This window comes from Vibrio sp. Vb2131, assembly GCF_033338535.1.
Lineage (GTDB): Bacteria > Pseudomonadota > Gammaproteobacteria > Enterobacterales > Vibrionaceae > Vibrio > Vibrio alginolyticus.
In genome coordinates this window covers 173,015-339,607 of the sequence record NZ_JAWOSW010000004.1, presented here as the reverse complement: position 1 = coordinate 339,607, position 166,593 = coordinate 173,015, and the positions used below count along the sequence as shown (strand labels likewise).

Genomic DNA, 166,593 nt, shown 5'->3' with positions numbered 1-166,593 from the left:
TTGGCGCTGGACTAAACAAAGGCCCCCTTTTAGGGGGCTCACACAAAGCCACCTTCTTTAGAAGGTGGTAATTTACTGCCATTCAGTACAAAATGGTCGCCCTTGTTCTCCGCTTTCAGTTGCATGCTTATCACGTCTGAACCAGCATTGGGCTCACTCATCGCTAGGGCGCCAACGTGCGTACCATCAATGAGTTTGGGAAGGTATTTTTCGCGTTGAGAAGGCGTGCCGTTACGAAAGATTTGGTTGACGCACAGGTTAGAATGAGCGCCGTAGCTTAAAGCGACAGACGCAGAGGCACGGCTAATCTCTTCCATGGCAACAACATGAGCAAGGTATCCCATGCCTGCACCACCAAGCTCTTCATCGACGGTCACACCAAGCAACCCCATTTCTCCGAACAAAGGCCATAAATGATTCGGGAACTGGTTATCGCGGTCTATCTCAGCGGCGATGGGCGCAATATGTTCCGTAGCAAAGGCATTAACGTGTTCTCGGAGCATATCGATGGTATCACCAAGTCCGAAATTGAGTGGGGTATAGGTGCTTTTCATAACGTCTCCCGGTATCAGAGGTAAGGTGGAAAAGCCTGTAGCGGTGTTGCTAATTGAGTATAGCGTTTATGTCTGCTTGCTTTTGAGTGTTTGAATACAACGCTCCTTAGCGGCATTCAACTCTGCCATAACGACGCTGATGTCGTTGAGTTGTTGCTGTAGGACGGCTTGTTTCTCTTCAATGATATTGAGCATTTTCAATAACTGTCCTTCGGTTTGTTGCATGTCGTAGAGCTCGAAAAGTTCACGAATTTCTGCCAACGAAAAACCGAGTCGTTTCCCTCTTAAAATCAGTTTGAGGCGAATTCTATCCCTGCGTTGATAAACGCGCATATTGCCTTTTCGCTCTGGTTCAATCAGACCCACGTCTTCATAAAACCGGATACTGCGAGTAGTAATATCAAACTCCTTGGCGAGGTCACTGATCTTGTATTTTTCCATAACATACTTACCTCGAATAAAAATCCAGTTTCTGGAAATCGAACCTTAAATGGGAAGGCCGAACATCAACTTTGAAATATAAACGTCTGCTTGGTGTGTTTTTTCATCTCATTGTAAAGGCTAGTGCTATGCTTACGTAAACGTCAAGAAATCGCGGAATGAAAGTTTGTTAGTGAAAAAGGCGATAAAGGCTGGTGTGGCGCTTGGTGAGTAATTCTATGTAGGGTGTCATCAGTCTGCCAAGTGTTCACATATACCTTAAGGGAATGCGAATCATGGGAAAAGACATCTGGATTGTCAGCGCGAAAAGAAAGCCAATTGGGCGCTTTCAAGGCAAGTTGCAAACTTACTCTGCTCCTCAATTAGGCGCACTGGCGATCAAGGCGGCAATGCACGAAGTGAATGTGACTTCGGTGGATGAAGTGTTCATGGGATGTGTGCTTCCAGCAGGGTGTGGACAAGCTCCTGCGAGGCAAGCATCTATGGGGGCAGATCTTCCTTTGGGTGTAGGGTGCACCACCATTAACAAAGTGTGTGGCTCTGGCATGAAGAGCGTCATGTTAGCGCACGATCTCATTAAAGCTGGAACGATTCGCTCTGCCATTGCTGGTGGTATGGAAAGTATGACCAATGCGCCGTATTTGCTGAGGGAGGCGAGAAAGGGAATGCGTATGGGGCACCAGTCTGCGTATGACCACATGTTTCTCGATGGGCTACAAGATGCTTACGAAGGGCACTTAATGGGTGTTTATGCTCAGCAAGTCGCTGACAGGCTTAAGTTCACCAGAGAGCAAATGGATGAATGGGCCGTGATGTCGGCAAAACGTGCGTTGGAAGCTCAAGAGCGAGGCTTGTTTGCCGATGAACTTTCGCCGGTTTCACTCAATACCAAGTCAGAACAAGCGGTGCTGGACTACGATGAGCACCCACGCTCGATTGACCTTGGTAAAATTCCTCAACTCAAACCTGCATTCGATGAAAAAGGTACGGTGACCGCTGCTAATTCGAGTGCCATTTCAGATGGCGCGGCGGCTCTTGTGCTTATGGATGAAGACACTGCGCGTCATCAGGGGCTTAAACCACTTGCGATCATCAAGGCGCACTCTACACATGCCAGAAAACCTGCAGAATTTACTTTGGCACCCGTCTACGCAATTGAGCAACTGCTGTTCCAGCTAGATTGGTCAATTTATGAAGTGGACCTGTGGGAAATCAATGAAGCCTTTGCCGTTGTGACACAAATAGCGGTGGCGGAACTTGGACTAGATACGAGCAAAGTAAATATTAAAGGTGGAGCTTGTGCGCTTGGGCATCCGATAGGGGCTAGTGGCGCACGAATTCTGGTGACATTGATTCACAGTTTGCGTCAGCTACAAGCGCTAGGCACCAATGGTGATCTCGAAGCCAAAAAAGTGATGCGGGGTGTTGCGTCACTTTGTATCGGTGGTGGAGAAGCCACGGCGATAGGCATTGAAATACCGCTTTAATTGAAATTAGAAAGGAGTAAATGATGACTCGTTTGGTTCCCTTGTTTATTGGTGGCGAGTTTCGTGAATCTCAAACATCGGATTGGGTTGAGGTAACCAATCCCGCCACTAATGATGTCATTGCGTACGTTCCATGTTCCACAGAGCACGAGATGGAAGCCGCCATTGATAATGCGAAAGAGACATTCCAATCTTGGAAGGAAGTGGCAATATCCGAGCGTGCCCGAGTTATGCTGCGTTATCAGCACTTGCTCAAAGAGCATCATGATGAGCTTGCCACACTGCTTTCTCATGAAACGGGTAAGATTTTAGCGGATGCCAAAGGCGATGTGTGGCGTGGTATCGAGGTGGTTGAGCAGGCTGCAAACATTGCCAGCAATATTATGGGAGAAACCGTCGAAAACGTTGCCACGGATATTGATAGTTACTCAATGATTCAGCCCCTAGGTGTGTGTTGCGGCATTACGCCGTTTAACTTTCCAGCCATGATTCCGTTGTGGATGTTCCCAATCGCTATCGCTGCGGGCAATACATTTGTGCTTAAACCCTCCGAACAAGTGCCGTTGACCTCTATTCGTTTAGCTGAACTATTTGAGCAAGCTGGCGCGCCGGAAGGAGTGTTGCAGATCGTTCATGGCCGCAAAGAGCAAGTCGACTTTCTTCTGGCTCATCCTGATATTCGAGCGGTGTCATTTGTTGGCTCGGTTCCCGTTGCCCGTTATATCTACACCACAGGGACTAAACATTTTAAACGGGTTCAAGCTTTTGCTGGTGCAAAGAATCACATGGTGATCATGCCTGATGCAAACAAAGATCAAGTGGTGAATAACCTAATCGGAGCCTCCGTAGGGGCTGCGGGGCAGCGTTGTATGGCAATTTCTGTTGCGGTATTTGTCGGCGATTCAAAACAATGGATTACAGACCTCAAACAGGCAATGGCGAAAGTACACCCAGGGCCTTGGGACGATGAGCAAGCTGCTTATGGCCCACTGATCAGTGAGCAAGCTAAACAACGCGTATTGGACCTAATTGAAGATGGCAAACAACAAGGCGCAGTGTGTGAACTCGATGGCAGTCAGTGTGAAGTGGAAGGCTTTCCCGATGGAAACTGGATTGGCCCAACCTTGTTTAGCGGTGTAACAGCGAACATGTCGATTTACACGCAAGAGATATTTGGCCCTGTCTTAGTTTGTATGGAAGTCGAAACGTTGCAAGAAGCTATTGAGTTAGTGAATCGCAACCCTTACGGCAACGGAACTTCTATATTTACTGCTAATGGCGCTGCTGCGAGAAAATATCAGCATGACATTCAAGTCGGTCAAGTGGGGATTAATGTGCCAATTCCAGTCCCTTTACCATTTTTCTCCTTTACTGGTTGGAGAGGCAGTTTCTATGGTGATTTACATGCGTATGGTAAACAAGCAGTGCGTTTTTATACCGAAACCAAAACGGTGACGGCGCGTTGGTTTGATGACGATATTCCAACGGGGCCAAATCTGACCATCCAACTGCGCTGAGTGAATAAAAGGAGCTTTTATGGACTTTGAACTTAATGAAGATCAACGTGCATTTGCCGATACCGCTCAACAATTTGCCGATGAGCGTTTAGCACCGATGGCGGCGGAGTGGGATGAAAAGCAGATTTTCCCCAAAGACGTATTGAGAGAGGCGGGGGAACTAGGGTTTCTCAGTCTCTACACTCCAGAAGCGCAAGGTGGCCTAGGGCTGAGTCGCTTGGATGCTTCAATTATCTTTGAACAACTGGCCATGGGATGTACGTCCACTACGGCGTTTATGACGATTCACAACATGGTCAGTTGGATGATAGCCAGTTTTGCTACCGATGAAGCCAAAACGCAGTTCTGTCCGAAATTAGTTACGGGGGAGTGGTTAGGCTCCTATTGCTTAACTGAGCCTAACGCAGGATCAGACGCCGCTGCACTGACCACTTCCGCTACAAAAAAGGGAGATAAGTATGTCATCAACGGCGGCAAAACCTTTATCTCTGGCGCAGGAGAGACAGATGTTTTGGTCGTGATGGCGCGAACCGGAGAAGCGGGTGCCAAAGGCGTGTCTGCATTTGTTGTTCCTGCTCACGCAGATGGTATCAGCTATGGGCGCAAAGAACCCAAAATGGGTTGGAACAGCCAACCAACACGAGCGGTTACTTTTGAAAATGTCGTTATTCCAGCTAGCCATTTACTGGGCGAAGAAGGGCAAGGTTTTGTCTTTGCGATGAAAGGGCTTGATGGAGGGCGTATAAATATTGCGACCTGTTCCGTCGGTACGGCTCAACAGGCCCTTGAACAGGCGACACAATACATTCAGGAGCGTAAGCAGTTCGGCAAGTCGCTTGCGCAGTTTCAAGCCTTACAATTCAAATTAGCAGACATGGCGACAGAGCTAGTGGCTGCTCGGCAGTTAGTGCGCTATGCCGCCAGCAAGCTCGACCGAAATGACCCTGATGCTACGGCTTATTGCGCGATGGCAAAACGGTTCGCAACCGATGTGGGCTTTCAGGTTTGCGACCACGCGCTGCAGCTTTATGGTGGCTATGGTTACATCAAAGAGTATCCAATGGAGCGTCATTTCAGAGATGTGCGTGTGCATCAAATTCTGGAGGGAACGAACGAAATTATGCGTTTAATCATCGCACGTCGTTTGCTCTCTGAGGAGTCGGCTTTGCTTTAGCAAAGTATGGTATTTGCTCATTGAGAAAGGATTCAGATATGCCATTAACCCAAGCAGCCATTCAACATACGATCACTAATCACGTTGCGGTGGTGACGATGAACAACCCGCCAGCCAATACGTGGACAGCAGAGAGCCTCAAGGTACTGAAGTCGCTGATACTCACACTTAACAATGATAAGCAGGTCTACGCACTGGTTTTAACCGGCAGTGGAGAAAAGTTTTTCTCTGCTGGTGCGGATCTCAAGCTATTTTCTGATGGTGACAAAGTGGTTGCGTTAGACATGGCGCGATGCTTTGGTGAAGCTTTTGAAACGCTCTCTGAATTCCGTGGTGTTTCCATTGCCGCCATTAATGGTTACGCCATGGGCGGAGGGTTAGAAGTGGCATTAGCTTGTGACATTCGAGTCGTTGAAGAGCAAGCGGTACTTGCTTTACCAGAAGCCAAAGTCGGACTTTTGCCCTGTGCTGGTGGTACCCAAAACCTCACAGCGTTAGTGGGGGAAGGCTGGGCAAAGCGCATCATTTTATGTGGAGAGCAAGTCAGCGCTGACAAAGCAAAAGAACTAGGCCTAGTTGAGGAGTTGGTTCCCAAAGGCGAAGCTTTAAGTAAAGCGATGGAGCTTGCTGAATCTGTTTCGAACCAGTCGCCATCTTCTGTCGCCGCATGTAAGGCGCTCATTCAAAATATGCGCTCTGCGCCACTTCAGCACGGCTTAATGAAAGAGCGAGAGTTGTTTCTGAATCTTTTTGATACGGAAGATCAAGTCGAGGGTGTTCGCGCCTTTTTAGAAAAACGCCCACCGCAATGGAAAAACCGATAGGAGGCCACATGGCAGGGATGGTAACCATCAGTGAAATAGAGTGCTTAGATGGCGTGCACCGCATTGGTATCGCAACGTTAGACAACACCGCTTCATTGAATGCATTGACGTATGACATGTTGGTCCAACTTAACGATCAGCTTATCAAGTGGCAAGATGATCCACATATGGCTTGTGTGGTACTGACTGGCGCTGGAGAAAAAGCATTCTGTGCTGGTGGTGATGTTCGAGCTATGTATCACGTCATGCATAACGAGAGTAAAGAAAAAATCGTAGAGTTCTGTACGAACTATTTCTCGTTGGAGTATGAGTGTGACTATCTCATCCACACTTACAACAAACCCATTATCGGTTGGGGAGAAGGTATTGTCATGGGCGGTGGGATGGGGCTTTTTATGGGAACCAGCCATAAAGTTGTGACAACAACATCACGCCTTGCTATGCCAGAAATCAATATTGGACTGTATCCCGATGTGGGAGGTACGTGGTTTTTAAGCCAGATAGATCCGCAAGTGGGTTTATTCCTCGGATTGACAGGTTCAATGGTAAATTCAAGTGACGCTGTCACTATTGGTTTGGCCGATTGGTCACTGTTGGAAGAGCAGTATCCCACCTTACTGGATGAGCTAAAGCGGCTCCAGTGGGGCAAAGAAGATGCGAAAGAGTTGGTAACTGCACTACTACAGTTAATGGAAGAACAAGTTATTGATAGCAAACCAACCACGCAAATTTGTCCATATTTAGATCAGATAGAGGAAGCGTGCAAAGGCTTTGATCTTAATGCGATAGCACAGCGAATCATGGCTATCGAAGGGAATAGCCAGTGGATAGAAAACGCGAAACAAACGTTCGCATCGGGCAGTGCGATCACCGCGCATATTTGCTTTAGACAAGTGAAAGAGTACCACAGCTTACCGCTTGCAGATTGTTTCCGTTTAGAGTTGAGTTTGTCGGTTCGCAGTGCCTTATTAGGTGAGTTTAAAGAGGGCGTCCGTTCTCGGCTCATTGACCGGGATGGCGAGCCGAGCTGGATATTTAACAGTGTCAGTGAAGTCGATGAAGATGTCATCGATACCTTGTTTACCTCACTTTGGCCGGATGACGAACATCCGCTTGCTGATTTGGGTGAACAAACACTAGGTCAATAAGGAGAATGATCATGAGTACCATCGCATTTATCGGTTTAGGAAGAATGGGGCATCCGATGGCGCAAAACTTATTAGCGTCTGGATTTAACGTGCAAGTATTTGATGTCGATAGCGAAGCGGCAAAGCAACTTGCACCTTTTGGTGCGGTGGTGGCGAGCTCTATCGAGGAAGTCGTGGATGGTGCAAGCACGGTCATCACGATGCTACCAGCAGGATCTCACGTTCGTTCCGTGTATCTTGGCGACTTACACGGCGGCGTAGGTGTCCTCAATCTTGTCTCGCCAAGTACCTTGATGATTGATTGTTCAACCATTGATCCGGACTCTGCGCGATTAGTCGCCAATGAAGCGGCAAATAAACGCGTGTTGTTTGTCGACGCGCCCGTTTCGGGGGGCGTTGCTGGCGCTAAAGCGGCGACATTAACCTTTATTGTTGGTGGTTCGGATCAAGCGTTTTCTAAAGCCAATGCGATTTTGCAGTATATGGGAAAAAATGTTTTCCATGCTGGCAAAGCAGGCGATGGTCAAATGGCGAAAATCTGTAACAACCTTATGCTCGGCATTTTAATGTCTGGTACGTGCGAGGCATTAAACCTAGGTATCGATCATGGACTCGATCCAAAAGTGCTATCAAACATCATGCTGCAAAGCTCTGGCCGAAATTGGGCATTGGAGCTTTACAATCCTTGCCCAGGTGTGATGGACAGTGCGCCAGCCAGTCACGATTACCAGCCGGGATTTATGAGCAAACTCATGCTAAAAGATCTCGGCTTGGGGTTAGATGCGGCGTTACAAACACATTCTTCGGTTCCGATGGGGTCGTTAGCGCGCAACTTATATTCTTTCCACAACGCGAGCGGCCACGGCGAGCTCGATTTCTCAAGCTTATTTGAGTTATACAAGAGTAAGAAAGGCTAGACCGAGTTTTGTGACAAACCAGCCCGAGATGGTGACGTAAAATGCGCATCATTTCGGCCAACTTAGACTGGTTGAGGTATAGAACATTACGAGCTATGGAGTGCACCAATATGGACATAAAAAGTAGTGTTATTGCCATTACAGGAGCAGGGCAGGGGCTTGGGCAAATGATGGCCATTACCCTTGCTCAAGCTGGCGCTGATTTAGCGTTATTGGATGTAAACGCCAGTGGCTTAATGGAAACACAAGAGCAGTGTCGAATGCTGAGTGCGAAAGCGTTGACATATCAAGTGGATGTCACCAACGAAATCGATGTTGAAACCACGTTTGAAGCGATTATCCAAGATTTTGGTCAACTCAATGGGTTAGTCAATAACGCTGGCGTGTTAAGAGATGGGTTACTTGTAAAAGCAAAAGATGGCGTGATCAGTAAGATGTCTTTAGATCAATTCAATTTGGTCATGAACGTTAACGTGACAGGAACATTTTTGTGTGGGCGTGAAGCTGCCGTCAAGATGATTGAGAGTGGCTCCCAAGGCGTTATCATCAATATTTCTAGTGTTGCGAGAGCAGGGAATATCGGACAAACCAATTATTCTGCGTCAAAAGCGGCGGTCGCGACCATGGCGACAACATGGGCCCGTGAGCTCGCAAGATACGGTATTCGCGCGGCGGCGGTTGCACCAGGTGTAGTTCATACCGCGATGGCAGAGCAAATGAAACCAGAAGCCATAGAGCGATTAGAAAAGATGATCCCAGTTGGCAGGATGGGCGAAACAAGCGAAATCGCGCATGCAGTAAAATACATTATTGAGAGTGATTACTTTACTGGCAGGGTTTTAGAAGTGGATGGCGGCATTCGTATGTAAGTGACCACTTAAATAAGGCTCTGATAGACCTGAATAATAAGTTTCTTTCCATTTCAACATTTTCTATGTTGTGGAGTGCTAATTCTGCGCAACCCAAATGTATTTACAACTTATGTTTGGATTTACCTTGAGAATGATTTCTCGCAATCCAATAAAGAGATGTAAATACCACTCAAATATTAAGTGAAATCATTAATTTGATGCTGATCACACTTTTGGTTTTTTAGTTTCCGCTTCTCATTAAGGCTATCTGCGTAAATGAAGTTGATAGTCAGTCTCATCAATTTTAAGTTTCAACTATTTGTTTTTAAATAATTAATTGTTGAAGCACGAGAAATTCGTGTTGAGGTTAATATTCGATTTAAAGTGTGTAACTTCCATTAATGGAAGGTTAGTTTCCAGTTGTGGCTAATGAGCTTTAACTTTTTACTCCTCATAATGCGCCAAATGTAACATAGTGTTTCAAAGTGTAACAATAAACTCACACTAAGAGTGTGGTTTTGATCTCCACTCAATTCCGTTTTGTTTCGCTCTGAGCCCGACGTTACTCATGCTCAACACATAAACATTCTAATGACTATAACAACTGGTTCTTGGCTTGATACCAATCGTATCGTAGCAAATAACGGTTCATTCTAGCTGGTTAAATGCTTGATGACGAAGTTGAAAAATTGTAAGTAGAATAACTACTTATCGAAGTTTTTTCTTGTTCTCATACATTACCTCTGCGCTATTTGTGAGCTTTTATTTACTTTGATTGGCATCTGCTTTGAAACCAGACAACCATCGAGAAAGTTAATGGAAGCCTCAAGATATAAACGCATCTTGTCGAGGGGAAGTTTGGCGTCCGTCATACTTATGCTCTCAGGATGTAATTCAGCTTTACTTGACCCCAAAGGTGCCATTGGTGTGCAAGAAAAAGAGTTAATTATTACTGCTCTTTTGCTGATGTTGATCGTTGTAATCCCTGTGATTTTAATGACGATTTACTTCGCTTACCGATACCGCGCCTCTAACACTGAAGAAGAGTACGCACCCGAGTGGTCACACTCGACCAAAATCGAAGTGGTGGTATGGACAATTCCAATCATCATCATTGCGATTCTTGCGACGATCACATGGCGTTCAACTCATGAACTAGAGCCATCCAAACCTTTGGAAAGTGATGTTAAACCAATGACCATCGAAGTGGTGTCACTCGATTGGAAATGGTTGTTCATATATCCAGAAGAAAACATTGCGACGGTGAACTATGTGGCGTTCCCGAAAGACGTGCCAGTGCAGTTCAAACTGACTTCGGACAACATCATGAACGCGTTTTTCATCCCTCGCTTAGGTACACAGATCTACGCGATGCCAGGAATGGTAACCAAGCTCAACCTGATAGCGAACCACGAAGGTGACTACAAGGGTTTTGCATCGAACTACAGCGGCGAAGGCTTTTCGCAAATGAAGTTCACAGCTTCAGCAATGTCTGATCGTGCTGCGTTCCTAAATTGGGTGCAGAAAGTGAAGGCGAGCCCTGATCGTATTGAAGATTGGGAGCAATACAGCTCACTGGCAGCGCCAAGTATCGCAGAGCCAGTCACTTTGTTCTCTAGCGTTCCTCCGTTCTTGTTCACCGACGTTGTGACTCAGCATCCTGGTTCAATGAACTGTTTGCCTGAAAACCAAGGATAATCGTAATGTTTGGAAGATTAACTCTTGATTCAGTTCCATTCCACGAACCTATTATCGTCATCACCCTAGCGGTTGTGGCGCTGGTTGGTTTAGCCGTAGTTTACGCGGTGACCAAAGCCGGAAAGTGGCAATATTTGTGGAATGAATGGTTTACTTCAGTAGACCATAAAAAACTTGGCTTCATGTACATCGCAGTAGCGATGGTGATGCTTGTTCGTGGTTTTGCTGACGCAGTCATGATGCGTAGTCAGCAACTCCTTTCTTCTGCGGGTGAAGCAGGTTACTTGCCACCGCATCACTACGATCAAATTTTTACTGCCCACGGCGTGATCATGATCTTTTTTGTAGCGATGCCATTGGTCATTGGTTTGATGAACATCATCGTGCCATTGCAGATTGGTGCACGTGACGTGGCTTTCCCGTATCTGAATAACTTGAGCTTCTGGCTGTTTGTTGTTGGTGTCATCCTAACAAACATGTCTCTCGGCTTAGGTGAATTTGGTCGCACCGGTTGGTTGGCGTATCCGCCGCTTTCAGGTATTGAGGCTAGCCCAGGAGTCGGGGTCGACTATTGGATTTGGGCGCTGCAGATATCAGGTGTTGGTACGACGTTAACAGGCGTGAACTTCTTCGCGACCATTTTGCGTATGCGTACACCGTCTATGCCAATGATGAAGATGCCAGTTTTCACTTGGGCGTCTCTGTGTGCAAACATTTTGATCATCATTTCATTCCCAATCCTAACGGTGACTATCGCTCTGCTAACGCTGGATAGATACCTAGGCATGCACTTCTTTACCAATGATCTTGGCGGCAACGTAATGATGTACGTCAACCTTATTTGGGCTTGGGGTCACCCAGAAGTGTACATCTTGATCTTGCCAATTTTTGGTGTGTTCTCAGAAGTCACCGCAACCTTCTCACGTAAAAAGTTGTTCGGTTACACATCGCTAGTTTGGGCTACCGTAGTTATCACGATTCTTGCCTTTGTCGTTTGGCTACACCACTTCTTTACGATGGGGTCTGGCGCGAACGTAAATGCCTTCTTCGGTATTGCCACGATGATCATTTCTATCCCAACAGGGGTGAAGATCTTCAACTGGCTATTCACCATGTACAAAGGCCGCATCCGCTTTACGACGCCAATGATGTGGACGGTGGGCTTCCTGATCACCTTTACTGTTGGTGGTATGACGGGCGTACTAATGGCTGTTCCGGGTGCAGATTTCGTTCTGCATAACTCAGTATTCCTAATTGCTCACTTCCACAACGTTATCATCGGTGGTGTGGTGTTTGGATGTTTCGCTGCGATCACTTACTGGTTCCCGAAAGCGACCGGTTTCACCATGAATGAAACTTGGGGCAAACGCGCGTTCTATCTTTGGATTATTGGTTTCTTAATGGCGTTCTTACCGCTTTACGCGCTGGGCTTCATGGGGATGACTCGTCGTTTAAGCCAAGACATCAACCCAGAATACTTCCCACTGTTGTCGATTGCCGCAGCAGGTACGGTTGTGATTGCGCTGGGCGTATTGTCTCAGTTCATCCAAATTTACGTGAGTATCCGTGACCGCGAGCAAAACCGTGATCTAACTGGTGACCCGTGGGGTGGACGTACTCTTGAGTGGGCAACATCGTCTCCACCGCCGTTCTACAACTTTGCGCACCTACCAAAAGGTGATGTGCTGGATGCCTTCTGGTACCAGAAACAAAGTGGCGAGTTCGATCCAACTAAAGAAGTGGAATACGAACGTATTCATATGCCAAAAAACACGGCAACAGGCATCTACGTGTCGGCTTGGTCGCTCCTATTTGGCTTCGGCATGATTTGGTACATCTGGTGGCTAGCGGCGGCAAGTTTGGTCGGTATTATCGTGACGTGTATTCAGCACAGCTACAACGATGACGTGGATTACTACGTGGAAGTTGAAGAGATCAAAGCAATTGAGGCCGAACGTCGAGCTCAGCTTGAAGAAGCGAAGAAAAACTCAGTGAAAGACAGCGAAAGTAAAGATGATCTGGAGGTGACGTATGCAAACTAATATCGCAGCACATCACGACCATGATCACCACCATGACACGAATGGCAACAAGCTATTTGGCTTCTGGGTTTACCTGATGAGTGACTGTGTACTGTTTGCGACCTTGTTCGCGACTTACGCTGTGCTGTCGAGCAATTCAATTGCGGGCCCAACAGGTAAAGACATTTTCGAACTCCCATTCGTTTTTGTCGAAACCATGCTGCTGCTGTTTAGCAGTATCACATTTGGTTTTGGCATTATCGCGATGAAGCGCAACAACGTTGCTGGTCTCAAACGTTGGATGTTAGTCACGTTCGCGCTTGGTCTTGGCTTTATCTGTATGGAGGTCTATGAGTTCCATCACCTGATTGAAGAAGGCTATGGGCCACAAACAAGTGCATTCCTATCGGCATTCTTTACGTTGGTTGGTACGCACGGCCTGCACGTAACCTTTGGTCTGATTTGGTTAGCGGTAGCGTATCATCAACTGTCGACGAAAGGTCTGAACGACAATATGGCAATGCGCTTTAACTGCTTAAGCCTATTCTGGCACTTTCTAGATATCGTTTGGATTTGTGTCTTTACCATCGTTTACTTACTGGGGGTAATGTAATGGATCAACATGTAGAAACCAGTTCGTCAGATTACGTGAAAGGCTTTATTGCCTCACTGATTCTGACGGTAATTCCGTTCTACTTTGTTTGGACGAAATCATTACCAGATACAACGACCTATGCGATTCTATTTGGATGTGCATTAGTGCAGATATTTGTTCACTTTAAATACTTCTTGCACATGGAAACAAAAACATCCGACGGACGTTGGAACCTTGTATCACTGATGTTTACCGTCATTGTTGTACTTATCCTTATCGCTGGCTCGGTATGGATCATCTACAACATGAACGTCAACATGAAGTTGTAGGTCAAGGTATGCTGAAAAGTTATTTGTCTATCACTAAACCGGGCATTATTTTCGGCAACCTGATTTCTGTTGCGGCGGGGTTCTTCCTCGCCGCAAAAACAGAACCAGCCAGTCTAATGTTGTTCGTTACGACGTTAGTTGGTGTTGGGTTAGTCATCGCTTCAGGTTGTGTGGTGAATAATATTTTCGATCGTGATATCGACCAAAAGATGGCACGTACACGAAATCGTGAAACAGTGAAAGGCAACATCAATATCGATATTGCGTTTGTTTATGCACTTGCTTTATTGCTGGTAGGAACCGCACTGTTATTTATCCGAGTGAATCCACTATCCGCTGTCGTCGTGTTGCTTGGCTACGTGTATTACGTGTTCTTTTACACGATGTGGTACAAACGTAACTCGGTGTATGGAACCTTAGTGGGAAGTATCTCAGGCGCAGTTCCGCCATTGGTGGGTTACTTGGCGGTAACAAACTTCATTAGCTTGGAAGCGATTTTACTCTTTACCATGTTCTGTCTCTGGCAAATGCCGCACTCGTATGCCATTGCCATGTTCCGCATGCAAGACTACCGAGAAGCCGGGATTCCCGTATTGCCAGTTAAAGAAGGCATTCATAAAGCGCATCGACACATGAAAGCGTATGTCGTGGCTTTTGGAGCAGTATCGTTGGGGTTATTTTTACTAGGTGAAGCCGGGTATGAATACTTAGCGGTTGCAGCGGTTGTTTGCTTTATGTGGACGAAAGTGACCTTTCGCAGCATTGATGACAACAACTACATCGCTTGGTCAAAGTCGGTGTTTAAAGTCTCACTGCTAGTGGTGATGGGGATCAGTGGTGTGCTTGGTGTCGAGTTGATTCCTCTAGCTCTGTAACAACCAAACCTAAGCGTTTGCTAAACGCCAATATCTTTTGCTGCTGAATGCATGAATGGCCTTACCTGGAAGTAAGGTCATTTAACTTTCTATTGTCCTTTATTTTCACTGTTTTTCCTGTTCCTCCTCTAGCTTCACTATCACGTATTCATATCTAAAAGCAAAAACAACCAGTGTGTAAAACATAGTGGATCGCGCGTTTCCGCTGACGCGTAATAATGCCAAGAGATAGCGACGATTAAGCCAAAAAGTATAAACAGCGCAATAACTCTACTTACCATATGAGAATTCAATATCGATAGTTTGTAATGTAAACATTGGGGGGAGTGCTAGTTCCCATGGCAGCATACAAACTAACAATGTGAATGTTTGAGTTGAATCACCAGCTAGCGAAATACAAAAGCTTTACGACTGAAAGTGGGTGACGAAGCATCTTAGCTCCAGTGAAATGAACACGATTAAGAATCATCCTTTTACATAATCTAAAAACTCACTAAACCTTAACCCAGATTAAAGTTTTGCCACCCACGAGGCATTAAGGTGCGCCTGTAGTTTGCAGGTCTCACGGATTCAGAGAAGGAACAGCCATACGTTGTGTATCGCTGTTCCTTTTTTGTTCTTGTTTACTTGCGAAAAGATAAAACATAAAGACAACTTTAAGAGGACTGGTTTTGAGCATTTTGTTTTCCGAAGCCCGCATTGGCAACATGACCCTAAAGAACCGTTTTGTGCGAAGCGCAACGTGGGAGAACATGGCGACCGAAGATGGTCACATGACGGCAAAGCTTTACGATATTTACGAAACGCTTGCGAAAGGGGAAGTTGGGCTTATTGTCACGGGTTATGCCAATATCGTTGAAGAAGAGAAACCCAACGCAGGTATGATGGGGATCTACAGCGACTCTTTTATTGAAGAATACAAAAAGCTAACAGAGCTAGTACATCAACTAGATTCTAAAATCGTGATGCAAATTGCTTACGGTGGCACCAAAACCACCCATAACGTCGGTGAGCGTGTCATCTTCGCTCCGAGTGACGTGCCTGAGCGTGGTACAAATACGCAAGGCAAAGCGATGACAAAGGACGAAATAGACTACATCGTAAAGGCATTCGCATTGGCGAGTAAACGTGCTCAAGACGCTGGTTTTGACGGCGTAGAGATTCATGCGGCGCACACTTATTTAATTAACCAGTTTTTAAGCCCGTACTATAATCGTCGAGAAGACGAATATGGCGGTGACTTAGAAAATCGCATGCGCTTTCTTTTAGAAATTTATTCTGAAACCAGAAAGCTGGTTGGAAGCGAATTTCCCATCCTCGTTAAACTGACGGCAACAGAGTTCTTTGACGGCGGTTTAACGTTCGATGAAACTCGCGTCGTCTGTAAGAAACTTGAAGAAGTAGGCGTTGATGCGATCATCGTATCTGGCAATGTTCACGGCAAAGCAAACGAACTTGTTGGTCAAACGTTCGATGGTTACACACTACAAGAAGAAGGTTACTTTCACGAATATGGTCACGTGATCAGTCAGGACGTTAGCATACCGGTGATTACTGTCGGCGGGCTGAGCGACATTGATGCGATTGAGAAAATTGCAGAAAACACAGGTATCCAATTTTTTGCTGTGTCACGCCCTTTATTGGCTGAGCCACAGTTGATCAAACGTTGGAAAGAAGGCAATCGCGCACCAGTAGATTGCGAACGTTGCTCAAAGTGTCGTACCAAGCGTGGTAACTTTTGCGTGGTGTATAAGAACCGAAATCGTCGCAAAAAATAGAACGAAGCGAATACACAAATACAAATTAGCCTCCACTCTGAATATGGAGGCTTTTAATTATCCGCATGTTAATCGAACCATTATTTATCTTCTTTTTGATAGTTTAAATAATGCACACAAAGATCGTGAAATGCTTTAGCTTGAGGCGAGATCGTGCGATCGGTTAACGTAAATATACCAATTTGCCTTTCAAGTGGTGGATCGATAAGCGGAATCCAAACCAAGCGTGTTTCATTGGTTGGGAAAGCAAGCTTCGGTAGGGTCGTGACACCAATCCCAAGTTCTAAGACAGAAAACAGCGAAGTAATATTTTCGACCGAATAGAGCGCTTGCTGACTCAGAGCTCTTGCTGGGGTTGGATCGAGAAGTGTACAAGTGCCGTTACGGATAAAGGGTTGTTCAAACAAAGTTTGCCACTCGATTCCTTCTGGATGACTCGCAATAGGGTTATCCTTTAAACATACCACGCCTATTGGATCGGCTAACAGTGGCGTAAAGTCAATGCCGCCCTCATCGAGGTGAGAGGGGTTACCGAGCGCTAAGTCGACCTCACCGGAGAGTAGGCGAGCCTCGACGCCAGCGGCATTATCGTCTATCAAGCTTACTTCTACATTTGGATACTGTTCGCAAAAGGCACCCAACACGCTAGGGATGAGCTTCGCTGCAACAGAAGGAACGCTCGCAATTCGCACTCTCCCTTGCTGTCCGGCAGCGGCTGCTTTGAGATCGTTGTCTAGTGCACTGTAGATATTGAGAAACTGAACCACTTTGGGCAGACAAATTTCACCAAACGGGGTCAATTTGGTTTTGTTTCCGGGTTCAAACAGCGTTTGCCCTAGAATTTTTTCAAGCTCTTTTATCGATGTGGACAGTGCCGCCTGAGAACGATTTGCACGATGTGAAGCGGCTCGAAAGCCTCCTTCCTCGACTACCATCACAAAATGCATTAATTGTTGAAGCTTAATACTCATCCCTAATGCCTCTTAATCCCTTTATTTACGTTATTTTAAACAGAGTGATAAGTTTAATTTATCAAATGTCAAAAATTTACCGTTAGATTTATCGCCTGTCAATGTGCATCATTTAACCATATTGAAACAAAGCTGTTACAAAGGTTGAAGGGCACGTGAACACTCCTACTAAAAAACACCCAGTTAAAACCAGTCTATTTGCTTCTAAAGCGCCGCTTGAATGGGCGATAGTCAACAACGGAACCCTGTATACGGCTCAAATTCCTATTGATGACACAGGCGCGGTTGTGGAAGGCGGTATCGAAGTACAAACACGTCAAACCTTTAACAATCTCATTCACACCCTGGAGTGTGCAGGGGAGTCTTTGGACTCGGTGTTGCAGGTCCTGATTTATGTGACTGACAGAGAATACTTAAAGACCGTTAACCAAGTGTACGCGGAATATTTTGAAGCGCCGTACCCAAATCGCGCCGCCATGGTGGTTGCAGGGTTAGCGCGAGAAGAGATGTTGGTGGAGTTTGTTGTCTACGCGTCGGCAAGCCAACCAGAATAAATCCAACGAGAATAATTAGAGATCAGTGAGTGGCTTGCCATCACAAATCGGAAGAACAAGGAAAGAACCATGACTTTTATTAACAATGTTCAAGCAGAAAAATCCCTCTATATAGCAGGTGAATGGCAATCGGGCATGGACACCATCGCCAATATTAACCCTTCTGATATCAGCGAAAACATTGGCGATTTCGCACAAGCGAGTGTGTCGCAAGTAGAGCAAGCGATTCAAGCGGCTAAATCAGCGCAGCCAGAGTGGGAAAAAACACCAATCGAGCGCAAGCAAGCAGTGCTACAAGCGATTGGTGATGAGCTCATTGTACGATGTGACGAATTGGGCACCTTGCTTTCGCGTGAAGAAGGCAAGCCATTTTCTGAAGGTCGAGGTGAGATATACCGTGCTGGCCAATTCTTCCAATACTTTGCTGCTGAGGTTCTGCGTCAAATTGGCGATAGCGCTGCTTCCGTCCGTCCAGGTGTCTCCGTTGAAGTTACTCGCGAAGCCGTCGGCGTTATCGCCATTATCTCTCCTTGGAACTTCCCAACAGCAACAGCGGCTTGGAAAATCGCGCCAGCACTTGCGTTTGGCAACAGCGTCGTCTGGAAGCCTGCCAACCTAACCCCAGCAAGTGCCGTTGCGCTGACAGAGATTATCCATCGCCAAGGTTTACCTGCTGGCACGTTTAACCTCGTTTTGGGTAGCGGTTCGCAAGTAGGTAATACCCTTATCAATTCGAAGGATGTGAACGGCGTGAGCTTCACTGGTTCTGTGGACACAGGCCGTAAAGTTGCAGCGGCAACGGCACCAAATTTTGTGCGTTGTCAGCTAGAGATGGGTAGCAAAAATGCGCTCGTAGTGGCAGATGATGCAGACATTCAGATTGCTGTCGAAGCAACAATCGCAGGCTCATTCTCGGGTGCAGGTCAAAAGTGCACCGCGTCTTCTCGTCTTGTCGTTATGGACGGAATTCACGACGCGTATGTTGAAGCGCTAATCAAACGCATGAGCGAACTTAAAGTGGGTCACGCTCTAGAAGAGGGCGTGTTCATGGGCCCTGTTGTTGATGGTAACCAGCTGAATGCGAACTTTGAGTGGATCGAAAACGCACGCCAAGCAGGCGCGGAGCTGGCTTTCGGTGGTGAGCGTCTGAGCCTAGAGCATGACGGTTACTATATGTCACCAACCCTGTTCTTGAACACACAAAACAGCTCGGAAGTGAACCAAGAAGAAGTCTTTGCACCAATGGCAAGCGTGATTCGCGTTTCTGATTTGGATGAGGCGATTGCAGTCGCGAACGATACGCGCTTTGGCCTGACAGGCGGCATTATCACGCAAAGTCTGCGCAATAGCGCGATCTTCAAACAGCAAGTCCAAACGGGCTGCGTCATGGTTAACTTGCCAACTGCGGGTACAGATTATCACGTCCCATTTGGTGGCCGTAAAGAATCTAGCTTTGGCCCTCGTGAGCAAGGGCAGTACGCCAAAGAGTTCTACACCGTGGTGAAAACCGCTTATCAGCGCCCTTACTAAGAACAGCAGGGTAGCTGATGGTGTCAGTTACCCGCACTGAAAGGCTAAGAAATTGTTTAAGGAGTGGTTATGTACCAACAACGGATTGTGATTGACGGATTGCAGTACTGCAATTGGGATCGAGAGTATTTCCAAACGCTTAAGGCGAGTGGCATTACCGCCGTTCATGCCACCATCGTCTACCACGAAACTGCGCGCGAAACCTTAACGCGTTTTGCTGAGTGGAACTTGCGCTTCGAGCAAAATGCGGACCTCATCATGCCTATTTATTCAATGGCAGATGTAGAAAAAGCCAAAGCAGAAGGCAAAGTCGGCATCTTCTTCGGCGCGCAAAATTGCTCACCAATCGATGATGAAATTGGTCTGATTGAAGTGATGCGCCGCCAAGGTCTGCTGATCATGCAACTGACCTACAACAACCAAAGCTTACTGGCGACAGGTTGTTACGAACAAAACGATTCCGGCGTAACTCGCTTTGGTAAGCAAGCTATTGAAGAGATGAACCGAGTCGGGATGATCATTGATATGTCCCACAGTGCGGAGCGTTCTACGTTGGAAGCCATCGATCTTTCTTCGCGTCCAATTTGTATCAGCCATGCTAACCCGACGTTTGCGCATGACGCACTGCGCAACAAATCCAACACCGTGATCAAAGCACTGACGGAGCGCGGTGGTTTGATTGGATTCAGTTTATATCCATTCCATTTGCCAAATGGCAGCCAGTGCACGCTGGATGATTTCTGCCAGATGGTAGCGAAAACCGCAGACATGTTTGGCGTCGACCATTTAGGCATCGGTAGTGATCTGTGCTTAAACCAACCGCAACAAGTATTGGAATGGATGCGCAACGGGCGTTGGTCAAAAGCGATGGATTACGGCGAAGGTTCAGCAAGTAACTCGGGATGGCCAGATGCGCTGCCATGGTTCTGCGGCAGCGCAGGGATGGAGAACATCTACAACGGATTAATGGGTCACGGATTCAGTGAATCTGAGGCTGGAAAAATATTGGGTGAAAACTGGTTCAACTTCCTTAAAGAAGGATTAGAGCCTTTTTCATAGCATTCCCCAAAGTAGGAACCGCCTGCCCACATAATAACAATACGGCAGGCGTAAAACTCACATTTGTAGCCAGTCTTTGGCTGCTGCAAAGAACCTCTGGAGCCAGAGTATGTCTGATTTAACCAATAGCATGAAAGCTTCCACGATGAGCGTGTCATCGGGCAAGTCGAAAGCAAAACACAACACATCAACAACAGAAAACACGACGGACAAATTAGGACTGAATAACCCGGCCTTTTGGTATAGCGGTGGTTTCATCGCGTTGTTCGTTGCTATTGCACTTTATGACGGCGAGCTGTTATCTACGATCGTTAACGCTGGCTTTGGCTGGGCAGTTCAGGTATTTGGTCCATACTGGCAGTTACTGCTGCTTCTCACTTTTCTTATTGGTCTTGGCTTGGCTGCAGGGCGAACAGGCAAGGTGATGTTGGGCGGGATTGCAAAACCAGAAATGGATTCTTTCCGCTGGATGGCGATTATTTTCTGTACCTTATTGGCTGGTGGTGGCGTTTTCTGGGCCGCGGCTGAGCCTATCGCGCATTATGTTAGCCCACCTCCTTTGTACGGCGCGCAAGATAACCCGCAGCAAGGTGCGGTGAATGCGTTGTCGCAATCCTTTATGCACTGGGGCTTTCTAGCTTGGACGATTGTAGGTAGCTTAACTTCCATCGTGGTGATGCACCTACATTACGACAAAGGTTTACCACTAAAACCCCGTATTTTGCTTTACCCAGTCTTGGGCGAACGAGCACTTAAAGGCCAACTCGGTGCATTGATTGACGCATGCTGCATTATCGCGGTAGCCGCGGGCACCATCGGGCCCATTGGGTTTCTAGGCTTGCAGGTTAGCTACGCGTTAAATGCGCTGTTTGATATTCCTGATGGCTTTACCACTCAACTTATCATCATCTTGTTTGCGATTGCTCTTTACACCCTGTCAGCACTCAGTGGATTAAGCCGAGGCATGCAACTGCTTAGTCGTTACAACGTGATTCTGGCAATGGCATTGATGGTTTACATCCTGTTTTTTGGCCCTACGAATTTTATCTTTAACGGATACATTCAAGGTGTAGGGAGCATGCTGGATAACTTTATCCCAATGGCGACCTACCGTGGTGATGAAGGTTGGCTAAGCTGGTGGACAGTATTTTTCTGGGGCTGGTTCCTTGGTTATGGTCCGATGATGGCAATTTTTATTGCGCGTATTTCCCGTGGTCGAACTATCCGCCAAATCATTTCCACCATCAGTATTGTGGCTCCGTTAACCACCTGTTTTTGGTTCACGATTGTGGGCGGCTCAGGCCTTGCGTTTGAAATTGCTGAACCGGGTAGCGTGAGTGCGGCGTTCGAAGGCTTTAACCTGCCAGGTGCTTTGCTTGCGGTGACTCAGCAACTACCAATGCCAATGCTGACTTCAATTCTATTTCTGATTTTAACCACGATCTTCATCGTCACGACGGGCGACTCAATGACCTACACAATCAGTGTCGTGATCAGTGGTGAAACGGAGCCGAATGCGATCATCCGTACCTTCTGGGGCGTAATGATGGGTGTGACGGCACTAATCCTGATTTCTCTTGGCTCTGGTGGCATCTCTGAACTGCAATCTTTCATTGTGATTACCGCGGTTCCGGTTTCGTTGATTCTGTTACCGTCACTTTGGAATGCGCCGCAAATCGCAATCAAAATGGCGAAAGAGCAAGGGCTATAACAATTATCTAATTCAAACAACGTGGAGCTTGTGCGGGTGTTTTCCTCCTGCATCCGCACAAACCCTAGTATTCTTACAATAACAAATAGGTGGTGAGCAAAATGGATGCACATCGTTCTACTTATACGGAAGCAACTATGCGCGATGCAGCGATTGTCATGGCAGCCGAAAGGCTTGGCGCAATGCACCAAAACCGAATCAGCTTTGTTCGCAGTCTGATTCGTAATATGGCAAGCCAAAACTGGCAAGTAACCAAGCATGAGTGGCAGCTTTGTCCTCGTGGTTATGGTCATGTGATTTACAAATTGACCACGCCAGAGCACGTTTATCATTTGGTGGTATTCTGTGATGAAATTGCCGACGACGAGCGTAATGATCGCGTAATTGCTGAAAAGTGGGACGTCACATTTGCACTGGTTCAAGGCGATGTTGATGTTACTTTGTTGGAAAGATTGCGAGAAAATGTACCGCTGCAAGAAGCGGGACGTAATCCAAACAACGTACTTGTTCTTGCTCGCGCAAACAAAAGTGTGCGCGTGTTTGAGCACATTGTTAGCGCGCTTTCTCAAGGCGAGCAGCCTGAGCCGAAAGAGTTAGCGGAAGTGGGTTATATCCTGCGTACCACAGCTGTTTATGGTAACGGAAAGTTTGGTATCGCCGATTTCAAACTGTTAGAGAACAACTCAGATTTCAGCCAGTCTTTTAGTGCGCAAATGTGTGCCGTATATATGTTGCGTGAATTCAGCCTAGATTGGGTGCACTATCTGGCACTTCAACAAGGTGGCGACAACGTGGTGGCTTTGCATCGTGGCTTGCAGCGCTACCTTGGTGTCGGCAATGCGACTGGCTTAGGCATGGCTCCATACTTGATTAATCACCCGTGCATCGTTGACCAATGGATGACCTCTCGCGAACGTGCGGTAGCGCGAGTCTTTGCGATGCCATGTGAAGCTTCATTCCATGCTCCTTTGCAAGGATTACTACAAAAAGCACAGCGTCATTTAGAGCAAGTCATCACCATCAATGAACATCAAGACAGGCTCAATCATCAAGCGATATCAGACATCAAACAACTGCTATCAGAGCTAACAACGTTAATGGCATTACATCCGAACTGGGCGAGTTTGGTCGAGCATAAGAAAACAATGAGTGTGGAAGCCCAAGAAATCCTCACCTCTTGCTTGATCGAACTCTACCCATCTTTGGTGGACGAATTTGCTAGCCAAATGAATACGGATGAAACGTTATCGATTCCGGGCGGGAAAAAGATCCAAGACTTACTGGAAGTGTTGCAAAACAAATACCGCTGGGCGATTGATGCGGATTACTCACTGGCCGAGAACAATTATTGGTTCTGGTATCGTTCACAAGACAAAGAAGAGCCAAGGCTTGGTGTTCGCGGGGAAGAGGCTGGAGAAGAAAAAGAACTGCCGCTTGATATCGGCAGACAAGTGAATCGCTTGTACCAGGCCTTGCTTGACTGTGATGTAGAAATGTCCGTAGCAGAGTTTCTATTGCAAAAACCGGCTTATCGTTCGATCACACGTCGCGTATGGACGCTAGGCAACCGTGCGATGGGGGATATTCAAATGAATGTGCTGCGTAAAGATGCGTTACCAATGCACTTACTGCGTTGTAAATTGGCGATCTTTGGTGCGACTAAATTTGATCCACGCTCGGATCGTTGGGTTCGAGTAACTTTTTTCCAAGGCGCGCCGCTGTTGGATGAAATTCACGATCCTAAACTGGCAGACACATGGATTTTCCCTAGCATGCCGCCGCGTGACGAAATTGCGCAAAGTGACAATCAAAAAATCAACGGAGGATTTGCATTATGATCGTCTCTCACAACGAATTGGTGGCCGCGGTTAATAAGGCATTTCTTGGCATGCGCCGTCACTGTGGTGAGGCGGATGTCATTGCGAACATGGTGGCGGACTTGCAAATGGTTGGCTTACATGGAGTTCGTCATTTTAATAACGCCAGCCTGTTTCTTGGGTTAGATTCGGACTGCGCCGTATCGGTGACCAACAGCACGTCAGCGAGTATCGAGATGGATTTGCACAATGGCAGTGTGGCGTGCCACTTACCCGCCGTGTTGGATTTCGCACTTGAGAAAATGATTAACCGTAAGTCGATTACTATCACGTTGACTCAGTGCCATAATCGTTGGCTAGGTTTTAGTGAGTTGTTGAAGCTCTCTGCAAAAGGCATTGCGTGCCGTGCACAATGGGTCAATGGCTCTAGTCCCAAGCGAACGCTTTATGTGTTAAACCGTGGACGAATCGCGCCAGAAGTCTTTTTCTCGGATCAGTTTGATGGGCATGATACGGATTTGCATAGTATGGTTATCGAGCTCTCCGTGAACGATTTCGATATCGAGAAAAGTGCACAAGGGTATACCACCCACATTGAAGGTGATGAGTTAAGCCGCACGCAACAAGCTTCTTGGCAAAATGGTATCTTTGTCGAAGACCAAGAATGGGAAACACTGAAACAAACCGCAACCGCGTTGCTGGTGGAGAACAGTGAGCGTTCTATGCTCGGTGCTGGCGGTGTGGTTTAAGCGATGAAAGGCGATGATTCCAAGTAGAAGTGATGAAGGCTGCTGTTTAGCGGCCTTTTTTGTGCGCGATGTTTGGTCACTACTGAAGTTCAAAGACTATGATTACCGTTATCCGCAAGATGGAGCAACACAGGTAAGAAAAATGGATCTGCAAGAGAATAAAAGAAATGCCATTGCGTTTTACGAAACCGCCTATAGAGGTAACCCAAGAAAGGCAGTTGAAGACTACGTAGGTGATGAGTACATTCAGCACAATCCATTAGTTGGAAATGGCCCCGAGGCTTTTATCGAGTATTTTGAGCGGATGCAAAACGAGTATCCCGATAAAAATATTACGTTTGTGCGAGCCATTGCTGAGGGGAATTTGGTGGCACTACACACTCACCAAACATGGCCTAATGATATTGAATACGTGACGATGGATTTCTTTCGTTTTGATCATAATGGGAAAATCGTCGAACATTGGGACGCTCTGCAAGAGATTCCTAAAGAAACATTGAATGGTCACACCATGTATTAACGAATCGTTGATTAGCCTCCAATACTATTTATTCAAATGGTATGGGAGGCTAAATTATTTGGTACGAGTTAGACGTCAATCACTAGAGTGCTTTTTCGATCTTCATTGCTACGTCTTCAGATACCCAACCTTTCCATAAGTCAGGGTAGGTATTAAAGAAGTAAAACATCGCTTCTTCACCATCTGCGTAGTTATCTTCCATCCAGGCCAGCATTTCACTCATTTGCTCGTTGGTAAATCCGCGTTTCTGCAAGTACGCGAATGCTTGGGGTTCTTTGCTCGCAAACGCCTCAGTTGTTACTGTGCGAACTGGAGAAGGTGGGTACATTGTTACTTTTGGTGAAGCGCAATCAGGCTGAGTGGTACAGTTGCGATACTCTTCTAAATCTGTTCCGCTACCAAAATCCACTTTGACCATATCATACTTGCCCAATACGGGGGTCGGTGACCAGTAGTAACCAAACCAAGGCATTTTGCGATCATAGGCTTTGGCGATGGTGCCAGCTAATGCTGCGCCAGATCCTGGGTCAACCATCTCAAAGCCGTGCTCACTTAACCCTAATGCATTAAACAAGTGACCGGAGGTGATTTGGCATGTCCAACCAGCAGGGCAGCTATAAAACGCGAACTTGTCATCATCCTCTGGGTGTTCAAATAGTTTGGCGTGCTTGATGACGCCTTCTATCGTCGCGAGTTCTGGATACTGTTTTACCAGATAGGCGGGAACCCAAAACCCTTCTTCACCACCATTGACAAGCGATTCACTAGCGATGCGCAAGCGTTTATCCGCAATCCCTTTATCAAGTGCTTCTTTAATACCGTTTGTCCATAACTCTGGCGCAACGTCAGGCTGTCCCTTTTCAATCATAGAGGTGCCTGTAGGAACGCTATCACCAGGGATCAATTCCGCATCGCACTGGTAGCCTTCATTTAAGACAAATTGGTCGATGTGCGCCATTAAGCTGGCCGAATTCCAATTCATGTCTGCGATGGTTATTTTTCCGCATTCGTCCGCATTTGCATGAGTAGATAATGCTGATAGCAGCAGAACAGAGAGCATTGAAGGTGTCGTCTTCATGTGACTGAATTTCCTTGTCGTTGTCATTTACTTCAGTATATACATCGGTTTATAAAGATTCAGTGAACAAGTTTTTTTCAGTGACGTTAAGCATAAAAACGGTGATTTATGAAGCGTTTGGTGAGGCGTGTTGAAAGGGAGTTAATACAGCAAGAACACTCCTTCATAGCCGCCAATCTCAATATGAGAAACATAGTCGCCGATGTTACCGTCTTGATCTACAGGTCGCATAGGCTCTGGAAGTGCGATAGTTATCTTCGGTGAGGAGAAGTAATCGATATTTTTGCCAAAGAAATCAGTCCGATACAGCACTCGGCCTTTGGTGAATTCGCGGGCTAACACCATCTCTGTAGGGCCATGCATCACTACCGTATCGTCTGAGTGATACGCAAAGTACGTATGGGTTGGTAACAAATCGATAGCGCCATTAGGCAAGTCAGGGTGAGCCACTTTGCTCATAGAAGCATCTCCAATCACCGTGTAATCGGCGGAATAGGGCGTGCTGGTGGACATCATTAGCGGAGTCGCCTGATATCCCTCTGGTATTTGATTGGCAGGCTCTCCCAAATCAACGGCAAGCAAGGAGCTAGGTTGATAAGCAATATTCTTTGGTACGCCTGCCTTCCAGAAGTTGTCACTTGTTGTGTTATTACTTCCATATAAGTAGCCATTGTTCCACTGATTAAAGTAAATGCGCTCAGGGTGATAGTTTAAGTAGAACACCGCTAGTGCAGAGTATTGGTCCTGTTTCCAGTTATCCTCAGTGTTGCCAAAGTATTGAACTCGACCATAACGCGTGGTCGCTTGATAAATCACTTTCTGACCCGCTTTGGCGAGTGCAGAGTTATCCCAAAATTTAGCCAAGCCAGCATAGCCACTAAAGCCGGTAGCAGGGAAAAGGTAGTGCTCGCGCAAGTACAAGGAGCCAGCGTTAACCAAGTGGTTTTGCCCATTACGACCGAATAAGTTTGCCGTACCTATGTTGAGGCCAATTAACGCATCTTCATCCAGCGTTGCCAGTTTATTCAAGAACGCCGAGAATTGCGCTTTGTAAGCATCGTCAGCAGCTTGGCTACCCGCCACCAAACCAAGTTCATCCACTGTGCCTCCGGAATATATGTAGAACTGATTTGCACCGAGTAACTTATTCGTATCGTCGTTGTACGCACCATTTAAACCTTGTTTCGCCCATTCAGCTTGGTAATAGTGGCGCATTGTATTGGTAAAAACGGGATTACCGAGATTGGTCAATGCCCAAGAAGAGGTTTGATTCCACATACGACCAAATGGAATAACCCGTGACTCCCAACGAAATCGGGCCGTTGCATTCTTATTCGAACGGTTTTTGTATTCATTCCAAGAAAGATAATTGTCTTGGTTTCGATCTGCAGATTTGTCGAAGCCACGAATTTTACGCCAGCGTTGAATGGTTTGACCTTCCGGTGTCTCCGTTGGTGCTCCTGAGATATTGACGGCAGGGAAGCTATTTTTGAGTTGAATGTTTTCGAGACGTGGGCGGTTTTCTATGTTGCCGTCATGCCAAGTAATTTTCGCAAAGTAAAGGCGGCCGCCGTCGCGTAAAAAGGTGGAGCCAAAGTACTGACCGCCACCATAAGTTTTTCCGCTACCATCATGCGTTGTAGCGCGAACCCAATCCGAAGGAATAGACCAGTTTACTGTTTGGTTTTTAGTCATGTTCTCAGTTTTGTCTTTTTTAATCGCGAAGCGTTTCCATTCTGTTACCCGACCAAACGAGTCGATAGCAGAAGGGTATTCAATCGTGAAGCTGCCGCCTTGAGCAAACTGAGAGAACGTAAAGGCTAAGCGGTCGAACTTCTCTGAGTGATAGACATAGAGGGCTCCACCATTATTCGCCTGGCCAAATACATCAGCATCCCATGGCGGTGGTTGATATAGCCAAAAGCCGGCGTGGTCAGCGCTGGCGGTATAGCCAACGATCATCGGTTTTCGATTGAGTAAGGTATTTTCACCATGGCTTGAGTCGACTTCAGCTAGGATAGTGTCTTCAGAAAAGTGGAGAAAGAAATCTTCGTAGTCAATTCCATTCAGTTCTGCTTGGTTACGTATATCGTTTCCCAGCCAACCTGAGTTAAGTTCCAGCTTTTGGTTGTACATGTAACCAAGCGCTTTTACACGCTCGTTATCACTCTTATCTTTGTAAGCTCCAAACACGATATCGGCATTATCCAACTCCCATTCAAGTGCAGCGGCAGCAGAGATAGGCTTATCTTGAAGATCAATACCCTGTTCATGCAACCCAGGTAATACGATTGCTGTTCTACTCCAAACGTTGGGTACAGAAAGCAAGCTCAAAGAAATGAGTGTAACGAGAGAAAAACAATGCGACTTCAACATGGAGTTATCCCATTAATACTTAGATGACTCAAATTAAGAGTCAGATACAAAGAGAAATTATAGTCCATTCGCGAAGTCGTAATCAGGACCCTGCCATAGAGGACTTTACAGGAAAACTAACAGGGGATGCTGTGCAAAAATGAGCGGATGTACTTGGAATAGATCATCCTCATAGACTCAAAACTTCCTCTACACGTCAGCACAAAAATAACCACCATTTTAACCTTGTTTCGGTCGTCACCATGTTGTTGGATTTTTCTTCAACAAATTCAGTTAAAACTAACTCTTCAAACCAGTCAGATACTCTGTCTTGGTGGTGGCTGATCATACAAAAAATTAACAAATTAAATTTTTATACATTTTTATTGCATAAAAAGTCCAGTTGAGTAATATAAATACCAAGTGACAATTAATGCGGTATGTCAGCATGACTATTCAGGTAAGCGGAATCAATAAATCCTACGGTGAGACACAAGTGCTTCATGATGTCAGCTTTAAGTGTGAAAGCGGGGAAACACTGGTGTTACTTGGTCCAAGTGGCGCAGGTAAGAGCTCTCTACTGCGTGTTCTTAACCTTCTTGAAGGGGCGGATAACGGCAAGCTAAACATCGCAAATGATATTTTTGATTTCTCTACTGAAATCAAAGAGAAACAAGGTTTAGCACTTCGTCGTAAAGTAGGCATGGTGTTCCAGCAGTACAACTTATGGCCGCACATGACAGTGATGGAGAACCTGATTGAGGCTCCGGTAAAAGTCGCTGGCATGGATAAAGAACAAGCGAAGAAGCAGGCAATGCAAATTCTTGCGACGCTGCATTTGGCAGACAAAGCGGATGCATGGCCGATGCAACTTTCTGGTGGTCAGCAACAACGTGTGGCGATTGCTCGTGCATTGATGATGAAACCGGAAGTCTTGCTTTTTGATGAACCGACCGCTGCGCTTGATCCGGAAATTACTAACCAAGTCGTTAAGATTATTAAAAATTTAAGCGAAACCGGAATTACACAAGTAGTTGTGACGCACGAAGTGGATTTCGCCAAGAAAATCGCTAGTCACGTACTGTATTTAGAAAAAGGACACATCGTTGAGCACGGCACAAGTGATTCGTTTTCTAACCCGCAAACCGCCCAGTTTGCTGACTACTTAAATCACTAAATCACTAAATTACGTTTTTAAAGTTCAGTCTATTTAACAGATAAGCTCGGCTGTCATTGCGAGTGTCAGCCCACTAAGTACACACGGAGTATTGCAATGAAAAAGATTCTACTAGCTTCACTAATCGGCCTTTCTTCTGCAACTATGGCAGCAAACGCAGCAGCACAAGAAGAGATCAAATTCGCGATGGAAGCGACGTACGCACCGTTCGAATACATGGATGAAAACAACCAAATCCAAGGTTTTGATGTGGATCTGGCGAATGCACTATGTAAAGAAATCGAAGCAAAATGCACTTTCCACAACCAATCTTTTGACAGCCTGATCCCAGCATTAAAATTCAAGCGCTACGATGCGGCAATCTCTGCAATGGACATTACTAAGGCGCGTTTGGAGCAAGTGAATTTCACGAATGCATACTATGACAACTCAGCAGCGTTTGTTTCTATCAAAGAAAAAGTGGCTGATCAAAAAGCACTAGAAGGTAAGCGTGTTGGTGTTCAAAACGGTTCAACACACCAAAGCTACCTGATTGAGCAAATGCCGGGCGTAACCGCGGTTCCTTACTCAAGCTACCAAGACGCGTTCATCGATATGAAAAATGGCCGTATTGATTCTGTATTCGGTGACACAGCAGTCGTAGCAGAATGGTTCAAGAAAGAAGACAACCTAGCTTACGTGGGTGAGCACGTCACTAACCCTAAATACTTCGGTAACGGTTTCGGTATCGCAGTAAATAAAGGTAACGACGAGCTAGTGAACAAGCTGAACACAGCACTGAAAACAGTGAAAGCAAACGGCGAATACGACGTAATCTACAACAAATACTTCGGTAAGTAATATGGCACTAACGGGTTACTCTTTATCGCTTGTTCAAGCTAGTTGGATGACTGTCCAGCTAGCCTTCACAAGCCTCTTAGTCGGTTTGATTCTGGCAGTGGTATTCGCCAGTGGTGAAATGTCTCGCCGCGTTTTCGTTAAATGGCCAATGACGGCGTTTGTGACGATTGTACGCGGTTTGCCAGAAATCCTTGTCGTGTTGTTCATCTATTTTGGTTCGACGCAGGTTCTGTTTTTAATCACCGGCGACTTTATTGAAGTTAGCCCGTTCTTGTCTGGCGTGGTGGCGTTGTCATTGATCTTCGCTTCCTACGCTTCTCAAACTCTACGTGGCGCATTGAAAGCCGTTGGAAGAGGGCAGAGAGAAGCAGCAAGTGCACTCGGCATCAGTCAAGCACACGCTTTTGTTCGCATTGTTTTGCCACAAGCAGTAAGACACGCACTACCAGGTTTAACTAACCAATGGTTGGTTTTGCTGAAAGATACCGCACTTGTATCACTGATTGGCGTAACGGATTTGTTGAAGCAAGCGCAGCTAACATCTGCAGCGACGCATGAAGCGTTTACATGGTACGCGACCGCTGCGGCGATTTACTTAGGCATTACTTTGATTACACAACGTGCCGTCAAACTGATTGATAAGAAGTTCTCAATTCAAGGTATGAGCATGGGACAGGAGGCAACCGCATGAACGAACAACACGTTTGGCAAATGCTGGATGGCTTAGGCACTAGCCTCCAATTGACCGCTGCTTCCTTGGTTGTGGGCTGCCTCTTAGCTTTGATGATGACGCTGACTCTGATCCTACGTACTCCGGGTTTGCATTGGGTAAGTCGTGGCATCATCACCTTGTTTACTGGTACACCTTTGTTGGTACAGATCTTCTTGGTGTACTACGGTCCGGGTCAGTTTGACGCAGTAAGAGAAAGTGTATTCTGGACATGGTTAAGCCAACCTTGGTTCTGTGCGATGTTGGCGCTAGCGTTGAATACCGCTGCATACAGCACTCAGTTGTTCAAAGGAGCGTTTAACGCGATTCCTTCCGGTCAATGGCAAGCGTGTCGTGCTCTGGGTATGAACAAAACCGCAACGCTGAAAGTGCTGCTACCATACGCCATTCGTCGTGCTGTTCCGGCTTACTCGAACGAAGTGATTTTGGTCTTCAAAGGCACGTCACTAGCAAGCACGATTACGATCATGGATCTGATGGGTTACGCGCAGCGCATTAATGCACAAACCTACGATACGTTGACGGTATTTGGTATTGCAGGTGCATTTTATTTAACGGTAAATGGTGTGCTAACTCTTATTTTCCGTCAGGTAGAGAAGAAAGCATTGGCGTTTGAAGCCGCATAAACCTTCAATCAACACTCATCATCTCGTTCCACAGTGCCTTTGCAAATGACTCTCTTGCAGGGGCATTTTTTATATTCGTTATGGCAAATCCCTCAAGTTCCACCAAACTTAATTCAATGCAATTGTATTGGTGGCACCATGGAAAGAAGACACTTTTTAGCGCTGTGGACATTGTTGTTCGCACCCTCTTTAAAAGCGACGACACCAATGCGGCCGACGCCAGCACAAACTGAAGGGCCATTTTATCCAGTAGTGAACATTCCTCTTCGTCAAAACTTGATTCTGCAATCAGAAGGGTTGGTCGGTGAAGCTATCGTGTTGCAAGGTAAAGTCGTAGATACATCGGGAAACCCAGTTTCAGGCATCAAAGTAGAAATCTGGCAATGCGATGGGCAGGGGGTTTACGATCACCCTAAGCAGCCAAATAATGATAAGTTTGATACTCACTTTGCAGGTTTTGGCGCGGTAGAAACTCAATCGGATGGTCACTACTTGTTTCAGACCTTGTACCCTGTACCGTATGCTTCTCGCCCACCGCACATTCACGTTAAATTGTTGCGAGATAATCAAGAACTTCTGACCACTCAGTTGTACTTGAAAGGCAATACTGGCGATGAATGGTGGGGAGGCAAAGTCCGTGATTATCTGCAGTTTGAAACTATACGAATCGACGGGCGGTTAACGGGCGAATTTAACTTTGTGATTGGCTAGCTAATCCGGTTAAACCATTAACTCAACCAATTGCGCCAAGCATTCTTTATCCAGTATCGGATGAGGCTCGACGCCCGTGACCAAAACGATATCCACGGAAGGTAGCGATGGCATATCGTCTAAGATCTTAAGATCCTCGCTAACGCTAATACTGCCCATCGCACCGATAGCCATGCCTGAACGTACAATTGCTCGTTGTGCAGAAGCCGTATTGCAACATGCCAGTAGTTGATAAGGAGTGCCACGTTTGGTTAATCCGTCTACTGCTGCCGCATGGTATTTACAGTCGGTTTGGAATAGGGCGAGAGGGAGAGGTTGGGCGTTCTCAATGTCAAAATCAGGATGAGCAATCCACACGCCTTTGTCGCTTGCTAGCCAGTAACCTTCCTCACTGTCCGGTGCTCTTGTCGCAATAGCGGCGTCTAGCTTTCCTTCATCAAGTTTTTCTCTCAAGGTGATGCTCGGCTCACTAAAGACCTGAATCGAACATGTGGGCTCAGATTGCTGTAATACGCGGATGACTTTAGGCAAGATATTGTCGTTGTAATCCTCTGGGCAACCTAATCGAAGAGGACGCTTATCTTCATAACGTTTCACTTGTTTCAGTGCTTGATTGTGCAAGCTAACCAATTGCTCTGCGTGAGAGCGTAGTGCTAATCCCGCTTCACTTAAGACAAGATTGCGACCTTCTTTTTCAAACAAACTGACGCTGAGTTCGTCTTCTAGCTTACGCATTTGCGCACTGAACGCGGATTGGGTGCGATTGATCTGCTTGGCTGCACGAGTGAAACTTCCCGTTTCGACAAAAGCCAGAAAGCTGCGTAACGCATCGATATCCATATCTAAAACTCATCCATCGTTTTTGTTGAAGTGTTCCATCAAAACTATCCGTTAGTCCCCTTAAATACAATCAGATATTGTGAATGGGTACTCAAAACACGAACCGCATGGAGGCGTCATGAAACTGTTTATTGCTAATCAAAACTACTCAAGCTGGTCACTTCGCGCATGGCTGATCTTTTCTCAATTCAAACTAGATGTCGAAGTCACCAAGCTCAAATTATTCACAGAAGATTTTTATAAGACCTTGGAAGGTATTACACCAACCGCGAAAGTACCTACCTTGGTGGATGGTGACGCAACCGTGTGGGATTCATTAGCGATTTTGGAATACGTTAACGAGCAATATTTACAAGGTAAAGCTTGGCCAAGCAACTCCGCAGAACGAGCTAAAGCACGCGCCATTGCATCAGAAATGCATTCGGGTTTCTTTGATTTAAGAAACGAACTCCCAATGAACATCCGCGCACACAGAAAAGTCGACTTAACGAAGGGTGCGCTTAAAGATATTGCTCGTATTGACGCCATTTGGGCAGAGCAAGCAGAACTGCATCCAAACGGTTGGCTATTTGGAGAATGGTCGATAGCGGATGCTATGTATGCACCTGTGGCATTGCGTTTCCAAACTTACGGCATCGAGTTATCGGAAGGTGCCAAAGCTTACCAACAAAAGGTGCTAGCAAGTGAATCTTTACTGCAATGGTTGGAAGAGGCGAACCAAGAAACGGATATCGTAGAAGAAGATGAAGCAGGGGTAGAAGTATAAGCGCATCTTGCGATCGCCTGTAGCAAGGGAAAGCATGACAAAGCACGCTTTCCTCTTCTAGGATGGTTGTAGTTTCCGGCGCGTTTAAGCTAGGTGTTCAACAATCGCTCTGCCTACGCCGTGTGCGCTCGTTGGGTTTTGACCTGTGATAACACGATCATCCACAATTACAAACTCTTGCCATGGTTGCACTTTAGAGTAGCGCGCTGCGCTGCGTGCAAGAGATTCTTCCAATAGGAATGGGATATCGTTGATGGTGCCGAAGTCGATCTCTTCTTCGCGAGTGAAACCTGTTACTGATTTAGACGCAAGCAGCTTTTCGCCATTGCTAAGCGTGATAGGGAGAAGAGCGCCTGGACCATGACAAACTGCTGCCACAATACCGCCATCTTCATAGTGTTTTGCAGAAATCTTGGCAAAATCTTCGTTGCTCGCTAGGTCTGAAAGAAGACCAAAGCCACCCGGATAGAAGATCGCATCGTAGTTGTCACCGTTGATTTGTGATACTGGAATCGTGTTGTTGATGCGGTTCTGGAAATCATCATCCGCTAAGATTTTCTCGTTGACTGCGTCGCCTTCGATGTCGGTTCCGTACAGTGGTGCTTGCCCGCCTTTGATAGAGGCAATGTCGTAATCGAAGCCTGCACCTAGTAGCTCGCTAAGCGCATGAGTGAGCTCTGGCGCGTAAGTTCCGTTTGCTTGGTCAGTTTCACCAAGGGTCGCATGGTTCGTCACAATGATGAGTACTTTTTTCATGATGGTTTCCTTTTTGGCTTACGTATATTTGTTGAACACCTTCATACTAATTGCTAAACAAATAAGTGATAATATGATTAATTGGCAAAACATTATTGCTATATAGCAAAGGTAAGTATGGACAGTTTTGAAGGCATCAATGAGTTTGTTACGGTTGCTGAGAGCTTAGGGTTTTCTGCAGCGGCAAAACAGTTAGGTTGCAGTACCAGTCACGTCAGTCGCCAAGTCACAAGACTAGAAGAGCGATTAGGTGTCGCTTTGTTAGCACGTTCGACAAGAATGGTGAGTCTAACGGAAGCGGGGCAAGCGTATTATCAACAGTGTAAAGAGTTGGTGATTGGGCTTCAGCAAGCCAATGAGCAACTCACCACGCAGCAAACTCAATTGAGTGGTACGTTACGTGTGAGTGCCGCTGGTGCGTTTTCTGAGAACCATGTAGCGCCTGCCTTGATGGCGTTTGCCAAGCAACATCCTAATCTCACGGTTGAAATTAACTTCAACACCAGCATGGTCAACTTTATTGAAGATGGTTTCGATTTTGCCATTCGTTACGGCAGGTTGAGTGATTCAGGCTTGGTTGCGAGAAAGCTGGTGGATCGTCCCATGGCAGCGGCAGCCAGTCAGCGTTATCTCGATGAACATGGTTTGCCAACGCACCCAGAGCAACTCAAGCGTCATAGCTGCATTATTGCCAATAAGGACGTTTGGTTGTTTGAAAAAGACGGCAAGCCTTTAGATGGCGTAAAAGTGCAGGGCAGATGGAAGAGCAATAACGCACACACGGTCTTGCAAGCCTGTGCAGAAGGATTAGGTGTGGCGTACTTACCGAAGAGTAGTTTCAACGATGCTATTTCGTCTGGTCGTTTGGTGCCAATACTAGAGCCGTATTGGGGAAGCGGCAACAGCAGCTGGATTGTTTATCAGAATCGTCACTTTCTACCACTACGAGCGCGATTGGCTATCGACTTCTTGCTTGATCATTTTGTCGATTGGCAGGAGTAATGAGGCTCTGCCAATCGGTTTGTTTATCCATTTGTTAGATCGTCAACATACTAACGTATCTACATGTTTTGATAGCTTGGTCCGCCGCCACCTTCTGGTGCTTTCCACGTGATGTTTTGCGAAGGATCTTTGATGTCACAGGTTTTGCAATGAACGCAGTTGGCGGCATTTATCTGAAACTTCAACTTATTGTCCACTTCCACCACTTCGTAAACCCCAGCGGGGCAATAGCGCTGACTCGGTTCGTCATACATACCTAAATTCACATCAATTGGAATGTGAGGGTAAGTCAGAACAAGGTGACAAGGTTGATTCTCTTCGTGCTGTGTTCCCGACAAAAATACCGACGAAGGCTTATCAAAACTGATTTCACCATCTGGTTTTGGGTATGCAATTGGGTGGCACTCTTGTTTAGGTTTTAACTGCTCATGATCGTGCGAATAGTCCTTGATAGACCAAGGTAACGGCTTCTTAACCAGTGGTTGCCACAGGTTGTGTTCAAAAGTCGAAAGAGCACCGCCAAGTATGCTGCCAAACTTATGAATGTTCGCGCCAAAGTTACGCGTTTCGGCGAGTTCGTCATACAACCATGATGATTCAAACAACGACTGGTAGTCTGGCTCAGAAGCTCCAGTTTGTCGGGCCGTATGTACCGCTTCTGCTGCAATGATTCCGGACTTCATTGCTGTGTGGCTGCCTTTAATTTTTGCGACGTTCAAAGTCCCCGCATCACAACCAATCAATAAACCGCCAGGGAATTGCTGTCTCGGCAGAGAGGAAAGCCCACCTTTCGCAATGGCTCTTGCGCCGTAAGCGATGCGCTGAGCACCTTTCAAATGTGGTTCAATAGCAGGATGGTGCTTAAAGCGTTGAAATTCGTCAAACGGACTCAAGTAAGGATTGCTGTAATTCAAGTCGACAATAAGCCCGACGGCGATTTGGTTGTTCTCCATGTGATAGAGAAAACCGCCGCCTGTGGTATTTGTTTCACTCAAGGGCCAGCCAGCGGAGTGGATAACACTGCCAGATACATCCTTACTGTCAGTGGGTAACTCCCATATCTCTTTTAGGCCAAGCGCGTAGTGCTGTGGTTGCTTTCCTGCGTCTAGGTCGAACCTTTGAATAAGTTCTTTACCCAGATGTCCGCGACAACCTTCAGCAAAAAGGGTGTATTTTGCCCTTAGCTCGATACCTGGTTCAAAGTTAGGTTTGGCCTGGCCGTTCTTGTCTAGTCCCATATCGCTCGTGTTAATGCCTGTCACGGCGCCAGTCTGATCATAATTGATGCTTGCAGCGGCAAAGCCCGGAAAAACTTCCACCCCAAGATTTTCTGCTTGGTTAGCGAGCCAACGGCAAAGGTTGGCAAGGCTAATTACGTAATTATTCTCGCCATTTATCATTGGACGCGGTGTAAGGATGTGAGGAACTCGAATATGGTTTTGTTCAGTAGTAAGATAAAGGAAATCATCTCGTTGAACCGAGGCTGCTAGCGGGGCCTCCATTTCTTTCCAATCGGGGAAAAGCTCATCTAAGGCACTAGTTTCAAAAACAGCGCCAGATAAAATATGCGCGCCCACTTCTGAGCCTTTTTCTACAACGCAAATTGAAAGTGCGTCATCTTCACTGTCTTGGCTGAGTTGAGCTAGCCGACAAGCGGCGCTTAAGCCTGCAGGTCCGGCCCCCACGATCACGACATCAAACTCCATGCATTCTCGTTCCATCTTTATGCTTCCTTTCTATTATCGTCATCTGCGTGACAGGTTTTGGTTTCTATACAGAAAACTATAGCTCAGTTGACGTTAACGTGAAGTGGACTAAGCTCAAGTAATGGATCTGACGTGTTATATGAGGCATGACCATGGAAGACCGACCATTAGCAACACTTGTGCTCGCAGAGCATGACAACCAATCGTTGGCTGTAGGGACGCTGTGTGCAATTAAAGCGGCATTTGAGATTAAGGATGATGATAAATCGCTTCCTGTTTCTGTGTTGCTTATTGGTTATCAGTGCCAATCAGTTTTGGATGAGTTGAATTGCGTTCAGGGTGTTGCAGAAATTATCTGGGTTGATGCGAAGGGATATGAACATGGCTTAGCGGAAAATATCGCACCTTTGATCTCACAAGTAGCCAAAAACTACTCACACATTCTTTCTCCTGCCAGTACATTTGGTAAGAATGTGATGCCTCGTGTGGCGGCGTTGCTTAATGTTGGTCAACTTTCTGACGTGATGACAATCGAGTCTATCGATACGGTGATTCGTCCAATTTATGCTGGAAATGCATTGGCGAGAGTCACGTCGAATGATCTCTATAAAGTGATGACCATAAGAAGTACGGCTTTTGATGCCGCAGAGCTATCTGACACGCCAGTTGTCCCTAAGCTTACTCAAGTCGACACGGTGATTATCAATAAACTTAGTGAGTTTGTTTCGCAACAAACGCCAGAAAGTGAGCGACCAGAATTGCCAGCGGCTAGAGTAGTGGTGTCGGGGGGGCGTGCATTCGGGAGTAAAGAGAAGTTTGTTTTAGTAGAACAATTGGCTGACAAGCTAGGTGGAGCGGTAGGGGCGTCACGAGCGGCGGTCGATGCGGGCTATGTGTCTAATGACCATCAAGTCGGACAAACCGGCAAAATTGTTGCACCGGAGTTATACATTGCCGTCGGAATTTCTGGCGCGATCCAGCATTTGGCGGGAATGAAAGATTCCAAGGTGATTGTTGCAATTAATAGCGATCCTGATGCGCCTATTTTTGACATTGCAGATTATGGATTGGTCGGCGATTTGTTTGTGGTAATGCCTGAGCTGTTAGAGAAGCTGTAGATATAGTCTTGTTCCCTAAAACAAAAGGCTTCCGGACTGGAAGCCTTTATCATTTGATTTTAATAAGTTACTTTTCGCTCGGACGTTGCAGGTGCTCTGCAAGTACTTTCGTAAACCTTGCAGCTTCACCACCAGTACAAGCGCGATGATCAAACGTTACGGATAGCGGCATTGCTTTCACCGAAATTGCTTGACCATTTCTTATCACAACTCGGTCGAGTATTCGGCCCGCGCCGACAATAGCGACTTGTGGCGGTGTGACGACAGGTGTTGCGTAAATACCGGCAATCGCGCCGAAGTTGGAAAGCGTAATCGTCGCGTGCTGCAATTGCTCACGACCGATTTTTCTCTCTCTGATCCCTTCAACGGTTTGATCGAGCCAACGACGAACATCTTGTGGCTCGTATTCATCTGCGTGGCGCAAAACTGGTACGTACAATCCATGACGGCTATCTACTGCAATTCCTACATTGACCGTTGTGTGTACACAGCGTGTCATGGTTTCGGCATCAAACCAAGCGTTTAAAGCAGGCTCTTCTTGACACGCATGAACAATCGCTTGAACAAGGCGGATACTGATATCTTCGTTTGGCAGCCAATCTTCCAACAACGCTTCTTCCGTAATGGTTACGGCGGCAACATGTTCGTGCGACTCGGTCATAGACGATACCATGGTACGTCGAGCGCCTTTCAAAACTTCGGTGCCTGGACGCTGTTTTCCGGCTTCGTCGTAAATATCGGCATCAACGATAAGTCCGTTCGGGCCACTACCTGACACGAGGTTAAGATCTACCCCAAGTTTTTGTGCCAACAAGCGAGCCGAAGGCAGGGCGGTAACGAGGTTACTTTCTGTCGTGTTGTGGTTGCCACCAATCCAGAAATCATCAACGTTAACATGATGCGCTTGGTGAGAAACGCTACCGACGACGGTTGCGGCGTCAGCAGTGGCTTTTTTCTCTGCCGTTACTTCTCTCCCGGCACCTGTTTCATCAATCTCTAGCAGTAATGCACCAATATTGACGATTTCACCTTCCTCACCATGACGGCTGACCACACGGCCCGAATAGGGGGCAGGGACGTCTACCGTCGCTTTTGCTGTCTCTACGGTTAAGATCACTTGATCTAATTTAACCATGTCACCGACATTAACGTGCCATTTTACAATTTCTGATTCAGCGAGGCCTTCGCCGAGATCGGGTAAGTTAAACGTCTTCATTTCCAATCCTCCACGAGTTCGCGCGCTGCGGTCACAATGTCTTCTTTCTGAACCATGAAATAATCTTCGTTACGGTAATAAGGCATAATGGTGTCCATTCCAGTTACTCGTTTAGGTGGGGCTTTAAGTAAGCACATGGCGTGTTCAGCGGTTCGAGCTAATAGCTCAGATCCCACACCACAAGTTTTACTCGCTTCATGAACAACGAGTAAACGTCCAGTTTTTTCTAGTGAGCTGAAAATCGTCGCGGTATCAATTGGCTTAATACTCGCCAAATCAATCACCTCGACTTCAATTCCCTGACTAGACAAGGTTTGCGCGGCCTGAAGTGACTCTACGACGCATGCGCCCCAAGTAACGAGCGTGATATCTCGCCCCTTGCGTAAGGTGAAGCAGGTGTCGAGTGGGAGTGCTTCGCCGTTATCAACGACTTCAGATTTAACGGTGCGATATATGCGCTTCGGTTCGAAGAACATGACGGGATCATTGCTTCTAATTGCAGCGAGAAGTAAGCCGTATGCGCGTTGTGGAGAAGAAGGAATCACCACTTTAAATCCAGCAGTGTGAGCAAATAACGCTTCCACGCTTTCTGAGTGGTGTTCCGGAGCGTGGATACCGCCGCCAAATGGCGCACGGAAAACCGCGGGACAAGTGAGCCGACCGCGAGTTCTGTTACGCATTCGAGCCGCGTGGCACATTAAGTGCTCCATCGCAGGAAAAACGAAACCTTGAAACTGAAATTCGGCGACAGGTCGTAATCCTTGCGTTGCCATACCGACCGCAACCCCGCCGATTAAGGCTTCAGCGAGTGGCGTATCGATGACTCGTTTAAGACCAAACTCTTGCTTGAGTCCAACAGTGGCACGAAATACACCACCATTATCGCCCACGTCTTCACCTAATACGACAACATTGGGGTCTTGTTGCATTTCGTGGTGCAGGGCAAGGTTTACTGCTTCAACCAACGTTAGCTCAGCCATGTCTGCCTCCCTGCATTCTCATTGCCTTGTTGATGAGTTCATCTCTTTGTGCATGAAGCTCTTGAGGTAGCGATTCATACAAATAATCGAAACCGGTTTCTGGTGCTTGTGGCGGTAAGCTCAGATAGCGTTCAACAGCTAACTCTACTTGCTCTTTACAGTAATCTAGCCATTGCTGTTCTTGTTCGTCGCTCCAAGCGCCTTGATTAAGGAGGTACGTTTTAAGACGTGCGATAGGTTCGTATTGCCATGCAGTTTGAACATCATCTTCTTTACGATAACGAGTCGCATCATCGGCCGTAGTGTGGTCACTCAGTCGGTAACTCACCGCTTCGATGAGTGTTGCGCCTTTCCCTTTTCTTGCTCTCTCAAGGGCGGTTTTAGTTGCATCATAAACGGCGACGACATCGTTACCATCGACAGTAATACCCGGTATACCTGCACCTTGCGCTTTTTCTGATAAGAAATCGGCGGCACATTGGAGACTACGCGGCACTGAAATTGCCCACTGGTTATTGTTTACGACGAAAACAAGTGGAATATTCCAAGTACCTGCGCAGTTTATTGACTCAAGAAAGTCCCCTTTGGATGTACCACCATCGCCGCACATGACTAGCGCAGCTTCATGGTTACCTTGAATTTTTAGTGCGGAAGCCACCCCGACAGCATGCGTACATTGCGTCGCTATGGGTACACAGTAGGGAAGGTCTCGGCTAGGAACCGGACTGCCCTCAGGAGCAAAATCACTCCCGCGCTCATCGCCACCCCAGTATTGAAGGTTCTTTTCCATGCCAATGCCACGACACCACATCGCAGGCATATCGCGGTAGTAAGGGACAAACACATCATCGGCTTTAAGTGCTCTGCCGACCGCAATGCCTATGGCTTCCGCGCCTAAGTGTGAGGGATAGGTCCCTAGCTTACCGGTGCGTTGCAAGGCAACTGCTTTGTTGTCGTAAGTACGAGTTAATACCATGTCTCGGTAAAACCCGACCAATGTTTCAGTGTCAGCCCAGTTGGGTAGTTGGCCGACGAGGTCCCCACGATGGTCGATAAACCGATGCATGGGTAATGCCTGAACGTTCATCTCAAGCTCCTTTTGACGCTGCGGGTCTTTTGGACTGCAGCTGTTCATACAAAACCAGAGTTTGTATGGGTACTCAAACTCTGATATCAGCGCAAAGGCCATACCTAAGGTTGCGTGTGCTTTCGATAGCGGTAGGCATCTGTTCGTCCCTTAAACTATTTGTCGATAACATCGCTGCGATTATTTCACCGCAAGATACAGAGAAAGGCTTTTCTGTATCTAACCCTCTAACTAAATCGTGGTATAGCCAGATACAATAAGTGTAAACAAATTGTTAAATTATGCTTCATTTTGACTTTCGCTCAGTAGTAAAGTTTTGCTTACACCCTAATTTTGCAGAGTAATATGCTGCTATTTTGTTGGTGGTATTTTTAAATTCGAATTTAATTACTGGTTAATGAAACATATTTGCAACAAAATTTGGCTGTAAAATTTGACAAAGTGAGTCATTATTAATGAATCAACTCAAACAGTTGCTAGATGATGAATTGCAAATTTTTGTTGTGCTCGAAGCCTCGACCTTATGAGAATGCATAACTTCTTCCCAACTGAGTGGAATCAAGGTAGGGTGACGGCATTACAAATGTATACCCTCGGCAGTCCTTGAGCTTATCCAAAGTAGGTGGTGCTCAAGTGGAAGTGATTATGGAGAAGTTATGTACCACGCTCATGTTTATTTTCCCCTAAGAGAACAAGATAAAGCGCAAGCCTTGAACGAGATCATCCGTCAAGAGCGTCAAGATGTGCTGCGTGTGTTTCCATTAGTTGGAAGGTTAGTTGGCCCACACAAGATGCCGATGTTTGAAATTCACCTAGAATCATTGAGTGAAGAGTTCTTGGCGTGGCTTGATACGATTCGAGGCGATTTTTCTGTGCTTATTCACCCAGTAAGCGAAGAAGAGTTGCTCGATCACACAGAACGCGCGATTTGGTTGGGCAGAGAGATTGGTGTATTTGAAGAAAAGTTAGAGAAATAGTTGCTCCTCTTGCCCATGCATGGCCGCTTTGAATCCTTCTCTTCTCATTGCGGTCACAGCTTCTGCTTAACGCCTCATCTTCATTGATGGGTGCGGAATCCCTCTCTTACGCTTTGCTGTAGCTATTTTTGTGCTAAACCTAAAAGTAGGCTTTCGAACTTCACACAAAGCGTGAAAATGTCGCTGTTTAGTATGCCGTTGAATGAATTTTGGTGGTAATAAAATAATAAGTCTTTGATAAATCAAATAGGTATAGCAGGGAAGTGCAGTTTACGACCCCAACGCCATTGGCAGTGGCGCCGATAATTTCTGAGGGGGAAGGGTATGTTTTCAATACTCTTGGTTATACTTGCACTCTATATATTTTGGCTGTTGTTTCGCAACGGGCCTGAGTTTGCCGGGCGTACCGCCCAAAAAAAACGTGACTGGGTTGGGCCTACCGCCAACAAAGAAGAGTGGCGAGGATTTTGTACGGATGTATTTCAGCCGTTCAGTTCTCAAACGACTTTCTACGCCATTGCTTATTTTGCCAATTACGTAGCAGCAGCGAACGCAATATCTTGGTCAACGATATACGAAGGCGATTATCCGGTCATCATAAGCCGATTTGGTAGCTACTTCATTTTAAGCACGCATGATGCACTGGTCGTAGCTGGGTTTATTGCGCTTGCTTTCTTTATCATTAATTGGCAACTTGCCATGCGCTGCTCTGGTATTCTTAGCCAGTATCTAGTGCGGATTCTTATTATTAATCAAAAGCGCTTTGTCGCGATTAGCTTGGTGTTTTGCAGCTACTTTTCGTACCTACTGACGCTTGGTATATTCTGGCTGTTCCATGATGGGTATTCAATCTGGCATGGATTAATGCTTAGCCCCGTGTTCCTGTTGTTAGCTTTACTGGTAGCGGTTGTTGTGCCATCTGCAAAAAGAGAAAGTAGTGTACCTTAGATAGGTTTTCCACGTTAAATTACACTTGATTTTGGGATAGTAATTCTTATGCCATTAAGTTAGCATTGCCAGCTTTTTAACGGTCAAAAGGCCACTAATCAGTGGGACAGTGGGAGAAACAATGTTTATCGGCTTTGACTATGGTACTGCAAACTGTTCAGTGGCTAAAATGGAATCGGGTGATCCAGTACTGCTTAATCTAGAAGGAAACAGCCCTTTTATTCCTTCCACCCTTGCTGCACCGACTCGTGAATCGGTATCCGAGCATTTATTTCGCCATCGAGATATTAAACCATTAGATCAAGTTGGTGAGCAGGTTTTACGCCGGGCAATCAATTTAAACCGAGAAGAAAGTATTGACTTAGAATCCGACGACATCGCGTTTGGTCAGGCTGCACTTAATCTCTATTTGGAAGATCCTCGCGATATCTATTATGTGAAATCGCCGAAGTCTTTTCTTGGTGCATCTGGCTTGCGTGATGTGCAATTGGCTTTCTTCGAAGACCTTGTCTGCGCGATGATGGACAATATTAAGTCTCAAGCCGAAAACGATGCGCAGCAAAGTATTACCGATGCTGTGATCGGCAGACCAATTAACTTTCATGGGCGTGGCGGTGAAACGGCTAACATTCAGGCTGAACGCATTTTGTTGCGGGCAGCGAAACGTGCGGGCTTCCAAAATGTGGAGTTTCAGTTTGAGCCTGTCGCGGCGGGCCTAGAGTATGAAGCGACACTCAGCGAAGATAAAATCATTCTAGTAGTCGATATTGGCGGTGGTACAACGGACTGTTCGTTGATCCAAATGGGACCGTCTTGGCGCGGCAAAGCAGATAGGACCGCAAGCTTGTTAGCTCACAGTGGCCAGCGTGTCGGCGGGAATGATCTTGATATCGCGCTAGCATTTAAGCAGCTCATGTTCCCTTTTGGCATGGGAAGTAAAATGGAGTCAGGCATTGTGATGCCGACTACCCAATTCTGGAACCCGATAGCAATCAATAATGTAGAAGCGCAGAGTGACTTCTATTCGCGAGAGAACCTATCAGCGTTAAAGTTGCTTCAAAAGCAGGCTCAAGAGCCAGAAAAACTTGCTCGTTTGCTAGAGGTGTATCATGAGTCTTTAGGCTACAACATTGTTCGCCGTGCCGAAGAGGCAAAAGTGGCACTTTCAGAACAAGCTTCTTACCGAACTGGCATCAACTTACTATCAGAAACGATTGAAGTTGATGTACAACGTGACGAAATGATCGAAGCGATCCAGTCGCCAAAGAATAAAATGACGGCGTTGGTGACAGAAGCGGTAGAGCAAGCTGGAGTTAAACCCGATGCTATCTTTATGACTGGAGGTTCGGCACGCTCGCCAATCTTGCGCGATGCGGTGCAAACCGTACTGCCAAGTATTCCGGTTGTCAGTGGAAACTATTTTGGCTCAGTAACTGCCGGCTTAGCTCGTTGGGCTGAGGTTTGTTTCAAGTAGAAAGAAAGCCGATTAACCGTGGGTCTTTGTTGCCAAACTTATGATTTCATTTAGGCTTGCCAAGTGATGGTTGGATAACTTTGTCGAGAGGTTGAGTTTTAAGCGGGTAGGGAACCTTTTTAGGATCTTAAGTCTTTCAAGGTCATTCTGAATAGCGAGGAACGAGCGTGATTTAGAATCTCTTGCCCGAGCACGCTGTTATGATATATGACGCCGTTTCGCCAAGCGTTATTTATCACCATTGTTCTGAAGAGTCGAGTTAGGACCTGTTGGATAATGATTTTGACTAAGCTGAGATAAAAATGCCCGCTAAATCAGCGGGCACTTTTGTTTGCGTCATTAATGATGCATGTGTTGTTCCATGTGGCCTTGTTTCTCAACCGCCATTTCCACTTCAACCTTACCTGCGTTTTTAAAGGTTAATGTCATAGGGAAGCGGTCACCCTCTTTAAGAGTTTGTGTTGGATTGAAAATCATTAAATGGAAGCTGCCTGGCTTAAACAACACTGAGTCATTGGCTGGAACGCGCACTTCGTCAATCTTAATCATTTTCATCACACCATCTTCTTTCTTATGCGTGTGAATTTCGACATGCCCTGCGATTGGGCTTTCTGCTGCGATCAATGCATCTTCACTGTCACCGTGGTTGGTTAATTGAAAAAAACCACCGATAACAGGTGCGTTTGGTGGCGCTTCGCGGCTCCATGGATGGTCGATATGAATTTTTCCTGCTTCATAATCGTGCGCTAAACTCAGTGGGCTAGCGATGACAGCAATAAGCGCGATAGCGGCGGTTTTAAATGATTTAAGCATGTGTTTTTCCTTTTGAATGAATAGCTTCTCTGAATGGACAACAAACAGAGTCATCGTTATTTTTGAATAAAGTTGTCAATGATTAGATGCCTGTTAGGCAGGAAAAACACTCGGCGGAGAGTGCTTAGGCGCGATGTGTTTGTAAACGAACTTATCGCATTTTGAAAAATGATAAGTCGTCAGTGCATACTTTACTCGGCGCAGCCAATGGATGGTTGTCAGGTAAAGCCCAATCGCAACCAGAAGAAAGAATTGAACAGCTTGAAGAAGCGGACATTCAAACTGAAAGCCGTCGTGTAAGTTAAGATCTTGGATGAGCTTAGAAGAAGATTGAGCGTTAGCCTCAATCAACGTATTGATATCCACCCATTTGAAACCATCTGCGGTACACAGTAAAACCTTTTCACTTTGGACTTTGTTGAGCCAAGTTGTGCTGTGAACTTGTGTAGGATTAAGAGCGGCTGTGGACGCTAAATACAACTGAAACAACACCGCGATAATAACCGCAATAGCGTGCAAGCGATGGTGTTTGTGCTGTATTAGAGTGTTTTCCATACAATTGAGTGCTTATCTTCTTCGGCGCGGGATACTAACAAATTAACCAAACAATGTAATTATCAGTTTACTAAAAGGTGATGCAAGTGTGCATTATTTGTTTTATTGCCTATTTTTAACGCTTTAATGTCTTGATTCGGCTGACATTCACAACCTCCAATTCAACTTGTCAGTCTTGCCTAGTCGCTTTTGAAGATACCGAATTAATCTCTCTTATATGTCACTGAAGCTTCGGTTAGTGGGTGTCGTGGTGGTGTTTTTACGTGCTAGATTTGGCTGATATCGATTCAAAATGCACACCGAATCTTCACTTGTTTTCCATTAACGGAATTATGACAGTAATTTAATAAAGGATACGGTATTCTGCGCTCCTTTGTACATGCCAGAAACGTCCGTCCTACTTAGTCGGAGGGGCGATTAATCTTAAGAAATTTCTCAAATGAAATACGAACAACAGATTGGATATCGATACCCTAAAGGTCGATTTGCCATGGTGAGTGTATATGCATTCACCGGTGCTGCGATTTTAGCATCGACTATTTTTTCTCTATTGCTATTTTTGTCTATCGACGAAAACCCGATGATGCAAACCTTATTTGGTGGTTTAGCGATCATTTTTGAAGCGGGTAAATTTTACGCTTGGTATGAATACGGTGAGCGCCGAGCCCATCGCAACTACACAGGAGCAGCAACCGCTCTCGTGTTTTATTTAGTTTTAGCTGCGATTTCCATTGGCGGTAGTATTGGTGGGATTAATAGTGCAACCAATAGTGCACAAAGTCATATTTCGGTAGAGCAGGCGAAAGTGGAAGCGTTTAATCGTCAGATTGCGGCAATCGATAAGCAGATTGAGCTCAACAATATGGCAGCGCAGAAATACATCGAGATGGAGCGTATCGCGACTGGTGTAACTCGCATTCAGGATCAAAACAAAACCTTACGTGAAGAGCAGCAACGCTTGGCTATGGAGCGTGATAGTTTACCGCCGGTTACGCAAGGCTCAGTGATTGGTTTGATTGATAGCCTAGCCAACGCATTTGGTACCACCTCTCAGCAAGCTCAGCTTGGCTTGGTTGTATTTCTTTCGATTCTTTTGGACTTCTTTGCTGCATTTTTTGTTGGCTTGATTGGTGAAGAGCAACGGTTCCGATATTTCTATCGCAGAAATGAGGGCATGATATTGAAAACAGTTCGCGATATAGACCCAGCGCCTGCGGGTTATCTTCCTCATATAAAAGAGGAAGAAGAGCAAGAAATACCAGCTGCGCCGGAGCCAGAAGAACCAAAGGAACCGAAAACCTTGTTAGAGCAAGTTAGCGATGCACTTAAAACGCATCAAATTACGTGCACCAAAAAAGCCGTTGCTAAACAGTTTAGGCTGTCTGCGGAAGAGGTAGACAAGGTATTTGAAGAATTGGCAGAGCTCGGTTTAGTGGGGAAAAAAGCCAACCACCATTATCATTGGATAGGTGAAGCAGAGACCGCATAATTGGTTATCTATTAAAGTTCGGAAAGAGCGTCAATCGGCGCTCTTTTTTGTATTAGCTACCCATGAACTCGTTTCTATTTGTTAAATAAACTATGAGCAATTGGTCATACAAACTACAACTTCATTTGGATGTAAGTTGAGGCTAGATTTGAGATGTCCGAGACAGCTAGATATTCACGAGCAAGGTATATGTGTTTCAATACAGAAATAATTTTCTATCATGGTACAGCGAATAATTCCGACGTCTCAATGGAGGGTATGAACTATGTGCATTCAGACGATTAAGAGCTCTAATTCCCCGAGTCAAAAGGTTCTCTTTCCTTCATTAAAGAAGTCATGATAGCGGTCTCGTGCTCGAGGGTGAACGTGAGAAGACATTCGAGTCGACCTTACTCGCCAGATCAGTTATTAATACACCAACAATAAAATAGGCACCAATTTGATGCCTTTGTTGATAGCAGTACAACCCGATACCACTAATCTCTTTCTGACTTAAAACGATACTGTTCCGACAAGCAGACCAGAAGGCCAACTAAAGCTGAGACTAAAACTACACACACTTGGTAGCTGGTTTTCTCTACATTAAGATCGTTCAAAATCTCGATAGTCGCAATCATAGGGAGCGTTACCGTGATCAACAAGCTTAATAAGCGAGAAACCCTAGATTTCTTTCCATGTCGCTTGGTATAGAAGTAATGCGCGTAATCCGAGTACATGATAAACAAGGAAACCAAAAGACCCAGTATCCAAAACATAGCTTACAAATCCTCTATTCTAAGCATATTACGTCGTAACAACTCTTTCTTTGCAGCTAGCGCATCTGCCTCGTTAAAGCCTTTGAGTACAGTAGTGAGAATAACAGCTACAAAAAATGCTCTCGCGCCAGCTTGTTGTGCAGTTAATGAGAGGCTGAGGTTTTTGAAAGTCTCTTCAGCGATATGCACTGAAGCCATTTCTTTAATCAATGCAGCCCCTTGACCTTTTGATAGTGCGTATATAACAGCTGCCATAAAGCCGACCTCAAGTTTAATATCGATGGTGATAAACCATGTAGAAAGGAAATTTGCAACTGCCTTATGAGTATTAAAATACTGGCGCAGCTCACCATCTGACAGGCTCCAAGGGTTCCACATTGGCTTAGCAATACTTTGCGCTACCAGCATTTGAATCTTACCGAAAAATTTCGAACTCCCTAAAGCCTGTACCTGCTCAAGGACTTTTCTTTGGTCGAGTCTATTGAGCTGTCGATACAAAATGACACCTGTGATTATAGGCAAAACCTTTTCTCTGTTGTTTCTGATGAAGTTCAAATCGGCATCTAAGCCAGTCAGTACCGCCAATTGAACTACAGTTCGGTTTTTAGAGTCTGTTCACTATAACCTCTAACCATCGTTAAACCGATATAGTATGTGTACAATATAGGCAAGCAATCTGTATGCAATGCATTGCGCATTTAGTTAGACTCAAAGTCTCAAAGTTAGGAGAAACTATTACTAGTTTTTGAACTTGTGTAGTAAAAACAGTGTGTGGTCAAATGCAGTTTTTGGAATATGAAAAAACCAAGATTAGACGTGTGCTTCAAACAACAGGTAAATAGCCACTTGATTCTAGGAACATGTTTTTACGCTCAAACATCTATGATGTAGGTGTTAATCTTTATTGAGCTTTTTGGTTACGTCTTTCACCGTTTTCTTCTCTTTTTCCGGTGTCATTGCATCAACAGCTTTACCCGCCATCCCTTCATCTGGCAATTTGTCTTTTCCTGCATCAACTGCGGTATCTTTCAGTGCCTCTTTAGGCGTACAGCGACCACCAACACCAACCACGGCTTTTGTCGCAGCGGCTTTAGCTGCCTTTTCTGCATCGCAGTCAGGATCCATAACGCTAGCTAAGCTCGTGGCTGAACCAAAAAACAAGACTAACAAAATGAGGTTGCGTTTTTTCATAGTTGTCACCAATTTTGTGGAACATAGGTAAAGTGTAACGGAGAGAAAAGGCTTTGGCTGAGAATTTGTTGGTTTGAGCTTGGGAAGCAAAGTAAGGTGAAAAGAAAAAGTGCCATCGAAGTGACACTTTTTCTTAAGCGTAGAAGGGATTAGTTGTCGTAAACGTCTAACTCCACTTCACGGGCAATATTTTGGTTGTTAATGATCACACCTTCGACTTCGACACGAGCACCATTTAGGTTAAGTTCTTCAATGCCTTGGAAGCGTGTTTGTGCATCAATCACAACGGTGGTGTTACTTAGTACTTGATCAGCATCATTCTCACAATGCTCAACTTCAAACACTCTTGAATCAGCATCGTAGTTTGATACATAGCCTTCACATTCAAACTCTTTACCCCGCCATTGGTTGTCATTGTCAAACTCCGACCGCTCAAATTCGATGACGGTAGCTGTGCGTTTGCCATTTTTCATCACAGAGGTCACTTCTACTTCTTGACCTTGTTCTAGATTAGCTTTGCTACCATCCTCAAATCGTGTTGCGTTATCAATGAAGAAGGCTCCTCGATAGTTTAGAGAGAACTCACTATAATCCTTGGCAACCCAAGTCACGATACCTTCCACATCGCTGTCATTTTTTAGATCGTCGTAGTCTTCAACTTGTACCTCATGTGCCATGAAGATACCGTTTTGCATTTCACCTTCTACTTCCACCCATTGGCCGATGCTAAGTTGGCTAATGTTGTCGTAAGATACGGTTATATTTGTACCAAGCTCAAACGTGCCAGCATTTTCATCGGTACTAGTAATGCGACCTTCCAGTTCGTAGTAGCTTCCAAGGGCTGGGTAATCGTTATCTACGTCGATTTCGACCACAGACAACACTCGATAACCCGCATCAGCAGTTGGCAATGATGACACCATCACCCAGTCGTTGACCTCTATATCATCACTTAAACCGTCAAACTGCAGATCTACGCCGTTTACCGTAAATGTTTTCTTCACATGATCAATCGCTGTGACACGTCCTGTAATGGTTGGTTCAAGTGTGACTCGGACGCCATTATTCGAAGCTTGCCGAATATCTGACCCCACGCGAACCACCATTTTTGGTTTTACATCGGCCAGTTGCACTTGTGTGTCGTCATAAACCACCTCAGACACACGATACGTATGTCCATTGACGGTTAACGTGCTTTCTTCAGCGTTGACCGCTTCAACAGAGCCAATCGCTACACTTGGTTTCACTGCTGGTTGAGTTGATGTGCTATCGCTATTGCTGCCACCACCTGAACCACCACAACCAGACAATGCCAAACCTACTACAGAAATAAGAGCGAGTTTTTTCATTGTATTAACCTCAATTTACGAGCGAGTTTAGGAAATTGCCTGTATCTTATTGGGCATATCGTGAAGAGATCGTGAAGAAATGTGATTTTATGAAAATTTTAATTGTAGATGACAACCATAACGTCTCGGAGACGATTGCAGACTATCTTGAGCTAGAAGGCATGATTATCGATTGTGCGTTTCATGGAGAGGCTGCGATTAAGTTAATCGAGGAAAATCATTACGATGTAATCATCATGGATATCATGATGCCGAAGCTCGATGGCATCAGTACGGTACAGAAGCTTCGACAAGATAAGTTATGTGGAACGCCAATTCTCTTCCTAACGGCAAAAGATACGCTAGAGGACAAAATCGCGGCTTTTAAAGCGGGGGGAGATGACTATTTAATGAAGCCATTTGCGATGGAAGAGCTCAGTTTGCGTGTTCATGCTTTGGCTAATCGTGGTCCAAGACAAGATATCGGAACGCTCAAATTTGCAGATATTTGTTTAGATGCGCGGACAGGAAAAGTAACGAGAAAAGACAAAGAAATTAAGCTGAGTCGAATTCAAACTAAAATTTTAAAATTGCTCCTCCAACGTGCTCCAGCAGCGGTCACGCGCACAGAAGTGATCGATAGTGTGTGGGGAGACGAACCACCCGGAAGTGATGCACTTCGTAGCCATATTTACGGTTTAAGAACCGCGCTAGACAAAGGTTTTGAAGAATCACGATTAGAGACTATTCATGGACAAGGTTACCGACTTAAAGCATAACGAATATCCAAGCATTTATCGCAAGATCCGTTGGGGTTTTGGGGTCATGACGTTTGTGATGTTTACTCTTTTTTGGTCGCTGATTTATGTGGCAGAAAACAAACTGGAAGTGCTGAGTTTACATCACTGGCTAGATACTGAAGCTGCGCTTTATAGTGAGAATTTCGAGAAACAGGGCTGGGATGCGCCATTGCCAAACGTATTGGAATTCAACTCATATTGGAGTGAAGCACCGACACCCGATTGGTTGCTCTCTTTTACTTCACCTGGTTTTTACGAATATCTGCTTGGTGAAGAAGACAAACACTTTGTCGTATTGAAACACCCCTCAGGGAAGGGGCTTATGTACATTGTATTTCAAGATGACTCCGATGATTACCTCGACGAATACGAAAGCTCGCTGCATCAGTTTACGCTACTGCTCGGTGGCTTATTTTCATTTGTTATGGTCGGGTATGGCATTTATATGGTGCGAATATTGTCTCGACCACTAGCGCAAATCGAAGAAAAAATTAGCCAAATGTCACCGGATCAACCCGCGTTCCAAGTTGAAACTAAGTTCAGCGAAACACGCCAGATAGAGCAAACTTTGCTGGATAATAAAAACGATATCGCGGGCTATTTCAAACGAGAACAAGAATTTAGCCGTTTTGCATCGCATGAGTTGAGAACGCCAATCATGGTGATTAAAGGCTCAACAGACATTCTGACGCGTATTCCTGATCAACCTCGAGTTGCGCAAAAAGCCATCACGAGGATGCAGTCAGCTTGTGACGAGATGCGTGTACTGACAGAAGCGTTTCTCTTACTTGGTAAAGAGAAAATAGAGCCTCAGCATTACGGAGAGCATCAGCTTCTCACTTGTTTACAAAAACAGTTGGAAGAGCTGGCTCCTTTATTTGCCAAGCAAGATTCGAATTACGCTTTGCACGAACAACATAGTGGTGTAGTGAAGGCACCAGAGAGTTTTGTGGCCATTGTTATCAACAATCTGATTAAAAACGCCTTTAGCTATAGTGTGGGAGATATTGAAATTGAGTTGAAAGGTCATGCGCTTAAGATCCTAAATCGTCACGATGGCAACGAGACGTACAACGCTGGTTATGGTTGTGGGCTTGTTATCGTACAACGAATATGTGAACGGATGGGATGGGCGTTAGTACTGGACGATGATGGTGTTCGATTTAGTGCAAAAGTGGAGTTCTGCTCTTAGCTTTGCGCGTATTGATTCAAGTGAGAATTAACGCTCTGGATTTTTCTTTTCGTACGCATCTAACCCGCAGTCAAACAAGAAAAAACTGGAATTTGAATTAGACTGAAGTTAGTGAAGCGGAAACTCGAGGAACCGTTATGCTCTCTTATCAGGTCAGCCGAAGTATTGAAATTAATAAGAATCAAAGTGAAATTATTGGCTATCTCAAGAACTTCAATAACTGGCCCAGCTGGTCACCATGGATCATTCTTGAACCAAGCTGCGAGCTGACATTCAGTGATAATCAGGGCCACGTTGGAGCTGGTTATCAATGGAATGGTCAGCGTATTGGGACTGGCGCGATTGTACTGGAAAGTACTCAAGAGCATCGATTAGATATGGAGCTGCATTTCTTTCGCCCAATCAAGAGCCATGGAAAGGTGACTCTAATCGTGACGCCGTCACAAAATGGCTGTTTAGTCGAATGGCAAATGCAATCTCGCGTCCCTTGATATCTGTTCTTTCTGAAAAGTATGTTTAAGTCGATGATAGAGATGGATTATCAACGTGGGTTACGCATGCTTAAAAGTAAGCTTGAAACCGGACGAGTGCATTCAGACTTAGCCGAAATTGGTAACCGAACGTTGCCTCAAATTCATTACATTGGGATCAAGGGTGTGGCTAGCTTGCAGGAATTAGGTTCGGTAATTGAGAAGCATGTTCAGCAACTAGAACAGTTAATTAGTGACGAAACCCTATCCGTGAATGGTGAATTGTTTTGTTATTACCAGTCGATGGATATGCAGAAAGGTACATTCGAGTTTATCACTTGCTTTCCTCTTCATAACTCAGTACCAGCGCCTCAAGGGGCGGTTACTGGTACCATTCCTGAGAGTGAAACATTTGTCGTTGAACACCGAGGTGAATATCAGTTTTTGGGAAATGCATGGGCTTTAGCGATGAACTTGGTTCGTCAGAGTGGTATGAAAGTCAAAACCAGTCCTTTAGGAATCGAACGCTATCTGAATAGCCCGAAGGAAACCACGGAAGAAGAGCTAAGAACGGAAATTATTTTGTTTAAGAAATGACAGGCGCAGGCGAGTAGGGTGTTTAGGTATCATACTGGTTATGCGAAATGTTATTAAAGAATAATAGCCTATATGTTACTACCCATAAAAATGCCTCAGCAATCGCTGAGGCATGATTTTACAGGCCAACTTCTCTTGTTAGAGAATTATTGTGCACGGTATTTACCGCTGTTTAGTTCAATTTTAGACGCTTTTACCCGGCTGTCTGCGTTTAGGTAGTCGCTAATACTTAGCAGATCTTGATCTTGAGATGCTTTTAACACCGCTGATTCCCCCTCTGCGAAGATAACTTCTAATTTTAACTCTTTGGCGACTGCTTTCGCTTCGTTAGGATTGTTTACGGTGATGTAAACCAGTCCAGTGGCTTTGGATACGTTACTAAACGCATTCTTAAACACTTCATCACCCGCTTGAAGTTTTACGTCTTCAGATAGGGTTCTAACAGTGCCAGTTTGCACTTTTCGATAGTCTTGGCCATTAATCTCAACCGCTTCTGATGGCACAAACAGTTCTGGTGCAGGTTGTTGAGAGAGCTGTTGCTCTGCGTATACACTCGACGTCATGATAACGAGAGCCAGCATAGAAAATGATTTGTATTTCATGTTATTGACTCCTTAGTGTCCAAATATGCGCATCGACCAGTTCTTAATAACACCGGGTTGAGCGTTGTTTGCCATCGGAACGTCATAGATGGTGGAAGAGTTGAAATATGCAATGTAAGAATAGGCTTCATCGCCGTTCGTATCTATTGCTCGCAACGTCCATTCGCCTTTTGCATCTTCGCCATAAAATTGGTTAGACAACATTAATTGATCTTTGTAGCCTGTAATCGTTGGATCAAGAGATTGACCAACAAGACCATTGCGCGGTGTTTGCAAAACGGAACGAGTCCCTGATGGCGAAATGAGCTCGATAGCTAAGTCGGGCAGACGAGCGTGGTCCAATGTCAATGTCACCTGAACGGATTCTACTGTCAGCTCATCGGCAATGGCGATACTTGAAGAACCACCAACTAGACTTGCATCGGGTACACTTACTTCTGTAGCGTTATGAACCCATGGCGTAATGCTTTGAGCTGGTAAAACACGATTCGTCATGCGAGCACGTTGCATCGCTTCATCTAAATCTACAGCGCCGAAGCCATAAAAAGTATGGAAATCTACGCCTGCTGCGTTTTTTTGCCAAGGGGCAATGGCCTCGTAGCTAACCTGTTCACCTTTATGGTTAGTAAATTCAAGCTGTACGCCTGGATGCGCTTTATCCGTTACTTTTGCTGTCTCCGCTAGTAAAGCACGTACATCACGAGCAGAAAGTGCGTGGTTGGTTGACATGATTGCCGCGATGGCACCCGATGTGTTTGGCGCAGCCGATGAGGTTCCGTTCATCGTACTGGTATAGTTACAGTTCGGATCGAGCTCCGTTCCGCCGTGTAACCCATTAATGCCAAGGCCTTCACTGGTATTTTGCCCTTCTTCACAACCCATTAAATCAGTGGTGACCATAGCAGGGAAATCTTGCCCATATTCACCTGCTGGTGCTGCAACCCACACGTTCGAACCCACCGATGAGTAACTCGCTCGCGTACCATCCGCTCGTAGTGCACTAGTGACTAAATTGAAGTAATTGGCGTTATCATAAGACTGAGCAGAGTTGTGCATCGGTAAGCCTTGATTGTCTCCACCAGCAAAGAAGTTACTTGGCAATACGAAGAATCGCCCTGTATTGAAATAGCGGTAACCATTACCTGCTGACTTTACAAATACAGCACCTCGACCCCAGGCGTTACTCTCGCTGACGTTTTTCATCACGTCCATTTCAAGTTTTAGTTGAGGGTCGCTTTCATCAAAAGTAATCGGGTTTATAGGGCTGAAACCGTAACTTTGGTTAAATACGCGAACATCGCGTGTTGCTGGGTCCATGCCATGGGAGATTAACCAGCCTTCTAATGTCTGGTTGGCTAACCAGTTAAAACCGATGAGGGAAGAGTGAGAAGCGACACCGCGTCCGCCTTCACCGTTGTTGCCGACGGCGCTAATCAAACCGGCTACAGCAGTGCCATGACCATTAGTATCAACCGGATAACTTGGTGGGAATGAAGAGTCTTCGACGAAGTTTCTGCTACCTGTAACTATATTACCTGCAAGGTCGGGGTGATCGATCTGAACTCCAGAATCAATGACGGCAACTTTCACACCAACACCTGCAATCCCCATTGCCTGAGTGAGCCTAGTGTTTAAGTCGTTCCCAGCAACAGCAGGATTAGCCGCAAACGCAGTTTGCCCCGTGTTGTCTAAGTGCCATTGTTCAGAATAGAGTGGATCAAACGCCGAGACGGCAGGTGCAATGCCTACTGCCAACATAGCAGCAAATAGGCGATTAATGCGTATTTCCATTTTTGACCTCATGTCTTTGTTTGGAATTTTTTAGTTCCTGTTTCATATTCCGCTAACAGGAACAAACAAAGCTAACGACAAAGAATAAGGACGAAAACCATTTACAACTTGTTTACATTAAAAGTTCGATGGACAACATAAGTCTTTGTTAATTTACTGAAACCATGAGGTTTTTATATGTCGCATCGAACATGCATGAAAAATGAAAAGCAGAAAATACGAGTGTACCGTCTGCTTCAAGATGGTGGGTTATTTAGTTGAAGCGGGTTGAATAGTTGCGATTGGTTTCTTGGGTTCGGCTTTTTTCTTAGGCAGCACGTTATCAATCCACTTTTTAATGTACAACTTATCGAATTCTTTATCACACCACTTTTTGTTTAATCCACGTCGATTGAACTCAGCACCAATCGCCACTTTGGTTTGGTTAGTTGCACGGTTGTAGTAGAGAGTTTCACATAGTTGAGTGTTACTCATTTGCTGGGTATACACGTTGACACTGCTGCTGCGCATTCCCAGTTGAGATGCTTGCTGATTACTACACGCCATAAGAAATAGAGGCGCAAAAGTAATAATGATTAGATTTTTTTTCATGTGTGCTTTTTTATGATGTAGGATGAATGACGAACTGGTTTCTACCAGCTTGCTTCGCATCATACAAAGCTTGGTCTGCCAAGAAAAACCATTGATCCCATTCTTGTTTAATTATTTGTGCCGACAGTTTGTCCACTGCTCCAAGGGAAATTGTCGCGTTTAATGGTTTAGAGTCAACTACCAATGGCGTGTTTTCAACAGTATATCTCAATCGCTCCAAAAACTTAGCGCAATCTTCAGCTCGCTGTACTTCGAATAATAGGACAAACTCTTCTCCACCCCAACGAATGAGTAGGTCACCAGAGCGAGTGGATTCATTAAATAGCGTGGCAATATGAGTCAGCATTTTATCGCCAATATCGTGTCCATATTGATCATTAAAGGTTTTAAAATGATCAACATCTAAAACTGCTAAGGCAAATGTTCTATCTGGGCTTCTACGAGCCATTTTGTCCAGCCAAATGTGAAGATAGCGACGGTTATGCAGTTGAGTTAACGGATCGGTAGTATTTTCTTGAGTGAGTGCTTTATTAATACGTCTAACGCGCAGTACGTAACGAAAACCAACGACACCAATTGCCGTAATAGCGATAAAGTAGAACATTTCTCGATAGCGCTGCGAACGCAGTTCAGACGCTTGTAGCGCATTTTTTGTTTCTAGCAATTTGAGTTCTTTCTGGGCTAACTTAGCTTCGAGATCAAACTTAATGTTAATCATCTCTTCACCATGAATATGATGAGAAAACTCAGCCTCCAGCTCTCTTAATTGGGTTAAATAATGAAAAGCGGCTTCATAGTCATTAAGAATTTGATGAGCGTTTACCAGTACCGAAAGCATATCAATACGCTGCCGCAGCTCTAATTCACTGGTTGACTTGGTTTGTTCTAGAACGTTAAGCGCTGTTGTAATAGCTTTATCGTATTGTTTGTTTGCGAGGTAAGCCTCTGCAAATGCCTCGTAACAAGACGTTTTTAGCATTTCTAGATTTTTTGGAATGGGCAGGTCTACGCAACGTTGTGCGACCATTAATGCATCATCAATTTTTCCTACCGAGCTCAACATTTGTGAAAAGCTGGATAAAGAGTGGTGCTTGACTGTGTCAGACCCCGTTTGCATTGAAAGTCGAATGGCTTCATTGAAATAATATTCCGCTTTTCTGTTATCTCCGAGGCTCGAGTGAACGATGCTAAGGTTTGCGTAGATAACCCCCATAAAAAAGCTATTATCGTATTGATATTCGCTCTCTAGGTAAGTGTCGAGAGCTTGCGTTAGGTAACTGTTGGCCCGAGCCCAATCTGATGCGTCGATGTAGACCGTCCCAATGTTGTTCAGTGTCATCGCGACTTGTATTTCAAATACTGTTTTTTCTAATAACTCATAGGCATTGCGATAATATTTTAGGCCACTGCGTAGTTGATTTCGAGATACTTCTAGATTGCCTAACCAGCGGTAAGCACGGCCTTCTAATGCTAGATAACCAAGATCACGGGCTGTAGAAACAACGTCATGGAGTAACAATTCTGCGTTCCAGTTATCGTCTTGCTCAATCATTGTTACAGCCTTATTGAGCTGTGCTTCAGCGACGACCCATTCCAAATGGTGCTTTTTACCGAATTCGATTAAATCGGGCATATCTTTCGGTAATGGAACGCCTTCGTAACGCTTAAGGTACTTTCGTGCAAAGTAATACAGAGCAAGAGACTCCGCTGATGCATTCTGTGGCGCATTTAACTCATCTTTTTGAATTGATCGCGGCTTACCCATCGAGCGAAAGTAGAGTTTTAACATGGGCTTGCTTTCTGCTGAAATGTGTTCTTCCAGATAAGCTTGCTTTTCGGTACTCGCCAGTACGTTGGTGGGATGCAAGAAAAGTCCAAGTGCAGTACAAAGTGCGCAAGCCAGTTTTTTAATTGAGAAGTGCATGAGCGTATTAATAAAATGTGATCTCTTAACCGAATACCAGTTAAGTCTACCATTTCTTGTTGGTTAAGTGCGGATGGATTCCCAGTGGCAAAGTGTTTTGGGAGTGAGATACGAGAAGGATCTCTATAATATTATGATTTATAAAACAAAATCTATTGAAAACTTATGCAATGATTAGGCGATGGTATAGAATAAGGTAACGATGACAGGTAGGCGAGCATATTCGGTGGACTCAATCTAATGATTTAAGCCGCGGATTCATCGCTCAAAATCAGGGCGAAGTGTAAAAAATTACGTTTCTGTCATAAATATTTAATGTTTGTATGGGTTGTTAAAAAACTGGATATTAGACATAGTGTTATTAAGCCAATAAAAAATGGCTTTTATAATAAATAGGAGATTAACTATGCATAATGAAATGATTCAACCTTCGCACTTCGGCATTATCGGCCGTACCTGCATCGCTTCAGTACTTATGATTGCGGGTGTTTTCGCTCTTATTTAAGAGTCAAGGGTAACGATGATTACCTTTTAAAGAGTAAGAAAATTCAGGGAATCACCTTAACCTTGTGTAAGGTATTCCCCTGAAAATCCAAGCTAGTCTTTAGTTATTAGCTGAAGAAGCTAAAAATCAATGCACTTACCGCCACAATGCCTGCTGCTAGAACAAAGTAAGTAGAGACATTTCCTCGATATTGTTTCATCGCCTCGATTTTATACACCGCTAACATTGGCATAATAAATAAGATCATTGCAATAACAGGCCCTGACAATGCTTCCATCATACCAAGAATACTTGGGTTCATGATCGCGGCCGCCCAGATTGAGAAGAACAGTGCTGCCACGCTGATACGATCAACACGCTTCTCAGATAGGTTAAAATGCTTGTTAATTAAACCATTTAAGCTTTCACGCGCACCTAAAAAATGCCCAAGGAAAGATGAAGTGATAGCAACAAACGCTACTAAAGGACCAAGTGTTGCAATAAATGGATTATCGGTTGCGTTCGCTAAGTAAGACAATACGGATACGTTTTGTTCTTTTGCTTGAGCCAATTGTTCAGGTGACAGTGTTAGTACACAGGAAAATACAAAAATAAGAACAAAGGCAATCAGCATAATGCTAGTGCGACGAAGAATAACTTCGGATTTGGCATCTGCCTGCTTACCGTAATGGCGACGTTGTACATTTGCAAAGCTTGAAATTGCAGCTGCGTGACTAAACGAGAAAATCACTACAGGAACTGCTAACCACATAGTGCTAGCAAAAGCTGACGCTTCTGGCACATCCATGACAGGCATGGTCCAGTTCGGTATTAAGTAAAATGATAGAAAGGCAAGAATGGCAACAAGTGGGAACACCATGATGGCAAAGGCCCGTAGCATTACTTTTTCACCCGCCATCATAATAGCAATTAGTGCAAACACTAGTACGCCAGAAAGCAAAGGTCTAGGTAAAGAAGCCATATCAGCCTGATTTACCATGAAGCTATCTACTGTGTTTGTTATTCCAACCCCATATATCAACAGGATCGGGAAGATCGAAAGAAAATACAGCAGTGAAATAGAACGACCTGCTTTTGCGCCGAAGTGCTCTTCCACTACATCAGTGAAGTCTGCGTTTTTGATCTTAGAAGATAGTACAAAACGAGCTAAGCCACGGTGCGCAAGATAGGTCATTGGAAAAGCAAGTACTGCCATCGCGACTAAAGGCCAAAAACCACCAATCCCAAGGTTAATTGGCAGAAACAGGATGCCTGCGCCAACGGCTGTTCCAAATAGGCTAAGAACCCAATGTGTATCATGTTTTGACCAAGCTGTGGTTGTGTTTATTTCACTAGGATTTAAGGCATTTCGAGATTCTTTCACTTTAAAACTCGCTTTTATAAAAATAATAATGCTGAAAATGGTAAAGGTTTTAGTGTTTATTATCACACGCGAAGCTTGGTGAATAATGCTGTGAATTTGGGGTGGTTGTAAATTATCCAACTATGAATTTTTCAATAAACCAGAATAAAGTTCTTAAATGTAATGCATTTAATGGTTATATGTATTGAAATTTTCATCTTGTGTGGTTTTTGATTTTGCGGTTAAAACTTAATCACGGATGTATGTTCTAAGTGAGTTAGGCCTAATTTTCAGGAAGAATATTACATTTCTTAAGCACTTAATTGAGATGTTTGTGTCCCGTCATTTAGATGAGATTTAGGTATACTGCTGCCATTCATGTTAAAGAAGGAGTCATTGAATGGACATCTTGTCTGCGCAAAAAGAGGACTTATTTGCCATATATAAGCTCGAAAATACTTTATTTGGAGAACACGCCTATCCTCAATTTTTCTTTCGGCAAGCTTTTGATTGTTGGGGAGAGAGTTTACTGGTAGCAAAAGAGGGAGAGCAGGTAGCAGGGTATATATTGCTAACGACTAGCACAAATGCACATCAATATTGGATCATGTCATTGGCCGTCGATATTCAACATAGAGGTAAAGGTATTGCGCGTTCCCTCCTAGAAAACGTTATTGCGTCGTTGACGTTAGGCTCAAGCGTGAAATTGACTGTCGATCCTAAGAACCAACCTGCATTGTCTTTATACCTCTCCCTTGGCTTTAAAACGTTAGAAGAAGAAGCGCATTATTTTGGTGACGAAGAATCCAGGTTAGTTATGGAATTAGTAAAGTAATACTGCACGATAATGACCGAAATTTGCACACAATCAGTGCGTAGCATTACGTTGCTATAATTGGTTTTAAGCTAACCCTTTGTATGGTAAGGGTTTTTAATTTTGGCACCTCACTTGCTTTACATAAACGTTCATCGATAACTCGATGCGCCGCTCTTAATAGCAGGCGAGAGCGGTATAGGGTATTACTTTTTGAAAATGTACTAACAGCGTTAAAGGCATTGCTGCCTCTCTCGATTCGGGAGAGGCTTTTTTTTGCTAGTAAGTTGGGCTGAATCGCACTGGAGGTGTTATGTCGCAAGGATGCAAAAAAACCACTTGTCCCTATTGTGGTGTTGGATGTGGTGTCGAGGTCAATGCGAAAGGAATCGTTGGGGATGCGTGTCATCCTGCAAATGCGGGATCACTGTGCGTGAAGGGTGTCGCGCTGGCAGAGAGCTTGAATATGCCTTCGCGCTTGTTGTATCCAAAGCTTGTCACCAAGCAACGACCTCAAGGGCAAGAGGTGCAATGGCAACAAGCCACGGATCTGATTGCTGAAAAGATTCATCAAGCGAAAGCGGAGTTTGGACCGGATTCCATCGCGATGTACGTGTCAGGGCAGTTGTTAACGGAAGACTATTACGTCGCCAACAAACTCATGAAAGGCTATGTTGGCAGCGCAAACATCGATACGAACTCGCGTTTGTGTATGTCTTCGGCGGTTGCGGCTCATGTACGAGCATTTGGTGAAGATGTCGTTCCCGTCAATTACGACGATATTGATAAGACTGAGCTATTGATCATTTGCGGTGCTAATACCGCTTGGACGCACCCTGTTTTATTCCGACGTATTCAACAAGCGAGAGAAAACAATCCTAACCTCAAGCTGGTGGTCATTGACCCGCGTGAAACGGTCACCGCACAGCAAGCGGATTTGCATCTACCGATTAAAAACGATGGTGATGTGTCACTCTTCAATGGGCTGCTCAAGTTTCTTATTGAACAACAATTGATTGATTCTGAATACATAAATTCTTATACCGACGGATTTAATGCACTTAGAGAAGAAGTTTCTGATTTGCGTTACGATGTCACTAATTTGACGTCTTCCATTGGCATTTCAGAAGAAAAACTCACGACATTCTTCCAATGGTTTGCGCAAAGCCCAACCGCAATTACGTTGTTTTGCCAAGGGGTAAACCAAGCCGAAAATGGCGTCGACAAAGGCAATGCAATCATTAATGCACACTTGGCGACGGGTAAAATTGCCAAGTCAGGTTGTGGGCCGTTTTCTATTACAGGTCAGCCCAATGCGATGGGTGGGCGAGAAGTCGGTGGATTGGCAAACCAGTTAGCGGTTCATCGTGCTTTTGACGCAAAGTCTATAAAGCAAGTGCAGGCGTTTTGGGATTCACCAGAAATTGCCACTCAGCCCGGTTTAAAAGCTGTTGAACTGTTTGAGGCGGTAGAACGTGGTGAGATTAAAGTTCTCTGGATCATGGCAACCAATCCTGTTGTCTCTTTGCCAGATAACCAATTGGTAAAACGTGCACTAGAGATTTGTCCGTTTGTGATTGTTTCCGATATCACAGCGGATTCGGATGTAGCGCATTACGCGGACCTATTGCTACCCGCCGCTGGCTGGGGGGAGAAGCAAGGCATGGTGACCAATTCTGAGCGTCGACTTTCAAGGCAGCGCCAGTTTCAAACGCCTCCCGGTGAAGCAAAATCAGATTGGTGGGCGATAAGCCAAGTTGGGCAAGCTCTGTGTGCATTGGAAAAGACACAAAATGGCTTTGCGTTTACTTCTGAGCGGGCGGTATTCAGGGAATATGCCGCGATGACAGGCATGAATGCAGATTCGCCATTGAAGCTAGATCTTTCTCAATACGCCAACTTAACCGAGCAAGAATACGAAGAGTGGGTGCCGACACAATGGGGAGGAGAGCGCCCTTTTGCTGATGGCGTCTATTCACACCCAGATGGAAAAGCGCGTTTTGTCGTGACCAGTGAATCTCCAACGCGCTTAGAAAGAACAAAAGGCTGGTGGCTCAATACGGGCAGGCAACGTGACCAATGGCATACCATGACGCGCACAGGGCATATCGCCCACCTTGCCGCCTCAGAGTTAGAACCAGCCGTGTACATGAACACGCTCTCTGCCACTCAAAATCGCTTAAAAGCAGGACAGCTCACCAAGCTGTTTCAGCCTGCTTCAAACACCGGTATTTATGCCAAAGTTGCCATTGATGAAGGTTTGGGTTTTCAGGAGCTGTTTATGTCAATGCACTGGGCGGGTCGATATGGCGGTGAAAGCAGTGTTAATGCGATAGTAAACAGCGCAAAAGACCCTATTTCAGGGCAGCCTGCATTTAAGTCGTCTTATGTTGAAGTGCAAGATGCGGCGGTAAAAACCTACGGTATGTTCATCGGTACACAGTTTGATTCCGGTAAATTTCTCTACAGCGCATTTCAAGCAGAAAGCAATTTGGGCATTTGGCGCTTTGCACACGATAAGCGACCAAAGAAGCAGAGTTTTTGTCGAACGGAAAAGAGCCGCAGAATTACGATAGATATTGCCCAAGGTTGGTTAGCAGTGGATTACGACCTTGTTGGAGACGTTCGTATCATTCGTTCTGTTTTAGTGGTGTCTAGTGAACCGATTCAAACCGACTACACCAACTTTACCGGCTTGATTGGCAAACCGATGGAGCTATCGCAACTGCTTACCATCACTCAATCGCAAAGTAGCGCCAAACTGGTTTGTAGTTGTTTCCGCGTCACCGATAAACAAATACATGACGCGATGGAGAAACAAGACTGCACTTCACTGACTCAACTTCAAAACAAACTCAAATGCGGCACTAACTGTGGCTCGTGCGTTTCTCAAATCAAACAAATGGTCGACAGCCATCAGCATCAAAAGGGCAAACAGCAAGCGAGCCAGCAAAGTCTGGCGATTCAAATAAAGTAAGTCACAAAGAGGATAAGCACATGGAGGCGCCTTATCAAAAGTCTTGGTTTAAGAAAGGACAAGCGAATCAGAAAGAAGAACGCTCGTCTCGCTTTTCTAAGCATGATCAAGCAAGCAAACTGAGCCAACTTTTAGAAGACCATTCAGTAAACCTAGACGCGAACCAGGAAGGTTTTGTCTCGATTGTCGGAGCTGGGCCGCACGATCCAGACTTGTTAACCGTAAAGGCAGTGAAAGCGATTATGTCGGCAGAGGTTCTGTTGTACGACCGTTTGGTTAACAAAGATATTTTGGAGTTGGCTTCGCCACAAGCCGATTGGATTTACGTGGGCAAACGATGCGGACAACCCAGTATTGGTCAGGAAGAAATCTGTGATTTGATGGTGTCGCTCGCTCAACAAGGAAAGCGAGTTGTACGCTTAAAAGGGGGAGATCCTTTTGTATTTGGCCGTGGAGGCGAAGAGGCGTTAGCACTCGTCAAACACTCAATCGCTTACGAAGTCATCCCCGGTATTACTGCTGCGATTGGGTGTTCCGCAAACAGCTTGATTCCGCTGACTCATCGTGGCGTTGCTCGCAGCGTTACCTTTGTGACAGGGCAAGTGGTAACAGGCGCATTTGAGGCTTGGAGCCAACTGATGCAAAGCGGACAAACGTTAGTCTTATATATGGGGCTAGAAAAGTCATCGCAAATACAAACGGGTTTATTAGGCTCCGGTTTGAGAGAAGATTTCCCTGTCGCGATCATCACTCATGGTTGCAGCCCTCAACAACGAGTGCACGTTACACAACTCAATCAGCTCAATGATTTATCGATTACACTTAAAGGCGTGAGTCCAGCATTGATTGTGATGGGAGAAGTTGTCAAACTGCGCGAACAACTAATAGAAACCGTACAGTCAGTGACGAAATACGAGGGAATATGAGCAGCATTTTGGAATGTATTAGAACAGTCGGTCGTGGCGAACGTGGTAGAAAACCACTGAACTTTGACCAAGCGTTTCGAGTTATGGATGAATACCTAAACGGTGAGTGCGATGACGATCAGATGGCAATGTTATTGATGCTGATTCGTGTACAGAACGAGACTCAACAAGAAATCGCCGGCTTTGTGAAAGCATTCCAATCCCGCATGCCTGCTATTGGTGCAGACATCGACTGGCCATGTTATGCAGGTAAACGTGAAGCGGCAGGTCAACCTTGGCACCTGTTGGCAGCGAAGATCCTCGCCGATAATGGCCATAAAGTGCTGATGCATGGTTATCACGACCGTCAATCTGGTCGTTTGCATGCTGAAGATTACCTCGACAAGTTTGCTATCAAGAAAGCGGAATCAGCCGAAGACGCAAAACGTGTCTTAGACACACAAAACATCGTGTATCTGCCGCTCAGTGCGTTCGCTCCTCAAGCAGAAACCATGATCGGTTGGAAGAATCGTTATGGGCTTAGAACGCCGATTAATACTGTGGTTCGAGCATTGAATCCGGGGCAGGCGACGGTTGGTATTCGTGGTAGCTTCCATCCTGGATTCCAACAACTTCATGCTGAAGTCGAATACGAGATTGGTCAAACCGCTCATGCTGTTGTGTCCTTCAAAGGACAATCGGGTGAGTCAGAATACAACCCGAAAGTAAGCCAAACCGTATGGTTAAGCCAAACAAGCGGCGTGACATCGCACTACTGGACGGAGCAAATGCTGTCTGAGGTGCCAATGCCTGCGAATTGCCCATTTGGGACGTCAGAAGACGACATGAATCAAATGGCGAATACGGTTTTGGCAACGATGACAGTTGTACTCTTTGCTCAAGTGCACGATAGGGAACACGCCTTTGAACATGCGTTTACTTATTGGGAAAACTATTGTTGTGGCAGTTAATCCTGTGACGAGCTAACCGCGAAACGTTGTTGGATCGGAATCCTTTATCTATTGTTTGTGTAAGCTTGTCAGTGATGTATTTATCACTTGAAGTGTCTCACAGCTGATTGGGGCAAACATCAGTGAGGCCTGATGAGTTTACTTTTCGATAAGAAATGAGGACAAGGATAATGGTTCTAAAGCACTCAAATTCTAACAACAAGGCGTCACATCCCATTCCACAAGAAGCTTTCGATTGGTATGACGAATACGCACATGGCAAAATCTCTCGTCGAGAGTTTCTCAACCGTCTTGGTGGCCTCGCTGTTTTAGGTTTTAGTATGACGGCCCTGGTTGATGCTCTGACTCCAAATTATGCACTCGCAGAGCAAGTTTCCTTTAATGATCTTGAGATCAAAGCAACCTATGAAACCTTTGCTTCGCCCAATGGACATGGAGAAGGTCGCGGCTATTTGGTTGTGCCACAAAAGAAGACCTTAAAATCGCCGACAGTGTTGGTGATTCATGAAAATCGGGGTCTAAACCCATACATCAAAGATGTCGCCAGACGACTCGCGAAAGACGGCTTTATTGCTTTCGCTCCTGACGCGCTTTATCCACTCGGTGGCTATCCGGGGAACGATGATGAAGGTCGCGCCATGCAGAAAGAGATGGACAGAGCCAAGATCGAACAAGATTTTATTGCTGCTGCTAATTTCATTAAACACTACGAGGGTGGGAACGGTAAATTAGGCGCTGTTGGGTTCTGTTTCGGTGGATACATCGTTAATATGCTTGCAGCGGTAATGCCAGAAGAGCTGGATGCAGGTGTGCCTTTCTACGGAACACCGGCGGCGCAAGAGATTCAAAAGCAGGTCAAAGGGCCGTTGATGATTCACTTCGCAGGGCTCGATAAGCGCGTCAACGACACATGGCCTGCCTATGAGCAGCAATTGATCGCGAACGATGCGCAATATCAGGCGTTAATGTATGAAAACGTCAACCATGGCTTCCATAACGACTCAACGGCTCGCTACGCACCAGAAGAAGCGGCGCTCGCGTGGGAACGCACACTAGGTTTCTTCAAAGAACATCTCGCCTCTAGTTAAAACGCTTCAACTTTAATTGGCACATTCCTTGTTATGTCTCTCTTAGTGAGTGAGATATAAACAAGGAATGTGCATGACTCAATCAACGTCAAAAACACCCATCATAGTATGCTGTGATAGCCTCCAAGAGCAGGCTCGATTGTCCGGCTTATTGAGCAAAGATTACGACAACATCATCGGCTGCCAATTGGCACAACTAGAAACGTTAATGCAACGAGAACCGTCGGCAAGCGTTGTGGTTGGATGGCAGCAACCAACCGCGGAACTGCGTTTGATCGTCGATTTCTGCCGCAGAAAATCGGCACCACTTCTTATTGTCTTAAAGCAATTATCATCCAATGATATCAATCGTTTATCAGAAAAAATGGACTATGTGCTCATGCCGCACGATAGTGAGTTTGAGCTTCAGCCTTGGATTGAACATGCGACATTAGTGAGAGCGAAATTCGAAAGTATGCAATCGGAAATTGCATCGCTGACCCACAAGATTGAAGAGCGCAAGCTGGTGGAAAAAGCCAAAGGTCTGCTGATGAAGATGCACAGCGTTGATGAAGAACAGGCTTACAAAGCGCTTAGAAATTCAGCTATGCAATCCAGCCAAACGCTCGCACAAGTTGCCAAGAATTTGATAACAACTTTGGAAGTGTTGGATTAGTTGTTCTACCACTTTGGGGTTAGGGTGCGTTTTCTAACGTGGTGCGTGTTGCACTATCAGCAAGCAATAACGGGGAATAACAAACAGCAAGATACGCTAATTTATTGTATTTAAAGTGAAAAATAAGTTGGCACAGTAATTGGATTAGTAGAATTGGGTTTATTGTTGAATCGCTTATCTCAATTATCAACGGCGGTAATTGTAGACTTAGCAACGGCGCTACTGCTCTTCGGAGTAGTGGCGCTTTTTTTATGGGAGCAAACCAATGAAATGGAGTTCGATGCTGAAAGTGTCAGCAATTTCGTTATCGGTATTCACCACGGTCAGCGTAAAGGCAGAGTTGGGTGAGCCAGAAATTGAAGACCTGAAGTTTGGTTTTATTAAGTTAACCGATATGGCACCGCTGGCGGTTGCTTATGAGAAAGGCTTTTTTGAAGACGAAGGCTTGTACGTCACTTTAGAAGCACAAGCAAACTGGAAGGTGCTATTAGACCGAGTCATCGACGGTGAGCTTGCTGGCGCGCACATGCTTGCTGGTCAGCCATTGGGCGCAACGATTGGTGTCGGCACAAAAGCAGAAGTGATTACCGCGTTCAGTATGGATTTGAACGGCAACGCAATCACGGTTTCCAATGATACTTGGGAGCAGATGAAGCAATACATTCCAAAGCAACCAGATGGCAAGCCAGTTCACCCAATCAAAGCGGATGCACTGAAGCCTGTGGTCGACAGCTATCTGGATAAAGGCAAATCGTTCAACATGGGGATGGTGTTCCCTGTATCGACGCACAACTATGAGTTGCGATACTGGTTAGCGGCAGGTGGGATTCATCCAGGTTTTTACGCACCAGACTCAGGCGATAACAGTGGCCAGTTGGATGCTGACGTTCTTTTGAGTGTTACACCGCCACCACAAATGCCAGCAACAATGGAAGCGGGCACGATCAAAGGGTACTGCGTAGGCGAACCATGGAACCAACAAGCCGTATTCAAAGGTATTGGTACGCCAGTCGTGACCGATTACGAGATCTGGAAGAACAACCCAGAGAAAGTGTTTGGTGTTTCCAAAGCTTGGGCTGAGAAGTATCCAAACACGCACATTCGCGTAGTGAAAGCCTTGATTCGAGCGGCACATTGGTTGGATGAAAACGACAATGCCAACCGCCAAGAAGCAGTGAAGATGCTATCAAAAAGCGAATACGTTGGAGCCGATGCCGAAGTTATTGCTAACTCGATGACGGGCACATTTGAATACGAGAAAGGCGACAAACGAGACGTGCCAGACTTCAACGTGTTCTTCCGTCATAACGCCACTTATCCGTATTACAGCGATGCGATTTGGTACCTGACCCAAATGCGTCGCTGGGGACAGATCTCAAGCGAGAAATCCGATGATTGGTACATGGATGTCGCAAAAGAGGTTTACCGACCGGACATTTACCAACAAGCGGCTCAAGCACTGGTTGAAGATGGTGTGTTGAGCAAAAAAGACTTCCCAGATTTTAGTGCTGAAGATGGTTTCCGTGCGCCACAAACACACTTTATTGACAACATCGTTTATGACGGTCGCGAGCCAAATAAATATCTAGAGAAGTTCTCTATCGGGCTTAAAGGAAAAGACAAGGTTTAACCATAACGATAAACGCCACAGGCGAGGGGATTCGCTTGTGGCAACAAGGATGTAAATTTCTTAGGAGTGAGTATGTCTAGTAATGTCATTTCCCTTTTTCCTGCTAAGCAGGTAGTGAACCGAAGTCGGTTGGTACTTTTGCCCGTCATTGGTTTGCTGATCTTTTTGGCAATGTGGCACTTAGCAGCGAGAGAAGTGCAAACCTCATTAGGTACGCTACCGGGGCCTGTGCAAACTTTTCAGCAGTTCAACAACCTTGTCGATGACCATTGGCAAGAGCGAGAAAAGGAACAAGCGTTTATCGAACGTCAGGAAAAACGCAATGCTGCAAAATTAGCCAAAAATCCAGATGCGGAAGTGAAGATTCGTCCTTACACAGGTAAGCCGACGTTCTTCGACCAAATCATAACAAGCCTAGTGACTGTAACTGCCGGCTTTCTGTTGGCGACTGTCATTGCGATTCCACTTGGCATCGTGCTTGGTCTGAATCAAGGGCTGTATCAAGCGTTCAACCCAATCATTCAACTGCTCAAGCCCGTATCACCTTTAGCTTGGCTGCCTATCGTTACCATGGTGGTGAGTGCCACTTACGTGAGTGATGACCCGATGTTTGCTAAGTCGTTCATTAACTCTCTGATCACTGTGGCGCTGTGTAGCTTATGGCCGACGCTGATTAATACCGCTGTGGGTGTAACGAGCGTTGATAAAGACTTAATCAACGTGAGCAAAGTGCTCCAACTTTCGTGGTGGCAGCACATTCGTACCATCGTTTTACCTTCTGCCATTCCAATGATCTTCACCGGTTTACGTCTCTCTTTAGGTATCGCTTGGATGGTATTGATTGCAGCAGAGATGCTCGCGCAGAACCCTGGGTTAGGCAAGTTCGTTTGGGATGAATTCCAGAACGGCAGCTCGGCATCATTGGGTCGTATTATGGTCGCAGTCATCACAATCGGCTTTATTGGATTGATGCTCGATAGAGGCATGTTGCAACTTCAAAAGTGGCTGTCTTGGAATAAACAACAAGCGTTGAGATAAGGGAAAAGATCATGGAAAAAGCATTATTAGATCTAACGCGTTTAGGGATGCGATTCCCAACGCCAGATGGCGAGTTCATCGCGCTTAACAACGTCGATTTACAAATCAATAAAGGCGAGTTTGTATCCCTAATTGGTCACTCTGGCTGTGGTAAATCAACGGTATTGAACTTAGTCGCAGGGCTACACATGCCAACAGACGGCGGCGTGATCGTCGATGGACGAGAAGTAGCTGGACCGGGACCAGACCGCGCAGTGGTGTTCCAAAACCATTCATTATTGCCTTGGCTCACCGTATATCAAAACGTTGAGCTAGCTGTAAAACAAATTGAAGGCAAAAAGGGCAAAGCGTGGATTCAGGAACAAGTGAATCACTACTTGGAGCTGATTCAAATGCAGCATGCCGCGCACAAAAAGCCGGATGAAATCTCGGGTGGTATGAAGCAGCGAGTCGGCATTGCGAGAGCACTGGCACTTCAACCAAAGGTTTTATTGATGGATGAACCATTTGGCGCGTTGGATGCGTTAACTCGTGCGCATTTACAGGATGCACTGATGAAGATTCAAGCCGAGTTAAACAATACCGTCATCATGATTACCCACGACGTGGATGAAGCGGTGCTGCTATCCGACAAAATCGTGATGATGACTAACGGTCCGGCAGCGACCATTGGTGAAGTGTTGGAAGTGAATCTACCGCGTCCTCGCGAGCGTGTCGCACTGGCAGATGATGCGCAGTATCAGAAGTGTCGACAAGCGGTGCTGAAGTTCCTTTACGAGAAGCAATCCAAAGTCGAGATTCCTGCTTCGAAAGAAGGCAAGCCCAAAACCGCAGCGCAAACGGCATAAGGAGGCGGTGATGAATAGTCCTTTAACGATTCCAGTAAAGAACGCATTAAGCCACATTGTTGTGGTAGGTAACGGTATGGTCGGGCAACACCTTGTCGAGCAATTGGTGCAGAAAAATGCACATTTGGAGCACCGAATTACCGTGATTGGTGCAGAGCGCTTTATCGCGTATGACCGTGTACAACTTTCTTCTTTATTTGCGGGTAAGTCTCATGATGATTTGATGCTGAGTAACCAAGAATGGTACGACATGCATGGCATCCAACTCGTACTTGGCAGCCAAGTAACAGGCATCGACAGAGAGCAAAAGCGTATTCTGCTTGATGGTGAAGATGTGCTGGGTTACGACCAACTCGTGCTCGCGACCGGTTCTTACCCGTTTGTGCCTCCAATTGAAGGTAAAGACCGAGACAATGTGTTTGTCTACCGCACGCTTGATGACCTTTCACAAATCAAAAAGGCATGTGAAGGCGCAAGAACAGGCGCAGTGATTGGTGGCGGCTTGTTGGGTTTAGAAGCGGCAAATGCACTCAAACTATTGGGGCTAGAAACTCACGTCATTGAGTTTGCACCTCGCCTGATGCCCGTACAGTTAGATGATGGTGCTGGCTTAGTGCTAAAAGAGAAGATTGAAGCGCTAGGGCTAACCGTTCACACCTCAACGGGTACGGAACGAATCTGCGATGGTGAAACGGCTAAGCATCGCATGGTGTTTAAAGACAAAGATCCTCTCGAAGTGGATGTGATTGTCTTTTCCGCAGGTATTCGCCCTCAAGATGAGTTGGCAAGGCTGGCTGAGCTAGAAATAGGCGAGCGAGGCGGCATTGTGATTAATAACCAATGCCAAACCAGCGATGAGAACATATACGCGATTGGCGAATGTGCCCTTTGGGAGCAGAAGATCTTTGGTTTGGTCGCACCCGGTTACACCATGGCGAGAACCACTGCCGATGTCTTGACTGGTATGCCAAGCGAAGGTTTTAAAGGCGCAGACATGAGCACCAAGCTCAAGCTACTTGGGGTGGATGTGGCGTCTATCGGCGATGCACAAATGCAAACCGAAGGTGCTCAAGAAATGGTCTTGCAAGATGCGGTCGCAGGCATCTACAAAAAGCTGGTAGTTGATGCGAGTGGCACTCAATTGCTTGGTGCGATTCTCGTTGGTGACAACAGCGACTACGATGCGCTCTTACAGTGTTATTTGAACAAAACAGTCCTGCCAGACCACGCGGCGAACCTGCTGTTTGATACCGGAATGCTGGACGGAGAGATGCCAGACAGCGCCATCATCTGTTCTTGTCACAACGTCACAAAAGGCGACTTAGTTGCCGAGATTCAAGCTGGCACCACCAACCTGACGGACCTTAAAGCGAACACCAAAGCCGGTACTGGCTGTGGTGGCTGTAGCAATATGGTGAAGTCGGTATTGGATACTCAATTGGCAGCTATGGGGGTAGAGGTTAACAACCACCTTTGTGAGCACTTTGAGTTAAGTCGCCAAGAGATGTTTCATATTTGCCAAGTGGAACAGATCAAAGACTTCGATACCTTAATTGCACTGCATGGCAAAGGGCATGGGTGTGATATTTGTAAGCCAACAGCGGCATCTGTGTTTGCTTCTTTGTGGAATGAACACATCATGGAGCCTCAACATCAATCTCTGCAAGATTCTAACGATGCCTTTATGGCAAACCTGCAAAAAGATGGCTCTTACTCAATTGTACCTCGTGTTCCGGGTGGCGAAATTACACCAGACAAACTCATCGTGCTAGGCGAAGTTGCTCAGCAATACGATCTGTACACCAAAATCACTGGCGGTCAGCGCGTGGATTTATTTGGCGCGCAGTTAGAACAGCTTCCTGAAATCTGGCAAACCTTAATTGATGCTGGTTTTGAAACAGGGCATGCCTACGGTAAATCGGTGCGCACCGTGAAATCTTGCGTCGGCTCTACTTGGTGTCGCTATGGTGTTGATGACTCGGTCGGATTAGCTATTGAGTTAGAGAGCCGCTACAAAGGATTGCGAGCGCCCCATAAGCTTAAGTTTGCCGTATCGGGCTGTACTCGCGAGTGTGCAGAAGCGCAAAGTAAAGACATTGGGGTGATCGCCACCGAAAACGGCTGGAATCTATACGTTTGTGGTAATGGCGGCATGAGACCACGACACGCTGATTTGTTTGCATCCGACCTATCCAAATCAGAGTTGATCACCATGATCGACCGAGTATTGATGTTCTACGTCAGCACCGCAGATCGCTTGCAGCGTACGTCGGTGTGGATGGAGAACATGGAAGGGGGCTTAGATTACCTTAAACAAGTGATTTTGGATGACTCTCTCAACCTATGTGACTCTTTGGATGAACAAATGGCACGAGTCGTAGATACCTATCAGTGTGAGTGGAAGAGCACGTTGGATAATCCTCAAAAATTGCAACGCTTCCGTCCTTTCTTGAACAGCACGTCGGGCAGCAAAGTCTTGCCGTACCAACGTGTGCGCGGTCAGCGTATTCCCGTGAAACAGGAGGTGTAAATGGCAGCTTTAACTAAAGTGAAATTGTGTCAGCTTGATGACCTAATGCCGTTCATCGGTGCCACGGTGTTGATTGAAGGCGAGCATGTCGCGTTATTCTACATTCCCGATAACGGTGTTTACGCTGTTCAGGATTGGGACCCAATTGGTAAGGCTTATGTGATGAGTCGAGGGATCGTCGGTGATATCGATGGTGAGATGTGTGTTGCATCACCACTGTACAAACAGCATTTCAGTTTAAAGAGTGGGCAGTGTTTGGAAGATGAAGCGTACTGTCTAAAAACTTGGCAAGTAACGGTCGACGATAATCAGGTTTGTTATTTAGTCGAAGAATGATCCTAGAAATTTGCCTGCTCGATATGAGTAAATTCTTAGCGTAAGAGATAAGCGAATAAAGCTCCAGAGACACCACAGTATGGCTCTGGAGCTTTTAATTATTCGGAAGGATTCACTTGTAGTTCGGTATAGCCAGTCGAGTCGTCCATCGCTCTAGTGAACTCAAGCTCTGAGTAAGAATGGATGATCAATTCTGCGGTAGTATCAATCACTGTGCCTTCCAGCAAATGCCCACCCCAAACTCGTCCATCACGATCAGACACCGAGATATGAACGTGCTGATGCTCAGGCGTTAGTGTTCCCATCACAGAGACGATTTCAAATGGCTCTTGTTTGGTTAACGTACTCTCTGCACCTGCCAAACGAAGGTTGAGGTCAGTGACACAACCAACGCATGAAGCAATCGAGCCTGCTTTGATACCATGCTGCTCGACCAATTTCGCTAGGCTCAGCTTTAAGTCCATGCCTTTGGTAAGACGTACTGCTATCACTTCAATCGACATGTCACTTCCTAATCAAAACCAGCAAGCAGGAAAGCGCCGTATCCAAGTCGGCATAACGTTTGGCTTTGCCAAGTACGCGCATACCTTGCATGTTGTTGAGAACAAAACGAGCAAGCTCTTCTGGTTTCAGCGTTTTCGGCACTAAGGTTTCTTTTTGTGCATTGGTCAGCGCATCCGCAATGATGTCGATAAGATGGTCAAACAAAAAATGCCCTTTGCGCAGTACATCATCGTCTTCACCAGCGTGCTCAATCAACGCATTTTGGATAAAACACCCACAGCTGCGTTTGCGTTGCAGATCAGCAAAAGATTTAAGGAACGATTCCAACTCAGGTAAAGACGCGTCGTCTTTTTCCAAATCATTCAGTGACGGTAGCGAGACCTTTTTTAAGTAAGTATCGAGCGCTTCGTAGTAGAGCTGTTGCTTGTCACCATAGGTGTTGTAAAGACTGAAGCGGTTGATGTTCAGTTCGTCGGTGAGATCCGAGATAGACGTGTTCGCAAAGCCCTTGCGCCAAAACACATCCATAGCCACGAGAAGCTTTTCATCTCGGTCGAAGTTGGCTTTTCTTGCCATAAATTACCTGCCTGGGTCTGCTTATTGGGTAATTAAATTGCTTTGGAGGGATGGTACAGAGAACCTCTAGCGTTAGAACTGAACCAATATGATGAATACCCATCTATTCTTGGGTATCAGCCCCCAAATTCATGTGAACTCACAAACGGCATCAAAAATCTCGCTCAGCAAACAGACCCACAACTGTTTGAAAATTTTTGATAGTGAAGTTCTTGACTGATCGTTTATAAACTGACTACAGTATATCCTAACCAATCGGTTAGAAAAAGATAAAAGGATGTGAAATGAAGCTCTATGAAACCGCAATGACTCCAAGTTGTAAGCGAGTTAGCATTTTTCTGAAGGAAATCGGTGGCGAGGTTGAGCGAATTGCGCTGAACGTTCGTGAGGGCGATAACCTATCTGAACCGTTTAAATCGAAAAGCGTGAATGGCAAAGTGCCTCTGCTGGAACTGGATGATGGTACGACGATCTGTGAAAGCGTGGCGATTTGTCGCTACCTAGATGAAGCGTTTGGAAATGATCTGGCGCTGTTTGGTGCTAACCAGCTCGAACGTGCTCAGGTAGAAATGTGGCATCGTGTGGTGGAGTTCCAAGGACTAAATGCGGCATTTCAGGCGTTTCGAAACATGACCGGAGTTTATGGAGACAGAGAACGTTGTGTTGAAGCATGGGGCGAAGAATCAAAACAACGCGTCTACGAATTTCTGCCTGTCTTAGACAAGCGTCTTGAACATAATGATTTTATCGCCGTAGACCATTTTACTATTGTCGATATAACAGGCTTTATCTTGATCAGTTTCGCAATTAAAGGCCTAGAAATTGATGTGCTATCGACGTCGCCAAACATTGCTCGATGGTATAACCAAATTTTAGCTAGACCTGCATTTCAGAGTTAATGTATTGCAGCGAGTGGATGATAGCTCGCTGCTACTACCTTACCGATTCTTAACTCAGCAGGATATTCAAATTTTTTCAGATTTTTCTTATTTTTTCTCCTATCGCCTATAATTGGAAAAACAACCTCAATTTGCTTCGTTGCGTTTTAGAGCCTCGAGCTCTTGGTCCGTAGACGCTCTCTTTCATCATGGAAAGTCTAATAATAGACAAGGAGAGGTCATGAATATTCAAGTGAAAACTATCAATAATATTCTAATAGCCCTGTTAATGGTTTCGGTTTTTGGTCTATTCGCACTGTACCTCAATTACACACAGCAGAATGAACAGATTGAAAGGCTGCAAAGTCAGTTAATCGAAAAAGAGCATCAGATACTAATTTCTAATGAAGCGTTGTCTTACACTCGATATCAACACCAATTATTAGCCGAAGACTACAGCCGTTTTAGAAATGAGCAGTCAGTGACTAGTGTTTTGCGTTAGCCAGTAAAGCAACCGTATTAAGGAGGAAGATGAAACCCATTCTTTTGGTCGATGATAGTAAAACAGTCCTGCTTTACATCAGCAGTGCATTGGAAAAGCAAGGCTATGAAGTGCTTGCTGTTGAAGACGGACGAGCGGCGCTCGAAGTGCTAACCCACCGCCCTGATATTCAGTTTGTGCTGAGTGATTTAATGATGCCTGGAATTAGTGGTATTGAATTGTGTCGCCAATTAAAATCTAAAGTTAGCGAGCGTTACATTTTCTTTGTTCTACTGTCTTCTAGAAATGACCAAAGTTCGATCGTGAAAGGCATTGATGCTGGCGCAGATGATTTCGTAGATAAGAAGACGTCTGTAGAGGAACTTCAGGCCAGAATCCGTGCGGGGTTTCGTACTTTAGAACTGCACAACAAACTCGTTGAGAGAAATAAAGAACTAGATGCGGCCTATCAAACAATTCACCAAGACCTGCAGTCTGCGAGTCATCTGATGGAGCAACTACTCCCTTCTGAATCAACTATCCAAAATATACAGTTTAGTTATGTCTACAAACCATGCTCCCAGATTGGTGGTGATATGTTGGGGTATTTGGAGCTCGATGAACAACATGTTGCGTTTTATGTATTTGATGTTTCTGGTCATGGTATTTCTTCAGCTTTGATGGCTTTTTCTATTCAACAAACGCTATCTCAAAGTCAGGGGCCTGATTCGATCACGATGGAGTTGAGAGATGACGGCTATTGCGTAAGTGAGCCTGCATCTGTGATTGAACGGCTAAATCGGCGTTATCAGCAAACTAGAAACAGTCAACTTTACTTTACTATGGCTTACGCCATTCTTAACACAAAATCAGGGCGACTTAGCTATTGCACGGCTGGCCACCCCAGGATCTTAGTTTGGCGAGCGAGTACGAACACGATGGAACAGATAGGTGACGATAACTTTATCGTTGGTGCAATGCAGCCGATAGAATATAGCGGTAACCAAATTAGTCTAGATGAGGGCGATGCATTGTGGCTTTATTCGGATGGTTTGATTGAAGCGAGGCAGGGTGAGGAGATGTTTTCACTACAACGATTGGCATCGAGTATAAAAGCTGTTTGCACGCTGCCAGTTGAAGATCAAGTGGGAGACGTCTTTAAAAAAGTACAATCTTGGCACAACGAAGATGAGTTTGATGATGATGCCAGCCTTTTACAGGTAAAATGGCATGGTGAGAGGCTCGATTTTAAGGAAAAGAATGTCAAAGAGCGAATTTAAACGAACTTACGGGAGCTCCCTTACTCACTCACGAAGTGCGAGCAAAGACGTTGTTCGGTTTTTGATGGGTCATCAAATCCCCTTAAATGCAATTCAATCATTGGAGCTTTGTGTCGTTGAGCTCATGAATAACGCTTATATTCATTCTTACAGTGAAATAGAAGGCCTGCCAATTGAAGTGGAGTGTAGGGTTGGGGATGACCAAGTGTCCGGTTTCGTGGAACTGAGAGTCTCTGATTGCGGAGCGCCGATCAATGAGAAGACGTTCATCCAACATAAAAATAAACAGATTGAGGCACCTAACTTAATGGATGACGATAGTTGGTCCTCCTCTGGTCGCGGACTGATGTTAGTCGCTCAATTATCTGACCTGTTTAAATTGGAAAAAGGTTTCGAAAACAATACGTTTGTTGTAGTGAAAAGGAATTGGGAGAGAAACTAACAACCAAGCAAAGTCGATTTCCTTCACTTGGTCCCTAGCGTTAATCTGACGGTTGCGTTGTATATCATTGTTATTTTGTATTCGTTGTTGGTGCTGGTGATAGTAACGCCTCCAACTCTTCTGGTGTTAGAATATCACTGATGTTTAACATATTATTTTCATCATCTAGCGCCATCTTTGTACGGCTAAGTAAGTACCTTTTTTGAGTTGGTGTTAGGTCTTTGAGAGACTCAATCAACTCCCTGAAATTGCTATTATTCATTGCCATATTTCCCCCAGTTAAGCCTTGAATTTCTTTATTGCATATTCTTCAAGTAAGCGAAGATTTGTTGATTAATTGCAGCTAGCTCTTCAGTAACTATAGCTATATCTGAGCTATCTGGCGCTGTATCGTTTCTGGTTTTTTCTTCTATTCTTTGAAACGCAATGACCGCGGTGTCTTCTCCGAAACTCTCTAGAATGCCCTTTAAACTATGCGCTAATAGATAGAGTTCTGACCAACATCTGCTTGTATATAGCTCATCTATACGCTCTATATCATTCGTGTGATCTTCAAGGTATGTAGAAAAAACAGTGACGATCAGATCTACGTCGTTATCCATGTATGTATTGAGAACATCAAAATTAATCATGTATACCCCTATTAAACGTTGCGGTAGAGGAATGTTTCGGATAATGAAGGCTTAGCCGAAGGTATGAATGGCATAACCAGTATTTGAGCAGAAATAGTTTGCTTGTCGCTTGAGATAAACTTACAAAAAGAAAGTCATTGTTAAAGATATTTTGACTTATATCCAAACGGCAATGGTCGAAATGTAGGGATGAAAAAACTTCAACTCGCGTGTTTTTAACACAAGTAGCAAAGGGGATGTTTCCAAGTAAAACGCCGAGTCGGTAAGTGTCTTGCAGTCCTAGTTTAAGGCTATCGTTACATACGGACGCCAGACGTTCGCCAACTTTGACTATTCCTTCAGTCAAGGCTAACTCTCCTCATTAAGTACAAGTATAAATTAGCAATCTAGTTGCATATTGGCAAGTAATCTACGGCAAAAAAGGGACTCGCGTCCCTTTTGTATTACTAGCTTTGCTTAGAGTCCTGTTCTATTTGCTTCATAAGCTCGTTGGCTTTCTTCATAGCGCGTCTTGCGCTTGAAGTCCTTCGCTTATTAAGCAATATATCGGAGAAGCGTAAGTATTTATCAGCAGTTTTGAATCTTAAATCGTTAACATCCTGAAAACCAATAGGAAAGTTTTTCGAGAACAGATCCACATCCTTCACTAAGTTATCGAGATGAGTTGTCGTCCTTGCCTTTTCTAGGCGAGAATAAAAGTTTTCAAACTCTTCTTGGAACAGGATTCTAGCGGCATCTTCTGGAAACGGTAGAGGGCTGTTGGAATCTAGCGCTGTCTCATATAATTTCATTTCCAGCACTGCATCTTTCATCGCATTACTTATCTGTAAGTTCTCTTGATGCTCTTCTACGTTTGAAAAGAAGGTGTTCCCAACCTTAATAAGAGCAACAAGTGCAGCTGCGTCTTTCTTTTTGAGTGCTTCAGTGAGGTGCTGACCGAAAACATCGCTAGATAACGAACTTGGCGTGAAAGGATAACCTTGATGAATCTGATTTAACTCATCCTTGAGCTCATAGATGGACTTACTGCCGTCTTCTTTACTGTACCGAGACTTTTCAAGTTGACTGTTGATTTGCCTTGCTATCGAAAGTAACGTGGAGTGCTTGCTTGACTGAATATCTAAGGCAAGAACTTCTATTTTATGTGAGTCAGGGTAGTAGATTTTTGCTTTATCAAGTATGGACTCAATTTCATCATAATTCGGGTAGTTGTTGGCATCAGAATTCAAAACCTGATCAATTTCAGATTCAAACTCGCTGAGAATATAGGTCTTGTGTAAGCGTAATAAGCCAGCCTTAACGACTGGATGTAAGCTTTTTTCACTATCAATCAGTGCCAAACTTTTTTCTGCTGGCGTATCAAGCTGCCACTCTTGTCCGGCAATTTGATCATTTTGCTTGCTAATAACGGTTTCCAAAGTGGCGATGGTTTCTTGTTGCTGCTGATAACCAAATACAATGCCGCTAACTAATAATATACTCGCTGCCGCGCCGCTAGCGATAGGCCAATAGCGCATATTCAATTTGCGTTTCAACTGCTCAGGGGTCAGCTCGTTCGGAATGATGCCAGTTGAAAATACGCTTGAAAATATTGGCCACTTAGATGCGGGCATGTTAGTTGGTTTAGAGACCTTGATCTTCTGTTTGAGAGCTTCATTAACTGGAGTTCTTGCGTAAGGGTGTTTGCAACTCAATAACTCGTAAGCAATACAAAATAGAGCAAACATATCGTCGCTTAAGTTCGGTTCCTTACCGGATAACAGGTTGAGTGATGCATAGTTGGGAGTATAACCAAGCGTTTCAACATTTTCGGATTTACGTTTAGCCGCATATTGATCCTGCTTTAATTGATGAGTTTTAGATACACCAAAATCAAGCAGCTTAACGTTACCCTCAGACGTTAAAATCACATTAGCGGGCTTTAGGTCGGCGTGCACTACACCAAGAGAGTGAGCATATGAGAGTGCATCGAGTACCTGATTTAGGATTGATAAAGTTGCATTAAACTTCAGCCCATGGGGCCTAGAACGCTGTATCAAACTCTCTAATGTTTCTCCGTTAATATACTCCATAACTAAAAAGTATATTTCGCCATCAACACCAAAATCAAAAACCCTAATGATATTAGGGTGGCTTAACCTTTGAGTTTGTTGAGCTTCACGTATTAACATGCGTGCAGTCTCTGGTTGAGAAGCAAACTCTTTCTGTAATATTTTTAACGCAACGTAGGGTGTTTCTGAACCTGAAGATTCAAGAATCTTATCTTTAGCTAAGTAAACATCGCAAAGCCCACCATGCCCAATAACCGACTCAATTTCATACCGATTTTTAACGGTCGTTCCTATTAAGCTTTCGTTAATAACATCTTTGTTATTATTTAATGAGTCATCTTTATTGTTTTTTTTCTTATTAACTAACGGAGTGTTTTCTTTTTGAGACAGTTTTGTATTTGTTTCATTTTTATTTTTAACGGAGGTTTCATTATTAATGAGTTTGGTTGATTTAATTGCATTGTCTCGTTTTTGAGTCTTTACAATTTTAGTTTTATCTCCGCTTTCTTCGTTATTTATAGAATTGTTTTTATTACTGTCTTCCATCACAAGAACTCCGTATAAATGATGGGGGAATATATACCTTTCTGCTCAATGAAAAGTCATTATGTTAGAATTTCTCGGCCAAACTAACATTCGTTTTTTTATTGATGAAAGTCTAAGTGTCAAAAATTTGAACTTGGTTGGATAATTAAAATTGTTGAACAATACGTGATTGCTTTGATAAAAAAATGATTCATTATTCCGTGCATGATTTTCAATGGCAGTATTAAGATTTTTATTAATCTTACTGTTAATAAGAAAGTAGTTAATAATAAAATTAAAAATAATATCTAGCAGGTCTTTGGCGAGGTTTACATGAAGTTGGTTTTAACCATAACAAGTTTTCACAAATTTACTCCAGAGATTGAGAGTGAGTTCGTGTTTGAATCAAGTGATGAACATGCCAAGGTTACATTTGGTAGGTCTGAACAATGTGATTGGACACTACCAGATCCTGAAAGAGTGGTATCCGGAACCCACGGAGAACTGATTAAGTTTGGTGACAAATACTTGATAAAAGACCTCTCAACTAATGGTACTTTTGTAAATAATGCTGTAACTCCTGTGGGTCAAGGAAATGAAATAGCACTAAGCGATGACGATATGGTTAGCTTAGGGGATTATCAAATTTCAGTTTCTATTCAAACAGATACAGATGTAGTCAGTCTTGAGACAAGTAAAAGTCTTTCTAGCGCACCCCCTGAAGTAGTCTCAAGTCCATCGGAAGCAGAATTTGTTGACCTAGGCCTTAGTGCTAGTGAACTCTTAAACGAAAGTGTTCCTTCTGATTTTCAGCTAGATATTGGTTTAGTCGATGATTTTATTGATATCCCAAAGCCCGAAAAACAGAGCACCGTATCTGAAACTTTACCGAAAGTTAACCGACAATCAGAACACCTATCGACTCCCAACTTTGATACCAATGGGGGTGAACTTGCGGCTTTTGTTAGAGGGGTGGGTATAGATCCAATGATGATTCCCAGCGATAACCGAGAGGAATGGTTCGAACAACTGGGGGAGTCATTTTCTTTGATGCTAGTTGGTTTAATGGAAACACTGCATAACAGAGCAGTGTTTAAACAAACAAATCGACTTAGTCATACCGCATTTCGTAAGTCAGAAAATAACCCTTTAAAGTTTTCTGCAAACTTAGAAGATGCGATTCATAACTTATATAACCGTCAAACCGCTAGCTTCTTAAAGCCAAATGCAGCCATTAAAGAAGCATTTAATGACATCGAAAGTCATGAGCAAGCCTTAATGAAAGGTGTTGAAGGTACGGTTTCGAGTGTTATGTCACTTGTTGAACCTACTTCTATATACTCAGATGCTTTAGCGAAAGACACGGTTATTAATAAGGTTATTCCAGCTAGAAAATATGCTCAAAGTTGGAAGAGGTTTGAGGATATTCATGAAAAGCTATCCGATGATATTATCAATAAAGAGTCTCCGTTCTATTTAGAAGACTTCGCTAAGCACTATGAATTAGCATTAAAAAACAAAGGCTAGGAATTAGGGTGATGAAAAAGTTTTACCAATATATTTTGTTATTAATTTCAATAGCTTTATTTGGGTGCTCAGCAGCGAACCTAGTTGTTGATCCATACTCAGATTTAGAAATAGCAGCAAGTCATAACATTAATCCTGATTCAAACGGCAGGCCTTCTCCTGTAGTGGTGTATGTATTTGAATTAACGTCAAATACCATTTTCGAAAGCCAGGACTTTTTTTCTATTTATGAAGAAAGTGAAAAAGTCTTAGGACCTGATTTAGTGAATAAATATGAAGTTTCATTAACTCCAGGTCAGAAAGAAACATATCAAGCAAGTATGTCTCCAAAGACAGAATATTTAGGCATTGTCGTAGCGTTTCGAGATATTGAAAACTCAAATTGGCGACAAGTCATTAAAGTGGATAAGACCGGTTACAACACATATCAAGTATTGTTAGAAGATCTGTCTTTGGTCGTTAAATAACGTTTAGTTGGCTAATTATAAATGACGCAATACTCCAAGACGGCTTGGTGCGAAGGAATGTTTTTACGTCCCCAGCACTTCCAACAACAAGAACGCGCAACCTCTCAAGAATTCAAGGGCTTACATCAGTTAGGTGGGGCTTACAATTGGGGAGTTTGGAAATGTCGAGTAAAAAAACACGCGCTAAAAGATGGTCTTATTGAACTTGAGCATCTTGAAGCTGTTTTGCCAGATATGACGTTGGTTAATACGTTAATATCCAACGATTCAGTTTCGCCTCTACTTATTGATAAAAACACTGAAAATACGTTAGTAAAAATAACTCTCCCTCTTTCAAGTGTTACAGGTAAAAACGTTTCGGATGTAAGCGAATCGATCGTCTCTCGTTATGTACTTCAAGATATCGACGTGATAGATAACCTTACAGGACAAGATGAAGAAACCATCCAAGTTGCAGCCCTCAACCTTGAGTTGAAAGCGAGTAATGACAAATTAGCGGGTTATGTGGAGTTACCTATCTTAAGGATCAAAGAGGTAACTCCTGAAGGGGAAGTTATACTAGACGATGAGTACGTTCCTCCGCTTATCAACCTCCTTAGCGACAAAGTTATGTCAGCTTATCTACGTAACGTTATCGCGATGACAAAGATGCGTGCTGACGTTATTGCGCAGCGCTTGATTAAGGGCAAATCTGCATCGGCATCTGCTGTTGATTTCATCATGCTCCAAATGTTGAACCGATATGAGGCGAAGTTAAAGCATTTCAGTGAGTTAGATAGGTTACATCCACTGGAATTAGCGACGACACTTAAAGGTTACATTGGTGAGTTAGCCACTTTTTCTAATAAAACTAAAAGAGTCCCAAGTTTGCTTGCGTATGATCACTTAGATGTATCAAGTGTTTATAGCGAGTTGAATCAGATACTCAGTCAGTACCTCAGTGTTGTTCTTGACCAAACTGCGACCAAACTTCCGTTGGAGCCTCGCCAATACGGTATTCAAGTGACGCCGCTTCCAGATAAACGCTTGCTTGAGTCATGCCAATTTGTGCTAGCAATTAAAGCAGATACCACAACAGATGAAATAAGACGCCTGGTCCCAGCGCAACTCAAGTTTGGCCCGGCAGAACAGATTCGCGATCTAATTAATAATCAGATCAACGGTATAAACGTAGTGCCGTTGAGTGTCGTCCCGAGACAGATTCCTTACCAAACGGGCTATGTCTATTTCGAAGTTGTCAAGAAAGGGCCATTTTGGATGAGGCTAAAAGATAGTGGCGGTATTGCGCTTCACCTATCAGGGCATTTTCCTAATGCTGAACTTGAGCTTTGGAGTATTAATCAATAGGCGCGCTCTGTATGGAACAAACGATAGTAAAACCAACACCGGGTGGAAGAGCACCCGCATCGAAACCACAATCAGAAAAGTCTGTGGATAATACCGTAGTTATCTCAAAAAGCCCTGAATTGGTGAACAATGATTCAGTGGTCGCTTATGGGAGTAACTCTCTACTAGCAGAGGCGAATGGCCTGTTATCTATTATCGGTCAAATTCGGTCGACAGCGACTCATTCCGATCCGTTGTTTCTAAAAGAGACATTGGCACAAAAGCTTAGAGATTATGAGAACCGATTACGTCAGCATGACGTTGATTTGGATACCATTGATACAGCTCGTTATTGTTTATGCTGTTCACTAGATGAAGTTGTCCTTAACACCAATTGGGGTGGGCATTCATTCTGGAGTCACGATTCATTACTTAGCTCCTTCTATGCTAGCAGTCAAGGTGGGGAAGCGTTTTTTAAGCATCTTGATAAGTGCATGGCGAAACCAGATGCGAACTTAGATTTGCTTGAACTAATGTATGTGTGCTTATCTCTCGGGTTTCTGGGTCAATACCGTTTAGAAAAAAATGGACTGGAATCGCACCGGAAATTGAGAAGACAGGTTATTGCTACTCTTAAGTCTTATGGGAGAGGAGTCCCTCAGGAGCTAAGTAATAGTATCGACCAACACATTTTGAATGGCTCAAAGGCTTCTGATAGAGCCCCTCTTTGGGTTGTATGTTCTGTAACGGCGGCATTATTGGTCTGCATATATATGTATTTTAGCTATGAGCTAAATAAGGCATCCAATCGCACCTTTTCTCAATTAGTCAATTTGATTCAACCGCAACAACTTAACCAAGATGCAACGTCAGAATCAAAATCAGCGCCAATTGCAGAAAAGATTTCAATGTATCTAGCAACTGAGATCGGTAAGGGGCTAATCAATGTTGAGCCGCTGCAAGACAGGGTAAGAATTTCGTTAAAGTCTCAAGATCTATTTGAATCAGGTAGTGCTGATGTTGTCGCTTACATCCAACCCGTTATTTCTAAGCTTGCGAGAACATTGGAGTCGACCCAAGGCAAGATCATTGTTACTGGTCACACCGACGATAGGCCTATTTTCACGAGTAAATATCCCTCGAACTGGCACCTATCATTAGCTCGAGCCACTGCTATGTCTGAACAACTGATCTCGAATAGTGCATTAGAAGGGCGAGTGATACCCGAGGGATTGGGGGATGCAAGACCATTAGTTGAAAACAGTAGTGATGAAAACCGAGCTATTAACCGCCGGATTGAAATCGACCTTCTTGTCGCGAATTAATAATAGGTAGATAGAGATGCGTATTAAAGAAATTGGCAGAATATTTACTCAAAGATGGTTTCTCGGTCTTATCGGTGTCGCTGCTTGTTCTATTTTCATTTGGGTTGTTGGTCCACTTATTGCGATAGCGGGATATGAGCCCCTAAAGAGTGACTTTCAACGGCTAGTCACTATTCTAGTGTTGGTGTTGCTTTGGGCGATATTTAACGTTACCAAGCAGCATAAGCAAAAGGTGAAAGAAGACGAAAGTATTCAAACGTTGCTTGAGGTTGATAGCCTATCAGATAAAGAAGCGGCAAGTGAAATTGACTTAATGCGCGAGCGTATTGAGCAAGCTGTCAAAGTAGTGACGAAAACACACAAAGGCAAGAGAAGCTTGTATGACTTACCGTGGTATGTGTTGATTGGCCCTCCTGGAACGGGGAAAACAACCGTATTAAAGCAGTCGGGGTTAGAGTTTCCATTAGGAGACAGCCTTGGCTCTGACTCTATTGCCGGTGTAGGTGGCACTCGCCACTGTGATTGGTGGTTTGCAAATAAAGCAGTTCTTATAGATACGGCTGGCCGGTATACGACACAAGACAGTCAAGAAAAGGTCGACTCTAAAGCGTGGCATGGTTTCTTAGGATTGTTGAAAAAGTATAGAACGCAAAGACCAATTAATGGTGCGATTGTTACGATAAGTTTAGCCAGCGTGATGTCTCAGACTCGAACCGAGCGAAGTCTTCATGCTCGAGCAATTAAGTCGAGACTTCAAGAACTGAAAAACCAGTTAGGCATGCAGTTTCCGATTTACGTATTGCTCACCAAAATGGATTTAGTTGCCGGTTTCAATGAGTTTTTTGCCGATTTAAGTAAGGAAGAGCGAGAGGAATTATTTGGTTTCATGTTCCCTCGTGAAGTGGATGATGAAAGAGGCGTTATTTCTCTATTCAACAAAGAATTTCATGGCATGTTGGAGCGCCTTGATGCCCGTATGCTTAGAATACTTGAAACAGAGGACGATTTAGATAAACGCGCGCTTATCTTTGAATTTCCAAAGCAATTAAGAGTGCTACAAGCTAATCTTGACGAGTTTTTAGCTGAAATTTTTGCACAAAACAGTTTTGAAGAGCCTGCCTTGATTCGTGGTGTGTTTATGTTGAGTTCGGTTCAAGAAGGCTTACCAGTCGATAAGCTGATGAATGAATCAACCAATGGACTTGGGTTAAATCGTTTAGCTCTAGCAAAGAGTCAGACTGGTTCTCATAGTTATTTCGTAAAGAATCTTTTTGACAAGGTTATTTTCAAAGAGCAACTGTTAGGAACAGTTAATCGTCACTATCAAAAGCAGTCAGGTTGGATGCGTCGAGGTGTTTACATTGGATGTACAACGCTACTGCTAGGAGCTTCTGCGCTTTGGTTTATGAGTTATAAGTGGAACTCACAGTTAATTGTCGATACCAATGAACAAGCGAGCCATATTGATGCAATGATTGGCGCTCAAAGTTTAGATTTTGAAGCGGATATTGTTTCAGCTGTAGAAACATTAGATAGGTTGATGACGCTTCCTCTCGGAAAGCAAAGCGACTACGGTGATGCCGACTCTGTAAAGAGGTTTGGTCTCTATCAAGGAGACAAAGTGTCTCAGGCGGCAAACAATGCATATTCTGATGCTTTGACCCAATATTACGCCCCTCTGCTTCTTGATAGCTTGGTGTCAGAAATGGAGAGCAATCAACAGCATCGTGAGTATTTGTACGAAACGTTAAAAACGTATTTGATGTTATTCAATCCAGACAAATATCAACAAGATGAAGTGTTGGCTTGGTTTAACTTTTATTTCGAACGTCAATATCCGGGTGAGCTAAACGCAGACTTAAGAAGACGTTTGCTACAGCACACTCAATATTTATTAGGCAACGATGGACAAGGCTTTACTTACAACACTGCTGCCGTGACGAGTGCTCGAGAAGTGTTGACTCAAATGTCTCTACCTGAACGTGCTTATCAGCGAATGAAAATACAATTTTCTAAGAGTCATGTACCTTCATTTCGCTTGACTGATGTATTGGGACCTAAAGGGCTTGAGCAGTTCGAGCGAGCTAGTGGAAAACCGCTATCACAAGGCATTTCGGGTTTCTACACGTACAATGGTTTTCATAGCATTTTTCAGATTCAGATCAACCGTACAGTAAAAAGCCTAATGGAAGAGAACTGGGTTTATGGTGACGATCTTAAGGCTCATGAAATTGATCAAGATAGTGCCATCCAAGGCGTTCAGTCTCGATACTATCAAGATTATGTTAATGAATGGAAAACGTTGATCGAAGATATTCAATTGAAGCAGGCTCCGAGCCTAGAACTTGCGACAGAGCAAGCGAGGGTTTTATCTGGAGTTGAAAGACCAATCGAATCTTTGTTGAGAGCAATCCAAAAAGAGGTTGCTCTATCAAAAGTATCATTGTCAGAAAATCAAAAAGCCGCTTCTGAAGTTGCTGGTAAAGTTGCCAAAGTTAAGTTTTCAAATACGGCAGATAGACTAGACATGTATTTACCTGAAGAAAACGGTTTCAATGTTGCTCTGCCAGGTAAAGAAGTCGAATCGCATTTTTCAGAGATCTTACGCCTTGGTGAGCAAGACTTTGATGATATTCAACAAGCAATGGTTAACTTGCGTTCGTATTTAAGTGACTTATCAAGCTCTGGTAACAATCAGAAAATTGCCTACAAAAGTATTTTAGATGGAACCGTTACACAAGATGTCGCAGCTTCCTTTGCTCGTGCTAAAGAACTTTTGCCGAGACCATTTAATCAATGGCTAGGTGAGCTTTCTCAAGAGTCGGTTAAGTTTGCGGAGAGCGGTTCGAAGGATCATCTAAATCAACTTTGGGTAACACAAGTGGTCCGCCCTTATCAGCGGACTATTGCTGGCAGATATCCATTCGAGCCCAACGCGAGCAGAGAAGTTAGATTGAAAGACTTTAAGCGATTCTTTGGTTATGGAGGTACGCTTGACGCATTCTTCCAAGAATACCTCGAACCGTTTGTGGATACTTCGAAAAGTCGTTGGCGATTAGAAAAGGAAATTGGAGTTCGTCCAGAAACACTAATGGTCTTTCAAAGAGCGCAACGTATCAGGCAGTCTTTCTTTGAATCTGATAATTCATTACGCGTAGAGTTTGGGATGAAGCCTGTTTATCTAGACCAGCACATTACTCGATTTGTCTTAGAGTTGGGTGGACAAGATTTGGTTTATAAGCATGGACCAGCAAGAGCTAAATCGTTGAGTTGGCCTGCCGGTCAAGATCAGACTCGAATTGTGTTCACACCACCTGAATCTAAACGCGAAATTGCGCATACCTATGAAGGTGAGTGGGGCATATTCAAGCTTTTGGATCAATCACTTAAAGCAAGGCCAGAATCGCGTAAAGACAATATAGTTATGATTGATTTAAAGGGAAATAAGGTGCAGCTAGAGCTTATTCCTTCTAGTGCCATTAATCCGTTTTGGTCAAATGAAATGGAGAGGTTCAGATGTCCACGAACCTTATAACATCAGGCTGGGGCTATATCGGTAAAATGCCTGCAAAAGGGGACTTTGTGAAAGATGGTTTATCACAAGATTTCTCGGAGCGTTGGCATGATTGGCAACAGGCGGTTATTGCAGTCAGCAGGGAACAACTGGGTGAAAGCTGGAATGAGCACTTTTTAACGGCTCCTGTGTGGCACTTTGCTTTGGATATCAGCTATTTAGAAGACTCAACCTACATTGGTAGCATGATTCCTAGTGTTGATGCATGCGGTAGATACTTTTTCTTTACTATAGCTCGTGCCGTAAACGGTGAAGCTGCGCAATATTGGGGTGACAGAGCTTGGACCGAGGACAGTGCCGCTCTTGCTCTTTCAGTACTTGAGGACGACTTTGTCTTTGATGTTTGGCATAAGAGTACTCAAGAAAAAAATGACCTCGTTGCGAATGTAACAAGTGAAGTGAAGCCTCTAGAGTTTCTTTATCAAAGCCAAATATCTACAGTTTTTCATGATCACGGCAATACTGATCAAAACACGCTTTTGAATTACCTCATTAAAGAAAAATTGAGTAAACCATGTTTTTGGTGGACTGAAGGTTCAACGAAGGTTGAACCATGCATGTTCATTACTAGTGGATTTCCTTCAATTGGTCAGTTTTCAGCCATGCTTGATGGCGGCTGGAAAAAGTGGAATTGGTAGGATAGAAGAATGAATTGGAACTATTTTACCTTTGCTAAATCGCACGCAGGAAAAGTACGCCCTTATAACGAGGATGCTCTGTTGGATATGACAGAACAGCATATTTGGGTGGTTGCCGATGGAATGGGTGGACACAGTGCTGGCGATATAGCAAGCCAGATGCTAGTGGATAGAGTCGCGCGCCACATGCAGGATGTCTCCAATACTAATATCGATGATATCCGAAGAGTGGTTCAAGAAGCGAACTTAGAAATTTACCAATACGCACAAAATCACTTAGACGGTAAAACGATGGGAACAACACTTGTTTTGTTGTTTATTCAGGATGGGTATTACCACTGTCTTTGGGTGGGTGATAGCCGAATTTACCAGCTTAGAAGTGGTAATTTTGTCCAAAAAACACGTGATCATAGTCAAGTCATGGACTTAGTGGATCAGGGCTTATTGGCATTTGAAGATGCCGAATCGCACCCTCTTGCAAATGTTATTACCAGAGCTGTTGGGGTCGACGAAAGTGTCACTATTGATCAAGTTTCAGGGCAGTTGGCTGACGGCGATCAGTTTCTACTCTGTAGCGATGGACTCTCTAAGGAACTTACGAGTGATGAAATTCATCGGACATTGTATGCAGACTCAGTCAACCAAGCTGGATTAGCGCTCATGCATTCGGCTTTGGTTCGGGGCGCAAGTGATAACGTAACTTGTGCTTTGATCAAAGTTCGCCAAGCGCAAACGGAGTGCGAAACAGTAACTAGAGAAGACGCGACGATACCTGTCTTTCTAAGAGGGAGAGCTTATGAGTAATGAAATGTTTGATTGGTATGAACAAGCGTTGGCTCCTATATCTCAAGAAAATCCTACAGGTATTGATCCTAGAGAGGATGTATCACCACAGTCTGCTTACTATCGGTTGAAAGATCAGCGTATGGCCGCCCGCAACGCTGAACGTAATGCTCTTATAGAAGAAGAAAGTATCTATACCCACAGTAATTTATGGCGAGTATTTATTGAAGATGTCCCAGAAATACTCACGAATCAGTCTAAAGATTTGGAATTTGTTGCCTGGCTTATAGAAGCCCTAACTCGATTGTATGGTTTTCGTGGTATGGGCGTTGGCTACAAACTCGCAACCAGTTTAATTGAGAACTTTTGGGATGATCTGTACCCAATGCCTGATGAAGATGGTATTGAGACAAGAATATCGGCGATTATTGGCCTCAATGGTATCGATAGTGAAGGAACACTTATTTTTCCAATTGCTTGTATACCATTGACTGACTTAGGCGTGGAGCAAGCTTATGCCTATTGGGAATATCAGCAAGCTATAGAGCTTGAGCGCTTAGACGAAGATAAGCGCCGAAATCGAGTCGAGCTTGGGGCTGTTGAGCTATCTGAAATTATAACTACGGTTAAGTCGACTTCTGATACGTTTTATCAAGAATTAATCACGGATTTGGAGTTCGCTACAGAATCATTTAATGAATTCAGTCAGCGATTAGACGAAGCGGTCGGTGATGTGACTCCTAGCTCTTATATATCAAAAAGACTCGAATCAATACACTCGGCATTAAAGCACCTTCTAGGAGATCGTTTCAATCAACCACAAGCCGTGTTTGAAGAGCTAGAGGATCTTGATGAATCTTCTTCTGAACAACCGTTAAGTTCACAAAGTTGTGATGCATTATTAGCGACAAACATGAAATCACGAGAGCAGGCAATTAGACAATTGCAGCAAGTAGCTGATTTCTTCCGAGAGAGTGAACCTCACTCACCAGTTTCTTACTCCATCGAACAGATTATTCGTTGGTGTGGGATGCCTCTGCCGGAGTTACTGGCGGAACTTATCTCCGACGGGGATGCAAAGAAAAGCTACTTCCGTTTGGTTGGCATAGCAGAACAAAATGAAAATTAATAAAGGGAGAATGGTATGACGAGTATCCACTCGAAACTATCACGAGTACGGAAGCCTCGTGTCCACATTACCTATGATGTTGAAACTGAAGGTACGACTCTTAAGAAAGAACTGCCTTTTGTTGTAGGTGTAATGGGTGACTTCGCTGGTCAAAACACAGAAGCGTTGAAGCCATTAAAAGACCGCCGTTTTATTCAGATCGATCGAGATAACTTTGACGATGTACTCAAAAAAATGAATCCATCGGTGAAGTTTAAAGTTGCGAATAAGCTTGCGAATGACGATTCACAGTTTGAGGTCGATTTAAACTTTAAATCAATGCAAGACTTTGAGCCTGCTGCGATCGTAAATCAAGTTGATCCACTACGCCAATTGATGGAAACGCGTAATAAACTGCGTGATTTGATGACAAAAGTTGACCGCTCAGAAGAGCTTGAAAATATCCTAGAGGATGTTTTGAACAATACAGACAATCTGGCAAGACTTGCAGGCGAGTTAGATCTTGGCAAGAAAGCGAAGTCAGACAGTACTGAAGGAGCGGAATAATGACGACTGAAGCTGAAAAACAGTTAGATCCAACTGTTAATGAACAGACAACTTCATTCTTAGATCAAGCTATTGGTGCGACTAAGCAGACCGAAGCTTCTCGTGCTGAGGAGCTGATTAAAACGCTCGCTGAAGAAGCAATGAAAGGGACAGTTACTTGGAACAAAAACCTAACAGTAACTTTTCGTGAAGCGATTAATTTGCTCGATAGGCAGATTTCTGATCAGTTGTCTGAAGTAATGCATCACCCAGAATTACAGAAACTCGAAGGTTCTTGGCGCGGCTTAAATTATCTAGTGATGAATTCAGAGACTAGCTCTACTCTGAAAGTTCGCATGATGAGCATGACCAAGAAAGAGCTACATAAAGACTTGAGCAAAGCTGTTGAGTTTGATCAAAGCCAGATCTTTAAAAAGGTTTACGAGTCTGAGTTTGGTAGTGCTGGTGGTGAACCGTATGGTGCATTGATTGGAGACTATGAGTTTACCAACCACCCAGAAGATATTGAGTCGTTACGCCTAATGTCAAATGTAGCGGCTTCTGGCTTCTCTCCATTCTTGTCCGCAGCTTCACCAGCACTATTCGGCTTTGATGAGTGGACTGAGTTGTCAAAACCACGCGACCTAGATAAGGTATTTGAATCACTAGAATACGCCCAATGGCGTTCGTTCCGCGAGAGTGCCGATTCGCGCTTCGTTAGTCTGACGATGCCAAAAGTCCTTGCTCGTTTGCCATACGGACAAGCTACCGCTCCAGTCGAAGAGTTTGGGTTTGAAGAGTTCGAAGTAGATCCTGTTTCAGGTATTGCTGTTAACGCTGAACATAACGACTACTGTTGGATGAACTCTTCGTATGTTCTTGGTGTTAAGTTAACCGACGCATTTTCAAAATATGGATTTTGTACTGCCATCCGTGGTGCAGAAGGCGGCGGTCGAGTGGATAACTTGCCAACGCATTTCTTCATGAGTGATGATGGCGACCCTGATATGAAGTGCCCAACAGAGATTGGTATTACCGACAGACGTGAGGCGGAGCTTGGTAAGCTTGGTTTCTTACCGCTTTGTCACTACAAAAACACCAACTATGCAGTGTTCTTTGGTGCGCAAACCTGTCAAAAACCAGCGAACCATGAATCCCCTGAAGCAACGGCCAATGCGGCCATTTCTGCCCGCCTACCTTATATGATGGCAACATCTCGTTTTGCGCATTATTTGAAAGTAATGGCTCGAGATAAAATTGGTAGCTTTATGGAAGCAGAAGACGTTGAGTCTTGGCTGAACCGCTGGATCCTAGGTTACGTCAATGCTTCTGAAGGCGGTGGTCAAGAGATCAGAGCGAAATACCCTCTAGCAGACGCTCGTGTTCAGGTTAAGGAAATTCCTGGCGCACCTGGTTCTTACAATGCCGTAGCATGGCTGAAACCTTGGTTGCAAATGGAAGAACTGACGACATCTTTGCGACTTGTGGCCAAGATCCCTCAGTCAGGTGGATAAGAAACGAATTGGCTGGTCGAAAGGCCAGCCATGACCAATCTTTATGTTCTAGATGGAATTAGCAGTGTCACTTAACTTTCGCGACCCTAGCAAGCTAAAACATGAGTTCAGTACCGGAGGCTACGCTGAACTTGATAGCCCGTGGTTGACTCGATTCAATGAATCTTCTGATCTTGTATCGTCAGCGCGAATTTGGCTAGAAGGTACACGTTCAAGAGATTTGGACAGCTTTCGTCATAGTGTGATGAACACAATTAACCGCATTGATGAGCTATTAGAATCTCAACTAAATGAAATATTACATCATCCTGAGTTTCAACAGCTCGAAAGGGGGTGGGTTGGAGTTAGGTATTTATGTGAACAGGTTGATTCTCGTTCATCGGATTCTGTAAAAGTTAAGGTTTTAACGGCGACATGGAATGAAATCAGTAAAGATGCTTTAAAAGCCATCGAGTTTGACCAATCAGCACTATTTAAGTTGCTCTATCAAAATGAATATGGGATGGCAGGGGGAGAACCCTTTGGTGTGGTGGTTGGAGATTATCAGCTTCGCTGTGATCCTAGTAAAAATTATTTTGATAGAGATCTGTCTGTGTTGAGTAAGATCTCTCAGTCTGCAGCTGCAGCATTCAGCCCATTTATCATGTCTGCATCGCCAGAGATGTTTGGTGTTGATAGTTTCGCTCAACTCTCTGCGATAAGAGATATAGCGGCCCAATTTGAACAGGAAGATTATGCAAAGTGGCGTAGTTTGAGAGACAACGATGACGCTAAATTTATTGGTTTGACTGCACCTAACGTCTTGTTCCGTCAGCCATACAAAAGTGATGGCTCGCGGAATGATAAATTCAATTTTCAAGAACACATCTACGACTCCAACCGAGATTTGCTATGGGGGAGTAGTGCGTACTGTTTTGCTGCCGTATCAATTAGAGCATTTCAGGAACATGGTTGGTTCACGCATATGCGAGGGATTAAACAAGGCGATTACAGTCAGGGTATTATCGTCGCTCCTACAAGGAGCAAGATGCGTGTTAATGGCAAGAATGATCGTGAAAGATGTCCGTTAAACTTGAAAATCTCTGAGAGAAAAGAACAAGAATTGTCTGAGTGCGGTTTTATTTCTATTTCTCCAATACCTGAGACCGATATGGTAGGGATGACCTCGAATGTATCTCTCTACAAGCCCAAACAATACGCAGAAAAGCATATTTCAACGAATGCAAAACTGACATCGATGTTGCAATACACATTGTGTGTATCGCGAGTCGCACATTATCTCAAGGTTATGGGGCGTGACAAAATTGGTGGGTATCAAGACGCGGAAAGCCTAGAGCGTGACTTTCAACGCTGGTTACATCAGTACACTACCGCATCAGATGAAGCGTCTGATGAGCTTCGAGCTAAATACCCCCTAAATGAAGCGAAAATTACAGTTCGAGAGAAAAGAGAAACTCCTGGACATTATTACTCAGTTATCCATTTGCGACCGCATTTTCAACTCGATCAAATGGTATCTAGCATTAAATTAATTACCGAATTATCACCAGAGCACATGGTGTAAGGAAATAACAATGACTCAATGGAAAAATGCTTTGTCCCAAGGCCTATTGCAACACGCTCTAGAGCAATTAATTGATGAAATTAAAGCAACACCTAAAGATGCGAGCTTGAGAAGTTCCTTCATTGAGCTTCTGTGCATTGATGGTGACTTCGAGCGTGCGGACGCTCAGCTCATGCAATCGATTAAATTGTTTCCTGAGTATCTGCCTGGTGCAAGTCAGCTACGACATTTAGTGAAAGCAGCTCAAGCTAGAAAGGATTTTATCAATGGTGCGGCTAGTGCCAAAGTATTAGGTGATGAGGGATTAACTAAAGAGCTTGTTCGATTTAATCTTGCTCTCGGAAATCAAGAGTACGAAGAAGCGTCACGTCTATCGCATCGCATTGAAGAGCATCGTACTATTAAAGGGTTTAACGTAAACGGCACAAACTACGAAGATGCTAGAGATATTGATGATCGTTTAGGTGGTTACATTGAACTGTTTTCTACAGCAGGTAACTATTTTCTTGTACCCATATCGAGCATCCATACGCTAGAAGTTAAAGCACCTACTTCTTTGTTAGAGAGTATTTGGCGACCTGTCGAGTTTGATATCGATGGACTTGGTGAAGGCGAAGGCCATATGCCTTTGACGTATGTCGACTCAGAGACCGATGCGCAAAAGTTAGGTCGAGAAACGGATTGGAAGCAGATTGGTGAGCAAGAATCTTTTGTTGGCTTGGGTCAAAAATGTTGGTTAGTCGGTGACTCAGCGCTTCCAATCTGTGATTTGACTACATTATTAGAACAGAAACAAATAGCGTAGAAATATCATGTCGTTAACCGTTTCTCTGCTCGACAAATTGATAGATAGTGATCCTCTCACTCGAGATGAGAAAGACTTCCCTGCAAGCCAGCAACAGATGTTGAGCAGCTTACTTAGAGATCTAGAGTCGATGCTGAATAGTCGTATTGGATGGAAAAACATTCCTGATGATCTTCTAGAGGTTCGTTATTCAATATTGAATTATGGGCTGCCAGATTTTTCCTCAATGCCCTATAGTAGCCAAGAAGGGCAGAATCAGCTTTGCGACATCGTTCATGATGCAATTAAAGAGTTTGAGCCGAGGTTAAGGAACCCTCATGTCCAGATTTCGGACGAGAAAAACGCTATTGATAGGGTATTGAGGTTACAGATAAATGCCACTTGCTTAATTGATAACAGTATTCATGAAGTGCGATTCAATTCTGAAGTAGAGCCGGTAAATTTAGGTATGAAACTGAGTAGAGCAAAATGAGTGAAGAGTTTCTCAAGTACTATAATCGCGAGTTAGCTTATTTGCGTCACAAAGGGCAAGAGTTTGGTGAGCAGTATCCCAAGATTGCCGCGAGACTTCGTATTAGTGAGGAACAGGTTGACGATCCACACGTAGAAAGATTGTTAGAAGGCTGCGCATTCCTAACAGCAAGGATTAGACAAAGCTTAGACAATAGTTACCCTCAGTTTACAGAGTCTTTGATGGGACAGTTATATCCGGATTTTCACGCCCCAATCCCGTCAATGTCAGTCATTAAAATGAGCTGTTCTAACTCCACTTCCTCTTATTTTGATGTAGAAGAAGGCGAGCGAGTTGTTATCGGTGCTCCTGGATATCATGAGTGCGAGTTTAGAACTTGTTATCCGGTCAGAATGTATCCTGTTGATGTGACCTCTGGCGTTTTTAAAAATGCGCCTTTCAAGCCAGTTGGCTCACGATGGGAAAGCAATGCTCATTCAGTTTTGAAAGTACAGCTCACGGCTCAAGATGAAGAGACTCCTCTTGGTGAAATGGGGGTAGAACGGCTGCGCTTCTATTTAAACGGTCAATCTCAATTGACTTTTAAGCTCTACCAAATGCTGTTTCAAAACCTAATTGGTTTATCTGTTGTTGTGGATGGCAAAGAAGTTCGTCCTTTAACCAAAAGACATCTTTCTGAAGTGGGATTTTCAGAAGATGAGAAAGTTGTGCCATACAGTAAAAGAAGCTTTTCAGGAGCAAGATTACTTGTTGAGTATTTGCACTTTCCTGAGAAGTTTATGTTCTTTGATATCACCGAACTTGGATTATCAGAGCTAGATCTTAGAGAGCAAGTCGAACTGTATTTTTACTTTGATACCAACGATGACTGGCTTCCAAAGCAAGTGGACGAAGAAAGCTTAATGGTAGGCTGTGTGCCTGTGATCAACTTATTTAAAAGTATTATGGAGCCTAAGCGTATTCTACCAACTGAATACGATTACCACTTGTCTCCACAATACCAAGAAGCTGAAAGTAATGAGGTTGTCTCAATTTCTGACGTAACGTTGAGAAACTGGAACAAAACGTACCACAATTTGCCATGTTATCACGCTGGTGAGCACACGCATTATACGAACACTAGTGAGATTTATTGGTTGATGAGACGTGAGGATAAGAACTGGGCTGGTGGGTATGATGAGCCAGGTAGAGAAACTTACATTTCTTTTGTTGATAAAAAACATCAATTGTTCAGCCCGGATAGCCGGGAAAACTGGTTAATGTACGTGGAAGCTGAGTGCTGTAACCGCAACTTAGCGCAGAAACTTCCATTTGGAGGTGGGCTGCCGCAAGTATCTTTACCGGAGGTAAATGACAATTTCGAATCTGTTCGTTGTTTAGTTTCTTTATCAGAAACTATTCGGCCAGAAATGGATGAAAGCACACGATGGCAGTTAACTAAGCTTTTAACTTTAAACCATTTTACCGAGGAAGATGGTTTAGCAACTTTGAAGCAGACCCTTAATCTCTATGCATTTTCTGGGACAGCAGAAACGAAAGCGGTAATCGATGCTTTAACTAAGTTAGAGTTTGAGCCTACTACAGGAAGAATTAGTCAGAAAGGCAAAGTTGGATTTGCGCACGGTATAAAAATTATTTTGACGGTTTCTGATCAAATTTTACCTAAAGAGCAGATCTTTCTCTTAGGTAGTGTTTTATCTGTTTACTTCTCGCAATATGCTGAAATTAACATTTTTACGCAGTTAGAAATAAGACTTAAGTCCACGGGAAAGTCTTTCCACCTATGGCCCGCATTAACTGGCGATAAGGTGTTGCTATGAGCGCGGAACAATTTTATCGAGAATTAAAGCAACATCCATTGTTTGAAGCGATTCATCTTATTGAACACGAAGTTCTGCAAGCAGAGGCGCAAATAGGAACAGATGCGTTACCGAAGCATGAAAAGCTAAACTTAAAGGTTAATCCATCATTAGGTTTTGAAAATGCTCAGTTTTGTGAACTGAAAAATATAGATGACAGCAAGTTAGAGATTGAGACCAATTTAATAGGCCTAACGGGTGAGCAAGGTGTGCTTCCCCAGCACTATAGTGAATTAGCTTTACATCGCCAAAAAGAAGGCGATACGGCTATGGTGGACTTCTACGATATTTTCAATCATCGCTTATTATCTCTTTATTATCGATGTTGGCAACTGAGTCAGCTGACTGTTCAGTCTCGTGCGCATGCGCAGGGCGCGCGTTCGCCGTTAGAAAGCTGTAAATCGGCATTAACTGGGAAAGGGAGTTCACTGTCCCGGCACTATGGTGGTGTGTTTGCTTCACCAGTGAGAAGTAAAGGTGGACTAAAAAGTATTCTTGAATGTTTATCTGGATGCCAAGTAAAAGTTCATGAATTTCAAGGACAATGGTTACACCTTACGAAAGAAGAGCAAACACGCCTTGCATCCCGAACTATGCCTGAAGGGCAGTTTGCTCAACTTGGTTTAGGAGCGTCTTTGGGTTCGAAAGCATGGAACATCAACGCGGGGACAACAATAGAATTTCTGCCAAAAGATAAACAGCTAGTTAGTAAATTGCTTCCTAACCAACCCAATATAGCAATCATTAAGAACGCTGCTTATGAGTTGATTGGAAAACATAAACAACTGAAGTGGCAGCTCACCACCAAACATAGTTTGCTACCACAAGCTTGTTTATCGAAACAGCAGGGGCAGTTAGGTATTGGTTCTGTGCTTAAAAAACACGAACGTACAAAAGATCGAACTATAACAATTACTATTTAAAGGAAATGTAATGGCTTCACTCTCACTTTCAGCGTTGGTCGAAAGATTGTCTCCTCAGGCTAAGGAAACACTTGAACAGGCAGCTGCGATGGCAAGCTCCCGAACTCATCACAGTATTGAAATGTCTCACTGGTTAATGATGATTATCCGCCATCCTGACGATATTTACTCTGAAGTTTTTGACGAATTTGATGTCGATAAAATCAAGGTTGAAACCGATATTCAAAAGGCATTAGAAAAATACAAAACAGGATGCCAGTCGGTGCCTGGGCTATCAGCTCATACGGTGACTGTTATGCAAAATGCCTTGTTGTCTGCAACCATTGAATTCAATCAAGAACAGTTGGGGTGCATCCATCTTTTATTTGCCTACTTGTCTGATGATACGTTAGTCAACATGGCTGGTTCGATTAGTCCTGAACTAAACAAGATAGAACCATCTCGCTTATTGAACTTTAAAGAAAGTAATGCGCCTCAATCAAGATCGAATGACTTAGCGCAGTCAAACGCGAATTCCGCCTTGAATCAATTTACAACAGACCTTACTGAGCAAGCTAGGGAAGGTAAAATAGATCCGGTGATTGGTAGAGATAATGAAATTCGCCTAATGATCGATATTTTATTAAGACGTCGACAAAACAACCCGATTCTTACGGGAGAAGCTGGTGTTGGAAAAACAGCCGTTGTTGAAGGTTTGGCGCAAAAGATCATTGATGGCGATGTACCTCCCGCTCTGCAAAATGTGGCAATTAAGTCTCTGGATTTGGCGTTACTGCAAGCCGGCGCAGGCATGAAAGGTGAGTTTGAAAACAGGCTTAAGAACCTTGTTAAGGAAGTAAACGACGCTCCACAGCCTATTATATTGTTCATTGATGAAGCTCATGGCCTAATTGGCGGTGGTGGGCAAGCGGGCCAAGGTGATGCGGCGAATATTCTGAAGCCAGCATTAGCGAGAGGTGAACTCAGAACGATCGCAGCAACAACGTGGGCAGAGTATAAAAAGTATTTTGAAAAAGATGCAGCTTTAACTAGGCGTTTTCAAGTCGTAAAGGTTGATGAGCCTGCCCCTGAACTCGCGATCGAAATGTTACGAGGCTTACTTGATGTAATGGCACAACACCACGATGTTCATATCACTAACCAAGCTCTCAATGCAGCGGTCCAACTATCAGCTCGATACATTAATGGTCGTCAACTGCCAGATAAAGCGGTTTCTGTTTTGGATACGGCCTGCTCTCGAGTTGCGTTAAGTCAGTCATCTACACCGGGAGGCCTAGATGCGAAAAGAAATAAACTTAAAGCAAAGCAAGCTGAGTATGAGCATCTTAGCCAAGAGAATCGGCTAGGAGCATCTCTTGATGTGCAGCTGCAAAGTGTCCGAAAAGAGATTGATGCGCTATCTAATGACATTATTGAATTAGAAGTACTTTGGGAAAAAGAAAAAGAATGGGTAAGTGAAGCTAAGTCACTTAGAACCCAAATAATCCAGGAGGGTTCTGAGACTGCGAGAGACAAGTTACAAGAGCTTGAAAATAACCTCTCCGCTAACTCACAGCCCTTAGTTTTTTCGCATGTAAATGAAGCGCTAATCGCAGAAGTTATTTCGGATTGGACCGGTATACCGCTGGGTAAACTTCAGGATGATGAAATCCAAGCAGTATTGGGTTTGAAAGAAAGTTTGTGCAAGCGAGTTGTCGGGCAGGATCACGCTTTAGAGCTCATGTCTGAAGTGATAAAAACCGCGAGTGCGCAGCTCACGGATGAGACACGACCAAATGGTGTATTTCTCCTAACCGGACCAAGCGGAGTGGGTAAAACCGAATCGGCTTTGGCGATTGCAGAGAAAGTCTATGGTAGTGAAGAAAATGTCACGACTATCAATATGTCGGAATTTAAGGAAGAGCATAAAGTCTCATTGCTATTAGGTTCTCCTCCTGGTTATGTCGGTTATGGAGAAGGAGGTGTACTGACTGAAGCTGTTAGACGTAAACCTTATAGTGTAATTCTCCTCGATGAAATGGAAAAAGCGCACCCTGGTGTTCAAGATATTTTTTATCAGGTGTTTGATAAAGGCTCAATTAAAGACGGTGAAGGTCGAGATATAGACTTTAAAAACACTATTATTATTATGACCGCGAACACAGGGACCGAAACGACGATGTCTTTGTATTCTGATCCTGATTTATCTCCTGAGCCGTCAGCACTAAAAGATGCTTTACGCGATGATTTGTTGGTCGACTTTAAACCTGCATTTTTAGGGCGTGTGAACGTATTACCTTATTTGCCTCTATCAAGAAAAGTATTGATAGAAATAACAAAATTAAAGTTGGATAAAATTACGACTCGTATTCGTAAGCACTATAACGCTGACCTGTTTTTTGATGAGGAACTAATTAATGATATTGTAGACAATAGCAATGAGTCTGGCAGTGGTGCGCGTGTGGTACAAACAACCATAGAAAATACATTGCTTCCGAAGATTTCTCATGAAATATTGCATGCAATTCTTAATGATAAGACGTTTGATGAAATTATTGTTAAAGGTACAACTAGTGGACTTGATGTCTCAATAGTTTAACATCCTTTACACTCTCAATAATAATTGAGAGTTGGTTCATATTAACTATTATTTTTTATAAAAAACGCTTAAATTAAATCTTATTTAAAGATATAACAGGGCGTATTTAAAATGAAGTTTTTGATACATTAATCACTAATTATCACCAAACGTCAGATAATTAAATTACTACGATATATGTCAATTAATAATGCTATAGGAGATTAGCATGCAGTCTAATACGTATCTTAAATACGCAGATATTAAGGGTGAGGCAACAGCCGAGCAATACAAAGATTTGATTACACTACTATCTGTAGATTGGAGTGTAGGTCGTGAGATCTCATCATACACTGGTACAGCGATGGACCGTGAAGCGAGCGCTACTCGTCTATATGATTTGACTATCACTAAACTTCAAGACCGTTCTTCTCCTGACTTATTTAAAGAAGCGACGATTGGTAAAGGTAAACCAGCGGTTTTCCATATTACTAAGCAGGGTGAGAAGGTTGAAGAGATCATGAAGATCGAACTGACTGATGCGATGATTTCTAACTACTCAGTTTCTATCCAAGACGATCGTCCAGTTGAAACTATCACAATTTCTTACACAGAAATGATGATGACAGTGACTCCTACTGACGATAAGAACAACACTTCTGCTCCATTGGTATACGGCTACAGCGGTGTTAAAGGTCAACAAATGTAATTTTCATGCGGGGGAGTATTCCTCCGCATTTTTTTGAAAGAAGTATTTAATGAAAAGAGCAACTCAAGATAACAATTTCATCCGAATTTCTTCCCCATTCGGTAAAGATGCCATCATACTAAACTCGTTTGAGTATAAAGAAGAGATCTCAGAACTTTTTTCATTGCGTGCTAAAGCTTACTTTAATGATCAACGAAGTGAGTTAAACGAAATTATTGGTAAGGAAGTTACCATTACCCTTGAAAATAATGAGGATGTTTCTTCAAATCCTCGTTATATGCATGGTTACGTTTCTGCTGCAAGATTAGAAGGGAAAAGGGTTTCTAATACACATAAAGGCGAAAATTATAAAAACATAGAATTATTAATAGAGCCTAAATTACGTTTCGCTGAATATCGAAAAAATTGCAGAATATTTCAGCATAAAGATATAAAGGAAATTATCTCTGAAGTACTATCGGAGCATAGTGTTGCCTTTAGTTTTGAGCTAACCAAGTCCTATCCTAAATACACGTACAAAGTACAATATGAAGAATCAGATCTTGAATTTGTTCGACGTCTGTTATCGGAAGAGGGGCTATCATTTTGTTTTACACATACTAAGTCTGCCCATACGCTCAATATTTTTGATGACATCAGTTTTTATAAGCCGGGTACTGAGTTTTTAGTCGATTTTGATACAGGTACGGCGAAATCTAGCCACATTTCTTCTTGGCATGAAACGCAAATTCTGACTACTAAAGCGAGTCAAAAGTCAGGCTATAACATGCTCAAGCCTTCTTCGAATCCTAAAAATACTGCAAAGGGTGAAAGTGATTTTTTTACAGTACCTGGAAGCGAGTATTTTGAATACATGGGTGAAATGGAGAGCAATGATCAATACGCACTGAGAAACACGCATGCAATAGAAGCACTACAGCAAAATGCATATTTGTGTCGTGGCGAGGCTACGTGCAGAACATTCAGTGTGGGCAAGTGCTTCAAGTTTAAAAAGCATGAAGATAAATCTCGAGTCGGCAAAGAATATGTACTGTCTTCTGTTTTTTTGTCTGCTGCTGTTTATAACCAGACTGGTCAAGGTGGGACCGGTGCGCAAGGTGTCAAAGTCTCGTTTAGTTGTGTTGACTCAAAGACAATCCTGCGTCCTTCAGTTAACTACCCGAAACCTCAGATGAAAGGTTTGCAAACCGCAGTAGTTACGGGGAACAAAGATGGTGAAATTTACATAGACAAACATGGCCGTATCAAAGTTCAGTTTCACTGGGACCGTGTTGGTAAATACGATGTAAATAGTTCATGTTGGATTCGTGTTGCGCAAAATATCGCAGGTAACGGATGGGGGTCGGTGTTTCACCCTAGAGTCGGACAAGAGGTCATCGTCGAGTTTGTCAACGGAGACCCTGATCAACCAATCGTTACGGGGTCACTATATAACGGTAGTCAACTCCCTCCTTACGCTTTACCAGAGCAAAGTTCTCAGAGTGGTTATAAATCACGCTCTGTACAAAAAGGTACATCCAATTTTAATGAGTTGCGCTTCGATGATAAGCCTGGTGAAGAGCACATTTATCTTCATGCTGAAAAACTGTTCCAAATGCTAGTTGAAGACTGTGTTGATATCGCCGTTGAAAACAGTAAAACCGAAAAAGTGACCAATGATGTTAATCAAGAGGTTGGTCAGAACGCGAGCTTGAAAGTAGGTAAAAACTTTTCGAATGAAACGGGTGAAGTACTGTCTTTTAATGCAGGAAAGAGCGTCGAGATCAAAGTAGGTGGTGCTTCTATTCAGATGTCTAGCTCTGGAGAAATCAATATCAAAGGTAATAAAATATCCATTAACGGCTCAGCTATTGCTCTTAAAGCTGGGCAAATTTCATTGAACTAAGGTGATTTAAAGTGGGTAAACCAGCCGCAATTTTGGGCAGCTTTCATCTTTGCCCTAAAAAAACAGGAAAGATACCGCATGTCGGTGGTCCCGTCGTTGTTGGTTCACCAAACGTAACGATTGGCGGGATACCTGCGGCAAGACAAGGCGACAAGCTTATTTGTATCGGTCCTCCGGATAGTATCTCAGCAGGTTCTTCTAGCGTAACAATCAACGGTAAACCAGCCGCGAGAGTCGGCGATTCAACGTCTCATGGTGGCAAAATTCTATCTGGTATGCCTACGGTTTTAATCGGAGGCTAGATGCCACTCGCATTTCAAACGCATCTTCTATCCTTTAATGGCCGTTCACACACCGTTCGCGAGATAGCTGATGATTCTTTTAGATTGTCCGAGGAAATCCGACCCCCTGACTTTGCTCAATCAATAGATGAGCATATATTAAGCCTCGTGCGCTCTGAGCGCGAGAGTCTTGAGCAAGCTGATATCAAGGGGAATCTCTGTGTTCTTTTACCATCTTCGGTGGACAAAAGTTTGCTTAAAGCATTGATAAGCGAGCTTTCTATTTTCGTTGACCAAACTGTCAATACTGAAATTTACTTTTATCCTTATGGCCAAGCTGCATTTTTGATGGCACTAAATCGGATAAATCGTGAAGTTAATGAAACGCAAGCGACTTGGATACTGGCTATAGAGGTTACGAGTGATGTAGAAGGGCATGTCAAACCTCAAAGCTCTATCATTTTAACCAAGTGTTTTTTTCGACATTCAGGTCTTGTGCCTGATGTTGTTCGAATTGATTTAGATGCCAAACAACAACGCATCGCCGTGGACAAGGTGTTTAAGCAATTAGGAGTAAGTTGTGAACATCCACTCAGTCAATTGTATTTATCCGTTAATAAGGAAGAACCGCAATGGTTAAACTCAATGCAATTCTTGTCTCCGTGGGTGACCGATCAAACTCAGTATCAATTTGTTGATATCAAACTTGGCGGATTGGGTGCATGTGGCGGCGTTTTAAAAGCGTTAGTGATTGATGAGCTTCAAAGAAGCAGCCCCTGCCCAGACTTTCACGTGTTGCAAGCGGACATCGAGTCAGATGGCTATGCAGTAGGAGTAATATACAATTGGCGTAGTGAATAGGTCTGGCTATTGCTTTTCCTTCTAGTAGTAGTTGAGGTTTTAGTGATGCAAATGTTATGGGGGATTGACTCGAAACTGGCCCTTTAATGATGTTTGGACAATGACTAGGCGCAGCTTGCTTTTCAAAATAGCTTTGCTCACCGCGTTTTTACAGTGTTCTTCTCGCTTTCTGATTAAATAGCCAGCCATAGAACACAAACCACATGAAAAGCTGTTCGACTCAAGATATCCTTACCGAAATAAAATAACTTGAGTTTTGGCTTGTTCGAGATCCCACCCGTGACGCATTCCTTTTTATAAACGGTACATGGACTCTGACAGAAGCAAGCCTACTCATAGAATTGGCGGAAAGTGAATTCGAATGAAGTTTATCCACACCTCAGATTGGCATCTTGGTCGACAATTCCACAACGTATCACTACTCGAAGATCAACAAGCAGTACTCGAACAACTGATTAACTATATTGAACGCAACCCCGTCGATGCAGTTGTAGTGGCGGGAGATATCTATGACCGTTCGGTGCCACCAACGGTTGCAATAGAACTGTTAAATCGAGTCGTGAAACGCATTTGTACCGAGTTAGAAACACCAATGATATTGATATCTGGCAACCATGATGGTGCAGAAAGGTTAGGTTTCGGCTCAGAGCAAATGAAAAATGCAGGTCTCCATATTGTTAGCAACTTTGAAGAGATGCTCACTCCCATCATCATAAAAACGGACTCTGCGGACGAGGTCGCGTTTTATGGTATGCCTTATAACGACCCTGAACAGGTCAGGTTTGCCTACAAAGCCTCGGTATCCACTCATGATGAGGCTCATCAATTGCTTGTTGAGCAAATTAAAGAGCGCTTTATCTCTAAGCAAAAGCGCGTGCTCGTGAGTCACTGTTTTGTTGATGGGGCTATCGAGTCAGACTCTGAACGACCATTATCTATTGGTGGTTCTGATCGCGTGAGTCATGAACACTTCTTAGATTTTGACTACGTCGCACTTGGTCATTTGCATCAGCCTCAAAAGAAAGGCGCAGAGCATATCCGTTACTCTGGCTCTCTCATGAAGTATAGCTTTGGTGAACAGAACCAGAGAAAAGGTTTCACGTTAGTTGAACTGGACAAGAAAGGATTCGTTTCTGCAAAGCATATTGATCTTACGGCTCCTCATGAAATGCGTATTGTAGAGGGCGAGCTGGATAAAGTTATTGAGCAAGGGAAAACAGACCCCAAGAATGAAGATTATTTGTTAGTTCGTTTGATGGATAAACATGCGATTTTAAACCCAATGGAAAAACTTCGTTCAGTGTATCCAAACGTTTTACACCTTGAGAAACCTGGCATGTTAATTGGGGTAGAGCAGGAAATGGCGCAAGCAAAGTTGGCGCGAAGCGAAATTGATATGTTCCGAGATTTTTTTATTGAGGCGCAAGATAGCCAGTTGTCTAAAGAGCAAGAGCAAGCTGTTACTGACATTATTAAGCAATTATCACAGCAATAGGGACCAAAGATGAAACCAATTAAACTAACCATGCAAGCCTTTGGTCCGTTTGCAAAAACTGAAATCATTCATTTTGAGAAGCTTGGCAGTAACCCTCTATTTTTGATTAATGGTCCTACAGGTTCCGGTAAAACGTCGATCTTAGATGCCATTTGCTTCGCCCTTTATGGTGAAACCACAGGTAATGAGCGACAAGGTATTCAGATGCGGTGTGACTTATCCGCGCAAGATTTACCAACCGAAGTAGTTCTCGAATTTTCGTTACACGGCAAACAATACCGAGTTGTTCGATCCCCTGAGCAGGAAGCGCCCAAGGCCCGTGGTGAAGGGATGACGATTAAAAAGCACACTGCGGCTCTTTATGAACTCGGTGAGACTGAAACGCTTATCACCAGCAAGACGACTCAGGTTAAAACTGAAGTTAGCAATATTATTGGCTTGAATGAAACTCAATTTCGCCAAGTTATGGTGTTGCCTCAAGGAAAATTCCGAGAACTGTTGCTTGCTAGCTCTAAAGAGCGTGAAGAAATTTTTGGCCAGCTCTTTCAAACTGACATATATAAAAAAATTGAGTACGCGCTCAAAGATAAAGCGAGTGCAATTAGTAAAGCGAAAGGCGAATTTGATAATCAAATTCGAGGTGCTTTACAAGTTGCAGAAGCGAGTTCTGAACAAGAACTATTACAACAACTGGAACAAGTAACTAAGCAATTAGAGTCTGATAAAAAGAATGAGCAAGCAGCGTTAGATAAGCTCAATACTGCTAAATCTGAATTGCAAAAAGCGGAAACCTTGAATGGAGAGTTTTCGAAACGAGAGCAAGCAGAAAGCGCACTCAAGCTGCATCTAGAACACTCAGATTCGATAAAAGCTCGTCAACAGCAATTAGAAAACGCTAAAAATGCCAATAAGATAGAGTTGCCCTACATCTCATTACAAAATGCAAAAGCTCAAACGCAAGAGCTTAGGCAAAAAATCGTAGCTTTGGAAGAGAGTCTCGAAAAAGCTAATGTCGTTGCGAGAGAACAAGAAAACTTGCAGCAAAGTGCAAAAAAGGCAGCGGCAAAGGTCCCGCAGTTAACGCAACTGCAGTATCAACTTGAAAGTATGAAAAACAAGTTGGTCGAGAAAGACAATTTGGAAAGTAAAATAACGGCGGGTTATCAACAAAAACAACAATTTGAAGCAACGTTAAAACAGTACATAGAACTAAAAGATAAGTTAACGTTACAGGCCCAGCAGGGACAGAAGGAGCTAGAGAAAGCACGAGTTGATGTTGCGCTTATTGGCAGCATCGATGCGGAAATAAAACAAAAACAACGGCTGTTACAGGATCTACAAAAGCTGCATGATCTTACTTTAGAGCTCTCTAAACTCAATGCGCTAACTGTAGGCAAGCAGCAGTCACTACACGAAGCCAGTCAGCGCTATATGCAGCGTCAACAAGCCGCTGATACGATAGAGCTTAAGTGGCACAACGCTCAAGCGGCAGTATTAGCGCAGCGACTAAAAGCAGGTGAAGCATGCCCGGTGTGTGGTAGCGAAACGCATCCTAACCCCGCAACGTTTGTTGAAGAAGCCGTTACAAAAGAGCAAGTTCAGGCGGCTAGAGCGAAAGAGCGAGAAGCTCAAACCTTGTTGAACCAACTAAGCAATCAGCTAGAACAACATAACGTTGTCATTAGTCAGTATCAGAATCAGTGTAACCAGTTGAAAGAGGAGTTGGGTGAGTATGCTACATCTGAGATCTCGACGGTTCAAAATGATTTGCAAGCGATCAATGCTCAACTCCTACGTCTACAAGCTATTGATATTGAAAAACTAGAAAGGAACGTTGAACAGCTTAATCAACGCTGCGTCGTGGGTGAAAATAAAATTCATGAGCTGCAGAATCAAATGGCGGCAAATGAATCAACCGTTAAAGCGAACCAAGAACAATTGGCTCAATTACAAGCTTTTATTGACCCAAAATACAGTTCCGCTGACTTGCTTGAACGTGAAATTTTGCTGACAAAAGAGCAAATTCTGAGTTTGAACACAGGCTTAGAAAAGGCGCAAAACGCTTTGCAGCAAGCGATATTGGAGAAATCAAATGCGGAAAGTCACTTAGCGACGAACAAGCAGTGGTTATCTGAGTCAGAGCAAAAACTTAGCCAAGCAGAATTAGCGTGGAATGAGGCACTACAGGCGAGTAAATTTGAAGATGAAAGCCATTATCTAAGTAGTCGAGTGGGAGATGATGAACTTCAAGCCTGGCAGCAAGAAATAGACAGCTTCAAACAGGCACAAACCAAGCTTGAGCAAACACTACATGATTTAAATCATGCATTGAAAGATCTTGAAAGGCCTAATTTAGAGTCGTTTAACGACAGGTTAACCACTCTGCAGGCGCAATATATTGAAGTAAGGAATCAACTTGATACCACACGCTCAATATTTGAACGTCTTGAAAAGGTTCGTAAAGATATTGCCGTGTTGCATGAGAAAAATAGTAAGTTAGAAGAAGAATACAAAGTCTTTGGTACGTTGTACGACGTTGCTAGTGGTAAAACAGGCAGCAGGGTTAGCCTACATCGCTTTGTTCTTGGTGTACTGTTGGATGATGTGCTGATTCAGGCCTCTCAACGTTTAAGCCTTATGAGTAAAGGGCGCTATATTCTTGCTCGAAAAACAGAGGGCTTCAAAGGTGCTGCGGGTCGCGGCTTAGATTTAATGGTTGAAGATGGCTACACAGGAAAAACGCGTGATGTTGCGACACTTTCCGGCGGTGAATCATTTATGGCAGCGCTTGCTCTGGCACTTGGTTTGTCGGATGTTGTGCAATCCTATAGTGGCGGTATTCGTTTAGACACTTTATTTATTGATGAGGGCTTCGGTAGTTTAGACCCAGAGTCTTTAGATCTTGCTATTCAAACGCTAGTGGACCTGCAACAGACTGGGCGCATGATCGGTGTTATTTCTCACGTTTCTGAGTTGAAAGAACAAATGGCGCAGAGGATTGATGTAGAACCATCAAGACTTGGTTCAACGGTGTCGATTAAATCTCAATGTCGCTTCGCTGTCTAATTCAGTGACTACTGTTAGATCAAAAAGCCCCTAATGTTGGGGCTTTCTGACTAAGTCGCTACTGTTCGCAAAAGTGGCCTTCTTTTGGCGATTGGGTAATCGCATATTCGCCATCGAGGTTGCGATAAACAATCGTGTTCCAAACAGAGCCATCATCCAATTCAAACTCAATAGCATAGTTGACGCCGCTAACGATTTGCGCGTGAACATTCAGTATTTGTTTAAACGACGCTATTGTGTCCATTTTCTCTAAAACAAAGGCCATTGCCTTTTGTGCATCAGGGGTCGCGTTAAACTCATTCCACCCACCTGGCATGTTTCCTTGTGCATTACATACATCTGCTGAGGTCGTTAATTGTGTCGTTTCGCTCGGCTTTTCCTGCTGACAACCTGCAAGTAACACCAAAAGTGCACAAACTGACACTGTTTTTAATTTCATAACAATAACCTCTGTCTATAACGCAACGTATTATAGGAGGGTGATATGCCTACGAATGTCTATGTTGTGCAAAGTTTCTATATGCATAGGGTTAAATGCTGACAAAATGTACAAGCATGGTCAGCTTGTAAGTCAAAAATAGAGCAATCTTGTTAACGATTTGCTGAGATGACGAGGTTTCGGTGTTCAGTGCGCTATTGATGAAGAATTGTGATGTGTACCTATGAAGGTGATGGTGCGGCTTAGTGATCGATTTGTTATCTTCTAGAGTAAAATCAATCACTAATTAAAATTTAGGTGTTGTATGAAATCGATAAAAATATTTTTACTTTTGTCACTTGCAACTTTATTTGGTTGTACCTCGAAGCCGGATGGGGTGGAACCCGTCAATAATTTCGATTTAGAGCCATATCTAGGTAAGTGGTACGAAATTGCACGCCTAGACCATTCATTTGAGCGAGGCTTATCCAACGTTACCGCTGAGTATCAGGTTCGCGAGGATGGTGGGGTTAAGGTGATAAACCGTGGATATTCCGAAGAAGAGCGACAGTGGTCAGAAGCTGAAGGCAAAGCTTATTTTGTTGAAGATAAAACGGTTGGACACTTAAAGGTTTCCTTTTTTGGGCCAATATACTCTTCTTACATTGTTTTTGAGCTAGGTGAAAACTATGACTATGCGTTTGTTTCCGGTTACAACCACGACTATTTGTGGCTATTGTCTAGAACGCCTAACGTTGATGAGAGAGTAGTGGAGCGCTTTAAGTACGTAGCTAAAGAGAAAGGTTTCGCTATCGACGAGCTCATTTTTGTTGAACAAGAGAAACAAAGACAGCTTTAAGTTCATCAGCGTGGCTGAAAAAGCGGACAGAGGGGCAGCTTCCTAATTAAGAGCTCAGTTTGTCATTTCGCTTAACAGTAATTTGTTACCGCGTAACTTAATGTGGTCAAAATGGATATAGCCCCATCATTTGTGATTACTCGTGATGGGGCTTATATAAATTTGAGTGAGCGTCGAAAGGTTGATCTATCAACAAACGGTTATGGTTTACTTAATCAAACGAACGATCAGGGAACCTGGTGCTCGAATAGATTCAACATTGTGGCTAAGTACTGTGCCGCTTGTTGGGGCGGTGTAGCGTTTAATCTCAGCGCCAAAGCTGTCGTATTGAATCGCAAGAAGTTGGCCTTGCTCGACAAAATTCATCAAACTGACATGAGGCAGTACAAAGCCGCCGTGTGTCGCTTTTACACTGACGATTTCGTTTCCTTCCAAGCATGACGTAATAGGGTCCATATCACCTTCAACAATGTTATGCTTTTTCAGCACATTAAAAATGCCTGTTACAGTTCGACTGATAAGTTCTTGCTCGGTGTATCGCCCCATACCTACTTCAACTGTAATGCTTGGGACACCATGGTTATTCCAAACCGTTTCAAGGACGCCAGCATCTCCAGGATCATTTAAAATCGCATCAGGATTAATGAGACGAGCCATTTCTAATGATTGCTCGATTCGGAAATCTGCAAACACGTAAAGTGGATAGGCCGCACCACTGGTTTGAGTGTGAAGGTCAATGGCTAAATCAGCATTTGGCTTGAGCAAATCATTCCACAATGCATATAAGTAACGTTGGGCCTCATTGCCGTTTTGGTCACCAGGAAAAAAGCGGTTTAAGTTTGCAGGAGACGCGTCAGGGTCTGCGGAATAGAAATCGCGGCTGTGGTTTAGCATACCTGGCATGTTAATGGTTGGAACAATAGTGACAGTACCAGCGACTTCAGTGCCGATGAGCTCTCGAGCAGTTTTCTGCGCTGCTAACACACCATTGTACTCATCACCATGAACCCCTGCGGTAATCATGATCTTCTTGCCAGGTTTTTCACCTTTGAACACTAGCACAGGTAGGTGTTGCCACTGAGAGAGAGCATTCGTTGCGATGCGAAACCAAAACTTATGCTCGCCCGAATTTAGGTCTGCTACATTGAGAGATTGAATCACTTGATGACCCTGAATCATGTCATCGAGAAATTGTGTTGCCATTAAAGTTACCACTCCAAAACCATAAGCTAATCTAAAACCTTAGCGTCGTCATACCATGAATATTAATAAGGCGAGAACATGTCTCGCCTTAATTACCAATTGGTTTCGTTTTACGCAAAACCCATAATATGAGCTGCGATAACGACGATACTTGATAGGGTAAAGAGTAATAGAATAAATCGCCAGCAGAATTTTGCCCAGTCACCCCAGTCGATACGGCAGACACCAAGCGTTGCCATGAGAGATGCCGAAGTAGGGACGATAACGTTAGTAAAGCCATCGCCAAGTTGGAATGACAAAACTGCCACTTGGCGCGTAACTCCTGCAATGTCTGCCAGAGGGGCCAGTAGAGGCATCGTTAGTGCCGCTTGTCCTGAGCCTGAAGTGACAAAGAAGTTGAAGATAGATTGGAATACATACATTAACCATGCTGCAGCTACGTCAGGAAGCCCACTGATCACGCCGCCAGCACTGTTTAGAATTGAGTTCAGTACACTCGCTTCATCAGTTGTACCACCACCAAGGATCAACAATACCCCTTTTGCACAACCCACTAATAGGGCAGGTGCAAGCATAATAGCTGCACCTTCTTTAAATGCATCAGCTGCGCAGTTTAGCGTCATACCGTTTAGGCGGAAAATCGTACCGATGATCGCGACAACAAAGCCCATAGTGAAAAATTGAGAAGCGATTTCTGGGATGTACCATGCGTTAGCGACTACGCCCCAAACGACCCACACCGTGGTCGCAATAACCGTAAGGATAACGAGTGTGTCACCTAGGTTCCAACGAGAATCTTGATTGCCAAGCTCTTGCTGACGGAAATACTGGTCTGTGCGATGGCTGTAAGAAAGTTTAGGATTTGACTTCACACGAGCGGCGTAGATCATTGTGAAAGCGATACCGATTAACGTAAAGCCAGCCCATACCCCCATGCGCACTGTCATGCCGGATAAAACAGGTACACCCGCAATGCCTTGCGCAATAGCGACGGAAAAAGGGTTCATCCAAGAAGTAGCGAAGCCAATTTGAGTCGCAACATAGGTAACCATCACCGTAGTGATACCATCATAACCAAGGCGAACCATAAGCGGCGCGATAATAATCGCAAATGCTACGGCTTCTTCACCCATACCAAATACCGCACCGCCTAGCGAAAACAGCAAAAATAGCACTGGAATGAATAGCGCTTCGTTACCTTTGGTCTTATCGATAAGGCGCAGGATACCGTTATCGATAGTGCCTGTGCGCATTACAACGCCGAAAGCACCGCCGATAACCAACATGAACATAATCACGCCGATTGCGCTGCCCCATTTAGAGCCAGAAACTAGACCTTCGAAAGGGAAGTTCATCAGACCAATGCCACCACCAGAAGCAAACAGGCCAACTGTGTTGTAAACCAACTCACCGTTTTCGTCGGTTGCATAAGAGAAAGAAGAAGGATCGATAACTGTGCGAGTTTTTTCTGCACCGTCGACCATGTAGGTCACCTGTTGGCTATCAAAATGACCAGCAGGAATTAAGTAGGTAAGAATCGCAGCAAGAATACCAACAATGAAGATCAAAATGAGGGTATCTGGCATCTGCCACGACTTAGGGGTAGCAACCGAGTCTGCTGGTTGCGCATGTGTGTGAGACATAACTTACTTCACGTCAAATTCAATAAAGCATGAAATATCGATAAAATAGAATAAAAAGTCAATATTAATGCTTATGTTGAACTATAAATTCATCAAATATTTGAAGTGAAGTTAATTTGATTGTTTTGTGGTCAAATGTTGGGTTAATGTTTCAATATGCGTTGAGTTTGGATGATTCACGAGCTTTCATAGTACATCTACAGGTGATCTAATCACTTGATTTCTGTCTGTTCTGCATAAAAAGCAGCGACATCACGAAGGTCTTCATCATTTAACATTTTTAACTGTGCTGCCATCATTTCTGCAAGTGGCCCTTTACGCTCACCGGCTTGATAAGATTTCATTGCATTGTAAAGGTACTGAGCATTTTGACCAGCAAGGCTTGGATAGGTGTTGTTCGTTGCGATGCCTGTAACACCGTGACAATAGACACAGCTAGGTGATTTGATTTTACCTTTATCAGCATCACCAAACGGCTCGGCATGGATAGCGGAAGAGAAAATAAAAGAGATTAGAAGTACAAATCTGAGCATGGAGGTTATCTATTCGCTAAAAATCATGCCGATACAATAAAGCTTCCCCTTAGGGGAAGCTCAATGATCAAAATCAAATTAAAGTAGAGATTTTATACTTGATAAGAAAGTGTCGATGTCTTTCGCTGAAATATCTTTATGAGTTACAAAACGAATTGGATTTCCAGGGGTTATCGTGATGTTTTGTTCCTTTAGTTTCGCAGCGATACTTACTATGTCCACTTGAGGAGCAAGCTTCGCGAACACGATGTTCGTTTGAACAAATTCAGGGTTGACTGAAAAACCAGGCAGTTCTGCTAAACCTTCCGCTAAGGTTTTTGCGTTGATGTGATCTTGTTTTAGCTGTTCCACTTGTTCGGTAAGGGCAAGTTTGCCTGCTGCGGCAAGAATACCCGCTTGACGCATACCACCGCCGACCATCTTTCTTAAGCGACGTGCTTTTGCGATGTAGTCTTTGCTACCAAGCAGTAGCGAGCCAACAGGGGCAGCCAGACCTTTCGACAGACAGATCGTCATTGAATCAAAGTACTGACCGATCTCTTTTACCGGAACATCAAGTGCAACGGCTGCGTTAAAAACGCGAGCGCCATCTAGATGCATCTGCAAGTTATGTTTATTCACGAAGTCACGTGCTTCTGTTAAGTAAGACAGAGGTAGTACTTTACCATTAATTGTGTTTTCTAAGCTGAGAAGCTTAGTGCGAGCAAAGTGACAATCATCTGGTTTAATCGCAGCAGCCAGTTTATCAAATGGTAGCGTGCCATCTGGGTTATTTTCGACTGGTTGAGGTTGAATTGATCCCAAAACCGCCGCGCCACCAGCTTCGTATTTGTAGTTATGTGCTTGTTGCCCACATAGATATTCATCTCCCCGCTCGCAATGCGCCATTAAACCGAGCAGATTGGCTTGAGTGCCTGAAGTGGTAAACAAAGCTGCTTCGAAACCAGCAAGCTGCGCAGCAAATTTTTCAAGCTCATTGACCGTAGGGTCATCACCATAAACATCATCCCCAACGGGGGCCTTAAACATGGCTTCTCGCATGGCTTGGGTGGGCTGTGTAACGGTATCTGATCGAAAATCCATGAATGTCTCCTTGGTCAAAGTCCTAAATATATCCGCAAAGGCGCGCTTTGCTTAAGCAAGCGATCGTTTTGGCATCGGTGATCGTGCCATCGACAATCTTTTCTTCGAGTTGCTTGATTGACAAGGTGACGACCTCAATCACTTCGTCTTCATCGCACTCGTAACGGTTCGTTTTGTTAAGCTTTTCGGCAACAAATAGATACTGTATCTCATCACAAAATCCGGCAAGAGGGGTGACTTGGCCGAGAGACGTGAATTTCTCTGCACTAAACCCAGTTTCTTCCTCTAACTCTCTTTTGGCGCAGCAGAGTGGCTCTTCGTTGCCTTCTCTGGTACCAGCAGGAAGTTCCAATAGCCATTTATTAAGTGAAGGCCGAAATTGGTGGACAAGGACAATCTCACCCTCCGCTGTAATAGGGAGAATCACCGCAGCACCCGGATGATGGATTGTGGTGTGCGTAATTGCCTGTCCTGTAGGAAGCATAACGTCTTCTTCAATCAGAGAAATTTGCTTCCATTTATGAATTATCTTGCTCATGCAGTTATAAACCCTAGCTGTTACCGCATTTTTGACGTTTTTCGACATTAACCACAAATGGTGGGAAACAAAAGCAAAAAATACTGCAACACGACGAAAGCGTTTGCACTTTAAGTGAGCAATGTCTCATAAATGGAAACTTTGATTGCTTCGTCAAGAAGGGGAAAAGCATCTGCTATAAGGGGAATTCGACAAAATACATTTGTAACAAACTTATAACAAGTGTATAAAAATGTTAACGCAATACCACTTCAGCAGCCGGAGAACGTATGACACAAACCTTATTTGCCTCAAATGCCGAAAAAGCGCTTCTCTCAGAACGCATCAATAAATTGGCGAAAGCGTTAACGGATGGCGTTTATGAGCGTGAACATACGATCAAGCTCTGCCTTCTTGCTGCACTTGCTGGTGAAAGTGTTTTTCTTTTAGGCCCCCCTGGTATTGCAAAAAGCTTAATTGCCAAACGACTCATCCAAGCGTTCGATAACAGCAGTTACTTCGAATACCTGATGACGCGCTTCTCAACCCCTGAAGAGGTGTTTGGGCCACTGAGTATCCAAGAGCTAAAAGACAACGGCCGTTATGTTCGCTTAACTAAAGGGTATTTGCCAACTGCACAAGTCGTATTTTTGGATGAAATCTGGAAGGCGGGCCCTGCAATTCTTAATACATTGCTGACAGTGGTTAATGAGAAAACATTCAAAAATGGCAGCGATATCGAGCGTGTGCCAATGCGCTTGTTGGTATCGGCTTCCAATGAATTACCCGATGAAGATAGTGGATTGGATGCGCTCTACGACCGCATGTTGGTGCGTGTGTTTGTGAATCGAATTCAGAATAAACAAAACTTTAAGTCGATGTTGACTGTGGGCACATCGCAAGAGGCACAAGTACCAGAAGGCCTAGCGATAACTGATGAAGAATATCATCAATGGCAACAACAGCTCGACAAATTGACGTTAACCGACAATGCATTCGAAAAGCTTTTCCAGCTTAAAACGATGTTAGAAGCCAAAGTTGAAGCTCAGTTTGGTGATGTGGCCAATACCGACATGTATGTCTCTGACCGCCGCTGGAAGAAAGCCGTGAAGTTGTTAAAAGCGAGCGCGTTTTTTAATGGTCGCGATGAAATCAATCCGCTTGACCTTCTACTGCTGCAAGATTGTTTATGGAACAGTCCTGAATCGCGAGATGTGGTACGTGAAGTGGTTCAAGAGTTCGCCTTAAAACATGCATTTGATCAACAAGACGCGGAGCAGGAAATTGAGTACTGCCGAGAGTCTTTGGTTGATGTTCAACATGAACTTGAAGATGCCTACCGCATGACGTTAACGTCTGAAGCGGCAACGGGCATTTTGCGTAAAGAAACCATGCGCTTCGATACCTCTAAAGCCAAGATGTACAAAGTTGGCGCAGCCGTTAACTTAGTTAAATTGGTTGTCTTGCAAAGCAACATGTCGGTTTCAGAATCAGAAAAAGGTGATAGCCGCTGGGTTTATGTACCCAAAGATGAGTTAGATCGAGTCATTAAAGAGGGAAGCGGTGATGTGTATGGCTACGTCAATCAAAACACCAACATGTGCCGTTTACGATTTGACGTTGACGCGGCGAATAACCTAGTTATCCGTGATATCGCGAACCGAGGCATTCTGGTTAGCCTAGTGACTCAAGAGGGCTTGGATGTAGAGCTTTACCAAAAGTGGTTAACGCAGAGCGAAAAAGCCGTAAATCAGCTTAGTGAGGCAGAACACCATATGCGCAAGGTGAAAGCGAACTTTCATGATGCGCTTCCGCATAGCTTTGTTGATCCTGAACTACCCCGCCTAATGGAGTCGAGTCTGCAACAGGTTAGTCAGAGACTTGAATCAATCCAAGCAGAAAGTGAAAAAGTTATCCAACGCTTTAAAAACTTACATCAGTTTTTCTCATAAGGAGACGACATGCTAGGTGCAGACGGACTTAACCTCGCGCTGATGGTGGCCGACTCTGGCATCATCGATAGCGCAGTTAATGATTTGATGGCGCGTTCACAAGTCATGATGATGGCAGAAAACCGAGGTGTTAAATCTTCGGTCAAAGGTCACTTGTTAAAGTGGCGAGGCAGCGTCAAAAAACGGATCACCAAGGTATGTGAGACAGAGCGTTTCCAACAAGAGCTGTCTTTATATCAAGAGGTTATTCATTGGGATGAAGAGGCGTTTTTTGAAAACATCGAAGATGTGATTAAAAAGCTGGAATGGCACTCTGCGTTTTACATGCAAGCTCGCCGAATGATGGAAAAGAACAAAGGGATGAATAACCCTATGTTCCCTCATTACTTTTGTGATCAATGGTACAAAAGCCTCACCGATGCTATAAAACAAGCGCAAGTAAGCGAGCTTGAAGCCAATAAAGAAAAGGTGCTGAATGACCTGTATCAACGTATGGAAACCATGCGTAATATGGATAAAGTCACGGAGTCGGGTGACGCTGAAAGTGTAGGGCGCCTGTGGGATATGGCATCTGCCAAGTTGAGTAAAACAGACTTAACGGTGATGAAACGCCATGCTGAGTTTCTGAAGAAGCACCAAGGCTTGCAAGAAATTGCGGAGCAACTCGGTCGTATGGCGGGGCAAGTAAATGATCCTGAACTAAATCGTGCGCCCACTGAAGAACTTCAATTGGTCGAAGAGAAAAGTGATGAGGCGACGGATGATATTGTTGGTATTCACGAAAGCGATGATCTAAATAAGCTACTTCCCAACGAAACGATGTTTTTGGCGTATCCTGAACTTGAAGTTGTATTCTATAAACACTTAGTTGATAAAAGGCTCATGAACTATCGTACACAAGGCAAATCGCGCACGTTACGTAAAGTTAAAGCTCACCGACCTGACCATAAAGCGGTAAATATCGAAAAAGGCCCCTTCATTGTTTGTGTGGACGCGTCCGGTTCCATGAGTGGCTTTCCTGAGCAATGCGCCAAAGCCATGGCTTATGCTCTGATGCAAATCGCACTAGCGGAGCAACGTGATTGCTATGTCATTATTTTTTCTACGGAACACATTACCTACGAACTAACCAAACAAGATGGTCTGCGCGAGGCGGCGGACTTTCTAACTTATAGCTTCCATGGTGGTACAGACTTAGAGCCAACTTTGATTAAATCTATCGACTTGATGAGCGGTGATAAATATAAAAACGCAGACATGGTAGTCATTTCCGACTTTATCGCGCCAAAACAACAAGACGAGTTACTGGCCAAAGTGGATGCGCTCAAAGCGAAGAAAAACCGTTTTCACGCGATTAGCTTATCGAAATACGGAAACCCTGCATTAATGTCGATGTTTGATCACACTTGGTCTTATCACCCTAATGTTGTGGGAAGATTGCTAAAAAGGGTCAGCAACTATTAAACGCCTTAATGTTTCATGGGACAAAACGAACTGAAAGCTAGATTTATATTGCTTCGTTTTAAGCCAATAAGATCGAACTTTGGTCGAATTGACTTAAAAGAAATCAAACGAACAGAAAATGAAATATTTTTGTTTGACTATCTTCTCTCAATCCGTAAAGTAGCCACCAACGCAACGGGGTAGAGCCCTGAAGCGTAATAAAAAAGGCGCCTTGGCAGAGTGGCTATGCAGCGGATTGCAAATCCGTGGACCTCGGTTCGACTCCGGGAGGCGCCTCCATTATTCTTTTGAGAGCGAATGGCTTTCGAGAATAAATGCGACACTAGCTCAGTTGGTAGAGCGCAACCTTGCCAAGGTTGAGGTCACGAGTTCGAACCTCGTGTGTCGCTCCAAATTATTCAGATATGGCCATGGCGGTATCTCGATGCCAAGTGCATCAACTTAAAACCAGCGAAAGCTGGTTTTTTTGTATCTGAAGACTGATAAATTCACACCATCTCTTTTTCATTACCTGTGAGCTTAGCAACCCCATCTCTGTCACGAGTTTCTGATATTAAGTGTGACCCGATGTTTCGCACCTAAGCCAATTTCAGTTTACAATACGGGCTTCCAAAGGATTTGACGAAGACGCATGAGAAATACCGACGATTACATCATTTTTTATCACTTGATCGAGCAAGGTTCATTCAGTGCTGCCGCGAGACATATGTCACTGACCAAATCGGTCGTCAGTAAACGGATTGCCAAGCTTGAACAAGAGCTTGGTGTACAGCTTCTCTACCGAACAACGCGAACGCTAACGTTGACTGAAGCAGGACGAGCGTTTTTTACTCATGCAAAAGCGGTTTATCAAGCGGTGGCAACGGCGGAAGAATCCATTGTGGGTTTAGGTAAAAACTTATCTGGAAACATTAAAATTTCGGTGCCTACTATCTCTGGTGAATTAATTCTTCCTCAAGTGATTAATGAATTTAATCAGAAATACCCAGACATCAATATCGATATGGATCTAGATAATCGTTTCGTCGATATCGTGAATGAACGTTTTGATTTGGCAATTAGAACGGGTGTGTTGCCAGATTCTAGTCTGATTGCAAGAAAGCTGGTGGATGCAAATTGGATCATTTGCGCGTCACCCCAATACCTAGTTAAACATGGCATACCTAAACAACCTCAAGCCTTGGCTAAACACAATTGTTTAGTCTATTCCTACCAAGAAACCGGAGCGCATGAGTGGGCGTTTAAAGATGGAGACGAGGTATATCAAATCACCGTCGACGGTAACCTCTGTACTAACAATTCTTCTGTATTGAGAAATGTGGCGCTGTTAGGGCAGGGAATCATCTATGTACCGCGTGTATTGGTTTATGAAGACTTAAAGCAAGGCAGTCTGATTCAGTTATTTAAAGACGAAACCGCCAAATGTTTGGGTATTTATGCGGTGTATCCTTACACTCGTCAGCAACCAGAAAAAATTAAGATCTTTATCGATCATCTATACACAAGCTTTCAAAGTCAAAACCATCGATTTTAAGCCAATAACTCAACACCGATCGTTATGTTGGTGTTGAGCTTATGTTTCCATCTTCATTTCTAAGAGTCCTCTTAAATTTAGGAGCTTACGCTTCTCCTCGTTTTCTTCACTAATATTGATAACAAGATACCTCGTACAACTGTTAACAAATGGTTTTGCTATTGTTTCTTTTAAGAAACGGTCTGTTTCTTACGTTAAATTTCTCAAATGTGAAAGATAAGTAACAGAAAAATAAAGAATTATTTTGTTTGTTGTTTATTGATTACGTATTGCTCGCCCGTCTGACATAGACGCAGAGAAATGGACTGCTTATAGTGGCTCAAACGCTATGCCTGCCGCTAAGCGGTGTTGTGAGCGAAGTACAATAACTAGAGATACGGATATGAAACAAAAGCAGCTGATTGAAGAATTTAAAACCATCGTTGGGGAAGAAAATGTTCTAACCGACGAGGTTAAAACGAAATATTACCGCTCGGGGTTTCGTTCGGGTAGTGGTAATGCGCTTGCTATCGTGTTTCCTAACACTCTTCTAGAACAATGGAAGATTATTAAACAGTGTGTTGAAGCAAACTGCATCATTATCATGCAGGCGGCTAAAACAGGTTTAACAGAGGGCTCGGCTCCGAGTGGTAATGATTATGATCGCGATGTGGTTGTGGTCAATATTACCAAAATCAAGAAGATTCACTTATTAGATGGTGGTAAGCAGGCGGTTTGCTTGCCTGGTGCGAGCTTACACTCTTTGGAGAAAGAGTTGAAGGCAGTGAACCGAGCACCGCATTCTATCATCGGCTCTTCATCGCTAGGTGCCACTGTGGTCGGTGGTATCGCCAATAACTCAGGCGGTGCGCTAGTTAAGCGTGGTCCTGCTTATACGGAACTGGCGATCTATGCGCAGGTGGATAAGCAAGGCCAGTTACATTTGGTGAACCACCTTGGTATTGAAGGATTAGGTGAAACGCCAGAAGAAATTCTAACAAACCTGCAAGAAGGGAACTTTGACCCAGCGAAGATCATTCATGATGAGCGAATGGCGTCAGACAAAGAATACGATGAACGTGTTCGAGACGTGACTTCTGACATTCCTTCTCGCTTTAATGCCGATGAACGCCGATTATTTGAAGCTAGTGGCTGCGCTGGCAAGTTGGGTGTTTTTGCCGTTCGGGTTGACAGCTACCCAGTACCCGAAAAAGAGCAGGTTTTTTACCTTGGCACCAATGACCCTGCGAAACTAACGAAGTTGCGAAAAGACTTCTTATCTACGTTTGATAACTTGCCTGAGATGGGAGAATACTTGCATCGAGATATCTTCAACATGGCAGAGAAGTACGGCAAGGATGTGTTCTTATCCATCGACTTGTTAGGCACAGATAAGCTGCCAAAAATGTTCGCACTTAAAGCTAAGGTAGAAAACTTCTTAGAGCGCATCCCGTTTGTCAGTAAATATCTGCCAGACACCATTTTGTACTACGCGAGCAAGTTGTTCCCACAACACTTACCAGAGCGAATGCTGGATTTCCGTGACAAGTATGAGCATCACCTGGTATTGAAAATGAGTGATGGTGGTATTGCTGAAGCACAAAAATACCTCAAAGAAGTTTGGGCTGTTGAAGACGACTGTGATTTCTTCGAGTGTACGCCGGAAGAAGGTAAAAAAGCTTATTTACATCGCTTTGCAGCCGCTGGTGCAGCAATTCGGTACGAGACGATTCATCGAAAAGACGTAGAAGACATCGTTGCACTTGATATCGCATTGCGACGCAATGATGAAGAGTGGCTAGAAACTTTGCCTGAAGAGGTGAGTAAGAACCTTGTTCAAGCGCTCTATTATGGTCACTTTATGTGTTACGTCTTCCATCAAGATTACATTTTCAAAAAAGGGACTGACACGAAGTTGATGAAAAAGCTGATGCTAGAGCACCTCAATAGCCGTGGTGCCAAATACCCAGCAGAACATAATGTGGGTCACTTGTATGAAGCCGAAAACTCGTTGCAGAAGTTTTACCACGAATTAGACCCAACCAATACCTTTAACCCTGGTATTGGTAAAATGGACAAATATAAGCGCAATTGTAACTGCTGTGCGTAATGTGCTGTCTCACTATGATTAATAATCGTTGTTCATCGTTCAAATGATGAGCATAAGATAAGCCCTGATGACACTTGTGACATCAGGGCTTTGTGTTTTGGGTCTTTTATTGATGACTGGTATCGGCGTTGAAACAGCGACTAAAGAGCACGTACCGCGGCGGCGGCGATGATGCCTGCTGCAATTGCTGGTAGAGGCTTTTTCACGATGAACATGACAACAGCAGTAGAAAACAGTGCTGCTCTAGCACCATTATCACCCTCTACTGCTAGCGGAGCTAAAAGGGCAACCAGTACGGAGCCTGACATCGCAGTAATGAAACGTTGAACCCGTTCGCTAATTGGAATGAATGACATAACATACACTCCGCCCCAGCGGGTTATGAGCGTGACTAACGCCATAGCGATGATGATAAGCAGTGTGCCACCTATGGTTGTTTCGATGTTCATGCTTTCTTCTCCTTCCAACAAGCACCCAATACTCCGCCAGTAATGGCGCCAACCACTACGTGGCTATTCTCTGGCAAATACCAATACGCCAACATAGAAGAGGCTGCTGCTATGGCCCAAATCGCAAAGATTCTTAAGTCTTTCGGCCCGACCACCACCATAGACAGCAGGAAGCATCCCATAACCATATCGAGCCCGAGGCCCACCGGATCTTTGATTGCGCTACCAAAATAAATGCCGATCCAGGTGCCCACAATCCAAAAAGACCACATCGCTAAGCCGCCACCAACAAGCAAGCCAAAGCCTGGTTCTTTTCTACCAAATGCATTGAGTGCCATTGCCCAGTTAGCGTCTGATGCTACCAGCATTACACCGTAACGTTTTGTTGGTGGGAGTTGTCGTAACCATGGATAAAGTGTGGCTCCCATCAAGAGGTGACGAGCATTAATCGCAAATACAGTAATAAGTACTGGAATGAAAGGGACTTCCGCTCCCCACATTTCTAACGTGGCAAATTGTGAAGCACCGGCGAAGACCAGTGTGCTCATCAACATAGTGGGAAATACATCTAGTCCAGTCTGTACCGCAGCAACACCGAAAGCGAGGCCAAATATGACCACGAACATAGAGAGGGGTAAAAGTTGGGTGAAGCCGTTCCAGACGTCAAGCCGATTAAATTCGTGCAACTCAGTGGAGGAGCGTTGAAGATGTTGAGTATTTTCTGTCATAGAGATACCTAGCTAGCAGGCAAAGGGGCAGTGCCATACGAGTGTGTTTGTTATTCTTTTGTAAACTTCATGTTTAACATCAATTGGAGGGGCTTTCAAACTCTAAGTGCTATATAAAATTGAGCCATCCAAGCGGCTTTAAGAAACAGAGTGTAGAGAGTCGCGCTTGGTAGTGCTAAAGGAGAATAAAACAACAGAAATAGTAAGCTCTGTTTAATTGATAACATCACGAGCTAGTACAGATTAGTAAATAAGAAAGAAAGCGAGCACGAGGCTCGCTTTTTCGCTCTGTTACGAATAACTGAATAGGTTTATTTTACGTAGACACGAGGGTTCGCGCTTCCCCAAACCGTGTATAGTTCAGGGAAGATGACTTCTGCGTGTTTTTCCATCTCAGCAGCTGAAATCGTTTTGCCTTGTTGGGAGCCAAACAAAACAACTTCAGAACCAGGCTCAACATCTTTGATACCTGTAACATCTACCATTGTGGTGTTCATTGAAGCAACGCCCGCAACTTTTGCACGTTGGCCATTGATCAGAACTTCTGCCGCATTCCCCATTTTTCGTGGGTAACCATCAGAGTAACCAACAGGAATGTTCGCCATTAAGCTTTCTTTGCTTGTTGTGTAGCTACTGTCGTAACCGACTGTGCTATTTTTTGGCAGGTGGTGAACGGATGCCACGCGTGTTTTGAAAGACACGATAGAAGGGTACTCAGGGTTAGTCGGTAGGTCTCCGTATAAAACGCCACCAGGGCGAACCATATCAAGCTGCGCCTCAGGAACATTAAGCGCGGTGTAAGAGTTAGCTACGTGCAGTAAAATGTTGTCGCGTTTTAGATTCGCTTCTTTAATCAGCCATGCAGAACTGTCTTTGAATGAAGCTAACTTTTGGCGCACGTCGTCTGCATTGTAGTTAGGGAAATGAGTCATGATACCAACAATACTAACGCCAGCTTGTTGAGCGATTTCTAGCGCTTCTTTCTTGCCCGCTTCTGTCGTCATATCAACACCATTACGCCCCATACCACCGTCGTTCAGAGCAAGGTGAACTTTGATTTCTTTACCAGATTTCTCGGCTAGTTTAGACAGTGCTTTAGCTTGCTCTGCTGTGCCTATCAACTCTTCGACATTTAGGTCGATTGCGGCTTCAATCTCGCCAATATCCGCTGAGCGTACACGCATAAGTTGGCCTTTAAAGCCACTGTCGCGAACAGTTTGTGCTTCGGCGTTACTTGCAACGGCAACGCAAGGAATTTGTTGCTCGATAATAGTCGGCATCAGGCCTGCGATACCATTGCCGTATGCGTCGGCTTTCATCACGGCGCAGATTTTCGTTTTGCCATCCATGTGCGATTTAAACTGCTCAATATTATCACGGAACTGACCTAAGTTTATTTCTAGCCAAGCGTTAGCACCTTGAACTTGCTCTGCTTTTGCTGCTGTATTGCTAATTTGAAGAGGAGCAGCAGTAGCTTGCATTACAGGAACCGCGATTGCAGCAGCGATAGTCAGTGATAGTAAGGTTTTATTTAAGCGCATAAAGTCTCCGTACGCGTTTTTTGTATTGGTTATGTTATTGAGTACTTGGGGAAAGTACCTGACGAAGTAAAACGCTCCAAGTGGTGCTTTGGAGCGTTTATTAAGATAGTGATTTAATATATACCTAAATATACCTCAGTGATGACATTCAATTTAAGCAAATCGGGATTGATTTGATATCTACTAAGGTACCCACTGAGTTTAACTCAGTTTAAAGCGGCCCATTACATCTTTAAGAGAAATGGATAGCTGGCTTAGTTCGCGGCACGCCTGTGCGGTTTGCTCCGAACCTTGCGAGACCTCTTGAGATGCCAAATGTATGTTTTCAATGCTGCGGTTAAGCTCTTCTGCAACAGAGTCTTGCTGGTTACAAGCCGTGGCGATTTGGGTACCCATGTCTGAGATGTCCGAAATCGAATGCTCAATGTCGCTCATCAGCTGTTTTGATTGAATGCCTTGTTCTGCACATTCTGAAATACTGGTTCTAGAAAGTTCAGTGGCTGATTTTGCGTCTTTTGCAAGTGATTGTAGCTGCTCAATGATCGAAGTGATTTCACTCGTTGAATCTTGCGTACGGCCGGCAAGAGTTCGAACTTCGTCTGCAACGACGGCAAAGCCACGACCAGACTCACCAGCACGCGCCGCTTCAATGGCTGCATTAAGTGCAAGTAGGTTGGTTTGATCGGCGATGTCGCGGATAACATCCACGATCACGTTAATTTTATTCGATTGCTGTTCAAGCTCAGCTACGGTATCGCCTGCAGCGCCAATTACGTTTGAAACTTCTTGAATCGCGTCAACCATACCTTGGGTTTCACGAACACCGTGTTGTGTGCGGCGGTTTGCTTCGTTAGCTTGGTTCGCTGAGTCTTCAGTGTTACGAGCAACATCGGCTACGGCCGCTTTCATTTCTGTCATTGCTGTTGCGATGTGCGTAATTTGCAGCTGTTGATCTTTCATACCAGACGCAGAAATATCGGAGATTTGGTTCATCTCTTCGACAGCGCTGCTTAACTGAGTAACTGCAGCAATCACGTTATCGATAACTTGGCGTAAGTCATCTTGCATCTTAGTGGTCGCGTCTGCCAGTTCACCAAGCTCATCATTGCCGATTGCTTTACGGTCAATGTCACTTGATAGATCACCTGTTGCGATGGCATTTGCTTGCTCAACAACAAGTTTAAGTGGGCCACAAATTAGGCGAGTCAGCACGTATGTCATGCCTACCATGATCAGTAGAATAATCACGTTACTTGCAATTGAAGAATTACTCAATCCATTTACAGAGGACAGGATGTGAGTTTTGTTGCTGTCCATAGCTTCTTTAAGGAGACGGATTAGTTCGCCTAACTCTGAGTCAACCGCTTCGAAAGCAGACAAAGAGTTCGCCAAAATAGGGTGGGCCTTGCTTTTGTCGTTAGCTAGCATCGCTTCATTGTACTGGTCCATAGTAACCAAGTACTTTTTCCATTGACGCATAAGACGCTGGTAAGTTTGCTGCTCTTCGCCAGGCCAGATAGTTTCACCGTAAGCGTTGAGCTCTCTAGTGATCTTTTCGCGTTCTCTAATATTGTTAGAAATTTTAGTTTTGACTTGGTCTGCGTCTTCATAAGTGTACGCAGCAAATTGAGCTCGGCGCCAGCGAGACAAATGATCTCGAATCGAATCGACCCTTTCCATTGCAGGAAGCGTATCATCGGTATAGTTTAAAAGCTCAGATTTGATGCTTTTGAGCTCTGTAGATAAAAACACGCCAAATGCAATGTTGACGATGGCAATGAGTAAAAACGATAGCGATATCTTTTTCGCTATAGAAAGATTCTTGATAGACATTAGTGATATACCTTGTTTTTCTTATGTTGTGTCGCCAAAGTAAACCACATCCTTATATGTGATATATGTCCATTAAATTACTGCAACTCGTGTAACGTACCATTATTTATTGATATTTTCGATAATGAATTGAGCTTTGTTTGAAAATAAAAAAAGTCAATGATTTTATAAAGGTACGACCACATTCGATATAAAGTTATCAGTAACAAAATATGATGTTCTGTACGCAATCGTGCCAAGAGTAGGGAATTAAATTGTTACAGATGTTACAGCGGTGAAAAGATCAGCGTTCATAACGTGATAGTCGCGTGTTTACCTCGAAGCAGTTACGGACACTAGTATGCGTATGACTTCAGGGCTAATGAAAGGGAACGGGTGCTTATTGGTCTAATTGAATGCCAAATGTACTAGTCAGATCGCTTTTTAAGCACTTAAATAAAAAAGATAAAATTTATTGTTGACCAGATAAATTAATCCGTTAAAGTACGCCTCGTTCTCACGGCAAAGGTCGATGAGACAGATGGTGTCTAACCCATCGCATGATTGCGTTGCCCTGGTGGTGGAATTGGTAGACACAAGGGATTTAAAATCCCTCGGCGTTCGCGCTGTGCCGGTTCAAGTCCGGCCCGGGGCACCATCAAAATCTTTGGTGACAGAGATACAAAATCAGAAAGGCGCCTTGGCAGAGTGGCTATGCAGCGGATTGCAAATCCGTGGACCTCGGTTCGACTCCGGGAGGCGCCTCCACTATTTCTAAAGCCAGTCTTAAATGACTGGCTTTTTTCGTTTTTAGTCCGCCTTTTCGTAACCCTTCGCGCTTTCCTAAAGTCTCCCATGTTTTGATCACCATTCAATATTTTTAATGCGCTAATCATTGATTTTATAAATGTTAGACAACTCAATAATTGTATAGTGTGATTGGTGATAGTTTCTCTTCGATTGTAATCCGAACTTTTTGCATTACAGGCAGCAACCTAGCTAGCGTCATAGTTAGTATCGCTTGGTGCGTATATGCAGAAAGGAGGATTCTAGTCCTTAACGTGAGAGAAAAATAATGAAAACATTCAACCTTAAACCTACACTTTTACCCTTAACTTTGCTGCTCAGTTCGCCTGTAATGGCGGCACAAAATGGCACCATGATGCAGTATTTCCATTGGTATGTGCCAAATGACGGTGCACTCTGGACACAAGTTGAAAACAACGCGTCGGCACTATCTGATAACGGCTTTACTGCGTTATGGTTACCACCCGCCTATAAAGGTGCTGGTGGTAGCAACGACGTCGGTTATGGCGTTTATGATATGTACGATTTGGGAGAGTTTGATCAAAAAGGTTCGGTGCGCACCAAGTATGGCACCAAAGATCAGTACCTAAGCGCCATCAATGCTGCCCATAAAAACAATATCCAGATTTATGGCGATGTGGTGTTCAACCATCGCGGTGGTGCGGATGGAAAGTCTTGGGTTGATACCAAGCGAGTAGATTGGAACAACCGAAATATTGAACTTGGTGATAAATGGATTGAAGCGTGGGTAGAGTTTGATTTCCCTGGGCGCAACGACAAGTACTCAAACTTTCATTGGACGTGGTACCACTTTGATGGCGTGGACTGGGACGATGCTGGCGAAGAAAAAGCTATCTTCAAATTCAAAGGTGAGGGTAAGGCATGGGATTGGGAAGTTAGCTCGGAAAAAGGCAACTACGATTACCTTATGTACGCTGATCTAGACATGGATCACCCTGAAGTGAAGCAAGAGCTGAAAGACTGGGGCGAGTGGTATATCAACATGACGGGTGTGGATGGGTTTAGAATGGACGCGGTGAAGCACATCAAATATCAATACCTGCAAGAATGGATTGATCACCTACGTTGGACAACAGGGAAAGAACTATTCACGGTCGGAGAGTACTGGAACTACGATGTGAATCAGCTGCATAACTTTATCACCAAAACTTCTGGCAGCATGTCTCTATTCGATGCACCGTTACACATGAACTTCTACAATGCTTCTAAATCGGGTGGTAGCTACGATATGCGTCAAATCATGGATGGTACGCTGATGAAGGACAATTCAGTCAAAGCGGTAACCTTAGTAGAAAACCATGACACTCAACCTTTGCAGGCTTTGGAGTCGACGGTTGATTGGTGGTTTAAGCCGCTCGCTTACGCGTTTATCTTATTGCGTGAAGAAGGTTATCCATCCGTGTTTTATGCAGATTACTACGGCGCGCAGTACAGTGATAAAGGACATGACATCAATATGGTCAAAGTGCCTTACATTGAAGAGCTAGTAACACTGCGTAAAGATTATGCGTATGGCAAACAACATTCTTATCTCGACCACTGGGATGTAATTGGTTGGACTCGAGAAGGTGATGCAAAGCATCCACATTCAATGGCCGTGATCATGAGTGATGGACCTGGCGGCTCGAAGTGGATGTATACGGGTAAACCAAGTGCTCGCTACGTAGACAAGTTGGGTATCCGAACTGAAGAAGTTTGGACTGATGCGAATGGTTGGGCTGAGTTCCCAGTAAACGGCGGATCTGTCTCGGTTTGGGTTGGCGTTGAATAATCCATTCCTGTGATTTTGATACAGAGTAGGCAATTCTTGATAAAACTCTTCAATGAATCAATGTGTTATTTGATATTCATTCGACAAATGAGTAACTTATAGTTGAGCATAATCTAGAGGAAGATAAAGAATGGAATCTATTGCTGATGTATTGGTTGTGGCTATTGTGTTCGGTGCCATATTTGGGGGCGGGATAATAAAGTTAATCTTGAACCATCGTAAAGAAGTAAGAGCGTTGGAGATATCTGAACGTAATACGATGAGCCGAGAAGAACAAGATAACCTTAACAAGCAAATTGGTGACTTGAAGCGACGTGTTGAAGTGTTAGAGCGAATTGTCACAGATAACAAATATCAACTTGAAAAAGAAATCGCCTCTCTGTAGATCACCACTTAATCGTAAAGCCGGCGAAGTCCGGCTTTTTGGTGTCTGTACGTCATACCTTTCGGATGTTTAACTCAGCGTTCATCAAAAAAGTCTTTGTCGCGAATGTATTTACTCATAAAGTGATAAGAGAACGGTCGCATTAACCAACTAAATAAGGAGCGCCCAAGCCGTATGAGCGTTGGGGTGTTCTCGTATATTCTCCCGTTATATAACCATAGCATTTTGCCTACATGCCAATACAAAAAAGGTACGGGCGGCATAAAGGTCACGATGTCGATGTCGCAACAAATCCTGTATGTTTTGTGCCCCAAACGGTAGCGTTTCTTAAACGTCCAATCTCCGACAGCGGGCTGTCCGAAAGTGACCACGCGTTTAATGCTTTTGGGGTATTTTTTCTCAATATAGTCAGCAAAAACACTGCCAATCGCGCCACCTGAAGAGTGGCCAGTAATAGTGATTCTTTTTCCCCTGAGAATAAGTGGTACAACGATACCTTCGAGGCGTTCGATCACGGTCAACCCTAACCGATCTTCATTCCGGCTCGGTAAACTTTCTTGGAACAACAGATGATAGAAACCCGCGTGAATGCGATAGTTTAGTCCCAACCTTCGACAACTTCTCGTCCACATCGCGAAGTTCAACAACCAATCACTGATACTGTGTGAGCCTTTAATCACTACGACCACTTCACTCTGTTTTTTACTCCAGAGCACGCGAATCATAATCTTACCGTGTTCATTTCTAATGACTCGTTGCCCATTAGGATCGAATCCATATTGAGTTTGTCTGAAGACGCGAGGGTAGGCGAGATTACAAAGCACCGCATAGCGCTCGTATTGGTATCGTTTTAATGGTTTCACGTTATCTTTCTTAGTGGAGCCCAACGATTGACTGTAATTAATGAATATTAAGAATACGTGAACCTTGATTTAGGGTCGGTAGAGATTTTGTGTATTGGAATCGCGAATGAAAGACTCAAACTGGCTTAAATGCGTCAAGATGGTTTGGCGAGAGAGTTCATGATGTTCGCTAAGTACGTTAATTAGCTTTTTCAAAGCCTTACGATCTTGTTTATTGAGATTTGCTGTTTCTTTGAGTTGTGCGAAAAATTCAATTTGACTTGAAGTGTCGTTAAAGTCACCGAGCTTGTCTTGCAATAGTTTTAGTTGTTTCACGTTGTTTTTGTGCTGTTGGGAAGGATAGAGCGTGGAAAATCCTTCTAACAAATAACGAAGCGCTTTGCACTTTATCCGCATCGAATGAATCACGCTGTCACGACTTTTGTCCGAGATTTTGCGTCGTGCTTTATCAACTTTTTTAAATTGAACGGAGATTTTTTGGCTTGCGAAAAGTAACGCAGGTACGTTGCTATCCACTGGTTCGTGTTGCGTACTTCGCAACATACTATTCCTGATCAAAGTGCAGTGCGTTGTGTATTCTTGTGTAGCTAGCCAACGCGTAACTTTTGCTTGTTCGTAAGCACGTTCAGATTCTATAAAGCAAAAAAGTTGCTCAAGAGACGATTTGTGATTTGGGAGCATTTCAATGTATTGGTTTTTGTCCAAGATAAATACGTCCAAATCACGCAGCTTGTTTGTTTTCTTCATCATTATTCTTAAATGAGGTTTCAAAATACGCTGTTCAAAAGGAGGGATCAGTTCGCGAAGTAGTGAGCATAGTGAGCGTATGCGCCTCAGTGTGACGCGATATTGGTGTGTATATTCAGGATCCAAGTCGTCGATGACTCCCTGCTCCAGAGAGCGTGCATAATCAAATTCAGTAAGGAAGAAGTGGGGTACTACGAAGTCGAGTTCGGAGTCGGCATGTAAGGGTAAGTGAAATGATGGTTTTCGAAACATGATGAGCGCTATTTTGTTCTCTGAAATACACGTTAAGTTTATACCCATACTGTTAACTTGCGCGATTTGTTGGCTCTTCATTGATATAAAATGAGAAGGTCAAAAGGCACGAAAGCAAAGCGTATTGATGATCAAATAAGCAAAATGATCGCCCTTTGTTCGTTAGAGTCGTCTTTTTAACCATTTGAATAAAAAAGACTAATTTTTTGTTGACCAGATAAATTAATCCGTTAAAGTACGCCTCGTTCTCACGGCAAAGGTCGCGAGATAGATGGTGTCTAACCCATCGCATGATTGCGTTGCCCTGGTGGTGGAATTGGTAGACACAAGGGATTTAAAATCCCTCGGCGTTCGCGCTGTGCCGGTTCAAGTCCGGCCCGGGGCACCATCAAAATCTTTGGTGACAGAGATACAAAATCAGAAAGGCGCCTTGGCAGAGTGGCTATGCAGCGGATTGCAAATCCGTGGACCTCGGTTCGACTCCGGGAGGCGCCTCCATTCTTTTACTTGTCCATGAGTTCCGATAGTAACCTGTAGGATCTCAACTTCTCAGATTGTTCAAACACCATCGTGTTTACCATAATTTCATCTGCCCCAGTGCGTTCCAAAAGTTTCTCAATTTCCTGTCTTACATATGTTTGATCACCATGGATAGATTCACGTAATTGAGTTTCAACGTGAAGCTTTTCCTGTGTTGACCATAGTGGTGCCATACTTTTCACTGGTGCGCGAAGTTTTTCGCGATTGCCGCGAATCATTTTTAAGAATTTTTGCTTCTCTGTTGTCGCGAGAAAATCTGCATGTGACTGAGTATCCGCTACGATAACGTTGGCACAAATCATCACATAGGGTTGAGCTAAATGCTCGGATGGGACAAACTCATCTCGATAAAAGTTTAGAGCACGAGACATTGCATCTGGAGCAAAGTGTGCAGCAAATGCGAAAGGTAAGCCTCTCTTAGCTGCTAAACGTGCGCTGTATGTACTCGACCCCAGAAGCCAAATCGGCAGAGATGTGTTGTTACCTGGATAAGCCGCGACTGGTTGATTTCGAGATACGGGACCAAGAAAGAAATTAAGTTCCTCCAACAGCTCTTCAAAGTCAGGATCCATATGCTCTGGTTCCCGCCTTAATGCATGCATTGTTTGGTAGTCGGTGCCTGGTGCGCGTCCTAACCCGAGGTCAATGCGACCAGGGTATAATGCCTCTAACGTTCCGAATTGCTCTGCAATTACTAGTGGTGCATGGTTAGGTAACATGATTCCACCTGAACCTAAACGGATCGAGTTCGTGTGCGCTCCAATATGACTGAGTAATACACTGGTTGCGGCACTGGCGATATCGGGCATGTTATGGTGTTCAGCCATCCAAAACCGATGATAGCCCCAGGACTCGATTGATTGAGCTAATTCAACGGAGCGTTCGAACGTTTCGGTGAAGTTTGTTCCGTCGGACACGGGTGCCAAATCCAGAACAGATAAACGAGGAAAAGACATAGGATAGTTATAGCCTGTTAATGAATCTTAACTATCATATGGTGGTGAAAGTTGACGTTTAAAAGGGGAGGATTAACCATTCACAATGGATTATTTTTCTTCAATGCCTGGAGAGCGTTTAGCTTTTGCTATGTGATAAAAGCGGCTTTATTACTGTAAGTGGCCACAGTGGTCGATGTCGTTGAATATTCGCATGTAGAACGTTTCCACAGCTACTTTAGATTAAAACATAGGCCTCTTTAACAGCGAACTGCTGTTGTCGACAATAGTGAACGAGCTAGCTTTAGAACGTTTTGACTGATACATAGACTTGTCTGCCGCTGTTAATAATTCATGTACATTCGACCCATGCTCAGGATAGAGTGCAATACCAATGCTAGCTCCGACGCATAACTCTTTACCTTTAAAATGAATTACTTTTTCTATTTCTTGGATATAACGTAGTGCACATGCAGACAGAGACGTACCTGTTGTGTGTGAACGATGAATAATAATAAATTCATCTCCACCAAAGCGGCCTACCATGTCTGATTCGTCGATAATACTTGATAATCTACTAGCTACAGATTTTAACACTGCATCACCTGCCTCATGGCCATGGCTATCGTTAATATCCTTAAATAAATTTAAATCTATAAAAAACAAACTAAAACTATTCTCACTGCCTCTGAAATTACGCGTAAGCTGGATCAAATGTTTTTCTATTGCTCGACGATTGTAGATATTAGTTAAGGAGTCGTGCTCAGACAAAAATACCAAACTTTCTTTTTGACGATTTAGAACTGAAGTTTGATTCTCTACTTCTTCTTTAAGTTTTGATTTTGATATTGTTGTGTGGTTTAACAATGCCGCCATTTTATTGAAGTAACAAGACAGATTTTCAAATTCCGTGAATTGATTTTCTGAAGGGATTTTATAGTCAAAATTTGACCTGCTTAATTGTTTTATTCCATTTATAAACCTTTGAAAGCTTCTCTTGAACTTTATTTTTATATAAAAACACAATAGCATAACAACCAGAGAGATAAAAATAATACCTGCTTGAGTGTAATAATTTAAATTTTGTAGTTTTGTAGACTTATTATTAAGTATTTTTTTATAAATATATATTATTTCATTATTCATATCCTGGGATACAATATTTATTCTGGATTGTATGGCAGGATTTGATTTATTATCATTTACGACTGAATCATTATGGCGATCTTTTTCTAGTAAATGATTATTTTCATATTGAACTAAAAAATACAGTTCGAGATTCATTTTTTTTAGGTCTTTAGTAAGGTATAAAACATCTTCATTTTGAGATAATAATTCGTTTAATTTGTTATGAGAAATCATGAATTGTGTGAAATTGTTTTTTCCCCTATTTTGAGTGTAAGCCCAAAGATAACTACTTAATGACTCTAATGATATTTGTATGTCCATTATTTGGTTTAATTGTTTCTTGGCTTTATAATCTTCTATTTTTATGAAGCTTATGTATACTATAACGCTGATACATAGTATTACGCTTAGACTGAATAGTGATGCTAAATAGTGGTTTAACGAACGATGCATTTTAATCTAGACCATCAAAATATGAATTGATATAGTTTTCTTTAAATATTTTTCTGTAATTTGGAATCTGTCCTTCTACATAGTTTTGTTTTAATGCCCAATTAGCTTCTGATTGTAATGTAAATAATAAAGAATTCGTTAAATTTAATCGAAAGTTATAATCATCCCAGCTCCAAGATATTTCTTCAACTGTTGTGTTAAGTTTTTGTGATAGTATTTTCATTGTTAAATGAGGGTTTTTATCCATCCAGTTAATTGAGTGATGAAGTGACTTTATTATTTTCATTACTTCTTGATCTGATTTTTCAATGTGTATTTCTTTTGATACAAGCAAAAAGTAAAGTTTATACACGCCAATAATTCCTATGTTCTTTACTTCTTCATTTATTCTATTCTTGGCCATAAATCCGTATGGCTCCCAAGTAGATATTGCATCGACGTTTCCTTGTATTAAATGATTTATAATAACCTGCGTTGTTGATGATATTTTTTCTACTTTTTCTAAATCAATGTCATTTACCTGTAGCAACAAGTCTAAGTAATATTCGCTAGCGCTCTTTTTTATTACACCAACCTTTTTTCCTGGTAATTTATCTATACTTTCTATACCAGACCGATTTTTAGTTAGCAGCTTAATATCATTCGTAGAAGATGCAAAAGAAGTGATTAATGCTAAATCTTTGTATTCAAAGCTTTTAAACATCAGTACGCTTTCAGAAAAAGTGGCGTAATTAACATGGTTTTCTAGAAGTAGGTTTGAACATTCGACCCCTCCAAAGCACATGATAAGTTCGACGTTTAAATCGTTTTCTTCAAACGCACCTATGTGCTCTGCAATGATAAAAGGGGCTGACAGAGGCGTCTTAGATATACCGATTGTTGTAGGTTTGTGGATAGCATTTGATACCGTTGTTAACTTTAAATAAGCAACTACTAATGCAGAAAGAACTAAAATTATGATAACTGTAGAAATCTGTTTTGTATCCATCAAAAACAACTCCCTTCATAATAGTAGTAATTAATCTATCAGTTAAATGAGTGTAGTTGCTTATTGGGTTGATGCTAGGAGAGGAGGGGATTTATTTGTATCGTGCCAAATTTATGAGTACCTAGGGGTAATTTCGGTAACTGGCTTAGATATAAAGAATTTATCTTTAGTTAGTTCAAGTTGTAGCAAATGACTGATTTCATAACATGATGATTTATGGAGAGATATCAACTTTTTAAGTTGAAAAATTGTACTCCATTTTTGCCATTTTTCTTTATCTCATACATTGCGTGATCGGCTTTTTGATACACTTCATTAAACGGTTGCTTTCCTTTGTTAAAGAGACAAACACCGATACTCATTCCTATCGTTACTTTATGTAAGTCTTGATTTATCGCTGGAATGATTGAATCTAAGAGTTGATTGCAAAGTTGGGATATCTCCTCTCGACTTGAATGCCAGTTTAAGATAACAAATTCATCGCCTCCTATGCGTCCAACTTGAGACTTGCTTGACGCAAGCTCTGTTAAGCTATTGGCGATATTGATGAGGAGGGTGTCGCCAGTATGATGACCTAGCTGGTCGTTAACTGCTTTAAAATTATCTATATCAACAAACACTAAGGAAGACTGCTGAGACGGCTTGGTTTGAGGTTGATGATTAAAGTTTTCCTCAATTGCTTTTCTATTTAACAGTCCGGTCAATGGATCACTCGAAGCTAACTTAGCCAGTTGCTGCTCATATCGCTTTTCTTTTGTAATATCGATATGAGTGCCCATCATGCGCAGTGGTTCGCCATCAGAACCATACTCGACGATGCGCCCTCGATCGTAGACCCAACTATCACTGCCGTCTTTATGAATCATGCGATGCACTACCTCATAAAGGTCGGTCTTGCCTGCTAGGTGATCTTCAAATGCACCCACCGCAAGATCGTAATCTTCAGGGTGGAGATTGTTTTTCCATGTTTCAACCGTGGCGGTTAACTCATGGGGCTGATAACCTAGCATTTTGCCCCACTGCATATTGAATATCGTCAAAGTACCCGAAGGAATATGCTGCTCCCACAAACACAGTCCATTACTGTCGAGTGCAGCATTCAACTTTTCTTGTAGTCGCGCATTCTTCCGCTTCAGCTCTTCATTTTCTTTTTCTAAGCAGGCAATTCGAGTTAGATATTCTTCCATTTTGCGCATAATTTACGTCGATTTCGGAGCGACAATATACGAAAAATACTTTGCAATTTCTATGATTGAGCTTGGAGATATAAGTATTGAATATGCGGTAAATAATAAAAAATCGGTGATGTTACTTAAGAGCAGCAAAGTAAATACTTGGAAAAAGAAGGAAATAGGGGGCAAGCGAGGGGCTCTCCTGGTGCAAAGTCTTAAATGGAGGCCTTTGCACCGGGACTACTGAGGGTTAGCGGTTTAGTGCACCACAACGCTCAGGCTGGTATGTGATATCGACAATTTCAATTGTCTTCACTTGATTATTTGGCATTGGCCATTCAAGTTTTTGACCAACAGACAAACCGATCAGTGCGCTGCCTACGGGCGCAAAAATAGAGATATCATCACTGCTTTTCAGTTCAGAAGGGTAAACCAATGTCTTTGTCATGGTTCTATCTTCACCTGCAAATTTAAACTCTACAGTTGAGTTCATCGTGACCACGTTATCTGGCATTTGTTCTGGCTCAAGAACTGTTGCTCGGTCGAGCTCTGCTTCTAATTCCACAAGCTCCGCTGCGATGTTTGGCATTTTATCCAACAAGGCCGTGATTCGGTTCATATCTAAGCTTGAGATGTAGATAGAATTGTTTTCTGACATTTTATGACTCCCAAATAAAAGGCCGCCTCACAAAAATGGGACGGCACTCTATATGTCAATTACGGTATCAACCATATGGACGCTATTCCATATGAACTAAACCTGATTTTAGTCTTTATAATGCGACTTAGCTAGTAAAAAATTTTTATTGTGAAGCTTGATTTTTCTAAACCTTTCAATCACTTCAGATATTGTTCTCTGATCACCTTGAAACGGTGAAGTCAAGTGAGTGCGTCGTTTAGAAGCAAAACAGGATTTATCGTAGGTGTGCTCGGTTTCGATGGTCAGCCTTACTTCATAAAGCAAAACGGTATAGTCCGTTGCTAGTATGGCTTCGGTTATCTCAGTTTGTTAAAACTACCAATATCCGTTAATAAATTACTTTTTATTTCGCAATAGTCAGATAAATACGTTCATCTACCCCTTTAGGGTAGTTTGAAATTGTAATTGATTTACATCATGTATTAATTTTCTTTCACAATTAACAATGAGCTCAGTGATAAGAACCTAACCCTTAGGAATTATAATGAGCAAGTTGAAGCTAGTAGTCATCGGTAACGGTATGGTAGGGCACCGTTATATTGAAGACTTAGTCGAGAAAGCTGATATGTCTAATATGGACATTACGGTTTTCTGTGAAGAACCTCGTGTCGCATACGACCGTGTGCACCTTTCCTCTTACTTTTCTCACCATACTGCAGATGAACTTTCTTTAGTGAAAGAAGGCTTCTACGAGAAACACGGTATTAACATGCTGATCGGCGAACGCGCGATTAACATCAACCGTGAAAACCGTATTGTTTACTCAAGCACTGGCCGTGAAGTTCAATACGACAAGCTGATTCTTGCTACTGGCTCATTCCCATTTGTTCCACCTATCAAAGGTCACGAAAGCAAAGACTGTTTTGTTTACCGTACTATCGAAGATCTTAAAGCGATCGAAGCGTGTGCGAAGAAGAGCAAATCAGGCGTTGTTGTTGGTGGTGGTCTGCTAGGCCTTGAAGCAGCAGGCGCACTGAAAGCACTGGGTGTAGAAACGCACGTTGTTGAGTTCGCGCCAAAGCTAATGGCTGAGCAACTTGACCTGGCTGGTGGTAACCAACTTCGTCAAAAGATCGAGCGTATGGGCGTGAACGTTCACACCAGCAAAAACACGCTTGAGATTGCGGCAGAAGGCACAAACGCACGCAACGTTATGCGTTTTGCTGACGGTTCAGAGCTAGAAACAGACTTCATCGTATTCTCTGCAGGTATTCGCCCACAAGACAAACTAGCACGCCAAATGGAGCTAGAAGTGGCACCTCGTGGCGGTGTTGCTATCAACGACCATTGTCAGACTTCTGATGAGAACATCTACGCTATCGGTGAGTGTGCGTCTTGGAACGAAATGTTCTACGGCCTTGTTGCTCCTGGCTACAAGATGGCGACCGTTGCTGTTGACCACCTACTAGGTAACACAGAAAGCAAATTCGAAGGCGCTGACATGTCTGCGAAGCTGAAACTTCTTGGCGTGAAAGTAGGCTCTATCGGTGACGCGAACGGTCGTACTGAAGGGTGTAAGAGTTACGTTTACCAGAACGAAGAGCAAGAAGTTTACAAACGTCTTGTCGTTTCTGAAGACAACAAGAAACTGCTTGGCGCGGTTATGGTTGGCGATACGTCTGACTACGGCGACCTGCTTCAACTTATGTTGAACGAAATCGACCTACCAGAACACCCGGATGCGTTGATCCTTCCTGCACACGCAGGCGCTGAGAAACCAGCACTAGGTGCAGACGCTCTACCAGAAAGCGCAGTGATCTGTTCTTGTTTCGACGTGACAAAAGGCAAGGTCGCACAAGCGGTCGCTAATGGTCACCACACGTTGGGCGACATCAAAGCAGTGACGGGCGCGGGTACAGGCTGTGGTGGTTGTATTCCTCTAGTGACCTCTGTTCTAAATGCTGAGCTTGCTAAATCTGGTATCGAAGTGAAGAACGACGTGTGTGAGCACTTTGCATACTCACGCCAAGAGCTGTTCCACCTAATCCGCATTGAAGAGATCAAAACGTTTGATGAGCTTCTAGAGAAATACGGCAAAGGTTACGGCTGTGAAGTTTGTAAACCACTGGCTGGTTCTATCTTGGCTTCTTGCTGGGGTGAGCACATTCTTAAGCCACAACTGGTTAAGCTGCACGACACGAACGATAACTTCCTAGGTAACATCCAAAAAGACGGTACTTACTCTGTTATCCCACGTATGGCGGGTGGCGAAGTAACACCTCAAGCACTGAGTGCACTAGCGAACGTTGCAGCAGAATACAACCTATACACCAAAGTAACCGGTGCTCAACGTATTGGTCTGTTTGGTGCTCAAAAAGACGATCTTCCAGAGATCTGGCGCAAGCTTATCGACGCTGGTTTCGAAACAGGTCAAGCGTACGCAAAAGCACTTCGTATGGCGAAGACATGTGTGGGCTCAACTTGGTGTCGTTACGGCGTTCAAGACTCTGTTGGTCTGGGTTCTTACATCGAGAACCGTTACAAAGGCATTCGTACACCTCATAAGATGAAGTTCGGTGTTTCTGGTTGTACTCGTGAGTGTGCGGAAGCACAAGGTAAAGACCTTGGCATCATCGCGACTGACGCAGGTTGGAACATGTACGTATGTGGTAACGGCGGCATGAAACCTCGTCACGCAGACCTACTTGCAAGTGACCTAGATAAAGAAACACTAATCAAGTACATCGACCGCTTCATGATGTTCTACATCCGTACTGCTGCGCCACTACAACGCACATCAGTTTGGATGGAAAACATGGAAGGTGGCGTTGACTACCTACGCGAAGTGATTGTTAACGACAAGCTTGGTATCAACGCTCAACTAGAGGCAGACGTAGCGAAGCTTGTAGACGAGTACGAGTGTGAGTGGACTGCGACCATCAACGACGAATCACAACTGACTCGTTTCGCGCACTTCATCAACTCTGACAAGCGCGATGAAAACGTCGTGTTTGTACAAGAGCGTGAACAGCACCGCCCAGCAACCTTCACGGAAAAACACCCTGAAGCGAAAGGCGACATCCTACACGTAGCGATCACTGAAGCATAAGGGAAGGTTGATTATGTCATTTGAAAAGATTTGCCAAATCAGCGACATCGTACCGGGCACGGGTGTTTGTGCACTGGTTGATGGTCAGCAAGTTGCGGTATTCCGCCCAACACAAGCAGAAGAAGTGCTGGCGATCAGCAACACAGACCCGTTCTTCCAATCAAACGTGCTTTCTCGCGGTTTGATCTGTGAGCACCAAGGCGAGCTTTGGGTGGCTAGCCCACTTAAGAAGCAACGCTTTAACCTGACAACAGGTGCGTGCATGGAAGACGAGCGTTTTAGCGTGAAAGCGTACAAAACCCGCGTAACAAACGGCGAAGTAGAAATCTCTGCGTAAGCTTGGTTTTCATTCCCTCCTCTTAGGGGAGGGAATGAACTGAAACCTAGATTTAATAGACAAAGGCTTTCCAAGCATCAACTCAGGGGAACAGGGAAGCGAGGTGTTGTAGACAGCGTTCAGGTGTCAACGGGAAGCCTTTCTCTATTAAATCTTTAACTTTTTAACTTTCAATTTTGGATAAGGACACATTCATGTCTACTGATTTTAAGCCTGCAGAATTCGTGCAAACCATGATCAATGTTGGTGAAGCGAAAACCAATACAAGCACGCGAGATCTTCTGCTTCGCGGTACGATGGCTGGCGTTATTCTTTCGCTTGCGGTGGTGGTTGCTATTACCGCGATTGTACAAACGGGTATCGGCCTTGTAGGTGCACTTGTTTTCCCCGTTGGTTTCGTAATTCTAAGTGTGATGGGTTATGACCTAGTAACCGGTGTTTTTGGTCTAGCGCCTCTGGCTAAGTTTGCGAACCGTCCGGGCATCACTTGGGGTCGTATCTTCCGTTGTTGGGGTCTTGTAGGCTTGGGTAACCTTATCGGTTCTCTGATCGTTGCTTACCTAGTGGCTATCTCTCTAACAGGTAACTTCTCTCTAGAACTGAACGCAGTAGCGAAGAAATTTGTCGCTGTTTCTACCGCGCGTAGCCTTGGTTTTGAAAACATGGGTATGGACGGATGGATCACGTGTTTCGTACGCGGCATCTTCTGTAACCTAATGGTGTGTCTTGGCGTTATCGGCAACATGACAGCACGTTCAGTGTCTGGTCGTGTAGCAATGATGTGGTTCCCAATCTTCATCTTCTTTGCGCTAGTATTTGAACACACCGTAGTAAACATGTTCCTATTCCCACTAGGTATGATTCTAGGTGCGGATTTTGGTATCGCGACTTGGTTGAACTTCAACCTTATTCCAACCATTCTAGGTAATATTGTCGGTGGTCTCGTAATGACTTGTATTCCACTGTACCTAACTCACGCAAAAACAGCGCCTTCTATCAACGTAGTTGAAGAAGAAGTAAAAACAGAGCCTGCAATCGCAAAATAAACCGCTTTTATCTGGCCCTACCTATGGTAGGTAGGGCTGTTCAACTCATTTAACTTTCGATAAGTATTGTATTGATTTAACTATAAAAAGTAATAACTCCTTGGGGTGATTTTAACCTTGAGTTAATGACTTGAGTGTTACTTTTTATGTCCAAATTTTCGATAGGCGTTGATATGACAACTGTTAACTCATCTTTAAACAGCGGCTTTGTTTCTCTTGTTGGTGCAGGTCCAGGTGATCCTGATTTGCTCACAGTAAAAGGCTTAAAAGCCATTCAAGCGGCTGAAGTTGTGGTGTACGACCGATTAGTGTCGAAAGACATTCTTGAATTGGCTCACGCATCAGCAGAGATGATTTACGTAGGAAAAAAATTGGACTTTCACTGTGTGCCTCAAGATCAAATCAACCAAATCTTGGTGCAAAAAGCACAAGAAGGTAAACGCGTTGTGCGCCTAAAAGGTGGGGACTCATTTATCTTTGGCCGTGGTGGTGAGGAGCTAGAAGAACTAGCGGAATTTGGTATTAAATACGAAGTGGTTCCGGGGATCACAGCAGCAGCGGGTGCAACGGCTTACGCTGGTATTCCATTAACACACCGCGACCATGCGCAAAGCGTTCAATTCATCACTGGTCACGTACAAAAAGATGGTCGTGAGATTGAATGGCATTCTCTAGCACAATCCAACAACACACTTGTTTTCTACATGGGTTTGAAGCAAAGCGGCCATATTATGGATAAGCTGATCACTCATGGGTTAGATCCTGAGATGTCATGCGCCATTATTGAAAACGGTACGCGCCCAGAGCAGCGCGTGTTCCAAGGAAAGTTGAACGAGCTATCGATCATGGCAGAGCAAGCCGTGAGCCCAGCATTGATTGTGGTTGGCAGCGTGACTCAGTTGCACAACAAATTGGATTGGTTCGCAAAGTAATACTGCCCAGAAGTGACTATATTTTACAGGGACTTTGCTGCCTCTGCATTTCTTGCTTACGCATTGGCATTTGATCAATCAAGTTGTTGATAAATGGCCAATCCGTTTCTGCGCCCCAGCGGTGCTTTTCTAGACCATCTTTACCAAGCAAAATAGCGGTATGAGAACCTTTTTCGACCTCATAAAGACGAGCTAGCATTTTTAAGTCGAACTCTTCTTTAAGCCAAGCAGGAAAGGTATAACCTTGTTCTGTAATGACCAGTGTGACGACATCTCTGTCTTCCAACTCACACTCATTCATAAGTGTTTCTAGCAAGAATTGTTTTACGTATTCATCATTTTCTGGCGCAAAGTAGAGCACACTTCTATGTGGCCAGTATTTGGAGTGCGCTGGATAACCAAATGCTGTCGATGACAAGATACAAGAAAGCAGTATCACTAGTAACTTTCCGCCCATGACAGTTCCCCTAGAAACCCAAATAACTTTTTATACGTTAAGTTTAGTGGAATTGGCTCATTGTGCTTTTTCCAAAACTGGCATAGGGTAGGCAGCAAATAAATTGAGCGTAGAAATAGATGAGTTCGGAAAGCAAACAAAAAATCGCCATTTTGGTTGATGTACAGAATGTGTATTACACCTGTCGCGAAGCGTATCGAAGCAATTTTGATTACAACCAGTTTTGGTATGTCGCCACACAAGGGAAAGAGGTGGTAAGTGCTCGTGCTTATGCCATCGCGAGTAACGATCCAAAACAACGTCAGTTTCATCACATTTTACGCGGTGTTGGATTTGAGGTGATGCTTAAACCCTACATCCAGCGTCGTGATGGCAGCTCGAAAGGCGATTGGGATGTGGGTATTACTCTCGATGCAATTGAAATTGCTCCCGAAGTTGAGGAAGTGATTCTAGTTTCGGGAGATGGAGACTTTAGTCTGCTAGTAGAGAGAATTCAGCAGCGCTTCAATAAAACGGTGACCGTTTATGGTGTACCTAAACTTACATCTCAAACTCTGATTGATTGTGCCGACAATTTTGTCGCGATTGATGACGATTTCTTGCTGTAGTTAAATAGTGTAATAAAGAAAGGCGAGTCACTCAGGCTGTACGAAAACGTACAATGACTCGCCTCTAATTTATCGTTGATTTGGCTAGTTACGAAGGAATGATCATTTGCCCTAGCAAGTAACCCAAGCAACACGCACCAATCACGCCGATTAAGCCCACAGACATGAATGAGTGGTTGAAGTACCACTTACCAATCTTAGTTGTGCCCGAGGTATCGAAGTTCACAGTCGCGATATCTGAAGGGTAGTTGGGAATAAAGAAGTAGCCGTATACCGCTGGCATCAAGCCGATAAGCAGCGCAGGTTCCAAACCTAAGCCGAGACCAACAGGCAGCATCATGCGAGCCGTTGCAGCTTGAGAGTTCACCACAACCGACACAATGAATAACGCAAGCGCGAATGTCCAAGGGTAGTTGGTTACCATCTCTACGATGCCAGATTTAAATTGAGGCATAGCGTACTGGAAGTAGGTATCTGACATCCATGCAATACCGAAGATAGCAATCGCCGCCACCATACCTGACTTAAACACCACGCCATTTGGTACGTCACGCGGGTCAGTTTTGGTCGCAAGCAAAATGATACCGCCGAAGCAGAGCATCATCATTTGAATCACAACGGCCATGCTGATTGGCTTCGCGCCATCTACGATGGTACGAATGTCTGGCCACATCGCGATAACGACGATCACCAAGATCGATGCAATGAACAGCAATACAGAGTTACGAGCACTTGTTGGTAGTACTTCATCAAGAGACGTTGCAGTTGTGTTGAGGATTTTTTCTCTCCACACAGGATCTTTCAAACGCTCTTGGTATTCTTCATCGTCGTCTAGTTCTTTACCACGCTTTAGGCTGTAAAGTGACATCAACAACGTACCGAATAAGGTTGCAGGTACAGTAACGAGCAGAATTGAGAGCAGAGTGATCTCGTGTTGAATATCAGAGAGTTGCGCCAAGTAGTAAACTACGGCCGCTGAAATTGGTGATGCCGTGATTGCGATTTGAGAGGCGACAGAAGCGGCAGCCATAGGACGCTCAGGACGAATGCCGTTTTTAAGTGCAACGTCGCCAATGATTGGCATGATAGAGTAAACCGCGTGACCTGTACCAAGTAGGAAGGTCATAAAGTAAGTCACGAACGGAGCAATAAGGGTGACGCGTTTTGGGTTCTTACGAAGCACACGCTCGGCAACTTGCAGCATGTATTTCAAACCGCCAGCGGCTTCAAGAATGGAAGCACATGTTACCACCGCTAAAATGATCAACATAACGGTGACAGGAGGAGAGGTTGGCGGCATCTTAAAGATGAAGACTTCAATCACCAAGCCAATTCCGGATACGACCCCAAGGCCTATACCACCATAACGTGAGCCGATATACAGCATCACGAGCAAAAATAGAAACTCAAGATACAACATGTGGATTTCCTTATTCAAAACAGAGGGCTACATAGCCAAATTACCTCTTTGTATTGTCTCGATATTCAGAAAGAAAATACTTCATGTTGTTCACAATCCGCTAGATAAGAAACAGCAATATTCAATTATTGGCAATAACTCACGCTACACAGGGGAACTGTTAACACAGTTTTATCAGGGTGTTTTTATGCTGTGTATTTTTGCGATCATGTGAGCGTTAAATGCGAAGAGGTTTAAGAGTTTGTTGCTATTCATCGCATACGTAACCAGACCTTACAGTTTCACAGAACGCGTAAATACAGTCATAACTAACCCTAAGAGTGCTTCTTTGTTATGAAAACGCAAAGGATAATAGTTTGCATTGCGATTGGTGCTTGGGTATAAAGGTGTCAGAATGACTACACCAACAATAAGCCATCATGTCTGAGCAATTTTTCCCGCAACTGTTTCAAACTTCGAGTGAGATTACACCTTATCTACACGGTGATATCGGCGAGATAGGGCAAGAAGCTATCCATATCGAGAATGATATCAACCCGATCATCCAAGGCCTTTACCAGCAAATCTCGGAGGCTCATCCGGAAGCGGGAAAAGCATATTGGTTGACAAGAACGTGGGATTTACTTTGTTGGCAGCCAGTTTATGTCGCATTCATCTCTATTTACGGTTACCACACGTTGCCAAACATTCGCGAGATAGCGCAGCACCTCAAACCTTGTTTTGTTTCTGGGTACCGATTCGCCGACGAAGCGCATATACATGGCGAGCCAGAAGCGTTGATAAAAGAGGCGGGGCGTCAAATCCGAGAACTGTTCGACTTCTATCAACAAGAGATGAGTCAATGGACACGCATTCGTCCTGGCTTCACCCATCAATTGATGTCGGACGGAATCATGGCTTGTTTAATTCGTCTCCAACAGCGCTTTCCGCAAATGACTAACTCGACACTTCAGGAGCATGCGGTCTTGTGGCTAAGCGCAATGGGTTTGGATGTTGATAATAGCCGCTCACTTCATGAGACGGGATCTGATCAGCCGCTAAAGTTAGTAAGAAAAAGTTGTTGTTTAGTCTATAAGTGTGAAGGCAGAAAGCTTTGTGCAGATTGTCCTCGTTTAGAGGAAAATCGACAGCTTATGAGCAAGAAGGTTCTTAATTAACATTTATTTAACTTGTGTAACAGTGCTCGATTTGAGAGTGAGAATAAGTATCATTGCATGCTCTTGTTGACAACAAAAAGATAAATACAATGATGAAAAGGACGTTTTCTTTCAATCTCATCGTACTTGCGATGAGCAGTGGATACGCAGTTAGCTCAATAGCAGCAGAAGATCTTCAACAAACATCGACTCCGAGCGATGAGCAATTGGTTGTTGTAGGCAGTGTGATGCCGAAATCGATCTCCGATATTCCAGGAACGGTTTGGTTTGTTGGCCAAGAAGAGATTGCTCAGCAATATCGTGCGGGCAAGACACTGGGTGATATTCTTTCTGCAACCATCCCTTCTTTAGACGTCGGCACCGGTGGTCGAACTAATTATGGTCAGAACCTTCGCGGTAGAGCAATGTTGGTAATGATTGATGGTGTCTCGTTACAGTCTTCTCGCCCGATTAGTCGTCAGTTAGACGCAATAGACCCATTCAACATCGAGCGAATTGAAGTACTATCTGGTGCAACCTCCATTTATGGTGCAGGCGCTACTGGTGGTGTTATTAACATTATCACCAAGAAAGCGTACTCGGATGACTTGTCGTTTGAATCCTACGTGAGTGGCACTACAGGCTTTAATAGCAGCGATGACTTTGATTACAAACTCGCTCAGTCTATCTCGGGTGGTAATGAGCGAATTACCGCTAGAGGTTCGGTTGTGTACACCGAGACACAAGGTGCATTTGACGCAAATGGCGACATTGTCACCCCAGACATTTCACAGGGCTCCTTGCAGTATAATTCAACGCTCGATGTTATGGGATCGACCGAGATTCAAATCTCCGATGCCAGCAAGTTAAACCTTGTCGCACAATACTATGACAGCCAGCAAGATTCGCCATACGGTTTGTACATTGTTAACAATAAATTTGTTGATGTACGAGAGGGGTTCGATTCCGACCGTGAACATGGTACAGAGCGAGTTCTCTTAAGTGCGAACTACGCTCACGACAGCGTATTCGGTCATCAACTGATAGGCGAGTTATCTTACCGTAGTGAAGACCAAACCTTTACTCCTTATTACCAAAGTGCCTCTCAACAAAAAACAGAAGTTTTTGCTGGGCGCTTAGCGTTAGCTAAAAGCTGGGAGTCATTCAAACTTGTTTATGGTGTCGATGCGTACTTAGACCGTTTTGAAAGTAACCAGGCTCTGTTCGATCCAACCATTGCGAACAGCTCTGGGAACTTAATTAATCGAACCTATGCCGAAGTGGGGCGTTACCCAGATGTTGATGTGGCGTCTTACGCAATATTTGTCCAAGGGGATTACCAAATCAATCAAGATTGGTCAGTACAAGCAGGCTACCGCTACCAATACATGGACAATAAGATTGATGATTTTGTTGCCTATAGTATACAAAAGAAGATCGCATCGGGTAATGGTGTATCAGCGGATGCGGTACCAGGTGGCAGCACTGACTACTCTGTGAGCTTATTTAATTTGGGCACTATTTATCAGCTTAACGATGAATCTCAGCTTTGGGCGAACTTCTCTCAAGGTTTCGAACTCGCTGATCCTGCAAAGTACTACGGCCAAGGTAGCTACGATGCCGCGGATGCAAATGGTCACTACGCGTTGAACAATAGCATTAATGTATCTGACTCAAAAATGTCGGGCATCAAAACGGACAGCTATGAAATTGGTTACCGATTAGATACGGATACTGTCGCACTGCAAGCGGCGGGTTACTACTCGGTGTCGGATAACTCAATCAAGTATGACAAGAAGACGCTCCTAATCACCAATGTTGATGACGAGCAACGTGTATACGGTGCCGAAGCAAACATTAACTACTGGGTAAACCGTGATATTTTGTTAGGTGCATCAGGTCACTATGTGGTTTCTGAGCTGAAAACCAACGGTAAGTGGGAAGATCTAAGTGCGGGTAAAGCAAGTACATCAAAAGCGAACGCGTGGGCGGCTTACTATCAGGATGGCTATTCACTACGTCTACAAAGCCAGACGATGTTTGATTACGAAGATGACGCAAACAACAAACTAGATGGATACACTACGTTTGATCTTCTTGGTAACGTAACACTACCTATCGGGCAGTTAGGTTTTGGTATTCAAAACCTATTTGACGAAGACTACACAACCGCTTGGGGACAACGTGCGCAGATTCTTTATGCAGCACACTACGATGCAGCAGCGTACGACTACAAAGGAAGAGGTCGCACATTCACACTGAACTACAGTGTTGAATACTAAAGCTAACTCGCTCCAAATATCAAAAAAGCCGCTTGAAGCGGCTTTTCTTTTAGGCTTGATCTGTCTGCGCTGTGTCTACAACGTTTTCCGTGTGTTCTGAAGCTTGGTTTTGTTCTTCAGCTTCCATTTTCGCGCGTTCAGCTTTGGAGATATAACGCGGCTTATTGCTCTTATGTAGCTTAGCGTTATGCTTCTTCTGCTTCGCTTTCAAGATCTGATTGATTTTTTTCTTGCGGTTCATGGTGGTGGTCCTTTAATTTAGCGAGGCAGGATAGTTACTTTTTTATCAAGTTACAACTAAATAAGCGCCGGTATCGGTCGCAAAATTCAAGTACGTTCCTATGTCCAATCATCTATCGCGTTTTAATGGAGCCCAAATGAAAACACTGTACACCGAACGTTTGATACTGCGTCTTGTGAGTGTAAATGATGCACCATTTATACTAGAACTTTATAACCACCCAGACTTCTACCGTTTTGTCGGAGACAAACAAATTCGTACCGAATATGAAGCGGCGCGTTACATAAAAGAAAACATGCTACGCATGCAAAAAATTAGAGGCGTGAGTTTACTCGTTGTAGAGAAGAAAGAAGATGGACAACCCATCGGGATTTGTGGGTTGGTTAAACGTGACACATTACAACACTATGATCTCGGATATGGATTTTTACCTTCCGCTTATGGCTTCGGCTACGGAACGGAGTCTGCAACCGCAGTGCTGGAATACGCTAGAGAGGAAATGAAACTCGATAATTTGGTTGCCATCACCAACAATGACAATATTCGTAGTATAAGTTTGCTCAAAAAACTGGGCTTTGAGTTTGAACGAGTTGAGCAGCAATATGATAATGGCCGCACGTTAGAACTTTACACAATGATGTTGTGATTTTTGGATAGCGCATGAGCGATATTTTACTTGGCAAACTCGCCACTGAATTTAAGACAGTAAAAGCCATGGTAGAGGTTTACTGTCATGACCATCATGGAACAAAACGTGACTTATGCTCAGAATGTCATGAGCTGCTTGAATACGCAGAAGTGCGCCTCGACCGCTGTCCTTATGGAGAGAATAAACCGACGTGTAATAAATGTCCGATTCACTGCTACAAACCAGAGCCGAAAGAACAAATGCGTTTGGTCATGCGTTACTCTGGCCCCAGAATGTTACTGAAACATCCCATCTTGGCGGTTCGTCATTTGCTTCATGAAAAGCGAATGGTACCGGAAAAGCCTGCAGCGAACGCGTCAAACCGTCACAAGCGTTTATCTAAACAAAAATGCGAAGAATAAAAAAACGAGGGCGACATGCCCTCGTTTTCGTTGAGTAGAAGCGGCGTGGTTAGAGGCCAGCGGCCATACGCTGCTTGGTTTTGCTCGCAGCAAGTAGCATGTATACGCCAGTCGCAACCAAAGCGGCAAACACGTAGCCTAGCAAGCCGTGTTCTTGGCCCATAAATTTATCAGCGACAACAGGACCAGCAACAGAGCCGATGCTGTAGCTAAACAGCATGACTTGTGTCGCAGAGACAATAAAGCGTTCATCAAGTCCTTCGCAACCTAAGTTGATTGCAATCGGGTACAAGGCAAAAGTAGCTGCACCTAAAAAGAATAATGCAGCAGCCAATACCACGGCTGACGAGGAAATAAACGTCATACCGATCGAAAAAATACCCAAAATACAGAAAAACGCCATTAGCACTGTGCGGCTCATGTATTTGTTTAACGCGGTCACCATTGGTTGAACTAGCATGCCACCTAGAATCACTAGCGCCATCAATGTACCAATGTCTTGATGGCTAATTTTACGGTTAGTTAACTCAACTGGCATTAATCCGTAGATCGCGCCTAAGGTCAAACCTGAAACAACACAACCAATAATTGCTGCATGGTTTAGTTTGGCAATTTGCTTAAATGATAAAGCGGTTGATTCATGGCTGTTTGGCTGCTCACACTCAATGAACATTAGCACCAGCATCGCCATTAAGATCAACGTCGTGATCGCAATAAACGGAACGCCGCCACTTACGCCAAGCACGCCAATACCAAACTGGCCTAATGCTGAACCACCATAAAGCGATAGCATGTACAAGCTCAAACGTCTCGCACGCGATGCTTCGTCTCCAGACATTAGCCAAGATTCAACAATGACAAAAACACCAGCAACCGCGATACCCGCAATAAAGCGAGCGGCAAGCCACATCAATCCGTTAGCAAACACGGGTAGTGTGACGATAGTTAGCGAAAATACGGCCAAGCAACCAATAAACGCGTTACGGTGACCAACTTGACGTACGATACGTTCAATAAAAATAGCACCGGTTAATAAGCCGCCATAAAACACACTCGCCAACCAACTCGCGTAATCTGCTGAGATGTTGTATTCACCGAGCATGAGAGGGATCAAGCTCATTAAATAGCCCGAAGCCACCGCATAAAGAGACAGTGCGACGACTGGAACTGTAACTCGTGGTGATGCTGCAGGAACGACTGTGTTTTCCACTGTTTTGCGCCTATAAGTTAAATGAAATCTAAGGGTTATTCGGCGCGAATATGAGGCTAATAGTTAGGCAAGTAAAATGATAAATTTAAGTCGTTTCGATAAATAATATTTGTTAACTAGATAGGTTGATAAGTTGCATAAAAACGCCAACCTACAAACAAGGTTGGCGTGGAAGATTATTTAGTAAGTGCTTGATTTAACCATTGATCGAATTGAGTTTTAGGTAACGCACCATTGATCATATCAACGCGTTGACCATTCTTGAAAACCATAATGGTAGGAATACTGCGAATACCAAATTGCGTCGCAAGTTGTTGTTGAGCTTCGGTATCAATCTTAACAAAACGAGCCGTTCCGGCTTGCTCATGAGCAACATCAGAGAAAACAGGAGCAAAGCCAACGCACGGGTTGCACCATGGGGCCCAAAAATCTACTACAACAGGCATATCACTTTGTAATAGAGCAGAAAAGTTATCTTGTGTACCTTCGATAGGCGAGCCGTCTAAAAGTGCACTTTTACATTTACCGCAAGTTGCAGATTCGGCAACGCGCTCATTAGGGACACGATTTAGACCGCCGCACGAAGGGCAGCGAGTTTTAAACGATGACATGACTTCTTCCTTTATTACGTATTGATGAAAACATGACTTACCAGTCAGCCTCATTATTTGTATACTTATTTTTTAACCTGCCGAAATAACGCAGCGCAGGTTTGTATTTGAGCCTAAGGTTCTAAGAAATTTTATTAAAATACAACAATAAATAGGTCTGCGATGACAAATTACTACGCTGAAATTACAGGTTGGGGGAAATGTGTTCCGCCAGCCGTGCTCTCTAACGATGATCTTAGCACTTTCCTCGATACTTCCGATGAGTGGATTCGTACCCGCACTGGTATCGAAAACCGCCGTATTAGTCATGTAAACACGTCAGACATGGCGACCGTTGCTGCTAAACATGCATTAGCTCGAGCAGGCGTCGATGCAACAGACGTGGATTTAATCATTGTGGCGACTTGTTCACCAGATTCATTGATTCCAAATATCGCGTCTAAGGTACAGCAGAACCTAGGTATTCGTGCAGCCGCTGCCTTTGACTTAAATGCCGCATGTACGGGATTTGTCTATGGCCTAGAAACGGGCACACGTTTGATTCAATCAGGTAACTATCGTAACGCGATCATTATTGGTGCGGAAAGATTGTCTTTCTACATCGATTGGGCAATGCGAGATACCGCTGTTCTATTTGGTGATGGTGCGGGCGCCGTTGTGTTATCAAGAACGGAAAAAGAAACGGGTTTACTACAGTCTCAAATCGGTTGTGACGCAAAAGGCCGCGATATTCTGTCCGTACCAAAGTTTGGTACTTGTATGGATCGCTTTGCGGAAGACAACGGTTACTGGGATTTCAACTTTGTAGGACAAGAAATTTTCAAACGTGCAGTAAAAGGCATGGGGCTAGCTGCGAAAACCGTACTGAAAGCATCACAGTTAACGACGGAACAAATCGATGTTGTGATTCCGCATCAAGCGAATATTCGTATTATTCAAACCTTGTGTGACCTGTCTGGAATTCCACACGACAAAGCGTTTGTTAACATTCAAAACTATGGCAATACTTCAGCTGCGACCGTGCCAATTGCATTGTGTGAAGCGGTAGAGCAAGGTCGAGTTAACCCAGGTGATAATATGCTTCTTGCTGCGTTTGGTGCAGGTTTGACATGGGGTGCGGCAGTATTGAAATGGGGTGACAGCGTAACGCCAGTTTCTGAAAGTGATGCGGTTCTGCCTGAATGTGAGCAATCCGCGTTAGAATTACTTGAGCGTGCCATTAAGCTGTGTAATGAACGCCGTCGCGACGAGGTGTAACGGACACTCTGCAAACATAAGATGAGTAAGGGAGCGCGAGGCTCCCTTATTTGATGATGCGTTCTACAGCTAACCTGTAAAATATCTTAAGCCATAAAACCCAGGTTTGAATGAGTAAAATTACGGATGTTCGGGAAGACGTATTCCAGTGCAGCGTTATCACTCACGCCCATCCACTGTGCTAGTGTTGAACCAACTTGATCAGCGGCAATTTTGGGTATGAGTCGGCCTTGAGAGTAATCATCGTTTCCGCCCAGTATTAGTTCCGGCCATGTACCGATAGGTTGTTTCCCATTTACCGCGCCTCCAATTAATAGTTGATGGCCACCCCAGCCATGATCAGTACCATTTCCGTTGCTCATCATCCGTCGACCGAAGTCAGACATAGTGAAAGAGGTGACTTGCTTGTTTAGCCCTAACCGTTCGACCGCACGATACATTGCCAAAAGGTTTGTCGCGAGATCCTCAAGTAACACTGGATGACGTGCCAGTTGCGAATCGTGTAGGTCATACCCAGAGTGTTTAACGAAAAAGACTTGTCGTTGCTGCTTCAGGACATCTTGGCTTGCTATCAATTTGTACACGGTTTGCATCTGCTTGCCGAGCGTCGATGACGTAAACAGCGGCTCGTCAGCAATGTGGTTGAGTTGCTCGCTCAGTACACTGCTCATTACCATCGACTCATCAACCATCAAATTAAAATGACCATTAAATGGATTGTCAGTTTGATGAGAGAGAAGGCGATCATAGATCCCCTTGTATAGCGGGTTATCAATCGCGGTAAGCTGAACTGCGCGATCTTTTTTCAGGACGGTTTGGCGGTGTTCCATTGCCCGTAACCAAAGCGAGTTGCCATGCACACTGTATAGCGGTGTTATTTCTGATTCAGAGTTTAATACATCCAACATTCTGCCAGCCCAACCAAGATTTTTAGACTCGCTCATTCCACCAAGTAACCAAGCGTCTGTTTGAGAATTATGAGAAAACAGTTGCTCGGGAAGTGATGCTTCACCTTGCTCAATAGCTTGTTTGGTGACGGGATGGTTGAGAATGCCACTATTGAGCACGATGCTGGCATCGCCTTGTTCGAAAACGGAAGTTAACGCATTTAACTTTGGGTGTAAGCCGAGCTTAACTGGGTGATTTGAGCTATCGACAGCACTCAAATTGATAGGGAGTATGTCTTCTTTGGCGACAGAGAGTGGCCCTCTGACTGTGGAATATTGATGATAGTGCGCCTCCGATAATGGCAGTATGGTGTTGAATGCATCGTTTCCGCCAGCTAAATACACACATATTAATGCTCGAAAGTCATTGGATGGCGCTGCGAGAGAGTAACCTGGCAGACTAAGAGAGGCTAGTGCGCCCATCGATAGCGTGCTTTGTATAAAATGTCGTCGTGAAATATCCATAATTCACTCCTAATCCTGAATATAGAATTCGTCGCCAGAAATGGCGGTAAATATCACTAGAGCGAGTTTTGTTGTTGGCACATAGTCACCACGATAATCATTCAGGGCGGTGAGCATGAGCTCTTTCAATTCAGCAGAAGCCGTTCCAGCAAAGAAACGCTCGTTAACCAATTCGACTAAGGCACGGTGATCGTCCAGAAGAAGATAAAACTCGTTAAGATCGAAGTGGTAGGAATCACCACCTCCTCTACGAGTGCTGGTTAACATATAGTTGACCAAATCGGTATAAACAGACCAATTGAGAAGTTCATACTCTGGAGAGTTAATACCAGACTCCGTAAACTCGTTAGACGGCTGATAGTCTGGAGAGTAAAAATTAAACACGGAAGGAGAACGAAGCGGCCCTTGATTAGCGATGTTCATCATCGTTGTTGCGTCTTCGTAACGTGATCCTTTAACCGTAAAACCTGATGCTCGATGAAAATTAGTCAGGACCAGTATCGGTTCTTTCACTTTTATAGGCGGGGTATCCGTCATCCCTAATGCTTCAGGGTCGAGCAATATGGCTCGAACAACGGCGGTTAGATCGCCTTTTTCTCCTTCCCCATTGTTGTTAAATATCGTAGCAACACGCGCGACGTACTCTGGGCTTGGATTTGAACTGACCAAACGTTGGATAAGTAACTTTGAAACAAATGGAGCAACATTTGGGTGAGACATCAACATATCAATCACTTTTGAAAGCTCTTCTTGTGCGGTTAGACCCGATGGGATCACGTTCCCTAGAAATCGCTTCTCGCCGGTGTCGTGTCTTTGACTGATAACTCGCATCGGTTTCACGAATGCGATGTCGGAATTTTTCCATCCAGTTAATGCTCGCGCGAGCTCTTGAATATCAGTTTGATTGTACGTGGGGATAGGTTTGCCTGTTGCGTGGTTTAGCTTTTTACTGCCATCTAAATTGAGTTCATACAAACCGATAGTGAATAACTGCATTAACTCTCGAGCAAAGTTCTCATCGGGAAGCGTTCCTGTCCCACTATTTTCTTTTGCACTACCGAGCATAGACAAATAGCTCCCCATGACTGGATGGACGGAAACGTCATACAACAGGTCTCGGTAGTTGCCAAACGCATGCTCAACCAACAGATCGTAGTAATTCACTAACCCTGTAGGTTTGCTGGAAAGAACGCCGCCATAACGAGAAACGACTACGATCTGACTCAATGCATAAGCCGTTCGCTGTCTGAGCTGATCTTCAGCAGTAACAACAATCTGATACCAAGCATTTTCTCGGTTTGACTGTAGGCCTTTAGAAAAAGGCGTTTGATAAAGTGGTTGATGGTAGGTTGCTGGCAGGTTGATTTGTTTCTGTATCCAATCCTCTAACCCGTTTTCCCTAACCTCATTAATTAACGCAGGTGTTGGTCCAAAAGAGGTTTGATAGAGAAAACGCGCAACGGTTTGATCGGATGGGGATTGCTGTATTTGTGCTGATACATTAGACACATGGCTCAGCAATAAGATAGCCAATCCTAGTACCCAAGCAGAGATTTTATTTAGCTTCTGACGTCTCATAGTTAACTCGCTTACCCGAAGTAACGATTTAAGTCCATTTAACGGGAGTTATTAAGCTCTTTTGAGCTGTTTAGTAAATTTATGAAAATCAAGCAGCTGCATAGGCGAGTATAGTAGCTATAAGTGGTGAACAAAAAACTCAAACGTTCAATTTGGTACTATAGTGCTAGAAGTTTTTGATGCTATTTTTTCTAAGATACTGATATTAAATATGGCCAGTGAAGAGTAATAAGCAGAGATATCGCAATAGATATAGAAGGGGGACAGCTAAAGTACTGTTAACAAGAGATTGGTATGTTTGTTAAGGCTTAAGTTAGTTTCAAGAAATTATTGAGCCAATAAATAAAGTCCATTGGTTTGCACAAGAGAAAACCACACGGATGTTCTCTTGTACAAAGCAACAAAGGTTATTTTCGGGCAAGCTTATGGTGAGCACGAGAAAAGTGATCGGCACAAAATGCGCCCACGATCGAGAGTTCGCCAGCCAGACAAAGCGCAGCTGCGACTTCGGCTAACGCTTTCGCATTGCCGTTGCCGTGCAAACCCAAAATATCCAAACATGCTTTTTGCGTTGGAAGGCCAGTACCACCACCAACCGTCCCCACCATGATGTTTGGCAAGGTCACGCACGCGTACAAGTTGCCTTGAGCGTCCACATCCATACGAGTGATTCCAATGGCAGACTCTGCAACGCAAGCGGCATCTTGACCACAAGCAATGTACAGCGCGGCAAGGGCGTTTGCGTAATGCGCGTTGACGCCAATTGTCCCGCTGAGTAAACCGCCCACTGTGGTCATTTTGCCAAATTGAACCATAGACTCCGGCGTCGTATGCAGATATTTTTCCACCAACTCAGCAGGAATGGTCACTTCGGCGGATACTTTCTTACCGCGTACCGAGCGCAGTGTGTGCGCGTTTGGTTTTTTGTCGCCTGATAAGTTGCCATCCAAGAATGCTTGAGTTGGTTTGATTGGGCTGGTCGCCAAAATATGATGGAACACTTCGTTTGTTGCGATGGTCACCATGTTTTGTCCGGAAGCGTCACCAGTCACGTATTCAAAGACCAAATAAACATGGTTTCCTTCGATATTTACATTGATGTCTTTGAGTTTGCCATGTGAGGTGGTGGATTCCGCAATTTGACGAAATACGTCAAACTGGGTCACAACCCAACTGACGAACTGGCCGGCGTCAGCAAGGTGATTAAAGGCGAATACTGGTGTTCGGCTCACCCCTTCACTTAGTAACAATGCGCTCGCGCCACCAGCGGCGGTGATAAGATTTGCGCCACGGTTGTAGGAAGCGACTAACGCGGCTTCTGTCGTTGCGAGCGGAACCAAAAAGTCATCGTTCGCATACAAGCCGTTGATGCGCAAAGGGCCTGCAATGCCGACCGGCACATTAACAGTACCAATGAAGTGCTCGATGTTGTTGGAGTAAGCATCGCAATGTGACTGCGTGAAAGGATCAAGGAGATGATCTTTATTGGTCACGTGTTCCAATACTTGCCAACGGCGCGCCAAATGCTTATCCGACAGGCCAGGGCTTAAGCAGAGACGTTTCTCTGGCTTGTGAAACTTCGGTTCTAATGCCGATTGAATCTTACTGCTGGTTTCGATATCGGAAAGGGCGGAGCTTTGAACAGGGTTATCTTGGTTTAACTTCGGCATACAAACGTTAACTGAAAAATCGAACCAGAGATTGTAGTGATTGAGGCTTTGATTACAACGTTGATTATACGTTTTGCAACAAATACCACTGTGCAAGCGCCTTTATTATCCAAGTGATTTGATATTGGAGCGACGAATTTATCGGACATAAATGGGTTTTGACAATGAATGTTGAGTAAATGGTAGATCCGGGAGGTTATGGCTTTTAGAGAAACTGGCCTGTAGGTGTTTGGATTCGACAAGGTGTAAGCATGAGTGCCTTAAGAGCGGAATGGTTCAATCTATGAAAGGAATAAATTGTCTAACCCAGTCCCTTGGGTCAGACGTTAGTTTGAATCGGTTGTTCAAAAACTAGTTGAAGGCGCGAGCCACACGTCCCGCACTTTGAATACGGTAATGGCCAACGTAAGCAGGAACAAATACAGATTGTCCCTTCGCGGCGGTTAACGTCTCACCGTTATCACTGATGAGTGTCAGGTCGGCATCAATCGCTATCAAAATCTCTGCGCTGTTTGCCTCAACCACGTCGTGATTCGGTTGGTTAAGAATGCTGAAACTAAAGTCTTCCACTGGAACGGGGTAAAGGCTTTGGCAACCATTGGCATTGGGTTCTAGAACAAGGCTGTCAAAAGGCTTAGGCACAAAATCTGTGCATTTAACCAGTTCTTCAACATCCATATGTTTCGGCGTGAGTCCTGCACGTAAAACGTTATCTGAGTTCGCCATGATCTCTAATCCCGTACCTTTAATGTAAGCGTGTGGCGTTCTTGCGCTCAGGAACATCGCTTCGCCAGGTTGCAGCGTGATGACATTCAACAGTAATGGCGCAAACAAGCCGACATCGCCGGGGTATTGAGTGGATAGATCCAAGATGAGCTGGAAAACGTCGCTGCCAGTGCCTTGCTCCGATTGACGTGAAGCGTGGGCAAGAAGCTGTTTCAGTGCTCGCTCTTTTGTTTCTCCTTCCATGGTCAGAATGTGCACAAAGAAATCGCGTAAACCTTGTGAGTTGATTTCGCGTTTGAATGCATCTAGCGGTGTGCGTAGCTCATCGATATCGCAAAGGCCAAATGCCTCAATAATCTCGTCATACGAACGAAAACCGTTCATGGCTTGGTAACTTGTCAGCGCGTACACCAACTCAGGTTTATGGTTTGGATCCTTGTAGTTACGATGGCTTGCGTTTAGTGGGATCCCGGCACTTTGTTCTTTTTCGAAGCCTATTTTGGCATCTTGTTTGCTTGGGTGAACTTGAATCGACAGTGCATGTTCGGCCGCTAAGATCTTAAACAGAAAGGGCAGGTCGCCAAATTTCGCTGCGGTTTCTGCTGATAAGTAAGCGGGTTGGTTTTGTTTGATCAGTTCAGACAAAGGCAGCGTGTTTTGCTCAACCTGAACTTCAGAGCAGCCGTTTGGGTGAGTACCCATCCATACTTCTGCTTGAGGCTCATTCGTTTCGTTAGAAAAGCCAAACAAATCGTGAATAGAAGAGGTGCTTCCCCAAGCGTAGTTTTGGATTTTGTTGTTCATTTGAAAGAAGCTATGCGATGAAATAGTGTTCAAATTCATGAATTTTTCCCATAGTTAACCCTCCGAACTGAATCGGAAGAAAAATTGAGCAGAGATACGTTAAATAAGGAGGGCGAGCGCGGTTAGGTCACTCGCCAATTTGCCCGAAGGGCGATAAGTCGATTTACAACCGAGGCTTTGGTTCGAGTGGTTTTCGTGATGGCTGCGCTTGCAAAAATGGCAGCAACAAAAGGCCAATGACGGCTGCACAAACTGAAATGGTGATGAAGAAACCCGTCCAATGATATTCTTCAAGAATTAACGCCAGTGGATAACCTGACAATGCTGCGCCCATGTAGGCGAACAAGCCCACGAATCCTGTTGCCGCGCCGGCAGAGTCTTTGTGAGAGCACTCCGCCGCCGCCATACCGATCAGCATTTGTGGTCCAAAGACAAAGAAGCCGATGGAGAACAATCCCGCTGCTTGGAATGCAAAGTTGGTCAGAGGCATTAGCCAAAGCGCGGAGACAGATAAGAAAATCCCAATCGCGAACAGCAAGTTCATTGGTCCACGGTTACCGCCAAAGAGTTTGTCTGAGCCCCAGCCCGCAACCAATGAACCAACAAAACCGCCGATTTCAAACATAGACAGAGCAGCGTTGGCATTAATCAGGCTATAGTGATGCTGCTCGGTCAAGTACAGGTTTCCCCAGTCATTGATTGCGGTTCGGACGATGTAAACCAACACATAACTGAACGCGAGCAGCCAGATGTATTTGTTGTTAAATACGTACGATTTCAGAATTTCTCGGTAGGTGAGGCCACGTCCGTAATTTTCCTGCGCAAGTTCTAGTGCGTCGTTGCGCCATTGGCCGACACTTGGTAAACCCATTGTTGTGGGTTTGTCGCGCAATCGCCAACAAACGAATAGACCGAGTAATACGGCGATGATGCCGGGTAGAATAAAGCCTTCACGCCAGCTGTAGTGCAACGTTAAATAGCCCACCAAAATAGGGATCAGCGCGCCACCAACGTTGTGTGCGGTGTTCCAAATGGCCCATAAGAAGCCACGCTCGGAACGTGAATACCAAGTCGTTAACAGCTTGGAGCATGAAGGCCAGCCCCAGCCTTGGAACCACGCGTTTAAGATCCACAGAGTAATGAAAGCCGCGAGTGAGCTAGAAAGGCCGAACGCGATATTGACCAGACCTGTCGCAATCAATCCTAATCCCATGAAATAACGAGGGTTAGAGCGGTCCGAAATCGTGCCAGAAATAAACTTCGAGCAGCCGTAGGTGATGTAGAAAAGTGTACCGATAAGACCTAAATCGCCTTTATCTAAGCCAAGGTCGGTGATCATCGCTGGTGCTGCGTAGTTAAAGGTCTTACGGGTAAAGTAGAAACCTGCGTAGCCGATGTACATCCCCAACATAATGTGCAAACGCCAATAGCGGTAACGCTGGTCGATTTGCTCGTTGCTCAGGCTCGGTTGAGTAAATTTAGGTGAACGTAAAAATCCAAACATCTTGAGTTACACCTTAGGTAAAGTAATGCTGATTTGTGTGCCGATCACTTGATCGCTGGTGGAGTAGATAACCATTTTTCCACCTAACGCGTGCACACGCTCTTGCATGCCGCGAACGCCCATGCCTTTCATGCTGTCCTGAACTTTGAAACCGACACCATCATCGTGAATCATTAGTGACACCGCCGCTTCTCCGATCGTCAGTTCAATAGTGATCAACTGCGCTTCTGCATATTTGGCGGCGTTATTCAATGACTCTTGGCATAAACGGAATAGGGTGACTTTGAGCGTGTCACTCAAGTTGGTGTAATCGCCTTGCCAGTTCAGTTGAACAGTCGTTCCGTGATTGGCAAATTCCATCTCTCGCGTCAGTTGCTCGACGGATTCTTTCAAGTCCAAATCATCCAGCATTTTTGGTCTTAGCTTGCTTAACAGTCGCTTAGTGGTGTCGTACACGTTGAGGGAAAGCCCTTCGATCATGTCCGCGCAACCAACGCTTGTTTCTGTGTTATTTACCCGCTTAATGATGTTGGCTTGTGTGCGGATCGCCGTGATGTTCTGTCCAATTTCGTCATGTAGCTCGCGCGCAATATCGCGTCTTACCGATTCTTCCGCTTTGATAAGCTGGCGAGACAAATTCTGATTGCGTGCAAGTTCGCCGCGCAGTTTGTGATTGAGGTCTTTTTGTTTCTGAACCCCTAAGCCGAGCATAATGCCGGTGATGGTTTGCGCCGAGAGAGATAATAACAAATCGGTGATTTCTAGATTTGATACGCCGCTGCGAGCCGCAATCAGCGCAATGCTGTTGAGCATGGTGGCGAGTAGAGCACCTTGCCAGCCGTAACGCAGAGCAAGCACGATGATTGGAATCGCCATACAAAACGGCGCAAATCGTTTTAACTCTTCAGGCAAACTCGTTTGCACTAGAATGCTGCCGATAAGAAGTACGGCATAAAACACAATGTGGCGAATGCTGAACACCACAGTGTTGTTCAAAAGATGCGACGTCAGAGGCGACCATCGGCTTTGAAATAGGTAGTTCCACAGTAGGTAGCACATAGGAACCAGCATCAGCCCACCAGAAATACTGGCTAACCACACCATGTAAACAGAAGGCACGTGAAAGCCGACCGCCATTACGTTGATGAAGGCGGTAATGATGATCACAACGCCCATGACGGCTAAGTGGCGGTTTTGGTCACCGTAGTAGTATTTTTTCGCAATCAGTGTGACAGGGATGCTGGCAACACTGGCGATCAGCACTGTGAGCCATTGAGGTTGCTCTAATAGGGTCGCAAGTGCAATCGTCAGCGCCCATTCTGATACGTAGATTGTTGGCCAGTACGCGGTGCGAGTGTGCAGCGCAATCCCCAATCGTAAGGCGAATGGGAAAAGCAGAATGGCGAGCTCTGGATCGTTGACAAAGTAGTAGGCGATCACCCACAAACAGAACCAAGCACAGGCCATAACAAACAGACCACAAATCGTTGTGACAGAATAGGCTCGCATTAAAAGGACTCTTGAGAAAATAGTTTGGCGAGCTCAACGTTGTTTTTCACGCCGAGTTTGTCGATGGCATTCGCACGATGCACATGCACGGTCTTGTGGCTCAAGCCAAGCTCTGCCGCGACAGACTTTACATCCAACCCGGTCGCAAGTAGCTGACATACCTCGTTTTCACGTTTTGTCAGTTGGCATAGAGAGGTGGTGTTGTCGCTAGGCGTTGCAAGTTTAAGTGCAATATCTGATGTGAGGTAACAGCCGCCAGAAGCACTGGTTCTCACGGCTTGAATAAGTTCGTCTGGGCTACAGCGTTTACTAAGATAGCCTTTTGCACCTAGCTTTAGTGATTTTTCCACCATCGCAGGGGAGTCATGCACGCTAAGCATCACGCAGGCAATGCCAGTTGGTATTTCGCTAAGAAAGTTTAAGCCGCTTTCATCTGGCATGGAGATATCTAGGATGACGACATGAGGGTGTACCGCAGGCAAGCCTTTTCGCGCTTCGGCGACAGAGCCGAATTCACCAACAACGGTAATATCACTTTCTAAATTTAATAATTGTGCGAAACCTGAACGCACGATGACGTGATCATCAACTAGAGCAACATGAATCATTATTACAACCAAATAGAGTAGACGACTAACAACAATAAGCTCCAACAGGAGCTAATAGAAAAATCTTTAATGATACTGAATTGAGCCATGCTTTTTAATGATCTTGCGCGCTTTACCGAAGTAAAGCGCGCAGAGAAGCTAGGCTTGGTTTTGTGCAAGTTGAAGCTTCTTCGCGTGTCGAATCTTCCTCTCTTCCGCGATAGCGACGAAAGCAAGCAAAACAATACAAATCATGGCGGAGGTATCTAGGGCTGCGAAGGTACCTTTCCAACCTGTTAAGCCGAAGATAGGTGTACCGTCTGCAATCATACCGAGACCAAGTTTCGCGAAGCTGTCACCGATTAGGTAAGCGAATGTACCTTTTACGCCGTCAGCCACACTGATTGCTTTTTTAGGGACAAAACCAACCGCGGCAACACCGATAAGAAGTTGCGGACCAAACACCAAGAAGCCCAATACAAATAGAGCCGCTAAGTACATGAACTCGCTAGTGGCGTGCTGGTAGAACTCAAGCGATACGATGATCAAACCAAGAGATACACAAGCAACCAATGCGCGGCGACCGTTTGCTAAGTCAGATAAGTAACCCCACATCAAAGTACCCACAAGCGCACCGACTTCGAATAGAGTAAAGCCAGAGATTGCCGTTTCTTTTGACAGA

145 protein-coding genes, 6 tRNA genes and 2 pseudogenes (1 of these 153 running past the window's edge) are annotated in these 166,593 nt (G+C 44.2%); 96 read left to right on the top strand and 57 right to left on the bottom strand.

The window, feature by feature from the left end; genetic code table 11:
• Positions 1 to 68 precede the first annotated feature (68 nt).
• Positions 69 to 554: pseudogene (locus tag R7E38_RS07390) on the bottom strand (acyl-CoA dehydrogenase family protein); the annotation flags it as partial.
• Between the two features lie 66 nt (positions 555 to 620).
• A complete protein-coding gene (locus tag R7E38_RS07385) occupies positions 621 to 995 on the bottom strand; it encodes a MerR family transcriptional regulator (RefSeq protein ID WP_017821195.1) in 375 nt (124 codons plus the stop codon).
• Positions 996 to 1,270: 275 nt separating this feature from the next.
• Here R7E38_RS07385 and R7E38_RS07380 point away from each other — a divergent pair, with 275 nt between their 5' ends.
• The 13 genes from R7E38_RS07380 (at position 1,271) to R7E38_RS07320 (ending at position 16,209) form a co-directional block, all read left to right on the top strand.
• Positions 1,271 to 2,482: an acetyl-CoA C-acyltransferase gene (locus R7E38_RS07380; RefSeq protein ID WP_226083110.1), complete on the top strand. Its 1,212-nt coding sequence runs from the start codon at positions 1,271 to 1,273 to the stop codon at positions 2,480 to 2,482.
• Between the two features lie 23 nt (positions 2,483 to 2,505).
• The gene (locus tag R7E38_RS07375) at positions 2,506 to 3,999 is read left to right on the top strand and encodes a CoA-acylating methylmalonate-semialdehyde dehydrogenase (RefSeq protein ID WP_158173497.1); all 1,494 of its coding nucleotides are present in this window, start codon (positions 2,506 to 2,508) and stop codon (positions 3,997 to 3,999) included.
• Between the two features lie 19 nt (positions 4,000 to 4,018).
• On the top strand, positions 4,019 to 5,173 hold the full coding sequence (locus R7E38_RS07370) for an acyl-CoA dehydrogenase family protein (RefSeq protein ID WP_226083109.1): 1,155 nt from the start codon (positions 4,019 to 4,021) through the stop codon (positions 5,171 to 5,173).
• Positions 5,174 to 5,211: 38 nt separating this feature from the next.
• Positions 5,212 to 5,997: an enoyl-CoA hydratase gene (locus R7E38_RS07365; RefSeq protein ID WP_017634261.1), complete on the top strand. Its 786-nt coding sequence runs from the start codon at positions 5,212 to 5,214 to the stop codon at positions 5,995 to 5,997.
• 8 nt (positions 5,998 to 6,005) lie between these two features.
• Entirely contained in the window at positions 6,006 to 7,145 is a 1,140-nt protein-coding gene (locus R7E38_RS07360; RefSeq protein WP_017634260.1) for an enoyl-CoA hydratase/isomerase family protein, read from the top strand.
• Between the two features lie 11 nt (positions 7,146 to 7,156).
• On the top strand, positions 7,157 to 8,062 hold the full coding sequence (gene mmsB, locus R7E38_RS07355; protein ID WP_053307783.1) for a 3-hydroxyisobutyrate dehydrogenase: 906 nt from the start codon (positions 7,157 to 7,159) through the stop codon (positions 8,060 to 8,062).
• 110 nt (positions 8,063 to 8,172) lie between these two features.
• The gene (locus tag R7E38_RS07350; RefSeq protein WP_005375778.1) at positions 8,173 to 8,931 is read left to right on the top strand and encodes an SDR family oxidoreductase; all 759 of its coding nucleotides are present in this window, start codon (positions 8,173 to 8,175) and stop codon (positions 8,929 to 8,931) included.
• A 798-nt stretch (positions 8,932 to 9,729) separates the two neighbouring features.
• Complete coding sequence (cyoA, locus tag R7E38_RS07345; RefSeq protein ID WP_005388604.1) at positions 9,730 to 10,611, top strand: ubiquinol oxidase subunit II; 882 nt, start codon at positions 9,730 to 9,732, stop codon at positions 10,609 to 10,611.
• 5 nt (positions 10,612 to 10,616) lie between these two features.
• Complete coding sequence (cyoB, locus tag R7E38_RS07340) at positions 10,617 to 12,653, top strand: cytochrome o ubiquinol oxidase subunit I (RefSeq protein WP_005375781.1); 2,037 nt, start codon at positions 10,617 to 10,619, stop codon at positions 12,651 to 12,653.
• Positions 12,643 to 13,245 carry a cytochrome o ubiquinol oxidase subunit III gene (gene cyoC, locus R7E38_RS07335; protein ID WP_005375782.1) on the top strand — a complete coding sequence of 201 codons (603 nt, stop codon included), beginning with the start codon at positions 12,643 to 12,645 and terminating at the stop codon, positions 13,243 to 13,245. The genes cyoB and cyoC overlap by 11 nt, the downstream gene beginning before the upstream one ends.
• Positions 13,245 to 13,556, top strand: a complete 312-nt coding sequence (cyoD, locus tag R7E38_RS07330; RefSeq protein ID WP_017634258.1) for a cytochrome o ubiquinol oxidase subunit IV — start codon at positions 13,245 to 13,247, stop codon at positions 13,554 to 13,556. The genes cyoC and cyoD overlap by 1 nt, the downstream gene beginning before the upstream one ends.
• Positions 13,517 to 14,431: a heme o synthase gene (cyoE, locus tag R7E38_RS07325; RefSeq protein ID WP_017634257.1), complete on the top strand. Its 915-nt coding sequence runs from the start codon at positions 13,517 to 13,519 to the stop codon at positions 14,429 to 14,431. The genes cyoD and cyoE overlap by 40 nt, the downstream gene beginning before the upstream one ends.
• Positions 14,432 to 15,102: 671 nt before the next feature.
• Positions 15,103 to 16,209, top strand: a complete 1,107-nt coding sequence (locus tag R7E38_RS07320; RefSeq protein ID WP_017634255.1) for an NADH:flavin oxidoreductase — start codon at positions 15,103 to 15,105, stop codon at positions 16,207 to 16,209.
• Between the two features lie 80 nt (positions 16,210 to 16,289).
• Here the strand turns inward: R7E38_RS07320 and R7E38_RS07315 are convergent, their stop codons facing one another.
• Positions 16,290 to 17,180, bottom strand: coding sequence for a LysR family transcriptional regulator (locus R7E38_RS07315; RefSeq protein WP_226083108.1), 891 nt, complete (start codon positions 17,178 to 17,180; stop codon positions 16,290 to 16,292).
• Between the two features lie 155 nt (positions 17,181 to 17,335).
• On the opposite strand from R7E38_RS07315, the gene R7E38_RS07310 reads away from it, so the two are divergent.
• The 7 genes from R7E38_RS07310 (at position 17,336) to R7E38_RS07280 (ending at position 25,120) form a co-directional block, all read left to right on the top strand.
• The gene (locus R7E38_RS07310) at positions 17,336 to 17,734 is read left to right on the top strand and encodes a RidA family protein (protein WP_017634254.1); all 399 of its coding nucleotides are present in this window, start codon (positions 17,336 to 17,338) and stop codon (positions 17,732 to 17,734) included.
• Positions 17,735 to 17,803: 69 nt separating this feature from the next.
• Complete coding sequence (locus tag R7E38_RS07305) at positions 17,804 to 19,264, top strand: aldehyde dehydrogenase family protein (RefSeq protein WP_226083107.1); 1,461 nt, start codon at positions 17,804 to 17,806, stop codon at positions 19,262 to 19,264.
• Positions 19,265 to 19,333: 69 nt separating this feature from the next.
• A complete protein-coding gene (locus tag R7E38_RS07300; protein WP_017634252.1) occupies positions 19,334 to 20,323 on the top strand; it encodes a membrane dipeptidase in 990 nt (329 codons plus the stop codon).
• 109 nt (positions 20,324 to 20,432) lie between these two features.
• Positions 20,433 to 22,034, top strand: coding sequence for a BCCT family transporter (locus tag R7E38_RS07295; protein ID WP_213893361.1), 1,602 nt, complete (start codon positions 20,433 to 20,435; stop codon positions 22,032 to 22,034).
• Between the two features lie 101 nt (positions 22,035 to 22,135).
• Entirely contained in the window at positions 22,136 to 23,872 is a 1,737-nt protein-coding gene (locus tag R7E38_RS07290) for a hypothetical protein (RefSeq protein ID WP_047100935.1), read from the top strand.
• A complete protein-coding gene (locus R7E38_RS07285; RefSeq protein WP_226083104.1) occupies positions 23,869 to 24,600 on the top strand; it encodes a DUF3726 domain-containing protein in 732 nt (243 codons plus the stop codon). The genes R7E38_RS07290 and R7E38_RS07285 overlap by 4 nt, the downstream gene beginning before the upstream one ends.
• A gap of 142 nt (positions 24,601 to 24,742) precedes the next feature.
• Positions 24,743 to 25,120 carry a nuclear transport factor 2 family protein gene (locus R7E38_RS07280; RefSeq protein ID WP_047101148.1) on the top strand — a complete coding sequence of 126 codons (378 nt, stop codon included), beginning with the start codon at positions 24,743 to 24,745 and terminating at the stop codon, positions 25,118 to 25,120.
• Positions 25,121 to 25,202: 82 nt separating this feature from the next.
• Here the strand turns inward: R7E38_RS07280 and R7E38_RS07275 are convergent, their stop codons facing one another.
• Entirely contained in the window at positions 25,203 to 26,198 is a 996-nt protein-coding gene (locus R7E38_RS07275) for an ABC transporter substrate-binding protein (protein WP_047100938.1), read from the bottom strand.
• A 141-nt stretch (positions 26,199 to 26,339) separates the two neighbouring features.
• A complete protein-coding gene (locus tag R7E38_RS07270) occupies positions 26,340 to 28,574 on the bottom strand; it encodes a hypothetical protein (protein WP_226083100.1) in 2,235 nt (744 codons plus the stop codon).
• 427 nt (positions 28,575 to 29,001) lie between these two features.
• Between R7E38_RS07270 and artP the strand changes: the two genes are divergently transcribed.
• The 5 genes from artP to R7E38_RS07245 all read left to right on the top strand — a co-directional run bounded on the left by artP (position 29,002) and on the right by R7E38_RS07245 (position 32,637).
• A complete protein-coding gene (gene artP / locus R7E38_RS07265; protein ID WP_318081717.1) occupies positions 29,002 to 29,730 on the top strand; it encodes an arginine ABC transporter ATP-binding protein ArtP in 729 nt (242 codons plus the stop codon).
• Between the two features lie 96 nt (positions 29,731 to 29,826).
• On the top strand, positions 29,827 to 30,570 hold the full coding sequence (locus tag R7E38_RS07260) for an arginine ABC transporter substrate-binding protein (RefSeq protein ID WP_226083092.1): 744 nt from the start codon (positions 29,827 to 29,829) through the stop codon (positions 30,568 to 30,570).
• Position 30,571: 1 nt separating this feature from the next.
• Positions 30,572 to 31,261: an arginine ABC transporter permease ArtQ gene (gene artQ, locus R7E38_RS07255; protein ID WP_005388570.1), complete on the top strand. Its 690-nt coding sequence runs from the start codon at positions 30,572 to 30,574 to the stop codon at positions 31,259 to 31,261.
• The gene (artM, locus tag R7E38_RS07250) at positions 31,258 to 31,926 is read left to right on the top strand and encodes an arginine ABC transporter permease ArtM (RefSeq protein ID WP_005388569.1); all 669 of its coding nucleotides are present in this window, start codon (positions 31,258 to 31,260) and stop codon (positions 31,924 to 31,926) included. The genes artQ and artM overlap by 4 nt, the downstream gene beginning before the upstream one ends.
• A 138-nt stretch (positions 31,927 to 32,064) precedes the next feature.
• Positions 32,065 to 32,637 carry a protocatechuate 3,4-dioxygenase gene (locus R7E38_RS07245; RefSeq protein WP_226083091.1) on the top strand — a complete coding sequence of 191 codons (573 nt, stop codon included), beginning with the start codon at positions 32,065 to 32,067 and terminating at the stop codon, positions 32,635 to 32,637.
• A 9-nt stretch (positions 32,638 to 32,646) separates the two neighbouring features.
• On the opposite strand, the gene R7E38_RS07240 is transcribed toward R7E38_RS07245, so the two are convergent.
• On the bottom strand, positions 32,647 to 33,477 hold the full coding sequence (locus R7E38_RS07240; RefSeq protein ID WP_226083081.1) for a LysR family transcriptional regulator: 831 nt from the start codon (positions 33,475 to 33,477) through the stop codon (positions 32,647 to 32,649).
• Positions 33,478 to 33,595: 118 nt separating this feature from the next.
• Between R7E38_RS07240 and R7E38_RS07235 the strand changes: the two genes are divergently transcribed.
• Positions 33,596 to 34,243, top strand: a complete 648-nt coding sequence (locus tag R7E38_RS07235) for a glutathione S-transferase family protein (protein ID WP_226083079.1) — start codon at positions 33,596 to 33,598, stop codon at positions 34,241 to 34,243.
• An 84-nt stretch (positions 34,244 to 34,327) separates the two neighbouring features.
• On the opposite strand, the gene R7E38_RS07230 is transcribed toward R7E38_RS07235, so the two are convergent.
• Positions 34,328 to 34,999, bottom strand: coding sequence for a type 1 glutamine amidotransferase domain-containing protein (locus R7E38_RS07230; RefSeq protein WP_005388562.1), 672 nt, complete (start codon positions 34,997 to 34,999; stop codon positions 34,328 to 34,330).
• A 117-nt stretch (positions 35,000 to 35,116) separates the two neighbouring features.
• On the opposite strand from R7E38_RS07230, the gene R7E38_RS07225 reads away from it, so the two are divergent.
• Positions 35,117 to 36,001: a LysR family transcriptional regulator gene (locus tag R7E38_RS07225; protein WP_042521059.1), complete on the top strand. Its 885-nt coding sequence runs from the start codon at positions 35,117 to 35,119 to the stop codon at positions 35,999 to 36,001.
• A gap of 59 nt (positions 36,002 to 36,060) precedes the next feature.
• Here R7E38_RS07225 and R7E38_RS07220 read toward each other — a convergent pair whose 3' ends face one another.
• On the bottom strand, positions 36,061 to 37,722 hold the full coding sequence (locus R7E38_RS07220) for an electron transfer flavoprotein-ubiquinone oxidoreductase (RefSeq protein ID WP_226083077.1): 1,662 nt from the start codon (positions 37,720 to 37,722) through the stop codon (positions 36,061 to 36,063).
• Between the two features lie 137 nt (positions 37,723 to 37,859).
• Here R7E38_RS07220 and R7E38_RS07215 point away from each other — a divergent pair, with 137 nt between their 5' ends.
• On the top strand, positions 37,860 to 38,825 hold the full coding sequence (locus R7E38_RS07215; protein ID WP_054574341.1) for an electron transfer flavoprotein subunit alpha/FixB family protein: 966 nt from the start codon (positions 37,860 to 37,862) through the stop codon (positions 38,823 to 38,825).
• A gap of 67 nt (positions 38,826 to 38,892) precedes the next feature.
• On the opposite strand, the gene R7E38_RS07210 is transcribed toward R7E38_RS07215, so the two are convergent.
• Genes R7E38_RS07210 through pdhA form a run of 3 tightly spaced genes read right to left on the bottom strand, consistent with a single transcriptional unit; the run spans position 38,893 to position 42,108 of the window.
• The gene (locus R7E38_RS07210) at positions 38,893 to 40,041 is read right to left on the bottom strand and encodes a dihydrolipoamide acetyltransferase family protein (protein WP_005375831.1); all 1,149 of its coding nucleotides are present in this window, start codon (positions 40,039 to 40,041) and stop codon (positions 38,893 to 38,895) included.
• Positions 40,038 to 41,021, bottom strand: coding sequence for an alpha-ketoacid dehydrogenase subunit beta (locus R7E38_RS07205; RefSeq protein WP_042521051.1), 984 nt, complete (start codon positions 41,019 to 41,021; stop codon positions 40,038 to 40,040). The genes R7E38_RS07210 and R7E38_RS07205 overlap by 4 nt, the downstream gene beginning before the upstream one ends.
• On the bottom strand, positions 41,014 to 42,108 hold the full coding sequence (gene pdhA, locus R7E38_RS07200; protein WP_025998586.1) for a pyruvate dehydrogenase (acetyl-transferring) E1 component subunit alpha: 1,095 nt from the start codon (positions 42,106 to 42,108) through the stop codon (positions 41,014 to 41,016). Before pdhA ends, R7E38_RS07205 begins: the two co-directional genes overlap by 8 nt.
• Positions 42,109 to 42,173: 65 nt before the next feature.
• Between pdhA and R7E38_RS07195 the strand changes: the two genes are divergently transcribed.
• The 4 genes from R7E38_RS07195 (at position 42,174) to yegD (ending at position 45,507) form a co-directional block, all read left to right on the top strand.
• A complete protein-coding gene (locus R7E38_RS07195) occupies positions 42,174 to 42,368 on the top strand; it encodes a hypothetical protein (RefSeq protein ID WP_152560954.1) in 195 nt (64 codons plus the stop codon).
• A 396-nt stretch (positions 42,369 to 42,764) separates the two neighbouring features.
• Entirely contained in the window at positions 42,765 to 43,085 is a 321-nt protein-coding gene (locus R7E38_RS07190) for a DOPA 4,5-dioxygenase family protein (RefSeq protein ID WP_005375836.1), read from the top strand.
• A gap of 324 nt (positions 43,086 to 43,409) precedes the next feature.
• Entirely contained in the window at positions 43,410 to 44,033 is a 624-nt protein-coding gene (locus R7E38_RS07185) for a hypothetical protein (RefSeq protein ID WP_005375837.1), read from the top strand.
• A 121-nt stretch (positions 44,034 to 44,154) separates the two neighbouring features.
• Positions 44,155 to 45,507, top strand: a complete 1,353-nt coding sequence (gene yegD, locus R7E38_RS07180; RefSeq protein ID WP_005375838.1) for a molecular chaperone — start codon at positions 44,155 to 44,157, stop codon at positions 45,505 to 45,507.
• 339 nt (positions 45,508 to 45,846) lie between these two features.
• On the opposite strand, the gene R7E38_RS07175 is transcribed toward yegD, so the two are convergent.
• Together R7E38_RS07175 and R7E38_RS07170 are read right to left on the bottom strand one after the other, a co-directional pair.
• Entirely contained in the window at positions 45,847 to 46,320 is a 474-nt protein-coding gene (locus R7E38_RS07175) for a copper chaperone PCu(A)C (protein WP_226083070.1), read from the bottom strand.
• Positions 46,321 to 46,413: 93 nt separating this feature from the next.
• Positions 46,414 to 46,875: a hypothetical protein gene (locus tag R7E38_RS07170; RefSeq protein ID WP_005375842.1), complete on the bottom strand. Its 462-nt coding sequence runs from the start codon at positions 46,873 to 46,875 to the stop codon at positions 46,414 to 46,416.
• 439 nt (positions 46,876 to 47,314) lie between these two features.
• Here R7E38_RS07170 and R7E38_RS07165 point away from each other — a divergent pair, with 439 nt between their 5' ends.
• Positions 47,315 to 48,364, top strand: coding sequence for a hypothetical protein (locus tag R7E38_RS07165; RefSeq protein WP_017634220.1), 1,050 nt, complete (start codon positions 47,315 to 47,317; stop codon positions 48,362 to 48,364).
• A 476-nt stretch (positions 48,365 to 48,840) separates the two neighbouring features.
• On the opposite strand, the gene R7E38_RS07160 is transcribed toward R7E38_RS07165, so the two are convergent.
• The 4 genes from R7E38_RS07160 to R7E38_RS07145 all read right to left on the bottom strand — a co-directional run bounded on the left by R7E38_RS07160 (position 48,841) and on the right by R7E38_RS07145 (position 51,659).
• Complete coding sequence (locus R7E38_RS07160; RefSeq protein WP_033906986.1) at positions 48,841 to 49,119, bottom strand: hypothetical protein; 279 nt, start codon at positions 49,117 to 49,119, stop codon at positions 48,841 to 48,843.
• 3 nt (positions 49,120 to 49,122) lie between these two features.
• Positions 49,123 to 49,704: a hypothetical protein gene (locus tag R7E38_RS07155; protein ID WP_225455663.1), complete on the bottom strand. Its 582-nt coding sequence runs from the start codon at positions 49,702 to 49,704 to the stop codon at positions 49,123 to 49,125.
• A gap of 309 nt (positions 49,705 to 50,013) precedes the next feature.
• Complete coding sequence (locus tag R7E38_RS07150; RefSeq protein WP_033906987.1) at positions 50,014 to 50,310, bottom strand: hypothetical protein; 297 nt, start codon at positions 50,308 to 50,310, stop codon at positions 50,014 to 50,016.
• A 149-nt stretch (positions 50,311 to 50,459) separates the two neighbouring features.
• Entirely contained in the window at positions 50,460 to 51,659 is a 1,200-nt protein-coding gene (locus tag R7E38_RS07145; RefSeq protein WP_226083068.1) for a DUF5666 domain-containing protein, read from the bottom strand.
• 89 nt (positions 51,660 to 51,748) lie between these two features.
• On the opposite strand from R7E38_RS07145, the gene R7E38_RS07140 reads away from it, so the two are divergent.
• The 3 genes and pseudogenes from R7E38_RS07140 to R7E38_RS07130 all read left to right on the top strand — a co-directional run bounded on the left by R7E38_RS07140 (position 51,749) and on the right by R7E38_RS07130 (position 54,697).
• Entirely contained in the window at positions 51,749 to 52,417 is a 669-nt protein-coding gene (locus R7E38_RS07140; protein ID WP_025998582.1) for a response regulator transcription factor, read from the top strand.
• Entirely contained in the window at positions 52,389 to 53,630 is a 1,242-nt protein-coding gene (locus R7E38_RS07135) for a sensor histidine kinase (RefSeq protein WP_226083065.1), read from the top strand. The genes R7E38_RS07140 and R7E38_RS07135 overlap by 29 nt, the downstream gene beginning before the upstream one ends.
• A 137-nt stretch (positions 53,631 to 53,767) precedes the next feature.
• A pseudogene (locus R7E38_RS07130) lies at positions 53,768 to 54,697 on the top strand (SRPBCC family protein).
• Between the two features lie 146 nt (positions 54,698 to 54,843).
• Here R7E38_RS07130 and R7E38_RS07125 read toward each other — a convergent pair.
• From R7E38_RS07125 to R7E38_RS07105, 5 genes are all read right to left on the bottom strand, one after another.
• Positions 54,844 to 55,299, bottom strand: a complete 456-nt coding sequence (locus tag R7E38_RS07125) for a hypothetical protein (RefSeq protein ID WP_025767689.1) — start codon at positions 55,297 to 55,299, stop codon at positions 54,844 to 54,846.
• Between the two features lie 12 nt (positions 55,300 to 55,311).
• Positions 55,312 to 57,090, bottom strand: coding sequence for a S8 family peptidase (locus R7E38_RS07120; protein ID WP_182016121.1), 1,779 nt, complete (start codon positions 57,088 to 57,090; stop codon positions 55,312 to 55,314).
• A 249-nt stretch (positions 57,091 to 57,339) separates the two neighbouring features.
• The gene (locus R7E38_RS07115; protein WP_226083063.1) at positions 57,340 to 57,681 is read right to left on the bottom strand and encodes a hypothetical protein; all 342 of its coding nucleotides are present in this window, start codon (positions 57,679 to 57,681) and stop codon (positions 57,340 to 57,342) included.
• A gap of 10 nt (positions 57,682 to 57,691) precedes the next feature.
• On the bottom strand, positions 57,692 to 59,605 hold the full coding sequence (locus tag R7E38_RS07110; RefSeq protein WP_080996214.1) for a tetratricopeptide repeat-containing diguanylate cyclase: 1,914 nt from the start codon (positions 59,603 to 59,605) through the stop codon (positions 57,692 to 57,694).
• Between the two features lie 611 nt (positions 59,606 to 60,216).
• Positions 60,217 to 61,473, bottom strand: coding sequence for an aromatic amino acid transport family protein (locus tag R7E38_RS07105; protein ID WP_017820237.1), 1,257 nt, complete (start codon positions 61,471 to 61,473; stop codon positions 60,217 to 60,219).
• 379 nt (positions 61,474 to 61,852) lie between these two features.
• Between R7E38_RS07105 and R7E38_RS07100 the strand changes: the two genes are divergently transcribed.
• The 11 genes from R7E38_RS07100 (at position 61,853) to nirD (R7E38_RS07050) (ending at position 75,244) form a co-directional block, all read left to right on the top strand.
• Complete coding sequence (locus R7E38_RS07100; RefSeq protein ID WP_017634213.1) at positions 61,853 to 62,287, top strand: GNAT family N-acetyltransferase; 435 nt, start codon at positions 61,853 to 61,855, stop codon at positions 62,285 to 62,287.
• A gap of 292 nt (positions 62,288 to 62,579) precedes the next feature.
• On the top strand, positions 62,580 to 65,243 hold the full coding sequence (locus tag R7E38_RS07095) for a nitrate reductase (RefSeq protein WP_226083061.1): 2,664 nt from the start codon (positions 62,580 to 62,582) through the stop codon (positions 65,241 to 65,243).
• Between the two features lie 20 nt (positions 65,244 to 65,263).
• On the top strand, positions 65,264 to 66,169 hold the full coding sequence (cobA, locus tag R7E38_RS07090) for a uroporphyrinogen-III C-methyltransferase (RefSeq protein WP_318081715.1): 906 nt from the start codon (positions 65,264 to 65,266) through the stop codon (positions 66,167 to 66,169).
• Positions 66,166 to 67,119, top strand: coding sequence for a glycosyl transferase family protein (locus tag R7E38_RS07085; protein ID WP_226083057.1), 954 nt, complete (start codon positions 66,166 to 66,168; stop codon positions 67,117 to 67,119). Before cobA (R7E38_RS07090) ends, R7E38_RS07085 begins: the two co-directional genes overlap by 4 nt.
• A gap of 170 nt (positions 67,120 to 67,289) precedes the next feature.
• Positions 67,290 to 68,207: a dienelactone hydrolase family protein gene (locus R7E38_RS07080; protein WP_318081713.1), complete on the top strand. Its 918-nt coding sequence runs from the start codon at positions 67,290 to 67,292 to the stop codon at positions 68,205 to 68,207.
• A 73-nt stretch (positions 68,208 to 68,280) separates the two neighbouring features.
• Positions 68,281 to 68,862, top strand: a complete 582-nt coding sequence (locus tag R7E38_RS07075) for an ANTAR domain-containing response regulator (protein WP_226083054.1) — start codon at positions 68,281 to 68,283, stop codon at positions 68,860 to 68,862.
• Positions 68,863 to 69,127: 265 nt separating this feature from the next.
• Positions 69,128 to 70,492, top strand: coding sequence for a CmpA/NrtA family ABC transporter substrate-binding protein (locus tag R7E38_RS07070; protein ID WP_226083051.1), 1,365 nt, complete (start codon positions 69,128 to 69,130; stop codon positions 70,490 to 70,492).
• 72 nt (positions 70,493 to 70,564) lie between these two features.
• Positions 70,565 to 71,530, top strand: coding sequence for an ABC transporter permease (locus R7E38_RS07065; RefSeq protein WP_025507436.1), 966 nt, complete (start codon positions 70,565 to 70,567; stop codon positions 71,528 to 71,530).
• An 11-nt stretch (positions 71,531 to 71,541) separates the two neighbouring features.
• A complete protein-coding gene (locus R7E38_RS07060) occupies positions 71,542 to 72,378 on the top strand; it encodes an ABC transporter ATP-binding protein (protein WP_213914829.1) in 837 nt (278 codons plus the stop codon).
• Between the two features lie 10 nt (positions 72,379 to 72,388).
• Positions 72,389 to 74,908: a nitrite reductase large subunit NirB gene (gene nirB / locus R7E38_RS07055; RefSeq protein WP_226083048.1), complete on the top strand. Its 2,520-nt coding sequence runs from the start codon at positions 72,389 to 72,391 to the stop codon at positions 74,906 to 74,908.
• A complete protein-coding gene (gene nirD / locus R7E38_RS07050; RefSeq protein ID WP_033907001.1) occupies positions 74,909 to 75,244 on the top strand; it encodes a nitrite reductase small subunit NirD in 336 nt (111 codons plus the stop codon).
• 98 nt (positions 75,245 to 75,342) lie between these two features.
• Here nirD (R7E38_RS07050) and R7E38_RS07045 read toward each other — a convergent pair whose 3' ends face one another.
• Complete coding sequence (locus R7E38_RS07045) at positions 75,343 to 75,747, bottom strand: PPC domain-containing DNA-binding protein (RefSeq protein ID WP_226083046.1); 405 nt, start codon at positions 75,745 to 75,747, stop codon at positions 75,343 to 75,345.
• A gap of 1 nt (position 75,748) precedes the next feature.
• The gene (locus R7E38_RS07040; protein WP_009701863.1) at positions 75,749 to 76,324 is read right to left on the bottom strand and encodes a TetR/AcrR family transcriptional regulator; all 576 of its coding nucleotides are present in this window, start codon (positions 76,322 to 76,324) and stop codon (positions 75,749 to 75,751) included.
• 284 nt (positions 76,325 to 76,608) lie between these two features.
• Here R7E38_RS07040 and R7E38_RS07035 point away from each other — a divergent pair, with 284 nt between their 5' ends.
• From R7E38_RS07035 to R7E38_RS07020, 4 genes are all read left to right on the top strand, one after another.
• The gene (locus tag R7E38_RS07035) at positions 76,609 to 77,223 is read left to right on the top strand and encodes a glutathione S-transferase family protein (RefSeq protein ID WP_033907003.1); all 615 of its coding nucleotides are present in this window, start codon (positions 76,609 to 76,611) and stop codon (positions 77,221 to 77,223) included.
• A gap of 220 nt (positions 77,224 to 77,443) precedes the next feature.
• On the top strand, positions 77,444 to 77,704 hold the full coding sequence (locus R7E38_RS07030; RefSeq protein WP_005375908.1) for a hypothetical protein: 261 nt from the start codon (positions 77,444 to 77,446) through the stop codon (positions 77,702 to 77,704).
• Between the two features lie 29 nt (positions 77,705 to 77,733).
• Positions 77,734 to 78,963, top strand: coding sequence for a PP2C family protein-serine/threonine phosphatase (locus R7E38_RS07025; RefSeq protein ID WP_226083043.1), 1,230 nt, complete (start codon positions 77,734 to 77,736; stop codon positions 78,961 to 78,963).
• On the top strand, positions 78,944 to 79,405 hold the full coding sequence (locus tag R7E38_RS07020) for an ATP-binding protein (protein WP_005375914.1): 462 nt from the start codon (positions 78,944 to 78,946) through the stop codon (positions 79,403 to 79,405). Before R7E38_RS07025 ends, R7E38_RS07020 begins: the two co-directional genes overlap by 20 nt.
• Positions 79,406 to 79,475: 70 nt before the next feature.
• Here R7E38_RS07020 and R7E38_RS07015 read toward each other — a convergent pair whose 3' ends face one another.
• The 3 genes from R7E38_RS07015 to R7E38_RS07005 form a co-directional block, all read right to left on the bottom strand.
• Entirely contained in the window at positions 79,476 to 79,667 is a 192-nt protein-coding gene (locus R7E38_RS07015; RefSeq protein WP_005375916.1) for a hypothetical protein, read from the bottom strand.
• 34 nt (positions 79,668 to 79,701) lie between these two features.
• Positions 79,702 to 80,037, bottom strand: coding sequence for an Hpt domain-containing protein (locus tag R7E38_RS07010; protein WP_005375918.1), 336 nt, complete (start codon positions 80,035 to 80,037; stop codon positions 79,702 to 79,704).
• Positions 80,038 to 80,483: 446 nt separating this feature from the next.
• Positions 80,484 to 82,634 carry a serine/threonine-protein kinase gene (locus tag R7E38_RS07005; RefSeq protein WP_226083041.1) on the bottom strand — a complete coding sequence of 717 codons (2,151 nt, stop codon included), beginning with the start codon at positions 82,632 to 82,634 and terminating at the stop codon, positions 80,484 to 80,486.
• A 312-nt stretch (positions 82,635 to 82,946) separates the two neighbouring features.
• Here R7E38_RS07005 and tagH point away from each other — a divergent pair, with 312 nt between their 5' ends.
• The 22 genes from tagH to R7E38_RS06895 all read left to right on the top strand — a co-directional run bounded on the left by tagH (position 82,947) and on the right by R7E38_RS06895 (position 111,898).
• On the top strand, positions 82,947 to 84,140 hold the full coding sequence (gene tagH, locus R7E38_RS07000; RefSeq protein ID WP_054578971.1) for a type VI secretion system-associated FHA domain protein TagH: 1,194 nt from the start codon (positions 82,947 to 82,949) through the stop codon (positions 84,138 to 84,140).
• A gap of 11 nt (positions 84,141 to 84,151) precedes the next feature.
• Complete coding sequence (tssJ, locus tag R7E38_RS06995) at positions 84,152 to 84,607, top strand: type VI secretion system lipoprotein TssJ (protein WP_005375933.1); 456 nt, start codon at positions 84,152 to 84,154, stop codon at positions 84,605 to 84,607.
• A 21-nt stretch (positions 84,608 to 84,628) separates the two neighbouring features.
• Entirely contained in the window at positions 84,629 to 85,954 is a 1,326-nt protein-coding gene (gene tssK / locus R7E38_RS06990) for a type VI secretion system baseplate subunit TssK (RefSeq protein WP_080276943.1), read from the top strand.
• An 11-nt stretch (positions 85,955 to 85,965) separates the two neighbouring features.
• Complete coding sequence (gene tssL / locus R7E38_RS06985) at positions 85,966 to 87,258, top strand: type VI secretion system protein TssL, long form (protein WP_167416000.1); 1,293 nt, start codon at positions 85,966 to 85,968, stop codon at positions 87,256 to 87,258.
• 16 nt (positions 87,259 to 87,274) lie between these two features.
• On the top strand, positions 87,275 to 90,793 hold the full coding sequence (tssM, locus tag R7E38_RS06980) for a type VI secretion system membrane subunit TssM (RefSeq protein WP_047100988.1): 3,519 nt from the start codon (positions 87,275 to 87,277) through the stop codon (positions 90,791 to 90,793).
• Positions 90,775 to 91,470, top strand: a complete 696-nt coding sequence (gene tagF, locus R7E38_RS06975; protein ID WP_042521003.1) for a type VI secretion system-associated protein TagF — start codon at positions 90,775 to 90,777, stop codon at positions 91,468 to 91,470. The genes tssM and tagF overlap by 19 nt, the downstream gene beginning before the upstream one ends.
• A 9-nt stretch (positions 91,471 to 91,479) precedes the next feature.
• On the top strand, positions 91,480 to 92,274 hold the full coding sequence (locus tag R7E38_RS06970) for a PP2C family protein-serine/threonine phosphatase (protein ID WP_005375947.1): 795 nt from the start codon (positions 91,480 to 91,482) through the stop codon (positions 92,272 to 92,274).
• Positions 92,267 to 93,382 (top strand): type VI secretion system protein TssA, encoded by a 1,116-nt coding sequence (gene tssA / locus R7E38_RS06965; protein WP_053307735.1) that lies wholly within the window; start codon positions 92,267 to 92,269, stop codon positions 93,380 to 93,382. The genes R7E38_RS06970 and tssA overlap by 8 nt, the downstream gene beginning before the upstream one ends.
• Before the next feature lie 15 nt (positions 93,383 to 93,397).
• Positions 93,398 to 93,928, top strand: a complete 531-nt coding sequence (gene tssB / locus R7E38_RS06960; protein ID WP_005375949.1) for a type VI secretion system contractile sheath small subunit — start codon at positions 93,398 to 93,400, stop codon at positions 93,926 to 93,928.
• Positions 93,928 to 95,421 (top strand): type VI secretion system contractile sheath large subunit, encoded by a 1,494-nt coding sequence (gene tssC / locus R7E38_RS06955; protein ID WP_005375950.1) that lies wholly within the window; start codon positions 93,928 to 93,930, stop codon positions 95,419 to 95,421. The genes tssB and tssC (R7E38_RS06955) overlap by 1 nt, the downstream gene beginning before the upstream one ends.
• A gap of 52 nt (positions 95,422 to 95,473) precedes the next feature.
• Entirely contained in the window at positions 95,474 to 96,985 is a 1,512-nt protein-coding gene (gene tssC / locus R7E38_RS06950) for a type VI secretion system contractile sheath large subunit (protein WP_025767712.1), read from the top strand.
• Positions 96,986 to 96,995: 10 nt separating this feature from the next.
• Complete coding sequence (locus R7E38_RS06945; protein ID WP_226083039.1) at positions 96,996 to 97,790, top strand: type VI secretion system accessory protein TagJ; 795 nt, start codon at positions 96,996 to 96,998, stop codon at positions 97,788 to 97,790.
• 7 nt (positions 97,791 to 97,797) lie between these two features.
• Entirely contained in the window at positions 97,798 to 98,262 is a 465-nt protein-coding gene (gene tssE / locus R7E38_RS06940; protein WP_017635621.1) for a type VI secretion system baseplate subunit TssE, read from the top strand.
• Entirely contained in the window at positions 98,259 to 100,082 is a 1,824-nt protein-coding gene (tssF, locus tag R7E38_RS06935; RefSeq protein ID WP_005387518.1) for a type VI secretion system baseplate subunit TssF, read from the top strand. The genes tssE and tssF overlap by 4 nt, the downstream gene beginning before the upstream one ends.
• Entirely contained in the window at positions 100,079 to 101,044 is a 966-nt protein-coding gene (tssG, locus tag R7E38_RS06930) for a type VI secretion system baseplate subunit TssG (RefSeq protein ID WP_213867748.1), read from the top strand. Before tssF ends, tssG begins: the two co-directional genes overlap by 4 nt.
• A 10-nt stretch (positions 101,045 to 101,054) precedes the next feature.
• Positions 101,055 to 103,622, top strand: coding sequence for a type VI secretion system ATPase TssH (gene tssH / locus R7E38_RS06925; RefSeq protein ID WP_054576745.1), 2,568 nt, complete (start codon positions 101,055 to 101,057; stop codon positions 103,620 to 103,622).
• Positions 103,623 to 103,830: 208 nt separating this feature from the next.
• Positions 103,831 to 104,310: an Hcp family type VI secretion system effector gene (locus tag R7E38_RS06920; RefSeq protein WP_005375967.1), complete on the top strand. Its 480-nt coding sequence runs from the start codon at positions 103,831 to 103,833 to the stop codon at positions 104,308 to 104,310.
• 49 nt (positions 104,311 to 104,359) lie between these two features.
• Positions 104,360 to 106,195 carry a type VI secretion system tip protein TssI/VgrG gene (gene tssI / locus R7E38_RS06915; protein ID WP_115386668.1) on the top strand — a complete coding sequence of 612 codons (1,836 nt, stop codon included), beginning with the start codon at positions 104,360 to 104,362 and terminating at the stop codon, positions 106,193 to 106,195.
• An 11-nt stretch (positions 106,196 to 106,206) separates the two neighbouring features.
• Positions 106,207 to 106,497 carry a PAAR domain-containing protein gene (locus R7E38_RS06910; RefSeq protein ID WP_005375969.1) on the top strand — a complete coding sequence of 97 codons (291 nt, stop codon included), beginning with the start codon at positions 106,207 to 106,209 and terminating at the stop codon, positions 106,495 to 106,497.
• Positions 106,498 to 107,337 (top strand): hypothetical protein, encoded by an 840-nt coding sequence (locus R7E38_RS06905; RefSeq protein ID WP_025767716.1) that lies wholly within the window; start codon positions 106,498 to 106,500, stop codon positions 107,335 to 107,337.
• Between the two features lie 361 nt (positions 107,338 to 107,698).
• Positions 107,699 to 108,832, top strand: a complete 1,134-nt coding sequence (locus tag R7E38_RS06900) for an exonuclease SbcCD subunit D (RefSeq protein WP_005375971.1) — start codon at positions 107,699 to 107,701, stop codon at positions 108,830 to 108,832.
• 9 nt (positions 108,833 to 108,841) lie between these two features.
• On the top strand, positions 108,842 to 111,898 hold the full coding sequence (locus tag R7E38_RS06895) for an AAA family ATPase (RefSeq protein ID WP_238853007.1): 3,057 nt from the start codon (positions 108,842 to 108,844) through the stop codon (positions 111,896 to 111,898).
• Between the two features lie 58 nt (positions 111,899 to 111,956).
• Here the strand turns inward: R7E38_RS06895 and R7E38_RS06890 are convergent, their stop codons facing one another.
• Positions 111,957 to 112,337, bottom strand: a complete 381-nt coding sequence (locus R7E38_RS06890; protein WP_054576743.1) for a cystatin family protein — start codon at positions 112,335 to 112,337, stop codon at positions 111,957 to 111,959.
• Between the two features lie 304 nt (positions 112,338 to 112,641).
• Between R7E38_RS06890 and R7E38_RS06885 the strand changes: the two genes are divergently transcribed.
• Positions 112,642 to 113,175: a lipocalin family protein gene (locus R7E38_RS06885; RefSeq protein WP_054576742.1), complete on the top strand. Its 534-nt coding sequence runs from the start codon at positions 112,642 to 112,644 to the stop codon at positions 113,173 to 113,175.
• Between the two features lie 207 nt (positions 113,176 to 113,382).
• On the opposite strand, the gene R7E38_RS06880 is transcribed toward R7E38_RS06885, so the two are convergent.
• The 5 genes from R7E38_RS06880 to R7E38_RS06860 form a co-directional block, all read right to left on the bottom strand.
• Positions 113,383 to 114,378 carry a succinylglutamate desuccinylase/aspartoacylase family protein gene (locus R7E38_RS06880; protein WP_053303674.1) on the bottom strand — a complete coding sequence of 332 codons (996 nt, stop codon included), beginning with the start codon at positions 114,376 to 114,378 and terminating at the stop codon, positions 113,383 to 113,385.
• Positions 114,379 to 114,488: 110 nt separating this feature from the next.
• On the bottom strand, positions 114,489 to 116,021 hold the full coding sequence (gene yfcC, locus R7E38_RS06875) for a putative basic amino acid antiporter YfcC (RefSeq protein WP_226083037.1): 1,533 nt from the start codon (positions 116,019 to 116,021) through the stop codon (positions 114,489 to 114,491).
• A gap of 212 nt (positions 116,022 to 116,233) precedes the next feature.
• Positions 116,234 to 116,554 (bottom strand): c-type cytochrome, encoded by a 321-nt coding sequence (locus tag R7E38_RS06870; protein WP_017633643.1) that lies wholly within the window; start codon positions 116,552 to 116,554, stop codon positions 116,234 to 116,236.
• Positions 116,555 to 116,632: 78 nt separating this feature from the next.
• Positions 116,633 to 117,637, bottom strand: coding sequence for a low-specificity L-threonine aldolase (gene ltaE, locus R7E38_RS06865; RefSeq protein ID WP_226083036.1), 1,005 nt, complete (start codon positions 117,635 to 117,637; stop codon positions 116,633 to 116,635).
• Positions 117,638 to 117,659: 22 nt separating this feature from the next.
• Positions 117,660 to 118,175: an NUDIX hydrolase gene (locus R7E38_RS06860; protein WP_017820203.1), complete on the bottom strand. Its 516-nt coding sequence runs from the start codon at positions 118,173 to 118,175 to the stop codon at positions 117,660 to 117,662.
• 269 nt (positions 118,176 to 118,444) lie between these two features.
• On the opposite strand from R7E38_RS06860, the gene R7E38_RS06855 reads away from it, so the two are divergent.
• From R7E38_RS06855 to dld, 6 genes are all read left to right on the top strand, one after another.
• Positions 118,445 to 120,106, top strand: coding sequence for an ATPase RavA domain-containing protein (locus tag R7E38_RS06855; protein ID WP_085569011.1), 1,662 nt, complete (start codon positions 118,445 to 118,447; stop codon positions 120,104 to 120,106).
• Between the two features lie 9 nt (positions 120,107 to 120,115).
• On the top strand, positions 120,116 to 121,570 hold the full coding sequence (gene viaA / locus R7E38_RS06850; protein ID WP_171344053.1) for an ATPase RavA stimulator ViaA: 1,455 nt from the start codon (positions 120,116 to 120,118) through the stop codon (positions 121,568 to 121,570).
• A gap of 205 nt (positions 121,571 to 121,775) precedes the next feature.
• Positions 121,776 to 121,849, top strand: a tRNA-Cys gene (locus R7E38_RS06845).
• Positions 121,850 to 121,886: 37 nt separating this feature from the next.
• Positions 121,887 to 121,962 (top strand) — tRNA-Gly (locus R7E38_RS06840).
• A 239-nt stretch (positions 121,963 to 122,201) separates the two neighbouring features.
• Positions 122,202 to 123,104, top strand: a complete 903-nt coding sequence (locus R7E38_RS06835) for a LysR family transcriptional regulator (protein ID WP_170890077.1) — start codon at positions 122,202 to 122,204, stop codon at positions 123,102 to 123,104.
• Positions 123,105 to 123,486: 382 nt separating this feature from the next.
• A complete protein-coding gene (dld, locus tag R7E38_RS06830) occupies positions 123,487 to 125,193 on the top strand; it encodes a D-lactate dehydrogenase (protein ID WP_053303669.1) in 1,707 nt (568 codons plus the stop codon).
• Positions 125,194 to 125,333: 140 nt separating this feature from the next.
• Here the strand turns inward: dld and R7E38_RS06825 are convergent, their stop codons facing one another.
• From R7E38_RS06825 to R7E38_RS06810, 4 genes are all read right to left on the bottom strand, one after another.
• Positions 125,334 to 125,642 (bottom strand): AzlD family protein, encoded by a 309-nt coding sequence (locus R7E38_RS06825; RefSeq protein WP_005375985.1) that lies wholly within the window; start codon positions 125,640 to 125,642, stop codon positions 125,334 to 125,336.
• Positions 125,639 to 126,370 carry an AzlC family ABC transporter permease gene (locus tag R7E38_RS06820; RefSeq protein ID WP_318081711.1) on the bottom strand — a complete coding sequence of 244 codons (732 nt, stop codon included), beginning with the start codon at positions 126,368 to 126,370 and terminating at the stop codon, positions 125,639 to 125,641. The genes R7E38_RS06825 and R7E38_RS06820 overlap by 4 nt, the downstream gene beginning before the upstream one ends.
• A gap of 311 nt (positions 126,371 to 126,681) precedes the next feature.
• Positions 126,682 to 127,911 (bottom strand): alanine racemase, encoded by a 1,230-nt coding sequence (gene alr / locus R7E38_RS06815; protein WP_158155191.1) that lies wholly within the window; start codon positions 127,909 to 127,911, stop codon positions 126,682 to 126,684.
• A 201-nt stretch (positions 127,912 to 128,112) separates the two neighbouring features.
• A complete protein-coding gene (locus tag R7E38_RS06810) occupies positions 128,113 to 129,744 on the bottom strand; it encodes a methyl-accepting chemotaxis protein (protein ID WP_258483480.1) in 1,632 nt (543 codons plus the stop codon).
• A gap of 550 nt (positions 129,745 to 130,294) precedes the next feature.
• On the opposite strand from R7E38_RS06810, the gene R7E38_RS06805 reads away from it, so the two are divergent.
• From R7E38_RS06805 to R7E38_RS06790, 4 genes are all read left to right on the top strand, one after another.
• Positions 130,295 to 130,381: transfer RNA gene (locus R7E38_RS06805), tRNA-Leu, on the top strand.
• 36 nt (positions 130,382 to 130,417) lie between these two features.
• A tRNA-Cys gene (locus tag R7E38_RS06800) sits at positions 130,418 to 130,491 on the top strand.
• A 307-nt stretch (positions 130,492 to 130,798) separates the two neighbouring features.
• On the top strand, positions 130,799 to 132,322 hold the full coding sequence (amyS, locus tag R7E38_RS06795; protein WP_047101041.1) for an alpha-amylase: 1,524 nt from the start codon (positions 130,799 to 130,801) through the stop codon (positions 132,320 to 132,322).
• A gap of 130 nt (positions 132,323 to 132,452) precedes the next feature.
• The gene (locus R7E38_RS06790; RefSeq protein ID WP_005375990.1) at positions 132,453 to 132,707 is read left to right on the top strand and encodes a hypothetical protein; all 255 of its coding nucleotides are present in this window, start codon (positions 132,453 to 132,455) and stop codon (positions 132,705 to 132,707) included.
• A gap of 74 nt (positions 132,708 to 132,781) precedes the next feature.
• Here the strand turns inward: R7E38_RS06790 and R7E38_RS06785 are convergent, their stop codons facing one another.
• Entirely contained in the window at positions 132,782 to 133,570 is a 789-nt protein-coding gene (locus R7E38_RS06785; protein ID WP_005375991.1) for a lipase family protein, read from the bottom strand.
• Between the two features lie 69 nt (positions 133,571 to 133,639).
• On the bottom strand, positions 133,640 to 134,569 hold the full coding sequence (locus R7E38_RS06780; RefSeq protein WP_025767733.1) for a CHAD domain-containing protein: 930 nt from the start codon (positions 134,567 to 134,569) through the stop codon (positions 133,640 to 133,642).
• 301 nt (positions 134,570 to 134,870) lie between these two features.
• Here R7E38_RS06780 and R7E38_RS06775 point away from each other — a divergent pair.
• Together R7E38_RS06775 and R7E38_RS06770 are read left to right on the top strand one after the other, a co-directional pair.
• A tRNA-Leu gene (locus R7E38_RS06775) sits at positions 134,871 to 134,957 on the top strand.
• A 36-nt stretch (positions 134,958 to 134,993) separates the two neighbouring features.
• A tRNA-Cys gene (locus tag R7E38_RS06770) sits at positions 134,994 to 135,067 on the top strand.
• 5 nt (positions 135,068 to 135,072) lie between these two features.
• Here R7E38_RS06770 and R7E38_RS06765 read toward each other — a convergent pair.
• The 5 genes from R7E38_RS06765 to rnk form a co-directional block, all read right to left on the bottom strand.
• Positions 135,073 to 136,065: an LLM class flavin-dependent oxidoreductase gene (locus tag R7E38_RS06765; protein WP_226083035.1), complete on the bottom strand. Its 993-nt coding sequence runs from the start codon at positions 136,063 to 136,065 to the stop codon at positions 135,073 to 135,075.
• A 222-nt stretch (positions 136,066 to 136,287) separates the two neighbouring features.
• Positions 136,288 to 137,493: a GGDEF domain-containing protein gene (locus tag R7E38_RS06760; RefSeq protein ID WP_246540853.1), complete on the bottom strand. Its 1,206-nt coding sequence runs from the start codon at positions 137,491 to 137,493 to the stop codon at positions 136,288 to 136,290.
• A 133-nt stretch (positions 137,494 to 137,626) separates the two neighbouring features.
• Positions 137,627 to 138,613 carry an ABC transporter substrate-binding protein gene (locus R7E38_RS06755; protein WP_213885559.1) on the bottom strand — a complete coding sequence of 329 codons (987 nt, stop codon included), beginning with the start codon at positions 138,611 to 138,613 and terminating at the stop codon, positions 137,627 to 137,629.
• 227 nt (positions 138,614 to 138,840) lie between these two features.
• Entirely contained in the window at positions 138,841 to 139,800 is a 960-nt protein-coding gene (locus R7E38_RS06750) for a GGDEF domain-containing protein (RefSeq protein WP_226083116.1), read from the bottom strand.
• A 235-nt stretch (positions 139,801 to 140,035) separates the two neighbouring features.
• On the bottom strand, positions 140,036 to 140,443 hold the full coding sequence (gene rnk / locus R7E38_RS06745) for a nucleoside diphosphate kinase regulator (protein WP_005394604.1): 408 nt from the start codon (positions 140,441 to 140,443) through the stop codon (positions 140,036 to 140,038).
• A 526-nt stretch (positions 140,444 to 140,969) separates the two neighbouring features.
• On the opposite strand from rnk, the gene nirB (R7E38_RS06740) reads away from it, so the two are divergent.
• From nirB (R7E38_RS06740) to cobA (R7E38_RS06725), 4 genes are all read left to right on the top strand, one after another.
• Complete coding sequence (gene nirB, locus R7E38_RS06740) at positions 140,970 to 143,534, top strand: nitrite reductase large subunit NirB (protein WP_054575959.1); 2,565 nt, start codon at positions 140,970 to 140,972, stop codon at positions 143,532 to 143,534.
• 13 nt (positions 143,535 to 143,547) lie between these two features.
• Positions 143,548 to 143,871, top strand: a complete 324-nt coding sequence (gene nirD, locus R7E38_RS06735; protein ID WP_005387969.1) for a nitrite reductase small subunit NirD — start codon at positions 143,548 to 143,550, stop codon at positions 143,869 to 143,871.
• A gap of 194 nt (positions 143,872 to 144,065) precedes the next feature.
• A complete protein-coding gene (locus R7E38_RS06730) occupies positions 144,066 to 144,917 on the top strand; it encodes a formate/nitrite transporter family protein (RefSeq protein WP_033907034.1) in 852 nt (283 codons plus the stop codon).
• Between the two features lie 173 nt (positions 144,918 to 145,090).
• On the top strand, positions 145,091 to 145,849 hold the full coding sequence (gene cobA / locus R7E38_RS06725) for a uroporphyrinogen-III C-methyltransferase (RefSeq protein WP_033907035.1): 759 nt from the start codon (positions 145,091 to 145,093) through the stop codon (positions 145,847 to 145,849).
• 16 nt (positions 145,850 to 145,865) lie between these two features.
• Here the strand turns inward: cobA (R7E38_RS06725) and R7E38_RS06720 are convergent, their stop codons facing one another.
• On the bottom strand, positions 145,866 to 146,306 hold the full coding sequence (locus tag R7E38_RS06720; RefSeq protein ID WP_005376058.1) for a DUF4174 domain-containing protein: 441 nt from the start codon (positions 146,304 to 146,306) through the stop codon (positions 145,866 to 145,868).
• A gap of 119 nt (positions 146,307 to 146,425) precedes the next feature.
• Here R7E38_RS06720 and R7E38_RS06715 point away from each other — a divergent pair, with 119 nt between their 5' ends.
• On the top strand, positions 146,426 to 146,914 hold the full coding sequence (locus R7E38_RS06715; protein ID WP_005387978.1) for an NYN domain-containing protein: 489 nt from the start codon (positions 146,426 to 146,428) through the stop codon (positions 146,912 to 146,914).
• Positions 146,915 to 147,002: 88 nt separating this feature from the next.
• Here the strand turns inward: R7E38_RS06715 and R7E38_RS06710 are convergent, their stop codons facing one another.
• Complete coding sequence (locus R7E38_RS06710) at positions 147,003 to 148,334, bottom strand: anaerobic C4-dicarboxylate transporter (protein ID WP_033907036.1); 1,332 nt, start codon at positions 148,332 to 148,334, stop codon at positions 147,003 to 147,005.
• 419 nt (positions 148,335 to 148,753) lie between these two features.
• Between R7E38_RS06710 and R7E38_RS06705 the strand changes: the two genes are divergently transcribed.
• Together R7E38_RS06705 and R7E38_RS06700 are read left to right on the top strand one after the other, a co-directional pair.
• The gene (locus R7E38_RS06705) at positions 148,754 to 149,491 is read left to right on the top strand and encodes a siderophore ferric iron reductase (RefSeq protein ID WP_017820185.1); all 738 of its coding nucleotides are present in this window, start codon (positions 148,754 to 148,756) and stop codon (positions 149,489 to 149,491) included.
• A gap of 89 nt (positions 149,492 to 149,580) precedes the next feature.
• Complete coding sequence (locus R7E38_RS06700; RefSeq protein ID WP_047101053.1) at positions 149,581 to 151,752, top strand: TonB-dependent receptor; 2,172 nt, start codon at positions 149,581 to 149,583, stop codon at positions 151,750 to 151,752.
• A 49-nt stretch (positions 151,753 to 151,801) separates the two neighbouring features.
• On the opposite strand, the gene R7E38_RS06695 is transcribed toward R7E38_RS06700, so the two are convergent.
• Positions 151,802 to 151,993 (bottom strand): DUF2986 domain-containing protein, encoded by a 192-nt coding sequence (locus tag R7E38_RS06695; RefSeq protein ID WP_005376066.1) that lies wholly within the window; start codon positions 151,991 to 151,993, stop codon positions 151,802 to 151,804.
• 136 nt (positions 151,994 to 152,129) lie between these two features.
• Between R7E38_RS06695 and R7E38_RS06690 the strand changes: the two genes are divergently transcribed.
• Both R7E38_RS06690 and R7E38_RS06685 read left to right on the top strand, forming a co-directional pair.
• Complete coding sequence (locus R7E38_RS06690; RefSeq protein WP_047101056.1) at positions 152,130 to 152,639, top strand: GNAT family N-acetyltransferase; 510 nt, start codon at positions 152,130 to 152,132, stop codon at positions 152,637 to 152,639.
• Between the two features lie 14 nt (positions 152,640 to 152,653).
• Positions 152,654 to 153,043, top strand: a complete 390-nt coding sequence (locus R7E38_RS06685) for a nitrous oxide-stimulated promoter family protein (RefSeq protein ID WP_025767744.1) — start codon at positions 152,654 to 152,656, stop codon at positions 153,041 to 153,043.
• Between the two features lie 49 nt (positions 153,044 to 153,092).
• Here R7E38_RS06685 and R7E38_RS06680 read toward each other — a convergent pair whose 3' ends face one another.
• Both R7E38_RS06680 and trxC read right to left on the bottom strand, forming a co-directional pair.
• Entirely contained in the window at positions 153,093 to 154,253 is a 1,161-nt protein-coding gene (locus R7E38_RS06680; RefSeq protein ID WP_047101058.1) for an MFS transporter, read from the bottom strand.
• A gap of 176 nt (positions 154,254 to 154,429) precedes the next feature.
• Positions 154,430 to 154,864, bottom strand: coding sequence for a thioredoxin TrxC (gene trxC, locus R7E38_RS06675; RefSeq protein ID WP_005387991.1), 435 nt, complete (start codon positions 154,862 to 154,864; stop codon positions 154,430 to 154,432).
• Between the two features lie 162 nt (positions 154,865 to 155,026).
• Between trxC and R7E38_RS06670 the strand changes: the two genes are divergently transcribed.
• The gene (locus R7E38_RS06670; RefSeq protein ID WP_226083028.1) at positions 155,027 to 156,121 is read left to right on the top strand and encodes a ketoacyl-ACP synthase III; all 1,095 of its coding nucleotides are present in this window, start codon (positions 155,027 to 155,029) and stop codon (positions 156,119 to 156,121) included.
• 86 nt (positions 156,122 to 156,207) lie between these two features.
• Here the strand turns inward: R7E38_RS06670 and R7E38_RS06665 are convergent, their stop codons facing one another.
• The 8 genes from R7E38_RS06665 to uhpT all read right to left on the bottom strand — a co-directional run.
• Positions 156,208 to 157,533, bottom strand: coding sequence for a DUF1501 domain-containing protein (locus tag R7E38_RS06665; protein ID WP_226083026.1), 1,326 nt, complete (start codon positions 157,531 to 157,533; stop codon positions 156,208 to 156,210).
• 9 nt (positions 157,534 to 157,542) lie between these two features.
• Positions 157,543 to 159,111 (bottom strand): DUF1800 family protein, encoded by a 1,569-nt coding sequence (locus R7E38_RS06660; RefSeq protein ID WP_226083024.1) that lies wholly within the window; start codon positions 159,109 to 159,111, stop codon positions 157,543 to 157,545.
• 407 nt (positions 159,112 to 159,518) lie between these two features.
• A complete protein-coding gene (locus R7E38_RS06655; protein ID WP_226083021.1) occupies positions 159,519 to 160,781 on the bottom strand; it encodes a hydroxymethylglutaryl-CoA reductase in 1,263 nt (420 codons plus the stop codon).
• Positions 160,782 to 161,132: 351 nt separating this feature from the next.
• A complete protein-coding gene (gene manA / locus R7E38_RS06650) occupies positions 161,133 to 162,350 on the bottom strand; it encodes a mannose-6-phosphate isomerase, class I (protein WP_213987613.1) in 1,218 nt (405 codons plus the stop codon).
• Between the two features lie 124 nt (positions 162,351 to 162,474).
• Entirely contained in the window at positions 162,475 to 163,815 is a 1,341-nt protein-coding gene (locus R7E38_RS06645) for an MFS transporter (protein ID WP_226083019.1), read from the bottom strand.
• A 6-nt stretch (positions 163,816 to 163,821) separates the two neighbouring features.
• A complete protein-coding gene (gene uhpB, locus R7E38_RS06640; protein WP_213987615.1) occupies positions 163,822 to 165,324 on the bottom strand; it encodes a signal transduction histidine-protein kinase/phosphatase UhpB in 1,503 nt (500 codons plus the stop codon).
• Positions 165,324 to 165,932, bottom strand: coding sequence for a transcriptional regulator UhpA (gene uhpA, locus R7E38_RS06635; protein WP_005376090.1), 609 nt, complete (start codon positions 165,930 to 165,932; stop codon positions 165,324 to 165,326). The genes uhpB and uhpA overlap by 1 nt, the downstream gene beginning before the upstream one ends.
• A 138-nt stretch (positions 165,933 to 166,070) precedes the next feature.
• A protein-coding gene (gene uhpT / locus R7E38_RS06630; RefSeq protein ID WP_226083017.1) for a hexose-6-phosphate:phosphate antiporter crosses the window boundary here: on the bottom strand, positions 166,071 to 166,593 show its end. It continues 872 nt past the right edge of the window; only the last 523 of its 1,395 coding nucleotides appear in the window; the start codon falls outside the window, past its right edge; it ends in the stop codon at positions 166,071 to 166,073.

Excerpts from the sequence above, each read along its gene's own strand:
- R7E38_RS07385 (WP_017821195.1), bottom strand. The coding sequence starts at position 995 with ATGGAAAAATACAAGATCAGTGACCTCGCCAAGGAGTTTGATATTACT.
- R7E38_RS07380 (WP_226083110.1), top strand. The coding sequence starts at position 1,271 with ATGGGAAAAGACATCTGGATTGTCAGCGCGAAAAGAAAGCCAATTGGG.
- R7E38_RS07375 (WP_158173497.1), top strand. The coding sequence starts at position 2,506 with ATGACTCGTTTGGTTCCCTTGTTTATTGGTGGCGAGTTTCGTGAATCT.
- R7E38_RS07370 (WP_226083109.1), top strand. The coding sequence starts at position 4,019 with ATGGACTTTGAACTTAATGAAGATCAACGTGCATTTGCCGATACCGCT.
- R7E38_RS07365 (WP_017634261.1), top strand. The coding sequence starts at position 5,212 with ATGCCATTAACCCAAGCAGCCATTCAACATACGATCACTAATCACGTT.
- R7E38_RS07360 (WP_017634260.1), top strand. The coding sequence starts at position 6,006 with ATGGCAGGGATGGTAACCATCAGTGAAATAGAGTGCTTAGATGGCGTG.
- mmsB (WP_053307783.1), top strand. The coding sequence starts at position 7,157 with ATGAGTACCATCGCATTTATCGGTTTAGGAAGAATGGGGCATCCGATG.
- R7E38_RS07350 (WP_005375778.1), top strand. The coding sequence starts at position 8,173 with ATGGACATAAAAAGTAGTGTTATTGCCATTACAGGAGCAGGGCAGGGG.
- cyoA (WP_005388604.1), top strand. The coding sequence starts at position 9,730 with ATGGAAGCCTCAAGATATAAACGCATCTTGTCGAGGGGAAGTTTGGCG.
- cyoB (WP_005375781.1), top strand. The coding sequence starts at position 10,617 with ATGTTTGGAAGATTAACTCTTGATTCAGTTCCATTCCACGAACCTATT.
- cyoC (WP_005375782.1), top strand. The coding sequence starts at position 12,643 with ATGCAAACTAATATCGCAGCACATCACGACCATGATCACCACCATGAC.
- cyoD (WP_017634258.1), top strand. The coding sequence starts at position 13,245 with ATGGATCAACATGTAGAAACCAGTTCGTCAGATTACGTGAAAGGCTTT.
- cyoE (WP_017634257.1), top strand. The coding sequence starts at position 13,517 with ATGGATCATCTACAACATGAACGTCAACATGAAGTTGTAGGTCAAGGT.
- R7E38_RS07315 (WP_226083108.1), bottom strand. The coding sequence starts at position 17,180 with ATGAGTATTAAGCTTCAACAATTAATGCATTTTGTGATGGTAGTCGAG.
- R7E38_RS07305 (WP_226083107.1), top strand. The coding sequence starts at position 17,804 with ATGACTTTTATTAACAATGTTCAAGCAGAAAAATCCCTCTATATAGCA.
- R7E38_RS07300 (WP_017634252.1), top strand. The coding sequence starts at position 19,334 with ATGTACCAACAACGGATTGTGATTGACGGATTGCAGTACTGCAATTGG.
- R7E38_RS07295 (WP_213893361.1), top strand. The coding sequence starts at position 20,433 with ATGTCTGATTTAACCAATAGCATGAAAGCTTCCACGATGAGCGTGTCA.
- R7E38_RS07290 (WP_047100935.1), top strand. The coding sequence starts at position 22,136 with ATGGATGCACATCGTTCTACTTATACGGAAGCAACTATGCGCGATGCA.
- R7E38_RS07285 (WP_226083104.1), top strand. The coding sequence starts at position 23,869 with ATGATCGTCTCTCACAACGAATTGGTGGCCGCGGTTAATAAGGCATTT.
- R7E38_RS07280 (WP_047101148.1), top strand. The coding sequence starts at position 24,743 with ATGGATCTGCAAGAGAATAAAAGAAATGCCATTGCGTTTTACGAAACC.
- R7E38_RS07275 (WP_047100938.1), bottom strand. The coding sequence starts at position 26,198 with ATGAAGACGACACCTTCAATGCTCTCTGTTCTGCTGCTATCAGCATTA.
- R7E38_RS07270 (WP_226083100.1), bottom strand. The coding sequence starts at position 28,574 with ATGTTGAAGTCGCATTGTTTTTCTCTCGTTACACTCATTTCTTTGAGC.
- artP (WP_318081717.1), top strand. The coding sequence starts at position 29,002 with ATGACTATTCAGGTAAGCGGAATCAATAAATCCTACGGTGAGACACAA.
- R7E38_RS07260 (WP_226083092.1), top strand. The coding sequence starts at position 29,827 with ATGAAAAAGATTCTACTAGCTTCACTAATCGGCCTTTCTTCTGCAACT.
- artQ (WP_005388570.1), top strand. The coding sequence starts at position 30,572 with ATGGCACTAACGGGTTACTCTTTATCGCTTGTTCAAGCTAGTTGGATG.
- artM (WP_005388569.1), top strand. The coding sequence starts at position 31,258 with ATGAACGAACAACACGTTTGGCAAATGCTGGATGGCTTAGGCACTAGC.
- R7E38_RS07245 (WP_226083091.1), top strand. The coding sequence starts at position 32,065 with ATGGAAAGAAGACACTTTTTAGCGCTGTGGACATTGTTGTTCGCACCC.
- R7E38_RS07240 (WP_226083081.1), bottom strand. The coding sequence starts at position 33,477 with ATGGATATCGATGCGTTACGCAGCTTTCTGGCTTTTGTCGAAACGGGA.
- R7E38_RS07235 (WP_226083079.1), top strand. The coding sequence starts at position 33,596 with ATGAAACTGTTTATTGCTAATCAAAACTACTCAAGCTGGTCACTTCGC.
- R7E38_RS07230 (WP_005388562.1), bottom strand. The coding sequence starts at position 34,999 with ATGAAAAAAGTACTCATCATTGTGACGAACCATGCGACCCTTGGTGAA.
- R7E38_RS07225 (WP_042521059.1), top strand. The coding sequence starts at position 35,117 with ATGGACAGTTTTGAAGGCATCAATGAGTTTGTTACGGTTGCTGAGAGC.
- R7E38_RS07220 (WP_226083077.1), bottom strand. The coding sequence starts at position 37,722 with ATGGAACGAGAATGCATGGAGTTTGATGTCGTGATCGTGGGGGCCGGA.
- R7E38_RS07215 (WP_054574341.1), top strand. The coding sequence starts at position 37,860 with ATGGAAGACCGACCATTAGCAACACTTGTGCTCGCAGAGCATGACAAC.
- R7E38_RS07210 (WP_005375831.1), bottom strand. The coding sequence starts at position 40,041 with ATGAAGACGTTTAACTTACCCGATCTCGGCGAAGGCCTCGCTGAATCA.
- R7E38_RS07205 (WP_042521051.1), bottom strand. The coding sequence starts at position 41,021 with ATGGCTGAGCTAACGTTGGTTGAAGCAGTAAACCTTGCCCTGCACCAC.
- pdhA (WP_025998586.1), bottom strand. The coding sequence starts at position 42,108 with ATGAACGTTCAGGCATTACCCATGCATCGGTTTATCGACCATCGTGGG.
- R7E38_RS07195 (WP_152560954.1), top strand. The coding sequence starts at position 42,174 with ATGGGTACTCAAACTCTGATATCAGCGCAAAGGCCATACCTAAGGTTG.
- R7E38_RS07190 (WP_005375836.1), top strand. The coding sequence starts at position 42,765 with ATGTACCACGCTCATGTTTATTTTCCCCTAAGAGAACAAGATAAAGCG.
- R7E38_RS07185 (WP_005375837.1), top strand. The coding sequence starts at position 43,410 with ATGTTTTCAATACTCTTGGTTATACTTGCACTCTATATATTTTGGCTG.
- yegD (WP_005375838.1), top strand. The coding sequence starts at position 44,155 with ATGTTTATCGGCTTTGACTATGGTACTGCAAACTGTTCAGTGGCTAAA.
- R7E38_RS07175 (WP_226083070.1), bottom strand. The coding sequence starts at position 46,320 with ATGCTTAAATCATTTAAAACCGCCGCTATCGCGCTTATTGCTGTCATC.
- R7E38_RS07170 (WP_005375842.1), bottom strand. The coding sequence starts at position 46,875 with ATGGAAAACACTCTAATACAGCACAAACACCATCGCTTGCACGCTATT.
- R7E38_RS07165 (WP_017634220.1), top strand. The coding sequence starts at position 47,315 with ATGAAATACGAACAACAGATTGGATATCGATACCCTAAAGGTCGATTT.
- R7E38_RS07160 (WP_033906986.1), bottom strand. The coding sequence starts at position 49,119 with ATGTTTTGGATACTGGGTCTTTTGGTTTCCTTGTTTATCATGTACTCG.
- R7E38_RS07150 (WP_033906987.1), bottom strand. The coding sequence starts at position 50,310 with ATGAAAAAACGCAACCTCATTTTGTTAGTCTTGTTTTTTGGTTCAGCC.
- R7E38_RS07145 (WP_226083068.1), bottom strand. The coding sequence starts at position 51,659 with ATGAAAAAACTCGCTCTTATTTCTGTAGTAGGTTTGGCATTGTCTGGT.
- R7E38_RS07140 (WP_025998582.1), top strand. The coding sequence starts at position 51,749 with ATGAAAATTTTAATTGTAGATGACAACCATAACGTCTCGGAGACGATT.
- R7E38_RS07135 (WP_226083065.1), top strand. The coding sequence starts at position 52,389 with ATGGACAAGGTTACCGACTTAAAGCATAACGAATATCCAAGCATTTAT.
- R7E38_RS07125 (WP_025767689.1), bottom strand. The coding sequence starts at position 55,299 with ATGAAATACAAATCATTTTCTATGCTGGCTCTCGTTATCATGACGTCG.
- R7E38_RS07120 (WP_182016121.1), bottom strand. The coding sequence starts at position 57,090 with ATGGAAATACGCATTAATCGCCTATTTGCTGCTATGTTGGCAGTAGGC.
- R7E38_RS07115 (WP_226083063.1), bottom strand. The coding sequence starts at position 57,681 with ATGAAAAAAAATCTAATCATTATTACTTTTGCGCCTCTATTTCTTATG.
- R7E38_RS07110 (WP_080996214.1), bottom strand. The coding sequence starts at position 59,605 with ATGCACTTCTCAATTAAAAAACTGGCTTGCGCACTTTGTACTGCACTT.
- R7E38_RS07100 (WP_017634213.1), top strand. The coding sequence starts at position 61,853 with ATGGACATCTTGTCTGCGCAAAAAGAGGACTTATTTGCCATATATAAG.
- R7E38_RS07095 (WP_226083061.1), top strand. The coding sequence starts at position 62,580 with ATGTCGCAAGGATGCAAAAAAACCACTTGTCCCTATTGTGGTGTTGGA.
- cobA (WP_318081715.1), top strand. The coding sequence starts at position 65,264 with ATGGAGGCGCCTTATCAAAAGTCTTGGTTTAAGAAAGGACAAGCGAAT.
- R7E38_RS07085 (WP_226083057.1), top strand. The coding sequence starts at position 66,166 with ATGAGCAGCATTTTGGAATGTATTAGAACAGTCGGTCGTGGCGAACGT.
- R7E38_RS07080 (WP_318081713.1), top strand. The coding sequence starts at position 67,290 with ATGGTTCTAAAGCACTCAAATTCTAACAACAAGGCGTCACATCCCATT.
- R7E38_RS07075 (WP_226083054.1), top strand. The coding sequence starts at position 68,281 with ATGACTCAATCAACGTCAAAAACACCCATCATAGTATGCTGTGATAGC.
- R7E38_RS07070 (WP_226083051.1), top strand. The coding sequence starts at position 69,128 with ATGAAATGGAGTTCGATGCTGAAAGTGTCAGCAATTTCGTTATCGGTA.
- R7E38_RS07065 (WP_025507436.1), top strand. The coding sequence starts at position 70,565 with ATGTCTAGTAATGTCATTTCCCTTTTTCCTGCTAAGCAGGTAGTGAAC.
- R7E38_RS07060 (WP_213914829.1), top strand. The coding sequence starts at position 71,542 with ATGGAAAAAGCATTATTAGATCTAACGCGTTTAGGGATGCGATTCCCA.
- nirB (WP_226083048.1), top strand. The coding sequence starts at position 72,389 with ATGAATAGTCCTTTAACGATTCCAGTAAAGAACGCATTAAGCCACATT.
- nirD (WP_033907001.1), top strand. The coding sequence starts at position 74,909 with ATGGCAGCTTTAACTAAAGTGAAATTGTGTCAGCTTGATGACCTAATG.
- R7E38_RS07045 (WP_226083046.1), bottom strand. The coding sequence starts at position 75,747 with ATGTCGATTGAAGTGATAGCAGTACGTCTTACCAAAGGCATGGACTTA.
- R7E38_RS07040 (WP_009701863.1), bottom strand. The coding sequence starts at position 76,324 with ATGGCAAGAAAAGCCAACTTCGACCGAGATGAAAAGCTTCTCGTGGCT.
- R7E38_RS07035 (WP_033907003.1), top strand. The coding sequence starts at position 76,609 with ATGAAGCTCTATGAAACCGCAATGACTCCAAGTTGTAAGCGAGTTAGC.
- R7E38_RS07030 (WP_005375908.1), top strand. The coding sequence starts at position 77,444 with ATGAATATTCAAGTGAAAACTATCAATAATATTCTAATAGCCCTGTTA.
- R7E38_RS07025 (WP_226083043.1), top strand. The coding sequence starts at position 77,734 with ATGAAACCCATTCTTTTGGTCGATGATAGTAAAACAGTCCTGCTTTAC.
- R7E38_RS07020 (WP_005375914.1), top strand. The coding sequence starts at position 78,944 with ATGTCAAAGAGCGAATTTAAACGAACTTACGGGAGCTCCCTTACTCAC.
- R7E38_RS07015 (WP_005375916.1), bottom strand. The coding sequence starts at position 79,667 with ATGAATAATAGCAATTTCAGGGAGTTGATTGAGTCTCTCAAAGACCTA.
- R7E38_RS07010 (WP_005375918.1), bottom strand. The coding sequence starts at position 80,037 with ATGATTAATTTTGATGTTCTCAATACATACATGGATAACGACGTAGAT.
- R7E38_RS07005 (WP_226083041.1), bottom strand. The coding sequence starts at position 82,634 with ATGGAAGACAGTAATAAAAACAATTCTATAAATAACGAAGAAAGCGGA.
- tagH (WP_054578971.1), top strand. The coding sequence starts at position 82,947 with ATGAAGTTGGTTTTAACCATAACAAGTTTTCACAAATTTACTCCAGAG.
- tssJ (WP_005375933.1), top strand. The coding sequence starts at position 84,152 with ATGAAAAAGTTTTACCAATATATTTTGTTATTAATTTCAATAGCTTTA.
- tssK (WP_080276943.1), top strand. The coding sequence starts at position 84,629 with ATGACGCAATACTCCAAGACGGCTTGGTGCGAAGGAATGTTTTTACGT.
- tssL (WP_167416000.1), top strand. The coding sequence starts at position 85,966 with ATGGAACAAACGATAGTAAAACCAACACCGGGTGGAAGAGCACCCGCA.
- tssM (WP_047100988.1), top strand. The coding sequence starts at position 87,275 with ATGCGTATTAAAGAAATTGGCAGAATATTTACTCAAAGATGGTTTCTC.
- tagF (WP_042521003.1), top strand. The coding sequence starts at position 90,775 with ATGTCCACGAACCTTATAACATCAGGCTGGGGCTATATCGGTAAAATG.
- R7E38_RS06970 (WP_005375947.1), top strand. The coding sequence starts at position 91,480 with ATGAATTGGAACTATTTTACCTTTGCTAAATCGCACGCAGGAAAAGTA.
- tssA (WP_053307735.1), top strand. The coding sequence starts at position 92,267 with ATGAGTAATGAAATGTTTGATTGGTATGAACAAGCGTTGGCTCCTATA.
- tssB (WP_005375949.1), top strand. The coding sequence starts at position 93,398 with ATGACGAGTATCCACTCGAAACTATCACGAGTACGGAAGCCTCGTGTC.
- tssC (WP_005375950.1), top strand. The coding sequence starts at position 93,928 with ATGACGACTGAAGCTGAAAAACAGTTAGATCCAACTGTTAATGAACAG.
- tssC (WP_025767712.1), top strand. The coding sequence starts at position 95,474 with ATGGAATTAGCAGTGTCACTTAACTTTCGCGACCCTAGCAAGCTAAAA.
- R7E38_RS06945 (WP_226083039.1), top strand. The coding sequence starts at position 96,996 with ATGACTCAATGGAAAAATGCTTTGTCCCAAGGCCTATTGCAACACGCT.
- tssE (WP_017635621.1), top strand. The coding sequence starts at position 97,798 with ATGTCGTTAACCGTTTCTCTGCTCGACAAATTGATAGATAGTGATCCT.
- tssF (WP_005387518.1), top strand. The coding sequence starts at position 98,259 with ATGAGTGAAGAGTTTCTCAAGTACTATAATCGCGAGTTAGCTTATTTG.
- tssG (WP_213867748.1), top strand. The coding sequence starts at position 100,079 with ATGAGCGCGGAACAATTTTATCGAGAATTAAAGCAACATCCATTGTTT.
- tssH (WP_054576745.1), top strand. The coding sequence starts at position 101,055 with ATGGCTTCACTCTCACTTTCAGCGTTGGTCGAAAGATTGTCTCCTCAG.
- R7E38_RS06920 (WP_005375967.1), top strand. The coding sequence starts at position 103,831 with ATGCAGTCTAATACGTATCTTAAATACGCAGATATTAAGGGTGAGGCA.
- tssI (WP_115386668.1), top strand. The coding sequence starts at position 104,360 with ATGAAAAGAGCAACTCAAGATAACAATTTCATCCGAATTTCTTCCCCA.
- R7E38_RS06905 (WP_025767716.1), top strand. The coding sequence starts at position 106,498 with ATGCCACTCGCATTTCAAACGCATCTTCTATCCTTTAATGGCCGTTCA.
- R7E38_RS06900 (WP_005375971.1), top strand. The coding sequence starts at position 107,699 with ATGAAGTTTATCCACACCTCAGATTGGCATCTTGGTCGACAATTCCAC.
- R7E38_RS06895 (WP_238853007.1), top strand. The coding sequence starts at position 108,842 with ATGAAACCAATTAAACTAACCATGCAAGCCTTTGGTCCGTTTGCAAAA.
- R7E38_RS06890 (WP_054576743.1), bottom strand. The coding sequence starts at position 112,337 with ATGAAATTAAAAACAGTGTCAGTTTGTGCACTTTTGGTGTTACTTGCA.
- R7E38_RS06885 (WP_054576742.1), top strand. The coding sequence starts at position 112,642 with ATGAAATCGATAAAAATATTTTTACTTTTGTCACTTGCAACTTTATTT.
- R7E38_RS06880 (WP_053303674.1), bottom strand. The coding sequence starts at position 114,378 with ATGGCAACACAATTTCTCGATGACATGATTCAGGGTCATCAAGTGATT.
- yfcC (WP_226083037.1), bottom strand. The coding sequence starts at position 116,021 with ATGTCTCACACACATGCGCAACCAGCAGACTCGGTTGCTACCCCTAAG.
- R7E38_RS06870 (WP_017633643.1), bottom strand. The coding sequence starts at position 116,554 with ATGCTCAGATTTGTACTTCTAATCTCTTTTATTTTCTCTTCCGCTATC.
- ltaE (WP_226083036.1), bottom strand. The coding sequence starts at position 117,637 with ATGGATTTTCGATCAGATACCGTTACACAGCCCACCCAAGCCATGCGA.
- R7E38_RS06860 (WP_017820203.1), bottom strand. The coding sequence starts at position 118,175 with ATGAGCAAGATAATTCATAAATGGAAGCAAATTTCTCTGATTGAAGAA.
- R7E38_RS06855 (WP_085569011.1), top strand. The coding sequence starts at position 118,445 with ATGACACAAACCTTATTTGCCTCAAATGCCGAAAAAGCGCTTCTCTCA.
- viaA (WP_171344053.1), top strand. The coding sequence starts at position 120,116 with ATGCTAGGTGCAGACGGACTTAACCTCGCGCTGATGGTGGCCGACTCT.
- R7E38_RS06835 (WP_170890077.1), top strand. The coding sequence starts at position 122,202 with ATGAGAAATACCGACGATTACATCATTTTTTATCACTTGATCGAGCAA.
- dld (WP_053303669.1), top strand. The coding sequence starts at position 123,487 with ATGAAACAAAAGCAGCTGATTGAAGAATTTAAAACCATCGTTGGGGAA.
- R7E38_RS06825 (WP_005375985.1), bottom strand. The coding sequence starts at position 125,642 with ATGAACATCGAAACAACCATAGGTGGCACACTGCTTATCATCATCGCT.
- R7E38_RS06820 (WP_318081711.1), bottom strand. The coding sequence starts at position 126,370 with ATGACAGAAAATACTCAACATCTTCAACGCTCCTCCACTGAGTTGCAC.
- alr (WP_158155191.1), bottom strand. The coding sequence starts at position 127,911 with ATGCGCTTAAATAAAACCTTACTATCACTGACTATCGCTGCTGCAATC.
- R7E38_RS06810 (WP_258483480.1), bottom strand. The coding sequence starts at position 129,744 with ATGTCTATCAAGAATCTTTCTATAGCGAAAAAGATATCGCTATCGTTT.
- amyS (WP_047101041.1), top strand. The coding sequence starts at position 130,799 with ATGAAAACATTCAACCTTAAACCTACACTTTTACCCTTAACTTTGCTG.
- R7E38_RS06790 (WP_005375990.1), top strand. The coding sequence starts at position 132,453 with ATGGAATCTATTGCTGATGTATTGGTTGTGGCTATTGTGTTCGGTGCC.
- R7E38_RS06780 (WP_025767733.1), bottom strand. The coding sequence starts at position 134,569 with ATGTTTCGAAAACCATCATTTCACTTACCCTTACATGCCGACTCCGAA.
- R7E38_RS06765 (WP_226083035.1), bottom strand. The coding sequence starts at position 136,065 with ATGTCTTTTCCTCGTTTATCTGTTCTGGATTTGGCACCCGTGTCCGAC.
- R7E38_RS06760 (WP_246540853.1), bottom strand. The coding sequence starts at position 137,493 with ATGGACATACAAATATCATTAGAGTCATTAAGTAGTTATCTTTGGGCT.
- R7E38_RS06755 (WP_213885559.1), bottom strand. The coding sequence starts at position 138,613 with ATGGATACAAAACAGATTTCTACAGTTATCATAATTTTAGTTCTTTCT.
- R7E38_RS06750 (WP_226083116.1), bottom strand. The coding sequence starts at position 139,800 with ATGGAAGAATATCTAACTCGAATTGCCTGCTTAGAAAAAGAAAATGAA.
- rnk (WP_005394604.1), bottom strand. The coding sequence starts at position 140,443 with ATGTCAGAAAACAATTCTATCTACATCTCAAGCTTAGATATGAACCGA.
- nirB (WP_054575959.1), top strand. The coding sequence starts at position 140,970 with ATGAGCAAGTTGAAGCTAGTAGTCATCGGTAACGGTATGGTAGGGCAC.
- nirD (WP_005387969.1), top strand. The coding sequence starts at position 143,548 with ATGTCATTTGAAAAGATTTGCCAAATCAGCGACATCGTACCGGGCACG.
- R7E38_RS06730 (WP_033907034.1), top strand. The coding sequence starts at position 144,066 with ATGTCTACTGATTTTAAGCCTGCAGAATTCGTGCAAACCATGATCAAT.
- cobA (WP_033907035.1), top strand. The coding sequence starts at position 145,091 with ATGACAACTGTTAACTCATCTTTAAACAGCGGCTTTGTTTCTCTTGTT.
- R7E38_RS06720 (WP_005376058.1), bottom strand. The coding sequence starts at position 146,306 with ATGGGCGGAAAGTTACTAGTGATACTGCTTTCTTGTATCTTGTCATCG.
- R7E38_RS06715 (WP_005387978.1), top strand. The coding sequence starts at position 146,426 with ATGAGTTCGGAAAGCAAACAAAAAATCGCCATTTTGGTTGATGTACAG.
- R7E38_RS06710 (WP_033907036.1), bottom strand. The coding sequence starts at position 148,334 with ATGTTGTATCTTGAGTTTCTATTTTTGCTCGTGATGCTGTATATCGGC.
- R7E38_RS06705 (WP_017820185.1), top strand. The coding sequence starts at position 148,754 with ATGTCTGAGCAATTTTTCCCGCAACTGTTTCAAACTTCGAGTGAGATT.
- R7E38_RS06700 (WP_047101053.1), top strand. The coding sequence starts at position 149,581 with ATGATGAAAAGGACGTTTTCTTTCAATCTCATCGTACTTGCGATGAGC.
- R7E38_RS06695 (WP_005376066.1), bottom strand. The coding sequence starts at position 151,993 with ATGAACCGCAAGAAAAAAATCAATCAGATCTTGAAAGCGAAGCAGAAG.
- R7E38_RS06690 (WP_047101056.1), top strand. The coding sequence starts at position 152,130 with ATGAAAACACTGTACACCGAACGTTTGATACTGCGTCTTGTGAGTGTA.
- R7E38_RS06685 (WP_025767744.1), top strand. The coding sequence starts at position 152,654 with ATGAGCGATATTTTACTTGGCAAACTCGCCACTGAATTTAAGACAGTA.
- trxC (WP_005387991.1), bottom strand. The coding sequence starts at position 154,864 with ATGTCATCGTTTAAAACTCGCTGCCCTTCGTGCGGCGGTCTAAATCGT.
- R7E38_RS06670 (WP_226083028.1), top strand. The coding sequence starts at position 155,027 with ATGACAAATTACTACGCTGAAATTACAGGTTGGGGGAAATGTGTTCCG.
- R7E38_RS06665 (WP_226083026.1), bottom strand. The coding sequence starts at position 157,533 with ATGGATATTTCACGACGACATTTTATACAAAGCACGCTATCGATGGGC.
- R7E38_RS06660 (WP_226083024.1), bottom strand. The coding sequence starts at position 159,111 with ATGAGACGTCAGAAGCTAAATAAAATCTCTGCTTGGGTACTAGGATTG.
- R7E38_RS06655 (WP_226083021.1), bottom strand. The coding sequence starts at position 160,781 with ATGCCGAAGTTAAACCAAGATAACCCTGTTCAAAGCTCCGCCCTTTCC.
- manA (WP_213987613.1), bottom strand. The coding sequence starts at position 162,350 with ATGAATTTGAACACTATTTCATCGCATAGCTTCTTTCAAATGAACAAC.
- R7E38_RS06645 (WP_226083019.1), bottom strand. The coding sequence starts at position 163,815 with ATGTTTGGATTTTTACGTTCACCTAAATTTACTCAACCGAGCCTGAGC.
- uhpB (WP_213987615.1), bottom strand. The coding sequence starts at position 165,324 with ATGCGAGCCTATTCTGTCACAACGATTTGTGGTCTGTTTGTTATGGCC.
- uhpA (WP_005376090.1), bottom strand. The coding sequence starts at position 165,932 with ATGATTCATGTTGCTCTAGTTGATGATCACGTCATCGTGCGTTCAGGT.